Raw genomic sequence first — 230,686 nt, forward strand, 5'->3', positions numbered from 1 at the left:
CACCACCAACCTCAACTCCCAGCTCCTCAACGTCTTCGAACTGCCCGCCTTCGAGTACGGAGTGACGCAGGCCGGGTTCGGCGCGGGGTGCGTGATCGGCGCACTCACCGGTCCGCCGCTGGTGCGCCGGTACTCCGACCGGGGACTGCTCATCGGCTCGATCGTGCTGTTCGGCGTGTCCCTGCTGCTGCTCGCGCCCACCGGCACCGTGTGGGACGCCACCGAGCGGGGCGGCCTCGGTCTGACCGTCGTCCTGCTCTGGTGCGTCCTCGCCGGACTCGGCTCGGGGCTCTTCCAGGTGCCGGTCGCCAACACGCTGCTGGGTGACCTGCCCGAGGAGCTGCGTGGACGCGGCGTCGGCCTGCTCAACGCCCTGATGGTCAACTTCACCGTCCTCGGCGTGGTCGCCGGCGGCCTCCTCGCCGGACTCGTCGGCATCGCCGCCTCCATCGTGGGCTCCGGTGCGGTGCTGCTGTTCGTCGCCCTGCTCTTCCTCGTCCGCAGACCGCGCGCCGGTGCCGGCGAGAGGGCGGGCAGCCCCGGAACGGAGGCCGTCGCGTGAACACCCTTCCCCTGACCCCCGCCCAGCGCAGACTGTGGGCCCTCGGCCAGCTGCGCCCCGGCGACCCGTTCTTCAGCATCCCCTTCGCCGTCACGGTCGACGGCCCGCTCGACGGCGACGCCCTGCGGCGTGCCCTGGACACCCTGGTCCTGAGGCACGACGCGCTGCGGGTGCGGCTCGTGCGGGACGCCGACGGCGCGCCCGTCCAGCGGATCGGGGAGCCCGCTCCGGTCCGCCTCGACCACGTCGAGGCCACCGAGGAGGAGGCGGCGGAGCTCGCGGACACCTTCGCCCGCACCCCCTTCGACCTCGACGGCGGGCCGCTGCTGCGTGTCCTGCTGCTGCGCATCGGCGAGACGCGGCACCGGCTCCTCGTCGGCGTCCACCACATCGTCTTCGACGGTGCGTCGCTGGAGCTGTTCACCACCGAACTCGCCGCCCTCTACGACGCGTTCGCGCGGGGCCTGCCCGATCCGCTGCCCTGGCCGGCCGTCGGTTACGGGGAGTTCCTCGCCGAGCGCACCGCGCGGGACGAGGAGGCCGGGCCCGAGCGGCTCGCCTACTGGACACGGCGCCTGGCCGACGCCCCCGGCCTCCTGGAACTCCCGCTCGCCGGGCCGCGCCGTGCCGGTGCCGGGCACGCGGGCGGCCGGGTCACCATCCGCGTACCCGCGACGGTGGTGGAGCCCCTGCGCCGGCTGGCCCGCACCAGGCGCGCCAGCCTGTTCATGGTGTTCAAGGCGGCCGTCGACGTGGTCCTCAGCCAGTACGGCTCCACCGACGTGCTGACCGGCATGGCCGTCTCCGGGCGTGACACCACCGGCAGCGCCGGCGTCATCGGCTACCTCACCCGGCCCGTCGTGCTGCGCGGCGAGCTGGCCGGCGACCCGGAGTTCGGCGAGCTGACCGGCCGGGTGCGCGGCGACCTCCTGGACGCCCTCGACCACCCCGACCTCCCCGTCGACGAGGTCATGAACCGGCTCGGGATCGCCCGGGACCCCAGCTACCACCCGCTCTACCAGGTCATGTACACGCACTCGCCCGCCGCGCCCGTCCACGATGCGGCCGGCGCCCGGTTCGCCGCCGCCGAGCTGCGGCTCCCCACCATGAAGACCGACCTGGCGATCGACACCGTCGAGACCGCCGACGGTCTGCTCGCCCTCGCCGACTACCGCACCGACCTCTTCGACGAGGCCACCGTCGAGCTGCTGCTCGCCCGGCTGCGCGCCGTCCTGGAACGGGCCGGCGCCGATCCTGCGGCCCGGGTCTCCGCTCTGCTGCGCTCCGAGCCCCCGGCGCCCCCGGCGGCGTACGAGGACGAGAGCTGTCTGCACCAGCTGGTCGCCGAGCAGATCGCCCGCACCCCCGACTCGGTCGCTGTGGCCGCCGGGGCCCGCACCTGGACCTACCGCGACCTCGACCGGGTGGCCGGCCGGATCGCGGCGCGCCTGCGGGCGCTCGGGGTGGGCCCCGAGACCCCCGTCGGGGTGTGCGTTCCCAAGTCCTTCTCGCTCGCCGCCGCCCAGCTGGGCGTGGTCAGGGCGGGCGGGACGTGCGTGCCGCTCGACCCGGAGCTGCCCGCGTTCCTGCTTCGGCTCGCCCTGGACGACGCGGGGGCGGCGACGGTCATCGCGGACGTCTTCTCCAGTGCGCTGTTCGACCGCACCAGGGTCGACGTACTGGACCCGGAGGACGAGAGCGGGCCCGGCAGGACGCCGGACGCCGTACGCGTCACGGCGCGCAACGCCGCCTGGGTGCTGCGGACGTCGGGCGTGACCGGCGAACCGCGCGCGGTCGTCGCCGAGCACCGCAACCTGGTGTCCCGGCTGCGGTGGGCCCACCGCGAACTGCCCGCGACCACCTTCGACGCGGTCCTCCAGCTGGGGGCGCCGGGCTCGCCGGCCGCCTTCCTGGAGCTGTTCGGACCGCTGACCAGGGGCGGCCGTGCGATCGTCCCGGCCGGCGGTGACGAGGCCACCGTGCTGGCAGCCCCCGCCGAGCTCGCGGAGCTGCTCACGAGCGGCGCGCCGGTCGCCGTACTGACCACCGGCGAGCCCCTGTTCCCGCAGACCCTCGATGCCGCGCGGGCCGCCGGGGCCGGGCCCGTGCACCAGCTGTACTCCTGCGCCGAGACGGCGGGCCCCGCGCTCGCGGGTCCGGCCGACGCGCCCCACGGCGAGGACTACGGCCCGCTGCCCCTCGGGCTGCCGGCCGGCGCCACCGCGTACGTCCTGGACGCGCGCGGCGAGCTCGCGGTGCCCGGCGCGGCCGGCGAGTTGTACATCGGTGGCCCGGCCGTCACCCGGGGCTACCTGGACCGGGCGGGCCGCACCGCCGAGCGGTTCCTGCCCGACCCGTTCGGCGGCGAGCCCGGCGCACGCCTGTTCGCCACCGGTGACCTGGCTCGCCGGCTCCCCGACGGACGGCTCGTGTTCGCCGGCCGGGCTGCCGACCGCACGCTGGTGCGCGGCGTCCGCGTGGCCGGCATCGACACCGAGGCCGCGCTGCTCGCACACCCCGGCGTCGCACGGGCGCAGGTCCTCACCGACCCGGCGGACGGCGCCCTCGCGGCAGTCGTGGCGGCCGTGCCAGGCGAGGAGCTGACCGCCGACGCCCTCCACACCCACCTCCGGGGCCTGCTGCCCGGCTACCTGCTGCCCACCCGGCTGCACGTGGCCGGCCGGCTTCCGCTGCTGCCCGGCGGGCGTCCCGACCGGGAGCGGATCGCCGGGCTGCTCGCGGAGGCGGCCGCCGCACAGGCCGGGCGGCCGGCCGACGAGGCCGGCGGCGGGCCGGTGAGCGACACCGAGCGGATCGTCGCCGCGGCCTGGGAGCAGACGCTCGGCCGGAGCGTCGGAGCAGCGGAGAACTTCTTCGACGCGGGCGGCAACTCGCTGCTCCTGATCCGCCTGCGCGACCGGCTGCGCGCCGCTCTGGGCCGCGAGGTCGACGTGGTGGACCTGTTCCGCCACTCCACCGTCAAGGCCATGGCCGCCTTCCTGGGCGGCGCGCCCGCCACGGACGCCCCGCCGTCCGCCGGGGAGCGCGGCGAGAACCGGGCCCAGGCCCGCGCGGAGGCCATGCGCGCGCGGGGCCGGGCCCGCCGGACCAGCACACCGAGACCGAGGAAGAGATGAACGACCGCCAACAGCGCACGCTCTACCAGTGGTTCGAGGAATCGGCACTGCGCCACCCCGGCCTGCCCGCTCTGGAGATCGGCGACGAGGTACTGACCTACGGCGAGCTACGCTCGCTCGCGCTCACCCTCGCCGACCGCATCGCGCGCAAGCACGGCTCACCGCCCGCCCGGGTGGCACTCGCCGCCACCCGCTCGGTCGCCGCGTACGCCGGCTACCTGGCGATCCAGCGGCTCGGCGCGAGCATCGTCCCGCTCAACCCCGGTCACCCCGCGCAGCGCAACCTCGACATCGCCCAGAGGGCGGGCGTGGCAGTGGCGTTGGTGGACCCCCGGTCGGCAGGGATCTTCGCTCTGCTGCCCGAGCGTCACAGGCCGACCGTCGTCGAGCTCGACGAGGAGGAGCGGGCCGACGGCCACCTCACCGACGTACTGGAGGAGTCGCTGCCGCCGGTCCCCGACGACCCGGACGGCGAGGCGTACCTGCTGTTCACATCGGGCTCCACCGGCCAGCCCAAGGGCGTGCCGATCCGGCACCGCAACGCCTCGTCCTACCTCACTCACACCATCGAGCGGTACGAGGTCGCGCCGGGCGCCCGGCTCACCCAGACCTTCGGTCTGACGTTCGACGCGCACCTCTTCGACCTGTTCGGGGTCTGGGGTGGCGGTGCCACTCTGGTGGCGCCGCTGGCCGCCGAGCTGTACGACCCGGTCGAGTTCATCGTGAACCGGAGGCTCACCCACTGGTTCTCGGTGCCCTCGGTGGTGCGCGAGGCGCAGCGCCTGGGCAACCTGCCGCTGGGCCGCGCGGTCACCCTCAGGCACAGCATGTTCGGCGCGGAGCCGCTCACCGCGCAACACGCCGAGCTGTGGCGTGCGGTCGCCCCGAACTCACAGATCCACAACGTGTACGGGCCCACCGAGCTGACCGTGTGCGTCACCAACCACGGCCTGTCCGGGCCGAGTTCGAGCTGGCCGGAGTTCACCCACGGCACGGTCCCGATCGGTGTGGCCTTCCCGCGCATGGAGTTGGTGCTGCTGGACGCCGACGGCCTGGCCGCCGACGAGGGCGAGCTGTGCGTGCGCGGCCCGCAGCGCTTCGACGGCTACCTCGACCCGCGCGAGAACACCGGGCGGTTCGTGTCCTACGAGGCTGACGGCGGCCCCGCCGTCAGCTACGACGGCAGCGGCGCGATGACGGACCGGCACTGGTACCGCACCGGTGACCAGGTCCGCCGGGAGAACGGGCTCTACGTGCACCTGGGCCGCCTCGACCAGCAGGTCAAGGTGCGTGGCGTCCGCATGGAGCTCGGGGAGGCCGAGGCGGCCGTGCGCCGCCACCCGCACGTCATCGACGCCGCGGTGCTCGCTCTGCCGGGCCCGGACGGCGAGACCGGTCTCGTCGCCGCGTACGCGGGCCGCGAGGTGGACCCGGAGCGGTTCGACGCCTGGCTGCGCGAGCTGCTGCCGCTGCACATGGTGCCCGCCACGCTCACCCACCTGCCGGGCGGGCTGCCGCTCAACGACAACGGAAAGACGGACCGCAAGGCACTGGCGCGGATCCTCGACACCACGGAGGGGTCATGACCGACGCACTGCCGGAGCTGCAACCGCTGGAGCTGCCGACCGACCGGCCGCGCCCCTCGGTGCGCACGGGCGCCCTGGGCCGGCTCACCCGCACCGTCCCGGCCGACACCGTGCAGGCGCTGCGCAAGGCGGCCGCCGAGTACGGCACCCCGCTGAACGCCGTGCTGCTCGCCGCCTACCAGGTGCTGCTCAGCCGGTGGACCCGGAAGCAGGACCTCGCCGTGGGCGTGCCCGGCACGGGTGGTGAACTCTCCGTCGTACGCGCCGATCTGACCGGAGACCCCGCTTTCGCCGAGTTCGTGACGCGGGCGGACGCCGCACTCAACCGCGGCCGGGCCACCACACTGTCACCGGCCCGCCTCGCCGCCGAGTCCGCGACGGACACCGGTGCCGGCCACCACCCCTTCGTCCAGGCGGTGTTCACGGACGGCGCGGCCTACGCGCCGGACGGTGTCTGCCCGCCCGACCTGGCCTTGGGCCACGAGGGTCTGGATGCCGGTCTCGTCCTGCGCGTCGACTACGCGTCCGAGCTGTTCGACGCCGCGAGCGCCGACCGGTTCGCCGACGCCTACCTCACCCTGCTCACCGTGATCGCCGGGGCCCCCGGCCTCCCGCTGAGCGGCCTCGACCCGCTCACCGCCGCCGAGCGTGAACTGCTGCTCACCGACTGGGGGCGGGGCCGCGCCGCGTTCCCCCTCGGGCACGACGTGGCCGGACAGGTCGCCGAACAGGCAGGGCGGACGCCCGAGGCCGTCGCGGTGGTCTTCGGCGCCGAGGAGATCACCTACCAGGAGCTCGACCACCGCGTCGACCGCCTCGCACACCACCTGCGAGGCCTCGGCGCCGGGCCCGACGTGCCCGTCGCGGTCTGCCTGGAGCGCGGCCCCGAACTGATCGTGGCGTTGCTCGCGGTGCTCAGGTCGGGTGCGGCGTATGTGCCCCTCGACCCCCAGCACCCGGCCGCCCGCCTGGAGTTCGTCCTGCGGGACACGGCCGCGCCGGTCGTCGTCACCCAGGAGTCGCTGCGCGGGCTGCTCTCCGCCGGCGACGCGCCCCGCCCGCGCACCCTCGTCGCGGTGGACACGGACCGCGCGGCGATCGCCGCCTCCGCCGTCGTGGAACCGGCTGCGGCCGCCGGGCCGGAGCACCTCGCCTACGTCCTCCACACCTCCGGCTCCACCGGCACCCCCAAGGGCGTCGCCGTCACCCGGGGCGGCCTCCACAACCTGCTGTGCGGGATGCGGGACACCTTCCCCGGGCCGGCCGGCGAGCGGGTCCTGTTCACCACATCGGCCACCTTCGACATCGCGGCGGTCGAGGTGTTCCTGCCGCTGATCACCGGTGGCCGGATCATCGGAGCGGACCAGGACCAGATCCACAACCCGCCCGCCCTCGTCGAGCTCGTGGACCGGCACGCCGTCACCCTCGTACAGGCGACGCCGTCCGCTCTGCGCCCGCTTCTCGACGCCCTCGGGGACCGGCCGCGTGCCCTGGAGATCCTTGCCGCGGGCGAGGCGCTGCCCGCCGGCCTCGCCGCACGGATGCTGCGCGTCTGCACCCGTCTCCTCAACGGCTACGGCCCCACGGAGACCACCGTCTACGCCTCCGTCGCCGAGATCACCGACACCACCGGCGCGATCCCCATCGGCCGCCCCACCGCCGGCACGGAGCTGTACGTCGTCGACGACGCGGACCGCCCGGTCCCCGTCGGCGTACCCGGCGAGCTGCTCGTCGGCGGCGCCGGTGTGGCCCGCGGCTATCTCGGCCGCGACGACCTGACCGCCGAACGCTTCACCGCGAACCCGTTCGCCGCCGGGCGGCTGTACCGCACCGGCGACCTGGTGCGCTGGCTGCCGGGCGGCGAACTGGAGTTCCTCGGCCGTCTCGACGACCAGGTCAAGGTGCGTGGCTTCCGCATCGAACTCGGCGAGATCGAGGCGGCGTTGCTCGCTCACGCGGACATCGGCTCCTGCGCCGTCACCGTACGCGAGGACATACCCGGCGAGAGGACACTGGTGGCTTACGCCGTCCCGGTCACCGGCCGCCCGGCGCCCGGTGTCGGTGCGCTGCGCGACTGGTGCGGACGCACCCTGCCCAGCTACATGGTGCCCGGCACGTATGTCTGCCTGGACCGGCTGCCGCTGACCACCAGCGGCAAGACCGACCGAAACGCCCTGCCCGCCCCGGACGGCGGACGCGGCGGCCTGGAAGCCGAGTTCATCGCGCCGCGTACCTCCGCCGAGCGGGCGGTCGCCCGGGTGTGGGCCCAGACGCTGTACGCGGACGAGGTCGGCGCCCAGGACGACTTCTTCGACCTGGGCGGTGACTCGCTGACCGCGACCCGGGTGGCGCTCCGGCTCCAGGAGGACTTCGGCATGGAGATACCGGTGCGGACCCTGTTCACCTACCCGACCGTCGAGTCGCTCGCGGGGGCCCTGACCGTCGCCCGCCGCACCGGCGCGTTCCCGGCCGGAGGCTGACCGATGACCGAGACCCCCGGCACCCCTGTCCTGCTCGTCGTCTACGACGCCGGCAGCCTCGCACCCACCCGGCTCGCCGAGGCGGCCCGGCGGGCGGGCTGCGACCTGGTGTTCGTGGCCGCGGACACCGAGCACGCCCAGGAGATGATCCCGGCCCTGGAGATGGTCGGCACCGTGGTGAACACCGCGGGCCGCACCGAGGCGGAGACCGAGGCGGCGCTGCGGTCGCTCGCCCCGGCAGGCATCATCACCTTCAGCGAGTTCCAGATCACCCCCACCGTCCGGCTCGCCGAGTCCCTCGGCCTGCGCTACCACCGCTCCGCCGACGTCGACGCCATCACCCACAAGGACCTCCAGCGCAGACGGTTCGCCGAGGCGGGCGTCGACAGCGTGCGCTTCCGTACTCTGACCGGTCCGGCGCAGGCGGACGAGGCGATCGCCCACGTCGGACTCCCCGCCATCATCAAGCCGGTGAAGGGGGCGTCCAGCCGCAACACCCAGGCCGTCACCACCCCCGAGGAGTGCAGGACGGCCCTCGCCGAGGTCTTCACGGGGGACGGGGGCGGGCCCGCCGAGACGGCCGTGATGCTGGAGGAGCTCCTGGCCGGGAGGCCGACCCCGGCACCCTGGGGCGACTACATCGCGGTGGACTGCGTCGCCGACGGCGACGACGTGCGGCCGGTCTTCGTCACCAGCAAGTTCGCCCTCGCCGAGCCGTTCCGCGAGCGGGGCGGCTACGGCGGATTCTCCGTCGTACCGGAGGCGGAGGAGAGAGAGGTCCGCGACCTGGCCTGCCGCGCGGTGCGCGCCCTGAACATCCACGGCGTCGCCGACGTCGAGATCAAACTGACCGCCGAAGGCCCCCGGGTCATCGAGGTCAACGGCCGGCTCGGCGCCTGGGTCGACGACCTCGCGGTCCGCTCCGGCACCTCCGACCCGGCATACGTGGCGGTCGCCGCCGCACTCGGCCTCCCGTACGAGACCCCCGAGGTCAAGCAGGGCGGGCCGATCGCCTTCCACTACCTGACCGTGCCACCCGCCGGCGCCCGCCGGGTGCGCGCGATCCGAGGGGTCTCCGCGCTGCGCCGCCTCGCCCACGTGGACCGGGTCGTCGTGCTCGCCGAGCCGGGCGCGGACGCGGACTGGCGGATCGGCGCACGCGGGAACACGGCGGCCGTCATCGGCTCCGCCGCGAGCCACGAGGAACTCGCCATGACCGTCGCCGCCATCGAGAGCGTGGACTGGATCGACTATGAGTGAGTTCCCCGTGCAGGGCGCCCCGTTCGTCGTCTTCGACCTGGACGGCGTCCTGGTCGACACGCAGGACGCCGAGAACGGCGGGATCGCCCACGTCGGTGAGCTGATGGGGCTGCGCCTGGACAAGGAGCAGCGGGACGAGCTGTTCTCCGGCAAGAAGATGCAGGAGTGCATCGACCTGATGGCGGACCTGGCGCGAACCGCCCCGCCGCAGGACGCCATGGCGATGGCCCGTGCCAGGTGCGAGGAGCTGATCGGCGACCGCATCGAGCCCATCGACGGCGTCGCGTACGCCGTCGAACAGCTCGCCGCCGCCTGGGGCGACCGCATGTGCGTGGCTTCCAACAGCCCGCTCGCCATCATGGAGAGCCGCCTGGACAAGGCGGGGATCCTGCACCACTTCGACGGCCGGCTCTTCTCGGCGTACGACGTCGACGCCTGGAAGCCCGACCCACGGTTGTTCCGCCACGCCGCCGACCGGTGCGGCGTCACACCCGACGAGTGTGTCGTGGTCGAGGACAGCCCGGTCGGTGTGGACGCCGCCGTGGCCGCCGGGATGCGGGTCCTGCAGTACACCGCCGACCCGGCGACCCCGCCCCACAGGGAGGGTGCCGTCACCTTCCCGTCCATGCGCTCGCTGCCCCGACTGGTCCGTGACGCCCGTCCGACGGCGCCCGCACCCGCACCCTTCGCCGCTGCCGCACATCTCGGAGGTGTCTCATGAGCAACGCCCGCAAGATCATGGTCCTGGGTGCCGGTGACATCGGCCGCCGGGTCTTCCACGAGCTGGCCCACAGCCCCGGCGCCCGCCATGTCCAGCTCGTCGGCCGGGACGAGGAGACCGTACTCAAGGCCGCCAACCTGACCCGCTTCTGCAGCGTCCAGCGCGGACACACCACCGACGTCAGCCACGCGGGGACCGACATCACGGACGTGGCGCGCACCGCCGAGCGGATAGCCGCCTTCGCCCCCGACTTCATCTTCCTGGCCGTCAGCTACCAGTCCTGGTGGGTCATCTCCACACTCCGGCAGGACGCCTTCCAGCGGGTGTACGCCGCCAACTACGGCCCGTGGCTGCCCATGCACCTCGTCCCGGTGATGAAGGCCATGGAGGCCGTCCGCCTCTCCGGCACCCAGGCGCTGGTCGTCAACGCCGCCTACCCCGACGCGGTGCACCCCGCGCTCGCGGCGGCCGGCCTCTCCCCTGACATCGGCATCGGCAACGTCGCCAACAACGTACCGGGCATCACCACCGCCGCAGCCGACGAGCTGGGCTGCTCCACCGCCGACGTGGAAGTGCGCCTGGTCGCCCACCACTACGTCTCGCACCGCCTCTCCCGCACCGGCAACAGCGGCCCCGCCGGCATGGGCCTCGGTATCCGCCTCGGCGGCCGCGACGTCACCGCCGGCCTGGATGTGGCGGCCCTCCTGGACCGCCTCCCCGGCCGGTACCGCCGCACCGGCGGCCTGCCGGGCCAGACGATGACCGCGTCCTCGGCGCTCAGCGTCCTCGAGCCGCTGGTCGACCGGCGCGACGCGGTGGTCCACGCGCCCGGCGTGGACGGAATGATCGGTGGATACCCGGTGGCGATCGAGGACGGCAAGTTCCGCGTGCTGCTTCCCGACGGCATGACGGCGGACGAGGCGCGCGCCATCAACGCATCCGGCCAGCTTCACGACGGCATCAGCGAGATCCGCGCGGACGGCACTGTCGTCTTCGAGCCCTCAGCCATGGCGATCATGAAGGAGGAGCTCGGTTACGACTGCCCCGACATGAAGCTGTCGGAGGCCGAGGGGCGCGCCCAGGAGATCGCCGAGCGCTTCGGCGCGTACCGGGACCGCACCGGGCGGTGACCGGACACCAACTGCACGGAGGAGCCGGAATGAGGCTGTTGCTGCTGGGCGGAACGGACTTCGCGGGGCGGGAGGCCGCCACGGCCGGGGTCGCCCGGGGCTGGGACGTGACCGTCTTCCACCGGGGCGAGCACCCGGCCCCGCCCGGCGTACACGTCCTGCACGGTGACCGGACCCGGGAGGACGGCCTGGACGCCCTCGCGACGGGCGAGTGGGACGCGGTCGTCGACACATGGCAGGGCGCCCCGGCCAGGGTGCGCGATACGGCCCGGCTGCTGGCCGGGCGCACCGGACGCTACGCCTTCGCCTCCAGCCGTTCGGTGTACGCCTGGCCGGCCCCGGCGGGACTGGACGAGTCCGGACCGCTGGCCGAGGGCGACCCGGACGCGGAGAGCACCGACTTCGCGTCCGACAAGCGGGGCGCGGAGCTGGCGGTGCTGCGCGAATTCGGGGCGGCCCGCACCCTCCTGGTCCGCCCGGGACTGATCCTGGGCCCGCGTGAGAACGCGGGCCGCCTCCCGTGGTGGCTGTCCCGCATCGCCAGGGGCGGCGAGATCCCGGCCCCCGGCCCCCGGGACACCCCCCTCCAGTACATCGACGTGCGCGACCTGGCCACGTGGCTCCTGGACGCCCTGGAGGCGGAGCTGTCCGGCCCGTACAACCTGGTCTCGCGACCGGGCCACACCACCATCGGCGAAGTCCTGGACACCTGTGTACGTGTCACGGGCGCCGACGCCGAGCTCCGCTGGAAGTCACCCGGCGCGATCGCCGCCGCAGGTCTCTCCCCCTGGACCGACCTCCCCGTCTGGGCACCGCCCGGCACGGACTTCCACGCCGCGATCCACGCCGGGGACGTCTCCCGGGCCCACGCCACGGGCCTCCACTGCCGTCCGGCCGCCGAAACGGTCCACGACACCTGGCTCTGGCAGCGGACGGTCCCGGACGGGGAGGTGAAGCTCGCGGACGGCCTGAGCGAGGAGGCGGAGGCACTGCTCTTGAAGGGGTGACGGGACGCGGGACCGCCCGACTCGGGTAACGAAGAAGCCCCTGACCCGCTTTTCGCAGGTCAGGGGCTTCCCTGAAAGGGTGAGTAACGGGACTTGAACCCGCGACATCCTGGACCACAACCAGGTGCTCTGCCAGCTGAGCTATACCCACCATGTCGCCCGGTCGCTTTCCTGACCGGCCGAGAAAAAGTGTACAGGGTCCGAGCGGGTGCTCGCGCCCCGGTTCTCCAGGGCGGGTGCACGGGCCCCGGAGGGCCCGTGACCTGCGCATGAGGCCGTTACTCTCCGGAGGACGGCGTGAGGCGCGCCGCGATCTCCTTGGCGCGGGCCGAGTCGGGGCCCGGCTGCGGGACGAAGACCGCTTCCCGGTAGTAACGCATCTCCGTGATGGAGTCGCGGATGTCGGCCAGGGCCCGGTGGTTGCCGTTCTTGTCCGGACTGTTGAAGTACGCCCTCGGGTACCAGCGGCGCGCCAGCTCCTTGACCGAGGACACATCGACGATCCGGTAGTGGAGGTAGCCCTCCAGCGACGGCATGTCACGCGCCAGGAAGCCTCGGTCGGTGCCGACCGTGTTTCCGCACAGCGGGGCCTTGCCCGGCTCCTTCACATGCTCGCGGATGTACGCCAGGACCAGCTCCTCCGCGTCGGCCAGGGTCGTGCCCCCGGCCAGCTCTTCGAGGAGGCCCGAGGCGGTGTGCATCTGCCGCACCACCTCGGGCATGGTCTCCAGGGCCGCGTCCGGGGGGCGGATCACGATGTCCACCCCTTCACCGAGCACGTTCAGTTCCGAGTCGGTGACCAGTGCGGCCACCTCGATGAGTGCGTCGTCCGTCAGCGAGAGCCCGGTCATCTCGCAGTCGATCCACACCATGCGGTCGTTCATGGGCCCCACCCTACGGGGCGCTGCGCTGCCCCGGCAGTGCCGGGCGACCGGGAACGTAAGCCTCCGGAGCCGCTCCGACGCGATCCGCGGGGCCGCCGGGAGCGGCCGCCGCTGTGACCGGCGAAGGGCCTGCCGAGGCCGCCGCGGCGGCCCTCCGGCTCCCCGCCGCCGTGCCCTGGGCGGGTACGGACGTCTCCAGCACCGCGGTGACGCTCTCCAGCGCCCCGCCCTGCGGACGGCGGGCCCGGTAGGCGGCCCGGTACGCGGCGGGGGAGGAGCCCAGCTGGCGGCGGAAGTGCCCGCGCAGGGCGACCGGCGAGCGGAAGCCGCAGCGGCCCGCCACCTCGTCCACGGAGTAGTCGGAGGTTTCGAGCAGCCGCTGCGCCTGCAGCACGCGCTGGGTGATCAGCCACTGGAGCGGTGCGCTGCCCGTGAGCGAGCGGAACCTGCGGTCGAAGGTCCGCCGGCTCATGTAGGCGCGCGCGGCCAGCGTCTCCACGTCGAACTGCTCGTGGAGATGCTCCAGCGCCCAGGCCACGACCTCGGCGAGCGGGTCGGAGCCGATCTCCTCGGGTAAAGACCTGTCGAGGTAGCGCTCCTGGCCGCCACTGCGCCGCGGCGGTACGACGAGCCGGCGCGCCAGCGCACCGGCCGCCTCGGTGCCGTGGTCGGTACGGACTATGTGGAGACACAGATCGATTCCGGCCGCCGTTCCGGCCGAGGTGAGCACGTCGCCGTCGTCGACGAACAGCTCACGCGGATCGACGTGCACCGACGGATAGCGCTTGGCCAGCGTCGGTGCGTACATCCAGTGCGTGGTGGCCGGGCGGCCGTCCAGCAGGCCGGCCGCGGCGAGGACGAACGCCCCCGTGCAGAGTCCGACGATGCGGGCGCCCTCCTCGTGGGCGCGGCGCAGCGCGTCCAGTGCCTCTGCGGGAGGCGGTGAGGTGATGGACCGCCAGGCGGGCACCACGACGGTGCCGGCCCTGCTGATCGCCTCCAGGCCGTACGGCGCGCTGAGTTCGAGCCCGCCGGTGGTGCGCAGCGGCCCTTCCTCGCCCCCGCAGACCAGCAGGCGGTAGCGCGGAACGCCCGCGTCCTGCCGGTCGATTCCGAAAACTGAGAGCGGGATGGAGCTCTCGAAGATCGGGCCGCCACTGAACAGCAGTACGGCTACGACTTCCCGGCGTCGCCGCCCGCTCAGTTTCCGTGCGGCCTCCGTTGCGGTGGCGGAGTCCTGGCTCATGACGCTAAGCCCCCCTCGGTGTTCGCGTCTCCCTGGTCCCTACGGGCCTGTCGCTCCTGCACGTTTCCCCTCGGTCTCGCACGAGTCCCCCGTCCTCGACACTCATGATCGAATCTACTGCGTCCCGTGGTGCCGACGTGACACGTTCCCCCACCGGCACTATGTCGACAAGGCAACTTGGCGCGAAGCATTCGATGTCGAAGGGTTTCACCCGCGAGCCCCTCAGGGAAGTGCGCATCGTGATCATGGCCGGTCCCCATAGGGTCAAAGCGTACCGCGCGGTCTATTCCTGCCTGGTGGCACGCGGGTTGGACGGCCGTGGGACCAAGGGAACCGAGGGGTGGTGAAGTTGGCTGAAAAACGATGGTTGCGTGCGCGTATTTCAGTCATGCGACCGGCGTGCGCCCCCTGTGCACGGGAGCTTCCACGCGCCTCTGGGGCCTCTCGTGACCATCCGGGCTCCGAAGTTGAACGTTGTGCAATTGCATGATGGCGTGGTGTGACGCCCCGGTCCAGAGGGGTGGGTGGCACATTCGGCCGTCTCGCCGGAGTCACCGAGAGTGTCCGCCGGACACCGTGGCCGGAACCTGTGGAAGCCCGCGCGAGCTGGATGTACGACGCAACCGGCATTGCCATAGGGGGCGATCTCCGGCATGCTCCCTCCATCGCCCGCCTGCGATGTGCGAAGGCTGGGCAGTGGAGGAATGGCGCCGTACCCTTGGGGTAAGGGGTTGGGAAGATGTTTCCCGGACACAGCTTCACTGCTCGCAGGTACACCTCCACACCGCTCTCTCCTCACGAGGACTCTCTTCGCCGAGACACCGATGGCCGGTCACGAAATCCCTGAACCCGCAGACCGCAAGCAGGTAGCCGACCCCGGGTCGGAACCGCTGCCGGTCGTAGAATCGCGCCCTTCTTGCGACCCGGCCTTCCGGCACGGCGTCGTGGTCGGCTTCGACGGATCCATGTCCAGCGAGCGAGCCCTCGCGTACGCCATCGGTATGGCGTCCAGGCTGAGTTCCGGGCTGATCATCGTCCATGTGGCCAACCGGCTGCCGACCACCGTGTGGGCGGGCTGTGAGCCGCCCGTCTTCGTCGATGTGCCCGACCACCGCACCGAGGTCCTCGGCCTCGAGCTGGCCTGCGCGGACTATCTCACCGAGGTGCCCTGGGTGCTGGTGGAGCGCGGCGGGGACATCTGCCACGAGCTGGAGGAGGTCGGCCGCGAGTATTCGGCCGACGCGATCGTCGTCGGCTCGACGCACGGCATCGTGGGCCGGATCTTCGGATCCGTGGCCGGCCGCCTCGCGCGCCGCGCCCAGCGCCCGGTCATCGTCATTCCGTGAACGAGTACGCGAAACAGCCCCTGACGGTCCGTCGGGGGCTGTTTCGCGTATCCGGCTACTCGACCGTGACCGACTTCGCCAGGTTGCGCGGCTTGTCGATGTCACGGCCCATGGCCAGAGCCGTGTGATAGGCGAGCAGCTGAAGCGGGATGCCCATCAGGATCGGGTCCAGCTCGTTCTCGTTCTTCGGGACGACGATCGTGTGGTCGGCCTTCTCCTGCTCGCGGTGGGCGACGGCGAGGATGCGGCCGCTGCGGGCCTTGATCTCCTCCAGCGCGGCACGGTTCTTCTCCAGCAGGTCGTCGTCGGGGACGATCGCCACGGTGGGGAGCTCCGGCTCGATCAGCGCGAGGGGGCCGTGCTTGAGCTCCGACGCCGGATAGGCCTCGGCGTGGATGTAGGAGATCTCCTTGAGCTTCAGGGAGGCCTCAAGCGCGACGGGGTAGCCCCGGACGCGTCCGATGAACATCATCGACTGCGCGCCCGCGTACTCCTCGGCCAGCTTCTTGATCTCGTCCTCGGCTTCGAGGATCTGGCCGATCTGCTCGGGCAGCCTGCGCAGCCCCTCGATGATCCGCTTGCCGTCGGAGACCGACAGGTCACGGATGCGGCCCAGGTGCAGGGCGAGCAGCGCGAAGGCCACGACGGTGTTGGTGAAGCACTTGGTGGAGACGACGCAGACCTCGGGTCCCGCGTGGACGTACATCCCGCCGTCCGCCTCACGGGCGATCGCCGAGCCGACGACGTTCACGACGCCCAGGACGCGTGCGCCCTTGCGCTTGAGCTCCTGCACCGCGGCCAGTACGTCGTAGGTCTCACCGGACTGCGAGACGGCGACGTACAGGGTGTCGGGGTCCACGACCGGGTTGCGGTAGCGGAACTCCGAGGCGGGCTCCGCGTCAGCGGGGATGCGGGCCAGCTCCTCGATGAGGCCGGCGCCGATCAGACCCGCGTGGTACGAGGTGCCACAGCCGAGGATCTTGATCCGGCGGACCCCGCGCGCCTCGCGGGCGTCCAGGTTGAGGCCGCCGAGGTGCACGGTGGAGAAGCGGTCGTCGATGCGGCCCCGCAGCACGCGGTCCACGGCGTCGGCCTGCTCCGAGATCTCCTTGTGCATGTAGGTGTCGTGGCCGCCCATGTCGTACGACTCGGCCTCCCACTCCACGGTGGTCGGCGTGGCCGTCGTGGTGGAGCCCTCCGTGGTGTACGTACGGAAGTCGTCGGCCTTGAGGGTGGCCATCTCGCCGTCGTCCAGGGTGACGATCTGCCGGGTGTGCGTGACCAGGGCGGCCACGTCGGAGGCGACGAACATCTCCTTCTCGCCGATGCCGAGCACGACGGGGGAGCCGTTGCGGGCCACGACGATGCGGTCGTTGAAGTCGGAGTGCAGGACGGCGATGCCGTACGTGCCCTCGACGGACTTCAGCGCCTCGCGGACCTTCTCCTCCAGCGTGAGTGCCTGGGAGCGGGAGACCAGGTGGACCAGCACCTCGGTGTCGGTGTCGGAGAGGAAGACGACGCCGTCGGCGACGAGCTTCGCGCGGATCTCGGCGGCGTTGTCGATGATGCCGTTGTGGACGACGGCGACCTTGCCCTCCGCGTCCAGGTGCGGGTGCGCGTTCTCGTCGCTCGGGGCGCCGTGCGTGGCCCAGCGGGTGTGGGCGATGCCGGTGGTGCCGGCGAACCGCTTGGGTACGCGGGCCTCCAGCTCGCGGACCCGGCCCTTGGCCTTGACCATCCGCAGCGCGCCGGGCTTGCCCGCCGGTGCCTTGCCCGTGATGACGAGGCCGGCGGAGTCGTAGCCCCGGTACTCAAGACGCTGGAGGCCTTCCAGCAGCAGCGGCGCCACGTCGCGCCTTCCGATGTAACCGACGATCCCGCACATAGAGCTCTGCCCCTCCATCGACGTACCAAGGTCCGGTGCCCGGCCGTTCGCCCTGTTCAGCCGTAGACGATGCGGCGCAGCTGGCGGAGCGAGAGCTCCTGCGGCGCCACCGCGCGGTGCGGCAGTTCGGCCGCGATCCGCTCGAAGATCTCCGTGTTCACCAGGCCGCCCGCCTGCAACTCGCGGTGGCGGCGCCGGACGAAGTCCTCCGTCGTCTCGTCGAAGTACGCCAGCACGTCGAGGATCACCCGGGCCGCCTCGCCGCGCTGGAGCGCGGTGGAGCGTACGAGGTGGTCGATGAGGTCGTCATGCGAAGGGCGGCGTTCGAGCACGGGTCGATATTGCGTGGATCGGGGGCGCTATGCAAGAAATCTGCCCGATATCGGGCAGGATTCTCATCAAGTGAGGTCCGAATGGCCCAATTGTCCCGTATGGGAACTCCTGCGCTTGATGGATCGCATGCGCGTAACCGACCGCATGGTTTGGTTGAAGCGGATACCAGACCCTAAGCGGCCACCCGCGCCGCCTGCTCCCGCAGCTCCTCCTCGCTCAGCCCACGCCGCCAGTAGCCGACGAAGGTGATGCGCTTGCGGTCGAAACGCCGCTCCTGGACGAAGTGGCGGCGCAGCGCCTTGACCCCGGACGACTCGCCGGCGATCCAGACGTACGGGGCGTCGTCCCCGGGCAGCTCGGTGGCGCGCACGGCGTCCACGGCCGAGGGTGCGCCCTCGTCCCGTACGAGCCAGGTGATGTGCGCGTCGGCCTCGGTGCGGATCTCCAGCCGGTCCCCGGCGTGCGGGACCTCCAGCCAGACCCTGGCCTCCGTCCCGGCGGGCAGCCACTCGAGTGCCGCCGACGCGGCGGGCAGCGCCGTCTCGTCCGCGCAGATCAGGACAGTGGCGGCGTCCCGCGGTGGCTGGAAGCGGATCCCGTTGTTGTCCTCGCCGGTCGGGCCCAGCACGGTGAGCCGCTGCCCCGGGGCGGCGGCCTCGGCCCAGCGGCAGGCCGGCCCGCCGTCCCCGTGCAGCGCGAAGTCGATGTCGATCTCGGTCGAGCCGTCCTCGGCGTACCGCTGGGCGCGCACGGTGTAGGAGCGCATGATCGCCCGGACGTCCGGCGGCAGGGCCCGCCAGGCCGTGAACCACTCACCGTTCTCGTCGACCGGTACGACGGCCTCGTCCTGGCCGGGCTGCGGCAGGAAGATCGAGAGGCTCTGGTCCCGGCCCCCGGCGACGAAGCCGTCGCCTCCCGGCCCGCCGAGCGTGATGCGCTGCATGGTCGGGCTCAGCCTGCTGGTCCTCAGGACCGTCAGGTCGAAGAACCGGTAGGGGGCGACGGCGGATGCGGCGGCGGTCGTCATGCGGGGTCCTCCCGGGAACCGGAACGGCGGTGGCCCTGCCCGGAGTCGCTCCCGGCAGGGCCGGGGGGTCAGCTGACCTTCTTGGCCTTCTCGATGGCCTCGGCGAGCGCGTCGAGGATCGGTGCGCACTTGTCGTAGGAGTAGATGGGCTCCGTCGTACGCGGGATGACCTGGCCGGCCTTGACGGCGGGCAGCCGGACCCAGGTCGGCCTGGAAGTCAGGGCGTCGGGCTGAAGGGCCGACGAGCGGTTGTCCATCATGATGATGTCCGCGTCGTACGTGTCGACGTTCTCCCAGCTCAGCTCCTCGAAGAAGCCCGCCGAGTTGACCTTCGGCTCGACGAACTTCACGCCGAGCTCCTGGAAGTACAGGGTGTCGGCGGACATCTTGGCGAGGGACACGTAGAACAGATCCTGGCTGGCCGAGCCGATCATGACCTTGATCTCCGGCCGTGCCTTGGCGGCGGCGCGCAGCCGGGCCGCCGCCTTCTCGAACGCGGCCTTGGCGTCGGTGACCTGCTGGGACTTGACGTCGGCGCCGAGGGAGGCGGCGAGGTCCTCGTGGCGCTGGATCGCCTTCGGGACGGTGGTCTCCGCGGCCCACAGGGCGACGCTCGGGGCCAGCTCGAGGATCTTGTCCTTGGACTGGTCCGGCACGTACCAGAGGGCGTCCTTCTCCCACATGGCGGTGACGAGGAGATCGGGCGCGAGACCGGCGTACTTCTCGACGTTGAACTCGCCCCAGACGTTGCCGAGCAGCTCGACCTTGCTGATGTCGATGTCGCCGGCCTGCACGTCGGCCTTGCCGTCGGAGGTCTTCGTCGGGCCGAAGACGCCCTTGACCTCGATGCCGTAGTCATGGAGCGCGGCGGCGACGCCGATGAACGCGACGATGTTCTTCGGTACGGACCCGGCCTCGGCGGTCTGCCCACGGTCGTCCTTGAAGGACCAGGGGCCGGACTTCTCCGCACCTTGACCCGAGGCGGAGCTCTTCCCGTCGCCGTCGCCGCAGGCCGCGAGGACGGCACCGAGACCGACGGCGCCACCGGCGGCCAGCAGGCCGCGGCGGGAGAGTGGGCTGGTCCGGACGTTGGACATGAGTGGGTCTGCTTTCCTACGCGCCCTCCGGGGCGCCCGCTGACGATTCGAAGGAAGGCTAGCCTAACCTCACAGATCGCGGGAAGGGAGGGCGCGGAGACGGCCCCCCGGGCGCCCCCGGGCATGCCCGCGTTCAGCCGGTGAGGGGCTGGAGGCGGAGCATGCCGATGTCGGGGCACACCTTGGCGATCGTGCCGAAATCGTCGTCCACGTGGAGCACGGTGAGCCGGTGCTGCCGCGCTGTGAGGGCGACGAGGATGTCGATGGGCGAGGGGCCCCGGTGGTGGCCGATTCCGACGAGGTCCCGCTGCACCTCGATGATCCTCGGCCAGGGATCTTCGAGTGCGGGAACCCACCCGAAGGTCTGACCGAGCATCGTGAAAAACGGTTCGTGGTCCCGGTCGGTCCTGAGACCCGGCATGAGTTCGGACTCCACGGGCGGGCAGAGCGACACGAGCCCCTGGGCGACGCGTCGCGGCCAAGGTTCTCCCACCTGACGCCGCAGAAGGCGCCAGATGGCAGATGTATCGGCGAGGTAGGTCACAGCCCCGACCGCTCCCGTTCTTCGAGGACGTCGAAGTCCAGGAACTGGTCCGCATTGTCCTGCAGCCAGCGTAGGGATCGAGCTCGGTCATCCGCACTGACCGCAGCGGCTATCGTCAGCGCCCGGTTGATCGTCTCCCGCTTGGTCGACGTGCCGAGCTGCCGCTGGGCGAATGCCAGCATCTGATCGTCCACGTCCACGAGGGTCTTGGTCATGACGGACCTCCTGGGGTCGATGGATATATCCCTGCGGAGAGTATATCCATCGACCGCGCGTCAGGCGTTCATGCCCAGCTCCCGGGCGATCAGCATCCGCTGGACCTCGCTCGTGCCCTCGCCGATCTCCAGGATCTTGGAGTCGCGCCACATCCTGGCCACCGGGTACTCGTTCATGAAGCCGTACCCGCCGTGGATCTGCGTCGCCTCGCGGGCGTTGTCCACCGCCACCGTCGATGAGTACAGCTTCGCGATGGCCGCCTCCTTCTTGAACGGTTCGCCCGCCACCAGCCGGGACGCCGCGTCGCGCCAGCCGACCCTGGCCATGTGGGCCCGCGTCTCCATGTCCGCGATCTTGAACTGGATCGCCTGGTTGGTGCCGATCGGCTTCCCGAAGGCGTGCCGCTCCTTCGCGTACTTCAGGGACTCGTCCACACAGCCCTGCGCCAGGCCCGTCGACAGGGCCGAGATGGCGATCCGGCCCTCGTCCAGGATCCGCAGGAACTGCGCGTACCCGCGGCCCTCCTCGCCCAGCAGGTTCGCCGCGGGGACGCGGACGTCGGAGAAGGACAGCTCGCGGGTGTCCGAGGCGTTCCACCCGACCTTGGAGTACGGGGCGGCCACCGTGAAGCCGGGCGTGCCCGAGGGGACGATGATCGCGGAGATGCGCGGGGCGCCGTTCTCCTTGCGTCCGGTGACGGCCGTGACCGTGACCAGCTCTGTGATGTCCGTACCCGAGTTCGTGATGAAGCACTTGGAACCGTTGATCACCCACTCGCCGGTGGCCTCGTCCGGCACGGCGGTCGTCCGGGTGCCGCCCGCGTCCGAACCGCCGTCCGGCTCCGTCAGCCCGAAAGCGCCGAGCGCCTCGCCCGAGCAGAGCTTCGGCAGCCACCGCTGCTTCTGCTCCTCGGTACCGAAGCGGTACACCGGCATGGCGCCCAGCGAGACCCCGGCCTCCAGGGTGATCGCCACGGACGAGTCGACCCGGGCCAGCTCCTCCAGGGCGATCCCGAGCGCGAGATAGTCGCCGCCCATGCCGCCGTACTCCTCGGGGAAGGGCAGCCCGAACAGGCCCATCCGGCCCATCTCCCGCACGATCTCGTACGGGAACTCATGGCGCTCGTAGAAGTCGCCGATCTTCGGGGCGATCACATCGTGTGCGAACTCCTCGACGGTGCGGCGCAGTTCCTCGTGCTCGGCGGTCAGCCGGTGATCAAGGGACATGGGTGCTTTCACTCCTTGTGGGACAGCGCGCGGACGGTACGGGACGGGCTCGGACGGCCCAGTTGTTCGGCCATCCACACGCTGGTGGCGGTGAGTGCGCCGAGATCGACCCCGGTGTCGACACCGAGGCCGTCGAGCATCCACACGAGATCCTCGGTGGCGAGATTTCCGGTGGCGCTCTTCGCGTACGGGCAGCCGCCTAGGCCGCCCGCCGACGCGTCCACCGTCGTCACCCCGTGCTGGAGCGCGGCCAGGGTGTTGGAGAGCGCCTGGCCGTACGTGTCGTGGAAGTGCACCCCGATCGTGCCGGTGGGGACCCCCGCCTCGTTCAGCGCGGCCAGCAGCGCCGTCACATGGCCCGGGGTGGCCACGCCGATCGTGTCGCCGAGGGACAGCTCGTCGCAGCCGAGGTCCTCCAGCGCCTTCGCGACCCTGACGACCTGCGCGAGCGGCACGGCGCCCTCCCAGGGGTCGCCGAAGCACATCGACAGATAGCCGCGCACCCCGACGCCGGCCGCCTTCGCCCGGGCCACGACCGGCTCGAACATGGTGAGCGACTCGTCCACCGTGCGGTTGAGGTTGCGCGCGGCGAACGTCTCGGTCGCCGAGCCGAACACCGCGATCCGACGGGCACCGAGCGCGAGCGCCCGGTCCAGGCCGCGTTCGTTCGGCACGAGGACGGGCAGGGCCACGTCACCTGCGTCCACGAGGTCGTCGAGAAGCGGGAACAGCTGCTCGGCGTCCGCGAGTTGGGGTACCCACTTCGGGTGGACGAAGCTGGTGGCCTCGATCGTGGTGAGCCCCGCCCCGGCCAGCCGGTGGACGAACTCCGCCTTCACCTCCGTCGGCACGACGGTCTTCTCGTTCTGCAGCCCGTCGCGGGCGCCGACCTCATGGATACGGACCCGGGCCGGCAGTCCGGGCGCGGTCACCGTCATGGGCAGTCCGGTGTCGGTCACGCTTCCTCCCTCGGGGCCACCACGGCCAGGATCTGGTCCATGGCGACCGTGCTCCCCGCGGTGACGTCCAGCTCGGCGACCGTCCCGGCGTGCGGGGCGGAGATCACGTGCTCCATCTTCATCGCCTCGACGACCAGCAGGCTCTGCCCGGCCACCACCTCGTCTCCGACCGCCACCTTCACCACCGTGACCGTCCCGGGCATGGGCGCGGCGAGCGTGTCGGCGCCCGCGCGTGCGGCGCCGCTGAGGGAGGCCTCCACCGGGTCGTGGTCCTGGACGTGCCAGGTGTCCCCGTCCCGGCCGAGCCAGACGCCCTCCGGGGACGGCGCCCTGCTGAACGTGTGGGTCAGACCGTCGAGTTCGACGACGGCGCGCCGCCCGGACACCTCGACGAGACGGGACCGGTCCGCGCCGGGCAGCGACGGCACAGGACCGCAGGTGTCCGCGTGCCCCTCGCGGTCCCCGGCGTGGCCGAAGGACAGCGCTGCCGTGCCCCCGGCCCCTGTACGCAGCCCCACGCGCACCGGGTCATGGCCGGGTACGCGGAAGTGGTGGAAGGTCTCCGCCGGGGTGCCGCCCAGCCGCCAGCCGCTGGGCACCGAGAACGGATCGACCCAGCCGGCCGTGGGCGCGGGGGGCGGCTGCCGCAGCAGCGCCGCCGCCGCGTACACCTCCTCCGGCACCCCGTCCGGCACCAGGCCGTCCGCCTCCCGCTCCACCAGACCCGTGTCCAGATCGCCGGCCACCACCGCCGGGTGGGCCAGCAGCCGCCGCAGGAACCCGGCGTTCGTCGGCACGCCCAGCACCACCGTGTCCGCCAGTGCCGCCCGCAGCCGGCGCAGCGCGGTCGCCCGGTCGGGGCCGTACGCGATGACCTTCGACAGCATCGGGTCGTACGTGCTGCCGACCGGCACGCCCTCGCTGAGCCCCGAGTCCGTCCGCGCCCCGCCGCCCTGCGGCTCGTGCAGCGCGAGGACCGTGCCGCCGGACGGCAGGAAGCCGCGCGCCGGGTCCTCGGCGCAGACCCGGGCCTCGACGGCGTGCCCGGTGAGGGTGATGTCGGCCTGGTCGTAAGGCAGTTGGGCGCCGGATGCCACCCGCAGCTGCCACTCCACCAGGTCGAGCCCGGTGATCAGCTCGGTGACAGGGTGCTCGACCTGGAGGCGGGTGTTCATCTCCATGAAGTAGTACGAGGAGGGGTCGCTGCCCGGGACGATGAACTCGACCGTGCCCGCGCCGACATACCCGCAGGACCTGGCCGCCTGCACGGCCGCCTCACCCATCGCCGCACGGGTCGCCTCGTCGAGCAGGACCGAGGGCGCCTCCTCGATGATCTTCTGGTGGCGGCGCTGGAGCGAGCACTCGCGCTCGCCGAGATGGATCACGTTGCCGTGGCCGTCGGCCAGGACCTGGATCTCGATGTGGCGCGGCCGGTCGATCCACCGCTCCACCAGGAGTGTGTCGTCGCCGAAGGAGGCGCGTGCCTCGCGCCTGGCCGCCGCGATCTCGTCGGCGAGCAGCGTCTCGTCACGCACCAGCCGCATGCCCTTGCCGCCGCCGCCCGCCGAGGGCTTCAGCAGCACCGGCGTCCCGATCTCCCGCGCGGCCGAGGCGAGTTGGGCATCGGTGAGCCCGCTGCCCGAGGAGCCGGGCACCACCGGCACCCCGGCGGCGGCCACGGTCTCCTTGGCGCGGATCTTGTCGCCCATCAGCGAGATCGCCGAAGCGGGCGGGCCGATGAAGACCAGCCCCGCCTCCGCGCAGGCCTGCGCGAAGCCGGCGTTCTCCGCGAGGAAGCCGTACCCCGGGTGGACGGCCTCGGCGCCGGTGCGGCGGGCGGCGTCCAGCAGCCGCTCCACCGACAGATAGCTCTCCGCCGCGGGGGCCGGCCCGATCCGGACCGCCGTATCCGCCTCCCTGACGTGCCGGGCGTCCGCGTCGGCGTCGCTGAAGACGGCGACCGACCGCACCCCGAGCTCGCGCAGGGTCCGGATGACCCGGACCGCGATCTCGCCACGGTTGGCGACCAGAACAGTGCTGAACATGGAAGTCCTCACATCACATCCGGAAGACGCCGAACTGGGGGTCGCCCAGCGGGGCGTTGGCACACGCGGTCAGGGCGAGCCCCAGCACCTGCCGGGTCTCCGCCGGGTCGATCACACCGTCGTCCCAGAGCCGGGCGGTGGCGTAATAGGCGCTGCCCTGCTGCTCGTACTGCGCGCGGACCGGGTCCTTGAAGGCCTCTTCCTCCTCGGCGGGCCACTCCTCGCCACGGCCCTCGATCTGGTCGCGCTTGACGGTGGCCAGCACCGACGCGGCCTGCTCGCCGCCCATGACGGAGATCTTGGCGTTGGGCCACATCCACAGGAACCGCGGCGAATAGGCCCGGCCGCACATGGAGTAGTTCCCCGCGCCGTACGACCCGCCGACCACGACCGTCAGCTTCGGCACCCTGGTGCACGCCACGGCCGTGACCATCTTGGCGCCGTGCTTGGCGATGCCCCCCGCCTCGTAGTCCCGGCCGACCATGAAGCCGGAGATGTTCTGCAGGAACACCAGCGGGATGCCGCGCTGGTCGCACAGCTCGATGAAGTGGGCGCCCTTCTGGGCGGACTCCGAGAACAGGATGCCGTTGTTGGCGACGATGCCGACGGGGTGGCCGTGGATCCGGGCGAAGCCGGTGACCAGCGTCTGGCCGTACTCCGCCTTGAACTCCTGGAAGCGGGAGCCGTCCACCACCCGGGCGATGACCTCCCGTACGTCGTAAGGCGTACGCGAGTCGACGGGCACCGCGCCGTACAGCCCGAAGGGGTCCGCCTTCGGCTCGTCGACGGGCTCCACGGACCAGGGGAGCGGGCCGCGCCCGGGGAGCGTCGCGACGATGTTCCGCACGATCCGCAGCGCGTGCGCGTCGTCCTCGGCGAGGTGGTCGGTGACCCCGGACGTACGGGAGTGGACCTCGCCGCCGCCCAGCTCCTCCGCCGTCACGACCTCACCGGTGGCCGCCTTCACCAGCGGCGGGCCGCCGAGGAAGATCGTGCCCTGGTTGCGGACGATGACGGCCTCGTCGCTCATCGCCGGGACGTACGCCCCGCCCGCCGTGCAGGAGCCGAGCACGGCGGCGATCTGCGGGATGCCCGCGCCCGACATCCTGGCCTGGTTGTAGAAGATCCGCCCGAAGTGGTCCCGGTCGGGGAAGACCTCGTCCTGCATCGGGAGGAACGCGCCTCCCGAGTCCACCAGATACAGGCACGGCAGCCGGTTCTCCAGGGCCACCTCCTGGGCGCGCAGATGCTTCTTCACCGTCATCGGGTAGTACGTCCCGCCCTTGACGGTCGCGTCATTGGCGACGATCACGCACTCACGGCCGCTGACCCGCCCGATCCCGGCGATCACCCCGGCGGCCGGTGCGGCGCCCCCGTACAGTCCATCCGCCGCGAGCGGTGCCAGCTCCAGGAAGGGGGAGCCCGGATCGAGCAGCGCGTCCACCCGCTCCCGGGGCAGCAGCTTGCCACGCGCCACATGCCGGGCGCGGGCCTTCTCACCCCCGCCGAGCCGTGCCGTGGCGAGCCGCGTGCGCAGCTCGTCGGTGAGCGCGTGATGCGCCGCCTCGTTGGCCTGCCAGGCCTCCGAGGCGGGATCGGCCGCGCTCACCAGGACCGGTGCCTGCTGCATCCTGTCGAGCCCCCTTGCCCGTACCGCCGTAGTCGATCGGAGTTAATGAGCGTTAACGCGTGACGCCTCAGGTTAACGAGCGCTAACCCGCCTGTCTAGAATGAATCCTCATGAGCACCCATGCCACCGCCCGTGTCGCGGCTCCCACCCGGCGCGAGCAGATCCTCCGAGAGGCGGCCCGTCTCTTCGCCGAGCGCGGCTTCCACGGTGTCGGGGTCGACGAGATAGGGGCGGCGGTCGGCATCAGCGGCCCCGGCCTCTACCGCCACTTCCCGGGCAAGGACGCGATGCTCGCCGAGCTGCTCGTCGGCATCAGTGAGCGCCTGCTGGCCGGCGGGAAGCTCCGCGTCACCGAGGGCGGTGCCTCCGGCGGCGGCTCCCCGGACGCCCTCCTGGACGCCCTCATCGAGGGCCACATCGACTTCGCCCTCGACGACCGCCCCCTGATCACCCTCCACGACCGCGAGCTCGACCGGCTGCGTGACACCGACCGCAAGCGCGTGCGCCAGCTCCAGCGGCAGTACGTGGAGGTCTGGGTCGAGGCCGTACGCGCCCGCTACCCGGCCCTCCCGGAGAACGAGGCCCGGGTCACCGTCCACGCGGTGTTCGGCCTGCTGAACTCCACCCCCCATCTGACCCGGCCCGAGGCGCTCCCCGACCGGGCGGCCACGGCGGCCCTGCTGCACCGGCTGGCGCGGGGCGCCTTCGCGGCGGCCGCGTCGTAGATCCAGGGCCGGCCGGGCACCGTTCCGGCCGGAGGATCCCGACGTACGAGACACCGGGCACACAGCGCCCCGACGACGGCACAATGGGTGCATGCCGATACCCAGCCGCGCCGCCCTCGTCGAGCACCTCGTCCGCACCCGTATCGCGGGCGACGTCGCCACCCCCCGCGACAACAACCTCTCCCACTACCGCCAGCTCGCCAACGGCAACCGCCATTTCTGGCTGGGTCTGGAGCTCGGCGACCGGTGGTCGGACGAGCAGGACGTGCTGGCCGTGATGGCCGAGAGATGCGGTGTCAGCGACGACCCCGAGCACCGGCAGGGCCAGGACACCATCGACCCCGAGCTGACGGTGGACGGCCTGGACCGGATGGCCGCCAGGCTGCGGAAGGCCGCCGCTGACGGCGAACGCGTCCTGGTCGCGACAGGGCACCCGGGCGGGCTGCTCGATGTGCACCGCAGGACCGCGGACGCCCTGCGGTCGGCGGGCTGCGAGATCGTGAAGATCCCCGGCGGTCTGATGGCGCCCGACGAGGGCATGGTCTTCCAGTTCGCCGACGTCGCCGTGCTGGAGCGCGGCGCGACCCTGTGGCACACGCACTCGCCGGTCCCGATGACCGCCATCCTGGACGGCCTGGAGCGCGAGGGCCGCCCGCTGCCCGACCTGGTCGTGGCCGACCACGGCTGGGCGGGCTGCGCCGGGCAGCGCGGGATCGACTCGATCGGCTACGCGGACTCCAACGACCCCGCGCTGTTCCTCGGAGAGGCGGAGGGCACCGTCCAGGTCACCGTGCCGCTGGACGACCATGTGGCCGACCCGCGCTACTACGACCCGATGACCGACTACCTGCTCGACGCGGCCGGGCTGCTGCCCTCCGTCGACCGGGCGTAGCGCGCGGCCAGTTCCCGCAGGTGGGTGACGAGCTCGGCCGGCTCCGTCACCGTGAAGCCGAAGCCGAGCATGCCCAGATGGACGGCGAGCGTGTCCAGGGAGTCGGCTCCGGTGTCCAGGACGCAGGTCTCCTCGTCGACGGTCTCGACCGTGCCCACGGCCGGGTTGATCCGCTCCAGCACCGCGGCTGCGGGGGCGTGGACCGTCACCCGGGCGCGGTGGCGCCAGGCGGCGGCCGACGCCTGCCCCGCGACGTACACGGCCGCGTTGCCTTCGGGGTCGGCGCGGGGCTCGAAGCGCGGTCCGGCCGGCAGTCCGGGGGCGAGCCGGTCCACGCGGAAGGTCCGCCAGGCGTCGCGGTCGACGTCCCACGCCACGAGATACCAGCGGCGGTCCCAGTTCACGACGCGCTGCGGCTCCACCAGACGGCGCGACGACGCACCCGAGTGGTTCCGGTAGTCCAGGCGCAGGCGCTCGTGGTCACGGCAGGCGGCCGTGAGCGTCATCAGCAGCTCCGGGTCGGTCTCCGGCACGGGCCGGTCCAGCTCCACCGGCACGGCGTACTGCTGGAGCGCGCGGACCCGCCGGCGAAGACGCGACGGCAGGATCTGTTCCAGCTTGGCGAGCGTACGGCTCGCCGTCTCCTCCATCCCGGCCAGCGAGCTACGCGCCACATTGCTCAGGGCGACCGTGACCGCGACGGCCTCGTCGTCCTCCAGGAGCAGCGGGGGCATCGCGCTGCCCGCGGCGAGCCGGTAGCCGCCCGTCGACCCGCGGGTGGCGTCCACCGGATAGCCGAGTGCCCGGAGCCGTTCGATGTCGTTGCGCACGGTCCGGCTGCTCACCCCGAGCCGGTCGGCGAGCTCGGATCCCGGCCAGTCGCGGGGCGACTGGAGCAGGGAGAGCAGCCGCAGCAGACGTGCGGAGGTTTCCAGCATGCGTGGTGGTCCGCCGTCCGAATAGGAAAGAACCGTGCCTATATCACACCTATGATTTCACCTATGGAGAACAGCAGCAAGACCGCAGCCGCGGACAGTTCCGTCCGCCCCTTCCGGGTCGACATTCCGCAGGCGGACCTCGACGATCTGCGTGAGCGTCTGGCCCGGACCCGCTGGAGCACCGGCGTCCAGGGCGTCGACGACTGGTCGCGAGGCGTCCCCGCCGGTTATCTGAAGGAGCTCGCCGCGTACTGGGCGGACGGCTTCGACTGGCGCAAGGCGGAGGCCCGGCTGAACGAGATCCCGCAGTACGTCACGGAGATCGACGGGCAGGACATCCACTTCGCGCACGTCCGCTCCGACAACGCCGGCGCCACGCCCCTGCTGCTGATCCACGACTGGCCCGGCTCGTTCGTCCAGTTCATCGACGTCATAGAGCCGCTCTCGCGGGACTTCCACCTCGTCGTCACCTCGACGCCCGGCGTCGGCTTCTCCGGACCGCTGACCTCGACGGGCTGGAACAACGGCCGCATCGCAGCGGCCTTCACCACGCTCATGTCCCGCCTGGGCTACGGGCGTTACGGAGTCCAGGGCAACGGCGGCGGCGCCTGGATCGCCGGCGAGATGGGCCGGATCGACCCCGAGCATGTGGCGGGTGTCCACGTCAACGGCCTGGTCACCTTCCCCTCGGACGACCCCGCCGACTTCGCCGGGCTCACCGAGGGCGAACAGACCCGGCTGGAGCGCCTCCAGTACTTCCGCGACCACATGATGGGCTTCAACGTCCTCCAGTCGACCCGCCCCGAGACGGTGGCCTACGGACTGAACGACTCGCCCGTGGGCCAGCTCGCCTGGATCGTCGAGAAGTTCAAGGAGTGGACGGACACGGCGAAGGAGCTGCCCGAGGACGCCGTGGACCGCGACACCCTGCTCACCAACGTCAGCCTGTACTGGTTCACCGGCACGGCGGGGTCCTCGGCCCACCTCTACTACGAGACGGCCCACGACCCGGGCGCACGGACCCCCAAGGAGCGCGGCACCGTCCCCACCGCCGTGGTCGTCGCCCTCCCCTCCGACGTGGCGATCCGCCGCTACGCCGAGCGCGACCACCAGGTCGTGCGCTGGACCGAATTCGAGCGCGGCGGCAACTTCCTCTCCCTGGAGCAGCCGGAACTCCTGGCCGACGACGTACGGGAGTTCTTCGCGGACCTCGGCTGACAGCACCGCCCGTGACAGGCACTCAGCCGCGGGCGCGCGCCGCCGACCGTTGCGCGCGCCCCGGCGTCGGGTCCAGGTACACCCGCTGGATCGACGGGTAGCGCTCCCGCAGCTGCTCCTCCGCCTCCTCGCAGGCCCACTCGATCTGCTCGGCCGTCGACGCGTCCCTGAAGTCGATCTTCGCGGCGATCAGCAGCTCCGAAGGGCCCTGGATCAGCGTGGTCAGCTCCAGCACCTCGATGATGTGCGGCACGGACAGCAGCTCGTCGCGCACCCCGGCGCGCATCTCGGGCGGGAGCGGACGGCCCACCAGCAGCTGGGCGTTGGACCGGCAGAGCACCCAGGCGACGTACACCAGCAGTACGCCGATGAGCATCGAGGCGATCCCGTCCCAGAGCCCGGAGCCGGTGAGCTGCCCGCCGAGCAGCCCGCCGGCCGCCAGCAGAAGACCCGCCAGGGCGGCGGAGTCCTCCATCACCACGGCCTTGACCGCCGTGTCGGGGGTCCGGCGCAGATAGCGCGGCGCGGGCATCCGCAGCCGCGCGGCCTCCCCGCGCACCTGCCGGACCCCGGTGCGCAGCGAGAAGCCCTCCAGCAGGAAGGCGACCGCGAGCACGAGGTAGGAGACGAGCGGATCACCGAGCTCCTCACCCTTCACCAGGGTGTGGATGCCGTCGTACAGGGAGAACACCGCGCCGCCGACGAACGTCGCGACGGCGGCGAGCATCGCCCAGATGTAGCGCTCGGGGCCGTAGCCCAGCGGATGGTCCTCGTCGGCGGGCTTCTCGCTGCGCTTGAGCGCGGTGAGGAGCATGAGCTCGGTGACCGTGTCGGCGACCGAGTGCGCGGCCTCCGACAGCATCGCGCTCGAACCGCTGATCAGCCCCGCCACCAGCTTCGCCACCGCGATACCGAGATTGGCGGCGGCCGCGACGACGACGGTGGTCGTGGACTCGCCGCCACCGGCCTCGTCGTCACCCGTGGCGTCACTCCCGGCAGCACCCCTGGCGTCACTCATGAGGGGCAGTATGTCCGAATGTGCGGCCTCAGTCCCTCGGGACGCGGACCAGGCCCTCCTGGATGACCGTGATGGCCAGCTTCCCGTCGGCCGTCCAGATCCTGGCCTGGCCGAGACCGCGCCCGCCGGACGAGGAGGGCGACTCCTGGTCGTACAGCAGCCACTCGTCCGCGCGGAAGGGACGGTGGAACCACATCGCGTGGTCGAGGCTGGCGCCCACCACGTCACCGACCGCCCAGCCGCCGCGGCCGTGGGCCAGCAGCACCGAGTCCAGCAGGGTCATGTCGGAGACGTACGTCGCCATGCAGACGTGCAGCAGCGGGTCGTCCGCGAGCTTGCCCCGCGTCCTGAACCAGACCTGGGAGCGCGGCTCACGCGGCTCTCCGGCGGTGGCGAACGGCGGGGCGTCGACATAGCGCAGGTCGACCGCGGCGCGGGACTCCAGCAGCCGGTCCACCACGCGCGGGTCGGAGAAGCGGTCCGCGTACCCGGGCAGCATCTCCTCGGCCGTCGGCAGGGTCTCGGGGTCCGGGGCCTGGGGCATGACGGCCTGGTGGTCCATCCCCTCCTCGTGCGCCTGGAACGACGCCGAGAGGTGGAAGATCGGCTTGCCGTGCTGGACGGCGACGACCCGCCGGGTGGTGAAGGACCGCCCGTCGCGGATCCGGTCCACGCTGTAGACGATCGGCGCGCCCGGGTCCCCTGGGCGCAGGAAGTACGCGTGGAGGGAGTGGGCACCCCGGTCGTCGGGGACCGTGCGCCCGGCGGCGACCAGGGCCTGGGCCGCGACCTGGCCGCCGAAGACACGGGGCACGACCGCCGAACGGCTCGTGCCCCGGAAGATGTCCTGCTCGATCCGCTCCAGGTCGAGCAGATCGAGCAGCGATTCGAGTGCTTCGCTCATGGAAGGAACGTAGCCGCTCTCAGAGACCCATGGACTTGGCGATGATCGACTTCATGACCTCGCTCGTGCCGCCGTAGATGCGGTTGACCCGGTTGTCCGTGTAGAGACGGGCGATCGGGTACTCGTTCATGAAGCCGTAGCCGCCGTGCAGCTGGAGGCAGCGGTCGATCACGCGGTGCGCGACCTCGGTGCAGAACAGCTTCGCCGACGCGGCCTCGGCGGGGGTGAGTTCACCGGCGTCCAGGGCCTCGATCGCCCGGTCGCAGACGGCCTCGGCGGCGTCGACCTCGGCCTTGCAGGCGGCCAGTTCGAACTTGGTGTTCTGGAAGGACGCGACGGTCTTGCCGAAGACGGTGCGGTCCTGCGTGTACTGCTGGGCGAACCGCACGGCGGCGGCGGCCTGCGCGTACGCGCCGACGGCGATGCCCAGGCGCTCCTGCGGGAGGTTCTGGCCGAGGTAGGAGAAGCCCTTGTTCTCCTCGCCCAGCAGGTCGTCGACGGGCACCTTGACGTCCACGAAGGCCAGTTCGGCGGTGTCGGAGACCTTCAGGCCCAGCTTGTCGAGCTTGCGGCCGACCGAGTAGCCCTCGGACTTGGTGTCGACCACCAGGAGCGAGATGCCGTGGCGGCGGTCGTCGGGCTTCGGGGCGTCCGTGCGGGCGCAGACGATGACCTTGTCGGCGTGCACACCCCCGGTGATGAAGGTCTTGGCGCCGTTGAGGACGTAGTGCGTGCCGTCCTCGGAGAGCTTGGCGGTGGTCTTCATGCCGGCCAGGTCCGAACCCGTGCCGGGCTCGGTCATCGCTATCGCGTACATCGACTTGCCCGAGACGAAGTCCGGCAGCCAGCGCTTCTTCTGCGCCTCGGTGGCGTACGCCTTGAGGTAGGGCAGGCAGAGCAGGACGTGCACCCCGGAGCCGCCGAAGGAGATGCCCGCGCGGGCGGTCTCCTCGTACAGGATCGCTTCGAACTTGAAGGACTCGATGCCCGCGCCGCCGTACTCCTCGGGCACCTCGATGCCGAAGATGCCCAGCTCGGCGAGCTTGTAGTAGAAGTCGCGGGGCGCCTGGCCCTCGGTGAACCACTCGTCGTAGACGGGGACGACCTCGGCCTCGATGAAGGCGCGGATGGTCTCCCGGAACGCCTCGTGGTCCTCGTTGTAAACCGTACGGCGCACGGGGTGCCTCCTGGTGGCAGCTTCAGTGTCAGCTTCGGTCGCAGTGGCTAAGCGCTTGCTCAGTCCTGGTCAAAAGTTACCCGGCGGTCACGGTGGCTGTCCAGGGTGATGCTCGGCACGCCTTCTCCCCGGTGTGTCCGGTCGCTGAGCGTGGCCGGTCGGAGCGCTGTGTACGCCTCGATGGCGGGCTGTGGCAGGCGGGCGCACAGTGAAATGAGGAGCCGGCGAGGACGGCGAGTCTCCCCGCCGCATCAACTCATCGCGAGGTAGTCATGGCTGAGGAGAACCAGGGCAGGAACGGACGTGGCACGACGACCATCGCTGACGGTGTCGTGGCCACCATCGCCGGAATCGCCATCCGGGAGACCGAGGGCGTGCATTCGGTCGGCCGGGGTGCGTCGAAGGCCATGGGTGCGGTCGGCGGACTGAGGTCGGGGTCCTCGGGGGCGGGGCGCGCCGTCAAGGTGGAAGTGGGCGAGAAGCAGGCCGCGATCGATGTCGACGTCGAGGTGGAGTACGGCGTCGCGATCCATGAACTGGCCGAGCGGATCAGGAGCCAGGCGAAGAACGCGGTGGAGTCGATGACCGGTCTCGACGTCGTCGAGGTCAATATCCATGTCTTCGACGTCCATGTCCCTGACGACGACGATGACGAGGACGAGGAGGACCGCGACCGGGCGTCCGCACGCGTGCGGTGACGGTCCGAGCCCGCCGGCGGTATGTGTCGTCGGCGGCGGCTCAGACCTGGGCCGTCGGCCGGACGACTATCTCGTTGACGTCGACGTCGGCGGGCTGCTCGATCGCGAACCCGATGGCGCGGGCGACCGCCGCCGGAGGGATGGCGACCGTATCCATCGTCTCGCCCAGCCGCGCACGCAGTTCGGCGCCCGGCACCGAGTCCAGGAAGTCGGTCGCCACGAAGCCCGGCGAGACCATGGAGACGCGGATCGACGGGCCCGCCTCCTGTCGCAGGCCTTCGGTGAGGTTGCGCGCGGCGGCCTTGGAGGCCGAGTAGACGGCCATGGTGGGAACCGTCTTGTAGGCGGCGGTCGACAGGGTGTGCACGAACTGACCGTGTCCCTGGGCCCGGAAGACCGGCAGGGCCGCGGCGATGCCGTGGAGCAGCCCTTTGATGTTCACGTCGATCATCGCGTCCCAGTCGTCCACCCGCAGGTCGTCGAGCGGTGACAGCGGGCCGGTGCCCGCGTTGCCGACCAGGACGTCCAGTGCGCCGAAGCGCTCGCGGGCGAGTGCCACCAGCCGGGCCGGGTCCTCGCGGCGGGCGACGTCGACCGTGGTGAACGCGGTCTCGTACCCCTTGTCCCGCAGCTCGTCGGCCAGTGCCGCGAGTCGCTCCTCCCGGCGGGCACCGAGCACGAGCTTCGCCCCTCGTTCCGCCAGCAGGCGCGCGGTGGCGGCGCCGATCCCGCTGCTCGCCCCCGTGATCGCCACGACCTTGCCTTCGATTCCGGGCATGTCGAATCTCCGTTCCAGACGCTCTAGACTGCTAAGCGGACATGTGTCCTGTACGGCTTCCACGGTAGCGGACACGTGTCCGGATAAGCAATCGGAGCCGAAGGGCCGGAACGGAGAGAACGGATGACGCAGCCACGCCGTCGCGCCACGCGGTCGGACGCGCAGGACAACCGCGCGCGGATCATCGACGCGGCGCGCACGCTGTTCACCGAGGCGCCGGAGGCGACCCTCCAGTCGATCGCGAAGGCCGTCGGCATCGGGCAGGGCACCATGTACCGGCACTTCGCCAACCGCGAGGCGCTGCTCGTCGCCGTCTACCGCGAGGACGTCGAGGCGCTCATCGACGCCGCTCCCGCCCTGCTCGCCGAGCACGAGCCGCTGGACGCGCTCAGGCTCTGGTTCGACCGGCTCGCCGCGTACGGCAGGATCAAGCGCGGCGCGTCCCTGGCCGTCGAGGCCGCCACCCGCGCCGACCTGGGCAACGCGTACCACGCGCCGGTCATCGGCGCCCTCGACCGGCTGCTGACCGCCTGCAAGGAGGCGGGGGAGCTGCGCCCCGACGCCGACGCCGACGAGGTGCTGCTGCTCGTGTCGTTCCTGTGGAAGGCGGGCGGCTCCGACTGGCAGGAGCGCGCCGCGCGCATGCTCACCATCGTCATCGACGGGCTGCGCGCCGGGCGGGTGTGACGGTCCCGGGGGCGACGGGGCCGGCGGGTGTGACCCTGGGGGCCGCGGGGCCGGTGGGTGTCAGCGCCAGTGCGCCGAGCCGTTCCCCGTCGGAATCGCCGCCTCCGTCTTCGCCCGGATCTCCCGCATCACCGTCACGATCCGCTCCTCGTGCTCAGGCGTCAGCCTGGCCACGGGGACCGAGCAACTGAGCGCGTCCTGGGCCGGGTTGTCGTACCGCAGTGCGAAGCCGAAGCCGACGAGCCCGGTGACGCCCTCCTCCCGGTCCACCGCGTGACCGCGCTCCCGGATCTCCGCGAGGTCGGCCAGCAGGGCTTCCCTGGTGGTGTGGGTGTTCGGCGTCATCGCCTCGTACGGCCCCTCGGGCACTTCCTCGTCCGGGCGTTCGGCCAGGAGCGCCTTGCCCAGCGCACCCACGTGCGCCGGGAGGCGCCGTCCGACCCGGCTGATGGTCCGCAGGTACTCGTGCGACTCCCGTGTCGCCAGATACGCCACGTCCCGCCCGTCCAGCCGGCCCATGTGGATCGTCTCGCCCAGCGCCTCGGACGCCTCGTCGAGATACGGCCGCACCGCGCGCACCCGGGGATCGGAGTCCAGATAGCTGGTCCCGGTGAGCAGGGCGTGGATGCCGATGCCGTACAGCGAGCCGGTCAGATCCGTGCGGACCCAGCCGCGTGAGATCAGGGTCTGGAGGAGTGCGTACATCGAACTGCGCGGCACGCCCAGCTCGTCCGCCAGCTCCTGGAGCCGCACCGGCCGGTCGCCGCGCGCGGCCAGTACCTCCAGCAGCTCGACCGTGCGTGCCGCGGACTTCACCTCGCGGACGCCGCCCGCCTCTCGCGTTGTGTCTGGCATGCGCCGATCGTAATCGGGCCGGAGAACCGGCCGTGCGGACCCATTGACGCACAAAGGTCCAGCTACCTAATCTCCAGCTTCATACATGGATAGCGTCTACATGGGGAGATGGCGTGCATCTGGATATCGGCACCGAGGCCGCGGCCCGGCTGCGCGGGCGCGCCGTCGGACCCGTACGCGCCCCGCTCACCGACCCCTCGGACGCCGACCTGGCCACCCTCAGGACCCTGCTCGGTACCGGACTCGATCTCGTTGGAGCCTCCCTGTGACCCGCGACCTCACCATCACCGACGTCACGCTGACCCCGATCCTGGTCGCCGACCCGCCGCTGCTGAACACCGCGGGCGTGCACCAGCCCTACACCCCGCGTCTGATCGTCGAGGTGGTCACCGCCGACGGGATCACCGGCCTCGGCGAGACCTACGGCGACACCAAGTACCTGGAGCTCGCCCGGCCCCTCGCCAAGAAACTGACAGGCCATCAGGTCAGTGACCTCAACGGCCTGTTCACCGCGGCCGACGAGGTCGCCGTCGACGCCGGCCGGGTCACGGGACAGGTCGACGTCGGCGGTCTGCGCGGCGTCCAGACCGCGGACAAGCTGCGCCTGTCCGTCGTCTCCGCCTTCGAGGTCGCCTGCCTCGACGCCCTCGGCAAGGCGCTCGGACTGCCGGTGCACACGCTGCTGGGCGGCAAGGTGCGCGACAGTGTCGAATACAGCGCCTACCTCTTCTACAAGTACGCCGCCCACCCGGCGGACCCCGGCGGCGGGCCCCAGGGCGAGCCCGACGGCTGGGGCGCCGCCGTCGACCCCGCCGGGATCGTCGAGCAGGCCCGCACCTTCACCGAGCGCTACGGCTTCACCTCCTTCAAGCTCAAGGGCGGCGTCTTCCCCCCGGACCAGGAGATCGCCGCGGTCAAGGCACTTGCCGCCGCCTTCCCCGGCCACCCGCTGCGGCTCGACCCCAACGGCGCATGGTCCGTGGAGACCTCGCTGAAGGTGGCCGACGAGCTCAGGGACGTACTCGAATACCTGGAGGACCCGGCGACCGGTGTCCCCGCCATGGCCGAGGTCGCCACGAGGTCCGGCGTACCGCTCGCCACCAACATGTGCGTGACCACGTTCGACGAGATCAGGGACGCGTTCACCCAGGGCGCCGTGCAGGTCGTCCTCTCCGACCACCACTACTGGGGCGGCCTGCGCAACACCCAGCAACTGGCCGCCATCTGCCGCACCTTCGGCGTCGGGGTGTCGATGCACTCCAACACCCACCTCGGCATCAGCCTCGCCGCCATGACCCAGGTCGCCGCCACCGTCCCCGACCTCCACCACGCCTGCGACTCCCACTACCCCTGGCAGTCCGAGGACGTCCTCACCGAGCGGCTCACCTTCGACGGCGGCCGGGTCGCCGTCTCCGACGCACCCGGTCTCGGCGTCGCACTCGACCGCGACAAGCTCGCGTTCCTCCACCAGCGGTGGCTGGACGACGACGGCACGTACAAGGACCGCGACGACGCGGCCGCGATGCGTGCCACCGACCCGCGGTGGACCGCCCCTGCCATCCCGCGCTGGTGACCTCCGCCCTGCCGCCCCGCCGCCCTCAGGGCGCGGCCGTCACCGTGAGCCGGGCCTCGCGGGTCCGCTGCGACGACGGGCCCGTCCCGATCGCGAACTCGCCCGGCTCCACCGCCCACGCACCGGCGCCCGTGTACGAGGCCAGGGTCCGCGCGTCCACCGGGAAGGTGACCTCGGTGCCGGCGCCCGGCGCGAGCTCCACCCGGGCGAAGCCACGCAGCTCACGCACCCGGGGCCACGAGGACCCGCCGAGCACCCGGCGCACATAGAGCTGGACGGTCTCCGACACCGGTCGGCCGCCCGTGTTGACGACACGGACCGTGCAGCTCAGCGGGGGCGCCCCCGCCCCGAAGCGGTCCACCGCCACGGACGTCAGGGTCAGCCGGGGCTCCCCGTACTCGACCGTCGTGTACGACAGGCCGTGGCCGAACGGATGGCGGGGCGTGGCGGGCTGGTCGACGTAACCCCGGTAGCCGTGGTCCTTGCCGTTGTAGAACACGGGCAGCTGGGCCGCCGAGCGGGGCACCGAGACGGGCAGCCGCCCCCGGGGCTCCGCAGCGCCGAACACCACGTCCGCGAGGGCCCTTCCGCCCCACGGACCCGGATACCAGGCGCTCAGCACCGCCGCCGCCTTTCCTGTGAGGTCGGCCAGGGCGTGCGGCCGGCCCTGGACCAGCACCACGACCACCGGGGTACCGGTCGCGGCGACCGCGTCCAGCAGGGCCGACTGGCCCTCGGGCAGCCCGATGTCGGCGAGGTCGACGCCCTCGCCGCAGGTCATCTCCACCGGATTGCCCGAGGCGACGACCGCCGCACCGTTGGCGTCGAAACGCGTGCCGGACTCGCGCGCGCTCGACCCGCCGAGCACCAGCACCGCCACATCCGCGTCGGACGCGAGCGCCACCGCGTCGGGCAGCCCCGAGAGGTCGCCGCCGATGAGCCCGCAGCCCCGGGCGTACGTGACCCGGGTGCCGTCCGGCGCCGCCGCCCGGACACCGGCCAGCACACCGCTGCCCGTGCCCGGCGGCTGCGGCGCGGTGTAGTCACCGATCTGCTGCGGCACGGAGTCGGCGTTCGGCCCGATGACCGCGACCGTGCCGACGCGTGCGCCGGCGCCCCTCCCCGTACGGTGACCGGCCAGCGGCAGCGTCACCCCGTCGTGGTCGAGGAGCGTGACGGACTCACGGGCGATGCGCTCGCTCAGCCCCTCCAGGCGCGTGGGGTCAGCCTCCCGGGTGCCGGTGTACGGGTGCTCGAAGAGGCCGAGGCGGAACTTCAGCGCCAGGACGCGTCCCACCGCCGTGTCCAGCGTGGACTCATCGACCAGCCCCCGCCCGACCGCCTCCGCCAGCCGTGGATAACAGGCGTCCCACAGGCTCAGGTCCGTCCCCGCCCGCAGCGCCAGCGCACCGGCCGCCACCGGATCACCCGCCATCCGCACCAGGCGGTCGATCGCGAGCCCGTCGGCCATCACCAGGCCGTCGAACCCCCACTGCTCCCGCAGGATTTCGGTCAGCAGATGCCGGTTCGCCGCGCACGGCACCCCGTCGAACTCGTTGTACGCGGCCATGAGGCCGGCCGCCCCGGCCCGTACGCCCGCGAGCGCCGCCACGAGATGGATCTCGTGCAGCTCCCTGGCGCCCAGCTCGGTGGCCGCACTGTTACGGCCGCCGACCGTGGCGCCCTGTCCGGCGAAGTGCTTCAGCACGACAGCGGCCCGGTCCTGGCCGATGGCTTCCCCGGCCGGGCCCTGCACCCCGCGCACCAGCGCCTCGGTGAACCGCGCCGCCAGATACGGGTCCTCGCCGAAGCACTCCTCCGCACGGCCCCAGCGCGGATCCCGCATCAGATCGAGCGCCGACACCAGTGCCACATGGCCGCCACGCGCCCGCAGCTGCGCGGCGGCGACGGCCGACGCCTCCTCGTACAGCTCCGGATCCCAGGTCGCGCCGACCGCCAGATTCACCGGCAGCACCGTCCCGTCCAGGGCCTGGAGTCCGTGCGGCATCTCCTCGACCAGCAGGACGGGGATACCGAGCCTGGTGTTCTCGACGACGTACCGCTGCACGGCGTCCGAGACCCGGGCCCCGTCCGCCGCACCGATGCCCGTCTCCCGTGTGACACCCGACCAGGGGTCCGCGCGCTGGAGTCCGTACAGTGCGCCCATCCCGTCCCCGGCGGCCACCTCCGCACGGAACGCGTCCGTCAGCCGGTGGCCCGACGGGGTCCGCTCGTACGCGTGCCAGCCGTACATCCGCTGGTTGACCTGACCCACCTTCTCGGTGAGCGTCATCCGCGACAGCAGATCACGCACCCGGTCGGCGACGCTTGCCCCGGGGTCGCGGAACAGGGGCTCGGACATGGGACGGCTCCTCAAGGGGGCGCGGAACACGGGGTCGGACATCGGTCGGCTCCTCAAGGGGGCGGGCAGTCAGCGCAGTTCGAGCACACGCACCCCGTACGGGGCCAGGGTCAGGTCCCGTACCGGATCCCCGCCGGTCAGCTCGCGCAGCTGACCGTCCGCCGAGGGGCGCACCGTCAGCTCTTCGGCGGACTGGCTCACCAGCCACACGAACCGCGCACCGTCCTCGCGGACCAGCGTGTCGGCGCTGACGTACGGGGTGGAGACCGTCACCGGCCGTGCCGCACCGGCGAGTTCGGCGAGCGCCGCGTACAGGCGGTGCGTCTGCTCCGGGTTGGCACGCGCCGTACGCGCCGCCATGTGCTCCAGCGGATACGTGGCCAGGACCGTGTGGCCCGCGCCCGTCCCGTACCGCAGGAGTGCCGGGCGGCCGTGCGCGTCGGTCGCGACGACCCGCGCGCCGTCGGGGACGACCGGCAGATAGGCGCGGCTGTCCTCGTTGCCCGCGACCGGGAAGGTCAGCACCTCGCCGGCCGCGATCGAGCCGAAGTCCTCGGTGAACGTCATCTCCAGGACGTCGTCCTCGATCGGTTCGGCGACCCCGTAGGACAGCTGGAGTTCCACCCCGAACAGCCCGTCGAGGTCGTGGAACCAAGGGCCGCGCGTCGTCGGGTACTCACCCGAGCAGAACGACAGATACACCGTCGCCCCCGCCTTCGCCCGCTCCTCCAGCGCACGCCGTGTGCGGGTGGTCAGCTGGCGCGTCGACGGCAGCAGATACAGCGAGGCGTCGTCCGGCAGCCCGTCGGCCTCCCGGGCGAGCGCCACCGGCAGGTCCGCGCCGCGCGCCGCGACATATCCCTGGTGCAGCGAGGTGAAGATCAGCGGACGGTCGGCGGGCCGGCTGTAGGGGTAGCCGCGTTCGAGGAAGGCCGGCACGACGAGCGCCGCGTCCGCGTCGGTGCGGCGGCAGCGCGGGAAGTCGACCTGCTCCAGGACCCGTGCGAAGGCGGCCAGTTCGCGCAGCGGCTCCTTGGGGCGCCCGGCGCCGTCCGTGATCCCGAAGTGCATCTCGAAGGGGTGGTGGTCGTACGGCGACTGCTCCCAGAGCTCGTCGTAGTCCGTGTTGTTCCAGGCCATCCAGCCGGTGGCCCCGCCGAGCAGCGAGTTGTGCAGGGTCTGCCGGTAGAAGACGCCCGCGTTCGCCGCCGAGACCGTGTCGGTGGACAGCCCGAACTCCTCGAGGACGACCGGCTGACCCGTGACGGCGGCAAGCTCGCACTCGAACGCGGCCCGGTAGTGCTGGCGCGGCCGGTCCGTGTCCGAGCGGTAGACGTGCGGGCCGACGAAGTCGACGTACTCGGCGGTCTCCCGCAGCGAGAAGCCGTTGTCGCGGCCCGTCACCTCGATGCCCCAGGCGCCGTCGCCGAGCGACACGGGCTGTGTACCGCCCGCCGCGCGCACCGCGTCGCACATGAACTGCGCCCAGGCGGTGACGACATCGGCATTCGGCGGGTCGAGCTGGTAGATCCGGCCGTAGCCCGGCATCTCGTTGGTGATCAGCCAGCCGGTGACCGCCGGGTGGTCCTTGAAGCGGCGGGTCATCTGGGAGACGAACCACGCCTGCCGGCCGACCAGCCACACGTCCTCGTACAGATCACGGTCACCGCGCCAGGCCGGGTCCCAGTTCTCGCCCGACATGTGCCCGACGATGAACGTGGGGACCGTGCCCATGCCCAGCTCCTGGTGGGCGTCGAGGAAGTCCCGGAACCGGTCGCAGAGTTCCTCGTCGATGCGGCCCGGCTCCGGGTGGAAGTCGGGCCAGTAGAAGAACGACCGGGTCATGTTGAGGCCGTGCTCCCTGAGCACGGACAGCTCCTCGCGTACCGTCTTCGGCTCGTAGTTCCGCCACATCAGCGGACCACCGGTACGGGACCAGAAGTTGGCCCCGATCCACGGGAGTACGGCGGAGTCGTGGGTGAGCTGGGCGCTGTGGCGTCGCATGGTGGTTCTGGTCCTCTTCGGTGTGCGGGGGGTGCGTGGGTGGTGCGGTGGTTCAGCCCGGGGAAGGCAGCGGTCCGGTCGATTCCCGTACGACCAGCCGGGGGCGGCCGTCGAGCACCGGCGGGGGTACGTCCTCCCCGCAGCCGGCGAGCAGGGTGCGGGCGGCGGCGGCACCGACGCGCTGCACCTGCTGGTCGACGGTGGTGAGCCGGGGGTGGACCCAGCGGCCGAGCGAGAGGTTGTCGTAACCGACCACCGACAGCTCGTCGGGCACCCGGAGCCCGGCGCGCTGCGCCGTGCCGATGCCGCAGACGGCCATCGAGTCGTTGGGGAACACCAGCGCCGTCGGCCTCTCGGGCAGGGCGAGCAGCTCCTCCGTGACCTCCACGGCGGCCCGCTCGGTGAAGTCGCTGTGGCGTACGGCGACGGGGCTCAGCCCCGCCTCGGCCAGGGCCTCGTCGAAGGCGGCCAACCGCAGCCGGGTGTGCAGCAGTTCGGCCGGTCCCGCGATGTAGGCGATACGCCGGTGCCCCAGCTCCAGCAGATGGGCCACGGCCTCCCTGACGCCCGCGCCCTGCTGCCCGAGCCCCACCCGGGGTACGGGCGATGCCGCGTCCGGGGCGCCCAGCAGGACGGCGGGCAGACCGAGGCCGCGCAGCAGGGCGGGGCGCGGATCGTCGGCGCGGGCGTCGCTCAGCACGGCCCCGTCGATCCGGCCCTCGGCGACCAGCCGCTCGTACAGCGCGTTCTCCTGGGCCATGTCCGCCACCAGGTGCAGCAGCAGACCGTAGCCGCGTGGGGCGAGTTCGCCCTCCAGGCCGGTTATCAGCTCACTGAAGTGCGGGTCGGAGCCCAGCACATCGGTGGGCCGCCGGACGACCAGCGCGATCGTACGCGTACGGGCCCGGCGCAGCGCCGTCGCCGAGGCACTGGGGGACCAGCCGAGATCGGTGGCCGCGTCCAGGACCCGGCGCCGGGTGGCCTCCGAGATCCGGCCGGTGCCGTTGACGGCCTGGGAGACGGCCGCGGTGGACACCCCGGCCGCCGCTGCCACGGCCTTGATGGTGGGGCGCACGGCGGTACGCCCTTCGGGAGAACTGTTCACATCTTCACCGCTCCGCTGACGAGGGCCTGCTGCATCCGCTTCTGGAGCACGGTGTAGACCACCCAGACCGGGACCAGGGTCAGCACCGTGCCCGCCGTAAGGATGCCGTAGTCCGTACCCGTCAGGGACTTGAGCGTGGGCAGGGCGACCTGCACTGTGCGCAGGTCGGGGTCGGGGCCGATGATGACGAGCGAGTACAGGTACTCGTTCCAGAAGGTCAGGAAGTTCAGCAGGAGGATCGTCGCGATGCCCGGCATGCACATCGGGGTGTAGATGTGCCGCAGGACGGCGAAGGTGGACGCGCCGTCCATGCGCGCCGCCTCCTCCATCTCGCGCGGGATGGTCCGCATGAACTGCACCAGGATCACCACGGAGAGCGGCATCGCCGTGGCCGGCAGGAACAGCACCATGAACGCGCGGGTGTGGAAGAGACCCGTCGCGGCGGCGAGCAGGAACGTGGGGAAGAGCGCGGCGAACGTCGGGATCAGGAAGCCCAGCGAGAACACCCGCTCGACCAGGGCCCCGAGCCGCCCCTCCGTACGAGCGATGGCGAAGGCCGCCGGTATCGCGAGGGCCAGGGTGAGCACCAGCGCCAGCACCGTCACGAGCATCGAGTTGACGACGGCGGGACCGAGATGGGCCGAGCTGAACGACTCGGTGAAGTTGGCGGTGGACAGGGAGGTGGGGAGCGAGAAGGGGCTCCCGAAGATCTCGTCGTTCGTCTTGAACGCCGAGACCAGGAGGTAGTAGAGGGGGACGACCAGGAGCACCATGTACAGCCAGGCGAAGATGTGCGCCGGCAGCCAGGACCGCCCGAATTTCCCGTACTTCATGGAACCGCTCTTCATGGGACCGCTCTTCATGGGACCGCTCCGATTCAGTAGTTCTGGCGGAAGACGCGGCGGATGGTGAGCAGCCCGGCCAGGCCGACCAGGAAGAGGACCACACCGACGGTCTGGCTGTAGCCGAGGTCGGCCGCGATGAACGCCTTCTGGTACACGAGGAAGGACAGCGTCGTCGACGAGCTGCCGGGGCCTCCCTGGGTGAGCAGCAGCACGTTCTGCGCGGAGCCGAAGAGCGTCCAGAGGAACTGGAGCATCGTCACGACACCCACGAAGTCCCGGATGACGGGGAAGTGGATGCGCCACATGGCGCGCCAGTGCCCGGCGCCGTCCAGCTGCGCGGCCTCCCCGATCTCGTCCGGGACGCTGCCGAGCCTGGCCGCGAACAGCACGGCGGTGAAGCCGATGCCGCTCCATACGTCGAGGAGGATGAGGGAGCCGAGGGCGGTCGACGGCGACGCCAGCCAGGCGTCGGTCATCGAGCCGAGGCCGACCTTGTCCAGGGCGCCGTTGAGCAGGCCGTCCGGTGAGAGGACCGCGTAGAAGACCATCGCCTTGGCGGGGGTGGAGATCAGCCCGGGTATGAAGAGCAGATAGCGCAGGACGCGGTGTCCCGGCGGCTTCTGCGCGACGTAGTACCCGAGCATGTACGCGCCGACGATCATCAGGGGCACGGCCACGACGAGCTGTACGGCGGTGTTGGTCACCGCGTCCCAGAAGACCGGGTCGTCCAGGACGGCGCGCACATTGCCCGTGCCGGCGAAGGAGACCGGCTGGAGCATCCCGGGCCAGTGCAGGGCGGCGATGACGAAGATGGCGACCAGCGGGCCGACCATGAAGACCAGATACCAGACCAGCGCGGGCACGGCGAGGATGACCCCGCCCTGCTCACGGCGGGTCGGGGTGGCGGCGGACCGCGGGGGAGTGACCTGCCCGCGGACCGAGGCGCCGCCCGGGGCGGACGAGAGCATCGTCATTGGAGGACTCGCAAGGGCTCGGGCGCGCGGATCAGGCCGTGCGGTAGGCGGATTCCAGGGCGGAACGCACGGATGCCGCGCTCGTTCCCCGGGTGAAGGCGGTGCTGGTGGCGGTGATCAGAGGCTGGGTCGCGGTCGGCGGGACGTACAGGTCGGGCAGGAGCACCTGGCCGACCCCGTCGCCGAGCTGCTGGGCCTTCGCCACCAGAGGGAAGTCCTTGCTGACCGTGTCGGTCACGAGCGCCATGTCCCGCCCGCTCTCGGTGATGAAGCGCGACACCACGTCGGGGCGGTACATGAAGCGGATGAACTTCTCGACGGAGGACAGCTTCTTGACGCCGTTGGGGCTGATCCAGAAGCCGATGAGGGTGAACGAGCGCAGGATGGTCGGCTTCTCGTGGGAGGCGCCGGGTGCGAGCGGCCACCCTCCGATCTCCGTGTGCCCGGCCGTCTTCGCCGGGACCTTCGCGAGCGCGGAGGACATCGCGGACTGGATGGCCGCGGCCTCCGTGTTGTACTGCGTGGTCATCGTGTCGGAGGTCAGCCCCTGTGCCTTGTCGGCGAAGACCCCGGCGTCCCGCAGCGTCACGAAGTAGTCGATGCCGGCACGTGCTCCCCGGCTGCCGCTGAAGTCACCCGTCGTGTAGACCTGCCGGGCCTCGTCGGGGGTGAGGAAGGTCTGGATGATCTGGGCGAGCAGCTTCTGCCCCGTCCAGTCGTTGCCGCCGACGGTGACGGGTGCGATGCCCTTGGCGCGCAGCTTGCGGGCGGCGCCGATGAGCTGGTCCCCGGTGGTGGGGAGGGAGCCGACGCCGGCCCTTTCGAGGAGGGCCGTGTTGAAGGCGACGGGCCAGTTGGTGGCGAAGTAGGGGAAGGCCCTCAGCCTGCCCTTGTCGTCGGTCCACTCCTCCACGGCCGCGGGCAGGACGCGGTCGCGCAGCCCCCAGTCGTCGAGGTAGCCCTTGACGTCGACGGTGGCACCGACGTCGGTCCAGGCCAGCGTCTTGTCGTACAGGTTGACCATGACGACGTCCGGCTCCTTACGGGCCAGCCGCGAGGTCTCGTACACCTGGGGGAGGTCGTCGCCGTTGACGAGATTCTTGACCCGGATCCCCGGGTTCTCCTTCTCGAAGGCCTTCACGGCGGCGGTGTAGGTGGGGGAGCCCGGCGCGGTGGTCCCGAGCTGGGTGTGGACGAGTAGGGAGCCGGGGTCGGAATCGGCCGAGGCGAGGGTGGAACAGCCGGACATTGCGGGCAGCGCGGTGGCGGCGGCGAGGCCGGAACCAGCAGCAAGGAAACCGCGCCGACTCAGGGGTGAGCGCACAGCGGGATGTCTCCAACCAGGACGGTAACCGGGGTGGTTAATCGATGTACCAGGAGGTTGCGAGAAACTTAGAGGTGAGTGTCGGAACGGTCAACCCCCAGTTGCACATGCTGGAAAGCTGGACAATTCGGACGGGGTGCGCCGTTGGTCGTGGGTATTGCCCCGAAGATCGTTCTGTTGGAGGCTGAGGCATGCCACATCAGCCGACCTTCGTCCTGGTCCACGGGGCCTTCGCCAATTCGTTCTCGTTCGCGCCGCTACAGGCGGAGCTCGCCCTGCTCGGCCACCGCTCGGCCGCTGTCGACCTTCCGGGCCACGGCTTCGACGCGACCTTCCCCGCGCCCTACCAGGCCCCGCAGGACCTGGACGCCCTCGCCGCGGAACCGGGCGGCATCAAGGGGGTCACGCTCGCGGACAACGTCGCCCACGTGATCGACGTACTCGAACGGGCCAAGCGGAACGGCCCCACCGTCCTCGTCGCCCACAGCAGAGGCGGCCTCACGGCCACCCTCGCCGCCAACACCCGGCCCGAACTGATCGACCGCATCGTCTACGTCTCGGCCTGGTGCCCCGTCGATCTGGACGTGGGCGGCTACTACGCCGAGCCGGAGATGGCGGACGTCGACCCGGGCGGCTTCGCCGCCGCCCTCGTCGGGAACCCGGCCGAACTGGGCCTGCTCCGCACCAACTTCCGCACCGCCGACCCGGCGACGCTCGCCGCGTTCAAGCAGGCGTTCGCCGCGGACCTCACCGATGACGAGTTCCGGACCTTCCTGAACACCTTCCAGCCCGACGAGAACCTCGACGCCGGTACACCCGACGACCGGGCGCAGGCCGCGACCTGGGGCCGGATCCCCAGGACCTACGTACGCCTGGCGGCCGACGCCAGCGTCCCGCCCGCCGTGCAGGACCGCATGATCCGCGAGGCCGACGCACTCACGCCCGACAACCCCTTCGACGTCCGGACGCTGGAGGGAAGCCACCTGCGCTGGCTGGTCCACCCGCGGCCCGCCGCGGAGCTGCTGGGGGACCTGGTGGGGAGCTGACGGGCTTGCGGCTCTCCCGGGCAGGCCTCGGGGCCTCAGAGCCTCGGGGTCTCAGGGGTTGCTCTCCCTTGGGTATGCACTGTCCCCATGCCGGTGCTTCCGCCAAGTCCGCAGAGAACTGGTCAACGGGGCGGAGCATGGGGTGGATGAGCTACGGGCAAGGTAGGGCGGCCGCTGGTACGGGCCGCAGGGGAGCCACCCCTCGACCCGCCGACGCAGTCGGCAAGGCATACGAGCTGAGCGGCCCGGAACCAGTCTCACCTCGACGGCAGGTCGCCAGGCGTAGTCGCCTATGTCGGGAATTCGCCGCACCAATTGCCGGCCAGGAGCGTGGCGGGCAGGTATTCGGATTCGACCTCGACCGGGATGCCCTCGTTCCGCGCGAAACAGGCCATGGCGAGCGGAGCAAGGGCGACGAGACCTGAGATACGGGCCGCTCGCCCCTCCTCAGTCCAGTACTCCTTGTGCCACTCCAGAGCTGCGGTGAGGGCCCGATCGAAGCCGGCGTGATCCCCGCGAACGATCCGGTGAAACATCTCCATCGGCGGATACATCAGTTTTCCTGCAGCTTCTGGATGAGTGGCGACTGCCGGGTCCGTACCGTCGATTGCGGCCACCAGCTTCGCGCCGAGGCCGTCACCACCGAGCCAGTAGGTCTGCAGCGAGTCGATCCAGGCGTACTCGAACTCGTCGAACTGCGCATTGTTGTCCCTGAGCAGTGGCAGTGGCACCTGGCACAGCGCCGTGATCCTGTCCCGTTCCCGGCATACCACGGCCAGGTAGAAGGCGGTCAGCCAGGCACCCGGCGTCACGTACTGCTGGGGACCAGTGGCCTGGAGCGTGCGGTCCTCGTGCGCGATCCGGCACCGTACTTGCCCCTCGCCGGTGGTGGCAGCGGCGAACAAGGCGGAGCCAACCTGCATGGTGTCCACCCAGGCATCCCACGTGGGAAAGATCGCCCCCTGCGGATCCGTCAGGCAGCGCACCTTGGCCACCATGAGCGTGGTGTCCAAGGCTTCACCCAAGCCACTCGAATCGGCCTCCAGGCCGCTGATCCACCGCTCCGCGCTCTCCTTGAGTGAGGCGAGCGCTACATCCGCGTTCTCTACTGGGAAGGGATGGCGGGGGATGCGCGAAGTCAAGGCGTCTCTCCTCAGAAGAGCTTGAAGTATTTGAGTACGGCTCCAGCATACGTACCGGTGTTTTCGGAGGCCTGGACGAGGACGTAACGCAGTGTCTTGTCCTTGATGGCATCCTCGATCTCCCGGATGTACTTGGCCTCACCCGGCGATTCGAGTACACGATCCTTCATGTCGGCCACGATGGTGCGGACGTAATCGAGGCTTCCCTGCTTGACCATGAATGTGCCGCCGCTGGGATGGCCATTGCTTTGGCGCCAGTCCAAGGCTCCGTTAGGGCTCTTGGCCTCGACGATCAGTAGGTTGCCGTCCTTGTCCCGCCAGAGCTGGTCGAACCTCTTCGAGCCGTTTGCGGTCTCCGGGAGGTCGGTCAGCTCGTGAGCTCCTTCGAACTCCACCTGCCTGAGCATGTGCCGGCGGGCAGCTTCCTCACCAAGGGCTTCACCGAGCTTACTGTTGTTCGCCGCGCCCTCGCCGAGCACGTTGAAGTTCTCCTGCGCGTGGGCCAGCCCGTATGCGTTGGCGAAACTTGGGTCTTTCTCGAAGAGCTTCTCCCACTTGGTCAGTTCCATACCGGCCATGCGCTTGGCCGCTACCTTGTCCAGGTGCTTGAGGTCGTCGGGCAGGACCGTGGACGGGCCCCGTTCCAAGGTGCCGAGATGGAATCCGCCTGGGTGCGCGTGCGGAATCGAGGACTCGGCCATCCAGCCGCCGCCCGGCTTCTCGACCAGTTTCGGCAGGAGCTGACCATCGACCAGTTCCGCCGCACTGTTCCTATAACCGGGCCCCCACTTGTCGTAGTGCTCGGCACGCCAGATGGGGTCTTCATTGGCCAGTCGGACGTGTTCACGGGTGATCGCCACGCTTTCGGCGGGGGTCCGGTCACTGGCTGGAACATCACGGGCGGCCTCATACTCCGTGCGATGCGTTGCGCGTGTTGCCTCGTCAAGCGGCCCCGACGGTGAGGCGCCAGGAGGGGCGGTGCTGGACGCATGGCCGGATCCGCCCGCGTGACCGCTTCCCGCGCCATCCGGGTGGGAGCCGCCCGCGGATGGACCGTCCGGTCGGCTGACCGGAGACAGATCGCCGGGACGGGAGCCTCGCGAGGCGTTGTCGAGTTCGTTGCGCGGCATGCCGCCCGGGGCTCCACCGCCGGGAGTGTGGTTGCCCTCGCGGCCCAAGCCGTGGGCTCCGTTGTTCACCGCGTGGGACGGGCCGAAAGTGCCGCCTTGGCCGCTATGGGCGACGCCGCCCGTGTAGTCGCCCACCCGCACCCCCGCCCCCACCAGCACCGGCTGCCGTGCCGGGGCCTCCGCGTGGGTGTGGTCCGGGGTGTTCGCGTCGAGGTCGGTTTTGCCGGGTTCGGGGCGGGCTTCTTCGGCGCGTTGGACGAGGTTGCCGTTCTCGTCGTAGAGGTTGCCCTTGAGGTCCGCGTAGGCGGCGCCCTCGTCGAAGGGGTTCTTGACCGTGCCTTCCGGGAGCGCGATCGCTCCCTCGGGGAGTCGGACGGTGCCGTCGGCGAGCCGGATGGCGCCTTCCGGTATTGCCGTGCCCGCGGGGAGGTCGATGGTGCCGTTGGGCAGGCGTACGGCGCCTTCGGGGAGGGTGAAGACGTTGTCGGGCAGGGGCGGGATCTCGATGGTGCCCAGGCCTTTGAGGCCGGTCATGACGTTGCCGATTTTCGTCAGGCCGAAGCCGGCGCCCTTGAAGACGTACGTCATGGGGTCCACGAACCGGCCCACCTTGCCTGCCGTGGACAGGGCCTTCGCGGCCAGGGCGGCCTTGCCGCCCCCTGCGACCGCGCCGCCGGCGCCGCCGGTGAAGACGGTGGTGATCACGTTGAAAGTGACCGCACCGGCTGCCCGGGACGGGTTCTCGCCCCACTCGTCCCAGGCCACCAGGGCCTTGCCCGTCTCCTTCACCGCCGTGCGGGAGTCACGCAGCCATGAGGGCAGGTCCTCGTCCTTCGCCGTCCAGTAGGCGGGTCCCGCCGCGACGGTCATCACGAGCCCTGTGCCGAGCTGGCCGAGGCCCTTCCAGGCCTGGCCAGCCTCTTCCCAGCCGCTGAAGCCCACCAGTGTGCCCAGGCCCTTGATCGTGCCCCAGACCCCGTCGACGAAGAAGCCCTTGGTGAAGTCCCAGGCGTGTTCCCACACCTGCCAGCCCGGGACGGACTCGACGAGCGGATCGCCCCAAGGGAGGCCCTCGGCCTGCTTGAGGGTGTCGGCGTCGAAGCCGTACTGGTGCTTGCTGTCGGAGCCGTCGTTCTTCTTCAGGGGTACGGCGCAGACCAAGGCGGTGATCTTGTTGTGGCAGGTGATCTCCGCGTCCTGGAACGCGGCGAGGGTTTCGGCGATCTCGTCGCGGCGGTGGTTGTTCTCCTCGATCAGGTCACCGTCCTCGCGCCACTTGTCGTCCGCGTTGACCTTCACGAGAAACGCGCCGGCGTCCCGCTTGATCTCCTTCAGCTTCTCGACCAGTGGGTAGACCTCGTCCGAGTACGCGCTCAGTGCACCGGCGATGATCTTGAGGTCGGACTTCAGTGTCCGCCCGGTGTCCGTGACCGGCTTCGTCGTCGCGAACAACTGCTCCGCCTCGGGCGCCTTGTAGAACGCCTGGAGACCGCCGAAGCTGCTGTGGACGTCACCGGTGGCCGTCGCGATGGTCTCGCCCGCCGAGGTCAGCTCGGTGACCTTCACATCGAGGGTTGCCAGGTTCCCCGTGAAGACCGGGATGCCTTCAAGAGGGATCGGTTTGTCATTGTTCACTTGTGGCCCCCGGGGGCGTCCTTCAGCAGGTCCAGCCGCACGGCCTTCGCCGCGTCCTGTGCGTGTTTCGCCGCGTCCAGGTCGCCCGCCAGATACTCGTTGGTGGCCTTCGCCGCCCCGAGCACAGCGGCCTGAATGCGCTCCGACATCGACTTCAGATAGCCCTGGCGCAGTTCCAGGTACTGGCTCAGCCCGGCGGCCACCGGGCCCAGCGTCGGCGCCGACAGCGGCGCTGCGCCCACCGGTACGGGACCCTGGAGCGGCGTGGAGGCCTCCGAGCCCGGTACGGCCGTCCCCGCCGCCGTCGCCGCCTCCGACATCGTCGTGACCAGAGCCGTCAGAGCCTTCTCCAGGTCACCCGCATGCGTGCCGGTGACCTGCAACTGGCCCTGCACCCCCTGTGGCTTGATGTCCCATGCCGCCATGAACGCCCCCACCCCCGTGTACCGATGTCCCACCCTCGCGCCCGCCTCACTGCCCGCGACCGCCGGAGGAACGTTCCTCCCGGACGCCGGTGCGCAGTGGTTCAGCCGATGTTGTCGACCGCGGCCTTCGCTCGCGCGAGCGTCTGCTGCGCGGTGCCGTCGTTCTTCTCCAGCGTCGTCTTCAGCAGGTGGATGATGTTCCTGACCTCCTGCGAAGCGCTCGCCCAGCGCAGTTCCTTGCCGTGGTACTCATCCGCCACACCATCGGCTGCGAAGTCGTTCATCGCGGCCTTCACCTGCGCGTCCCGCGCCGTCATCACCTGCTCCAGCTGCGCGATCACGATCTGGATGTTGCCCTGCGCCTCCGTCGAAGCGCCCGTGTCGTACGAACGACGGTCACCGTCTGCGGCCACAACTCATCACTCCCCGTGAGGATCCCCATGAAAATACGCACGTCACATCTGCGTCCCCGCGCTGCGGGGACGGCAGGTCAGCGGCCCGAGAAACGTGCCGCGTCGAAATTCGCCGCACCCATCTGCGACTTCGCGTTCTCGCCCTGCTCCTGGTCGCCCTCGCCGAACGCCGCGTCCATCCCCGACTGGCCACCGAGCAGAGCCGACAGCGAACCGTTCAGCGCCGCCGTGATCTCGTCCGAGTGCACCTTGAAGGAGTCGAACGCCACTTTGCCCGCACCGTTGAACTTGCCCTCCAGCGGCTGAGCCGCCTGGATCAGCTGACGGATCAGTGTGCCGAGGTCCGTACTGGACGCCTGCGACCGCAAATTCAGATTCGACAGAACCGACGACCCCATGTCGAACTTCATCAGATTTCCCCCGCCAGGTTGAGCGATCGCACGTATGTCTCATTTCTATCAACCAGGACATCGCTGATGCAATCAGTAATCAGGTCACTGTGACCACCCCAATACAGCCCGGTGCCAGCCCCGTCACATGCCCTTCAGATGCCGCGTCAGCCGCTCGAAGTCCTGCCAGCCCGACAGGTCCGAGGGATCACCCCGCAAGGGGTAGTACATCGCGGGACGCACCCTGGGGCCGAGCTGAATGGGAGCTGTGGGCAGGGGAGTACGCCGGGCGCGGTCACCCGGGAGCGCGCGCACCTCGTCGGCCCCGAGTACGAAGGCCAGCGGAACGCCGGGCCCCTCGAAGCGGGGCGGCACCGCCAGATCGCGGCGCGCCTTGCGGAGTTGTACGAGCATCGACTGGAGCCGGTGGCGGGTGGCGAGCACCTCCGCCGCCCGCGGGAGCGCGTCCAGCGGTATCTCCTCGTCGGCGCCGTAGCCGAACGCCAGCGTCACCTCCTCCTCCACCCCCGCCGTCGTACGGGTGACGTGGACGGTGGCGAGCCCGGGCCGGTCGGGGCTGCCGACGACCACGGCCCAGGTCGGCTGCGGGGAACGCTCGAAGGCGACATCCGTGAGGCGCTGTGGTGACCAGGGAAGATTGGCCGGTTCCGCCGTGCCCCACCCAGCCGGAGGCGCTCCGGCGAGCTCGCGCCACACGGCTTCCAGCCCGCCACCGAGCACCAGGCGGTCATCGGCCGGATGCACCGAGCGGAACGTCAGCGCCAACTGCCGCTCTCCCGTGTCGGACACCTCCCCGTAGGACGCGGCGACCAGATTGTCCGGCTCGTCGGCGGTCGCACCCGGTCCCTCCACCGGCGCGAAGATGCCGTCCTGCCAGCGCAGTACGGCACCGGACAGCCCGTCGTAGTAGCCGTCCCGTTCGTCCTGGACGATCCAGCGGGACGGCCACGTCCCCAGGATGTGGCGGACAGCGGGGGAGAGCGTCGTCCCGGGCGGGGCAACGACCTGGAGTCCGAGCCCGGCCTCCGCCGCTGCCCGGTAGGCGTCCGCGAGCCAGGCCGTCAGGGCGACCACCGGACGGTCCTGGATCACGACGGCGACCTTGTCGGTGAGCACGTCGACGGCGGGGACTGCGGCGGCCGGTGTGGGGGCGACACTCAAGCCGTCGGTGGACACCACGGCCAGAGAACGGCCGGCCTCCGGGGGCCAGGCGGAGCCACCGGCCTGGTGGGTGAGCCGGGCGGCGAACGTGCCCGCGATCCGCTCGGCCTCCGCGACACCCGTGGTGGCGCGGGCCTCCGTCCACCAGAACGGGACAGGCGGCGCATCGGCCCCGAGAAGGCGTTCAGCTTCGCCGGCCACCTGGACGAGCAACGGGGCCTCGACGGACACCAGGGGACGCCCCTCGGAGTCGCAGAGCTGTATGACGGCTCCGTCGGCGTGTGTGCCCACCAGCTTGTCGGGACCTCCGGAGAGCAACCCCACGAGCACGCTCCACGGGTCCGGCATGCGGGTGGTGAGGGCGATGACGTCCTTGGTCATGTGGTTCGTTGGGTCCTTCGTGGTGTGGGTGCAGGCAGCTATGCCGGCGTGTACACGGTCTGGATCAGGCGGTTCGTCTGCCCCCTGCGGATCAGCACGCCGCGCCCCGCGGGCTGCTGGGTGGCGTACACCCCCGGGAACAGCTGTCCCTCGCTGCGGTCGCCCGCCATGAGGACGGCCGATGCCCCCGACTCGCGCAGGCCCTGGACCAGTGGCTCGTACATTCCGCGGGAGGCGCCCGCGACCCGTCGTGTCAGCACGAAGTGGAGGCCGATGTCCACCGCGTTCGGGATGTAGGGAAGGAACGGGGACAGGGGCGACTGGCCGGCCGTGGTCAGCACGTCGTAGTCGTCGATGAGGACCACGATCCGTGGGCCGCTGCCCCAGTTGCCGGGTTCCAGGTCCTCGACCCGCGTGCTGTCGTCGGGCAGACGCTTGTCCAGCTCCGTGGCGATACCGGCCGAGAGGCCGGAGCACAGCTTGGCGTTGTACGCGTAGCCGCCCCTGAACTCCTCGGGGATGGTCCCGCGCAGGCTGCGCCGGGGATCCATGACGGCGAAGACCAGCTCGTCCTCGCTGTAACGGTCGATGAGGCCGGCGGCAATCGTCCTGAGGAGGTTGGTCTTCCCGCACTCGCTGTCGCCCATGACCAGCAGGTGCTGGTCATGGGCGAACAGGTCCAGCAGGACGGGCTCCAGCGCGGTCTGGTCCACGCCGATCGGCACCCGCCGTGGTTCGGCGACCGGGCCCGGCAGCAGGTGCTGTTCCAGGACCTGCGGCAGGACCCGCACCGGCTGGGCGACCTCACCGCTCCAGGCGGCGCGGACCGTACGGGTCGCGCGCTCCAGGACCGCGCCCAGGTCCGCGGTGTCGGCGAGCCCGTCCGCACGGGGCAACGCCGCCTGGGCGAAGAGCTTGCCGTCGGTGAGGACGCGGCCGGGCTCGTCGGGGGACAGGGTCTGGGAAAGCTTGCGGTCGACGCTGGACTCGCTCGGGTCGTTCAGCCGCAGTTCGACGCGGGTGCCGAAGGTCGACTGGGTGGCGATGCGCACGTCGTTCCAGCGGAGCATGCCCGCGACGACGTGGATTCCGTAGCCACCACCGCGCTTGAGGATGTCGACCACCGCGTCGTCGAGGTCGTCGAAGTCGTCGCGCAGCGCACCGAATCCGTCGACGACGAGCACGATCTCGGCGGAGGCGAGCTGAGGCAGCCGGCCGGCCGCGTGCAGGGTACGCAACTGCTCGACGGAGTCGATGCCGTACTCACGGAAGAGGTCCTCGCGGGACGCGAGCATGTTCCGCACCTCCTCGACCGTGCGCCCCGCCCGCTCGCGGTCCGCGCGGCCCGCGATGCCGCCGACGTGCGGCAGCCCCGACAGCGCCTGGAGGCCGCCCCCGACCAGGTCGAGGCCGTAGACCCCGACCTCCTGCGGGGTGTGGGTCAGCGCGAGGGAGAGGACGAACGTACGTAGGAGGGTCGTCTTGCCTGACTGCGGGCCCCCGATGAACGCGGCGTGGCCGCCAGCCACGGTGAGGTCCAGGAACCACTGCCCCTGCCACTGCTTCGTAGGGTCGTCGAGCAGGCCGAGGGGCACCTGGAGCGGCCCGCGCCGCTTGGCGAGCTGCATACCGCGCGGGCCGACGTCCAGGGGGCCCGCGACCTTGTCCAGGGTGATCGCGCCGGGCAGCGGCGGCAGCCAGATGCTGCGCACCGGTCCGGCGGCACCTTCCAGCTGTTCCACCACGACGCCCAGCTCGGTGGGCCCGGTCTCGCGGCGTCGCGACACCGACTTCCGAGAGCCGGAATCGTCCGGTGCGGCAAGGGTGTTGAACGCCTCGTACTCAAGGGCGAGCGGCCCCGACTCCTCCTCGTCCGCGCGTTGGACGGGCCCCCGGTAGCCCCCCGACACATAGCTGGCCTTGAAGCGCGTGTAATGGCTGGTGTCGACCTTGAGGTAGCCGAAACCCGGCAGCGGCGGCAGATGGAACGCGTCCGTGGTGTCCAGGACCGTACGCGACTCGTCGGCGGAGAAGGTGCGCAGGCCGAGCCGGTAGGAAAGATAGGTGTCCAGACCCCTGAGCTTGCCCCCCTCGATGCGCTGGCTCGAGAGCAGCAGGTGGACACCGATGGAGCGCCCGATACGGCCGATGGACAGGAAAAGATCGATGAAGTCCGGCTTGGCCGTGAGGAGTTCCCCGAACTCGTCGATCACGACGAACAGATGGGGCAGCGGGTCCAGATCCGGCCGCTTCTCGGCGCGCAGTGCGGCGTAGTCGCCGATGTCCGCGATGTTGCCCGCGTCCTTGAGTGCCTGCTGGCGGCGCTTCACCTCACCGGCGAGGGAGGCGTGGACGCGCTCGACGAGGCCCGCCTGGTTCTCCAGGTTGGTGATGACGCCGGCGACGTGCGGCAGGTTCGCGAACGGTGCGAAGGTCGCACCGCCCTTGTAGTCGACGAGGACCAGGGCGAGGTCCTCCGGCGGGTGCGTGGTGACCAGGGCGAGGACCAGGGTGCGCAGCAGCTCCGACTTCCCGGACCCGGTGGCGCCGACGCACAGGCCGTGCGGGCCCATCCCGAGTTCGGACGACTCCTTCAGGTCCAGGAGCACCGGTTCATGGGAGTCGCTGATCCCGATGGGTACGCGCAGGAAGGCGCGTTCACCACGCGGGGCCCAGAGGCGTGACAGGTCGAGCCGTGCCGTGTCCTCGATGCCGAGCAGGCCGGCGAAGTCGACGGGGCCGGACAGGGGCGCGTCGACGAGCGATTCCGCGGACAGCCGCAGCGGCGCCAGCATGCGGGCCAAGCCCTCTGCGAACGGGATGCCGACCTCGTCCACGGTGCCGTGGGCACTCACCTGTTCCTGCTCCCGCAGGTCGTCGATGACCACGTCGGCGCCCTCCACGGTGATGCGGATGCCGACGTGTCCCGGCTCCTGGACCCGCTGTTCGAGCAGGTGCAGGACGGTCACCCCCATCTCGCGCAGGCCGACGGCGTCATCGGGACGGGGCAGGTCCACGGCGTCCTCACCGTGTCCGTCGGTGACGACGAGCAGCCGGTCCGTCATGGACAGAGCGTCCTTACCCGCTAGACCGCGGCGTACCTCGGCGGCGTAGGAGGCACGGCGGCGGAGCTCCGGACCGAGCTGTCGGGCGAGCTGGGGCGCCGAGGGTGCGATTCGGCGGGCGGCCACCGGCCCGTCGAACTGTTCGGTGTCCAGGAGATGAGGCAGCCACTTGGCCCACTCCCAGTCCGCGACCCGGTCGCCTGGCACCGCGAGCGCCATCGCCACGTCGTCAGGGGCGTGCGTCGCCGCAGCCTGCACGAGGAGGGCGCGGGCGACCCGGAGGCAGTCCTCGCGGGGACCGATGACACTGATGTTGCCGACCCGGTCGAGCGGGACGGTGAGAGGGAGTTCGGTGCCGGTGCGGAAACGGGTCATCAGCGCCGACGCTTCGTTGAGCATGAACAGGTCGGGAGGGGTGAGAACCGACGAGCCCTGATCGGCCACCCTCAGATCGCGTACGGGCATCTCTCCGGTGCCGACCCGCACCCGCAGGAAGTCGGCGTCGACACGGCGCCGCTCCCACAGTCGGGCCGGATCCCGCACGATGTCGTACAGGGCGTGCGGCGGCGGGTTGAGTACATCGGCGCGCTCGCGGCGCGCGCGTTCCTCGCCCGAGAGCTCTTCCCTCAGATCCTCCACATAGGCGAGGTAGGCCTCGCGCTGGGTCCGGCGGGTGCGCTGGGCCTTGCCGCGCTGGGAGAAGAGCAGCGCGACGGAGCCGATGATCGTGACGACGAGGATGATCGCGCCGAGGCCGGCGAACTGGCTGTTGCGGACGACCGTCATCATCACGACCGACGACATGACCCCTGCGACGGGCAACAGCGACATCGCGATGTTGCCCGCCTTCCCCTCGGGGAGGTTGGGCGGGGCCTCGATGGTGCGCGGCTCGGAAGCGGCCGGAGGCCGGGTCGTCCTGGCGGGGCGGTGTATCAGTCGGGTGCTCATGATCGTCCGTCACTCGCGGTCGGGCTCGGGCTCGGCATGGGTCAACGACGCTTCTGGGAGAGCTGGAAGACATCCGCGGCGAGGCGGGTGGCGGCTTGCCGCGTCGACCGGGCGAGCAACTCGGTACGGATGGCACCGCCGGCCGCAAGATGCCGGTCGTACGGCAGGACCTGGACGCCCGCGCCTGTGGACTGCAACCGTTGCGCAGCCTTGCCGAGGTCGATTCCGGCGCGGGGCACCTGTTCGGTGAGCACGACGACCGTACCGTCGATCACATGGCGGGGCAGGCCCTGCATCCATTCGAGCACGTTGTACGTACTCGTGACGCCCTCCAACGTCGCGGGGGCGGTCAGTATCCGGGCCTGCGCGGCGGAGAGCGCGACCCGGGCCACCTCGGCGGGCAGCGTCTCGCAGTCCACGACCGTGACACCGAAGTAGCGCCGCAGGGAGACCATGACACGTTCGTACGCCCTGGTGTCCAGCATCGCCCCGATCCGTCCCTGGCTGCCGGGCAGGAGCCAGGCGTTGTCGGGGAGTTGGACGAGGTAGCCGGTGATGTCGAGCAGGGACATCTGAGGTTCGACGATGTTCGCGACGTCGCCGGTGGTCCAGCGCAGTGACGGGGAGCCGAGCCGTAGCGGCAGGGAGCCGAGCGCCGGATCGGCCTCGACGAGGAGGACCGGGTCCTGCCGGTAGTGCGCGTATGTGGTGCCGAGCAGTGCGGCGACCGTTGTCTTGCCCGCGCCGCCCCGGATGGAGGTGACGGCGATCTGCCGGCCGGTCCTCACGGGCTGCTGGAGCCGCTCGGCGGTGCGGGTGATCTCGGTGACCTCGCGCGCAGCTGACGAGGAAACGATCCGGCGCACGGCCTGCGCGGCGCGCGAGACGAGGGGCTCCCCGTGGCGCGGCTTGCGTATCGCTCCGGTCAGGGCGTCGTCCACCACGGGCCGGGAGTCGGGGGTGTTGCGGTGCGGTCCCCCGCCGGGGGCGTACGACGCAGGCTGCTCCGGCCGCCGAGGTGCGCCGGGTCCGGGCGTTGCCGCGCCCGAACTCTGCGCCGGGCCGCCGGGCGTTGCGAGGTCCGGGCCCTGCGAAGGGGCACCGGCGTCGTGCGCCGCAGCACGGGGGCGCCGCTCACCCTGCTGGGATGCTCCTCCCAGGTCCCGCAGTACATCGCCCTGCCAGTTGTCCGCGTTCGGCATCTCTGCCCTTCTTCTCCGCCGTGGTGCTCCTGTCGGAGCGCCCGCGCGTTGACTCAGAACTTGTCGAGCAGTTGTCCGAACACGCCGAACACGCCGACGGCGAGCGGGAAGAGCCCCACCATGCCGATGGATTCGACCAGGTCAGCCGTGCGCCGGAGCCGGACCCGCACATGGTCGGGAGGCTCGACCGCCAGGACGAACAGCGGGAGTACAGCCGCCGCCACCAGCACCGCGATCGGTCCGACGCCCCCACCGTGCTGCATCCACAGCATCACCAGGCGCACGACGAGGACCGCCGCGGCGGCGAAGAGCGCCACCACTTCCGCGACCAGGGGAAAGGCGCGTGCCCGCGACAGGAGGACCACGGTGACGACCGAGGTGAGCACCACGGTCCACACCGTCTGTGTCTCGGCCCGCGTGATCAGCCAGCCGGCACCGGCGGCGGAGACCGCGGTGGCCAGAGTCGCGAGGGCCAGGCCGCGATGCGTGGCCGCGAGCGCGTTGCCCACCTCATGGCGGCTGACGGAGACGCCGCCCGAGCGGCGGTCGTCGAGCGCGGTCAGTCCCGATGCCATCAGGGCCAACCGGGGCAGCAGACCGAGCAGGACCACGGACAGGACCGCCATGACGGCGCCGAGCCGGGCCGGGTCCGCCAGGGCGGCGGAGACACCCTCCCACACCACGGTGAGCGCGGCGGTCGCAGCGGCACCGATGAGCCCGCCGCGGCCGAGCGGCGAGAAGTAACCGAGCATCACCGACGTCAGGATCACCGCTCCCGCGACAGCGGCGAGACGCAGAGTGCCGGGCCAGTCGTAGGAGTCGGCGGCAGTCCACGCGGTGAGGGTGCCGATCGCGCCGGACAGGAGCAGGAGCGCGGTAGCCAGGCCACGGTTCCCCTGCCCCAGCTTCGCGACGAGGGCGCCGGCCACCAGCAGGACCAGCGTGGTGGCCACGAGGGCGCCGGTCAGAGCGCCGAGCGGGAATTCACGGCGGGCGAGCAGCGCGGCGATCACGGCGAAGACGACGGTCGCCACACCCCCGGTGGCGCGGCGTGCGGCGGGCCGCCAGCGCCAGGCCCGCAGATCGAGGTCGTCGGCCACCTGGTCGGTGACGTCGTGCACCACTGGGGCGGGAGGCGCCGAGTGCGTCCTGACGAGCCGGAGCACCGCGCCGTCGGCTATCCCGGCCGACGCCAGTGTGCTGTCGTGCGGCAGTGCGGAGCCGTCGGACGTCATCAACTGTCGTGTCAGCGGGCGTGAGGCGACCCGGTCGTCGAGCACCTGGAGGATATCCGGGAGCAATTGACCGATCGGAGTGTCAGACGGAAGGACGATGTCGGCCCGGCGCCGTTCGCCGACCAGGGTCACCCGGCTCAGTTCCGTCCGGGACGTTATCGCTGTGGTCACCACTTACGGCAACCTATCATCACGGCTGCGAGAGCTTTCTGCGCTAAAGGTGCGTACCGGAATTCATTGCCATTTCTGCTGTCAATCCGGGGAAAACGCCTGGCACTTCCCTGGATTTCCCTGAGGACTTCCGCCCCTCCTACTGGCCGGCGCGGTCGTACGACTGCGCCTGGCGCTGCTGCTTCTCCTGTTCGGCCTTCTGCTTGTCCAGCGTGTGCTGGAGGAACGACCATCCGACGCACCCCGCGCACATCACCGCCGCGAGGGCGATTCCCGCGAATACCTTCCCGAGCCGCTCGTCCGCCGTGCGCCGCGCTCGCTGTGCGCCGAAGAGCAGCGCGTCGCGCATCCTGCGCCGGCGTACCCCCACCGACTCCAGCAGCTGGCTGTCGTAATCCCGTGCCATGCGTCGTCCGTCGCCTCAGTCGTCCGTAGCGTCAGTCGCGGTCGGTCCGAACATATCGCCCGGCCTTGACGGCGGAGACGAAGGACGACCATCCGGCGGCGGGGATCAGCAGGGCAGGCCCCTGGGGCGACTTGGAGTCACGGACGGGGACGCCGGAGGGGTGGCCGTCCAGGACCTCCAGGCAGCTGCCGCCTTCGTTGCCACTGTGGGTGGACTTGCGCCAGCCGGTCAGCACAGAGGCGTCGGGGAGGGTGCGGTCAGTCACGGTATCCGTAGTCCTTTGCGGTCGACCTCATGAAGGCCAATGACTCCTTGAGCGGCATTGCGTCGCCCAGCGCAACATCGTAGGCGCCTTCGAGTCGGTCGACCATGGCCGGGGAATCGTGCACCTTGCCCACCTGGATGCCTTCCGAATAGGCCACGGGAGGCTGATCCCCGAAGCGCATCAGAGTGAGCATCCCCTGCATGAGCGTGTGCATCCCGAGCCCGAAGGGCAGCACGTAGGCCCGCACGCGCCTTGTCTCCACCAGGCCCACGATGTGCATGATCTGCTCCGCCATGACACCTGGCGCGGAGAGCAGGGGTGCGCGCCTGCGTGCCGTGTCGCGGTGACCGAGGGGCGACCGGGTACGGAAGACGGGGAGGGGGAGCCGTTCGGGCCCTGCGGTCTCGGCCGCCCCGAACGACTCCCCCTGCCAGGTCACCGGTCGCGTCAGGAGCCGGACTGACCGTCCGCGGTGGACAGCTGGTCGGCGTAGACCAGGACGTCCTTGTGGCTGTACTGGATGTTGTACATCTTCTTCGCGCCGATGACGACCTTGCCGCTGGAGGGCAGGAAGTCATCCGTCGGGACGGGAGCCGACGCGGCCACGTAGGACTGCCCGGCCGGGACCGAGTACATGCTCAGCGGGGCCTGGGTGGACGGCGAGGAGTCGGCGGGGTACTCGTCGGCGTCCGGGTAGTTGGTGCCGTACACCTCCGCTGCCTCGTCGCCCGACGGGGTCACGATGGTGGCGTCGGGGGCGGGGACGGTGTTGGCGCCGTCCGGGTTGTCGAACCACAGCTTGCTGCCGCTGAACCAGATGGCGGTCCAGTCACCCTCGCGGCCGGCGACGACGAACTGCTGGCCGGCCTGGGCGGTGGCACCCCAGTCGCTGATCCGGTCGGTACCGGTGCCGTTGTCCGGGTGAATCGTCTGCTCGCCGAACAGTGGTGCGTCGGCCTTGGGCTCGGTGCGCAGCCGGACGAAGTTCGACGCCTGCTTCACGGTGCCGCACTCCTCGGTGGCGCCGCTGCCGTCGTCCTTCGGGCAGACCTCCATGGTCTGCTCGTTGTCGGTGAAGCCCGGCGCGATCGTCACGGCGGAACCGACCTCGCCGACGCCGTGCTCCCCGTCGACCGGGGCGCCGACCAGGTCCATGAAGCGCTGCCAGTCCCAGGACGGTCCCGGATCCCAGTGCTGGTCGTCCACGTACGCGTCAGCGGGAGCGGGCACGTTGTCGTGACCGACGATGTGCTGCCGGTCCAGCGGGATGTCGAACCGCTTGGCCAGGTACTTCACCAGCTCCGCGTTCGACTGGTACTGCGATTCGGTGTACCAGGTGGCACCGTGCGCGGCGTAGCCCTCGTTCTCGATACCGATCGAGTGCAGGTTCGTGGAGTAGTTGCCGGCGTGGAAGCCCAGGTTCTTGGTGGGCACCATCTGGGTCACCGCGCCGTCCGATGACCGCACCACGTAGTGCGCGGAGGTGCTGCTCGCCGGGTCCTGGAACGTGGCGATGGCGGACTCGTAGGACGACTCGGTGTCGTGGATGATGATCCGGTCGATCTTGGCGCCGTTCGCGGGCCGGTCCGAGGCCTGTCCGTTGCCCGCGGCGGCCGGGACGTACGCGCAGTCCAGGGTGGCCGGGCACTCGGTGTCCTCGGTGGACGCAGCGGACAGCTTGAGCTTGTCCAGCTGGGAGGTGGCCGGCTTGGCCCCGTTGTCCGCGGCGAGGCGCATCTTCTGGCCGTCGGCCGTCTTGCGCGTGACGCCCTTCTTCAGGGTCTTGAACACGCGGTCGGCGAACGCGGTCGCGCCCTGACGCTCCGTGGACTGGCTGTAGCGGGCGACCGCTCCGTACCAGTCGTCGGGGTCGTCGGAGGTCTTGCCGTTCAGCTCCTTCTGGTACGAGGCGAGCAGCGCCGCGCCACCGCGGACGTTCGCCGAGGAACTGGTGCGCAGTTCGTCGGACTTGAGGCCCGTCAGTCGCGCCGCGGTCTGGAGTGTGTGCTTGGCCTCGCCCTTGGCGAGTTCCTTGGCCTCCGCGCGTCCGGCGGTGCCCGCGGCTCCGCCGTCGATCATCTTCGCGGTGACGTCGGTCAGATGCATCGGCCCGTAGCCGCCCGAGGCGCTGTGCTGCCCCTGGTGGGTGTCCCAGGCCGACTGCTGGTAGGCGACCGCCATCAGCACCTCCTGGGGCACGTCGTACTCGGCGGCCGCGGCCTCGAATTCCCGCTGCAGCGCGGTGTCCGCGGGGGCGTCACTCTGCGTCGCCTGGGCCACCACCGGTACGACGATGGCTCCGGCCACCACCATGGCCGCTGCGGCTATCGCGACGGGGTGCCGCAGCAGCGCCCGCTTACGGTGCGTGTGGGCGTCTTTTGTCATGAGCTTCCAACTATGTGTGTGGGAGTAATTGGCCAGCCGTTCCTACATGCCGCCGAACCAATCGCAAGTGCCGTGTCCGGTAGGCGTATTGACGACTGATCGCATGTTGTCATATTTGTTATTCGGCCATGCCGACGAGATGTGCAATGAGGGTGTCCTGATTCGGGCGGTGTTCACCATGTGACCGACCGTGTGCGCATGGGCGTTTCAGGGCCGCGCTCAGTGGGGCAGACCCGGCCGTGCGACAGGTGAACCGGCCTGGTCTCCGCGGGCCTGGGCCGGCAGGCCGCCGGGTGGCGTCCATGTGTAGGCGTCGGGGGCGAAGTCCCGCAGGCGCTTGAGGAGCTTGCCGGTCGACCAGGGCCAGCTGAACGTGTTGATGCCCGGCCGGCCGAAGTAGTAGCCGGAGTCGGCCGTGCTGTAGACGGTGGTCCGAAGGGCCTTCTGCACCGCCCTGTGGTGCGCCTCCTCGACGTCGGGCCTGACGTCCAGCGCGGCGAGTTCCCTGGTCCGGAGGTGGGCGAGGGCGGCGGTGACGTAGCCCAACTGCGCCTCCAGGACGGTCGGAACCGCGGTGGTGCCGCTGAGCAGGTTCGGGCCGATGAGGAGGAAGAGGTTGGGGAACCCGCTGACACTGGTGCCCAGATACGCCCGACGGCTCTCGGCCCACGCCGGGGTCGCGGCCAGCGTGGTGCCCTCGCTGCCGTGCAGCCGGTCGGCCAGGGGGATCTCGCCGACGTGGTAGCCGGTGGCCAGGACGATGACGTCGGCGTGTGCGCGGGTGCCGTCGGCCCCGACGACCTCGGAGCCCTCCACGGCGGCAGCACGGGTGGGGTGCAGTCGCACATTGGGCCGGGTCAGGGTCGGGTAGTACGTGTCGGAGGTGATCAGGCGGCGTCCCCCGAGGCGGTAGTCGGGGCTGAGCGCCCGGCGAAGCTCCCGGTCCGGGACCGACGTGCGCAGATGGTGGCGTGCCATCGCTTCGAGCGGTCGTAGCAGACGCGGATGACGAAGAGGGACGGCGATGGCCTCCTGGGTCCGGTGCTGCACGCCGCGTACCGCCCGGCGGGCGGCCGGATGGCGTTCGAGGAAGCGGTGGAAACCGTCCGGGAATGCGAAGTCGGGCTTCGGCAGCACCCACTGGGGTGTGCCCTGGAAGACATCGACGTGAGCGGCCTTCGGCTGGATCTCGGGCAGGAACTGCACGGTGGACGCCCCGGTGCCGACCACCGCGACGCGACGCCCCGTCAGGTCGACGTCGTGGTTCCAGCGGGCGGAGTGGAAGGAGGCGCCGGGAAAGGCATCGAGGCCGGGGAGTTCGGGGTCACGCGGCCGGTGCCAGGGTCCGGTGGCGACGATGAGGGCCCGGGCGGCGTACGCACCGTTCGTGGTCTCCAGGTGCCAGCGGTGCGAGCCCGGCTCCCAACGGGCGCTCACCACCTCGGTGTCGTAGCGGATCGCCTCGTCCACACCGTGCGTGGCGGCGGTGGTTTCCAGATAGTCGAGGATCTCGGACCGGCCGGCGAAGCAGCGGGACCAGGGGTGAGGGGCGAAGGAGTACTCGTACAGCATCGACGGCACATCGCATCCGCACCCGGGGTAGGTGTTGTCGCGCCAGGTCCCGCCGAGGCGCCCCGACTTCTCCAGTACGACGACGTTCTCGATCCCGGCCCGGCGCAGTGCGACCACGGCGGCCACCCCGCTCAGGCCGGCCCCGATGACGACGACCTCCGCTTCCTGACGACTGTCGTTACCTACCCCGGCCACGGCCGCTCCCCACTTGCCTCGCGAGCAACCCGGGCGCGTGCCGGACCGCACGTCGTCATTGGTCACTCGGAGTGCCGACGCTAATGCTTTGTGTGACGGAAATGGTGGCTTTCGCTCGGGAAAACCCCATATGGGTGGGCAGGCGGGGGAGATGGTGCGTCTGTCCGCTCATCCCACGCAAAGGCCTCCGGTGGCCGGCGGCGGGTCAGGTGGTCCGCGCCGGCCCCGGAGGCCTTGGCTGTATCGGGTCTTCGGAGGTGACGGTGTCACCGGCGAGCAGGACTGTCGGTGACTCCGGTGACTCCGGTGACTCCGGTGACTCCGGTGACGCCGGTGGTGCTCGTGATGGCGAGTCGGGTGGCAAGTCGGCGGTGTTCGAGGGCGGTTGCCAGGGCGTAGGCGCCGCCGCCGGCGAGGGTGAGCACCCAGTAGAGGCCGGTGCTGCCGGTGAGGAGTGCCGCGGTGGAGGTGAGGGCGAGCCAGGTGCCGAGGCCGTAGTGGAGGAGGTTGCGGCGCTGGGCGCCCTCGGCGATGTAGAGCAGCCCGACGATGAGGCCGGATCCGGTGGGCCAGAGCATGGTCTGAAGGTCGGGGTTGCCGACGGTGGAGGTGAGGCCGGTGATGGCGAGGAAGAGGGCGACGAAGCCGGTGACCCATGCCGCGCCGAGGAGTTTGCCGGAGAGAGCCTCGTCGGGGCCGGTGGCGGTGCGCTGGGCACGTGTCGCGGCGAGGGTGGCCTGGACCGTGCCGACGGCGAGTCCGGCGCCGAGGAGGGTCATGGGCAGCCAGCCCGGCAGGCCGATCAGGGGTTCGTCGCCGACGGAGACGGCGGCGGCCCCGTGGCCGAGCAGGTAGGCGAGGCCGAAGCTGATGTAGGTCGCACGGTTGTCGACCTCGCCCGGGGCGTGGGCCGGTGTGACGGTGGTGGAGATCGGGGCGGCGATCGGGGTGGTGATCGTGGCGGGGGGAGCGGCGACGGGCATGGTGGGGCCTCCGGGGTAGGGGCTGGGTCAAACTGCGACACGTAACGTCAAACTCATAAACTTACGACCGTAACTACAAGGCATGGCTCGCTGCTCTTGCGGGCTCGGCGTCACGTCACGCTCCGGGGACGATGATGACCTTGCCGGCGACGGTGCGGGACTCGGCCAGGGTCAGCGCAGCGGCTGCCTCGGTCAGCGGGATCCGGGCGGCGATCTGCGGGACGACGGTCCCGTCGGCCACCAGCTGCAGGACCTGGGTGAGGTCCTCGCTCATCCGGCGCTGCCAGGACGCGCGGCAACGGCGCTTGCCGGCCCAGAGGTTGTAGAAGTGGGCACTCTTGCCGTTGGGCAGGTTGTTCCACGCCGCGAGCTGCCCGAAGAGCTTCAGTACCGGCAGCTGCGAGTTGCCCTTGTCGCCCTTGGATGCCGCGGTGCCGTAGGAGACGAGCGTCCCGCCCTTGCGCAGCAGTCGCCACGACTGCTCGACCGCGGCCCCGCCGACGTGGTCGAAGACCGCGTCCACACCGTCGGGCGCCAGCTCCTTGATGCGGGCGTACATGTCGGGGTCGCGGTAGTCGACCGGTGTCGCGCCCAGCTCGCGTACGTAGTCGTGGTGGCGCTCCGACGCCGTACCGATGACCTTCAGGCCGGCGTGCCGGGCCAGTTGTACGAGCGTGGAGCCGACGCCGCCGTTCGCGCCCAGCACCACGATCGTGCCGCCGGCGCGGACCTTGGCCGTCCGGTGCAGCATCTGCCAGGCGGTGACGCCGTTGACGACGACGGTCTCCGCGGCTGCCGCGTCCACGTCGTCCGGCACCGGCATCAGGTCCGCGGCGTCGACCAGCAGGTGGCTGGCCCAGGCGCCGATCTTGGTGATCGCCGCGAACCGGCGGCCGACCAGGCCGGTGTCCACGCCGGGGCCGACCTCGGTGACCGTACCGACCAGGTCGTAGCCGAGTACGAAGGGGAACGGCGGCTGGTCGAAGTACGTACCCAGGCGCATCTGCTGCTCGGCGAACGAGACGCCCGTCGCGTCCATCCGCAGGACGACCTGGCCCTTCGCCGGCTCCGCCAGCTCGCGGGTCCGGCTCTCCAGTCCCTCCGGCTCGACCTCTCCGGGCAGGACGATCTCGGTGGCGGTGATGGTGTTGTGCGCTGCGTGTGTGGCGTTCATGGCGGGCTCCTTGCTGCTCGGTTCGGGGCTTCGTGCGTTTGCTTACGGTCGTAACACTACACACGTAAGTCCGGAGCGGCAAGAGACTGCCTATGTAAACTTCACGCTGTAAGTTGACGGCGGAGCGCAGCCGTGTCGCTGCGCACGCCTGGCGGGAAGTTACGGACGCCAATACGGCGCCCATGGGCCTGTTTTCTGTCCGCAACCTCCCCCCGAGCCCACGCGAGATGCCGCAGCTTGCCCCGCTCTGGTGCCGCGGGTGAGGGCTGAGCTACCGCGTGATCAGGAGTCGAGCACGGCCGCGACGCCCTCGATCTCCACTAGCTGGTCGGCGTACCCGAGCACGGTGACGCCGAGCAACGTGCTCGGGACGTCGTGGTCCCCGAACGCGTCCCGGACCACCTGCCAGGCGGTCACCAGGTCCTCCTGCCGCGCGGAGGCCACCAGCACACGCGTGCTGATGACGTCTTATCCCGGGCTGCCCGGCTGTTGGGGGTTACGGACGCCCATATCGGACATACGGGCCTGCCTCCCGTCCGTAACCCCGCCTGGGGGCGGGCCCCGGGCCGTTACGGCTGGCGGAGTGAGAACCAGAGGTCCGTTCGTACGTCCATGTCGTTCAGGTCCGCGTTCAGCAAGGTCGCGCAGCGGGTGATGCGTTGGCGGACCGTGTTGCGGTGGATGCGTAGGGCCACCGCTGTGCGGTCCCAGCTGCCGTGGAGGCTCAGCCAGCAGCGCAGGGTCTCCGTCAGTGGTTCGGTGAGGGGGGCCAGCAGGGCGCGGGCGTGGGCCTCGGCGCGGTCGGGCGGGACCAGGGCGGCCAGGCCTCCGGTGCCGGGGCGGTGCGTGGCCAGCGGGGTGCGGGTGGCCTCGGCGTGGCCCAGGGCGCGAGTTGCCTGGGCTTCGGCCTCGGGCAGCGCGGTGACGGGGGCCGGTGCGGAGACGCCGAGGGTCCAGCCGGGGTGCGGGCGCACCGCCTCGTGGGGGCCGGGGAGCAGGACCCGTACCGTCTCGCGGTCCACGTCCGACAGTGCCGAGCCCAGTGCGGCCCCCAGCGCGCCGGCGTTCAGCGCGTCGGCCGGGGTGCCGCCGGCGCGGCGGGCCTGGACCACCGTCCAGGGGCCGTCGCCGCCCAGCAGTGGGGCCACGTCCTGCGGGGCCGCGCCCAGCAACAGGCGTACGAGCGCCGCCGAACGGCCCGCCGCGTCCGCGCCCTGGTGCGGGGCGGTGAGGAGGGAGAGCAGCACGACGGCGATGCCGGTGACCGTGTGGTCGCCGGCATCGCGTCGGGGCGTCGCCAGGGCGAGGGCCAGGCCCTGTCCGCCGCCGACGGCGTACGCGGAGAGGTGGATGCCGGCCCGGGTGTCGGTCGCCGATGACGGGCTCGGCTTCCGGTCCCGGGAGGGGGAGGGGGAGGGGGAGGGGGAGGGCGAGAGGGAGGGGGAAGGGGAAGGGGAGAGGGAAGGGGTAGCGGTGGGGGGCGTGGGGGGTGCCACCCGTTGGGCCAGGCGGGTCAGTGCCGTCTGTACGTCCGGTGCCGGGCGCCCGCCCGCCGCGTGCAATACGCCGCCGTCCGCCGTGAGGAGCGCGACCCGGCCCTCCAGCTGCACGGCCAGCTGGCGCAGCACCGCCGGCACCGGGTCCGGGCGGGCAGCCGCCGTCGCGAGGGCCTGCTGGGCCCGGGTCACCCGGCGCAGCTCGCGGTGTCGTGCCTCGGCCATCAGCCGCCAGACCGCGCGGGCGACCGTGGTGAAGCGGGTCTCGGGCGGTACCTCGACGAGGGGCAGCCCGTGCCGGTCGCACGCCTCCACCAGTGTGGGCGGCACCGTGTCGTACACCGGCGCCACCCCGAAGCCGAGCGCCGCCGCCCCCGCCTGGACGAGCCGGGCCACATACGTGTCGGCTTCCGTGAGCTGGACCCCGGCCGTCAGCAGCAGTTCACCGCCCAGGAGGTACGGATACGGGTCGGCCATCTCCGAGGTGTGCACCCACAGCAGCTCCGCGTGGTCCGGGCCGGCGATCCTGCGCAGCCCCAACTCCTCCCGGCCGAGGAGCTCGGCCAGGGGAATCGGAGGGGTGGGGGGCCCTGCGGGGGATTCCGGCATGGACGGTCCATCCACTCGAAGCGATGAGGATGGAGGAAACGTACACTTCAGCGTCGGCTTCCAGCCACCTACCGTCTTCATCACCACACCCGGCCCCGGCTCCCGAACGGAACCGGGACGACGGAGGGACGGAGGAGAGCCCATGGCTGTCGACTACGCGGTGATCGTGGTCTACCTGGCCGGCATGCTCGCCATGGGCTGGTGGGGCATGCGCCGCGCCCGGTCCAAGAGTGAGTTCCTGGTCGCGGGACGGCGGCTCGGCCCCTGGATGTACTCCGGGACCATGGCCGCGATCGTCCTCGGCGGCGCCTCGACGATCGGCGGTGTGGGCCTCGGCTACCAGTACGGGCTCTCCGGCGCCTGGATGGTCCTCACGATCGGTCTCGGGCTGCTCGCCCTGTCCGTCTTCTTCTCCGCGCGCATAGCCCGGCTGAAGGTCTACACCGTCTCCGAGATGCTCGACCTGCGTTACGGCGGAGGCCGGGCCGGAGTCATCTCCGGCGTCGTCATGTGGGCGTACACGCTGATGCTCGCCGTCACCTCGACCATCGCCTACGCCACCATCTTCGACGTCCTGTTCGACGTGAACCGGACCGTGGCGATCATCCTGGGCGGCACCATCGTCGTCGCGTATTCGACGCTCGGCGGCATGTGGTCGATCACGATCACCGACATGGTGCAGTTCGTCGTCAAGACGATCGGCGTCCTGCTGCTCCTCCTGCCGATCGCAGTCGTCAAGGCCGGCGGCTTCGCCGAGATGAAGGCGAAGCTGCCCACGGAGTACTTCGACCCGCTGGGCATCGGCGGCGAGACGATCTTCACGTACGTCCTCATCTACACCTTCGGCATGCTGATCGGCCAGGACATCTGGCAGCGTGTGTTCACTGCACGCGGCGACCGGACGGCACGCTGGGGCGGCACCGTCGCGGGTACGTACTGTCTGGTGTACGCCGTCGCCGGTGCCGTCATCGGGACGGCGGCCAAGGTGATGTACCCGAAGCTGCCCAGTGCCGACGCGGCCTTCGCGACGATCGTCAAGGACGAACTGCCGGTCGGTGTAAGGGGGCTGGTGCTGGCCGCCGCGCTCGCCGCGGTGATGTCCACCTCGTCCGGCGCCCTCATCGCCTGCGCGACCGTGGCCAACAACGACATCTGGTCGCGGCTGCGGGGCGCGGTGGTCAGGGGTGGCGGGGACGAGCGGAACGAGGAGCGCGACGAGGTGCGGGGGAACCGGGCGTTCATCCTCATCATGGGTGTCGCCGTGATCGTGATCGCCATCGTGCTCAACGATGTCGTCGAGGCGCTGACCGTCGCCTACAACCTGCTGGTCGGCGGGCTGCTGGTGCCGATCCTCGGGGGGCTGCTCTGGCGCCGGGGCACCGTGGCGGGAGCGCTGGCGGCCGTGGCCGTCGGCGGTGTCACGGTGGTCGGGCTGATGGGTGCCTACGGGATCCTCGCCAACCAGCCCATCTACTACGGGCTCCTCGCCTCGCTCGCGGTGTACATCGCCGTCTCGCTGGCGACGGAGCCGACCGACCCGGCCGTGCTGGCCACCTGGCGCGAGCGCCTGGCCGGGCGGGGGACCGATGACGAGGACCCGGCGACCCCGGGGACAGGTCCGGGTCCGGGCCCGGATTCGGGGACAGGTGCGGACCGGGTCTCCGTCTGACGGCGGCCCACCGGCCGCCCGGGGAGCCGGTCGGATCCGGCCCCCTGACACACTGATCGACGTATGAACGCCCACAAAGCGTGCATGGCACAACGAAAGGCACCCACGCCCATGAGCAGCAACGAATCGCCGCGCGGCCCCGTCGACTCCTCCCGCGTCCCGCGGTACGCCGGACCCGCGACGTTCGCCCGGCTGCCCCGGCTCGACGAGGTCGGCTCCGCCGATGTCGCCGTCGTCGGAGTGCCCTTCGACAGCGGCGTCTCCTACCGGCCCGGCGCCCGCTTCGGCGGCAACGCGATCCGGGAGGCCTCGCGCCTCCTGCGCCCGTACAACCCGGCGCAGGACGCCTCGCCCTTCGCGCTTGCCCAGGTCGCCGACGCGGGTGACATCGCGGCCAACCCGTTCAACATCAACGAGGCCGTCGAGACCGTCGAGGCCGCCGCCGACGACCTGCTCGCCACGGGCGCCCGGCTGATGACGCTCGGCGGCGACCACACCATCGCGCTGCCGCTGCTGCGTTCCGTCGCCAAGAAGCACGGCCCTGTCGCCCTGCTCCACTTCGACGCGCACCTGGACACCTGGGACACGTACTTCGGCGCGGAGTACACCCACGGCACCCCGTTCCGCCGGGCCGTCGAGGAGGGCATCCTCGACACCGAGGCGCTGTCCCACGTCGGCACCCGCGGCCCGCTGTACGGCAAGCAGGACCTCACCGACGACGCCAGGATGGGCTTCGGCATCGTGACCTCGGCCGATGTCATGCGGCGCGGCGTGGACGAGGTCGCCGACCAGCTCCGGCAGCGCATCGGTGACAGGCCGCTCTACATCTCCATCGACATCGACGTCCTCGACCCGGCGCACGCCCCCGGCACCGGCACCCCCGAGGCCGGCGGCCTCACCTCCCGCGAGCTCCTGGAGATCCTGCGCGGGCTCTCCTCCTGCCACCTCGTCTCGGCCGACCTGGTCGAGGTCGCCCCGGCGTACGATCACGCGGAGATCACGTCCGTCGCCGCCTCGCACACGGCGTACGAGCTGACGACGCTCATGTCCCGCCAGATCGCGGAAGGCCGCACCCAGTGAGTCACGACCACGACGACAGGCCGCAGCTCACCGCCGCACAGGCCGAAGCCGTCCTGAGTCCTCCCGCCGGGCGCAACGGCGGTGACCTGGTCGTGGAGACCCTCCAGGGTCTCGGCGCGACCACGGTCTTCGGGCTGCCGGGCCAGCACGCGCTCGGTATGTTCGACGCGCTGCGCCGCTCCTCCCTCTCGTACGTCGGACTGCGCGTCGAGAACAACGCGGGCTTCGCCGCCGACGCCTACGGCCGGATCACCGGTGAGGTGGCGCCGCTGCTCCTGTCCACCGGGCCGGGCGCCCTGACCTCCCTGGCCGCGCTCCAGGAGGCCGCCGCCGCGTCCGCGCCCGTGCTCGCGATCTCGAGCCAGGTCCCGGCCGCGGGGCTCGGCGGGGGGCGCCACGGCTATCTCCATGAACTCCGCGACCAGCAGGCGTCCTTCCGCGACATCGTGAAGTCCGTGCACACCGCGCGCACGGCCTCGCAGATCCCCTCCGCCGTCGCAGCCGCCTGGGAGTCCGCGCTGACCGCCCCGCACGGCCCGGTCTGGGTGGAGATCCCGCAGGACGTGCTGCTCGCCGAGACCGTCCTGCCGGTGGTCAGCGCGCTGGACGCCACCCCGCGCGAGCTGTACCCACGGCCCGAGCTGACGCTCGCCGCGGCCCAGCTGCTCTCGAAGGCCGGGCGTCCGGTGATCGTCGCGGGCGGCGGAGTCGTACGCTCCGACGCGTCCGGAAAGCTGCGCGCGCTCGCCGAGAAGCTCGACGCCCCGGTCGTCACCACCTTCGGCGGCAAGGGCGCCTTCCCCTGGGAGCACCCGCTCTCGCTCAGGTCCTGGCTGGAGGACCGGCACACCACGGACTTCCTGGAGTCCGCCGACGTACTGCTGGTCGTCGGCTCGGGACTGGGCGAACTCTCCTCGAACTACCACACGTTCGCCCCGCGCGGCCGGGTCATCCAGATCGAGGCCGACGCCGGGAAGCTGGAGTCCAACCACCCCGCGCTCGGTATCCACTCCGACGCCCGCGAGGCACTCGCCGACCTCCTGGACACGGTGGAGCCGCGTACGGACGACACGGCGGCCGAGCGCGTCCGTGCGCTGCTGGAGCGGGTCCACGAGCGGATCGCGGGGCAGGACCTCACGCTGGAGCAGCAGGTGCTGGCCTCGGTCCGCGAGGCGCTGCCCGACGCGTCGCCCAGCTTCTGGGACATGACGATCCTCGCCTACTGGGCCTGGTCCGCCTTCGACGCGCGCCGTCCGAACACGATGCACTCGGCGCAGGGCGCGGGCGGTCTCGGCTACGGCTTCCCCGCGGCGATCGGTGCGGCGGCCGCCGACCCGACGACGCCGGTGCTCGCGGTCTCGGGCGACGGCGGCGCGATGTACTCGATCGCCGAGCTCGCCACCGCCCGGCAGTACGACCTGCCCGTCACCTGGCTGATCGTCGACGACGGGGGCTACGGCATCCTGCGGGAGTACATGACGGGCGCCTTCGGCGAAGCCACCGCGACCGAGCTCACCCGCCCGGACTTCGTCGCCCTCGCCGAGTCCTTCGGGGTCCCCGCGGTCCGTACGGCCCCGGAGTCCCTGGCCGCCGACCTCGGCAAGGCCCTGGCGGCCCCCGGTCCTTCGGTGGTGGTGCTTCCGGCGCTGCTGAGGATGTTCGAGCCGACGCACCTCTGAGGCGTCCGAAAGCCCCTCCGACGCGTGGCGTCGGTCACCGTGGCTCGCCCCGAGGCCTTGCGGCGCGGGCCCCGGGCCGGGGGCGTTCCCTCGGCCTGTGGCCCAGGCCATAGCTCGGTTTGTCCGTTTCTGTGCATCATGTCCGGGCGCTCCAGCCGGGGCGGCAGATGACCAGTGAACAGTGCGGAGGACGGACGGCATGACTCATCAGTGGCTGTCCCGGTGCTCCCGTGCCGTGTTCCGTACCGCTCTGGTCGGCGCCGTCCTCGTCCCGGCCGTCATGACGGCGTCGCCCGCCACCGCGGCCGGAGCGTCCGGCGCCAAGGCCCCCACGGCCCCCACGGCCCCCAAGGCCCCCACGGCCAAGGTGCCCACCGTCTCCTGCGTCTCGGACCGTGCCGGGCTCGCCGCGAAGATGACCAAGGACATCACCGCGGCCCTCAAGGGCCACAAGTCGACCACCGCCCTCGCTGTCCAGGACCACCGCACCCGTACGAGCTGCACCCTGCGGCCCACCCAGCAGGTGGACTCGGCGAGCGTCGTCAAGGTCACGGTCCTCGCCGCGCTGCTCTGGGACGCGCAGAAGACGGACCGGGCGCTCACCCCGCACGAGAGCAAGCTCGCCACGGCCATGATCACCAAGTCGGACAACGACGCCACCACCGAGCTGTGGGACGAGCTCGGCCCCGCGAAGGTCAAGGGGTTCCTCAAGGCGGCGGGCATGACCCGTACGGCACTGGACGCCGAGGGCGCGTGGGGGCTCACCCAGATCACCGCCCACGACGAACAGCGACTGCTGACCCTGGTGACGGCGCGGAACAAGGTGCTCGACGACACGTCGCGGGCCTTCGTCCTGGACCGGATGCGCAAGGTCGTGCCGGAACAGCGCTGGGGCGTCCCGGCGGGCGCCCCGGGCGACGCGACGGTCCAGCTGAAGAACGGCTGGCTGGAACGCTCCACCCACGGCTGGCGCGTGCACAGCGTCGGCGCGTTCAGCGGCAAGGGCCACGACTACGTGATCACTGTCCTCACCCAGGACAACAAGACGATGGAGGACGGCATCGACACCGTCCAGGCCGTCTCCAAGGCCGTGCACAAGGACATCGGGCCCACCACCGGGTGAGGGAGGGCGACGCCACAGGGAGAAGCGCATCGCCATCCGCGCCCCTACCCGAGTCCTAGGACCACCCGACCCAGCCTCCGCCCATCGGCCGAGGATTGTTGCGGGAGGATGAAATCCGCAGCTGGCCGCGTTGGAGACATGCGGCAGGACCAAGGCGGGGCGACGGGGCGGAACAGGAGGCACGGGTGGGCGCGGAGAAACAGGGCGCGGAGGACCGGGACGCGGCTCAGGACGCGGAGGCCCGGGACGCGGAGACTCAGGGCACGCAGACCCGGGACGCGGAGGCCCGAGGCGCGGAGGCCCAGGACACGGAGGCCCGAGGCACGGAGCCCCAGGACACGGAGCAGCGGGGCTGGGGGCGCCGGCTGAGCGGATACGCGTGGCGCTACCGGCGCAACGTCGTACTGGCGCTCGGCTCGTCGCTCGCCGGCATGGCCGTGATGGCGCTCGTCCCCCTGATCACCAAGGTGATCATCGATGATGTCGTCGGCAGCCACACCCGTTCACTCGGCGTGTGGACCGGCCTGCTCATCGGCGCGGCCGTACTCGTCTACGGCACCACCTTCGTCCGCCGCTACTACGGCGGACGCCTCGCCCTCGACGTCCAGCACGACCTGCGGACCGAGATGTACGGCTCCCTCACCCGGCTCGACGGGAAGCGGCAGGACGAGCTCTCCACCGGGCAGGTCGTCGGGCGGGCCACCAGCGACCTCCAGCTGATCCAGGGGCTCCTCTTCATGCTCCCGATGACCATCGGGAACATCCTGCTCTTCCTCCTCTCCCTGGTGATCATGGCGTGGCTCTCGCTGCCCCTGACCCTGATCGCCCTCGCCGTCGCCCCCGCCCTGTGGTTCATCGCCCGGCGCTCCAAGGCCCGCCTCTTCCCCGCCACCTGGTACGCCCAGAGCCAGGCAGCGGCCGTCGCAGGGGTGGTCGACGGGGCCGTCTCCGGGGTCCGGGTCGTCAAGGGCTTCGGCCAGGAGGACCAGGAGACCGGGAAGCTCCGCGAGGTCAGCCGCAGGCTCTTCGCGGGCCGGCTGCGCACCATCCGGCTGAACTCCCGCTACACCCCCGCGCTCCAGGCCGTACCCGCGCTCGGCCAGGTCGCGATGCTGGCACTCGGCGGCTGGCTCGCCACCCGGGGCCAGATCACGCTCGGTACGTTCGTCGCCTTCTCCACCTACCTCGCCCAGCTCGTCGGCCCGGTCCGGATGCTCGCCATGGTCCTCACCGTCGGCCAGCAGGCACGGGCCGGTGTGGAGCGCGTCCTGGAGCTGATCGACACCGAGCCGTCCATGGAGGACGGCACGAAGGTGCTCCCTGCCGACGCCCCGGCGAGCGTCGAGTTCGACGACGTGCGCTTCGGCTACACCGACGACCGCCCCGTTCTGGACGGCTTCTCCCTCTCCATCGAGCCGGGCGAGACCGTCGCCGTCGTCGGCGCGTCCGGCAGCGGCAAGTCCACCGTCTCGCTCCTCCTGCCCCGCTTCTACGACGTGTCGCACGGCGCGGTCCTGGTCGGCGGCCACGACGTCCGTGAGCTGACCCAGGAGTCACTGCGCGCCGCCATCGGGCTCGTACCGGAGGACAGCTTCCTCTTCTCCGAGTCCGTCGGCGCCAACATCGCGTACGGCTGCCCGGACGCCACCCAGGAGCAGATCGAACAGGCCGCGCGCGCCGCCCAGGCCCACGGCTTCGTCTCCGAGCTGCCCGAGGGCTACGACACCAAGGTCGGCGAGCACGGCCTCACGCTCTCCGGCGGCCAGCGCCAGCGCGTAGCGCTCGCCCGCGCCATCCTCACCGACCCCCGTCTGCTGCTCCTCGACGACGCGACCTCCGCCGTCGACGCCCGGGTCGAGCACGAGATCCACGAGGTCCTGGCGCAGGTCATGGAGGGCCGTACGACCCTGCTGATAGCGCACCGGCGGTCCACGCTCGGCCTCGCCGACCGTATCGCCGTCCTCGACCAGGGGCGGCTCGCCGACATCGGTACGCACGCGGAGCTCGAACGCCGCTCGGCGCTCTACCGCCGGCTGCTCACCGACCCGGACGAGTTGGGCGGCACCTCACCAGGCCACCAGCCGTCCGCCCCCACGGCCCCCGAGGACGACCGGGCGCTCCTGGAGGAGCTCGACGCCGAGTTCGACGCCGAGCGCGGTGTCACCCCCGGGCTGTGGATCCGTAAGGAGGAGCAGCGTGACCTGGCGGCCGCCGGTATGCCCGCCACGCCCGAGCTGCTCGCCCAGGTCGACGCCCTGCCGCCGGCCACCGACGTCCCCGCCATCGACGAGGCGAGCGCGGTGCGCCCGGAGAAGTCGTACGGCCTGCGCAGACTGCTGCACGGCTTCGGGACCGCGCTGCTGGTGAGCCTGGCGTTGGTCGCAGTCGACGCGGGCATGGGTCTGCTGCTGCCCGTCCTGATCCGCCACGGCATCGACGACGGTGTCACGAAGATGGCACTCGGCGCCGTCTGGGCGGCGGCGGGACTCGGACTGCTCGCCGTCCTCCTGCAATGGGCGGCCCAGATCGGTGAGACCCGGATGACGGGCCGCACCGGCGAACGCGTGCTGTACTCCCTGCGCCTCAAGATCTTCGCGCAGCTCCAGCGGCTCGGCCTCGACTACTACGAGCGCGAGCTCACCGGCCGGATCATGACGAGGATGACCACGGACGTGGACGCGCTGTCCACGTTCCTGCAGACCGGCCTGGTCACGGCCTTCGTCTCCGTCGTCACCTTCTTCGGCATCACGGTCGTGCTGCTCGTCCTCGACATCCAGCTGGCCCTGGTGGTCTTCGCGACCCTGCCGCTGCTGATCATCGGCACGTTCTTCTTCCGGCGCAGGAGCGTCAAGGCGTACGAGCTGGCCCGTGAGCGCATCAGCGTCGTCAACGCCGACCTCCAGGAGTCCGTCGCAGGGCTGCGGATCGTCCAGGCGTTCCGGCGCGAGCACGACGGCGCCGAGCGGTTCGCCGCACGCAGCGACCACTACCGCCAGGCCAGGGTGCGCGGACAGTGGCTGATCTCCGTCTACTTCCCGTTCGTGCAGCTGCTCGCCTCGGTCGCGGCTGCCGCCGTGCTGATCGTCGGCGCGGGCCGCGTCGACAACGGCACCCTGACCACGGGCGCGCTGGTCGCCTATCTGCTCTACATCGACCTGTTCTTCGCGCCCGTGCAGCAGCTGTCCCAGGTCTTCGACGGCTACCAGCAGGCCACGGTCTCCCTCGGCCGGATCCAGGAACTCCTGCGGGAGCCGACCTCCACGGCCGACCACGACGAGCCGCAGGGCGTGACGTCGCTGCGCGGCGAGATCGCCTTCGAGGGCGTCTCCTTCGCGTACACCGGCGAGGAGGAGGCCCTGACCGGCATCGATCTGCGGATCCCGGCCGGCCAGACGGTCGCCTTCGTCGGTGAGACGGGTGCGGGCAAGTCGACGCTGGTCAAGCTCGTCGCCCGCTTCTACGACCCGACGAGCGGACGCGTCACCGCGGACGGTACGGATCTGCGGCGGCTCGACAGGACGGAGTACCGGCACCGGCTCGGAGTCGTGCCCCAGGAGGCGTACCTCTTCGAGGGCACGGTCCGTGACGCCATCGCGTACGGGCTCCCGGAGTCCACCGACGCCCAGGTGGAGGCGGCGGCCCGGGCCGTCGGCGCGCACGACATGATCGCCACGCTGGAGGACGGCTATCTGCACGAGGTCGCCGAGCGGGGCCGCAACCTCTCGGCCGGCCAGCGCCAGCTGATCGCGCTCGCCCGCGCCGAACTGGTCGACCCCGACGTCCTGCTGCTCGACGAGGCGACCGCCTCCCTCGACCTCGCCAGCGAGGCCCTGGTCAACCAGGCCACCGACCGGCTGGCGGGCCGCCGCACCACCCTGGTGGTCGCACACCGGCTGACCACGGCCGCCCGCGCCGACCGGGTCGTGGTGATGGACAGGGGCCGGGTCGCCGAGGACGGCACGCATGACGAGCTGCTGGCCAGGGAAGGCACGTACGCCCGGCTGTGGCGCACCTTCATAGGGGAGGGCATAGGAGAGGACGCCCCGGCGGGTGTATGACGCCGCGCCGCCTGCAACCTGGCGGGGCGCTTCCCGCGTCGTACACCGATGCGTACGGGTATCCGACGGGGGCCGGTGTGTTCGAAGAGGCGGGCGATGTGGACGGTATGGACGGTACGGCGAGACCGCTGAGGCCAGCGGGACGGACGGGGCGAACGGGCCGGACAGGACGGATGGGCCGGGTAGGTCGGATGGGAGAGGCGGTACGGGCAGTGCGGGGGCTCCTCGCCCTTCCGCTGCTCGGAGCCCTGGTCCTGGTGCTGGGCCCCACCGGCCCCGCGCAGGCCGCAGCGCCCGCCACGACGGCCGTACCTGCCACAACGGCCGCACCCGCCGTATTCGCCGCATCGGCGTGTGCCGGGCGGCTGGTCAAGACGGTGAAGTTCGCCACCGGTTCGTTGCGCGTCTACAAGAGCGGCGACTACGCCTGCGCCGTCACCGTCGCCAAGAAGCCGGGCGCACGCCGCGCGATGCGGGTGTCGGTCCAGCCGCGCGGTGGCCGTGCGGTCGTCGACAGCGGCAAGTTCACCACCTTGGCCGGCCCGGTCCGCGTACACGCGCTCAACCGCTGCGTCCGCACCTCCGGTTCCGTCGGGAATTCCTCCGGCTCAACGGGGTGGATCATGTGCTGACGTGCGTGTGGGTCTGGCGTGACAGGTGTGACCCCCGCTAGGTTCTCGGCGACTGTCGAGAATCAAGGGGAGGGTGCATGCGCAAGGTGCTCAGAGGTGTTCTGTCGCTGGCAGTGCTCATAGGCACAGTGAGTGCGACCGGAGCCTCGGCCGGAGCGGCCACCGCCGCGGAACCGGCCGCGCAGCAGGGCAGCGGTCACACCAGCAGCAGTGAGAGCAGCAGCGAGGACATCAAGGACCGGATCCTGGCCATCCCGGGAATGAGCCTGATCGAGGAGAAGCCCTACCCGGGCTACCGCTTCTTCGTCCTGGAATACACCCAGCCCATCGACCACAAGCACCCGTCCAAGGGCACCTTCCAGCAGCGCATCACCCTGCTGCACAAGGACACGACCCGGCCCACGGTCTTCTTCACCGGCGGCTACAACGTCTCGACCACCCCGAGCCGCAGCGAGCCGACGCAGATCATCGACGGCAACCAGGTCTCATTGGAGTACCGCTACTTCACCCCGTCCCGCCCGGAGCCCGCCGACTGGTCGAAGCTCGACATCTGGCAGGCCGCCAGCGACCAGCACCGGGTCTTCAAGGCGCTGAAGAAGATCTACTCCAAGAACTGGCTGACCACCGGCGGCTCCAAGGGCGGCATGACCGCCACCTACTTCGAGCGCTTCTACCCCAAGGACATGGACGGCGTCGTCGCCTACGTCGCGCCCAACGACGTGAACGACAAAGAGGATTCGGCGTACGACCGGTTCTTCGACCGCGTCGGCACCAAGGAGTGCCGCGACCGGCTGAACGGCGTCCAGCGCGAGGCGCTCGTGCGCCGCGAACCGCTGGAGAAGAAGTACGAGGAGTACGCCGAGGCGAACGGCCTGACGTTCGACACCGTCGGCACCCTCGACAAGGCCTTCGAGGCCACCGTCATGGACTACGTATGGGCGTACTGGCAGTACAGCCTGCTCGCCGACTGCGACACCATCCCGGCCGACGCCCCGCGCGCCACCGACCAGGAGATCTGGGACTCCATCGACACCATCTCGGGCTTCTCCGCCTACGCCGACGAGGACCTGGCCGCCTACACGCCGTACTACTACCAGGCGGGCACCCAGCTCGGTTCGCCCGACATCAAGCAGCCCTGGCTGGGGAACCTGAGCCGCTACGGCTACCAGCCGCCGCGCACCTACGTGCCGCGCTCCATCCCGATGAAGTTCCAGCCCTCGGTGATGCGGGACGTGGACCGCTGGGTCCGGAACAACGCCAGGCACATGCTGTACGTCTACGGCGAGAACGACCCGTGGGGCGCCGAGCCCTTCCGCCTCGGCAAGGGCGCCCGGGACAGCTACGTCTACACGGTGCCGGGCGGCAACCACGGCTCCAAGGTCGAGGGCCTGGTCGACGACGAGAAGGCCAAGGCCACCGCGGCCATCCTGCGCTGGGCCGGGGTCGCACCCGCCTCCGTCGAGGCCGACCCGGCGAAGGCGAAGCCCCTCGCGAAGTTCGACGCGCGCCTGGACGTGCGCGACAACGAACTCCGGCGGGACCGGGGCACGCTGCGCCCGTAGTGACCTGAGGCGGCACGGGCTGTGCCCGCCGGATGGTGGTTCACATCCGGCGGGCACAGCCCACCGGCTTCTCACCGCCCAACTCCACATACAGATCGGTGGTGTCGGGGCAGAGGGCGCGGCGTGCCACCGCCGAACCGATCACGAACTCCGGCTTCCGCTCGCCCGATCCGTCGCAGGCGGTCTCCCTGACCTCGCCCTCGCGGGAGCCGTGGACACAGTCACCGACGACCGTCAGCGGGCCGCCGCCCTGCCCGGGATCGCCCGGGTGCGGTGACTCCAGATTGCGCATGCAGGCATACCCACTCGGCTCAGGGTCACCGCCCTGCGCGGAGATGTGCAGCACGAAGTCGGTGGCGGGCGGACACGCCGGGCCGTCCGCCCGAGTCCCCGTGTAGCGGGCGAGCACCCGCGCCGCCGCCCTCTCGCTGCCGCACGACACCTCGCGGAACACCTCCCCGCGTGAGCTGCAGTCGCCGGGCCCCAGGAACTCCACCCCGTACCCCGAGGGCACAGGACTGTCCTGCGGCCCGCCCCCGGCCCCGCCCGGGACGCTGCCGACCGGCTGCCGGCAGGCCCCCAGCACGAGCACCGCGACGACGACCGGCAGAGCGCGCAGCACCCGCCGCACTCGCAATACCCGCAGCACCCGCACCACTCGCACCACGGCAGCGAAACGGCGCTCTTCCATGAACCACAACACCCCCGGTGCGCCCACAGGGGCGTGCACCCAGCGTGACCCGCCGGAGCGGGCACACGCCAGGTGCACGGGGTGGTTTTAGCTCATTGGTGTGGTTACGTCGAGGGTGGGGCGTAGCTCCGGTACGACAGGCCGTAGCCGACGGGGTACAGCGCCTGCGCCGGGGCGTCCGCCCGCTGCACGGGGACCGGGAGCCGGCCCTCGGGCCGAGCCCGCCCCGCGATCACGCGGGCGGCGGCCCGCAGTTCGACGTCCGTCCAGGAGTACGTGGCGAGGCTCGCCGCATGGCCCGTCCCGGCCAGCTGGGCGATGTCGTACGGATCCCGGATCGCGAGCGTGATCACCGGGACACCGGTCGCCGCGAGTGCGCTGACCAGGGTGCGCTGGGTGCTCGTCGCCGTCACGTTGTACGTGCCCACGATCACCGCGTCCTTGCCGTCCGCCGCGGCCACCGCCGCGTCGATCTGCGCCTGGGTGGGCGCGGTGCCGGTGGACAGCGCGGTCGCCGTGAAGCCCAGTTCGTCGAACGCAGCGGCGAGCGTCGAGGTCGGAGGCCCGGTCGTGCCGGACGGGGACGCGGGATCGGCGCCGACCACGAGCAGCTTCCTGTGCGACCGACGGGAAAGCGGAAGCAGCGCCCCGCTGTTGGTCAGCAGGGTCGTCGTCCGCTCTGCGATCCGGTCGGCCTCGGCGCGATGCGCGCGGACGCCGACCGTGCGGTCGACGCCCCGGCGGGTGACGTAGGGATCGCGGAACAGTCCGAGCCGGTTCTTCAGCCGCAGGATGCGCAGGATCGATTCCTCGATGCGGGCCTCGCTGATCTCACCGCTCTTCACCGCGTCCAGGACGGCGTTCCAGGCGACCTTCAGGTCCGGTGGGTTGAGCAGCTGGTCGACGCCGGCCAGCAGCGCGAGGACGGGGACGCGCTCGTCGCCGTACTTCGAGCGGACCCCCTCCATCCCCAGCGCGTCGGTGACCACGACACCGTCGTAGCCGAGCTCCTCGCGCAGGATGCCGGTGAGGATCGGGCGGGACAGGGTCGCCGGGTCCTCCGACGGGTCAAGGGCAGGCACCACGATGTGCGCCGTCATGATCGAGTCGATACCGGCGGCGACGGCCGCCCTGAACGGCGGGGCGTCCAGCTCGGACCACTGCTCACGGGTGTGCTCGATGACGGGCAGTCCGGTGTGGCTGTCGGTGCTGGTGTCCCCGTGGCCGGGGAAGTGCTTGACGGTGGGGGCGACCCCGCCGCTCCGGTACCCCTTCACCTGTGCGGTGACCAGACCGGCGACCGACTCCGGGTCCGAGCCGAACGAGCGCACGCCGATGACGGGGTTGGCCGGATTGACGTTGACGTCCGCGTCCGGCGCGTAGTTCTGGTTGATCCCCAGCGCCGCCAGCTCGGCCCCGGCGATCCGGGCCGCCGCCCGCGCATCGGAACGCGAACCGCCCGCACCCAGCGCCATCGCACCCGGCAGCAGTGTCGCGGGCTCGCCGACGCGGCACACGATGCCGTGCTCCTGGTCGGTGGAGACCAGCAGCGGCAGCGGGGTGCGGCCCGCGAGCCCGGCGCGCTGGATGCCGTTGGAGAGCTTGGCGATCTGGTGCGGGTCGCGGGTGTTGTGCGCCCAGGTGAAGTAGATGATGCCGCCGACGTGGTACGTGGAGATCAGCTCGGCTGCGTCCCGTACCCCGATCTCGTCGAGGTTGGCATCGATGTCCGCCTGGTCGGGCTCGGTGGCCGAGTGCCCGTACACCCGCATCACGAAGAGCTGGCCGACCTTCTCCTCCAGGCTCATCCGGGCGATGAGCCGCTTGAGCCGGCTGTCGGGCGAGGTGCCGGCCGTGACTGCCTGCGCCGCACCCGGGAGGGCGACGACGCCGGTCGCCGCCGCTGCGGCGGTGAGGAGGGTGCGTCTGGAGGTGCGGTGATGCACGTGAGCCCCTTCCGGTGCTGAAAGAAACTTCCAAGAAGGTACGGATATATGGAAAGTAACTACCAGTCAAGGGAGCTGCCCGAAAAGGGGAATGACACGCGGAAGGAAGAGTGACGTCCTCCGGGGTGCCCGCCGTACTCCGTCAGGACAGGCCGGCTCCCGCCCCGGCCCCGTGCCCCTGAAGCGCCGACACCGCCGCGATGATCGCGGGCCGCCGCGCGGCCTCCGTACGCCACAGCGCGTACAGCCGCCGCACCGGCACGGGGTCCAGTCGCACCGCGACCACGCCGGGCGGCAGCGGCCCGCGCCCCAGCCGGGGGATCATCGCCACGCCGAGCCCGGCCGCGACCAGGGCCAGCTGGGTGTGGTTCTCCTCCGCCCGGTGCCGGATGTCCGGCTCGTATCCCGCCGCTCGTAGCGTCCGTACGAGCCAGTCGTGGCACACCGTGCCCGGCGGCTGACACACCCACCGCTCCTTCGCCAGCTCCTCCCGTCGTACCGCGTCCCGGCCGGCGAGCGGATGGCCCTCCGGTACCAGCAGGTCGCACCGGTCGTCCCCGAGCACCGCCTGCGCCAGGCCCTCCGGTGCGGGCAGCGGGCTGATGTCCCAGTCGTGGGCGACGGCGAGATCGATCACGCCCTTCGCCACCAGATCGACGGAGAGGTGCGGATCGACCTCGGTGAGCCGCGCGTCCAGCGCCGGGTACTCCCGTGCCAGCTCCGCCAGGACCCCCGGCAGCAGCCCGCGCGCGGCGGAGGCGAACGCGGCGATGGAGAGCCGCCCGGTCGGCTGCCCCCTGCGCTGCTCCAAGGTCGTCTCCGCCGCCTCCACGATCGCCAGCAACTGCTGGGCGGTGGCGGCGAGATGGACGGCGTCCTCGGTGAGCGCCACCCCGCGCCCGTGCCGTTCGAGTAGCGTCGTACGGGTCTCGCGCTCCAGCTTGGTGATCTGCTGGGAGACCGCGGACGCGGTGTAGCCGAGCGCGGCGGCGGCACCCGCGACGGAACCGTGGACGGAGACGGCGTGCAGGGCGCGCAGCCGTGACAGATCGAGCACCGGAACCGTTCCTATTCAGTGAGCGGGAAGCATGAGCAATGCTCAATCCAACCATGAAGAAATCCGCGCTGGTGCTACACGGTTCCGGCGCCCGATGCTCGACGCATGCGTCCTCTCCACATCGCCCTGGCCGCGCTGGTAGCCGCCGTCTGGGGCGTGAACTTCGTCGTCGTCGAGCTGGGTCTCGCCCACTTCCCGCCCCTGCTCTTCTCCGCCCTGCGCTTCCTCGTCGCCGCTCTGCCCGCCGTGTTCTTCATGGGGAGGCCCACGGTGGCCTGGAGGTTCATCATCGGCGTGGGTCTCGCCCTCGGGGTCGCCAAATTCGGGCTGCTCTTCATCGGCATGGACCACGGCATGCCCGCCGGGCTCTCCTCCCTCGTCCTCCAGGTCCAGGCCGTCTTCACCGCCCTGTTCGCGGCCCTCGTCCTGTCCGAACGGCCGGGCAGGACCCGGGTCCTGGGCATGGCCGTCGCTCTCGCGGGCATCGGCGTGGCCGCCGTCGACGAGGGGGCGGACGGACCCGTCCTCGCCTTCGTCCTGGTGATCATGGCCGCGGCGTGCTGGGGCGTCTCCAACGTGATCACGCGTAAGGCGGCCCCGCCGGACTCCCTCAACTTCATGGTGTGGGTCTCGACCGTCCCGGTGGTGCCGCTGCTCGGTCTGTCCCTGCTCTTCGAGGGCTGGGACCGTGACGCCGAGGCCCTGGCCGCGCTCGACCGGGCCGGCGCGGGCACCGTCGTCTACGTCGCCTGGATCTCCACGGTCTTCGGCTTCGCGGCCTGGGGCTTCCTGCTGCGCCACCATCCGGCCTCGTCCGTGGCCCCGTTCACCCTGCTGGTGCCCGTCTTCGGGATGTCAGCCGCCGCACTCCTCCTCGGCGAGTCGCTCAGCCCCCTGCGATGGTGCGCGGCGACCCTGCTGGTCGCCGGGGTAGCCCTGACCTCTGCCCGGGGGGTGGGTAGTTACGGACGGCCATAGCGGACATACGGGGCGGCCAGTCGTCCGGAACCCCTAACCCCACCGCCGTTGGCTATCCGGCCAGCTGGTTGAGGTGGGTGCGGCCTGCTGGCAGCAGGTCCGGGAGGTCGGCGGCGGTGGGGTGCCAGCGCTTCTCGTACTCCCAGCAGACCCAGCCGTCGGAGGCCGGCGTGTCGAGGCACGCCTTCAGCGGCAGCGTCCCGGCGCCGAGGGGGAGGGGAGTGGTGTCCTCGGCCGAGGCCACGTCCTTCACCTGCATGTATCCCAGGTGCGGCGCCAGTACCGCGTGGCTGGCCGCCGGCTCCTCGCCGGCCAGCCAGGTGTGCATGACGTCCCAGATCGCGCCGATGTGGCTGTGCCCGACCGTGCCCACGACCCGGGCCACGTCGGCTCCGGCGCGGTGCGAGTCGTGGGTCTCCAGGAGGATCCGTACGCCCCGATCGGCGGCGTGCGGGGCCGCGGCACCCAGTCGCCGCGCGGCGGCCGCGTCGGCGTCCGCCGCGTCCTGGCCACCGCCGCCGGGGAACACCCGGACGTACGGCGCGCCCAGGTCGTGCGCGAGGTTCACGAGCGCGGTCAGCTCGGCGATCACCGGCTCGTCGTCGCCCTCGGCGGCGACCCTCGCGTAGCCGGCGACGGTGAGGATCTGCACCTCGGCCTGCTTGAACTCGGCCGCTACGGCTGCTCGTTCGGGCGGGGTGAGGCCGAGGTTGACCGGTTCCTCCGGGTGGGCGCGCAGTTCCACGCCCTGGTAGCCGGTCCGGGCGGCCAGGCGTACCACGTCCGCCACGGGCATTCCCGGCACGCCGAGGGTCGAGAAAGCGAGCTTCATGGGGGAGTCCTCTCGTCGTTTCGTCGTTGCCGTCCGTACCGGTCGTGGGGGTACAAGGCGGGAGCCGTACCCGTACCCGTACCCGTCCCGGTATCCGTACCCGTGATCGTTGGGATTCCTCAGTGCGACTGCGACTGCGACTGCGGCTATGCCTGCGGCTCCGTCTGTGGTTGTCGGGGCCGTGCCGTTGATCCTCGTTCCATGAGTTCCGCGGCGATCGTCGTCACGCCTCCCGGTGGCGGGGTCTCCTTGCCCATCGCGAGGCGGCCCGCCTGTGCGCCCGCCTCGAACAGCGGCAGTCGTACGGTCGTCAGGGCGGGTACGGCGTCCACCGAGAACGGCAGGTCGTCGAAGCCGGCCACGGAGATGTCGTCGGGGATGCGGAGCCCCAGGTCCCGGACGGCGGCGCAGGCGCCCAGTGCCACGGTGTCGTTGGCGGCCACGACGGCCGTCACGCCGGGTTCGCGGCGCAGGAGTTCGAGCGTGGCGTCGTAGCCGGAGGCCCGGTCGTACGGGCCGTGCGCGGTGACGCTCTCCTCGTCGCCGTACAGCCCCGCCGCCTTCATGGCCTCGCGGTGGCCCTCCAGGCGGTGTCGGGTCGTGGTGCGTTCCGCGGGGCCGGCGATGTAACCGATACGGCGGTGGCCCAGGGTGATCAGGTGCTCGGTGAGGCGTCGCGCGCCGCCGCGGTTGTCGAAGGCCAGGGCGGCGAGCACCGCGTCGGTGCCGGGGAGGGGCGGGCGTCCGCAGAAGACGATGCGGGTGCCGGCGTCCGCGAGTGCGGCCAGTTTGACGGCCATCGCGGTCTGGTGGGCCGGGTCCTCCAGTGCGCCGCCGGTCAGGACGAGGGCGGCGGCGCGCTGGCGCTGGAGCAGGGTGAGGTAGGTGAGTTCGCGCTCGGGGGAGCCGCCGGTGTTGCAGACGACGGCGAGTTTCTCGCCGCCTCCGCGGCCGGATCCGTCGCCCGGACCGCCGATCTCGCTCTGTGCCGCTCCGGCCATGATGCCGAAGAACGGGTCGGCGATGTCGTTGACCAGGATGCCCACCAGGTCGGATGTGGCGGCGGCGAGGGAGCTGGCCGGACCGTTCAGTACGTAGTCGAGGTCGTCCACCGCGCGAAGGACCCGCTCCCGGGTGGATGCGGCCACCGGGTAGTTGCCGTTCAGCACACGGGACACGGTGGCCGGGGACACCCGGGCGCGGGCCGCGACGTCCGCCAGGGTGACTGTCATCGCTCTCCTCCGAGGAGTTGTGGAGCGGACCCCCTTGTCCGGGCCGCTGTCGGCAGGCTAGCGTCATACCGGATAGAAAGCGCTTGCTACGGCTGTATGGAGGAACTTTCGTGACACGCAGGACAGTGCGCATCGCCATGAACGGCGTCACGGGACGCATGGGATACCGGCAGCACCTGGTGCGCTCGATCCTCGCGATCCGGGAGCAGGGCGGCCTCGATCTCGGCGACGGCGATGTGCTGTGGCCGGAGCCGGTGCTCGTAGGCCGCCGCGCCCACGCGCTTCAGGCACTCGCCGAACAGCACGGCCTGACCGAGTGGTCGACCGACCTGGACGCGGTGCTCGCCGACGAGTCCATCGACATCTACTTCGACGCCCAGGTCACCTCGGCACGCGTCGACGCGATCAAGAAGGCCGTCGCCGCCGGCAAGCACATCTACACCGAGAAGCCCACCGCCACCGACGTCGAGGGCGCGCTCGAACTGGCCCGTCTCGCCCGCGACGCCGGCATCAAGCACGGGGTCGTCCAGGACAAGATCTTCCTCCCCGGCCTGCTGAAGCTGAAGCGCCTCATCGACGGCGGCTTCTTCGGCGAGATCCTGTCCGTACGCGGCGAGTTCGGCTACTGGGTCTTCGAAGGCGACTGGCAGGAGGCGCAGCGCCCCTCCTGGAACTACCGCGCGGAGGACGGCGGCGGCATCGTCGTCGACATGTTCCCGCACTGGGAGTACGTCCTGCACGAGCTGTTCGGCCAGGTCACCAGCGTCTCGGCGCACGTGCGGACCCACATCCCGCAGCGCTGGGACGAGCAGGGCAAGCCCTACGCCGCCACCGCCGACGACGCCGCGTACGGCATCTTCGAGCTGGCGGGCGGGGCCGTCGCGCAGATCAACTCCTCCTGGGCGGTGCGCGTCAACCGTGACGAGCTCGTCGAGTTCCAGGTGGACGGCACCCACGGCTCCGCCGTCGCGGGCCTGCGCAACTGCCGTGTCCAGCACCGCTCGGCGACCCCCAAGCCGGTCTGGAACCCCGACCTCCCGGTCACCGAGCCCTTCCGCGACCAGTGGCAGGAAGTCCCCGACAACGCCGTCTTCGAGAACGGCTTCAAGGCCCAGTGGGAGCTGTTCCTGCGGCATGTCGTCCTCGACGAGCCCTACACCTGGGACCTGATGGCCGGCGCCCGGGGCGTCCAGCTCGCCGAGCTCGGCCTCAAGTCCTCGGCCGAGGGCCGCCGCTTCGACGTACCGGAGCTGACCCTGTGACCATCCACCTCCCGCAGGGGCCCTACGAGCCCCGGGCGATCCCGCTCGACCTGGCGCCCTCCGGTGCGCCGCTCGCCTCCCGTACGGTCTTCTCCGCCGCCCATGTCGTCGCCGACCCGGGCGCCGACATCAGCCCCGACGACCCCGCCGCCGTCGACTGGGACGCCACCCTCGCCTTCCGCCGTCACCTCTGGTCGCACGGCCTGGGCGTCGCCGAGGCCATGGACACCGCACAGCGCGGCATGGGCCTCGACTGGGCCGGAGCGGCCGAGCTGATCCGCCGCTCGGCCGCCGAGGCGAAGTCCGTGGGCGGCCGGATCGCCTGCGGCGTCGGCACCGACCAGCTCACAGGTCCTGCGTCGCTGCCCGAGGTGCGTGCCGCGTACGAGGAGCAGCTCGGCCTGGTCGAGGAGAGCGGTGCCCAGGCGATCCTGATGGCCTCGCGCGCGCTGGCCGCCGCCGCGAACGGCCCGGAGGACTACCTGGAGACGTACGCCCATCTCCTGCGCCAGGCCACCGAACCGGTCGTCCTGCACTGGCTGGGCCCCATGTTCGACCCCGCACTGGAGGGTTACTGGGGGAGCACGGACCTCGACGCCGCCACGGACACCTTCCTGAAGGTCATCGCCGAGCACCCGGACAAGGTCGACGGCATCAAGATCTCGCTCCTGGACGCCGAGCGCGAGATCGACGTACGGCGCCGACTGCCCGGCGGGGTGCGCTGCTACACCGGCGACGACTTCAACTACCCCGAGCTGATCGCCGGCGATGACCGGGGCTTCAGCCACGCCCTGCTCGGCATCTTCGACCCGCTGGGTCCGCTGGCCGCCCATGCGGTGCGCGTCCTGGACACCGGGGACGTGGACGGCTTCCGCGCGGTCCTCGACCCGACGGTCGAGCTGTCCCGGCACCTGTTCAAGGCCCCGACCCGCTTCTACAAGACGGGTGTGGTGTTCCTCGCCTGGCTGGCCGGCCACCAGGACCACTTCACGATGGTCGGCGGCCTCCAGTCGGCGCGCTCGCTGCCGCACCTGGCGAAGGCGTACGAACTGGCCGACCGGCTCGGCCTGTTCCCGGACCCGCAGCTGGCGGAGTCCCGTATGCGCGCCCTGCTGACGGTCCATGGAGGAAGCCGATGACCACCGAACTCTCCCGTCTCTCCATCAACCAGGAGACGGTCAGGCAGCTGTCCCTGCCGGAGCTCGTCGAAGGCTGCGCCAAGGCGGGCATCGGCAACGTCGGCCTGTGGCGCGCCCCGGTGCAGGCGTACGGCGTCGAGCGCGCCGGGCGGCTGATGCGGGACGCGGGCCTCACCGTCACCAGCCTCTGCCGCGGCGGCTTCCTCACCGCGTCCGATCCCGGGGGCCGGGCCCGCGCCCTGGACGACAACCGTGCGGCGGTCGACGAGGCGGCGGGCGTGGACACCGACACCCTGGTCCTGGTCTCCGGTGGACTCCCCGACGGGGAGAAGGACCTGCACGCCGCCCGGGAGCGCATCGCCGACGCACTGGCGGAGCTCGCCCCGTACGCCGCCGAGCGCGGCATCCGTCTCGCGATCGAGCCGCTGCACCCGATGTTCGCCTCGGACCGCTGCGTCGTCTCCACGCTCTCCCAGGCACTGGACCTCGCCGAGCGCTTCCCGGCCGAGCAGGTCGGGGTGGTCGTTGACGCGTACCACATCTGGTGGGACGACCAGGTGGCCGCGCAGATCGCGAGGGCGGGGGCCGGCGGTCGGATCCACTCCTTCCAGTTGGCCGACTGGGTCACTCCGCTTCCGGCGGGTGTTCTGGTGGGACGGGGTCAGCTGGGCGACGGCTGCGTGGACTTCCGTGCGATGCGCGGGCACGTCGAGGCGACCGGTTTCGACGGGCCGATCGAGGTGGAGATCTTCAACGAGGGGCTCTGGGCCCGTGACGGGGCCGAGGTGATCGGCGAAGTCGCCGCCCGTTATCTGGAACATGCCTGCTGAGAGCGGGTGCACAACCCATAGGTAAAGAGATCGTCAAGGCGTGCAACCTTTGCGTACCCTCCCCGGTCGTACTCTGCGTCGGGACTTCCGGGGAGGGGTCCGGGGGGAGCGGGAAGCCCGACGGAGGGGGACAGCGAGGGGGGTCCGGCCTGGCGGCCGGGCCCCATTCCGCTTCCGGCCCCCGGGAGGCCGTGGCTGGGGAGTTACGGACAGCCAAGCGCCCCTTTTCAGCCCGATTCCCGTCCGTAACCCCCAGCCGCGCGCCGGGACGCCGCCATCAGCGGTCAGGATCGGCGCGATTGCTGGCCGCGACCGTCCGTGACGCCGGGTGACGAAGGCAGTCCAGCGAGCAGGAGAGAAGACGAGGGCGGGGCCGTGCGGGGCCTTGCTGTCCCGCACGAGGGCCCGTACGTCCCAGAGAGCTGTCCGTGGCGTCGGGCCGGACGGCCGGCCGCCGTCAGCGGCCGAAACCGCGGCGGGACTCCTCGATGTGACCGAGGTACCGGTGGGTCCAGTCGCACATCGTGTCGACCGTCTTCCGCAGGGCGCGGCCCGGCTCCGTGAGCGTGTACTCGACCCGCGGCGGCACGGTGGGATACACGGTCCGCTCGACCAAGCCGTTGCACTCCAGCATGCGCAGGTTCTGGGTGAGCATCTTGTGGCTGATGCCCTCGACCTCGCTCCGCACCTCCCCGAAGCGGAGGGTGCGCTCACCCAGCGCCTCGATGATCAGCAGCGCCCACTTGTTGGCGATGTCCGAGAAGATCTCCCGCGCCAGCGAATCCGCCCGCCTCAGATCCGCCTGTTCCTCCGGCGAGCCGCTGAACTGCTTGGTCACCATCAGGTTCCCCAGTCACTGAAAAGTGCATTCTTCCATGTCAGCCAAGACTCTCCTACGGTTCCTGAGTAACCACAAGAGAGCACGCTCGGGCCACTCGGCCTGCGCGACGAGGAGGCGTACAGCATGGCCATCACCCTGGTGAACCCCGCGGGGCTCCCCGAGATCGACGTCTACCGCCAGGTGTCGGTCGCGACCGGTTCGAAGCTGGTCTCCGTCGCGGGCCAGGTCGCCTGGGACGCCGACGGCGTCACGGTCGGCGAAGGCGACCTGGCCGCCCAGGTCGAGCAGTGCTACCTCAACGTCGACGCGGCACTGGCCGGGGTGGGAGCCTCCTTCGCCGACGTGGCGAAGCTGACCGTGTACGTCGTCGACTGGACCCCGGACAAGATGCCGCTGCTCCTCGCGGGCATCACCCGGGCGACCGAGCGGCTCGGGATCACGGCCTCCCCGCCGGCCTCGCTCCTGGGGATCGCGGCGCTGGACGTCCCGGCCCACCTGGTGGAGGTCGAGGCCACGGCGGTGCTGGAGTGAGGGGGCCCGACCGGCGTCGTACGGCCCGTCAGCTGTGGACCCGGCGGACGAGGTCAGCCCCTCCCCACCACGGCCGGCCGCGGTCACGCCGCGGCAGGCCGTGCGATTCCGGCTCCGCCCGGACGGTTTTCTCGCGGGACCGATGCGGGCGCACGCGAGGGGGTGGATGGCCGGTAGGGCAACAGTTGTCTCTCGGGAGTGCCCTGGCGAGCCTTGTGAGACGTTGCCGGCCGGGTGAAGCTGAGTCTGACCTGTGTCGCAGACGGAGAGAAGAGACGAGCATGCCCGAGCGTGAGCGACTCGACCGAGACTCCTGGATCGTGCGCGGCGCCAGGGCCCGCACACCCCTGCCGACGAACCTGCGACACTCGCCCGCCGGGGTGTCACCGGCCTCCCGGGAGTTGCTCACGGCGTCACAGGTCGCCGCTTTTCAGGGCTCGGTCGGCAATGCCGCCCTGCAGCGGGCCCTGCGGAGCGGTACCGGTGCCGGTGTTCCGGTGCAGCGCATCGTGAAGGACCCGCAGGACAGGCTTGACGCGTGGATCAAGAACACCAACGCGCATAAGAAGGACGCCGATGTGGCTGCAAAAGCCAAGAGGTCGTCGGCTCTGGAGGCCTTCGGACGGACGGTGCCGGGCGACATGATCGAGATCGGTGAAGAGTCCCAGGACTACAAGTCCGACCCGCAGGACGCTTCGGGGAAGCCGCCGCTCAAGGGCGGGGCGTTCAAGAACCTCTTCGGGAAGGACGACGAGGGTACCTTCGCGGTGATGATGGAGAACTACCGCCAGGGCAAGGACACGGAGGACCCGGAAACCGGGGAAGTGAACCCGGCTCCCGCCTATACCGCGAGTGACGCCTTCCTGAACCAGTGGTCGGCGGCCGACTCGCTGGGCGGCTCGAGCGGCGGGCGCAGCAGCAACGACCTGAACAAGACGGTCAAGGGGGCGCTGGCGGAGAACAAGACCGCCGCGACCGGGATCCCGGACAAGCTGCCGGACCGCATCTACCGGCAGAACATCTCGGGAAAACAGGCCAAGGAGACCCTGGGCGCCATCCTCGGCGACGAATCCAGGGTCTCCTTCGTCGAGAACAGCGACAAGTACGACCAGATGATGAAAACGGTCAACGGAAAATCGACGCTCAACACCGTGCGGACGTACAACGAGGTGAAGGGACTTCCCCCGGAGCGCGCGTACTTCATCGCGGGGGGTGAGCTGACCCAGGACACGTCCGAAAACTTCCACATCAGCTTCGACATACGACGCCGCTCCTGACCGAACGCCGGCCGACGGCCCGGTCAGGAGATTCATCAGGGTACGGAGGCTGGAGCGCGTTCCGGACGACCGCAGCTGCCGGGACGGCCCGGGTCAGACCGTGAGCTTGACCGCTTCGATCCACGAATCGTTGTCGTGGGTGCCGGTGTAGGCGAAGTCGAACCCGCTTCCGGGCTCGTCGCAGGCCAGGCTGAGCCAGCCGTCCTTGTGGACGTGGGCGGTCTGGCAGACGGGGCCCTTGCCACCGTCGACGTTGATCGTGAACCCCAGCAGGTCGGGGGCGCCCTTCTTGGTGCTGCCGAGGTAGTGGTCGACGCCGTCCTTGACGCCCGACCACGGCTTGGGGAAGTGCCCCTCGCCATTGCTCGACGCGGGGTCGTGGACGAAGGCGGACCCTGCCGTGCCCTTGGTTCCGGCCACGGCGATGTTGACGGCCTTCAGGGGCGTCTGCTTGCCCACTGTGCCCGCCGTCTCGCCGTCGCACACGGCGTCGGTCCAGCCCTGCCCCTTCACGAAGGCCCGGTAGCAGATGTGCCGTCCGCTCGGATCCTTCGCGGCCAGTTGCTGGACGGCGGTCGCCGCGGTCCTCTCGGGCGCCTTGGTCTCCTTCTCCTCGGCACCGCCGCCGTCCGACCCCGCTCCGCCGGCCGGCTGGGTCTCGGTCGCGGCGGGAGTCGAGGCCTCCGCGGACGGGGCCTTCGGTGCCTCGGGGGTTGGTGAGGGCGCCAGGGTGGTGACGCCGCCTTCAGGCTTTTCGGTGGCGGCGCTGCTGACCTGGGGCTTGTAGGCGATCCACAGAATCACGAACGTGATCGCCAGAGCCATGAGGATGCTGAGGAAGGCCGCCAGCCAGCGCGGCAGGAACCCCCGCTGCACATACGTCCCCTCCACGTCCGTCGACGTCCCGCCCGACCGCCGTACCGCCAGGGTGTAGGGCCGGCGTTCCGCGGCCCCGAACCAGGTGATCTGCCGCGGCCTCAGCGTCGTCTTCACGAAGGCGGCACGGCCCGGCTCGATCTGCACATTGCTCGGATGAAGCTCGTAGGAGAGCTGATCGCCGTTGTCACTGCCACTCAACGACGCCGTGAGCTTCGTGTTGCCCAGGTTGTCCACGGCCAGTCTCGGGCGGCCACGGAAACGGCCCTTCACCGTCGGCGGTACCAACTCCGCCCGCATCTCCGTGAACGGGGTGATGGTGAGGTTCCCCTCCGGAACGGTCGTCGCCTCCGGATGTTCCGTCGGCGTGATCCGCACCGCATACGGATTCGGCCCAGCCGTCGCGTCCGGCGTACGCGGCGGACTGAACGTCAGCTCCACCGCTCCCGTCGTGCCCGGATACAGCCGCAGTGACTGCGGCTCCACGGCGGTCCAGGACGCGAGAGAGCCCACCGCCTCGAAGCGGTACTCGTCCACCACATCACCGGTGTTGCGTAGGCGCAGCCGCACAGTCGTACTGCCACCCGGGTCCACGGTGGTGGAGGCGGGCTCAAGGGAAGTCCAGAGGCTCACTCCCAGACGTTAAACGCGGCGGCGGTGCCGAGTCAGGAAGCCAGGGGGCATGAATGGTGCCCGAAGGGGCGGGACCTGGATGTCCACGGAGGAGCGGGCGAAGAGCCACCGCCGTCGGGGTCAGGCCTTCGCGTTGACGTTGGCCGCCAGGCGGTTGTTCATGTCCTTGTAGGCGGGGCCCGCCTGGTCGTTGCTCTCGTCGTGCATGCGCAGCAGGTACATGTACATCGACGCCACGCACCTGTCCCTGCTGGTGTACGGGGCGTTGTCGGTGAGGCGGAGGTCCTGGGTGATCTCGTGGATCTGGCCGTCGGGCGTGGTGTACAGCGGGTGCCAGACCAACTGGACGTTCGGGTTGAGCTTCTGGAGCTTGCGCAGCTGCGGGATCTCCTGCTTGACCAGCACACTCGTGGGGTCGTACGCGCGCATGAACACGTGCACAGGGCCGGTCGCGTGGTTGACGTAGGCGACGGAGAGAGCGTTCCACAGCTTGCCCTGCAACGCCCAGTCGGAGTGCAGCTCCAGCTTGTCGACGACCGCGCCCAGTGGACTGAACTCCAGCGGTGTGTGGCCCTTGGAATGCGCGTACTTGCTGGTGTCGAACCCGCCGGACCAGAGGGCCATCGAGCCCTGTCCGATCTTCAGTTTGTGGCCGAGGAAGGCGACGAGCTCCTTGAACCAGGTGTTGGACGCGCGGAGTTTGCTGGCGTCCTGCTTGTCGAGGGAGGGGTCGGCTGACTGCTGGTTCAGGTCACTCTGCTCCCGCAGGCCGCCGAGGATCAGCTGCCAGGCCGTCTCCGTCTCGGCCTCGGTGCACCGGGCCGTCTGCATCAGGCTCTGGAACACCGGCCATTCGGGGTGCCGTGTGGCCTCGGCCGCGTAGTGCTCCGTCGGCGCGTTCGCCGAGGGTTTACGTCGCTGGACCGGCACGGCGCCGTTGCCGGCGAGCGAGCGGGTGACTGCGCCGTTGCCGGCGGTGCGCTGCAACGCGACGACCGCCGCGTCGGTCAGCCGGCTCCTGCCGGCCGGCTGCGGGACCTGTGCGGGAGGTTTGGGCTTGCGGGACGGCGCGGTGCGCTGAGACGTGGCGTGCGAGTGCGAGTGCGGTGCGCGGTCATGCATATGTGCCTCTACCCCTCGTTCCGAGCGGCCCAGACTAGTGCGCGACCCGGCTGTGGGTAAGCGTCGGCGGGGCACCGCTGGTTGCCCGCACGACGTCTGTGCGTGGCAGTGCGGACATCTGTAGGTCGCGGGACCGCCACTTCCTGGTCCGGGCGCAGGACCCTGACCCCGGCGCAGGGCCCTGGGCCCAGCCGTCAGGCCCAGGGCCTCGTGTCAGCGCCGCCCGATACCGTCGGACTCATGTCCACCATGCCGAACATGGCCGTTCTCGAAGGGGTCCTGGAGCGGATCACCTACGCCAACGAGGAGAACGGGTACACGGTCGCCCGCGTCGACACCGGGCGCGGGGCCGGTGACCTGCTCACCGTCGTCGGGTCGCTGCTCGGCGCGCAGCCCGGTGAGTCGTTGCGGATGGAGGGGCGTTGGAGCTCCCACTCGCAGTACGGCAAGCAGTTCACCGTCGAGAACTACACGACGATCCTGCCCGCGACCATCCAGGGGATCCGCCGCTACCTGGGTTCCGGACTGATCAAGGGCATCGGCCCTGTCATGGCGGACCGCATCACCACCCACTTCGGCGTCGACACCCTGGACATCATCGAGCAACGGCCCGAGCGGCTCGTCGAGGTGCCGGGGCTCGGGCCGAAGCGGACGAAGATGATCGCCGCGGCCTGGGAGGAACAGAAGGCGATCAAGGAGGTCATGGTCTTCCTCCAGAGCGTCGGGGTCTCCACCTCCATCGCCGTCCGTATCTACAAGAAGTACGAGGACGCCTCGATCTCCGTCGTCAAGAACCAGCCCTACCGGCTGGCTGCCGACGTCTGGGGCATCGGGTTCCTCACCGCCGACCGCATCGCCCAGGCCGTCGGGATCCCGCACGACAGCCCCGAGCGGGTCAAGGCCGGGCTGCAGTACGCCCTGTCGCAGTCCACGGACCAGGGGCACTGCTTCCTGCCCGAGGAGCGGCTGATCGCCGACGCCGTGAAGCTGCTCCAGGTCGACACCGGGCTCGTCATCGACTGTCTGGCGGAGCTCGCCGACGACCCGGAGGGTGTCGTGCGGGAGAGGGTGCCGGGGCCCGAGGACGGCCGGCCGGTCACCGCGGTGTATCTGGTCCCCTTCCACCGCGCCGAGATCTCCCTCGCCTCCCAGACGCAGCGTCTGCTGCGGGCGCCGGAGGACCGGATGCCCGCCTTCGGGGACGTCGACTGGGACAAGGCGCTGTCCTGGCTCGCCCGGCGTACGGGGGCGACGCTGGCGCCCGAGCAGGAGGCGGCCGTCAGGCTCGCGCTGACCGAGAAGGTCGCCGTGCTGACGGGCGGCCCCGGCTGCGGGAAGTCGTTCACCGTCCGCTCGGTCGTCGAGCTGGCCCGGGCGAAGAACGCCAAGGTGGTCCTGGCGGCCCCCACCGGGCGGGCCGCGAAGCGGCTCTCGGAGCTGACCGGCACCGAGGCCTCCACCGTGCACCGGCTGCTGGAGCTGAAGCCCGGCGGGGACGCGGCGTACGACCGCGACCGGCCGCTGGACGCCGATCTGGTCGTCGTGGACGAGGCGTCGATGCTCGATCTGCTGCTCGCCAACAAGCTGATCAAGGCGGTGGCACCCGGTGCCCACCTCCTGCTGGTGGGCGATGTGGACCAGCTGCCGTCGGTCGGTGCGGGCGAGGTGCTGCGGGATCTGCTCGCCGAGGGCGGCCCGGTCCCCGCGGTCCGGCTGACCACCATCTTCCGGCAGGCCCAGAAGTCCGGCGTCGTCACCAACGCCCACCGGATCAACTCCGGGGTGCCGCCGCAGACCCAGGGGCTGGACGACTTCTTCCTCTTCGTGGAGGACGAGACGGAGGACGCCGGGGTGCTCGCCGTGGATGTCGCCGCCCGCCGCATCCCCGCCAAGTTCGGGCTGAACCCCCGCCGTGACGTGCAGGTTCTCGCCCCGATGCACCGAGGCCCGGCAGGTGCGGGGCATCTCAACGGGCTGCTTCAGCAGGCCATCACCCCGGGCCGCCCCGGCCTGCCGGAGAAGCGGTTCGGCGGGCGGGTCTTCCGGGTCGGCGACAAAGTGACTCAGATTCGCAACAACTATGACAAAGGGGAGAATGGTGTCTTCAACGGTACGGTCGGTGTCGTCACCGCTCTCGACGCGGACGAGCAGACGCTGACGGTTCTCACCGACGAGGACGAGGAGATCGGCTACGACTTCGACGAACTGGACGAGCTCGCCCACGCCTACGCGATGACCATCCACCGCTCGCAGGGAAGTGAGTACCCGGCGGTCGTCATTCCGGTCACCACCAGCGCCTGGATGATGTTGCAGCGGAATCTGCTGTACACGGCCGTGACCCGGGCCAAGAAGCTGGTCGTACTGGTTGGTTCGCGCAAGGCGATCGGCCAGGCCGTCCGCACGGTTTCCGCAGGCAGACGCTGCACGGCACTGGATTTCCGGCTCCGTGGCAGGACGCCAGGAGACTTCCCGGAAAAATGATCGATCAAAACGGTGGGATACGTCACTGAGCCCTTCCGGAACCGGAGGCGAGGGGGCAGGATGAGGAAGTTGGCGGCACTCAGTGCCGTCGGTAGGTCCAATGGACGACCCCGAGTGCACTCTCCTGCGCCAAATGGGGGAGGGTGGAGACAGTCAGGGCACCTCGAAGAAGAGGCACTACGTCGGTGAGGGATGACGTGAGCGAGCACACCAACAACGCTGTAGTACTGCGGTACGGCGATGACGAGTACACCTACCCGGTGATCGACAGCACCGTCGGCGACAAGGGCTTCGATATCGGGAAGCTCCGGGCCAATACGGGCCTGGTCACGCTGGACAGTGGATACGGCAACACGGCCGCCTATAAATCCGCCATCACCTACCTCGACGGCGAACAGGGCATCCTGCGGTACCGCGGATATCCGATCGAGCAGCTCGCCGAGAGCTCGACGTTCCTCGAGGTCGCGTACACGCTGATCAACGGTGACCTTCCCAAGGTCGACGAGCTGTCGACCTTCAAGAACGAGATCACCCAGCACACGCTGCTGCACGAGGACGTCAAGCGCTTCTTCGACGGCTTCCCGCGCGACGCCCACCCGATGGCCATGCTGTCCTCGGTCGTCAGCGCGCTGTCCACCTTCTACCAGGACAGCCACAACCCGTTCGACGAGGAGCAGCGCCACCTCTCGACGATCCGGCTGCTGGCCAAGCTCCCGACGATCGCGGCGTACGCGTACAAGAAGTCGATCGGTCACCCGTTCGTCTACCCGCGCAACGACCTCGGCTACGTCGAGAACTTCCTGCGGATGACCTTCTCCGTCCCGGCCCAGGAGTACGTGCCGGACCCGGTCGTCGTCTCGGCGCTGGAGAAGCTGCTCATCCTGCACGCGGACCACGAGCAGAACTGTTCGACCTCCACCGTGCGCCTGGTCGGCTCCTCGCAGGCGAACATGTTCGCCTCGATCTCCGCCGGCATCTCGGCCCTGTGGGGGCCCCTGCACGGTGGCGCCAACCAGTCGGTCCTGGAGATGCTGGAGGGCATCCAGGCCAACGGCGGCGACGTCGACTCCTTCATCCAGAAGGTGAAGAACAAGGAGGACGGCGTCCGCCTGATGGGCTTCGGCCACCGGGTGTACAAGTCGTTCGACCCGCGCGCCAAGATCATCAAGGCCGCCGCCCACGACGTGCTGTCGTCGCTCGGCAAGTCCGACGAGCTGCTCGACATCGCGCTCAAGCTGGAGGAGCACGCGCTCTCCGACGAGTACTTCGTCTCGCGCAACCTCTACCCCAACGTGGACTTCTACACGGGCCTGATCTACCGCGCCATGGGCTTCCCGACCGAGATGTTCACCGTGCTGTTCGCGCTCGGCCGGCTCCCCGGCTGGATCGCCCAGTGGCACGAGATGATCAAGGAGCCGGGATCCCGTATCGGCCGCCCGCGCCAGATCTACACCGGCGAGGTCCTGCGCGACTTCGTCCCGGTCGAGGGCCGCTGACGCCCGACCGCCGCACGCCGGTTCCGCCTCGCGGAGCCACCTGCACCACCGGCCCCCTTTTTCCGGAGGCCCATGCCTTCGCCCCGCGTGCCGTGCTCGATCATCGAGCGCGGTGTACGGGGCGATTCGGCGTTCAGGGCCGGACGGCGCGGGGGAGCGGGGCCGGCCCGTCCGCCATGCCGAATCACCCTCGCCCAGCTCGTGCGGAACGCGAGAAGCGCCCTGTCTGCCGATCCCCCCACGGGTCGACGGACAGGGCGCTCCCCATATCCCGGAGCGGATTCCCCCCACGGGATCCGGCCGGGCGTTTGCGCGGGAGCCTGAACTCCCTTGTTCCTCGGTGGTGCGTATTCAGTTCGGTCCTGCTGTGCGACTGCCGGGGTACGTACGCACGGGAGGGCCGCTCAAAGCTCCCCGGTGCACGTGCCCCGGCCAACGCATTGCCCGGAGCGTCCCCCAAGACACTCCGTCGGACGTCCCCCAAGACATCCTTGGCATCGCACTCTTAGACTCACCAACCCCTCGGATGGTTACCCCTGAATCGGTGTGATCTAAGTCTCTTTGTGGAAATTATGTGAAGGGCTGCAACCCTCGGGCTCCTCGTCCTGGCGGAGACTGCTGGAGTCGCCGCCCCTGAATCCGCGATCACGCTGCTGAGCAGCCTGTACGCGGTGAGGGGCTGGAGTCGGAAGCCTGGTGGGGATTGCTCCTTCTGGTCCACAGAGTACGCCTCGGTGGGCGGTTGGCGGCAGGGGCCACCTCGGGATCTCCATGAACCGGGGTCGGGAGATGTCAGGCGCGGCCCACGAGCTCGTAGCCCGCCTCGTCCACGGCGGCGCGTACGGCGTCGTCGGTGAGCGGTGCGGCGGAGGCCACGGTGACCCGGCCGCTGGCCGCCTCCGCCTTCACCGAGGTGACCCCCTCGATCCCGGAGACCTCCTCGGTCACCGCTCCTTCGCAGTGGCCGCAGGTCATGCCCTTCACCTCGTACACCGTCTCGGTGGTCATGACGTTCTCCTCTTCGCAGACATATGTGAGTGTGGCGGGTGGGGCGCCGGGGAGTCCGGCGTACCTGCCCACACGGAAAACTATACCCCTAGGGGGTATAAATCGGGAGGCGGGGCTGATGCGGGCAGTGGTGTTCGAGGAGTTCGGGCGGGAGGCCCGGGTCCGGGACCTCCCGGACCCCACCCCCTCGGCCGGAGGAGTCGTGGTCCGGGTCGAGGCCACGGGCCTGTGCCGCAGCGACTGGCACGCCTGGGCGGGCCATGACCCGGACATCGTCCTGCCGCACGTGCCGGGGCACGAGCTGGCCGGACTGATCGAGGCGGTGGGTCCCGGCGTACACAACTGGCGCGCCGGTGACCGGGTCACGGTGCCCTTCGTCTGTGCCTGCGGCCGGTGTCCCGCCTGCGCGGCGGGCGCCCAGCAGGTGTGCGAGCGGCAGACCCAGCCGGGCTTCACCCACTGGGGCTCCTTCGCCGAGTTCGTGGCGCTGGAGCAGGCCGACGTCAATCTGGTCGCGGTGCCCGAAGGGCTGTCGTACGTCACGGCGGCCGGACTCGGCTGCCGGTTCGCCACGGCGTTCCGGGCCGTCGTGGGGCAGGGCCGGGTCGCCGCGGGGGAGTGGGTCGCCGTGCACGGCTGCGGCGGGGTCGGACTCTCGGCGGTGATGATCGCGGTGGCCTGCGGGGCCAGGGTCGTCGCGGTCGACATCTCACGAGGGGCCCTGGACCTGGCGCGGGCCTTCGGCGCGTCCGCCTGTGTGGACGCGTCGGAGCATCCCGCCGGTGCGGACGAGGCCGTACGCGAACTGACCGGCGGTGGTGCGCAGCTGTCGCTGGACGCGCTGGGATCCCCGGTCGCCTGCGCCGCCTCGGTACGGAGTCTGCGACGGCAGGGCCGGCACGTCCAGGTCGGGCTGCTGCCTTCGGCGGCCGGTGACCCCGTCGTGCCCATGGCGCGGGTCATCGGGCTCGAACTGGAGATCCTCGGCAGCCACGGCATGGCCGCCCACGACTATCCGCCGATGATGGACATGGTCCGGGCCGGCGCCCTGCGGCCGGACCTGCTGGTGACCTCCACCCTCCCGCTGGACGCCGCCCCGGCGGCCCTCGCCGCGATGGGGAGCGCCCCCGGGGCGGGCGTCACCGTCATCGAACCGGCGAAGGGGGCCTGAACGGTCGATTCCGTATCCGTTCGCCCGGGTCCCGCGTCTTCAACGGCCCCGGTTGCTCGGCCGGGACGCGATCCAGGCGAGGACGGTGTCCACGTACCAGAACGGCTTCCCGTTCCGGACATCGTCGGGAGGCGGAAGAAGACCGTGCTTGCGGTACGAGCGGATCGTGTCCGGCTGGACCTTGATGTGCGCCGCGATGTCCTTGTACGACCAGAGTGTTCTGTCCGCCATGAATGACACCTCTCTGTACGTCCGTGCGCCTCTTTTCCGGTGAACGAGAGAGGTCGGGGCCGGGCAGGGGGCGTCGCGAGTCCGTGACACAGGATCAGCCGAACCCGGACATGCGTGACGCGGAGGTGACTCGTGCTCAGGCGGACGGCCGCGAGGGACCGCAGCTGCGGAGGAATTCACGGGTGCGGCGCGCGATGGGCAGCGGCTTGTCGGGCGGGCAGGGGTACATGTCCTGCTCGACGATGGCGAACAGGTCCCTGCCCAGGGCGCGCGCGGCGTCCAGCACGGGCTCCAGCGCGGGTACCCCGCCCGGGGGTTCGCACATCACGCCACGCGCCACGGCCGGTCCGAACGGCACCTCGTCCGCCACGACTTCGGCGAGGACCGCGGGGTCGACCTGCTTGAGGTGCAGATAGCCGATCCGTTCGCCGTAGGTCCTGATGAGCTTCACGCTGTCCCCGCCGCAGTACGCGAAGTGGCCGGTGTCGAGGCAGAGCGAGACCAGGGAGGGGTCGGTGGCGTCGAGGAAGCGGTTGACGTTCTCCTCGCTGTCGATGTGCGTGTCGGCGTGCGGGTGCACCACGATCCGCAGTCCGTAGCGGTCACCCACCTCGCGGGCCAGACGCTCCGTCTGGGTGGTGAGGTCACGCCACTGCGCGGCGGTGAGGGTCCGGTCCTCCAGCACCTCGCCGGTCTTGTCGTCCCGCCAGAAGGACGGGATGACCACCAGATGCCCCGCGCCCATCGCCCGGGTGAGTGCCGCGATGCCCGCGACATGCTCCCAGGTCCGGTCCCAGACCGCCGGGCCGTGGTGCAATCCGGTGAAGACGGTGCCCGCGGAGACGGCGAGATTCCGGCGGGCGGTCTCGTCCGCGAGGTGGGCGGGTTCGGTCGGGAGATAGCCGTAGGGGCCGAGCTCGATCCACTCGTAGCCCGCGTCCGAGACCTCGTCGAGGAATCGCTCCCAGGGCACCTGCTGCGGATCGTCGGGGAACCACACCCCCCATGAGTCAGGTGCCGAACCGATGCGGATGCGGGCCGGAGAGGGTACGGAGGAGGTCATATCGCCCACCCTCCAGTCCCCGAGTAGGGGTGTCAAGGGTTCGTCCGAATGTCCGGACAAAGTGTTGACAGGGTTCCGGGCGAGGGCTAGACCTGGGAGCGGACCGGCCGGAGCACCGGGTCGAAGGGATGCGTATGCCTGCGCCGTACGACGTGATCACCATGGGACGCCTCGGGGTGGACATCTACCCGTTGCAGACCGGCGTACCGCTGGCCCGGGTCGAGACCTTCGCGAAGTTCCTCGGCGGCTCGCCGTCCAACGTGGCGGTGGCGGCCGCCCGGCTGGGGCGGCGTACGGCGCTGATCAGCCGGACCGGCCGTGACCCCTTCGGCGACTATCTCCACCAGGCGCTGGGGGAGTTCGGGGTCGACGACCTGTGGGTGAGCGACGTGGCGGAGTATCCGACCCCGGTCACCTTCTGCGAGATCTTCCCGCCGGACGACTTCCCCCTCTACTTCTACCGGCAGCCCAAGGCGCCCGACCTGGAGATCCACGCCGGGGAGCTCGACCTGGACGCGGTGCGGGCCGCCCGGGTCTTCTGGATGACCGGCACCGGTCTGTGCGCCGAACCCAGCCGTACGGCGACCCTCATCGCGCTCCGGGCCCGGAGCGCGGCGGCACGGGACGCGCCCCCGCGCATCACCGTCTTCGACCTCGACTGGCGCCCGATGTTCTGGGGCGGGGAGGAGGACGGAGGTGAGGCCGATGCGGCCGCCGCCCGCGCCCACTACCGCGAGGCACTCGCCCACGCCACCGTCGCCGTCGGCAACCTCGACGAGTGCGAGATCGCCACCGGTGAACGCGAGCCGTACGCGGCGGCCCGCGCCCTGCTCGCCGCAGGGCCCGAACTCGCCGTCGTCAAACAGGGGCCGAAGGGCGTCCTCGCCGTCCACCGTGACGGCACCACCGCGGAGATCCCGCCCCTCCCCGTGGACGTCGTCAACGGCCTCGGTGCCGGGGACGCCTTCGGCGGCGCCCTCTGCCACGGCCTTCTCGCCGGCTGGGACACGGCCCATGTCATGCGTTACGCCAACGCGGCCGGGGCCATCGTCGCCTCCCGCCTCGCCTGTTCGTCCGCGATGCCGTTCCCGCACGAGGTCGAACAGGCCCTGGCCGACGGCGCGATCGAGGCAGCCGGCCCGGGGACCACGGGACCCACGGAACCCGCAGGCCCCACTGACCTCAGGGGCCCCACTGACCCCACGGGCCCCGCAGGAGTCGCCCCGTGACCCCGCCCGCCGCCGCCTGCCTCGCCGATCTCGTCCGGCTCCGCGTCCACCACCCCGAAGCCGTCGCCGAGGCCGCTGCCACCCGTCGCAGACGCCCCCTCATCGGCCCCTCCGGACGCCTGATGATCATCGCGGCGGATCATCCGGCGCGTGGCGCCCTGGCCGTCGGCGACGACGACCTGGCCATGGCCGACCGCTTCGACCTGCTGGAACGCCTCCGTCTCGCCCTGGCCCGCCCCGGTGTCGACGGGGTGCTCGCCGGCGCTGACGTCCTGGAGGACCTGCTGCTCCTCGGCGCCTTGGACGGCAAGGTCGTCCTCGGCTCCATGAACCGGGGCGGCCTCGCGGGAGCCGCCTTCGAGCTCGACGACCGTTTCACCGGCCACCGCCCCGCCGACCTCGCCCACCACGGCTACGACGCCGGCAAACTCCTCCTGCGGATCGACCACGACGATCCGGGCTCCCTGGACACCCTGCACAGCGCCGCGCGCACCGTGGACGAGATGGCCGCGCTCCGGCTGCCGGTCTTCATCGAGCCGTTCCTCTGCCACCGCACCCCGAGCGGCCTCCGCACCGACCTGGGCGCCACCGCCGTCACCACCTCCATCGCCATCGCCTCGGGTCTTGGCGGGACCTCCGCCTACACCTGGCTCAAGGTCCCCGTGACGGACGATCCCGAGGACATGGACCGGGTGATGCGCGCATCGACCCTCCCCGCGGTCCTCCTCGGCGGCGAGGTCACCGGGGACCCCGACACGGCGTACGAGAAGTGGCGCGGCGCGCTGCGACTGCCGACCGTGCAGGGGCTTGTGGTCGGACGGTCGCTGCTCTATCCGCCCGACGGGGATGTGGCGGGGGCGGTGGACACGGCCGTAGGACTTCTGTGAACGGGGCACGAGGACGCCGACCACGGGTAGGGATGGAGCCATGACGACGCCCGACGAGAAGCACAGGCACCACCTCAGGGCCGGCCGTGCAGGACGAGGCCCCTACGCCCTCGACATCGACCCGGAGCGCGCCGGGTGGGAGCGGTCGAGCCTGCGCGTCCTGGAGCTCGAACCAGGTGGTGTTCACACTCTGGTAACCGGCGAGAGTGAATGGATCGTCCTGCCGTTGTCCGGCGGCTGTACGGTGCAGGCGGAAGGTGAGATCTTCGAACTGCTGGGCAGGGAAGACGTGTTCGGCTCGGCAACCGATTTCGCCTATGTCCCACGCGACGCCCGCGCCCAGATCGCCTCCGGCGCAGGGGGCCGCTTCGCCCTGGCAGGAGCGAAGTGCGAGCGACGACTCCCCGCTCGCTACGGCCCCGCGCCGGAGGTACCGGTGGAGCTCCGCGGCGCCGGCACCTGCTCGCGCCAGGTGAACAACTTCGCCGCGGCCGACACCTTCGACTGCGACCGGCTCATCGCCGTCGAGGTCCTCACCCCCGGCGGCAACTGGTCCTCGTATCCGCCGCACAAGCACGACGAGCACCACCCCGGCACCGAGTCGGTGCTGGAGGAGATCTACTACTTCGAGGTCGAGGGCGACGGCCTCGGCTACCACCGGGTGTCACCGTCCCGTACCGGAGGTACGGACGTCCTGGCCGAGGTCGCCACGGGTGACGCCGTCCTCATCCCCGACGGCTGGCACGGCCCGTCCATCGCCCCGCCCGGCCGCACCCTGTACTACCTGAACGTGATGGCGGGCCCCGGCGAGCAGCGCGAGTGGCTGATCCGCGACCACCCCGACCACCGCTGGATCCGCGACACCTGGTCCGCGCAGCCCGTCGATCCTCGGCTCGCCCTCAACGGTGCGGAGGCCACCAGGTGACGACTCCGCCGACCACACCCGCCGCCGCACCCGGGGCCACCCGCAGGCTCACCACCGCTCAGGCGCTCATCGCGTTCCTCGCCCGCCAGTACACCGAGCGCGACGGCCGCCGTCACCGTCTGATCAACGCCACCTGGGGCATCTTCGGCCACGGCAACGTCGCGGGCATCGGGCAGGCGCTCGTCGAGGCAGGGCCCGCGATGCCCTATCTCCAGGGGCGCAGCGAGCAGGCCATGGTGCACGCCGCCGTCGGCTACGCCCGCCAGTCGGGCCGGCTCCGCGCCCAGGCCGTCACCACCTCCATCGGCCCCGGCGCCACCAACCTCGTCACCGGCGCCGCGCTCGCCACCGTCAACCACCTGCCCGTGCTGCTCCTGCCGGGCGACACCTTCGCGACCCGCCCCGCCGACCCCGTGCTCCAGCAGCTCGAAGTGCCCCACGCGGGCGACGTGTCGGTCAACGACTGCCTGCGCCCCGTCTCCCGTTACTTCGACCGGGTCACCCGTCCCGAGGCGCTGATCCCCGCCGCCCTCCAGGCGATGCGTACGCTCACCGACCCGGCGGAGGCGGGCGCGGTCACCCTCGCGCTGCCGCAGGACGTGCAGGCCGAGGCGTACGACTGGCCGGCGGAGTTCTTCGCGACGCGCGTCTGGAACGTACGCAGGCCGGCCCCCGACCCGTACGAGCTCGAACAGGCCGTCCGTGCCGTGCGCACCGCGCGCCGTCCGTTGATCGTCGCGGGCGGCGGCGTCCACCACAGCGGTGCCGAGGAGACCCTCGCCGCGTTCGCCGCCGCCACCCGTATCCCGGTCGCCTCGACCCAGGCGGGCAAGGGGTCGCTGCGCCACGACCACCCGGCCGATGTGGGCGGTATCGGGAGCACGGGGACGGCCACCGCCGACGACCTCGCCCGTGAGGCCGACCTGGTGATCGGTATCGGCACCCGCTACACGGACTTCACGACGGCGTCCTCCACCCTCTTCGCCGATCCGGCCGTCCGCTTCCTCAACCTCAACATCACCGGCTTCGACGCCCACAAGCTCGCCGCCCTCCCCCTGGTCGGGGACGCCCGTACGGCGATCGAGGCGCTCTGCGAGGCGCTCGGCGCCCTCGGACACCGTGTCGACCTGGCCTACGAGAGCGCGTACACCGAGGCCAAGGAGCGCTGGGAGCGGCGTGTCGACGCGGCCTTCGCCGCCGGTGACCCGGAAGCCCGCCCCACCCAGGCGCAGGTGCTCGGGCTGCTGGACGAGCTGGTCACCGAGGACGACATCTTGATCAACGCGGCGGGTTCACTCCCCGGTGACCTCCACAAGCTGTGGCGGGCCCGCTCTGCGCAGCAGTACCACGTCGAATACGGATACTCCTGTATGGGATACGAGATCCCCGCCGCCCTCGGCGTCCAGCTGGCCGCGCCCGGCAGGCCCGTGTGGGCGCTCGTCGGCGACGGCACGTATCTGATGAACCCCACCGAGATCGTCACCGCGGTGCAGGAGGGCCTGCCCGTCAAGCTGGTCATCCTCCAGAACCACGGGTACGCCTCCATCGGCGGGCTCTCCGAGTCCGTCGGCGCCGAACGCTTCGGCACCGCCTACCGCGGGCGCACGGAGCAGGGGGAGTTCACCGGCGCCCCGCTGCCCGTCGACCTCGCCGCCAACGCGGCGTCCCTCGGCATGGACGTCCTGCGCGCCGGGTCGGTGGGGGAGCTGCGCCGGGCGCTGGCCGAGGCGCGCGGCGCGGACCGTCCCACTTGTGTCTACGTCGAGACCGAAACGGCAGACACAGTGTCGGGGCCGCCGCCCGCACAGGCGTGGTGGGATGTTCCGGTGGCCGAAACCGCGACGCGCCCGTCCGCGGTCGAGGCCAGGAAAGAGTACGACCGGCAGTTCGCAGCCCGACGCCGCCATCTGTGAAGCCGCCATCTGTGAAGGAGACCCCGTCATGAAGACCGTCAACCACTGGATCGGTGGCAAGACCGTCGAGGGCACGTCGGGCAACCACGGCCCGGTCACCGACCCGGCGACCGGCGCCGTCACGACCCAGGTGGCGCTCGCCTCCACGGACGAGGTCGACGCCGCCGTCGGTGCCGCGAAGGCCGCGTACGCGACCTGGGGCACCTCGTCGCTGTCCGCGCGTACCGCCGTGCTCTTCCGCTACCGCGCCCTGCTGGACGCCCACCGCGACGAGATCGCCGCGCTGATCACCGCCGAGCACGGCAAGGTGCACTCCGACGCGCTGGGCGAGGTGGCCCGCGGCCTGGAGATCGTGGAGCTGGCCTGCGGCATCACCACCCAGCTCAAGGGCGAGCTGTCGACCCAGGTCTCCAGCAGGGTCGACGTCTCCTCGATCCGGCAGCCGCTCGGCGTCGTCGCGGGCATCACGCCGTTCAACTTCCCGGCCATGGTGCCGATGTGGATGTTCCCGCTGGCCGTCGCGTGTGGCAACACCTTCGTCCTCAAGCCCAGCGAGAAGGACCCGTCGGCCGCCAACCTGCTTGCGGAGCTGGCCGCGGAGGCGGGGCTGCCCGACGGTGTGCTGAACGTCCTGCACGGCGACAAGGTCGCCGTGGACGGGCTCCTCGCCCATCCCGATGTCGCCGCCGTCTCCTTCGTGGGCTCCACCCCGATCGCCCGGTACATCCACGCCACCGCCTCCGCCAACGGCAAGCGGGTCCAGGCGCTCGGCGGTGCGAAGAACCACATGCTGGTCCTCCCCGACGCCGACCTGGACGCCGCGGCCGACGCCGCGGTCTCGGCCGCGTACGGCTCCGCCGGTGAGCGCTGCATGGCCATCTCCGCGGTCGTGGCCGTGCGTTCCGTCGCGGACGAGCTGGTCGCGAAGATCCGTGAGCGTGCCGAGAGGATCACGATCGGCCCCGGCACCGACCCCGCATCCGAGATGGGCCCCCTGATCACCGCCGCGCACCGCGACAAGGTCGCCTCCTACGTCGCCGGGGCCGCCGCACAGGGCGCCGACGTCGTACTCGACGGCACGGGCCACACGGTCGAGGGTTACGAAGACGGCCACTGGATCGGCCTGTCCCTGCTGGACAACGTGTCCACGGACTCCGACGCCTACCGCGACGAGATCTTCGGCCCTGTCCTGTGCGTCCTGCGCGTCGACACGTACGAGGACGGCGTGGCCCTCATGAACGCCTCGCCCTTCGGCAACGGCACCGCGATCTTCACCCGCGACGGCGGGGCGGCGCGCCGCTTCCAGCTGGAGATCGAAGCCGGCATGGTCGGCGTCAACGTCCCGATCCCGGTGCCTGTCGGCTACCACTCCTTCGGCGGCTGGAAGGACTCCCTCTTCGGGGACCACCACATCTACGGCAACGACGGCGTGCACTTCTACACCCGGGGCAAGGTCGTCACCACCCGCTGGCCGGACCCGGCCGACGCCCCGGCGGGCGTGGACCTCGGCTTCCCCCGCAACCACTGAGGTTCCCCGTATCGCCTCGCACAGAGGCCGGCAGGTGGCTGAACAGCCGCCTGCCGGCCTCTTTTCGTGGAGGTGATGCGGTCGCATGACGCGGACATTGTCGGGGCCGCGTCACTGACTGATGCGGCTTCCGTACAGCGCTGGGCGCGGGCAGCAAACTTTGCCATTGTGATGTCCCGTCAGGAGAGGAACGCCAAGAGAAATTCGGGGGAATCATGTCTCTTCGTAGCCGGCTTACCTGCCGCACCCAGATCGCTCTCGTGGGCGTCGCCGCAGCAGGTGTTGCTGCTGCAATCGCCGTACCGTCGCTCAGCGGTAGCGACGCGCCGGACATGGCGAACGCCGCCGCCGGGAAGGAGGTCGCCTACGGGGGTGAGCCGGAGGCCGACAGCAAGCTCGTCACCCAGGCCGGCGACCTGTCGACGATGGCCACGGCCACGCTCTCGCCCGACACGATGATCAACCGGGCCCGCACCTGGCTCACGGCCAACAACGGCGGCCCGGTCCCGTACAGCATGGAGCGCAACTGGAAGGACGGCTACCGCCAGGACTGCTCGGGTTTCGTCTCCATGGCGCTCGGTCTCGGCAAGCCCGGCCTGAACACCGTCGGTCTTGCGACGACGAGCGGCGTCACCAAGCGGCTCAGCGGCGTGAGCCAGCTGAAGAAGGGTGACCTGCTGATCGACTACAGCACCAGCGACGGCGACTTCCGCCACGTGGTGATCTTCGAGAAGTGGGCCAACACGGCGCACAGTTCCTACTGGGCCTACGAACAGCGCGGTACGTACGGCACCACCCACCGGCAGCTCACGTACGGGATCGGCAGCGACAACTACGACCCCTTCCGCCCGGTGAAGCTGAGCGGAGGAGGCAGCGGTGGCGGCGGTGGTCAGGTCCCGTCCCCGAGCGTCTCCTGGCCGGTCCTCAAGAGCGGCTCCAAGGGAGCGGACGTGAAGTCCGCCCAGCAACTGCTCGCCGCACAGGGCTACTCGATCGCGGCCGACAGCAGCTTCGGCCCGAACACCCGCGCCGCAGTGGTCAAGTTCCAGAAGTCCCGGTCCCTGGCCGCCGACGGTGTCATCGGCCCGAACACCTGGTCCAAGCTGATCAGGACCGTGAAGTCCGGCTCCTCCGGATCGGCGGTTAAGGCGGCACAGACGCAGCTGAACGTCTACGGCTACAAGCTGGCGGTGGACGGCAAGTTCGGCGCGAAGTCGAAGGCCGCGGCGGTCGCCTTCCAGAAGAACCACAAGCTCGCGGTCGACGGTGTCGTCGGCCCGAACACCTGGCGCACCCTGCTCGGCTCCCGCTGACCCTGGCGGACCAGGCGGCTCCTGTGCATCGCGCCGCGGTGCACAGGAGCCGCCTGCCGCGCGTGGTGGGCCGGGGCGGAAAACCGGATGCCGCGACGCGCCGAGGTCCCGCATCCTGGGCGTATGAACGACCGTACCCACCCGCCGCGTTACGAGATCCGCGCGCAGCACACCGACACCACCGTCACCGTGTACCAGGCCTACCCGCCGGCGATCGGGCTCCCCGCCGCACGCGACGGGCGCTTCCCGCCGGCCTGGAAGCGCGACCGCATGACATGGATCAAGCCGAGCTTCCTGTGGATGATGTACCGCTGCGGCTGGGGCGCGAAGGAGGGCCAGGAGACCGTGCTCGCCGTCGAGATCACCCGGGCCGGCTTCGCCTGGGCGCTGGAGAACGCCGAACTGTCGCACTACGTACCCGAGGTGCACGAGGACCAGGGCGCGTGGAAGCGTGCGCTGCGGTCGGCTCCCGCCCGGGTCCAGTGGGACCCCGAACGCGATCCGGCCCTGAACCCGCTGCCGTACCGCTCGCTCCAGCTGGGGCTGAGCGGTGAGGCAGCGCGGCGTTACGCGGACGAGTGGCTCGTCTCCGTACGCGATGTCACGCCCCTGGCCCACGAGGTGCACGCGGCGGTCCGGGCGGGGGAGCGGGAGAGGGTCTCCGCGCTGCTGCCCGTGGAGACCCCGCTGGACCTCAGGGCTCCTCGCCCGGTTCCCACCGCCCCGTGAGTTCCCGGCAGTGGGATCGGCCGACATCCCGCGCTGCGGTTGTGGTGATAGGCAGGGTTGACGGTCCCGGCGCCCGAACAGCCCGCCACGCGCGCGGCCTTCGATTCACTTCCAGGACGGCGAGCAGCAACTCCGTCCGCTGCCGGAGCGCGGCGGTCCGGATGGGGGAGACGGCCGGCGGGCTGCTGCCCGTGGGGACATCGCTCAGGCGGTGACGATGTCCGGCTTCAGCGGCAGCAGGGTCTGCGCGATCGTGCCGATGGTGGCGTCGTCGAGGCCCGCTTCCTTCAGCGCACCCGCCAAATGGCCGACGACCCTGTCGAAGGCATCGCTCGTGATGGCCAGGCCCTGGTGGGCGCGGTGCATCGTCCGTCCCGGGTACGGCGCCCTGGAACCCAGCGCCTGCCCGACGAAGAGGCGTTGGTGCCGCTTGAGCCGTTCCATGTCCCGGCCCTCGAAATAGCCGCTGAGATCGGGGTCCGCGAGGACACGTCCGTAGAAGATGTCGACCACTGCTTCGACCGCGTCCGCCCCGCCGATGCTCTCGAAGAGCGTGGGCGGAGCCTGCGTGGGTTCCTTTGCGGTGTCTGTCATCCGAGCAGGCTGCTCCGGCCGCCTTGCGGCCCGGTGAGCAGACCGTTGCCGGTCGGTTACTTTGCCCGCATGAGGGACCGTGTGCCGTGTGAACAGCCGTACACGCGACTGTTACACGCTCAGGGCGGAGTGCCGAACTCCCAGGTCAGCATGGCGAACACGCCGTCGTCCGCCGCGCCTGCCGAGCGGTAGGTGGCGAGTGCCGCCCCGTTGTCGCGCTCCACCCCGACCCACATGTCGTAGCAGCCGCGCTCCCGCGCCTCTGCGGCGAGGGCCTCCGTCAGCGCACGGCCGATGCCCCGGCGGCGGTACGGCTCGTCGACGGAGAGCTCGTACAGGCACATCTCCTTGCCCTTGTCCGGGTGCAGCATCTCGATGCCCGAGACGAATCCGGCCGGGACGCCGTCCTCGTACGCGATCAGCATCAGGTGACCGTCAGCCGCGAGGAAGCCGGCCGCCCACTCGGGGCGGGGCGGGGTGTCGTAGAGGTGTGCGGCGGCGAGGAGCTCCGCGGTGGTGGTGGCGGGGCGGATGATCACGTATGAACCTTTCGTGACGGCGGCGTACCGCATACGGAGTACGGACGGGGCGTGCCGTACCTCTCAGGGATGCCGGGGAGTTCCCCCTGGCGGCAGCCTGCGGCACCGGGCGGTCCGTTTAGGGTCGAGTCATGGATGAACCGACTTCCCGGTGGCGGCGCCGGCTGCCCCGTACCCCAGGGCGCTGGGCCGCGGTCGTCGCCGCCCTCGCCGTGCTCGCGGGGGCCGGGACCTGGACCGCCGTCGCCGACGACAGTGTCCCGCCCGTGCACCGGCAGGGCCGGATGATGAAGATGAACGGGGTGTCGGTCGACACCTCGTACTTCACGTCCGGGGGCACGCAACGACGGCCGGCCGTCCTCATCGGGCACGGCTTCGGCGGCAGCAAGGACGATGTGCGCGGCCAGGCCGAGAAGCTGGCCGCCGACGGATACGCCGTCATGACCTGGTCCGCCCGCGGATTCGGGAGAACGGGCGGCGAGATCACGCTCAACGCCCCGGACGCCGAGGTCAAGGACGTGTCCGGACTCATCGACTGGCTGGCGGACCGGCCCGAGGTGGAGCTCGACGCGAAGGGCGACCCGCGCGTCGGTGTCACCGGCGCTTCGTACGGCGGGGCGGTGTCGCTGCTCGCCGCCGGGTACGACGACCGGGTCGACGCCATCGCACCGGTGATCAGCTACTGGAACCTCGCCGACGCGCTCTTCCCGGACGGGGTCTTCAAGAAGCTCTGGGCCGGGATCTTCGTCTCCTCGGGCGGCGGCTGCGAGAGGTTCCAGAAGCAGCTGTGCGACATGTACGAGCGGGTCGCCGCCAGCGGGAAGCCGGACGCGGCCGCGCGGAAACTCCTGGCGGAACGTTCCCCCGAGGCCGTCTCGGACCGGATCGACGTGCCCGCGCTCATCCTCCAGGGGCAGAGCGACTCGCTGTTCCCCCTCGGCCAGGCCGACGCCATGGCCAAGGCCATCAAGGCCAACGGCGCGCCCGTGTCCGTCGACTGGATCGCGGGCGGGCACGACGGAGGGGACGACGAGGGCGAGCGCATCGAGGGCCGGGTCGGTGACTGGTTCGACCGGTATCTGAAGGAGGACAAGGGCGCCGACACGGGACCGGGGTTCCGTGTGACCCGGACCGGCGGCGTCGACTCCACCGACGGCGCCGCCCTGAAGCGCGGCGCGAGCAGCGCCACCTACCCCGGGCTGAGCAGCGGTGGACGGAAGATCGCCCTCACCGGGGCGGGGCAGACCCCCGCGACGGGCGGCGGACTGGACGCGACCACCGGCGGGGGACAGGACGCGCCCGCGACCGGCGGGGCCCAGGACGCGCCCGCGGCCCGTGGCGCGCAGGAGGCGTCCTCGGACGGTCTGACGCAGACCTTCCGCAACCCCGCCGGGGCAAGCCCACCCTCCGTCTCCGCCCTCCCCGGCATCGGCGGCGGGCTCTCCCAGCTGTCCTCGGTCGGCGTCGGGCTCTCCCTCGACTTCCCCGGGCAGTACGCGCGTTACGAGTCCGCCCCGCTGGACAGCGCCGTGCACATCACCGGCTCGCCCACCGCCCGTGTGAACGTGACGGCGGACCACGGCGACGCCGTGCTGTTCGGCAAGGTCTACGACGTGTCGCCGGACGGGAAGCAGCAGGTGCTGCCCTCGCAGCTCGTCTCGCCCTACCGGATCACCCCCGACGAGCAGGGCAAGCCGCTCGATCTGAAGCTGCCCGCCGTCGACCACGAGGTCGACGCCGGCCACCGCCTGCGCCTCGTGCTCTCCGCGACGGACCTCGCCTACGCCTCACCCGCCGAGCCCGCGACGTACACCGTCTCCCTCGACGGGGCGCTGACCGTCCCCACCGCACCCGCGGTGAAGACCGCCGCGGCCACTCTGCCCTGGTGGACCTGGGGGCTCCCGGCCGCCGCGCTCGTCATCGCCGCCGCCCTGCTGTTCACCGGGCGCCGGCGCACCGGCACCCCGGCGCCCGACCCGGCGCTGACCGGGGTGCCGCTGGAGATCACCGGGCTGTCCAAGAAGTACGCGAGGTCCAGCGACCGGTACGCGGTGCGCGACCTGGGCTTCCGCGTCGAGAAGGGGCAGGTGCTCGGTCTCCTCGGCCCGAACGGCGCGGGCAAGACCACCACCCTGCGCATGCTGATGGGGCTCATCACGCCCGACGCGGGTGAGATCCGGGTCTTCGGCCACGCCATCCGGCCGGGCGCCCCCGTGCTCTCCCGGGTCGGGTCCTTCGTCGAGGGTGCCGGCTTCCTCCCGCACCTGTCGGGCCGCTCCAACCTGGAGCTGTACTGGCAGGCCACCGGGCGGCCCGCAGACGACTCCCACATCGACGAGGCCCTGGAGATCGCCGGACTCGGCGACGCCCTGGCCCGCGCGGTGCGCACCTACTCCCAGGGCATGCGGCAGCGTCTCGCCATCGCCCAGGCCATGCTCGGCATGCCGGACCTCCTCATCCTCGACGAACCGACCAACGGCCTCGACCCGCCCCAGATCCGTGAGATGCGGGACGTCATGATCCGGTACGCGGCCGGCGGCCGGACCGTGATCGTCTCCAGTCATCTCCTCTCCGAGGTCGAGCAGTCCTGCACCCACCTGGTGGTCATGGACCGGGGCCGGCTCGTCCAGGCCGGTCCCGTCGCGGAGATCACCGGCGAGGGCGACATGCTGCTCGTCAGCACGGACGCCGAGGTGACCGACGCGCTCGTGGGCAAGGTGGCCGCCCTCCCCGGCATCGGCTCCGCCGTCCGCCTGGACGAGGGCAACGGGCTGCTGGTCCGCCTCGACGGCGCCACCACCGCCCAGCTGGTCGCCGAACTGGTGCGCCTCGACATGCCGGTGACGGGTGTCGGGCCGCACCGCCGCCTGGAGGACGCGTTCCTCACCCTCATCTCCCAAGGATCCGCATGAGTTCCGCGACAGAGCTCCAGGCCCTCGCCGACGCCCCCGGCTACCACCCGCGCCGCACCCTGCCGCTGCGTGTGGAGGCGATGCGGCAGCTGCGCAGGCGCCGCACCCTGCTCATGGGCGGGGTGCTGGCGGCCCTGCCGTTCATCCTGATCATCGCCTTCGCGGTCGGCGGCACGCCGGGCGGCGGTGAAGGGGGCGGCGGGACAGGCTCGCGGATCAACCTCATGGACGTCGCGACGGAGTCCGCCGCGAACTTCGCGGCGACCTGCCTCTTCGTCTCCGCCGGCTTCCTGCTGGTGGTGCCGGTCGCGCTGTTCTGCGGGGACACCGTGGCCTCGGAGGCCAGCTGGTCATCGCTGCGCTATCTGCTCGCGGCGCCCGTGCCCCGGGCCAGGCTGCTGTGGAGCAAGCTCGTCGTGGCGCTCGGCTTCAGCCTCGCCGCGATGGTGCTGCTGCCGCTCGTCGCCCTGGGCGCGGGAGCGGTGGCGTACGGCTGGGGGCCGCTGAAGCTGCCCACCGGGGGCGCGCTCGCCACCACGGACACCCTGCCGAGGCTCGCGCTCGTCGTCGCCTTCGTCTTCGTGTCCCAGCTCGTCACCGCCGGGCTTGCGTTCTGGCTGTCGACGAAGACGGACGCCCCGCTCGGCGCGGTGGGCGGCGCGGTCGGACTGACCATCGTCGGCAATGTCCTGGACGCGGTCACCGCGCTCGGCACCTGGCGCGAATTCCTGCCCGCACACTGGCAGTTCGCCTGGGCCGACGCTCTACAGCCCGATCTGGAATGGGGCGGGATGGTGAAGGGCGCCGCGGTGTCGGTGGCCTACGCCCTGATCCTGTTCGCGCTGGCCTTCCGGGGGTTCAGCCGTAAGGACATCGTGTCCTGACCCGTGGGGCCGGCGGGTTCTCCTGCCGGACCGTCCATGTCGGAGGCTGCTGATAGAACGGTGTCCATCCGCCATCGAACGGGCCGTCAGGAGATCCGTCTTGTCCTATGTCGATCATGTCGAGCAGTTCCACGGGCTGCCGTCCTTCACCTTCCCGTCGTACGCGAACCCCGCGGACCTGCCGGCCGCGGACGCCGTGGCCTGGCGCCTCCACTGCGGCCCGTACACGACCGACGAGAGCTCCGGTTCCTATTGGAATCGGTTCACCGAGTCGGTCGAACCGGAGAAGATACGGGCGCTGATCTTCGGCAATCCGTGGGATGGGAGCAGCCCCAAGGAGCTGCTCGCCCTGCGGTCCCGGTTCACCGGGCTCGAAGCGCTGTTCCTCGGCGACCTCGTGAACGAGGAAGCCATGATCTCCACGATCCAACTCGGCGATCTCACGGAGCTTCTCAAGGCGTTCCCCGGGCTGCGGGAGCTGGCCATGCGCGGTGGGGACCCCCTGGAGTTCCCGGTGACGGGCCACGAAGGACTCCGGGTCCTGCGCGTCGAATCGGGTGGGCTGTCCGGCGAGGCGGTGGCCCAGATCGTGGCCGCGTCCCTGCCGTCGCTCGAACACCTCGAACTCTGGCTGGGCGACGACTACTACGGCGGCGGTGCCAGGGCCGAGCACCTGGCCCCGCTGCTCGCCTGCACCGACAGGCCCGCGCTGCGCCACCTGGGGCTGCAGAACAGTACGGTGCAGGACCACTTGGCCGCGGCCGTGGCCTCCGCGCCGGTCGTGCGCGGGCTCACCTCGCTGAGCCTGTCGATGGGCACCCTCGGGGACAAGGGGGCCGAGGCGCTGCTGAGCGGGCAGTCGCTGTCCCACCTGCGGGAGCTGGACCTCTCGCACCACTACCTCAGCCAGGACATGATGCTGCGGATCTGGACGGAGCTGGAGCCGCAAGGGGTGCGGGTGAACCTGACCGACCGGCAGGAGGAGGACGAGTACGAGGACGACGAGTACGACGAGGACTTGGATGAGTGGGCCGGCAGATACGTCGCGGTCTCCGAATGACCGCGGTCCAGGTCCCCGCCCGCCCCGCTCTCCCAGCCGCAGAAGAAAGGCCCGCACGATGACCGACACCGACACCCCCACCGCCCAGGCTCCGGAAGACGCCGTGCTCACCAGCCGTGAGCTGGACGGAAAGCAGCCCGTGCTGGACCCCGGGAAGCAGGTCGCGTACGGACGAGTCCTGTACACGGCCGCCCTGCTGGGGCGGAGCCCCGCGCAGGTCGTCGCGCGGCTGACCGCCCTCGGGTACGCCGACATCCAGGACGCCGGCCGCCCGTTCCCCGAGGCCGTCGCCCTCGACGACGCCGTCCTGGTCAAGCGGGAGGACCAGGACGCCTGGCGGTACCCCTGGATCGACGTCGCCGAGCCCGTCTCCCTGCGCCGGGTGTTGGAGACCGCGGAGCACACCGGACGCGCCCCCGCCGACGTCGCGCGCCGGCTGACCGCCCTCGGCTACCGGCTCGGCGGCAGCGGGCCGTTGCCCGAGACCCCGGACCCCCGTGACGTCGCGCTGATCCGCTCCGACGCCCGTGGCTACGGCACATGGCTTGACTGGGGCGACGAGGTCTCCGCCGGACATGTGCGGGGGGCCGCCGCCGCGCTGGCCTGCAGCCCGCACACCGCCGCCGTGCGGCTGGCCTCCCTCGGCCTCCGGCTGCCGTACACCCCCGATCCCGACGACGAACGGCTGTTGAGGGTCAGGGACGTCCCCACCCCCCGCTGGGCCGGCCGCTACATGGACCCGCCCCTGGGCCACGTCCTCACCGTCGCCAGGGAGACGGGGCGGAGTGCGGCGGAGATCGTGGCCCGCCTGGAGGTGCTGACGGCCGGCGCACCGGGCGGATCGGTGCCCGAGTCCCCGGACGAGGACGACTTCGTCATCCTCAGCGAGAACCTCGACGGCCGTGAACCCTGGCTGCGGGAGAGCACCGTCAATGGACTGCGGATGGAGCACATCCTGCGCGCGTCCCTCGTCACGGGGCGCGGCACCGCGGAGATCGCCGCGCGGCTGACCGAACTGGGCCACTGGCTGCACGACGACGCGAAGCTCCCCGGGACAGCGGACGAGGCGGACATCAGACTGCTGGAAACCGTCGACCGTTCGTTCCGGGACAACGTCCACCTGGAGCACGTCCTGCGCAGCGCGAGCCTGACGGGCCGTAGCCCGGCCGACGTCGCGGCCCGGCTGACGGAGCTCGGCTTCGAGCTCCCCGACGAGGTGGCGTACCCGGACGTGCGAGGTGTCCTCGCCGCCTCCTGACGTACGTCATCGGTTCACGCCAGGTGGAACACCTCGGTCAGCGGGACCATGGCCTCGTCGGCGGCCTCCGGCTGCTCGAAGAACCCGGCCATGTCCCGCTGCCACCGTGCGTTGACCTCCGTCGCCGCCATCGCGTCCCGGGCCGCGTCGAAGTCCTCCGTCTCCAGATAGCCGACCAGCAGGCCGTCCTCCCGGAGGAACAGCGAGTAGTTGTGCCAGCCCGCCTCGGACAGGGCGGCGAGCATGTCGGGCCACACCGCCGTGTGGCGCTCGCGGTACTCGTCCTTGCGGTCCTCACGGACCTTCAGCAGAAAGCAGACGCGCTGCATGGAGCCGGCCCCTCCGGTCGGAAGTCGAACGGTCGGAAGTCGAACGGTCAGAAGTCGAACGTGTCGATGTTCTTGGAGTCGAAGACGGTCGGCTCGCCGAGGATGACCTCGCCGTCCTTGCCGATGGTGTACTCACCGAGCTTGCCCGCCTTGAACTTCTCGCCCTCCGCACCGCTGATCTGCCCCGACGCCAGCGCGGCGGCCGCGTACGAGCCGAGGTAGCCGAGCTCCTCCGGGTTCCAGAGGGAGAACTGCTCGACGGTGCCGTCCTTGACGTACTTGCGCATCTGGTTCGGCGTGCCGAGGCCGTTGAGCACGACCTTGCCCTTGTACGAGGAGTCGCTCAGATAGCGTGCCGCGGCGGCGATGCCGACCGTCGTGGGGGAGATGATGCCCTTCAGGTCGGGGTAGGCCTGCATGAGGCCCTGTGTCTGCTGGAAGGACTTCTGGTCGGCGTCGTCGCCGTACGCGACCTTGACCAGCTTCATGTCCTTGTACTCGGGGAGCTTCAGCTCCTCCTTCATGGAGGCGATCCAGGTGTTCTGGTTCGTCGCGTTCTGGGTGGCCGACAGGATCGCGATCTTGCCCTTGAAGCCGATCTGCTCGCCGAGGTGCTGGACCAGGCTCCGGCCGATCTCCTCGGAGCTCGCCTGGTTGATGAAGAGCTGACGGCAGTCCTTCGCCGTGTCGGAGTCGTAGGCGACGACCTTGATGTCCTTCTTCATGGCCTGCTTCAGCGGGCCGCACACCGCGTTCGGGTCGTTCGCCGCGAGGAGGATGGCGTCCTGGCGCTGCTGGATCAGGGTGTTGATGTAGGAGACCTGCGAGGAGGCGCTCGCGTCGGACGGGCCGACCTCCTTGCCCGTGCCGCCGTACTCCTTCGCCGCCGCGATGCCCGCCTCGTCGACGATCTTCTCGTACGGGTTGTTGATCTGCTTGGGCAGGAAGGCGAGCTTCAGGCCCTTCTTCAGCGGGGCGTCCGGGTCGGCCTTCGCGGAGCTCGCGGCCTTCGCACCCCCGCTCTTCTCGCTGTCCTTCGTGGTGCCGCCACAGGCGGTGAGGGCGAGGGCGAGAGAGACGGCGGTGGCTGCGGTCGCGACGGCGCGGCGCCCAGCGGCATTGCGGAGCATCATGGCGGCGTGTGCCTTTCGGAGAGGTGAGGGCGAGGTACGGGCGGGGCGAGGGGCGTTACGGCGTCACGCGCTACGACGGCGGGGGTGCGGGGATGTTCGCGGCCCGCCTGTGCCGGCGTTCGACGACGGTGGCGATGACCCGTGGGGTCAGGACGGACGCCACGAGCAGCAGCCCGGTCACGATGACCTGCACCTCGTTGGCGATGTCGTTGAGCGTGAGCAGGTTCTTCAGGAGGCCGATGAGCAGGACTCCGGCGACCGCGCCGAACAGCGTGCCCTTCCCGCCGTCGAAGTCGATGCCGCCGAGCAGGACGGACGCGATGACGAGCATCTCGAAGCCGAGTCCGTTGTCCGCGCGGGCACTTCCGTAGCGCAGGGTGAAGACGATGCCCGCGAAGGCGGAGAACAGCCCCGTCACGACGAAGAGCAGCAGCTTGATCCGCTTGACCCGGATGCCGGCGAAGTACGCGGCCTCCTCCTGGGCGCCGATCGCGAAGAGCGAACGGCCGAGCCCCGTGGCGTGCAGCACCACGGCGGTGACCACGGCCAGCACGATGAAGAGCAGCACCGGGTAGGTGAGGAAGGTGCCGGGGACGGTCGTGGTGTCGACCGCCCAGTCCGCGTAGACCTGCGGGAAGTCCGTCACCGCGTCGCTGCCGAGCACCACCGACGCCAGGCCCCGGTAGAGCGCCAGGGTGCCGATGGTGACGGCGAGGGACGGCAGTCCGACCCTGGTGACCAGCCAGCCGTTGAGGAGGCCTCCGGCGACGCCCACCAGCAGCACCACGGGCACGATCGTCTCGAAGGCCCAGCCCGCGTCCCAGAGCGCACCGGTCAGCGCGCTGCCGAGGCCCAGCATGGAGGCCACCGACAGGTCGACCTGCCCGGCGACGACCAGGAGGGTCATCGGCAGGGCGATGAGGGCGACTTCGGCGATGTCGTTGAAGGCGAACGCGAGGTTCTCGCCGGAACCGAAGCCCTCCGTGCTCGCCAGGCCGACGACGAGGACCGCCACCAGCAGGACACCGACCGCGGTGTCCCAGCGCAGTGCCAGGGCGCGTACGAGGGAGGGCTTCGTCGCGGCCCGCGGCGTGGGAGCCGTCTTGGTGTCAGGCGCCGTGGTCATGACGGGCGTTCCTCCTCCTCAGTGCGGCGGTCATCCGCAGGTTCACGATCCGGTCGACGCTGATGGCCAGCAGGAGGAGCGCACCGGTGATGGCGCCCTGCCAGAAGGCGTCCACCTTCAGTACGACCAGGACACTGCCGATGGTGGTGAGCAGCAGGGCCCCGAGCGCGGCGCCCCACACGGTGCCGGTGCCGCCGGTGATCGCGACGCCACCGACGACGACCGCGCTGACGACGGTCAGCTCCCAGCCGTGCGCGTTGTCCGCGACGACGGTGCCGAAGCGGGCCAGCCATAGGGCCCCGGCGAAGCCGGCGACGGCCCCGGAGAAGGCGTAGGCGGCGAGGATACGGCGGCGGATCGGGATGCCGGCGAGCCGGGCGGCCTCGGGGCTCGACCCGATGGCGTACAGCTCGCGCCCCGAGCGGTAGCCGCGCAGGAAGTACGCCGTCGCCGCCAGCAGGACCAGCGCGATCAGCGGCAGGTACGGGATGCCCAGCACACTGCCGCTGCCCAGGCCCAGCACCGCGTCCGGCACATCGGACGCGCTGATCTGCTCGCCCTTGGCCCACCAGTAGTCGACGCCCTGGATGATGTAGAGCATGCCCAGGGTCACCACGAGCGCCGGGACCCTGCCGAAGCTGACGAGGGCGCCGGAGACCAGGCCGCAGACCACGCCGATGGCGATACCGAGCAGCATCACGCTCAGCACACCGTGGTCGCTCCCGGAGACGAACTCGCCGCAGGCGAAGGCGGACAGACCGACGACGGAGCCGACCGACAGGTCGATGTTGCGGGTGATCACGACGGCGGATTGGCCGACCGCGAGCAGCACCAGGATCGACGCGTTGAGCAGCAGGTCCTTGATGCCCTGGTCGGACAGGAAGCGCGGGTTGGCGAGGTAGGTGCCGAGGATCAGCAGGGCCAGCGCCCCCGCGATGGAGATCTCCCGCGCCCGGAAGACCGTGTCCACGAGGGACGAGGCGCTGCGCTCCGGCGCCTTCGGGGCGTCAGGGGGGCTCTTCTCGATGGTGCCGGTCATGCCGCCGCCCTCTCGTTACGTCCGGTGGCCGCGGCCATGACCGATTCCTCGGTGGCGCTCGCGCGCGGGATCTCGGCGGTCAGCCGGCCCTCGTGCATCACGAGCACCCGGTCGGCCATGCCGATGACCTCGGGAAGGTCGGAGGAGATCATGAGTACGGCGAGGCCGTCGGCGGCGAGCGCGGAGAGCAGCCGGTGGACCTCGGCCTTGGTGCCGACGTCGATCCCGCGGGTCGGCTCGTCGACGATCAGGACGGCGGGCCCGGTCGCCAGCCACTTGGCCAGCACGACCTTCTGCTGGTTGCCGCCGGACAGCACGCCCACGGTGTCGGCCAGCCGGTTGTACTTGAGCTGGAGCCGCACCGCCCAGTCGGCGGCCCGCTCGTGTTCCAGCGCCCGGCTGACGAGCCCTCGTTTGCGGACATCGGCCAGCCCGGTGAGGCCGATGTTGCGCTCGATGGACATATCCATGACCAGTCCGCGTTGGCGCCGGTCCTCGGGTACGAGCGCGAGCCCGGCGTCCATCGCGGCGGTCGGCGAACCGGGGCGCAGCACCGTGCCGGCCACCCTCACCTCGCCCGCGTCGGCGCGGTCGACACCGAATACGGCCTGGGCGACCTCCGTGCGTCCGGCGCCGACGAGCCCGGCGAGCGCGACGATCTCGCCGCGGCGGACGTCGAAGGACACATCGCGGAACACACCCTCGCGGGTCAGCCGGTGCACGGACAGGGCGACTTCGCCGGTCTCGGCGTCCTGCTTGGGGTAGAGGTCGTCCAGGTCACGGCCGACCATCCTGCGCACCAGGTCGTCCTCGGTGATCCCCTCAAGCGGCTCGGAGGAGATCCACCGGCCGTCGCGCAGGGTCGTGACGCGCTGGCACAGCTCGAAGATCTCGTCGAGGCGGTGCGAGATGAACAGCACCGCCGCGCCCTCGGAGCGCAGCGTCCGCACGACGGAGAACAGCCTGGCGGTCTCGCTGCCGGTCAGGGCGGCCGTCGGCTCGTCCATGATCAGGACGCGGGCGTCGAAGGAGAGTGCCTTGGCGATCTCGACGATCTGCTGGTCGGCGATCGAAAGGCCGCGGGCCGGGCGGTCGGGTGCCAGGTCGACGCCGAGCCTCCGCATCAGCCCTGCGGTGGTGTCGTGCACGGCTCTGCGGTCGATCCGGCCCAGGGACCGCCGGGGCTGTCGGCCCATGAAGATGTTCTCGGCGATGGACAGGTCGGGGAAGAGCGTCGGCTCCTGGTAGATGACGGCGATGCCGGCGTCGCGGGCGTCGGCCGGGCCGTGGAAGACGACGGGCCTGCCGTCGAGGAGCACCTCGCCGCTGTCCGGGCGGTGCACCCCGGCGAGTGCCTTGATCAGCGTCGACTTGCCCGCGCCGTTCTCACCCGCGAGTGCGTGGGCCTCGCCGGGGAACAGCCGCAGGGACACGTCCTGCAGGGCCCGTACGGCGCCGAAGGACTTGCTCACGCCCTTCAGGGCCAGGACGGGGGCCACCGGGTCCGGGGCCGGGGCGGACTGGTTCATGGGAGCTCCTCAGCGGAGGGACTGTTCCGCTCCACCCGCCGTGAAAGGTGAAAGGCGAAAGGCGTGAAAGGTTTCAATGAGGTTGCTCGGAAGCTAAACGGGGATTGTGGGCGCCGTCAATGGGTTGATGGCGGGGAGTTCCAGGAAAAGGGGCAAGATGCGACCCACGTGGGGGGAGTGGGAAGGCGCTCTTGACAGTCTTCGGGGCGGGCCACTATCTTCCGAGCGCTTGAATCGATTCACATAACGGTCGCGTATCGCTCCTGCCTCGCTCCCTCCACGCGTGTGCCGCGTGTCAGAGGCCGGCGGCTGCGGGATGGCGGGGCCCGAGAAGGACCACGAGCCCAGCCCTGCCGGGCACCGCCACCGGGACCCGGTGCCAGCCCGCGCGCCGGTAGAAGCGCAGCGCCGCATCGGCGTGTACGGACGTGAGCAGCCAGCACCGCCCGTCCGGGTGGGCGGCCGCGGTGACCGCCGACAGCAGGGCAGCGCCCAGCCCGGTGCCCCGCGCGTCGGGGGTGACGGCCAGCTCGTCGACCTCCAGCGCACCGCACAGCCAGTCCGCGACGCGGTCGGGACCGAGCGCCTCGGCGACCTGGCCGTAGCTGCGGCCCGTGGGGAAGGTGCCGGGCGTCGTCCAGGCGGTGGCGAAGCCGCCGACGGTGTCGCCGTCCAGGGCCAGCGCCGCGGTGAACCCGGGGCGCGCGGCGTCGGCGGCGAGCCGGTCGAGGTACAGCGCGCCCGCCGAGGGGTCCTCGTCCCACGGGGGCCGCGAGAACACGTCCGCGTAGGCCCGGCGAATCCCCTCGGCGTACGCGGGCAGACCCGCGCCCTCGACCAGCCGGACCCGCATGACCGCACCACTCCCCGTCCCTGGACCGTTCCCGGTCAGGATAGGACGCGGTGGTGCGGGTGCGGCGTGCCGTTCAGCCGTCCGGTCGCACCAGATGCGTGGTGAACCAGTCCCGGGCCAGATCCGCGGCCCGTTCCAGGGCGCCCGGCTCCTCGAACAGGTGCGTGGCGCCCGGGACGACCGCCAGCCGGTTCTCGCAGTGCAGCGCCGCCTGCGCCTGCCGGTTGAGGTCGATCACCGTGGTGTCGGCGCCGCCCACGATCAGCAGGGTGGGCGCCCGTACGGTGGACAGGTCGGCCCCGGCCAGATCGGGGCGCCCGCCCCGGGAGACCACCGCGCCCACACCCGAGTCCGACGCGGAGGCGGCCCGCAGCGCTGCGGCAGCGCCCGTACTCGCGCCGAAGGTGCCGACCGGGAGCGGCACGCGGCTGCGCGCCCAGCGGGTGGTGTCCGCCAGCCGCCCCGACAGCAGGCCGATGTCGAAGACATTGGCGCGGTAGACCTCTTCCCCGGGCGTCAGCAGGTCGAAGAGCAGGGTGCCCAGGCCGGCGCGGTTCAGCGCCCCGGCGACCGCCCGGTTCCGCGGGCTGTTGCGGCTGCTGCCCGAGCCGTGGGCGAACACCACGAGCGCCCGCGCGTCCTCGGGAAGCGTGAGGTCCCCGGGGAGCGGGACCCCGCCCGCGTCCACCTCGACCTCCTCGGCCGTGGCGGCACTTCCGGCGGCCCGCGCCAGCAGGGAGACGACCTCGTCGTCCGAGGTCTGGGAGAAGTCCCGGTACCACTCACCCACGGCGGAGAAGAGCTGCGGGGTAGAGAGGCAGACGACCTCGTCCACGTCCTCGCGCAGCGCGGCCGCGACATCAGGTGACGCGACGGGCACGGCCAGCACGACATGGGCGGCACCCTGCGCCCGTACCACCTGGCAGGCCGCTCGCGCGGTCGCTCCGGTGGCGACCCCGTCGTCCACGACGACCACCGTGCGCCCCTTCAGCGGCAGACGAGGCCGGCCCTCCCGGTACGTACCCGCCCGTCGCAGGAGCTCCGCCTCCTCGGCGCGCTCGACGGACGCGAGGTCCTCGTCACCGACCCCGGTGTGGCGGACGATCTCGTCGCTGATGACCCGGGCCCCGTCCTCGCCGATGGCGCCGAACCCCAGTTCCGGGTGGTAGGGCACCCCGAGTTTGCGGACCACGATCACATCGAGCGGGGCGCCGAGAGCCTGCGCCACCTCGTACGCCACCGGGACCCCGCCGCGTGGCAGCCCCAGGACGACGGGATCGCGCCGCTCCAGGTGCCGCAGTGCCACGGCGAGCCGCCGCCCGGCATCCGTGCGGTCGGTGAACAGCACGGGGGTTCACCTCCAACGGGGGGGAAAGAGCGGAACACGCATGCGTGACCCCGTTCCCGACGCAACCGCATGTGCGCCGGTCGGGCAAGTCGGGGGGAGCCGGCGCACCGGGGCCTTCACCGGCACCGGCACCGGCGCCGGTGTCGCGGGGTGTGCCGGTGCTACGAGATGGCCCGGAGGCGGCCGTGCGGCGGCAGACCGCGGAGCCGGTCCACGGCCTGTGCCGTCGCCTCGTCCGCCGGGAGGAGGACGACCAGCTGCTGGGAGTCCGAGGAGAGGTCGAGCGTCTCGCGGCGCAGCCGGAGCCCGTACCCGGAGGGGTGGTCGAGGCGCAGGACCCCGCGCCGCGGTACCTCATGACGGTTCGTACGGCGGGTGAAGTCGGGGCCGGCGGCGGAGGCGAGCTCCGCGGTGAACCACTCGAAGTCCTCGATGGAGGGCCCGAGCCACAGGTCGAATGCCTGCTCGTCCGCGACGGCGTCCCAGTCGGCGAAGAACGTCCGGGCGCGGGGGTCGGTGAAGACGTAGCGGGTGAGGTTCGGGGCGTCGCCGTCGAGCAGCCCGGTCCCGCTCGTCACCGCCTCGTACGCGCTGGTACGGGCCAGGATGTCGCCCAGCCGGTTGGTCACCATCGCTATGCCGGGTTCGAGGAGGCCGAGCGTCTCCAGGACCGGGGGGCGGAGCTCGCGCGGCGGTGGGGCGGGCCGGGTGTGCGCGGTGCACTCACCGCCGGTGATCTTCGTGAGGTGGCGCAGATGGTCGCGCTCGGACGAGTCGAGGCTGAGCGCGTCGGCGATCGCGTTGACCACCGTGACGGAGGGGTTGCGGTCACGGCCCTGTTCCAGGCGGGTCAGATACTCCACGCTGATACCGGCACGCCCGGCGAGATCCGAGCGCCGCAGCCCCGGCGCCCTGCGGCGGCCGTGGTCCGGCAGGCCCAGCGACCGCGGCTGGATACTGTCGCGCTTGGCCCGGATGAAATCTCCCAACGGCGTCCCCATGCTTGGAGGATATGGCGGTCGCCCCCCGGCCGCCGAGCGCTCAGCGTGGCCCTGTGGGGGCCAGCCTGGGCACGGTCTGGCTGGAGCCCCGGTCCTGGCCGACGGTGGTGCGTATGGACAACAACACGTACAAGCTGGCGATCCTCGTCGGAAGCGTCCGCGAGGGACGGTTCGGCCCGGTCGTGGCCTCCTGGGTCGCCGAACAGGCCGGTGAGCACGGCGCTTTCGACGTGGACGTCGTCGATCTGGCCGATGTCGACATCCCGTTGGAGCTCCCCGCCGCCTCGCCGAAGTACGCGGGGGACGACTACCCCCGCCCGGCCGGGATGGCGCCGCTGACGTCCGCGCTGGAGGGCGCCGACGCGTTCGTCGTGATCTCGCCGGAGTACAACCACAGCTACCCCGCGTCCCTGAAGGCGGCCATCGACTGGCACTTCACCCAGTGGACGGCCAAGCCCGTCGCGTTCGTCAGCTACGGAGGGGCGGCGGGTGGCCGGCACGCGGTGCTGCACCTGGAGAACGTGCTGACCGAACTGCACGCCGTGACGATCCGGGACGGCCTCGCCTTCCCGGACTACTACACGGCGTGGGAGGACGGCCGGCCCCTCGACCCCGGGGCCCCCGGGTACGCCAGGACGCTGCTGGAGCAGCTGGCCTGGTGGGCGGGGGCCCTGCGGACGGCGCGGGAGGCGAATCCGTATCCGGCGTGACCGGCCCGGTGCGGTGGAGGCGTTCTCAGCCGAGCCGCTCGGACCAGTATCCGGCGGGGTCCGGAATGTCGTGCCGTACGACCCGGGACCGGGTGAGCAGCCGGTCGCCGCGGCGGACCAGTACGTCTTCGATGGTGGCGCTCGGCTCGAACGTGACGTGACCGGACTCGTCGGTGACGCTGACCAGGGACCGGAACGTCACCCGGTACGTCGTCCCGTCGACGACCCGGACCACCATCTTGTCGAACCAGTGCCGGAAGACCTTCACCCCGTAGTGCGAGACCCCGGCCCGGATCTCCGAAACGAGGCTCTGACGGCCCACCAGCTCCCAGCCGTCCTTGGCGTGTGCGTAGACGCCGTCCTCGGTGAAGGTGTGGGCGAACTCCTCGACCTTCCGGTCCTCCAGGAGCGGCATCTGGTGGGCGTAGAAGCTCTGGATCTCCACGTAGAGGTCGGCGGAGATGCGGGGTGGGGCGGTGTGCTGCGGTAGTGACACGGCGGACTCCTCCTGGTGGTGGGTGGCGGGCGGGCCTCCGCCAGGCTCGCGCGCCCGGCTCGACGCGCCGTCGGGGCAGACTCGACCGCACGGCCGCCCCTCCCCGGAACGGCCCGGCCCGGCGGTCCAGGGGCCGCCCGGCCGGGAGGTCCAGCAGCGATGGAGCGGTCTTCGAGCACCCGGCAGCACGCTGACGGGGCCATGTGGAGGCTCTTGTCGCAGGAGGTCATGAGGGTGCCTACCGAAATACGAGTGGACAGCGGACTGGAAGCGGCAGCGGAGAAGGTGCGCATCCTCGCGGCCCAGCACGCGGCTGAGGCGGACCGGACGCGCGAACTCGCCCCCGAGGTCGTCGCGGCGATACGGGAGGCCGGGTTCGCCCGGCACTTCGTCGCCCGTGGACTCGGCGGAACCGATGGCTCGTTCGCGGAGCTGACCCGGGCCATTGTCACTGTGGGGGAGAGCTGCCCGGCCACCGCCTGGTGCGCGGCGCTGTCCGCCTACTCGGCCCGCTTCGCCGCCCATCTGCCGCAGAAGGGGCACGAGGCCATCTGGGGCGACTCCCCGGACGCCGTCGTGGCGACGGCTCTGATGCCGGCCGGGCGCGCCCGGAAGACGGAGGACGGCTGGCTGCTGAGCGGGAAGTGGAATTACGTCAGCGGCGTCGACTTCGCGGACTGGCTGCTGCTGTGCGCGGCGGTGCCCGCCCCCGAAGGGCCGCCGGAGCTGCGGTTCTTCGCGGTGCCCCGCGGTGCGTACACCGTCGACAAGACCTGGGACAGCATCGGTATGCGTGCCACCGGAAGCCACACCGTGGCCGTGGAGGGGCAGCCGGTTCCGGAGCATCTGTCCTTCCCCCGTGCGGACATGCTGACCGGGCGCAACCAGGGCTCCGACGCTGCCGCGCACAATGTGCCGTTCCAGGCCGTGGGCGGGCTCACCTTCATCGGGCCGGTGATCGGAGCGGCCGCCGGCGCGCTGGACGCCTGTGTACGGGCCCTGGCCGGCAAGCGTCGCACCCCCGAGACCGAGCTGCTGCTCGTACGGGCCTCGGGACGGATCGACGCGGCGCGACACCTGGTCGCGGAGAACGCCGAGGTCATCGACGGACGGCGGTTCACCCCCGAGCTGATGGCGCGCAACGAGCGCAACGCCACGTTCGCCGCCGAGATACTCGTCGAGGCCGTGGGGCTGCTGGTGACCGCGGGCGGCTCCAGCGGGCTGTCCGAGTCCCTGGATCTGCAGCGCTTCTGGCGGGACGTCACCTCTGCGGCCAGCCATGTCGCGCTCAAGTACGAGACGGCCGCCCGTAAGAACTACGCGGCGGCCCTGCTCGGGCCGGAGGTGGCGGCATGACCACGGCCGCGACGGGGAGCGGGAGCGCCGCGAGGGAGGCCTTCCCGTTCCCCGGCTCCAGCTACCGAAGCTCCGCCCCCGGCTACGACCGGCTGCGCACGACGGAGCCGGTCGCCCGCGTCCCGGTGGCCGGCGGCGGGCACACCTGGGTGGTGACCGGCTACGCGGAGGCGCGCGAGGCCCTGGTGGAGCCGGGGCTCAGCCGGGCGGCGATATCAGGCCCCGGCGCCCCGGAGTTCCCCGGGTTCCTCAAGGCCCCGCCGGAGATGATCGCCTCGATGGACCCGCCGGAGCACACCCGGCTGCGCAAGCTGGTGACCAAGGCGTTCACCGTGCGCCGGATCGAGCAGATGAGGCCGCGCATCCAGGAGATCGTGGACGAGCTGCTCGACGAGATGGCGGGCAAGGGATCCCCGGCCGACCTGGTGGAGCGGTTCACCTCGCCCCTGCCGCTCACGGTCATCTGCGAGCTGCTCGGGGTGCCGGTGGAGGACCGGGCGCGGTTCCACGTCTGGGCGCGGCAGTTCGCCATGGTGTCCGACCCCGCGCAGGCCCAGGAAGGTGCGGCCCAACTCGGCATGTACATGGGCCGGATGATCGGGCTGAAGCGCGAGGCGCCGGCCGACGACCTGCTGTCGGCGCTGATCGCGGCGCGCGACGAGGACGACCGGCTCAGCGAACAGGAGCTGGTGGTCTTCGGCTACGCACTGCTGGGCGCCGGCTTCGACACCACGGCCTGCCAGCTCGCCAACTCCGTGCTGTCGCTGGTCGAGTACCACCCGGAGCAGTGGCGCCGACTGGGCGAGCACCCGCAGGAGGTTCCGGGCACGGTCGAGGAGCTGCTGCGCGGGGTCAATCTGTTCGGCACGGACACCTCCGGCTTCCCGCGGCTCGCACTGCGGGATGTGACGATCGGCGGGGTGACCATCCCCCGGGGCGAGCCGGTCTTCGTCATCCTGTCGTCCGCCAACCGGGACGCGTCCGTCTTCCCCCATGCCGAACGCCTCGACTTCACCCGCGAGGACAACAGACACATCACCTTCGGGCACGGCATCCACCACTGCCTGGGCGCTCCCCTGGCCCGGCTGGAGCTGCGCATCGCCATCGAGGCCCTGACGCGGCGCTTCTCCGATCTGCGTCTGGACGTCCCGGAGAGCGAGCTGCGCTGGCAGCCAGGAGATGTCAACCACAACCTCCTCGCGCTGCCCGTGCGCTGGGGCTGACCGAGGAGAAGACACTCGGAGCCTGTCAGGTGTTCACCGGCCGCGGGCCGGTGAACACCTGACAGGCTCCCGGGCGAGCTGACGCGGTCGTACGCCGCCTTCATGGCATCGCCGCGAGCGACGCCTACGCCCCGCTCAAGGTGAGCCGGGGTCAGGGAGCGGTCCAGGGACGCTCGAGCCGGAGCTAAGAGTCTGGTGTCCCCGAGGATATGTGGAGGTTTCACGGTGACGGTCAAGCACCCAGAGGCGACATCCGACGTACTGCGGGCGTTCCGCTCCCAGGCCCCTCGGTGGTCGGCGGACGCGGGGGACCCGGGGCAGGCGTCCCCGGACGGCCCGGCGCCCGAATACACGACGATCGAGGTCCCGCGCGACTACGCGGACCCCGCCGGAGAGCGGCTCACCCTCGCCCTCAGCCGGCTGCGGGCCACCGACCCGGCCAAGCGGCGCGGCATCCTGCTGTTCGTCAACGGCGGCCCCGGCGGTGACTGGGGCCTGGGCCGCGAGATGCCGGCCCGGTTCGCGGGCACGCCCGTGCACGAGGCGTACGACCTGATCGGCTTCGACCCGCGCGGCACCGGCGCGTCCACCCCGCTGTTCGCCGAAGTCGTCCCGCAGAAAGCGCCGTTCGACTCCCGGCCACCGGACTCGGCCTTCGAGATGCTCGCCGAGGACATGCGCCTGCGCGAACTGGGCTGCGCACGCGCGGGCGGCGAACTGCGCCGGCACATCAGCACCCGCAACACCGTCCGGGACATGGACCTGATCCGGGCCGTCCTCGGCGAGGAGCGGATCAACTTCGTCGGCTACGCCTACGGGGCGTACGTCGGCGCCGTCTACGGCAGCATGTTCCCCGAGCGGCTCGACCGCAGCGTCCTCGACTCCTGTGTGCACCCCGGGTGGACCTGGCGCGAGCAGTTCCTCCAGCAGGGCGACGCGACGCGGCGGAACGTCGAGCGCTGGGCCGGCTGGACCGCCGAACGGCACGGCCACTTCGGCCTCGGCGACACCGCGGACGCGGTCCTCGCCACGGTCGAGCAGGTCGTCGCCGGACTGGACCGGGTCGGCGACGGACCCCAGGTGCGCACGCTGCTCGACGGCGCCGTCGGCACCCGGTCCGCGGACCGCTCCCAGTGGGCCGAACTCGGCGTCCTCGTCGGCGAACTGCGCACCGCCGTCGACGCGGACGACGGGGAGAAGGCCCGGGCGCTGCTGGCCGACCAGGGCACCTGGCGTCCTTCGGACTCCGAGGGCTCGCTGCGCACCGGCGTGCTGGAGGCCATCACGCTGGAGCACGACTGGCCCGACGACCTCGAGGGCTACTACCGCGACATGCGGGACTTCCGCCGCCGGTTCCCGTACGGATACGGAGTCCTGCGGGCGCAGCCGTGGGTCGGGGCCTTCCGTACGTTCACCGCCCCCGAGAAGCCCTGTGCCGTCGAGAGGGCCGGCTACCCCGTGGGGCTGGTCGTCCAGGCGGACGGCGACCCGATGGACCACTACGCGGGCGGTGTCGCGATGGCCGAGCGGCTGGGGCACCGCCTGATCACGGTCGAGGACTCCGGCGAGCACGAGGTGTACGTGCTGGGCGGCAACCGCCACGTCGACGGTCCGGTGCACCGCTATCTGGTGGACGGCGACCTGCCGCCGGAGCATCTCTCGGTCCCCGGCGTGGCCGCCCGCCCGCCCGTCCCCGCCGACTGATCGGGCGCTCCAGACGCGCTCCACCGTCCTGGATGCGCTCCCCTGTGTACTGACGGGCGACCACACCGTCGAAAGAGCAGGGGAGAGGCATGCCGGAGCAGCTCGACAGACGTGCGCTCATCAGATACGCAGGCGTGGGCCTGATAGCGGCCGTGGGGGGCCCGACGGCCCTTACGGCCCTCGGTGGCGGGGCCGTCCCCTCCGCCCGTGCCGCCGCGCGGGAGGAGACGGGGCCCGCGCTGCTCCGGCCGGGCGACCCGGGCTTCGACGCCGAGTGCTCGGGCTTCAACCCGATCGTCCGGCACCGCCCGAAGGCCGTCGCGCTGCCGGCCGACGCCGCCGAGACCGCCGAGGCCGTGCGGTACGCCCGGTACCGCGGCTGGCCGATCGCCGTCCAGGCGACCGGACACGGCATCGGTGTCGCGGCCGACGGCGCGCTCCTCATCAACACCCGCAAGCTGACCGGCGTCCACGTCGACCCGGCGGCCCGTACCGCCCGGATCGAGGCGGGCCTGCGCTGGGGCCCCGTGGTGGACGCCATCGCCCCTTACGGCCTCGCGGCGCTGAGCGGCTCCTCGGTCGACGTCGGAGCCGTCGGCTACACCCTCGGCGGAGGCCTCGGACTGCTGGGCCGCCGGTACGGGTACGCCGCCGACCGGGTGCGCTCGCTGCGCATCGTCACCCCGGACGGCCGCATCCGCACCGCCTCGCCGACCCGGAACCGCGAGTTGTTCTGGGGGGCGCGCGGCGCCAAGAGCAACTTCGGCGTCGTCACATCGGCCGACATCGAGCTGTTCCCGGTCGCGCGCGTCCACGGAGGCGTCCTCAACTTCCCCGGCGCCAAGGCAGCCGCCGTACTCGACGCCTATCGCGCGTGGACCGGCTCCCTCACCGAGGCCACCACCAGCTCCTTCCAGTTCCTGAGGCTGCCCGACGACCCGGCCCTGCCGCCGCCGCTGCGCGGCCAGTTCATCGTGAGCATCGCCCTCGGCCATCTCGGCTCCGCCGCCGATGGCGACGAGCTGGTCAGGCCGCTGCGGGCGCTCGGCCCGTTCATGGACACCGTGGGCGAGCGGCCGTACGCGGAGTTCGCGGCCATGTTCACCGAAGGGCCGACGAGCCTGCCCATCCACGAGCGCACCGGACTGGTGCGCACCTTGGACGCGTCGACGGCGGACCTGCTGCTGGACATGGCCGGCCCCGGGGCCACTCTGCCGACCGGCGTCGTCTCCATCCGGCATCTCGGCGGCGCGCTGGGCCGGCCCGCCCCGGTGCCCAACGCCATCGGACTGCGCGACGCGGCCTTCACGCTCTATCTCGCCAACCCGGCGGACCCCGAGGCCGCCGACGCGACACGTCGGACGCAGCAGCGGCTGATGAACGGCCTCCGGCCGGCCCTCACCGGCGGGGCCTTCCCCAACTTCCTCGGCCATGCCGACGACACCACGGCGAAGGTGCGCGCCGCCTACAGCGCCGCCGACTACGCCCGCCTCAGGAGGCTCAAGCGCGCCTGCGATCCGTCGAACCTGTTCCGGGTCAACCACAACATCCCTCCGGCCTGACCGCGCCCCGCACGGCGCAGAGGGGCGCCCCGGAACCGGGGCGCCCCTGCTGTTTTCCGCGCGGCGGTCGGGATCAGCCGAGATCCATACCGCCGTCGAGGGTGATGATCTGGCCCGTCACCAGGTCGCTCGTGGGCTCCGCGAGCCGGGTGATCCACGGGACGATGTCGTCGACCTCACCGACCCGGCCGAGCGGAATATCACCCTTCGCGTGCTCGAAGAGGCCCTCCACCTGTTCGGGCGCCAGCCCGTTGGCGAGGTACGCCTCGGTGCGGACGAAGCCGGGCGCGACGGCGTTGACCCGGATGCCCCGGGGAGCCAGCTCCGCCGCCCAGCTGCGGGTGAAGCTGTGCGCTGCGGCCTTGCTGCCCGCGTACACCGAGCCTCCCGGGGTGGGGTTGTGGCCCGCCCGGCTGGACACGAGCACGACGGAGCCGCCGGGCGAACGCAGCAGCGGCAGCAGCCGGCCGGTCAGCAGAACGGGGCCGACCAGGTTGATGTCCACCACCTCGCGCACCGTCGCCGGGTCCAGGTGTTCCAGCGGGCTGAACCGGAAGACGCCCGCGTTGTGCACCAGGACGTCCAGCGCGCCGCCGCGCTCGTCCACCGCCGCGGCGACGGCATCGGCCCCCGCGGTCCCGGTGACATCGGCGGCCACCGGAACCACGGCGGGGTGCAGCGCCGCGACCTCGTTCAGACGGTCGGGCCGGCGACCGGTGACGATCACCGTGTCCGCGCCCAGCTCCGCGAAGGCCAGCGCGGTGCCGCGGCCTATTCCGGTGCCGCCACCGGTCACCACCACGGTCTGGCCGGCAAAAGGCTTGTCCGACATGCAGGTTCCTCTCTGGGGTCAGGACCGGCCGGTCTCAGGTCAGCCGGGCTACGACGGTGCCGCTGTACCGGCGGTTCAGCAGCGCGATGAAGTTCTCGGCGAGAGCGGGTATGCCGCCCTCGACCGCGGTGTGCGGGAAGACGATCCGCTCCTCCCGCAGCCAGCGGCCGAAGTGCTCGTTCCAGTCGGCGATCTGGTCCGGGGAGTGCAGCGTCGCGAACGGGCGCAGCACCAGTTCCTTGGGGTACGCCGTCATCAGGTCCAGCCGCGGCCTGCCGCCCGCATCGTCGCCCAACTGGCCGGCCAGCGCTCCGCAGAGCGCGAACCTGGCGCCGCGCGCCGCCGCGGCCACCGCAGCCTCGAACTGGTCGCCGCCGACGTTGTCGAAGAAGACGTCGATGCCGTCCGGGGCCAGCTCCATGAGCCGGTCGACGACCGGACCGTCGTGGTAGTCGAAGGCCGCGTCGAAGCCCAGCTCGTCGACCAGGTAGCCGATCTTCGCCTTGGAACCGGTGCTGCCGATCACCCGCTTCGCGCCCCGCAGCTTCGCGAGCTGACCGGCGAGCGAGCCGACACCGCTCGTCGCCCCGGACACGAACACCGTGTCACCCTCGCCGACCTCGGCCATGTCGACCATGCCGCGCCACGCGGTGGGCCCCTGGGCCAGGAAGTACTCGGGCGCCGGCAGCAGTCCGGCATCCCGCCTGAAGAACTCCTGGGCATACCCGGTGGCGTACTCCCGCCAGCCGTAGAAGTGCTCCACCAGGTCGCCGACGGCCAGCTCAGGGCTGTTGGACCGTACGACGGTGCCCACGGTGCGGCCCCACATGGGCTGCCCCGGGCGGAACACCGGAATCGGCAGGTCGGTGTCGGGGATCATCTGGTCCCGGTACACGGCACCGAGGGACATCCAGAGGTTGCGTACGACCACCTTGCCGTCGTCCGGATCGCTCAGCTCGGTCTCCGTGAGACGGAAGTGCTCGGGGGTCACCTCGTCGTCCGGGTAGGCCGCGAGATGCAGCTCCCGGCTCATCGGGGGCAGGGCCTCATAGGTCATGGACTGCTCCTTGGGGAGGACTTGGAAGAATGGGGAAAGGGGTCACCAGACGACGGGGAGGGCCAGCAGGCTGAGGTTCACATCGCCGGTCCGCCAGCGCAGTCCGCTCTCGGGCACGCCGAGGCGCAGCCCCGGAAAGCGCCGGGTGAGGGCTTCGAGCGCGACCGACAGCTCCAGGCGGGCCAGCTGTGCGCCGAGACAGCGGTGGACGCCGTGGCCGAAGGCGAGATGGGGGTTGGGGGAGCGCTCGAAGTCGAGGGACTCGGGGTCGGCGAAGACGCTCTCGTCCCTGTTGCCCGAGGCGAAGGCCAGGAAGACCGCGTCGCCCGCCGGGATGGTCGTCCCTCCGACTGTCACGTCCTCGATGGCGATGCGCGGCAGGCCCGAGGTGTCCGTGGCGAACAGGTTGACACCGCGCAGCAGTTCCTCGACGGTGCCGGGGATCAGTTCGGGGCGGCTGCCGAGCGAGCGCCAGGTGTCGGGGCGGCCGGCGATCAGCGCCAGTACGGAGTTGGCGATCTGGCTCGCGGTGGAGTCGAAACCCGCGCCGAGCAGCGTGTAGCCGAAGACCACCAGCTCCTGCTCGGTGAGCCCGTCCTCGCCCTCTCCGCCGCGCGCCGCGATCAGCGCGGAGAGTACGTCGTCGGACGGCTCCCGCCGCTTGTCGGCGACCAGCCCGCCGATGTACACCGCCAGCTGCTCCCGCGCCGCGACGGCCTCTTCCTCGGGGCCGCCGACGGCGGCGAACTGCCGTACCCAGGTGTGGAAGAGCTCACGGTCGGCCAGGGGAACACCGAGCAGTTCGCAGATCACGGTGAGGGCCAACGGGGTGGCGAAGGAGCCGAGCAGATCGGCGGGGGAACCCTTCGCGGCCACCTCGTCCAGCAGCCCGTCCGCCAGCTCCCGCACCCGTGGCCGCATGCCCGCGATCCGGTCCGCGCTGAACGCCTGCTCCGCGAGGCCGCGCAGCCGGGTGTGGTCCGGCGGGTCCACGGAGATGATCATTCCCGGCGGCGCCTGGAAGAGGCCCTCGAACTTCGGCGCCTCCGGCCCGTACACGGCCGCCCGGCTGAACCGGTCGTTGTCCTCCAGCACGGCCCGGATGTCGGCGTGCCGGGTCACCAGCCAGGCGTGCCCGCCCCCCGCCACCTGGACCCGGACGACGGGCCGCTCGGCGCGCAGACGCGTGAACCGGGGGTCGGGGCCGCGGTAGGACGAGCCGGGGAAGGGGAAACCCGACGGCTCCGGAAGATCGGGCACGGTGTTACCTCCGAGTTGTTGGCCAGGGGTTGCCATGGGGTGCCAGGGGTTCCCGATGCCGAAGGCCAGGGGGGGGCGGGCCGGGGGCCACGGGGGCCCGCGGTCCGGTAGGACGCTAGGCCCCTGTGCTGGAAGCGAGGTCGCCTTACGCTCGAGACCCCGTACACGTCCCGGGTCGCCCCACGGGACTGCCCCTACGCGCCGCCTCGCGGCCGAAGCGGCCCGCCGGGCCCGAAGGCCGCGGCGACGAAGCGCTCACCGATGCGGCGGTGGGCCGCCGCGTCGGGGTGGAGGGCGTCGGGCAGCGGCAGTTCCGCCGCGTCCTTCTCGCCGTACAGCGCGAGGCCGTCCAGATAGTGCAGATGCGGGTCGTCGGCGGCGCGCTCGGCGACGATGCGCCGCAGCTCGGCGCGGACCGTGCGCAGGGTCAATCGCCCCGCCGGGATCTCCTCGGGGTTCCCCAGGGCCCGGAAGGCGAAGGATTCCGCCGCCGGATCGGGCAGCATCGGCCCCGGCCGCTCCTCGGCCTCCGGGCACAGAATCGGCGAGACGACCAGCAGCGGCGTGTCCGGGTGCCCATCGCGCACGGTGTCCAGAAAACCGTGCACGGCGGGGCCGAAGGCGCGCAGCCGCATCGAGTCCGTACCGACGACATTGATGCCGAGCTTCAGACTGATCGCATCGGCCGGAGTGTCCCGGATCGTACGGGCGGTGAACTGGTCGATCACACAGTGCCCGGCCATGGAGAGATTGACCAGCCGCACCCCGGCCGTCAGCGCGGCGACGGAGGGCCAGGCCACCAGCGGGCCCAGCAGGTCGGCGCCATGGCTGATGGAGCTGCCGTGGTGCAGCCACACCGGGCGCTCGTCCGGGGCCGGCGGGAACACGGGGGCGTCGGTGCGCAGCGCGACCAGCTCGGTGATCTCCGCCTGCGGAAGCCACAGTTCGAGCTCCTTCTCGCCTGCGGGCAGGCCACCGAACCGCACGGTGTCGGTCTCGCCCGGCACCAGCTCGGCCTCGCTGCGGAAGGGGTCAAGACGCAGCCGGTTGCCGCGGCTCACCCGGGCCTGGGCGACATGCTCGCCGTCCACGAAGAGCTCGTACGCGCCGTCGGGGAACGCGTCACCGAGCAGCACCGTCTTCGTGGCCAGGACATCCAGCTCCAGCACGGTGGCCGCCGTGCGGAGGGCCAGCCGCACGCCGACGGGCTGTTGGGCGACCATCTGGAAGTGGGGGTCGGCGAGTTGAGCGCGGGCCCGGGCCGGTAACCGTTGCGGCAGCAGGCCTGAGGCGGTGCGTTCGAGCTCCAGGGCTCCGCGAAGGACGACCGGCCCGTCGACGAGGGGAACGGCGGTGAGTTCGCTCATGGCAAGGCCTCCACATGGGGGTGCGGGACGGGGGAGTGCCGGCTGGTCAGGCCGGCGGCAGGACGCACTCACGCACGGCGGCGTCGCTTGCGGCGAAGCCCAGCAGCCGGCGACCCTCCGCCGCCACCGCCGACAGATGCTTCTTGGAGAGCTTCCCGAAGGGTTCGACGAACAGCGTCGCCGTATCGCGCTCGCGGCTGATCCGCCAGGTGCCGCTCACACGTCCGTCGACGAGGAACGTGGCGAGCATGCCGTTGCGCGTCATGATCAGCTTGCGGTGCTCGTCGGAGACGACGCGGGTGCGGTCCGCGTGCGAGGCCAGCAGGTTGTCGTACTCGGGCAGGAAGCGTACGGGCGCGGGGGTGTCCTCGGCGGGGCGGGGCGCGTCGGGCAGGTCGAACAGCTCGACGCCGCTCTCGTCGCGGAAGGTCACCAGCCGCGGACGCAGCTCCTCCAGCACCGCCTTCAGCCGCACCAGGCCGGCCCAGGTCTGCACGTCCCGCACCGAGGCGGGGCCGAACGCCGCGAGATAGCGCAGCACCAGAGCCGCCGGATCCGGTTCGGCGACCGGAGTGTGGCCGGTCCAGTCCTCGACGGTGGCATACCGGGTGAGCCCGCCGACCCCCCAGATGCCGCGCGGCGGCACCTGCACGAGAGGCACCCGGTTGCGGACCACATAGGTGAGCGCCCGGGGCTCGCGGTCCGGCCACCGCTGGTGCAGCAGCTCGCCCAGCTCCTTGGTGCTGAGCGCCCGGTCCTTCAGCACCTCCCGGCCGTATGCGGCCACCTCGTCCCGGTCCAGCCCCTCGGTCTGCTTGCGGAAGGCGGTGTTCAGCTCGCGGTCGAGTGCCGGTTGCACCCAGGGGCGCAGCTCCGCGCAGTCGTCCGGGGTCACCAGGTGGATGGTGCTGCGCATCAGACCGATGCGCAGCAGCCGTCGCTCGTTCAGGGCGTCGACCAGATGCTCGACGCGGAAGCCCCGCAGCCGTGTCCACAGCCCGAAGTACGGTGCGTACGGTGCCTGGGCCTGCATCCCCACGAGATGGGTCACCGCGTCCTCGGCGGGCAGCTCGGCGCGGTCCAGCAGGAACTGCCGGGCGAGCAGGGCCCGGCCCAGTGCCCGGGGGGTCAGCACGGGTGTGGCCGTCATGCCTGGGTGTTCTCCTTGTTCGGCCCCGGCCCGGTGCGGTGAGATCAGCGCAACGGCCGGAAGAAGGTGCGTAGCTCGGTCGCGAGTGTCTCCGGCTGCTCCATGGCCGGGAAGTGGCCACCGTAGTCGTGCTCCGTCCAGCTGCGCAGATCGGTGAAGCGGCGTTCGATCCAGGGCTTCGGCATCCGGCCGTCCTTGGGGAAGATGGAGATCCCGGTCGGCACGGACACGGGGCCCAGGGCCATCTTGTTCTGGCTCTCCCAGTACAGCCGGCCCGAGGACGCCGCCGTCGCGGCGAACCAGCCCACGGACACCGCGTCCAGCAGCCGGTCCCGGGAGAACGCCTTCTCCAGATCACCGCCGTGGTCGCTCCACGCCCAGTACTTCTCGGCCATCCAGGCCAGCTGCCCGGCGGGGGAGTCGGTCAGCCCGTATCCCAGTGTCTGCGGCCGGGTGGTCTGGATGACGGAGTAGCCGCCCTCGTTCTGCTGGAACTCCTTGAGCGCGGCGAGACCCGCGAGGTCCCGCTCCGACAGCTCCACCTGCTCCTGGGGAGGCCGGGCGAACGGCATGGCCAGATAGAGCCCGGCCAGCCGGTCGGGGAAGGTCTCGCCGATGATGCCGGTGATGAAGGAGCCCCAGTCCACGCCGTGCGCCGCGAACCGGTCGTAGCCGAGACGGGACATCAGCTCCGCCCAGGAGGCCGCGATCCGCTCCGCGGTCCAGCCGGGGGACGCCGGCTTGTCGCTGAAGCCGTACCCGGGCAGCGAGGGGCAGACGACGTGGAACGCGTCGGCCGGGTCGTCGGGGTCGGTGAGCGGTCCGACCAGATCCAGGAACTCGACCACGGACCCCGGCCAGCCATGGGTGATGAGCAGCGGCAGGGCATTCGGGTGCGGCGAGCGGACGTGCAGGAAGTGGATGCCAAGACCGTCGATCTCGGTGCGGAACTGCGGCACCCCGTTCAGCCGGGCCTCGGTGGCGCGCCAGTCGTACGCGGTGCGCCAGTACTCGCACAGCTCCTTCGCGTACGCCAGCGGGACGCCCTGCGACCAGTCGTCCACCGTCTCGGCCTCCGGCCAGCGGGTCCTGGACAGCCGCTCTTTCAGATCGACGAGATCCGCCTCCGGTATCTCCACGCGGAAGGGCGTGACTGCCTCACTCATGCGGCGTTCCTCCTGACGCGCTGCGCCTGTGTTCGGTGGAGGCACCGTAATGCGGGCCGCTGCAGCTGCGCTGGAGCCGCGGTCGGGCGGGGCGGCCGCGGTGGAGGGCCCGTGGCGTCGCGATGTCCGGCGCTCGACCATCTTTCCGCCCCCCTTCCAGGACGCGGTGTCAGCCTGCTCGCGGAACTACGAGGAGGAACTGCCATGACGACAAGCTCCACCGAGGCCGGTACGGACGGACTCGACAAGCCGTTTCCGTGGGACCGCAAGTGCCCGTTCTCGCCTCCGGAGCAGTACACGGAATTGGCGTCGGAGCGGCCCATCGCCAAGACGAGGCTGGCCACGGGCCGGGATGCCTGGCTGGTCACCGGCTACGACAACATACGCCAGCTGTTGCTCGACCCCCGGGTGAGCTCGTCCCGCAGGGCCGAGAACTTCCCCTTCTACTTCCCGATTCCCGAGGTGTTCAGGACCGAGACCTCGTTCATCGGCTACGACCCGCCGGAGCACACCCAGACGCGCCGCAAGGCGGCCGTCACCTTCACCAACCGGCAGACACAGAAACTGCGTCCGCAGATCGAGCAGATCGTGGACGAGACGATCGACGCGCTGATCGCCAAGGGTTCCCCCGCCGATCTGCACCACGATCTGTCGCTGCCGATCCCGATGACCGTGATCTGCCTGCTGCTGGGAATCCCGTACGAGGACCACGAGTTCTTCCAGAGGCACGGCGCGGTCCTGCTCGCCGGCGACAGCTCCACCGAGCAGCGCCAGGCGGCCATGGTCGAGGTCGGGAAGTACCTCGAGAACCTCATCGCCATCAAGGAGAAGACCCCGGGCGACGATCTGCTGAGCCGGGCCATCGCGGAGTACCGGCAGTCGGGTGAGGAGTACGAGACCCGTGACCTGGTCAACCTCTGCCGTCTGCTGATGAACGGAGGGCACGAGACCACCGCGAGCATGATCTCGCTCGGCACGGCCTGCCTGCTGGAGCACCCCGACGAGCTTGCCAAGATCAAGAAGGACCCGTCGCTGGTCCCCACCGCGCTCGAAGAGGTCATCCGCTTCCTCACCATCGGGGACGCGGCCATCGCCCGGGTCGCGACGGACGACATCGAGCTCGGAGACGTCACCATCCCCAAGGGGGACGGTATCCTCTGCGTCGCGTTCACCGGCAACCGCGACCCGGAGATCTACGAGAACCCCGACCAGCTGATCCTGGAGCGCGGCAACCGCAAGCATCTGGGCTTCGGTTACGGCCTTCACCACTGCATCGGGGCGGACCTCGCCCGGCTGGAGCTGGAGATCGTCTGGACCAAGCTGTTCGCCCGGCTCCCCGACCTCCAACTGGCCATCCCTTACCAGGACATCAGGACCAAGGAAGGCGCGGTCATCTACGGCGTGTGGGAGCTCCCCATCACGTTCTGAGCATCTCTGCCCGGCGACTTCGCCGGTGGCGGGCCACTGCCCGTCACCGGCGTTTTCGCTGCCCGGCACGGGGGCACGGGGCACGGGGGCGCGAGGGCAGCTGCTCCGCCACCGGGACACGCGAAGGGGCTCCCGCACATCGAGTGGGAGCCCCTGCCGTACGGTCCGGGAGTCAGAGCGCGGGTTCCTTCGGCCGCGCGGTCTCGGAGGGAGACACCGGCGGCTCCGCGGGAACCGGCGCGCGACGGCGGGAGGCGGGAACACTCCAGCGGCGCATGACCGGGCGCTCCACCCCCGCGTGCAGCGCCCAGGCCGCCAGGATGCTGACCACGAACTCGGCCGCGATCAGTCCCGTCGTCCCCCAGGTCCCCAAGGGGCCGTCGAACCACGTACCGAGCTCGGCCATGACCACGGAGTGCACCATGTAGAAGGCGAACGAGATCTCGCCCAGCCACACCAGCACCCGGTTGTGGAGGAACGACGGCCGGTCACGCAGATCCAGCGTGGCCGTCGCCGGGATGACCAGGGCCAGCGGGATCACGGTCGCGGCGACCAGCGAGAAGCCGAACGGCACGTACTGCGCGGCGACGTAGGCGACCGCCGTCAGACCGAGGGCCGCCGACAGCGGAACTCTGACCCAGCGGCCGTTCATGACGATCAGCGCCATCACGATGCCCAGCACGAACTCCAGCATGCGCACGGGCGGGAAGGCGTACACGAACCAGGTCCCCCACTCGGACCGGGGCGTTCCGATGGGCCCGCCCATCTGCGGCATGAGCGGCTGGGCCGGAAGCAGCTGTGCCACCAGCGGCACGCAGACGACCGCCGCCGCCAGACCGCCGGCCCACGCCCACAGACGGGAGGGGCGAATCCGCTTCAGCCACCGGAAGAGCAAGGGGAACGACAGATAGAAGAGCAGCTCGCAGGAGAGCGACCAGCTCGGGATGTTCACCATGTTCGCGACATCGGGGCGCGGCGCCCAGGTCTGCACCAGGAAGAGGTTGAGCAGCGATGTCTCCCAGTTGGCGGCGGCATAGGCGCCGGCGGCCATCGCCAGGGCGAACGTCGCCAGATGTATCGGGTAGATCTTGAACAGCCGACGGCGCCAGAACCGCGGTGTGGTGTCCCTGGGGCGGTTCGACCAGGCCAGGACGAAGCCGCTGAGGATGAAGAAGAAGGACACTCCCGTGGCCCCGGCCTTGTTGACGGCTGACGCGAAGCCGTCGCGGTACGCGGGCTGGTTGAAGAACGCGACGAAGCCCGCGTGGCACAGGAAGACCAACAGCGCGGCGAAGAACCGCATGCTGGTGAGCGAGGGCAGCCGGGATCGCCCGGCCTGCGTGGTGTGGTGTGGCGCGCTCATCGCGCTCCCTCCTGGGTCCTGATGCTGGCGAAAAACCGCCGTTCGGCGGTCGCCGGAGCGTGGGGCAGACCGCTCGAAGGAAGCTCGAAGAGAGTCGGAGGGGCGCCCGCGTCTCCGTGGAACCGTGGACACGAGGTGGGGTCGATCGGCGCTCTAGGTGGCACCGCCACGGTTTGCGGGCAAGCGGCCGACCGGCCGAGCCGTCAACAGGAGGGCCCCTACCATGCCCACCCCGCTCGTACTCGACACCCAGGCGCAGGATCTGCTCTTCCGTGAGGCGCGGACCGCGAACACCTATACGGACGAACCGGTGTCCGACGAGACCGTCCAGGCCGTCTACGACCTGATCAAGTACGCGCCGACCGCGTTCAACCTCCAGTCCATGCGCGTGGTGCTGGTCCGGTCGGACGACGCCCGTGAGCGCCTGGTCTCCCACCTGGTGGACTCCAACCAGGACAAGACCCGCAACGCCCCGCTGGTCGCCATCCTCGCCGCCGACCTCGAGTTCCACGAGGAACTGCCGCGTGTCTTCCCGGTGTTCCCCGAGCTCAAGGACGCCGTCTTCGCCGACGACGAGATCCGTGACCGCGCCGCCCGCTCCAACGCGACCCTGCAGCTCGGCTACTTCATCATGGGGCTGCGGGCCGCCGGCCTGGCCGCCGGGCCGATGGTCGGCTTCGACGGCGAGGCGATCGACAAGGAGTTCTTCGGCGACGGCAAGCACAGCGTCATCGCCGTCGTGAACATCGGCAAGCCGGGCGAGAACGCCTGGTTCCCGCGTCTTCCGCGCCTCGACTACGACGAGGTCTTCACCACCGTCTGAGCGACCGGCTCTCCCCGGCTCCGCCGGGGGTGCCCCATCCTGTCGCGTGCCGAGGAGAGGCCCATGAAAGCCCTGGTGCTGTCCGGGGGCGCGGGTACACGTCTGCGCCCCTTCAGCTACTCGATGCCCAAGCAGCTCATCCCCATCGCCAACCGACCGGTACTCGCCCACGTCATGGACAACCTCCGTGTCCTCGGGATCACCGAGATCGGCATCGTCGTCGGCGAGCGTGCCCATGAGATCCATGCGGCGCTCGGCGACGGCTCCGAGCTCGGAGTGCGGATCACCTACATCCAGCAGGACGCTCCCCGTGGGCTGGCCCACTGTGTCGCCATCGCCCGGGAGTTCCTCGGCGACGACGACTTCGTGATGTACCTCGGCGACAACATGCTCCCCGGCGGGATCGCCGACGTCGCCGAGGACTTCGCCCGGCGCCGGCCGGCCGCCCAGGTCCTGGTGCACAAGGTCGCCGACCCGCGCGCCTTCGGTGTCGCGGAGGTCGACGCCCGGGGCAGGGTGACCGCGCTCGTCGAGAAGCCCCGGGAGCCGCGCAGCGATCTGGCCCTGATCGGGGTCTACTTCTTCACCGCCGCAGTCCACCGGGCCGTGGACGCGATCGGGCCGAGCCGGCGCGGCGAGCTGGAGATCACCGACGCCCTCCAGTGGCTGGTGGAACACGGCCGGGAGGTCCACGCCCACGTCCACTCCGGCTACTGGAAGGACACCGGCCGCGTCGAGGACGTCCTGGAGTGCAACCGCGAGGTCCTGGACGCGCTCAAGCCGTATCTCGGGGGAGAGGTCGACGCGGAGAGCGAGCTGATCGGGCCCGTCGTGGTCGAGGACGGGGCGCGCGTCGTACGCTCCCGCATCGTCGGCCCGGCGATCATCGGCGGCGGCAGCCTGGTCGAGGACAGCCACATCGGGCCGCACACCTCGCTCGGCAGGGACTGCGCGATCATCTCCGCCGAAGTGGGGTACTCGATCGCGCTCGACGGCGCCAGCGTGCACCACGCCCGGATCCAGAGTTCCTTGATCGGCCGTTCGGCCGCGGTCACCCGGGCCCCGGAGAACCTCCACCGCCTGGTGGTCGGTGACCACACACGAGTGGAGGTGGCAGCGCGATGAGAGTCCTGGTGACCGGTGCGGCCGGATTCATCGGTTCGCACTACGTCCGTACGATGCTCGACGGCGGATACCCCGGGTACGAGGACGCCGAGGTGACCGTCGTCGACAAGCTGACCTACGCCGGCAGACGGGACAACCTTCCGGCCCGGCACCCCCGGCTGTCCTTCGTCCGGGGCGACATCTGCGACCTTCCGCTGCTGCTCGACGTACTCCCGGGCCACGACGCCGTGGTCCACTTCGCCGCCGAGTCGCATGTGGACCGCTCCATCGAAGCCGCCGCGGACTTCGTGCGCACCAATGTCAGCGGCACCCAGACCCTGCTCGAAGCGTGCGTGCGCCGAGGGGTCCAGCGTGTGGTGCACGTGTCCACGGACGAGACCTACGGCTCGATCGAGGAGGGCTCCTGGACCGAGGACTGGCCGCTCCAGCCCAACTCCACGTACGCCGCCAGCAAGGCGGCCAGCGACCTGGTGGCGCGCGCCTACTGGCGTACGCACGGCCTCGACCTGTCCATCACACGCTGTTCCAACAACTACGGCCCGCACCAGCACATCGAGAAACTCATCCCGCTGTTCGTCACCAGGCTGCTGCGAGGCATCCCCGTCCCGCTGTACGGGGACGGCGGCAACGTCCGGGAATGGCTGCACGTCTCCGACCACTGCCGTGGCATCCAGCTCGTCCTCACCAAGGGGCGGGCGGGCGAGATCTACAACGTGGGCAGCGGCAACGAGAGCACGAACCGTCAGATCACCGATCTGCTGCTCGACCTGTGCGACGCCCCGTCGAGCCTGGTCCAGTACGTCGAGGACCGCAAGGGCCACGACATGCGCTACGCACTCGACGACAGCAAGATCCGCGAGCAGCTCGGCTACGAGGCGGAGGTGGCGTTCGAGGCCGGACTGGCCGGCACCGTCGCCTGGTACCGGGACAACACCGACTGGTGGCAGCCGGCCCGGGCGGAGCGGGAACTCGTATCCGGAGGAGTCACGTGACCAGCGCCACCGTACAGCGGCCCCTGGCCGGGCCGGCACTCAAACAGCGTGAGGACCGCACACTGCCCGCCCGGCTGGCGGTCTCGGCCGCGGCGCGCGAGGGCGTCCTGCTGCCCACCGCGTCGTTCGACTCCTGGCTCGCCGAACGGCGGGAGGCACACCCGTTCTCGGTGACCCGGATCCCCTTCGCCGCGATGGACGGCTGGGGCTTCGCCGATGACACCGGGAATCTGGTGCACCGCAGCGGCCGGTTCTTCACCGTCGAGGGGCTGAAGGTGACCACCGGCACGGGCCCCTTCCCCGAGTGGCACCAGCCGATCATCACCCAGCCCGAGGTCGGGATCCTCGGCATCGTCGTCAAGGAGTTCCGCGGCGTCCTGCACTGTCTGATGCAGGCGAAGATGGAGCCGGGCAACCCCAACCTCCTCCAGCTCTCGCCCACGGTGCAGGCCACCCGCAGCAACTACACCCGGGTGCACAAGGGCGCCCCCGTCCGCTACATCGAGTACTTCACCGGCCACCGGCGCAGCCGTGTCATCGCCGACGTCCTGCAGTCGGAGCACGGCTGGTGGTTCTACCGGAAGAACAACCGCAACATCGTCGTCGAGATCGACACCGACGTGGACGTGCCGCTCCACGACGACTTCTGCTGGCTGACGCTCGGGCAGATCAACGAGCTGATGGCCCGCGACAACGTCATCAACATGGACTCGCGCACCGTCCTGTCCTGTCTGCCGGTCCCCGCACGCGGTGCGGCGGCCCCGGGCGACGCTTTCGCCGCCTCGCTGGAGGCCTCCCTCGACCCGGCGGCCGGAGCCCTGGCCACGACCCCTGAGGTGCTGAGCTGGTTCACCGGGCTGCGCTCCGACCAGGACATAGAGGCCACCCGGATGCCTCTGCGCGACGTACCGGGCTGGCAGCGTACGCAGGACGAGATCGTCCGTGACGACGGCCGCCATTTCCGGGTGGTCGCCGTCGACGTCCGGGCGGGCAGCCGGGAGGTGAGCGGCTGGTCCCAGCCGCTGCTGGAGCCGAACGGGCGCGGTGTGGCGGCCTGTGTCGTCAAGGAGTTCGGTGGGGTGCTGCATCTGCTGATGCACGCCAAGGTGGAGGGCGGCTTCCTGAACACGGTGGAGCTCGGCCCCACGGTGCAGTGCCGGCCAGGCAACTACGACCACGGGGAACGGCCGTTCTTCTTCGACCTGGTGACGGGCGCGGACCCCTCCCGTATCCGCTACGACACGGTGCACTCGGAGGAGGGCGGCAGATTCGGCAACGCCGAGAGCCGCTATCTCATCGTCGAAGCGGACGACACCCTGCCCATGGAGCTGCCGCCCGAGTACGCCTGGGTGACCGCCGGGCAGATCGTCGAACTGCTCCGCCACGGCCAGTACGTCAACATGCACGCGCGCACGCTGATCGCGTCCCTGAGCGCGCTGCGGTGAGCGCTGCCCTGCGGATCGGGATCATGGGCTGTGCGGACATCGCCACCCGGCGGATGCTGCCCGCCATCGCCGCCGAGCCCGGCGTGGTCCCGGCCGCGGTGGCCAGCCGGGACCACGGCCGGGCCGTCGATGTCGCCGCCCGCCACGGTTGCGCGGCGGTCGGCGGATACGCCGCCCTGCTGGAGCGGTCCGACGTCGACGCCGTCCATGTGCCGCTGCCCATCGCCCTGCACGCGCCCTGGGTGGAGCGCGCGCTGCTCGCCGGCAAGCACGTACTCGCCGAGAAGCCGCTGACCACCGACGCGGCGCGGACCGCGGAGCTGGCGGCCCTCGCCCGGTCGCGGGGCCTGGTGCTGATGGAGAACGTGATGTTCCTCCACCACAGCATGCACCGGCGGGTGCGGGAGCTCATCGACGGCGGAGCCGTCGGAGAGCCCCGCACCTTCGCCGCGTCGTTCGCCATCCCGCCGCCCCCCGCAGGCGACATCCGCTACCGGCCCGACCTCGGCGGCGGGGCCTTGCTCGACATCGGCCTCTACCCCCTGCGCGCGGCCCAGCTCCTCCTGGGCCCCCGCCTCGACGTGGTGGGTGCGGACCTGCGGGAGGACCCCCGGCACGGCGTGGACACCGAGGGAGCGGTGCTGCTGCGTACCCCGGAGGGCGTCACCGCACAGCTGACCTTCGGCATGCGCCACGCATACCGGAACACCTACGAACTGTGGGGCAGCGAGGGCGGTCTGCGGGTCGAACGCGCCTTCACCCCGCCCGCCGGCCTCCGGCCCGTGGTCCACCACGAACGGCAGGGCGAGCGCCGGCAGTTGTCCCTGGACGCCGACGACCAGTGCCGCAACACCGTACGAGCCTTCGCGGCGGCGGTGCGCGGGGACGGTCCCGGCAGCGGGATCGAGGGGACCGTGGCCCTCGCGGAACTCCTGGACGCGGTCCGCGAGCGCGCCCGCGGGTAGACAGGCCTGTCGGGCGGCCCATGACCGCCCGGCAGGCCTGTTCTCGCGGGAGCGAGCCGGACTCGAGCCGGTCTCCGGGGGGCGCTTCTACGGTTCCCGTATGAGAATCCTGGTCGGCACCAGCCCCTCGTTCGGGCTCTACTTCCCTGTCGTCCCCCTGGCCTGGGCACTCAGGTCCGCCGGACACGATGTGCTCGTTGCGTCCCCCGAGAACATGGCGGAGACGGTCAACGGCTCGGGACTGCCCTTCGTACCGTCCCACGGGCCCCTGCCCATGAAGGACATCATGCTCTTCGACCGGGCGGGCGAGCCGATCCAGCTGCCGGACACCGAGGACGAGCTGCTGGCCCACACCGGACGGGCCTTCGGGCGGCTCGCGGCCCGCACCCTCGACGGCGTGCTCGAACTCGTCGAGCGCTGGAAGCCCGATGTGCTCGTCGGCGAGCCGCACGCGTACGCGGTCGCGGCCGCCGCGGCCGTCCACGGCATTCCGTACGTGGAGCACGGCATCGGCCTCGGCTATCTCGACGTGATCGACGCGTGCGGAGTCCGCGAGTTCGCCCCCGAGCTGAGCCGGCTCGGCCTGGACGGACTGCCGAAGCCCGACATGGTCCTGGACACCTGCCCGCCCGGTGTGTACTCCGGCGACGCCGCGTCCCGGCAGCCGCTGGGATATGTGCCCTTCAGCACTCCCGGCACCGTGCCGTCCTGGGTCTTCGACAAGCGCGAGCGGCCCCGGCTGCTGCTGACGCTCGGCACCGTGCCGATCCCGAACCGGGTGGAGCTCTTCGGGGCGCTGCTGCGCATGCTCTCGGAGCTCGACGTGGAGCTGGTACTGGCCGTCGAGGACGAGGTGGTCGAGCAGTTGGCTCCGCTGCCCGAATCCGTGCTCGCCGCCGGCTGGATATCGCTGGACTCGGTCCTGCCCGCCTGCGACCTGATCGTCCACCACTGTGGCGCCGGCACGGTCATGGCCGCCCTGCGGTCCGGGCTGCCGCAGGTGCTGATCCCGCACACCGTCGAGCAGTTCGACAGCGCACGGCGGCTGGACTCCTACGGCGCCGCCCGCCGCATCCCGCTGGAGGAACTCGCCCCCGAGCGGGTGGCCGAGGCCGTACGGACACTGCTCGACGACCCGTCGTACCGGGAGCGGGCGCGGGAACTGCGGGACGAACTCGCCGGGCTGCCCTCACCCGGCCAGGTCGTACCGGCCATCGAGGCCCTGGCCGCGCCCCGCGCGGACCGTAACTGACCGGCAACCGTAACCGACAGGGAGACGAGACCCGATGGCCGACGACGCCAAGGAACTGCTGCTGGAGCAGGTCCGCAAATACCACCAGGAGCGCAGCACCCGGGCCGTGTTCGAGCCGGGTACCACGGCGATCTGGCCGTCCGGTGCGGTGCTCGACGAGGAGGACCGGGCGGCCCTGGTCGAGGCGGCCCTCGACATGCGCATCGCCGCCGGCACCAGCTCCCGCAAGTTCGAGTCGGCGTTCGCGCGCAAGCTGAAGCGGCGCAAGGCGCACCTGGTGAACTCCGGTTCCTCCGCGAATCTGCTGGCGGTCTCGGCCCTGACCTCACCCCAGCTGGAGGACCGGCGCCTGCGTCCGGGCGACGAGGTGATCACCGCCGCCGTCGGCTGGCCCACCACGGTCAACCCGATCCTGCAGAACGGCCTCGTGCCCGTCTTCGTCGATGTCGAACTCGGCACCTACAACCCCACGGTCGAGTCCATCGAAGCGGCCATCACCCCGCGCACCAAGGCCGTCATCCTCGCGCACACCCTCGGCAACCCGTTCCCGGTCGCCGAGGTCGCCGCACTGTGCGAGAAGCACGACCTCTTCCTCATCGAGGACAACTGCGACGCCGTCGGCTCCCTCTACGACGGGAAGCTCACCGGCACCTTCGGCGATCTGACGACCGTCAGCTTCTATCCGGCCCATCATCTGACGATGGGCGAGGGCGGCTGTGTGCTGACCGCGAATCTGGCGCTCGCCCGCATCATCGAATCGATGCGTGACTGGGGCCGGGACTGCTGGTGCGAGCCGGGCGAGGACAACAAGTGCCTCAAGCGGTACACGTACCAGATGGGCACGCTGCCGCACGGCTACGACCACAAGTACATCTTCTCCCACGTCGGCTACAACCTGAAGGCCACCGACATCCAGGCCGCCCTCGGCCTGAGCCAGCTGAAGAAGCTGGACTGGTTCTGCGAGGCCAGGCGCGCCAACTGGAAGCGGCTCCGCGAGGGCCTGGACGGGGTGCCGGGGCTGCTCCTCCCGGAGGCGACGCCGCGCAGCGACCCCAGCTGGTTCGGCTTCCTGATCACCGTCTCCCCGGACGCCCCCTACCGCCGTGCCGACCTGGTCGACTTCCTGGAGAGCCGCAAGATCGGCACCCGGAGGCTGTTCGCGGGCAACCTCACCCGGCACCCGGCCTATCTCGACCAGCCCCACCGCGTCGTCGGCGAGCTGACCAACGCCGACATCGTCACCGAGCACACCTTCTGGATCGGCGTCTACCCCGGGCTCACCAACGAGATGCTCGACTACGCGATCGCCTCGATCCGCGAGTTCGTCGAAACCCACATCTAGAGGCTGTCCCTCAGCCGGAACGACCGCAACACACCGAGGAGTTCCTATGTCGTCTGACCTCAGCCCCGGGCCCCCCGGGGGTACGCCGTACCGCTGGCGGTGGTACGCGTTCGCCGTCGTGCTGACGGCCTCGATCATGGACGTGCTCGACTCCCTGGTGACCACGGTCGCAGGGCCCTCGATCCGTGCGGACCTCGGCGGCAGCACCACCGTCATCCAGTGGCTGACCGCCGGCTACACCCTGGCGATGGCCGGCGGCCTCATCGTCGGCGGCCGGCTGGGCGACATCTACGGGCGCAAGCGCATGTTCATGCTCGGCATCACGGGGTTCACCATCGGCTCCGTGCTGTGCGGCATGGCGGACAGCACGACCCTGCTGATCGTGTTCCGTGTGCTGCAGGGTCTGTTCGGGGCCGTGTTGATCCCCCAGGGCCTCGGCCTCATCAAGGACCTGTTCCCGGTCCGCGAGCTCCCCCTGGCCTTCGGGTCGATCGGCCCGGTCATGGGGGTGGCCACGATCGCGGGACCGATCCTGGGCGGCTGGCTGATCGGGGCCGACTTCTTCGGCACCGGATGGCGGATGATCTTCCTGATCAATCTGCCGATCGGTGTGCTGGCGCTGCTCGCGGCGGCCAAGCTGCTGCCGTCGAGCGGGGAGCGCACGGCCACCCGGCTTGATCTGGTCGGGGCGGCGATCGTCGTCGTCGCCGCGGTACTGATGGTCTTCCCCGTGGTCCAGGGCCGTGAACTGGGCTGGCCGGCCTGGACGTTGATGTCCCTGGCGGCGGGCCTTGTGCTGTTCGTGGTGTTCGCCCGCTACGAGTCGGCACGGCATCGGGCCGGCGACGACACCCTGGTGATCCCGGGTCTCTTCCGTAAGAGGGCCTTCTCCGGAACGCTGGCCGCGGGGGCCCTGGTGTTCAGCGCGATCGTCGGCTTCTCGCTGGTGCTCACGCTCTACATCCAGCTCGGCCTCGGCCACACCCCGCTGGAGGCCGCGCTGTACGGCCTCCCCCAGGTGCTGGGCTCCTCGGTCATCGCCCTGGTCTCCGGCAAGATGGGGCTTCCGGTCAAGCTGGGACGGACGCTCATCCACATCGGCACGGCGGGGCTGTGCGGCGGCACCCTGCTGCTGTGGGTCACGGTGCGGGCGGCCGGGGACGGGGTGGACCCGCTCTGGTTCGCCCCGTCGCTGATCGTCATCGGCGTGGGCATGGGCCTGGCGATGTCCGCGCTGTACTACACCGTCAACACCTCCGCCGAGCCCCATGAGTCGGGCTCGGCCTCCGGCACCTTCACCGCCGTGCAGCAGTTCTCCGGGGCGCTCGGCGTCGCCGTGCTCGGCACCGTCTTCTTCGGTCTGCTCGGCGGCGGGGCCGGATCGGAGCTGGAGGCGTCGGCCGCCGGTGCGCGGGCGGGGCTCGACTTCGACCAGGCGTTCCAGGGGACGCTGCTGGTACTGGCCGCGCTGTACGCCGGCACCTTCGCCCTGGCCTTCCTGCTGCCGCGCACCCGTCCCACCTTCGAGCCGGGTCCCGGAGCGGCCCCGGACGGCGAATCGGTGGACGCCGCCCCCGCGTAGGCGTAGGCGCGAACGGCCGGGCCCCGTCCCTCACCGGGGGCGGGGCCCGGCCGCTCACATCAACGTCAGCTGGGTGGGACCGGAGTCCTCCGGGTCGTCCGGACTCCGGCCGGTCTCCTCCCACTGAGGAGGCCGGCCGGTGTGGAACGTCCGCGGCGGGCCGACACCGTACTCGCGGGCCAACTCCCGTACGCGGCCCAGCACCTTGTTCTGGTACCAGCGCGGGGCGTACACCCCCTCGCCGTACAGCCTCCGATAGCGGCCCACGAGCCCGGGGTGGTGCTCCGCGAGCCAGCCCATGAACCACTCGCGCGATCCCGGCCGCAGATACATGACCTCGGGCGCGATCGAGACCGCGCCCGACTCGGCCACCGCCTTCACCGTGGCCCGCAGCTGGGCGGGCGAGTCGCTCAGATACGGCACGATCGGCGACATGAGCACCGCGCACGGCAGACCGGCGCCGGTGAGGGAGGCGCACACCTCCAGGCGGGCGCGGGGCGAGGGAGTGCCGGGTTCCAGGCTGCGCCACAGTCCGGAGTCGGTGAAGCCGACCGAGACCGCGGTCTCCACGGTCGCGCGCTCGGCGGCCTCCCGCAGCAGCTCCAGATCGCGCAGGATCAGTGAGCCCTTGGTCAGGATGGAGAAGGACACCCGGTAGTCGCGGAGCGCGGCGAGGATGCCCGGCATCAGCCGGTAGCGGCCCTCGGCCCGCTGGTAGCAGTCGACATTGGTGCCCATCGCGACATGGTCGCCGGGCCGCGCGCGGCCGGCGAGCTCACGGCGTACGACCGCGGGGGCGTTGACCTTCACCACGATCTGCCGGTCGAAGTCGAGCCCGGCGTCGAGGTCCAGATACTCGTGGCTCTTACGGGCGAAGCAGTACACACAGGCGTGCGAACACCCCCGGTACGGGTTGAGGTGCCAGCCGCGGGGCATGCCCGGGCCGCCCGGCACCCGGGTCAGCACGGAGCGGGCATTGACCTCGTGGAAGGTCATGCCGCGGAACTCCGGGGTGTCGAAGGTGCGGGTCGTCACCGTGTCCCGCTCGAACAGCGGCAGCGCCGACGGCCCCGACGGCCCTTCGTCAGGGCCCTCGGGGCTGTCGGCGCTGCCGTCATGGCGCAGATGGTCCCAGCGCATGGCTCTCTTTCCGTTCTCGGCCGGTGAAGTGCTCACCACTCGGGGGCGAGCACCTCACCGGTCGCCGCGTTCCGCACCGTGATCGCCTCCATCGGACAGGACTCGGCGACGTCGGTGACCGCCTGGTCCGGCCGGACGATCTCATCGACGGGGCGAGCCCGGCCGCCGTCGAGCCTCATGTGCCGAAAGGCCGTGCCCACGCACAGCCCCGTACCGACGCACGCACCCCGGTCGACCTCGATCCGCCACTGTTCCTCGGCCATCCTGCCGTCTCCTTCCCACCGTCCGCCAGTGCTTCCCGCCGGTCACCAGTGCTTCCTTCCCGCCGGTGACCAGTGCTTCCCGCCGGTCACCAGGCGACCAAGAGTTCCTTCGGGGCACGCTGCAGGGTGACCCCCCGCCACGGGACCTCATCGGCCGGCACGGCCAGCCGCAGCCCCGGGAAGCGCCGCAGCAGCGACTCGAGGGCGATCTGCAGTTCCAGCTTGGCGAGTTGGGCACCCAGACAGCGGTGTGCACCGTGGCCGAAGGCGAAGTGCGGGTTGTTCTCGCGATGGAAGTCGATGGTGTCGGGGTCGTCGAAGACCGACCCGTCGCGGTTGGCCGACATCATGGCCGGCAGCACGGCCTCGCCTGCCCGCACCAGCCCGCCGCTCAGCCGCACATCCTCGGTGGCGACCCGCGGGAACGAGGTACCCCGCAACAGCGGTACGTAGCGCAGCAGCTCGTCGACCGCCTGCGGCACCAGGCCCGGGTCGGCGCGCAGTTGCGCGGCCAGGTGCGGCCTCGTCAGCAACAGATAGGTGAAGTTGGAGATCTGGTCCGAGGTGGTCTCGTACCCCGTGATCAGCACACCGACCGCCAGGTCGAGCAGCTCCTTCTCGCTGAGCCGGTCCTCGACGTCGTGCGCGGTCACCAGCACGCTGAGCAGGTCGTCCCTGGGTGCTGTGCGCCGCTGTTCGAGAAGCTCGCCCATGTACGCCCTGATGCTGTCCAGCGCCTGGAAGACATCGTCCAGTGTGTAGCTGTCGCCGGTCGCGGTGAGGGTGACCTCGGCCCAGGCCTGGAGCTGTTTGCGGTCCTCGAAGGGCACCCCGAACAGCTCGAAGATGACGAGCGCCGGCTGCGGGCGGGCGAACTCCGCCACGAGGTCGACCGTGGGGCCCTGGGCCTCCAGCGCGTCGAGCAGCTCATCGATGATCTCCTGGACGCGCGGCCGCATCCCCTCGATCCGCCGCATGGTGAACGCCTTGGCCACCACGCGCCGCAGCCGGGTGTGCTCCGGAGGGTCCATGGACACCATGGCGTCGGGCCCGGGCCCGATGGGCGTGTGAGCCGGCTGGTCCCCGGCGACCGCGCGGGCCCGGCTGAAGCGCGGATCGCCGAGGACCAGCTTCACGTCCTCGTAGCGGGTGGCGAGCACGGCCTCGGAGCCGAAGGGGCACTGCACCCGGGCGAGCCCGCTGTCCGCCCGGATCTGTGCGTACGCCGGGTCCAGTTCGAGCCGGTCGGGTTCATTGAAGGGGTAGCGCCTTGGCTCCTCAGCCATGGCCATGGGTGGGGCTCCTCTCGGTGTTGTCCCCGGGGACCCCGGGGTTCTCGTCCCCGGGGACCGCGTCACGGCGCACTGCCGCTCGGCAGCAGTCTGCCGAGCGGCTGTGGAAGGCAGATCGAGCCGGGCTTGACCGTCAGGAGGACTCCTCGCCCCGGCGCGAGCGGCCCCAGCGGCGGAGCGCCGGGCGCTCGACACCCACGTGCAGGCCCCAGGCGAGCACGACGGAGACAGCCAAGGCCCCCGCCAGGAAGGCGATCCCACCGGGGGTGCTCCACACCGGTCCCATCAGTCCCTGCGGTGTCAGCGCCGATCCGAAGGGCACACGTCCGTACTCCAGCACCAGCTTGTGCACCAGATAGAAGGCGAAGGAGATCTCACCGAGCCACACCAGCGGCCGGCTGCTCAGAATGCCGCGCTTCCCCTTGATGTCGGCGACCGCCACCGCGCCGACCAGCAGCGCGAGCGGCAGGGCCGTCACCGAGGCGAAGCGGTACAGGAACGGCACGTACAGCGCTCCGATGTAGGCGCCGACCGCCAGTGCCGTCGCGGGCAGCACCCCGAGACCGACCCAGCGGCCGGTCAGCACGATACGGGCCAGCAGGATGCCCAGGGCGAACTCCAGGGCGCGGATGACGGGGGAGTAGTAGACGAACCAGATCTGGGTGAAGGACGCCGTGCCCCACATGAACTGGGGCTCGTCGGGCAGCAGGAACTGCGAGACCACCGGCATCAGCAGCGCCGTGGCCGCCAGCCCGCCGGCCCAGTACCACAGCCGGCCCGGACGGATCTTCGATGCCGCGAACGCCAGCGCGGGGAAGGCCAGATAGAACAGCGCCTCGGCCGACAGCGACCAGCTCACGTCGTTGACGCTCGCCGCGTACGTGATGTCCGGCACCCACGCATGCACCAGGAACAGATTCGCGACGGCCGGGCCGAACCCGACGGACCGGCCGCCGAGCCATGCGATCAGCACCAGTGCCACGGCCCAGGTCACGACGTGATTGGGCAGGATCTTGACGAAACGGCGGCGCCAGAAGCGGGGCGCGGTGTCACCCGTCCTGGACGACCAGGTCAGTACGAAGCCGCTGAGGACGAAGAAGAAGGACACTCCGACGAACCCGGCCGCCGACGTGCCGAACTGGAACCCTTCCTGCACCCCGGCGTCGCGGAACACACCGAACAGGCCGGCGTGGAAGGCGAACACCAGCGCTGCGGCGATGAACCGCAGCCCCGTCAGGGACGGAAGGCGAGAGGCGGCCGTCCTCCGCTCGGCCGCCTCATGTACAGGTCCCTCCGCAGCCGGTACCGTCTCCCGCTGTTCGGCCGGTGCCGCGCCGCCGGCCGGTCTCTCCTCGTACGTGCTTGTCATGATGCTCGTCCCTCACTCTCGTCCGCGGGCGCCCGCTGCGCCATGGTTCGCGCACTTTCGCTGCCCCCGCTGGAGCGCCGCTCGGCCGGTGCAGGAGATGTCCGGTGTCCGCTCGAGGCGTACACGACCGTTGATCGAGCGAAGTCTGGAAGCATCGGAAGACGATGTGCTTGCCCCACTCGCGAGCCCGGCAGGCCGGACCGGCCGCCTCAACCTCAGGAGATATTCCATGTCCCATCTGCTCCACATCGACTGCTCCGCCGTCTCCCAAGGCTCCGTCTCCAGAGAGCTCGCCGCGGCCTTCCGCAAGGTCTGGGCCGAGGAGCGCCCGGACGGCCAGGTCGTCCACCGGGACCTGGGTGCCGACGGCATCCCGCACCTGGACGAGGCGGGCATCCTCTCGCAGCTCCTCCCCGCCGAAGCGCAGTCGCCCGAGCAGAAGGCGGCGGGCGCCCTGCGCGACGAACTGGTGAACGAACTCCTCGACGCCGAGGCGGTCGTGATCAGCTCGCCCATGTACAACTGGACGATCCCCTCCACGCTGAAGGCCTGGATCGACCAGGTTCTCGTCGCCGGCCGCACACTGACCTTCGGGGGGCCGAACCCCCTGGAGAACCGCCCCGTGACCCTGCTGCTCGCCTACGGAGGCGGCTACACACCGGGCGCGCCCCAGGAGAAGCTGAACACCGTCGAGCCGTACCTGCGCGTCGTGTTCGACACCAACCTGAACACCGACCTGTCCTTCGTCACCGCGCAGCTGACCCTCGCCGGCACGGTCCCGGGCATGGAGAACCTCGTCGACATGGCCGCGGAGTCCAAGAAGGACGCGCTTGCCGCGGCCGAGGAGCGGGCCCGCAAGGTCCTCTCCTCGCTGGCCACCGCCTGACGGACCACTCCGCGCCGCGCCCCCTCCCGGTACGGACCGGGAGGGGGCGCAGGCCTGTCGGCCTCAGGCGTGTCGGTGGTGTTCAGGGCAGGATCAGCGCGCCGCTGACAGCGTGACGTCGAAGGACCCCGCCACGGATCCGTCCGCGTGGTGCAGCACGGCGGTACCCGATGAGGTGTGGGTGTCCCCGGACACCGTCACCTGCTGGATGCTGTGGATCGTGCCCGGAGGGCCCCCGTCGGGGTCCGGCAGCGGATGCGTCACGTGGTAGACGAACGTGCCGTCCGGGCGCGCGATCCAGTGGCCCGGGCCGCCGAACTGCGGCTTCCCGTCCGGCCCGGCCGGCCCGATCGCCTCCAGGGTGTGGTCGGACCTGAAGACGAACGTCGTACTGTACGGGGCGGGGGTCCCGCCGATGGCGGAGGTGGCGGTCCATGTCCCGACCAGCGCGGCCACCTCGGTGTGCGTGGATGCAGTCATGACCGGCGAGCCTGACCCTCCGTACTCGTACCTCGCTGGAGCACCTCTCGACCCCGTACGGTCGGCAAGCCGGACCTTCCCGGGCGTTCCGGACTCCAGGGCGGCCCCAGGGCGGTTCCGGTGCGGTTCCAGGTCGGTTGCAGGGAGGCTCCCTAGCCTCCCCGCATGGACTTCGCACCCTTCGCACCGACCGAGGCACGAACGTCCGGGTCCGGTCCGCTGAGCGGGCTGAAGGTGGTCGAGCTGGCGGCGATCGGACCCGGCCCCTTCGCCTGCATGATCCTCGCCGACCTCGGCGCCGAGGTGACTCGTGTCGACCGGGCCGACGGCCACCGCTCGTTCGCCCAGTGGCATCAGGTGCTGGACCGGGGGCGACGGGTCAGGGCGCTGGACCTGAAGAGCCCGGCCGGCGTCGTCGAACTGCTCGGCCTCGTGGCGGACGCCGACATCCTGGTCGAGGGGTTCCGTCCCGGAGTGGCGGAGCGCCTCGGGATCGGCCCCGACGCGTGCCTGGACCGCAATCCGGCCCTGGTCTACGCGCGAATGACAGGGTGGGGACAGGAGGGACCCCTGGCCAGGACCCCGGGACACGACATCAACTACCTCGCCCTGACGGGCGCGCTGCACGCGATCGGCGAGGCAGGCGGCCCGCCCGTCGTCCCGGTGAACTTCCTGGGCGACTTCGCGGGCGGCTCGATGTTCCTGGTCACCGGCGTCCTCGCGGCGCTGTACGAACGGCGGCGGACGGGCCGAGGACAGGTCGTCGACGCCGCCATCGTGGACGGCGTCGGCGCGATGCTGGGGATGCTGGTCGGCATGGCCGCGGCCGGCCAGTGGCAGCACGAGCGGGGCACCAACCCGCTGGACGGCGGGGCGCCGTTCTACCGCTGCTACCTGTGCGCGGACGGTGAGTACGTGGCGGTCGGGGCGCTGGAGGACCGCTTCTACGCGGCGCTGCTGCACGGACTCGGACTGGCCGTCGGGTCGCTGCCCGACCGGGACGATCCGAGCAACTGGCCCCTTCTGCGGGAGGAGTTCGCGCGGATCTTCATCCAGGAGGACCGGGACCACTGGGCCCGGCTGTTCGAGACCACCGAAGCCTGTGTGACACCGGTCCTGAGCGTCACGGAGGCCGCCTCTCATCCGCACCACCGGGTGCGTAGCAGCGGCCCCGCCACCGTGGCCCCGCGGTTCAGCCGCACTCGACGAGCGGAACCTCGGTGACGCCGGCGCGGAGTTCACGACGCTGCCACTGCCATGTCACGAACGTGTCCTGAGGACGATCAAGGCGCAACGTGAGCAGCCGTACCGCCTTCTGAGGGGATGGAACCACACGGACGAGCCCCCACGAAGAGGACAGGCGATCAGCATGCGCACTCGGAAGATCTCGGTACTGACCATGACGGCAGTGGCCCTCGGCCTGGCCCTGACGGCATGCGGCAACGACGGTGCCGCCGACGCCCCCACTTCCGCGAGCAGCTCATCGACGGCGGCGAGCACCTCGAAGTCCGAGTCCACGTCCGGGTCCGGGTCCGCCGAGGGCAAGTCGTCGGACACAACCGCCACGTCCACCACGTCGGACAAGAAGTGCACGGATCAGATCAACTACGCCGGTGACTCGCGTTCGAACGCGGAGATCAATTCGATCGGCGCGGACACGGGCACCTGCCCGCCGGTCCAGAAGGCCGACGGGTCGTCGGACGGGCAGCCCATGGACCTGAAGTGCACGAACCAGATCAATTACGCCGGTGACTCGCGTTCGAACGCCGAGATCAACTCCATCGGCGCGGACACCGGCACCTGCCCGCCGGTCCAGAAGTGATCTACTGAAGGCCATGACGTGACGGCGCCGGACCGCCCTCCCGGCTACCGGGGGCGGTCCGGCGCTTACGCGTTCACTACTGTCCACTCGCTAGCGTGCCCATGGCCGACGAAGAGGCCCCCCTGATCGGAGGGCCTCGACGTGGTGCGCGATGTGCGCCCCCGGCAGGACTCGAACCTGCGGCCAAGCGCTTAGAAGGCGCCTGCTCTATCCACTGAGCTACGGGGGCCGGGTGTCGGCCTGCTGCCCCGGAAAGCGTTGGTTCAAGCCATCCGTGACCTTGCGGGGACAAGGATAGGGCTCCGATCGCCTCGTCCCGGTTGCTTCACCTGCGTGGCACGATGTGGAGGTTCGGTGAAGCGAACTGATAATCGCAGGTGGGTGCGATTCATGCATCGCTTTTGACGTCTCCCGCCACGGGTGTTGTGCACTCGTTATGCCTGCGCCCCACTCGTCCCCTCTGTCTTCCGGGGTGGATCCGCCGCGCAGAGGGGCCTATACGCTTCAAAAAGGCTCCAAAATTGGGCATTCTTCGCATGTGGTAACCATGGATGTACGGCCCCAGCTCATCGACGCACTTTCCGCCCTGCGCGACCGTGTCGCTGCCGTGCGTCTTCCACTTCCGTTGCCCGGTGCCCCGCGCGCCCGGCAGACGCGGACCGAACTGCTCGCCCAGCTCGACGACTACCTCGTACCGCGTCTCAAGGATCCCGAGGCGCCGCTGCTCGCGGTGATCGGGGGATCCACCGGCGCGGGCAAGTCGACGCTCGTCAATTCGCTGGTGGGGTGCCGGGTCAGTGAGGCCGGTGTGCTGCGCCCGACCACGCGGACCCCCGTACTCGTCTGCCACCCGGACGACCACCACTGGTTCGCAGGGGTGCGGGTGCTGCCGCAGCTCACCCGGGTGTGGCTGCCCCCGGGCCAGGCCGCGGACCCGGACGGGCTCGATCACATCGGGGCCGAGGGGGACCGGGACGACACCGTGCTGCGTGTGGAGACCGCGGCGACCCTGCCCCGGGGGCTCGCGCTGCTGGACGCCCCCGACATCGACTCGCTCGTCGTACGGAACCGGGTCCTGGCCGCCGAGCTCATCTGCGCCGCCGATGTGTGGGTCATGGTGACCACCGCGTCGCGGTACGCCGACGCCGTGCCGTGGCATCTGCTGCGTACCGCCAAGGAGTACGACGCCTCCCTGGTCACCGTCCTGGACCGGGTCCCGCACCAGGTGATCGCCGAGGTGTCACGGCAGTACGCCGCCCTGCTCACCCGGGCGGGCCTGGGCGAGGTGCCCCGGTTCACCATTCCCGAGCTGCCCGAGTCCGCGGGCGGCGGCAGCGGGCTGCTGCCCACCACCGCCGTCGCGCCGCTACGGGCCTGGCTCACCCACCGGGCGCAGGATCCGGCGGCCCGTCAGCAGGCCGTGGGGCGTACGGCGTCCGGGGTCATCGACTCGCTCAACGTACGGATGCCCGAGCTGGCCGGGGCCGTCGCCGCGCAGTACGCGGCGGCCGTGCGGCTGACCGGAGTGGTCGAGGAGGTGTACGGGAAGGAGCTGTCGCGGGTGCGGCGGCGCCTGAGGAACGGCGCGGTGCTGGCCGGCGGCGCCCGCACCCGGTGGCGCGGATATCCGCTCTACAGCACGGCGGGTGAACTGCTGGACGCACTCGTGGAGAGCCTGGTGGCCCTGCTCCAGTGCGCCGTAGCCGCCTCCGACGAGCAGATCCGTACGACCTGGCAGCGCGAGGCCGCCGCCGGGATCTTCCGCTTCGAGGACGCCGGTCGTGAGGCCGGCGGGTGGGGGCCCGCCGAGGACATCCAGGGCCGGATCGGGATGGCCGTACGCCGCTGGCGGCGGGTCCTGGAAGAGCTCGCCGAGGAGGAGGCACGGCTGCTGGAACGCAGTGCCGCACCGGACGCCGAGACGGTGGCGGCGCTGCTGGCCGCCGCGCTCCTCGGTGGACGCCGTGCCCGGAGCGCCGGGGAGCAGCTCGCCGAACGTATCGGGGCCCAGGGTGCCTTGCGCCTGCGCGACAAGGGCGGGGCGCTGCTCACCGACTGCCTGGACCAGGTCGTGCGGGGCGAGCGTGACCGGCGGCTCGCGCCCCTGGACGCCCTCGACGTCGCCCCCGAGCCGCAGGCCGAACTCATTGCCGCGCTGTCCGTACTGCAGAAGGAGAGGTGGCAGCGATGACTGCCGTCACTGACCAGGGCCGGGACCACGGGCAGGGAGAGCAGAGGGAGCAGAGGGAGCCGGGGGAGGAGAGGGAACAGGAGGAGGCGGAACGGGGGGACCTCAAGGACGGCCGCCGCTGGGACGACGGGCTCATCGCGCGCCGGGCCGCCGAGGCCGAGGCCGAACAGGAGGGCGCGGAGGCCGGGCAGGCCCCCGGGGCCGACGAGGCGGGGCCCCAGGTCGAGGCGTACGGGCTGCCGGGCAGCCCCCTGCGGCCGAGGCTGGACGCGCTGCGTGAACTGGTCGGGCTCTCCCGCGCCCGGCTGGAAGGCGGCACCCTCGCCGAGGCGGGCCGGGTGCTCGACGAGGCGTCCGCCCGTCAGCGGCTCTCCTCCCGGCACACGGTCGTGGCCATCGCCGGGGCGACCGGCAGCGGAAAGTCCACCCTCTTCAACGCGCTCGCGGGCGTCCAGATCTCCGACACCGGGCTGCGCAGGCCGACGACCTCGGCCCCGATCGCCTGCAGCTGGACCGACGGCGCGGCCGGCCTGCTCGACCGGCTGGCCATCCCGGGCCGGCTCCGCCGCAGGCCGGTGCAGGGCGGCACGGCGACCGACGAGGCGTTGCAGGGGCTCGTCCTGGTGGACCTGCCCGACCACGACTCGGCGGCGACAGGCCACCGTGAGCAGGTGGACCGGGTGCTGGGTCTTGTCGACGCGGTGATCTGGGTCGTGGACCCGGAGAAGTACGCCGACGCGGCCCTGCACGAACGCTATCTGCGACCGCTGGCCGGGCACGCCGAGGTCTCCTTCGTCGTGCTCAACCAGATCGACCGGCTGGCAGGTGAGGCCGCCGACCTGGTCCTGGACGATCTGCGCAGGCTGCTCGACGAGGACGGCATGGCGGTGGGGGAGCACGGCGAGCCCGGCGCCACCGTCATCTCCCTGTCCGCGCTGACCGGGACCGGGGTGGGAGACCTGCGGGAGCTGCTCGGCAGGTTCGTCCAGGCCCGTACGGCGGCGACGCGCAGGCTCTCCGCCGACGTGGACGCGGCCGCCGCCAGGCTCAGGCCCGTGTACGTCGCCGACGGGCGCCCCGGGCTGGGCGAGCGGGCCAGGGAGGAGTTCACCGACCGGCTCGCGGAGGCCGTCGGAGCGGCCGCGGCCGGGCAGGCGGCGGAGCGTGAGTGGCGCAGGAACGCCGGCCGGGCCTGCGGGACGCCCTGGCTGCGGCTCTGGCGCTGGTACGAGTCCACCCGGCAGCTGGGCGGTGGCCTGGACCTGATGGCGCAGGTGCTGGCGCCGCCCGAGGAGGAGCTCACGGCACGGCAGCGCGTGGAGCAGGCGGTGCGGAAACTGGCCAACGACGCGGTGGACGGGCTGCCCACGCCCTGGGCGCAGGCCGTGCGCGAGACGGCGGTGAGCGGGGCGAAGGGGCTGCCGGAGGCGCTGGACGACCTGTCGCGGAACGCGCAGGCGGGAGCCGGTGGTGGCGGCCGGGGACCCGGCGTGCAGGGTTCCGGTTCCGGTTCTGCGGGAAAGGCGGGCGGGGCCGTGGGGGGCCGTGCCGCCAGGCCGCCCCGTCCGGCGTGGTGGCCCGCCGCGGTGCTCGCGCAGGCCTCGATGACGCTGCTCCAGATCTTCGGCGGGCTGTGGCTGCTCGGCCAGATCGTCGGTGTGCTCGAACCAGGTCTGCTCACCCCGGCCCTGCTCATGCTGGCCGGAGTGGTCGGCGGGCCGCTCGTCGAGTGGTCCTGCGCGGCCGCGGCACGTGGGCCCGCACGCCGGTACGGGCAGGAGGCGGAACGGCGGCTCCGCGAGGCCGCCGCCGGGTGCGGCAGGGCCAGGGTGCTCGACCCGGTGGCGGCGGAACTGGCGCGCTACCGCGAGGTGCGGGAGCGGTACGTGGCGGTGACGGAGTTGTCCACAACCGGCGGGTAGTCCACAGGCCTCAGCGGGATTCCCGGTTTCCGTCCAGCATGGTTCACATCAGTTCGGGCGGACGCACCGGACAGGAATCGGGGGCCGGAAAATGAACGAGACCTTGGTGACGCTGGTGGGAAACGCCGCGACAGCGGTGGACTTCCGGGAGACGGCGACAGGACCGACAGCGAGATTCCGTTTGGCGGTGACGCCCCGGTGGTGGGACAGGGAGCAGCAGGCCTGGACGGACGGCCGCACGACTTTCTACACCGTGTGGGCGCGGCGAACACTCGCGGGGAATCTGTCCGGTTCGGTCTCGGTGGGAGAACCACTGGTCGTGCACGGTCGTCTGAAGGTGCGCGAGGAGGAACGGGACGGGGTGTGGAGGACCTCCGTGGACATCGACGCCCTGGCGGTGGGGCACGACCTGACCAGGGGAACGGCGGCGTTCCGGCGGGTGGCCAGAGCCGACCCGACCCTGACGGCGCCTACGCATCGTCAGAAACCGGCCACGGAAATGACACCGGTGTCCTGAAGGGGAGGGGGCTCGCCGAACAGAGCGATAACGATTACGAGTCGGAATGCTTATCTGACGGCATGACGGGGGATTCCCCTCGACTCGCTCCTTACGATTCCTCAGTACTCATGCGGCACTTGAGTCTGCTGGCGAGACACCTCCCCCACGCGCCTCATGCGTGAAGGTCTCGCCCGGAGGGGAATTCTGTGTTTTCTGTGTCTTCAGCATCCACTTCGTCGTCGACCGCGGCGACGGAGGGCTCCATAGGGAGCCGGAGCCGGAGCGGGAGTAGGGGTCATCGACTCGGGGTGGCCGGAGCGGGGCGGGGCCGTGGCCTCGTCAGAGTGGCAGCCGCGGTGCTGGTCACCGGACTGGCCGCCGCGGGAACCCTCGTCGGTGCGACCGCCGCCACGGCGGACGAGACGGGTCAGCACCAGGGCGGGGCGACCGCCGTGCTGGACGGGCTGAAGACGTACGACACCGCTGTTCTGCGCACCGGCGGCCAGGGCGGTGAGGCGGCGACGAAGCAGGAGCTGCCCGCCGGGCTCTTCGAGCTGGGCGTCGACGGCGGCGGTCAGCTGAAGACGTACTGCATCGACATCCACAACCCCACCCAGGACCGGGCGAAATACCTGGAGACCCCCTGGGACCAGACCTCGCTCGGCTCCAACGGGAACGCCGGCAAGATCCGCTGGATCCTGCAGCACTCCTACCCGCAGGTCGACGACCTCGCTCAGCTGGCCGACGCGTCAGGCGCGGGGACGCTCACCGCCAGGACGGCGGCGGCCGGCACCCAGGTCGCGATCTGGCGCTTCTCGGACGACGCCGATGTCGAGGCCAAGGACAAGCACGCGGAGAAGCTGGCCGACTGGCTCCAGGCGACGGCCCAGAGCGTCGCCGAGCCCAAGGCCTCCGTGGCGCTGGAGCCCGCCGCGGTCTCCGGCAAGGCAGGTGAGCGGGTCGGCCCGGTCACCGTGCGCACCGACGCGGGCCAGGTCTCGGTGACTCCTCCGGTGGACGCAGCCGCGGGCGGGGTCAAGGTCACGGACAAGGACGGCAAGCCCGTCACCGAGGCGGCCGACGGCACCGGCCTCTACTTCGACATCCCGGAGGACGCCGCGGACGGCTCCGCCTCGCTGACCGTCCAGGCCACCACGTCCGTACCCGTCGGCCGGGTCTTCGCCGGGCTCACCAAGAGCCAGACCATGATCCTCGCCGGCTCCAGCGAGTCCACGGTCACCGCGACGGCGAGTGCCACGTGGGCGGAGAAGGGTGCGGTCCCCGCGCTCACCGCGCGGAAGAACTGCGCCAAGGGCGGCGTGGACATCACGGCGAGCAACAAGGGCGACGAGGCGTTCACCTTCGAGCTGGCCGGCGCCGAGCACACCATCGCGGCGGGTGAGACCCGCACGGTGACGATCCCGGTCGCCGAGGACCAGGCGTACGACTTCACGATCACCGGCCCCGGCGGTTTCAGCAAGAACTTCAAGGGCGTCCTGGACTGCGAGACCGCGGGCGCCCCCGGCCCGGGTGACGAGATCACCACCCAGAGTGGCTCCGAGCCCGTGCCCGCGCAGACCGGCAGCAGCTCCACCGGCACCGAGGGCGGCCTCGCCGAGACCGGTGGCTCCAGTGCCACCCCGATCATCGCGGGTGTCGCCATCGCTCTCGTCGTCCTCGGCGGCGGCGCGGTCTTCCTGCTCCGCAGGAAGAAGCCCCAGGACAGCGGTGAGTGACCGCGTGGTGAGTGACTGAGCACCGGCGGCAGCGCGCGAAGGCGCCGGTGGGGAGCCCGGTACGGACATCCGTACCGGGCTCCTGGCGTTCCGGGAGCGGCTCCGGGACGGGCGCCGGAGCGTTCCGGGGACCGGACGGTTTCCGTCCGGGCGCGGACGTCAGGCAAGATGGGTGTATCTGCCCACACCTCTATTGCTGCCGGACGGTTTCTCTTGGCTGAGTTCATCTACACCATGCGCAAGACGCGCAAGGCGCACGGCGACAAGGTGATTCTCGATGACGTCACCCTGAACTTCCTGCCCGGCGCGAAGATCGGTGTCGTGGGGCCCAACGGCGCCGGTAAGTCCACGGTGCTGAAGATCATGGCGGGCCTGGAGCAGCCGTCCAACGGCGACGCGTTCATCACGCCCGGCTTCAGCGTCGGCATCCTCATGCAGGAGCCGGAGCTCGACGAGAGCAAGACCGTCCTGGAGAACGTCCAGGACGGCGCCGCCGAGACCATGGGCAAGCTGAAGCGCTTCAACGAGGTCGCCGAGCTCATGGCGACGGACTACTCCGACGCGCTCATGGACGAGATGGGCAAGCTTCAGGAGGACCTGGACCACGCCAACGCCTGGGACCTCGACGCCCAGTTGGAGCAGGCCATGGACGCCCTGGGCTGCCCGCCCGGCGACTGGCCCGTCAACAACCTCTCCGGCGGCGAGAAGCGCCGTGTGGCGCTCTGCAAGCTGCTGATCGAGGCCCCGGACCTGCTCCTCCTCGACGAGCCCACCAACCACCTCGACGCCGAGTCGGTGAACTGGCTGGAGCAGCACCTCTCGAAGTACGCGGGCTGCGTCATCGCCGTCACTCACGACCGGTACTTCCTGAACAACGTCGCCGAGTGGATCCTCGAACTCGACCGTGGCCGCGCCATCGCGTACGAGGGCAACTACTCCACCTACCTCGACAAGAAGGCCGCCCGCCTCAAGGTCGAGGGCCGCAAGGACGAGAAGCGTCAGAAGCGGCTCAAGGAAGAGCTGGAGTGGGTCCGCTCCAACGCCAAGGGCCGGCAGACCAAGTCCAAGTCGCGTCTCGCGCGTTACGAGGAGATGGCGGCCGAGGCGGACAAGATGCGGAAGCTGGACTTCGAGGAGATCCAGATCCCGCCGGGCCCGCGGCTCGGTTCCATCGTCGTCGAGGTCGAGAACCTCTCCAAGGCCTTCGGCGACAAGGTCCTCATCGACGACCTGTCGTTCACGCTCCCGCGCAACGGCATCGTCGGCGTCATCGGTCCGAACGGCGCGGGCAAGACCACGCTGTTCAAGATGATCCAGGGCCTGGAGACCCCCGACTCCGGCGCCATCAAGGTCGGCGACACGGTCAAGATCTCCTACGTCGACCAGTCCCGCGCCAACATCGACCCGAAGAAGACCCTCTGGGCCGTCGTGTCGGACGAGCTGGACTACATCAACGTCGGCCAGGTCGAGATGCCCTCGCGGGCCTACGTCTCCGCGTTCGGCTTCAAGGGCCCGGACCAGCAGAAGCCGGCCGGTGTGCTCTCCGGTGGTGAGCGCAACCGCCTCAACCTGGCGCTGACGCTCAAGGAGGGCGGCAACCTGCTGCTCCTCGACGAGCCCACCAACGACCTCGACGTCGAGACCCTCTCCTCGCTGGAGAACGCGCTGCTGGAGTTCCCGGGTGCCGCTGTGGTCATCTCCCACGACCGCTGGTTCCTGGACCGCGTCGCCACGCACATCCTGGCGTACGAGGGCGACTCCAGGTGGTACTGGTTCGAGGGCAACTTCGAGTCGTACGAGAAGAACAAGATCGAGCGTCTCGGCGCGGACGCGGCCCGCCCGCACCGTGCCACGTACAAGAAGCTCACGCGAGGCTGATCGAGTTGGCCCGTCATATCTACAGCTGCCCCCTGCGCTGGTCGGACATGGACGCCTTCGGCCACGTGAACAACGTGGTCTTCCTCCGCTATCTGGAGGAGGCGCGCATCGACTTCATGTTCCGGCTGGCGCCGGGGGACGGCTCGCCGTCCTTCGCCGGCGGCTCCGTCGTGGCCCGGCACGAGATCGACTACGTGCGCCCGCTGGTCCACCGGCACGCGCCGGTGACCATCGAGTCCTGGGTCACGAAGATCACCGCGGCGTCCCTGACGATCGCCTACGAGGTCAAGGACCCCGAGCAGGTGTACGTACGGGCGTCGACGGTCGTCGTGCCCTACAACCTGGCCGAGGAGCGGCCCCGGCGGATCACCGCCGAGGAGAGGCTCTTCCTCCAGGAGTACTTCGACCAGGAGCCCGCCGTCGCATGACAGTGCCTGTACGGTCGCCGCGGTTCGCCGACGCGAGGGAGGCGGCGGATCTCGCCGCCTTCCTCGGCAGGCTGCTGCACTACGACCGTGCCGCCGCCGTCCGCCTCCAGGCGGGCGGCGGCGCGCTGGCCGTCTTCGGGCGGCCACCGTCGTTCGAGGTGCTCGCCATCCGTACGGCCCGGCTGTCCGGGTCCCACGACTTCGACGTCACGGTGTCCGCCGGTGAGCTTCTCGAAGCCCTGGACACGGACGGGACCGACGAAGCGGCCGGTGTGAGCGCCCTGCCCGAGCCGGTCACCGGGCCCCCGTGGGCCGGGATGCTGCCGCCGCGCGGTGGCTGGCAGGAACACCCCGGGCTGCCCGGCCCCGCCGACCTGCGCACGCAGCTCGCCGACGCCGTGGCCGAATTCCGGGCCCGTGACGCCGCGTTGCCCGAGGACCGGCGCACCCGGGCGGAACGCGACCTGATCGGCCGAGACATCTGGTCCAGGACGGTCGGCGGCACGGAGCTTCCGCTGCGTGCCGTCCACGCCGCCCAGTCCCTGGGCTTCCTGCGCCCCGCACCCGACCTCCCCGTGGCGCTGCTCACGGCGGGCGCCTGGCTGCGGCTGCGCACCCCGTTCGGGTCGATCGCTCTGCGGGGCACGGGCGGCGGCGGCCTCGGCACGCTCGCCGTGACGGTCGGCAGGGCCTGACCCGGGCCGTCCCTCAGGACGGCAGGGCCTGACCCCGGCCGTCAGGATCTACTCCTTCGGAGCGTCGGGCCACACCCCGATGTGGTCCTGCTCCAGCTCCAGCATCACCCGGTGCTCCATCCCCAGCGCCTCCGTGTAGTCGGCGGGCAGTTGCAGCCGGCCCGCCCGGTCGAGCATCGCGTACTCCCGCGCCACCTGGGACTCCTGGCCCGTCGCCTCGTCCACCTCGGTGCGCCTCAGCACCTCGGAGGACGTACGGCCGTCGCGGATCGCCACCGTGCGGCGCACCTCGCTCGCCACCGCCTGGTCGTGGGTGACGATGACGATCGTCGTGCCGAGCTCCTCGTTGGCCCGGCGGAACGCGGCGAACACCTGCTCACCCGTCGCGGAGTCCAGCTCACCGGTCGGTTCGTCGGCGAGCAGCACCGAGGGGTTGTTGGCCAGGGCCACCGCGATGGCCACCCGCTGCTGCTGGCCGCCCGACATCTGGGCGGGACGGCGGTCGCGGCAGTCCGCGACATCCAGCATCTCCAGCAACGACTCGGCCCGCGCGGCCCGTTCGCGGTTCCGGCCGCCGCCGCTCAGCTGCATGGGCAGCGTGATGTTCTGTACGGCGGTCAGATACGACAGCAGATTGCGGGAGGTCTGCTGCCAGACGAAGCCGACGACCTCGCGGCGGTAGCGCAGCCGCTCCTTCTGGCCCATCGCGAGCAGATCGCGGCCCGCCACCTTCGCCGACCCGGCCGTGGGGATGTCCAGGCCCGCGAGGACGTTCATCAGGGTCGACTTCCCGCTGCCCGAAGCGCCGACCAGAGCCATCAACTCGCCCTCGGTGACCAGCAGGTCGAGCCCCTGGAGCGCCTGCACCTCCACCCCGTCCGTGGAGAAGATGCGCACGAGGCGGTCGCAGGCGATCAGGGCGTCGTGCCCGTACGAGGGCCGGTCGCGTTGTGCCGCGGCCCGTCGTTCGAGCTCCGCCAGGGTGGTCTCTGTCGATGATGTCACCGGGTGTCTCCTGCCCTGAGTTCCTTGATCGATCCTCGGCGGCTCGCCCACCACGCCTGGACGCCGGCCACGGCGGCGGCCAGGACGACCACACCGGCCGCCGGGAGCGCAAGCGACCACGGGTCGGCCCGTAGCGCGGCGTCGTACGGCGTCGTGGGGTCGCCGCCGGCCAGAGCCAGCGCGCCCAGATCGAGGCCGGGGGCCAGCAGGGCGATGGCCGCCCAGCCGACGGCGAGCCCGCCGAGCGCGGCCAGCAGCGCCTGCGGCATCGCCTCGAACGCGAGCAGCCGCCTGCCCTGCCGCGTCGTGAGCCCCATGGTGCGCAGCCTGGCCAGGAGTGTGGTGCGCTCCGGGGCGGTCTGCAGCAGGGACAGCAGCAGGGCGAGCAGCGCGTATCCGGCGCCCGCCACGACAGCCGCCGCGTAGATCTGTTCGGCGCCCGACTGCATCGGGGTGTCCACGAACCTCTCGCGCTCCGCCGAGCGCAGCGCCACCTCGACGCCGGGACCCGCCTTGCGCGCGGCGGCCCGCAACGGCCGGCCGTCGAGCGAGGACCCGGTGACCAACAGCGTCGTGGGATCCGGCCGGGCGAGCCGCTGCGCGTCGACGATCAGGAACTCCGCGTCGCTCACCGCCGAGGTGCGCGTGAGCACCCCGGCGACCCGCACCTCGATGTCGCCGGCCTGCGAGCGGACGGTGTACGGCCGCTTCCCGAGCCGCTCGGCGACGGCGGGCGAGACGATCGCCGGAAGGACCTTGTCCTGCCCCGGCCCGCTCTTCAGCGACGCCACGGGGAAGGCCGGGAGGCCGGTGCCGCGCGCCAGCGCCGCGTACGACTCGGGTTCGACGCCCAGCAGCGTCGCGCGCTCCGTGTCCGACGTGACGTCGCCGGCGGCGGCCAGCGGCGTCCGGTACTCGATGCGCACGGAGGCGACGTCCTCGACGCCGTCCACCGCCCGCACCTGGCGGACGAAGCCGTCGGTGAGCGGGGAGGTGGCCCGGCCCTCCGCGCTGATCCGGGCGTCCGCGCCGACGGCCCCCAGTGCCGCTTCGTCGCGGGCGTCCGCGACTCCGGCGAGCACCGAGCCGCCGAACGCCGCGGTGGTCAGCGCGATCAGCAGGGCGAGCAGCGGCAGCGTGCCGCCGGACGAGGCCCGCCCCGCGCGGGCCAGCGAGAGGAAGCCGATCGCTCCGCGCAGCCGCGCCACCGGGCGGGCCGCCAGCCGCAGCGGCAGCGGATACAGCCGTACGAGAACCAGCGCGGCGATCAGCCCCACCAGGACGGGTGCGGCACTGACCAGCAGATCGGCGTCCGAGCCCGTCGTCGTGCCACGGCGGCGCAGCGCCGCGACGGCGCCGACGGCCAGGACGAGCAGGGTCAGCTCGGCGACCGTACGGCCGCGGGTGGGTCTGGCGTCCACCAGGTCGTCGCGGGCGCCGTGCAGCAGGGGTCTGCGGTGTTGCAGGGCCGTACGCAGCGGAAGCGCCAGGCAGACGAGCACCCCGACGGCCGCGGCGCTCAGCACGGCGGGCAGGAGGCGGGCCTCGCGTACCAGGAGGACGGCCGCCAGCAGCCCGAGCGCGGCGGCGGGCAGCACGGCCACCGCCGTCTCGGCGAGCAGCCGCCCCCCGATGCCCCGCAGCGAGCCGCCGCGGGAGCGCAGCAGGGCCAGCTCGTGGTGGCGGCGCGCGCCGATCAGGCCGCCGGTCATCAGCAGGACGACGGCCGCCACCGCGCCGATGCCCACGGCGGCCACGGCGACGACGGGGCCGATGGCGGTACGCAGCTGCGTGTAGGAGTCGAGGAGCGCGTCCAGGTCCGTGGTGAGCTCGGTGTTGGGGCCCGACACCTCGCGCAGCTTCAGCAGCTCGGGGCCGTTCTCCAGCGAGGCCACGGCGTCCTTCAGCCGGGGGGCGTCGGCCGCGGTGAGCCCGGAGGGGTCGGGCGCGATGCGCCAGTACAGCTCGGGTTCGCCCGTCGTCTCCAGCAGTACGGGGCCGGTGTTCGGAGCCAGGAGCAGCGTCCCCGTCCAGTAGAAGATGGGCTCGGCCGAGGCGGGGTCGGGGATCAGGGACGCGGCGCGGTAGCGGGGGTCGACCGACCAGTAGCCGCTCTCCGGGTGCAGCGGGGTGACCAGGCCCGTGATGCGTACGGTCAGCGGCTTTCCGTTCTGCGTGGGCACCCGGAGCGTGGAGCCCAGCTTCATCTTCAGGTCCGCCGCGGTCTCCTCGGTGACCGCCGCCTCCACCTCACCGGTCGTCGACGTCACCTTGCCGTGGGCGACGGGCCAGCGGCCGGCCGCCAGTTCGCTGTGCTCGTCCAGTGCCGCGGGGACGGCGTAGTGCAGTCGCGGAGGCAGCGCGTCGGGGCGGGGCAGCCAGGGCTCGTCCGCCGTGATCGGCTTCGTGGTGCCCACCCCGTAGGAGGACAGCGGGACATCGGCCCGTACGGGGTCGGGCAGTGCCTTCACCAGCGCGCGCCCGGCCTCGGCACGCGGCGCCTCCCGCATGACCTGCTCGCGCGCGGCGCGGGGCACCGCGAGCGAGGGCGGGGGCGTGGACACATCGAGCACGCTCAGCCCCGGCCGCGCGGTGGTGACCTCGTGGCGCAGCGCCTTCGTCTCGTACGCGTCCACGGAACGCGGGAACGCGGCGGCGAGGAACGCGGTCACGAACACCAGGACCGCGAGGGCGGCGGTGACACCGGGGGCGGTGCGCAGCCGGGTACGCACCCAAGGGGCGCAGGCGGCCGGGATCTTGGCGGCGTTCATATCAGTTGTCCCCCTGGTGGCGCAGCGACACCGCGGGGTCGGCCCGGCGCAGTGTGATCGCGGCGACGAACAGCAGCGGCAGCGCGGCGACCGAGGCGAGCAGGACCGCGACCTGTCCGGCCGGCAGCAGGACCAGCACATCCGGCACCGGCCTGGTGGCCTGCCCGGTCAGCACGACCAGCGGTACGACGGCCCGGGTGAGCACCGCCCCGAGGGCGAACCCGATCAGCAGCGCGAGGGCGATCAGGACGCCCTGCTCGGCGGCGGCCATCCGGGCCAGCCTGCGGCGGGACGCGCCCAGCGCCCGCAGCACGGCGAATTCCGCGGCCCGTTCGCGCCCCGAGCCCACGAGGCCGACCGCGAATCCGACGGCGGCGAGCGCGGCGGACACCACAGCGACCGCCAGCAGCGCGGACTGCGGCCCCGCACCCAGCGGGTCGTCCGCCAGCTCCCGCGCCACCTCGTCACGCACCCGCACCTGTGCGGGATCGGTGCCGGGCAGTGCGCGCAGCTCCGCCGCCACCTCCGGGCCGCCGCCGGGCGCGGTGCTCAGCCACCACTCGGTGGGCGCGAGGCTTGCGCCCGCCCGGTGGGCCAGCACCTCCGACACCGCCCGCAGATCCAGCAGCAGACTGCCGCCCGGCTTCAGGGACGCCTCGGCCGATACGTCGTCGGCCACGCCGGCCGCCGCCTCGGGTCCGGTGGCCGGGAGCTGCCGCACCGACTTCACCAGCTTCACCCGGACCGTGTTGCCGCCCAGCGTGAGGTCGACCTCCTGCCCCGTCCTCGCCCCCGCGTACTTCAGATACGCGTCGGTGGCCACCGCCTTCAGCACGGGGGCGGCGGGGCGGGCCGCGGTGATCCGCAGGGTGTTGACCGGGACGTCGTAGTAGGTGTCGGTGGACGGGACCCGGCCGGTCGCGTAACGGAAGGACGGTGACGCACCGGAGCCCTTCACCGCCTGAGGTTTCTCTCCTGGCCGTTCGTCCCCGGCCGTGGAGGTGGTCACCCCGGCCTGCCAGCGCACCCCGTCCGAAGCGGGGACCCGCTGTTCGTCGCCGCCGGTGGTGAGTGCCCTGAGCCCGGTCACGGAGGCCAGACGCGTCTCGCCGCGGCCTTCGGGCACGTCACTGTCCAGCTCGAAGCCGGTCACCGCGAGCCGGCCTGCCGCCGACACCGGGAAGGACGCGGTGTGCGGGCGTCCGTCGACGGGCACGGTGCCGGCCCCGATCCGGTACCCGATGCCGTAGCGGTCCTCGAGGAGCACGCTGACCAGCGCCGTCGCACCGGGTGTCGCCTTCCCGCCGGGCGCCGAGGTGTCACGGATCCGCAGATCGAACCGCACCGTTTCGCTGCCCTCGGGCAGGACGACCCCGGTCCGCTCGGTCCGCGGCGGGGCTATCGCGTCGAACAGCTGTTGCGGGGAGCTGTCGGAGAGATCGTCACGCATCAGCATCCGCTCGTCCGCGTGCGCGGTGTCCAGGGCCAGTACCTCGGCCGACCGGCCGGCGGACAGATCGGCCGTCGTACGGAACGCCGGAGCCGCCTCCCGTACGCCCGGCAGATCCGTGTAGGGGGCGGCCTTCGCCGGGTCGCCCGACAGGGTGCCCACCATGCGCACCGACGCGCCGGACCTGAAGTCCGCCTGGTCACCCTGCGAACGGTCCCAGGACGCGCTCTGGCCGATGGCCAGCATGCCCATCGCGACCGACAGGACGAGCAGCAGCACAGGACCCGCGCCCCGCAGCGGCCGACGGCTGAACTGCCAGCCCGCCAGGGCGGCGAAGAGCCCCCGGCCGCCCGCCGCACGGCGCTCGGCGAGCCGGGCCGCGGGCGGCAGCAGACGCAGCGTCAGGACCGTGCCGGCGAGCAGGGCGAGCGCGGGCGCGGCGACCAGCAGCGGGTCGATGCCGAGCCGGCCCTGCCGGTCCCCGCTGAGCGCACCGCCGCCCGACGCCCCGGTCTGCCGGTCCAGCTGCCAGTACGCCACCGCGGCGACCAGCAGCAGCGCGATGTCGGCGCCCGCGCGCACCGGCGTGGGCAGCGCAGCCGCCCGGCCACCCCGGCGGGCCCCCGCACCCTGGGCCAGTGCCGGCGCGACCACGGCGAGGGCGCACGCCAGCGCGACGGCGCCCGCCACCAGCCAGACCGTGCCGTCCGCACCGCCGTCGAGCCGCAGCCCGATCCGGCCGAGCTCGCTACGGGCCGCCAGCAGCCGGGTCAGCGGACCGGCGAGCAGCGGCGCGACGACGGCGGCCGGTATCGCGAGCAGCAGCGCCTCGATCGCGGCCAGCGAGACGATCCGGCCCCTGGATCCGCCCCTGGCCCGCAGCAGTTCGGTCTCGCCGCCACGCCCGCTGCTCAGCAGCCGGGCCACGAGCAGCAGCGCGTATCCGGCGAGCAGCACCAACTGCACGGCGACGATCATGATCGTGGAGCGGGACACCAGCAGCGCCCGCTCGATCTGGTCGATGACGGTGGGCAGCGAGGTCCGCACCGTGGCCCCGGCCCCGAAGACCGGGGAATCGGACAGTTCCTTCGGCCCGTCCGTCGACGCCCGGTGCAGGGCCTCGGTCCTGCCGGTCGTCACCGTACGGAAGTCGGCGGCGGCCAGCCAGGACACCGCACCGGCGCTGACCCGGTCCGAGGCGAGGACCGCGGGGTCGGCCAGCAGCGGCCCGTAGGTGGTGAAGACGACCTTGCGGGCGCCGCGCCCGCCGAGCGGATCCAGCTGCCAGTACGGGTCCTGGAGGTCGGACGCCTCGTACAGGCCGGTGATCTCCACCGGCAGCGGCGTCTCCTTCAGCCGGTCGGTGAGGGTGAGACGGGAGCCCGGCTTCAGCTTCAGCACCTCGGCGGCGGCGCGCGGCAGCGCCACCTGCACGCGCTCCTTCGCGTCCCCCGCACCGGCGTCCGGCAACCGCCCCGACGTGAGGCGGATCCGGCTGCGGTCGAGCGAGGCCAGCTGCGTCAGATCGGGCTCGTCGCGCCGCGCGGCCGGCACCTGGAGGTCACGCGGCAGGGCGTAGGGCCCCGAGCTCTCCAGCTTCCGTACGGTCGTCGGCAGCCCGTCGAAGGTGTCCCGGGCGGCCCGGCGCACCAGGGCGTCGGCCTCGTCCCGCTGCTCGCGGTCCACATCGGCGGAGACGAGTAGGGAGGCCTGTGCGGCCGAGCGGTGGGTGAGCGTGTGCCGCAGGGCCGCGTCGCCCATGGAGCCCGAGAAGGCGGTGAGCGCGGCCAGCACACAGGTGGTGAGGAGCACGGCCAGGACGGCTGCGGCGAGGAGGAGCCGGTGCGCGCGCACCCGCAGAAGAACGAACCCCGTCACCTGATCCCCCGAACCTCAGCAGCCACACGCCCCCCGGCGTGTACCGGATGCTTTCAGAGTGCACGGGCTCCTGGAAACCGCTTGTGCGCGCACTTGATGGGATCGTGACCGTTATGCGGCGGTGGAGCACCGGATTCCGCACGGGGCCGGGAGACGGGGCTCGGGGTGCTGGACTCAGCCCGCTGTGTTGATCATCGAGGCGGCCGCGTAGGTGAGGTAGTCCCACAACTGCCGCTCGTGCTCGGGGGAGAGCTCCAGCTCGTCGAGGGCGACCCGCATATGGCCGAGCCAGGCGTCGTGCGCCGCCCTGTCCACCTGGAACGGTGCGTGCCGCATCCGCAGCCGGGGATGGCCCCGCTGGTCGCTGTAGGTGCGCGGCCCGCCCCAGTACTGGATGAGGAACAGCGCGAACCGTTCCTCGGCGGGGCCGAGATCGGCCTCCGGGTACATCGGCCGCAGCAGCGGGTCGTCCGCGACGCCCTGGTAGAAGCGGTGGACCAGGCGCCGGAAGGTCTCCTCGCCGCCGACCTGCTCGTAGAAGGTCTGCTCCTGAAGCGTGTCGCGCGGAATCTCTGTCACCCGTCCATCGTCGCAGACGCACCGGCCGAGGTCAGGAGTCCTAGGACTCCCGGCCTCGGCCGGTGCGTGAGCGGTCAGTCGCGGCGGACGGTGATCGTCGTCCAGGCACCCACGTGCACCTGGTCGCCGTCCTGGAGCGGGACGGGGACGTAGGGCTGGATCGGGTCCTCGGCGCCGTTCAGCGTGGTGCCGTTGGTGGAGTTCTGGTCGACGACCGCCCAGGTGCCGTCCGGCTGCTGCACCAGCACGGCGTGCTGGTGCGAGACCCCCGGGTCCTCCGGCGGTACGGCGAGGTCGACGTCGGGGGACTCACCTGTGCTGTGCCGGCGGCGGCCGATGGTGATCTGGCTGCCGGTGAGCGGAAGGCGCTGCTCCGGGGAGTACGCGGGCAGGTTGAGCCCCGTCGCCTCGGGGCCGCTGCGCTGCATCATCGCCAGGAAGTAGTCACGGTCGGGGCCGATGACGGCCGTCCAGCTGCCGGGACCCTGGGCAGGTCCGCCCTGCCCCGGACCCTGACCCGGACCCGGGCCCTGGCCGGGGAACTGCTGCTGCGGAGGCTGGGATGCCTGCTGCGGCTGCGACGCCTGAGGTGCCTGGGGTGTCTGGGGCGCCAGGGGTGCCTGTTGCGGCTGCGGGCCCTCCTGGAAGGCCTGCGGGTGCTGCTGCTGCCGTGAGGGCGGCGGCAGCATCCAGTCGTCGTCCTCGCCGGTCCGCGGCTGAGGTGACGTGGGCGCGGGCGGTGCGGACTGCTGCTGGAAGGACGGCGGGGGAGGCGGCCCCTGCCGCTGCGGCTCGAACGGCGACGGCGGACCGCCCTGCGGGCCGGGACCCTGCTGCTGTCCCGGACCCTGTCCTGGGCCTTGCGGCCCGGGACCCTGCGGGTTCTGCCCCTGCGGTCCCTGGGACTCGAACGGGGACGGCGACTGCTGCTGGAACGACGGCGGAGGCGGCGGCCCCTGCTGGAAGGAGGGCGGGGGTGGCGGCGGACCCGGACGGCTGCCCTGCTCGGGCGAGAGCGGCTCGGCCCCCCGGTTCACCTGCGAAGGCCTGGAGCCCTGGTATTCGAAGGAGTCCCGCTGCTGCTGCGGCGGAGGGCCCTGCTGCGCCTGGAAGCCGGGCGGCAGGTTCAGGCCGGGCGCAGGACCGCCTGCGCCGCCTCCCGGGCCGCCCTGCGGGGCCAGCGGGGTGTACGACGTCGCCGTGTTGGTGAGGAAGTTCCAGCGGCACTCCTCGCAGTACGGCGCCATCGCCTCACGCGGCGTACGGCACTGCGGGCAGAGCTCGGCCTGGGCGGTCGGATCCCCGGAGCCGGGCCCCGGGTAGCCGTATCCGGGAGCGGGCGGCGGGGGAGGCGGCGGCGGGACCGCGCCCGCGGGCGCGCCCGTCCCGGCCATGCGGTGTCCGCAGACCTCGCACCAGTCCTCGGAACCCGACTGGTGTCCGTTCGGGCAGGTCGGCATGTCGGCGCTTCCCCCTCTCCTCGTCCGGCCCGGAGGCCGCCATGCGTGTCGCTACTTCTTGACGCGAACTGTCTTGGTCGAGCGCGTTTCGAGCGTCATCTCGTCCGCTTCCGCGACCCTCGCTTTCAGTCGCACAGTACCGGTCGCCGCGTCGACAACGTCGACCACCTTCGAAAGCAGTTTCGCAGTATCCGCATTTCCGGAGGCCGACGCGAGCTGCACGGCACGGCCCAGTTTGGCTGTCGCGCCGTCCGAGTCACCCGATTTACGCGCGTCGAGGCCCTGCTGGATGACTTGTGCCAGTTCCGCCTGTCCTGTGTAGTGCGCGACCTGCGGGTTGATCGAGGTGGACGCGGCCATGTCGTCCGTCCACACCGCCCGTACGAGACCCTGGGAGAGGGTCTGCGGGGTGCCGCCGCCGGACGGTGGCGGCAGGACCAGCGAGACCCGGGCGGCCAGCATCTCCTGGCCGACTCCGGCCTCCGGAACCCTGACACACACGTGGTAGTCCCGGGACTCGTCGCCCCAGGAGCCGGTCGGATAGTCACCGGCGCGTGGCCCCGCCTCGGTGCGGCGGCCGGTCAGTTCGGCGACCGTGGGAGCGACCTGCTTGACGAAGACGATCTCCACACCGACGGGTGTCCAGAGCCGCAGGACCACGTCCGCGACCTCCTTGCCCATCGCGTTCTCCATCATCTGCGTGAAGTCCGCGGCGAGGCCCGAGGGATCGGCGACGATGTCCGCGGTGCCGAGCAGCGCGGAGGCGATCGCTGTGACTTCTTTCACCTCCCAGTCGGTGCCGACGCCTCTCGCGTCACAGGTGAATCTGCCCGCACAGGAATCCAGAGCGGCCCGCAGATCCTCCGGGGACTCGTGCTCGTTGCGCCCGTCGGTGAGGAGGATGCCGTGCCGTATGTCCACATCGGCGGCCCCGAGCAGCCGGTCGGCCAGCCGCAGCCAGGTCCCGATCGCGGTGCCCCCGCCCGCGCTCAGCCGGCGCAGGGACTCCTTCGCCCGGGCCTTGGTCCCCGGGTCGGCCTTCGCCAGCTGCCCGTTGCCCGGGTACACGTCCTTGGCCACGTGCGTCCCCGCGACCACGGCGAACAGCGTGCCGTCACGCAGGGTGTCGATGGCCGCCGCCGTCGCGTCGCGCGCGTTGCGCATCTTCGTCGGCGGGTAGTCCATCGAGCCCGAACAGTCGACCATGAGCACCACGGCGGCGTTCGTCGACTGCACAGGGGTCCCGGCGTCCACCGGGGCACGGCCGGCCAGGGGTACGCCACCGGTCGTCCCCCCGCCCGTGGACGTGACGGTGACGATCGCGTTGACGTCGCGGCCACCCTCGGGCAGATATTCGTTCTGGTACACCTCGACGGAGAACTGCGGCACGCTGGACTTGGAGAAGTTGGCCATCTGATCGGCTCCTTGAGGCTCCACGTATGTCAGACGAAGACAGGTGTGCGGACAGAGTTCAGGGCGTAGGAAGCGGGCACGGCGCACGGGACGCGCACGGTGCGGGGACAAGGCGCGAGGCCGCCCGGTGCGCGGACGCACCGGGCCGGGTTCAGGCCGATCCTGCCCCTGGAGCCGTCACGGCGAACGGCAGCAGCGCCACTGTTACGTTGTCGTGGCCCCCGCCGTCGAGCGCGTGACCGACCAGCACCTGGGCGCCGTGCAGCGGCCGCTCAAAGGCGTCGGGCGGCACGGCGGCGGCCATCTGGGCCGGGGCCTCCGCGTAGTTCCACAGGCCGTCGGTGCAGACCACCACCAGGCCGGGGCGGTCCGGTTTGAAGGACGAGGTGTGCGGCTCCAGTTCGTACGCGTCGGCGCCGAGCCAGCCCGTGATGGCGTGGGCGCGCTCGTCGGCGTACGCCTCCGCCTCGTTCATCAGGCCGGTCGCCACCATCTGCGCGGCCCAGGAGTCGTCCTCCGTGAGCCGGGCCGGTGCGTGGGCGCGGTCCTCGGGGACCCAGTAGACGCGGCTGTCGCCGACCCAGCCCACGACCAGCAGACCGCCCGCCATGATCGCGCCGACCAGGGTGCAGGCCGGGGCGTTCTGATGGCGGTGCTGGTCGTGCTCCAGGGCCTGACCCGGCTCCTGTGCCAGGGCGTTGACGGCCTCGGACGCGGCCAGGATCGCCTCGTGCATCGCCTGCTGCGGATGCGTCCCCTGCGGCAGGGACTCCAGCAGCGACTCGTTGGCGGCGCCCGCCGCGGCGGCCGACGCCTCGTCGGGCCGGGTCGCCGACGAGACACCGTCGCACACGATGGCGACGACGGCCGGTGAACCGTCCGGCAGGGCGGTGGAGGACACGGCGAACGCGTCCTCGTTGCGGTGGTGGCGCAGGCCACGGTCGCTGACCGCGGCCACCGAGCCGAGCTCCTGCTCCATGTGGTCGCGCTCGCGGGGCTGGGCGTGGCCGCAGTTCTCGCAGTAGCCGTCGGTGTCCACACGGCCCGAGCGGCAGGCCACACAGACCTTGCCGCCGGCCGGTGCGGCGCCCGCGGCGGCGTGCTCCGCGGCACGGGGATCGGGGGCGGCCAGCTCGAAGTCGCCCGTGCCGCCCTGGTCGGCGCCCTCCGGGGCGTCCGGCTCGTCGTGGCGCACCGCGGGACCGTCCTCGGCCGGCAGGGGCGTGCCACCCGAGTCCACGCCCGGCAGGTCGGCCGGGCGGTGCGTGGGCGCCGGCAGGTCGGAGCTGTCCGTCTCGGAGGCGGGCGGCCACTCCACCGGGCCCTGCGCGGGCACCGTGATGGCGACCGTCGGACGGTCACCGGGCGGCGTCGGCACGGCCGAGAGGTCGTAACCGCAGGCGCCGCAGAACAGGTCGCCCGACTCCAGCGGTTCCTCACAGCTGGGGCACCCCGGCAAGGAGGCCTTCTGGTGGATCTGTGACATCTTCACACCCAGGTCCGGGGGCGGAGACGGTTGGCCCGCTCCACCAGTTCGATCCTCTCGTCGCCCCGCTGCGCGAGCCGGGCGAGTATCCGGTACGAGCGCTCCAGGCCGAACCTGAGGCCCCGCTCGTCCAGTTCGCTGCCCAGCACCGTCCTCGGGCCCGCGGCTGCGGGAGAGGGCTGGGCCGGCGGCTGAGCCGTGGGACTACCGGAGAGTACCCAGTCGAGTGCGGTGCCCAGTACCTCGGTCGACAGCTGCTCGCGTCTCACCGCGTCAAGACCGTAGTCCTGGAGTGCGGTCACCTGGTCGGCGGCGGCCGACAGATCGTCGATCAGCGGATCGTGCGGGGCCCGCTCACGGAGCCTGGCCCGCACCGCGGCGACCCTGGCCGCCGTGTAGTGGATCGACGACTCGGGCACGGACTCCAGGGTGCGCACCGCCCCGGGTCTGTCGCCCGCGGCGATCTGCACCCGGGCAAGGCCGAAGGCCGAGCTGACGAAGCTCGGGTCGGTCGCCCACACCAGGCGGTAGTACTCCGCGGCGTTGTCCAGCTGCCCCAGCACCTCGGCGCAGACACCCAGCGCGAGCTTCGGCGCGGGCTCGCCGGGGAAGGCGTCGTAGACCGCGTCGAAGGAGAGTGCGGCGTTCTGGTTGTCACCGGTCACCAGCGAGGTGATTCCCCGGTACCAGACGACCCGCCAGTCGTCCGGGTGCTGGGTCTCCAGCGTCGTCAGTGCCCGCACGGCGGAGTCGAGTTCGCTCATCTCAAGACGGGCCCGCAGCTCCCGCAGCCGGGTCTCCAGCGAAGCGGCGGGCACCGAGTGCAGGGCGGCGATCAGCTCCAGGGGCGCCGAGGCCATCACCCCGGCGAGGAAACCGGCGTTGGGGTCGTTCGGGTCGACCCGGGGGACCGGCAGGGCCAGCGAGGTGGCCCGGGCGTCGAACGCGGCGAGCCTGGGCACGCCCACCTGGTACCCGGCCGGGAGCACCCCTGGCACCCCCGGCACCGGGGACGCCGTACGCGGTGCGGGAACGCTCGCCGCGGGCTGCGGGTACTGCTGCGGGTGGGCCACCGCGCCGCCCGCGCCCAGGGGGGCCGGGCTACCGGTGCTGCCCCGCACATGGGTGTCGGGTGCGTGCAGCGGACCGGCGCCGATCCCGGCCGCCTGCGGTGCGGGCGGGAGGGTGGGCGCGGTCCCCGGGGCGGGGGCCGGGCGCGGCGTGGCCGCCGCCCCGCGCCGGCGCGCGAGGCGGCCTGTGCCGCCCGACGGCGCCGTCCGGACACCGAGCCCCGACACCTCGCCGGTCAGCTCGGCGAACAACGCCGTGTCCGTGACCCGCATCTCCGTGCCGAACAGGGTCGACAGCGCCGGGCGCGGACGCCCCGTCTGGAGCGCGACGACCTCCCGCAGCACTCCCGTCAGCTGTTCGGCCATCTCGGACGCCGAGGAGAAGCGGCGGGCCGGATCCGGGTCCGTGGCCCGCACGAGCAGCCGGTAGAAGGACTCGTACTTCCGGAAGACCTCGATGTTGTCCGGGTCGGGAAGCGAGTCCACGAAGACGTTCGTGTACCCCTGGAAGTCGAAGGTCAGCACGGCGAGCGTCCGCGCGACCGTGTAGAGGTCGGAGGCGACGGACGGGCCGACCTCGGCCACCTCGGGCGCCTGGTAGCCGACGGTGCCGTAGATGGCGGACTCGTCGTCGTCCATCCTGCGGACCGCGCCCATGTCGATGAGCTTGAGCTGGTCCTCGGTCTGGATGGCGTTGTCGACCTTGAAGTCGCAGTACAGCACGTTGCGGCCGTGCAGATGGCCGAGCGCCTCCAGCGCCTCGATCCCGTACGCGCAGGCCTGCTCGACCGGCAGCGGATCCCGCTTCCCGTCCGGTGCGCGGCGCTCGTTGGCGATCTCCTTGAGGGACTTCCCGCCGACGTACTCCATCACGATGTAGCCGTCGAGCGACCCGGTGCGCTGGTCGAGATGTTCCACGAAGTTGTAGATGCGGACGATGTTGGAGTGCTCGATCTCCGCGAGGAAGCGCCGCTCGGAGATGGCCGCCGCCATGGCGTCCTGGTCCCCGGTGTCCAGCAGGCCCTTGAGGACCACCCAGCGGTCGGAGACCGCCCGGTCCACGGCGAGATAGACCCAGCCGAGCCCGCCGTGCGCCAGGCAGCCCACCACCTCGTACTGCCCGTGCACGATGTCGCCGCTGTTCAGCTTGGGCACGAAGGAGTAGGGGTGCCCGCACTTGGTGCAGAACCCCTCGGTGCGGCCCGGCTGCTGCCCACGGGCCCGGCCCACCGGCGCACCGCAGTCGGAGCGCGAGCAGAATCGCTTCCGCTCGGGGACCTCGGGGTTCTCCATGACCGCGGTGTTCGGGTCGGGGCGCGGCACGTCGGGGACGAGCACCAGGCCCGCGCCCAGCCTGCCGCGACCCGAGGTGGAACCCGTCGAGACGCCCGACGAGCGCACCGAGACCGAGCGGGACTCGGAACTGCCCGTCAGGGCACGGGAGAGCCGTCCGGAGACCGAACGCCGTGAGGTCGACGAGCGGGACGAGGAGCGGGCCGACGCCTGCGAACCGGTCCGCTGCGACGTGCTGCCGCTTCCCCGGCTGCCGGCCGATCTGCCGCCGCCCGCGATGCCGGTGGGCGGTGAACTCACCATGCCCGTCGGCGACACCACCGGCGCGAGGCCGCAGGTGTCGCAGTACAGCTCGCCGCCGCCCATGTCCTCGTAGGAGCCCTCGCACGTGGGGCGCTGGCACTGCGTCGTAGTCATGATGTCTCCCCCTGTCCGCCGTGCTCGCCCCGAAGGCGCGGTGTCAGCAGATCCGTGGCGGCCCGCTGGTAGCGCAGGACCGCCTGTTCGGCGACGCGCAGATCGCACGGCGCGCTCCACAGCATCCGGCGGGCCGCGTCGTACCGTTCGATGAGGACCGGGTCCTCGGCCAGGCCGTGCCGGGCCACCTTCGCCTTGTACGCGTCCAGTCTGCCGCGCAGCTCCGCGCGGACCGCGAGCGGTGCGGTGACGGACGTCAGCGATTCCCTGGCGCGCAGCAGTTCGTCCTCGGCCTCCCGCTCCAGCGAGTCCAGCAGCGGCGAGAGCCGGTTCCACTGGGCGTGCCTGCGGTAGTCGGACGCGGCGGCCAGGCGCTCCTGGAGGGCGGTCGGCGGGCCGCTGACCGCCGGCACCTCGGAGGCGGCGATCTTCGCCAGCACCTCGCCGCGCGCGGAACGCGCCTCCGCGAGCGTACGGTCCGCGCGTGACAGCACGTCACGCAGCTGGACCAGGCGCTGTTCGGCGTCCTGCCGGACGTCGAGCACCGCCTCGATCTCCCGTCGTACGTCATCGAGGGCGCGGGCCGCCCGGTCGTAGCGCGCGGTGTCGGGGCGCCCGCCACCGGGTGCCGCGCTGCCGGGGCCGGGCAGCCAGAACGCCAGCGGGTCCGAGATCACCTGCACGCGCAGGGTGGTCAGCTCCTCGGTGATCGACTCCAGGTCGTCCCCGGCGGGGTGCTCACCGGGGCGTACGCCGACGGAGTGCGCCAGGGAACGCGTACGGCGCAGCTCGGCGGCGAGCAGGTCTATCCGGGCCGGCAGCGCCGACCACACGGAGTCGGCGGCGACCACCATGTCCAGCGAGCGGGCGTACAGGTCGTTCATCCGGGCGACCAGCTCCTCCAGCGTGAACCGCTCGGAGAGCCTGGCCGGACCACCGGTGGAGGGCCCCGGGCTGACCGCACCCGGGTTCGCGACGGTCACGCTGTCACCGCGCAGGATGTCCGTGAGCGCCGCCAGGTCGTCCTTGCCGGGGTAGCGGCGCCCGGCCCGGATCTCCCGGGCCCTGGCGAGCGTGCCGGCGTAGGCGTCGAAGTACCCCCAGAGCAGGGTGACCGACTGCTCGGTAGCGGCCCAGCGTTCCTTGGTGACGCCGGTCAGGTCGGCGCCCTCCAGGAGCCGGCGGCCCGCGTGGTCCTGCAGGGCGAGGAGCGAGGTCTCGATGGCCTCGTGCTCCGCGCCGAGCCGGGCCAGCGCACGGTCCGCCTCGTCCCGGTCCATGACCGGGCCGGGGGGCCTCCCCGCGAAACCGGGGAAGGATCCCGCCACGCCCATCGATCACCTCTCCGTATCGGCCGCCGGACCCGAGGGCCCGGACAGGTTCAGTTGCTGCGGTACTTGGGAGCGGGCGGCCCCTTGATGCCGGGCAGCCCCTCGGCGAGCCACGTCCGGTACGACTTCATCCAGGGGCTGTTCGCGCCGCCCTGGCGGTACTCGACCAGCACCTGGTTGACCCGGGCGACCAGGTCGTCGGCGCCCAGCTTCGCGGCGACGCCGTAGTACTCGGTGGTGAACGGCCCGTCGCCCTTGAGCTCCACCGCCGGGTCCTGGGCCGCTTGGCCCGCCGCCAGGGCGTTGTCGGTGACCACCGCGTCGACCTCGCCGAGCTGCAGCCGCACCAGGCAGTCCAGCTGGTTGGGGACGGTCAGCTGGTCCTCGTCCAGATCGGTGCCGTCGTGCTTGTCCTCGAAGATCGCGCCGAAGGACTTCGCCTTCAGTGCGTCGTACGCCGTCGAACCCTCCGCCGTGCAGACCCGCTTGCCCTTGAGCGACTCGTCGTAGCCGTCGATCCTGGACTCCTTCGGGGCCAGGACCTGCTGACCCGCCTGGAAGTAGGCCGTGGAGAAGGAGACCTGCTCCGCGCGCTCGCAGTTGATCGTCATCGTGCGCACGACGACGTCGACCTGGTCGTGCTCCAGCGCGGCGATGCGCTGGTTGGTGGGAATGGCACGGAAGATCACCGCGTCACGGTCGCCGAGGATGTTCTGCGCGATGGCCCGCACCAGATCGATGTCGAAGCCTTCGATCGTGCCCGACCCCGCCTCGGGGTTGCGGTAACCCCACCGGAAGCTGTTCTGGTCGATGCCGGCTATCAGCTTCCCGCGCTTCTTGATCTTCTCGATGCTCGGGCCGTCGGCGTTCGACGGCTCCAGGCTGGCCTCCGGGTCCTTGCACTCGGCGGCCTTGGCGGGCACGGCTGAGGTGGAGCCGGGGCCGGTGGCAGGACCGGCCGTTGACCCCTCGCTGTGCGCCAGCGGCAGCAGGGTGAGCGAGGCCGTGACGGCGCAGGCCACCGCCATGCCCGTCACACCGCCCCAGCCACGCAGCCCGCCGCGCGCGGCCCCGTCCTTCGCCCTGGTCATCGCTCGTCCCCTCACCGGTACTCCGAGAGCCTGCGGTTGACCCCGACGATCGCGGCGGCCGCACCCAGTACGGCGAGGACGGCGGCACCGACCGGCAGTCCGCCCAGCGCTCCGCGCCCGTCCTTGGCCGCCGTGTCGAACTCGTCCTGCTCATGGGCGAGTGCCGTCTTCAGCGCGTCGTCGACCTTCCCGAAGGACTCACCCGTGGAGTTCTTCGGGTCGATGATCTGCAGCAGCGCACTGTCGTAGTCGCCCCGGTCGTCCGTCTGCCGGGCCAGCTTGTGACGGTCCTGCCACTCGGACACGCTGGTCATGGCGGCCTCCAACGGCTCGCTCCCCAGGGAGTCGTCACCGGCGAGCTTCTTCGCGGTGGTGAGCTGCGCGCCGAGCGCCTTCATCCCCGTGCTGTAGTCGGTCTCGTACTTGTCCTGCGTGCCGTCCGCGGTGAGGACCGCGCCCCGGGCGACCAGCGTGAGGTTCTCGTTGGCGCGTGCCTTCAGCGAGTTGATCCTGGCCTTGTTGAGGACGTCGAGCGACTCCTGGCCGTGCACCATCGCCCCGTGCAGCTCCGTCCTGGCCACCGTGTGCCCGACGGCCAGCCACAGCAGCAGCACCGTGGCCGCGGCCGTCGCCGCCAGCAGGCCGTGGTTGAAGACGCGGTTCGTGCGCCGGTAGTTGCGCCGCTGCATCCACACCAGTGCGGCCAGCACCACGACTCCGGCGGCCAGCGAGACGAAGGGCCACTTCTGCGCGTCGGCCGAGTCGGTGCCGAGCCGACCGGTCTCCGCGGTGTACAAGCGCTCGGCCGCGGGGAGGATGTCGTTGGACATCTTCTGGTTGGCGTACCTGAGGTAGGCGCCGCCGAGCGGCAGCCCCTGCCGGTTGTTGGCCCTGGCCCGCTCGATCAGGCCGGTGTACTCGGGGAGCAGCTGGCCCAGTGTGGTGATCTCCTCGCGCGACGAGGTCGACTCGTCGGCGCTCGCCGCGGCCGTCACCAGCAGCCGGGAGGCCTCCTTGATGTCCTCCTCGTACTTGTCGTGCACGTCCTTGGGCTCCTGGGCCCCGGCCAGGAAGCCGCTCGCCGCCATCGTGTCCGCGTCGGCCAGCGAGCGGTAGATGCTCGCGGCGTCCGCGCTCAGCGGCTGACTGCGGGTCACCACGGCGTCGGCGGACGAGGCCCGCGCGGAGATCTCCAGGAAGGTCACCCCTCCGAACACCACGACCAGCAGAGCCAGGGCGGCGCCGATGATGCGCAGCCTGCCCGGCTCGGTCGTCGCCGCGGCGCGCAGCCGCTCGACAGCCACGGACGGGACACCACGGCGCTGCGCGGGTACGGTCACGGGCGCGGACGACTGGTCCGGCCCGGGCTCCCGCAGCGCGGTCCCGTTCGGCGGGTATGTCACTCGACCTCCCCCTCGGTCATGACGACGGCCCGGGCCCCCGGCCGATCGGGGGGCTACTGGTCCTGGCCAGAAGTATGGCCCCGGGGGACTCAAATCCACCAGGAATGCCCGGATCCCGCACCGTCCCCCGTATTCGATCAGGATGAGCGCACGCGATCAAGGCGGTCGGTCCGGTGGGCCCTTCGGCAGACTGATCTCCCCCTCATGAACACGTGCGAGGCAGCTGATCGGTTCCCGCGCACGAGGGGCGTCCCGCGCGGCACGGCCACGGGACGCCCGGAGGGTGCCGGTTCTCAGGCGTACCGCGCCCGCAGCCTGTCGTACGTCGCCGGGGCGGCGCCCGTGCGGTCCAGGCCCAGGAGCGCGGCGCCCAGGACCGGCGGCGCGGAGACGACCCGGACCACCGCCTTGGGGGCGCGTGCGGCCAGGAGCTCCGCGATCCGGTCGTCCAGGGCGGGGTGACGGGCCGCCAGCACGCTGCCCCCCAGCACCACAGGCACCTCCTCCTCCAGCAGATCCAGCCGGGTCAGCGCGACGGACGCCATCGCCACGACCTCGTCGCCGAGCCGGTCCACCAGGGCGCGCGCGACAGGGTCGCCGGCCGCCCCCGTGGCGAACAGCACCGGGGTCAGCTCGTGCCGACGGGCGTAGGGGATGTGTCCCCGGTGCAGGGCCTCGATCAGCGCGTACATCGAGTCGAGCCCGAAGTGGCCCGGCAGGGTACGCACCAGTTCGGTCGGCTCACCGCGGCCGTCCTCGGCCCGCGCCGCGAACCACATCGCCTCCTCGGCGAGCCCCGAACCGCCGCCCCAGTCACCGGAGATCCGGCCGATCGCGGGGAAGCGGGCCGTCGCACCGTCCGGCCGCATGCCGACGCAGTTGATCCCCGCTCCGCACACCACGGCCACGCCCAGCGGCTCGTCGACGCCCGCGCGCAGTATCGCGAAGGTGTCGTTGCGCACCTCCACCGTGCCGCTCCAGCCCCTGGCCAGCAGTGCGTCCGTCAACTCCCGTTCCTCCACCGGGAGATCCGCGTTGGACAGACAGGCCGACACATGGTCGACGCCGGCCGCCCCGGCCTCGGCGAGTGCGGGCAGCACCGCGTCGGCCAGTCCGTCCACGGCGGCCTCGACCCCGACGGCCGGCGGCTGGAAACCGCCACCGCGCGCGGTGGCCAACACACTGCCGTCGGTGCCGATCACGGCCACGTCGGTCTTGCTGTTGCCCGCGTCGATCGCGAGCACATGTGCGGTCAGGCCCACGCCAGGTGCTCCCGGTTGTGCGCGATCAGCTTGTCGGTGAGCGCATCGGCGTACTCGAACTGGCCGATCAGAGGATGTGCCAGCAGGGCGTCGAACACCCGGTCGCGGCCGCCGTGCAGCGCGGCCCCGAGGGCCAGGTCCTCGTACGCGGTGACGTGCCCGATCAGCCCGGAGTACAGCGGGTCGAGCGCGGGCACGGCGAGCGGCGTCGCGCCGCTGCGGTCGACCCGGGCCTGGACCTCGATCACCGCGTCGTCCGGCAGGAACGGCAGCGTGCCGTTGTTGTACGTGTTGACCACCTGCACCGGTGAGCCGTTCCCGCCCAGGAGCGAGGCCGCGAGGTCCACGGCGGCCTCCGAGTAGAAGGCGCCGCCGCGCTTGCCCAGCAGCGCGGGCTTCTCGTCGAGCGCCGGATCGCCGTACATCGCCAGGAGTTCCTTCTCCATCGCGGCGACCTCGGCCGCCCGGGACGGCTTCGTGCCGAGCTCCCGTACGACCTCGTCGTGCGCGTAGAAGTACCGCAGGTAGTAGGACGGGACGACGCCGAGCCGGTCGACGAGCTGCCGCGGCATGCGCAGATCGCCCGCGATGGTGTCGCCGTGCTCCGCCAGCAGCTTCGGCAGGAGGTTCTCTCCGTCGGGGCCGCCCAGGCGCACACCGAGCTCCCAGGTCAGATGGTTGAGCCCGACGTGGTCGAGGTGCACCTCGCCCGGTGTGACGTCGAGCAGCGCGGCGAACTTGCGCTGGAAGCCGATCGCCACGTTGCACAGGCCGACGGCCTTGTGCCCGGCCTGGAGCAGCGCCCGGGTGACGATCCCGACCGGGTTGGTGAAGTCGATGATCCAGGCGTCGGGGTTGGTGCGGCGTACCCGCTCGGCGATGTCGAGGACGACCGGGACCGTGCGCAGCGCCTTGGCGAGGCCGCCGGCCCCGGTGGTCTCCTGGCCGACGCAGCCGCACTCCAGCGGCCAGGTCTCGTCCTGGTTGCGGGCGGCCTGCCCGCCGACACGGAGCTGGAGCAGCACCGCGTCGGCGCCGGCGACCCCGGCGTCCAGGTCGGAGGTCGTGACGATCCGGCCGGGGTGGCCCTGCTTGGCGAAGATCCGCCGCGCCAGGCCGCCGACCAGATCGAGCCGGTCGGCCGCCGGGTCGACGAGCACGAGCTCCTCGACCGGCAGGGTGTCCCGCAACCGCGCGAAACCGTCGATCAGTTCGGGGGTGTAGGTGGACCCGCCGCCAACTACTGCGAGCTTCATGCTTCTCAGCCCTTTACTCCGGTGAGGGTGACGCCTTCCACGAAGGCCTTCTGTGCGAAGAAGAACACGATGATGACCGGCGCCATGACGAGCAGCGTCGCGGCCATCGTCAGGTTCCAGTTGACCGCGTGGGCGCTCTTGAAGGACTCAAGGCCGTAGCTCAGGGTCCAGGCGCCCGGATTCTGCGCGGCGTAGATCTGCGGTCCGAAGTAGTCGTTCCAGCAGTAGAAGAACTGGAAGAGCGCGATGGCCGCGATGCCCGGCTTGGCCATCGGCACGACGATCTTCAGCAGGGTGCGGAACTCACCGCATCCGTCGACCTTCGCCGATTCGATGTACTCCTGCGGAATGGTCAGCAGGAACTGCCGCAGCAGGAAGATCGAGTAGGCGTCGCCGAACGCCATGGGGATGATCAGCGGCCACAGCGAGCCGGAGAGGTGGAACTGCTGCGCCCACACCAGGTACATCGGGATGATGATGACCTGCGGCGGCAGCATCATGGTGGAGATGACGAGGATCATCGCCGTACGCCGGCCACGGAAGCGGAACTTGGCCAGCGCGTAGGCCACCGGCACCGACGAGCACACCGTGAACACGGTGCCCAGCACCGCGTACATCAGCGAGTTGCGCCACCAGTCGAGGAATCCCGGGGTGTGGAAGACGGTCGAGTAGTTCGACCAGTTCCAGGAGTCGGGCCACAGATCGCCGCTCATCGCCTGTCCGTCGCTCATCACCGAGGTGAGGAGGACGAAGACGAACGGCAGGACGAAGAACAGGGCGAGCGCGACGGCCACCGCGTGGACGGCGATCCAGTTCAGGATGCGCTTACGGCGGTGCCTGGCGGCGTCCGGACCGCCGGTGCGGATCGAGGGGACGGTGTCGGGACCGGTCAGGGTGGTGGTAGCGGTCATGTCAGTCCTCCGCCGGGATGAGGCCGACGCTCTTGCGCATCAGCAGAAGGGTGACGGTCATGGCGATGGCGAAGAGCACGAGTGAGAGGACGCACGCGGCACCGGTGTTGAAGTTCTGGAAGCCCATCGAGTAGACGAGCTGCGGCACCGTCAGGGTGGAGTGGTCCGGATACCCGGGCTGGATCACGGTGCCGGGGCCGATGGAGACGCCCGAAGCGAGCTTTCCGGCGACGAGCGCCTGTGTGTAGTACTGCATGGTCTGCACGACACCCGTGACGACGGCGAACAGCACGATCGGGGTGATGGCCGGCCAGGTGACGTAACGGAACTTCGACCAGGCGCCCGCACCGTCCAGGTCGGCGGCCTCGTACTGCTCCTTCGGCACGTCGAGCAGCGAGGCCATGAAGATGACCATCAGGTCGCCGATGCCCCACAGGGAGAGCAGCACCAGCGAGGGCTTCGACCAGTTCGGGTCGTTGAACCAGCTGGGGCCGTGCAGACCGACCCACGACAGCACCGTGTTGACCGGCCCTGTGGACGGGTTGAGCAGGAAGACGAAGGCGACGGTGGCGGCGACCGGCGGGGCCAGATACGGGATGTAGAAGGCCGTGCGGAAGAGCCCGACCCCCGTCTTGATCTTCGTGATCAGCAGGCCGATGCCGAGTCCGAACACCACGCGCAGCGTGACCATCACGACGACCAGCCACAGGGTGTTCCACAGCGCGGGGCCGAACAGCGGCATCTGCTCCAGCACGTACCGCCAGTTCCGCAGTCCGACGAAGGTGGGTGCCTTGATCTGGTTGTAGTGCATGAACGAGAAGTAGACGGTCGCGATCAGCGGGTAGCCGAAGAAGACCGAGAAGCCCACCAGCCAGGGGGAGAGGAACCCCAGATTGCGAAGCCGCTCACGGTTCCGCTTGCGCCGCAGGGGGGAGTTGCGGGGCGCCGGTTCGGTCGCCCGCCCGGCGGTCTTCGCCGAGGTGGAGAGGGACAGTGCCATGGCTCGGCTCCTCAGTTTTCCGACTGGAGGTTGTCGGCGTCGATCTGCTCGTCGAGTTTCTTCAGCGCCCCGTGCAGGTCCTTGGTCCTGCCCGCTTCGACGGACTGCGAGAAGTCGATGAGCGAGGTGATGTACTGACCGCCGTTGTTGGAGGGCGGAATCGCCTGGCTGTGCGGGTTCTGCGCGATCTTGATGAAGGCGCGGAAGGCGGGATCGGCGTCCAGGTCGGGTGACGTGAGGGCGTCGAAGGTGGACGGCACGTTGTGGATCGCGTTGGCGAAGCGGACGACCGGCTCGGTGTCGAGCGTCAGGTACTTCACCAGCTCCCACGCCGCGTTCTGGTGCCGGCTGCTGTGCGCGATGCCGGCCACGGTGCCGGTCAGATATCCGCGCCCGTAGGTGTCCGCCTGGTCGTCGGGCACCGGCAGCGGGGCGACGCCCCAGTCGAAGTCGGCCTCGGCCTCGTCGAGCATCAGCCCGCGCCACTCACCGTCCAGGTGCATGGCGAGCTTGCCGGTCAGGAAGCCGTTCTGGGAGGACATCTCGTCCCCGAAGGTGGACCGGAGCCGCTCCATGGCGTGATAGCCGCCCTGTGCGTCGGACAGTGCGCGCATGGTGGTGAAGAACTGCTCGGTCCTGGGCTCGTCGGCGAGCTTCGCCTTGCCCTCGGAGTCGAAGTACTCCGGGCCCCACTGCGCGAACATCCGGTCGGGGGAGTTCTGGTAGAGCTGGAAGTTCGGCATGAAGCCGACGCGTTCGAGCGAGCCGTCCTTCTTCTTCCGCGTCAGCTTGACCGCGTCGGCCTTCATCTCGGACATGGTGCGCGGGGGGCGGCCGATGCCGGCCTCCGCGAAGGCGTCCTTGTTGTAGTACATGCCGAACGCGTCGGCGAGCAGGGGATTCGCGCACTGGACGCCCTCGTACCGCGTGTAGTCCAGCAGGGTCTTCGGGAAGACCTTCGTCTTGTCGATCCCGCTCTTCTCGAAGAACGGGTCGAGATCCGCCCACATACCGGATGAGCAGTACTGGCCGACGTTGTTGGTGGTGAACGAGGTGACGACGTCGGGTGCGTCGCCCCCGCCGGCCCGTAGCGCCTGGTTGATCGTCTCGTCGCTGACGTTGCCGGTGGATTCGACGTGGATGTTGGGGTGGAGCTTCTCGAACCGGGCGATGTTCTCGTCGATCGCCTTGACCTCGCCGGGCGCCGACCAGCCGTGCCAGAACTTCAGCGTGACCGGCTGTGTGGGGTCGTCCGTGTCACTGCCGGTGCTCGGGTTCGCGCAGCCGGACAGCAGCAGAGCTGCTGCCCCGAGCGCCAGGGGCACGCGGGTACGTATGCGTCGTAGCGCCATGGCGGACTCTTCTTCCTTTGCGGCGGGGGTGTGTCTGGGCATGGGGGTGCCGTACGGGCCGCCCGGGTACGGGCGGTCACGGTCCGGCGCGGGGTGGGGTGGGGTCAGGCCGTGTCGAAGGCGGTGTCGCGCGCCTGGGCGAGGGCGGTCCGCAGCGCGCCGGTCAGGATCGGGTCACCCTTGATGTCGCTGATCCGGAGCAGCGGCCTGGGCAGGGCGAGGCCCGTCATCTCGGCCTCGACCCGGGTGCGGAGCTCCTCGCCGCCGGCCTGGGCGACGAGCCCGGAGAGGACGACCAGCTCGGGATCGACGACCGCGACCACGGAGGCGAGCCCGGCGGCCAGCCTGCGGGCGACCTCCGCGCGCACGGTGTCGTCGGCGAGCGCGTCGGCCAGCGGCCTGCCGCCGGCGAGGCCGCGTACGGCGGGGGAGGAGACCTGGCTCTGGAAGCCGCCCCCCGCGTCGGGTCCGGCCCAGGCGGCCGCCCCGCCCCGGGCGAGCGGGGCGCCGGGCAGCGGCATGTAGCCGATCTCCCCCGCGCCGCCCGTGGCGCCGCGCAGGAGGGTGCCGCCCAGCACGATCGCGGCGCCCACGCCCTCGTCGAGCCAGGCGAGCACGAAGTGGTCGTGGTCCTGCGCCGCGCCCTCGTACTGCTCGGCGACGGCGGCGAGGTTGACGTCGTTCTCGATGACGACCGGCCTGCCGACCACCTCGGCGAGGTCGGCGAGCAGGGTGCGCGAGTGCCAGCCGGGCAGATGGGGTGCGTAGCGCAGCTGTCCGGTGTGCGGGTCGATCGCCCCCGGTGTGCCCACCACCACGGCGGCGAGGTCGTCATGGCCGAGGCCGGTGGGCCGCAGCGCGCCGTCCACGGCCTCGGCGACGAGCTGGGCGGTGCGGTGACGTACGTCATCGGAGACCGCGTCGGCCTCCACACGGCAGGAGCCCACGACCGTGCCGGTGATGTCGGCGACGACGGCGTCGATTCCCGTGGGTCCCACGGAGAGCGCCGCGACATGGGCGGCCGACGGATCGATCTCGTAGAGCACGGCGTTGGGTCCGGGACGCCCGCTCTGGCTGCCTGTCGAGCGCACCAGGCCGGCCTCCTCCAGACGCGCGAGCAGCTGGGACGCGGTGGGCTTGGAGAGCCCGGTCAGCTCGCCGATGCGCGTGCGGGTGAGGGGACCCTGGGTGACCAGGAGATCGAGCGCCGCCCGGTCGTTCATGGCCCGCAGAACGCTGGGGGTGCCTGGTATGGATCCGGCCATGAGCGACGCGCCTGCCTCTGTTAGGAAACTTTCCTATCGGTGAGAGGAAGGTATGACCGCGTCATGGAGCCGTCAATGGGAAGCGCCCCCGAGGCAACCAAAGCGTTACCTGCGGGGGCGCCGTGAAGTCTTCCGGTCATCTGCGCCGGGTGTCCGCGCCGGTCACTTCGCCAGGCCGGCCGGCGGTATCGGGGTCGCGGCCAGCGACTGCGGCGATGTTGCCGATGCGTACGCCGACGGGGCCGCCACGGCCGCCGACGGGTCGGCGGCGGAATCCCCATCGGCCTGGACGGGCGTGGTGATCATCGCGATCCCTGCCTCGTCGAGCGCCAGCTTGATGCGCAGGCGCAGCTCGCGCTCGATACCGACCGCCTTGCCGGGCATGGTCTTGGCCGTGACCCGCATGGTCATCGAGTCGAGCAGCACGGCGTCCAGGCCGAGCACCTCCACCGGCCCCCACAGCTGCTCCGACCAGGGCTCTTCCTTGGTCATGGTCTCGCCTGCGCTGTTGATCGTCTCCCGGAGCAGAGCCAGGTCCTCCGTCGGGCGGACCGTGACGTCGACACCGGCCGTGGACCAGCCCTGGCTGAGGTTGCCGATCCGCTTCACCTCGCCGTTGCGTACGTACCAGATCGCGCCGTTCTCGCCGCGGAGCTTCGTGACCCGCAGGCCGACCTCGATGACCTCACCGGATGCGACACCCGCGTCGATGTGGTCGCCGACGCCGTACTGGTCCTCCAGGATCATGAAGACGCCCGAGAGGAAGTCCGTGACGAGGTTGCGCGCACCGAAGCCCAGCGCCACCCCGGCGACCCCCGCCGAGGCCAGCAGCGGGGCCAGATTGATCTGGAAGGCGCCCAGGATCATCAGGGCCGCGGTGCCCAGGATCAGGAACGACGTGACCGAGCGGAGCACCGAACCGATGGCCTCCGACCGCTGGCGGCGGCGCTCCGCGTTGACCAGCAGGCCGCCGAGCGCCGTTCCCTCCACCGCCTGGGCGCTGCGGTTCATCCGGTCGATGAGGTTGCTCAGGGCCCGCCGGAGCAGATAGCGCAGCACGATGGCGATGGCGGCGATGAGGACGATGCGGAGGCCGGTGTTCAGCCAGGTGGACCAGTTCTCCTCGACCCAGCCTGCGGCGTTCCCGGCCCGCTCGGCGGCTTCGTCCAGAGAGCTGGCTGCTCCGGGTGACGGGGCCGCGGCCAGGAGGGCGGACAGGGACACGGCGGGGACCTCCGTACGGGTGACAACAGACCAACCAGACTAACGAAGCGCGGGGGGCGGTTCGTTGCCGTGGAAGGGGGAGAGACACGTCTCACCGGGGTCACGCGGGGTGTGGCCGATCCCACAGCGGGGTCCGCGGCCCTGCTGAAGCACCTGTTCCGGTGCGTCCGGGCGCCTGCGGGCGGTCACGGGTGGGGAAAATCCTTCCGGCCCGTTACCCGCACGTGGTGGCGCTCGGACCAGGCATGAGGAGAGACTGAGACGGATCGTCCCGGCGCGAGCCACGCGTCGCCGGCGTACAAGGAGGCATCCACCGTGCCGCACGTCCTGGTTCTCAACGCTTCGTACGAGCCGCTCGGCGTCGTACCGCTCCGCCGCGCACTCGTCCTCGTCCTCGAGAACAAGGCCATCTGCCTCGAGGAGTCCGGCGCCTTCATGCACAGCGCCACGCGCGCCGTGCCGGCCCCCAGCGTCGTCCGCCTCAAGCGGTTCGTACGGGTCCCCTACCGAGGGCCCGTCCCGCTCACGCGCCGGGCGCTCTTCGCGAGGGACGGTGGCCGCTGCATGTACTGCGGGGCCGCCGCCACCAGCGTCGACCATGTCATTCCGCGCAGCCGGGGCGGGCAGCACGCCTGGGACAACGTGGTGGCGGCCTGCCGCCGCTGCAACCACGTCAAGGCCGACCGGCACCTGCCCGAGCTGGGCTGGCGGCTGCGCCACCAGCCGGCGCCGCCCAGCGGTCTCGCCTGGCGGATCATCGGGACGGGGCACCGGGATCCGCGCTGGCTGCCCTATCTGCAGCCGTTCGGGGCGGACGACGTGATGGCCCGGATCGACGGTGTCTCCGCCTGAGCGGACGGTGTTCGCGTCCGGGCGGACCGTGACCGCGCCTGAGTGATCGCGCCTGAGTGACCGTGCCGCCGAGTGGCTGAAAGCGGTCCATACCCGGCGCGTCGGGGAACGAAGTGTGACCCACGGCACGTTGGGCTCGTTGTCATAACGCCTATGTCACGTCCACGCCTGCTCCCGCGCCCGCTGGGTAGGCCTGCTGTGTCCTGTTGTCCATGGCCAGGAGGCCACCATGCCCGCCACCGCGCAGCTTCTGCTCTCCGCCCGCTCCAAACAGGTGCCGAGCCCGACCCCTCCGATGATCAGTGAGCTGCCGCTCGCCGACGTCGCCCGGCTGACCGGTGAGTCCGCCTTCGCCGACAGCGCCCCGCTCACCAGCGAGCCCCCGCTCGCCGACGCCACACCCCTCACGAGCGAGCCACCGCTCGCCGCCGTCGCCCCTCTGACCAGCGAGCCGACGGCACCTGGCACCGCAGGGGGCATGGAGTCCCCAGGAGTCTGAATGGGCTTGTCCCGGCTCGCCGCACTGCACGGCGTCGCCACCTCCTTCTCCCCGTCCGCGGATGTCACGGTCTCCGTCCCCGACGACACGGTCATCGCCGTGCTCGCCGCGCTGGGCGTCGACGCCGCCACCCCCGCGGAGGTGGGGAGATCACTCGCCGCAGCCGAATCGGCAGCGGCCTCCCGACTGCTCCCGCCGACGGTGGTGATCTGGTCGGGAGAGCCGCTGCCGGCCCCGCTCGCCGCACTGCCGCCCGGCGCTCTCCTGACGGTCGACCCGGAGCCCGGCACCACCGGCGCCCCGTCGCCCCGGCCCATGCGGGTGCTGCCCGCTCCGGCCAAGGACACCGCTCCTGACGCGCCGCGAACGCCTTCCTGGTGGACCGAACCCCCGCTGGGCGTCCACCGGCTGACCGTCCGCACACCGGACCACCACCACGTCACCGCCACGCTGGTCGTCGCCCCTGACCGGGTGCCCCGGCCGCCCGCCCGCACCCACGGTTTCCTCGTCCAGCTCTACTCGATGCTCTCCGCACGCTCCTGGGGCATGGGCGACCTCGCGGACCTGGCCGACCTCGCCGCCTGGGCGGGACGCACCCAGGGGAGCGGATTCATCCAGGTCAACCCGCTGCACGCGGCCGTACCCGGCAGCCCGACCGACCCGTCCCCCTACCGCCCCTCCTCGCGCCGCTTCCCGGACCCCGTCCATCTGCACATCGAGTCCGTCCCCGAGTACGGCCATGTCACCGAGCCCGGCAGGGCGGCCCTGGACGACCTCCGCCAAGAGGCCGCTGCCCTGCGTGACGACGTCCTGAACAAGGGCGCGCTGATCGACCGTGACGCCGTCTGGGCGCTCAAGAAGCAGGCCCTGGAGATCGTCCACGAGGTCCCCCTGAGCCCCGGCCGCCGCGCCGCCTACTGCGACTTCCTGGCCGAGCAGGGGCAGGCCCTGGAGGACCACGCCCTGTGGTGCGCCCTGGCCGAGGTGCACGGCCCCGAGTGGCGCGCCTGGCCCGAAGAGCTGCGGGACCCCCGCTCGCCGGGGAGCGCCCGCGCCCGCACCGACCTGCTGGACCGGGTCGACTTCCACTGCCGGCTCGCCTGGCTCACCGACACCCAGCTCGCCGCCGCGCAGAGCGCCGCGCGGGAGGCGGGGATGGCCGTCGGGATCGTCCACGACCTCGCCGTCGGCGTCCATCCCGACGGCGCCGACACCTGGGCCCAGCAGAACGCCTTCGCGCAGGGCATCTCCGTCGGAGCGCCCCCCGACGCCTTCAACGCGCACGGCCAGGACTGGGGGCTGCCTCCCTGGCGCCCCGACGCCCTCGCGGCCTCCGGCTACGCGCCCTACCGCCATCTGCTGCGGGGCCTGTTCGCCCACGCCGGAGCGCTGCGCATCGACCATGTCATGGGCCTCTTCCGGCTCTGGTGGGTGCCCGACGGACACCCGCCCACCGAGGGCACCTACGTCAGCCAGGACGCCGAGGCGATGCTCGCCGTGCTCGTCCTGGAGGCGCACCGGGCCGGTGCCGTCGTCATAGGGGAGGACCTCGGCACCGTCGAGCCCGGGGTGCGCGAGGCGCTCGCCCGGCGCGGGGTGCTCGGCACCTCCGTGCTCTGGTTCGAGCGCGACTGGGACGGCACCGGGCGGCCGCTCGCCCCCGGGCAGTGGCGCCAGGACTGCGTGGCCACGGCCACCACCCACGACCTGCCGTCCACCGCCGCCCGGCTGACGGGGGAGCATGTGACGCTCCGCCACCGGCTCGGGCTGCTCACCCGGAGCCTGGAGCAGGAGCTGGCCGAGGACGCCGCCGACACCGCCGAGTGGCTGGGCTGCCTGGCCCGGCTCCGGCTGCTGCCCGAGGGCGAGGGCGACGAGGAGGCCGCCGTCCGCGCCGTGCACCGCTTCCTGCGGAGCACCCCGGCCCGGATGGTGGGGGTGTGGCTCCCGGACACGGTGGGCGACCGCCGCCCGCAGAACATCCCCGGTACCTGGGACCAGTACCCCAACTGGCGCCTGCCCGTCGCCGATGCGGAAGGCCACCCCGTCACGCTGGAGGACATCACCGCGTCACCCCGGCTGCACGGCCTCATGGCCGTCCTCGCAGAGGACCGTGAGGCCCGTACGGCACCCCCGGGCGCGCGCCCCTCGTAGGCGTTCGCTACGTTTGCACCGTGGACAAGAAGAACGCTATGCGCGCCGGCGCCGTCGCGGCCGGTACGACGCTGATGATGCTGCTCATGTCGTCCCCCGCGCTCGCGCTCACCCGCGACGACGGTGACGACCCGGGTCCTGGCCTGAGCGTGCTGGAGACCCTCGGCCTCTACGTCGCGATCCCGATCGTCCTCTTCCTGGTGATCGCTGGACTCGTCATGGTCCTCGACAAGTCCAAGAAGCAGGCCTAAGGCCTCTCCGAGTGCGCCGCCGGTACGACGGTACCGGCGGCGCACCGGCATGTCCGGCTCCGGGCTGCGGGTAGGTTGCGGCCATGACCGAGTGGGACGTCAAGAAGCTCCGTATCCTGCGCACCCTGCGCGACCGGGGCACGGTCACCGCCACCGCCGAGGCCCTTCTCATGACGCCGTCGGCCGTCTCGCAGCAGCTCACCAACCTCGCCAGGCAGCTCGGCGTACCGCTGCTGGAGGCGCAGGGGCGCCGTGTCCGGCTCACCGACGCCGCGCATCTCGTGCTGCGCCATGCCGAGGCGGTCTTCGCCCAGCTGGAGCGCGCCGACGCCGAGCTGACGGGCTATCTGCGGGGTGAGGCGGGCCAGGTCCGGGTCGGCGCCTTCTCGACCGCGGTGCCCGCCCTCGTCGTACCGGCCGTGCGGCTCCTGGCGACCGGCGACCGGCCCGCTCCCCAGGTGCGCGTACGGGAGGCGGAGGCCGCCGAGGCCTACGAGCTGCTGTCGGCCGGTGAGGTGGACCTGGCGCTGTCCCTGGCGGCGCACGCCCCGACGGCCCGGGACCCGCGCTTCACGCTGCTGCCGCTCCTGGCGGACCCGCTGGACGTGGCGCTGCCCGCCGGCCACCGCCTCGCCGGGGCGCCCGCCCTGCGGCTGGCCGAGCTGTCCGGGGAGGCCTGGATCTACGGAGGGTCGGGCCCGTGGTCGGAGATCACCACCGCCGCCTGCGAGGCCGCGGGCTTCGTCCCCGAGCAGGCCCACAGCGCCGCCGGCTGGACGGCGATCCTGGCCATGGTGCGGGCGGGCATGGGCGTCGCCCTGATCCCCCGGATGGTCTCGGTCTCCGACCGGCCGCGCGACGGGGTGGCGATGCGGGTCCTGACGGAGGACCGGCCCTGTCGGCATGTGATCGCGGCGGTGCGGCAGGGGGCGGCGGGCGGTCCGGCGGTCGCACGGGTGCTCGCCGCGCTGAAGGAGGTGGCGGAAGCCCCACGGACCGTTCGGCAGAGCGGAAAGACCGTTCAGCAGGGCTGAAAGAACTGTACGAAAACTTTCGATGGACCTGATCGGTGATGCGTCGGCAGAGTGGGGACATGCCCACCGACAAGAACCACACGGAGCCCGATTCCACCGACCCGCACGCCAACGACGCGGCCCCCTACGGCGGCGGTGACCCCTACGCCGACTACCGGACGGGCGACTTCCCCTTCACCGGGCTGGTCGACCTCGCCGATCGCCGGCTCGGCGCGGGCGTGATCGCGGCCAACGACGAGTTCTTCGCCGAGCGCGAGAACCTCCTGATCCGCGAACCCGCCGTCTTCGACCCCGAGCGCTTCGGCCACAAGGGAAAGATCATGGACGGCTGGGAGACCCGCCGCCGCAGGGGTGCCGACGCCGCTCACCCCTTCCCCGCACCCGATGACCACGACTGGGCGATCGTCCGGCTGGGCGCGCCCGGGATCATCCGCGGCGTGGTCGTCGACACCGCCCACTTCCGCGGCAACTACCCGCAGCGCGTCTCCGTCCAGGCGACGGCCGTGGACGGCGCCCCCGGCCCTGACGAGCTGCTCGCCGACGACGTGAAGTGGGAGGAGCTGGTGGAGCCGTCACCCGTGCGCGGCCACGCCGCCAACGGCTTCGAGGTCACGGACGGCCGCCGCTACACCCACCTGCGGATCTGCCAGCACCCCGACGGAGGCATCGCCCGCCTCCGCGTCCACGGCGAGGTCGTGCCCGACCCGGCCTGGCTCGCGGCACTGGGCACCGTCGACCTGATCTCGATCCTCAACGGCGGGACGTACGAGGACGCCTCGGACCGCTTCTACTCCTCGCCGGCCCAGATCATCCTGCCCGGCACCTCCCGCAAGATGGACGACGGCTGGGAGAACCGCCGCCGCCGGGTCCGCGACACCAACGACTGGGTGCGCTTCCGGCTGCCCGCGCAGGGCGCGGTGCGCGCGGTCGAGATCGACACCGCCTACCTCAAGGGCAACGCCGCGGGGTGGATCGGCCTTCAGGGCCGCGACGGCGGGAGCGGCGACTGGTTCGAGATCCTGCCCCGCACCCGGCTCCAGCCCGACACCGTGCACCGCTTCGTCCTGGACGCCGAGGCCGTGGTCACCCATGTACGCCTGGACGCCTACCCCGACGGGGGCGTGGCCAGGATGCGGCTGCACGGCTCCTTGACGCCGGCCGGAGCGGCCGAACTGGCCCGCCGCCACCAGGAGTCGGGCGCCTGACGCCGCCACGCACGGCGAGGGGGCGCCTCCCGAAGGAGACGCCCCCTCGCCGTGCCCGTTGCGCTAGGCGGTGGCCGCCGCGGCGTCCGCCGCCTGGGCCTTCAGGGCGCGCTCCACGCCCGAGCGCGACTCCGACACCAGCCGCCGCAGCGCGGCACTCGGCTGCGCCGAGTCCAGCCAGGCGTCCGTGGCGTCCAGGGTCTCCTGCGAGACCTGGAGGGCCGGGAACAGGCCGACCGCGACCTGCTGGGCCATCTCGTGACTGCGCGCGTCCCAGACGCCCTTGACCGCGGTGAAGTACTTCTCCGTGTACGGGGCGAGCAGCTCACGCTGATCGGTCTGCACGAAGCCGCCGATGACCGCCTCCTGGAGGGAGTTCGCCAGCTTGTCCGACTCGACGGCCGACGCCCATGCCTCGGCCTTCGCCTCCTCGGAGGGCTGAGCCGCGCGTGCGGACGCCGCGTGGAGCTCACCCGCTGCCGTCCTGTCGCGCTCGTACTCGGCGGCGATCTCCTCCTCGTCGATGAGGCCCGACGCGGCGAGGCGCTGTACGAACGCCCAGCGCAGCTCCGTGTCGACGGCCAGGCCCTCGATCTCGTCGGTGCCGTTCAGCAGGGCCTGGAGCAGGTCCAGCTGGAGCGGGGTGCGGGCCGTCGCCGCGAAGGCGCGGGCCCAGGCCAGCTGGTGGTCGCTGCCGGGCTCCGCCGCGCGCAGGTGCGCCAGCGTCGCCTCCGTCCACCGGGCCAGGCCCGTCTCACGCCACTCAGGTGCCGTGTACAGGTCCACGGCCAGCTTCACCTGGCGGTGCAGCGACTGGACCACGCCGATGTCGGACTCCTTGCCGATGCCCGAGAGGACCAGCTCCAGGTAGTCGCGGGTGGCGAGCTCACCGTCCCGCGTCATGTCCCAGGCGGACGCCCAGCACAGGGCGCGCGGCAGGGACTCGGTGAAGTCACCCAGGTGCTCGGTGACGACCCGCAGGGACTCCTCGTCGAGCCGGACCTTCGCGTACGACAGGTCGTCGTCGTTGAGCAGGAGGACCGCCGGGCGCGCGGTGCCGGCCGGGAGCGGGACGGTGGTGCGCTCGCCCTCGACGTCCAGCTCGATGCGGTCCGTGCGGACGAGCCGGCCGTCGCCGTCCAGGTCGTAGAAGCCGATCGCGATCCGGTGCGGACGCAGCGTCGGCTCGCCCTTGGCGCCCGCGGGCAGTGCGGGGGCCTCCTGGAGGACGGTGACGGAGGTGAGCAGGCCCGCCTCGTCCGTCTCGATCTCGGGGCGCAGGACGTTGATCCCGGCCGTCTCCAGCCACGCCGTCGACCAGGCCTTCAGGTCACGGCCCGAGGTCTCCTCCAGGGCGCCCAGCAGGTCCGCCAGGCGGGTGTTGCCGTACGCGTGCGCCTTGAAGTACGCCTGCACGCCCTTGAAGAACTCGTCCATGCCGACGTACGCCACGAGCTGCTTGAGCACCGAGGCGCCCTTCGCGTACGTGATCCCGTCGAAGTTGACCAGGACGTCGTCCAGGTCACTGATGTCCGCCATGATCGGGTGCGTGGAGGGCAGCTGGTCCTGGCGGTAGGCCCACGTCTTCATCGAGTTGGCGAAGGTGGTCCAGGAGTGCGGCCACTTCGAGCCCTCGGCGTACGCCTGGCAGGCGGCCTCGGCGAACGTGGCGAACGACTCGTTCAGCCAGAGGTCGTTCCACCACTCCATGGTGACCAGGTCGCCGAACCACATGTGGGCCAGCTCGTGGAGGATCGTCGAGGCCCGCAGCTCGTACGCCGCGTCCGTCACCTTGGAGCGGAAGACGTACTGGTCGCGGATGGTGACCGCGCCGGCGTTCTCCATCGCGCCCGCGTTGAACTCGGGGACGAAGAGCTGGTCGTACTTGGCGAAGGGGTACGGGTAGTCGAACTTCTCCTGGAACCAGTCGAAGCCCTGCCGGGTGACCGCGAAGATGTCGTCCGCGTCGAGGTACTCGGCCAGCGAGGGGCGGCAGTAGATGCCGAGCGGCACCACCTGGCCGTCCTTCTCGTAGGTGCTGTGCACCGCGTGGTACGGACCGGCGATCAGGGCCGTGACGTACGTGGAGAGGCGCGGCGTCGGCTCGAAGGCCCAGACGTCGTCCACCGGCTCGGGCGCAGGGGAGTTGGAGATCACGGTCCAGCCCGACGGCGCCTTCACGGTGAAGCGGAAGGTCGCCTTCAGGTCGGGCTGCTCGAAGCTTGCGAACACCCGGCGGGCGTCCGGGACCTCGAACTGCGTGTAGAGGTAGGCCTGCTCGTCGACGGGGTCGACGAAGCGGTGCAGCCCTTCACCGCTGTTCGTGTACGAGCAGTCGGCGACGACCTTCAGCTCGTTGGTTCCGGCCTGGAGGTGCTTCAGCGCGATCCGGGAGTCCCGGAAGACGGAGGCGACGTCCAGGTCCTTGCCGTTCAGCACGACGGCGTGCACCGCGGGGGCGATCAGGTCGACGAAGGTCTCCGCGCCGGCCTCGGCGGAGTCGAAGCGCACGGTGGTGACGGACCTGTAGGTCCCTCCCTCCTGCGCTCCGGAGAGGTCGAGATCGATCTCGTACGCGTCCACGGTCAGCAGGCGCGCCCGCTCCTGTGCCTCTTCGCGGGTCAGATTCGTGCCAGGCACGCGGTCATCTCCTTGGTGTGTGACGTTTTGGTCATCCTTCCACGCGGCGCGGGCGCGGGTGCCGCCACTCTCGGGTATGGCCACCGGAATCCGGTGGCCATACCCTCGTCGTTCGCGCGGCCGGTCAGCCCTTGAGCTCCGCCGCCACCAGCTCCGCGATCTGGACCGCGTTCAGCGCGGCGCCCTTGCGCAGGTTGTCGTTGGAGACGAACAGCGCGAGGCCGTGCTCGACGGTCTCGTCGACGCGGACGCGGCCCACGTAGGAGGCGTCCTTGCCGGCCGCCTGGAGCGGCGTCGGGATCTCGGAGAGCTCGACGCCCTCGGCGTCCTTCAGCAGCTCGTAGGCGCGCTCGACGCTGATCGGGCGGGCGAAGCGGGCGTTGATCTGGAGGGAGTGGCCGGAGAAGACGGGGACCCGGACGCAGGTGCCGGACACCTTGAGCCCCGGGATCTCCAGGATCTTGCGGGACTCGTTGCGGAGCTTCTGCTCCTCGTCGGTCTCGAAGGAACCGTCGTCGACGATCGAGCCGGCGAGCGGCAGCACGTTGAAGGCGATCGGACGCTTGTAGACGGCGGGCTCGGGGAAGTCCACCGCTTCGCCGTCGTGCGTCAGCTTGTCCGCCTCGGCGACGACCTTGGACGCCTGGCCGTGCAGCTCCGCGACACCGGCGACACCGGAGCCGGACACCGCCTGGTAGGTGGCGACGGTCAGCGCGTCGAGCTGCGCCTCGTCGTGCAGGGGGCGCAGCACGGGCATGGCGGCCATCGTGGTGCAGTTCGGGTTGGCGATGATGCCCTTGGGGCGGTTCCTGATCGCGTGCGCGTTGACCTCGGAGACCACCAGCGGGACCTCGGGGTCCTTGCGCCAGGCGGAGGAGTTGTCGATCACGACGGGGCCCTGTGAGGCGACCTTCTCGGCCAGTGCCTTCGAGGTCGCGCCACCGGCGGAGAACAGGACGATGTCCAGGCCGGTGTAGTCCGCGGTGGAGGCGTCCTCCACCGTGATGTCCGTGCCCTCGTAGGTGAGGGTGGAGCCGGCGGAGCGCGCGGAGGCGAAGAGCCGCAGTTCGGCGACGGGGAACTTCCGCTCGGCCAGGATCCTGCGCATGACTGTGCCGACCTGACCGGTGGCGCCGACGATTCCGACCTTCACTGGAACTCCCTCACAGATGCGAACGGGCACGGGTTGCCTGTCCATGATGCTTATGTCCCGGGCGTCCTTGTCCAATCCATTGTCCGGCAGGCGGACGCCGCCCGGACAGGCGAGTGGGGCGGGAGCCCTTGCGAGCACCCGCCCCACCGTCCGCGCGTGTCGCGCGGATCACACAGCCGTACCGGTTACGGCGTGACCTTCTCGATCACGACGCTGCCGGTGCCCGCCGCGGTGCCGCGGGCGTTCACCAGCTGGACCTCGCCGAAGAACTGCCGGCCCTCGGGGGCCTCTCCCGCGACGACGACCTCGGCCCCGACCTGGGCGGACTCGCCGTTGGCCAGGTTCACGGCCTGGGACTCGTCGACCTTGATCTCACCGAGCGACGCGGAGTAGTACACGTCGCGGTAGTCGTACTCGGTGGTCCCCGCGGGGACCGAGTAGCCGTCGATGACGACGGTGTAGGTGCCGGCCTCCGGCTTCACCAGGCTGACCGACTCCTCCGAGCCCGCCGTCGTCGACGCCCCGACCTCCACGTCGTCCTTGAGGACGTACAGGTCGATGTCGGCGTTGGCGTCGTCGGTGTTGCCCACGGTGATGTCGAGCTTCTCGACACCCTCACCGATGGTGACCGTCTTCGTGTTCTCCCCGCCCGTGGAGATCGACGGGCGGTCCACGTCGGCCGAGCCCAGCGAGCCGCCCTTCAGGGTGCCCTCCAGACCGCCCGCGTTGTTGGTGACCGTCCAGTCCACCGCGGCCGGGGTGCCGATCTTCGCCTCGGGGATGGTCTGCACCGCCGGGTCGAAGGAGGCGCCGAGCAGCGAGACATCCAGCTTGTACGGGTTGTCCAGCAGCGGCGACGTACGGCGGGACTCGACCTCGATCTCCCAGACGCCCGGCTGCGGGGCCTGGTAGGAGCGGGTGTCGGGCGCGCAGGTGTTGGCCGGGTTCTCGTAGTTCGGGTAGCAGAAGGTCGTGGAACTGTCCTCCACCTCGACCCCGTAGGGGTGGATGGAGATGAACCGCGTCTGGCTGCCCGAGCGCAGGGCGCTCATCGCGACCTCGAGGGTCTGGGCGCCCTCCGGGACGTTCAGGAAGTACGACGTGGTGCCGTTGCGCTGCACCGAGCCGGTCGTCGAGAACGCGTAGTCCGGCTTCGCCAGCTCCTTGGAGACGATCACCGTGTTGAGGATCTGGTGGTCGACGCCGCTGGTCTTCGCGTCGTTCACCTGGAGGATCGCGCTGTGCACGCCCGCCGTGCGGGGCTTCGCCTGGACCTTGACGGTCACCGGCTTGCCGAGTGGCAGCGAGACGGTGCCCGAGCCGCTCAGGGTGAAGGTGCCGTCGTTGTTCTTCCAGGACAGCTTGTGCTTCACGGCCTTGTCCGGGCCCGTGGTGCGGGTGATCGTGACGTCGTACGACTTCTTCTGGCCGGCCTTCAGGCCGCCCTCACGGTCGTACACGCCGGTGCCGAAGCCCGGGGTCTTCAGCGCTTCGTCGATCGCGGTGTCGACCGGGGCCTTCACCGTGTACTCGTGCGCCGGGGCGCCCTTCTTCGCTATCTGCTTCCAGGCGCCGACGATGTTGATCAGACCGGACCCCTGGGCGTGCGCGGGCACACCGTCGATGTGGGTGGCGGTGCTGGTCAGCGCGGTCCGCAGATCGGCGGGGGGCAGCTCGATGTGCTGCTGCTTCGCGGCGGACAGCAGCAGCGCCGTCGCACCGGCGGCCTGCGGTGAGGCCATCGAGGTGCCCTGCAGCATGGAGTAGCCGGCGGGGAGGGAGTAACCCGCCTCCGCGACCGGCGCGCCGGGCAGCCAGGTCTGGGTGGAGTTGATGGCGGCGCCGGGGGCCGTCAGGATCGGCGCGAAGCCGCCGTCCTCACGCGGACCGCGCGAGGAGAAGGGCAGCATGTCGTACTTCTTGGTGACGTTCGAGCCGTAGTTGGCGGCCCAGGTCTCCTTGGAGATGGACGCGCCGACGGAGATGACGTGGTCGGCGAGGCCGGGGTCACCGATGGTGTTGACACCCGGGCCGTCGTTGCCGGCCGAGATGACCAGCTGGACGCCGTAGGTGTCGATGAGCCGCTTGTAGAGCTCGGCGCGGGCGTTGTTGCCGTCGTTGAGGGGCGGCAGGCCGCCGATCGACATGTTGACGACATCGACACCGCGGTTGACGACGAGGTCGATCATGCCCTCGGTCAGCGCGATGTTGGTGCAGCCGCCCGACCAGGTGCAGGCGCGCGAGGAGACGATCTTGGCGCCGGGCGCCGCACCGTCCATGGCGCCGCCGAACAGGCCGTTGGCCGCGGTGATGCCCGCGACGTGCGTGCCGTGCTCGCTCTGGATGACACCGATGTTGACGTAGTCGGACGTGGTGCCGTCCGCGTCGACGACGACGTCCTTGCGGGTCTCGACGACGAACGGGATGCGCTCGACGACATCGGTCCGCGGGTCGTCCTTGCCGAAGTAGGAGACCTGGTGCTTCTCCTTGTACGGCTTCAGGACGGCGTCGTCGCCGAAGTCGGCGTTGCCGTTCAGGTCGACCCGGGTGGTGCCGGTGACCGGGTCGTAGAGGACGCCCCACTGGTCGGTGGTGTCACCGTCGCGGTTGAGGTCGCCCGCCATGTCGCCGCCACGGGTGGCGGACTCCTTGAAGACGCTGAAGCGGTACGAGCCCTCCGGAGCGGAGTACGTCGTGCCGCCCGCGGTGAACGTCGGGCCGGTCACGGCCTGGTCCATCCGCAGCCAGGTGCCGTCGCCGTCGCTGACCGGGTCGGTGGCCGTCACCCAGTCGACGATCTTGCGCTCGCCGGTGGTGGTCTTCTGCAGCGCGGGGTGGCCGAGGTCGACACCGGCGTCCAGGACACCGATGGTGATCCCGCGGCCGTCGGCCTTCGGGTGCTGCTTCACGAAGTCGACAGCGCCCGTCTCGAAGGACGGGTTGTACGGGTTCTTCGCCGGGGTCTTCTTGTTCGGCGCCGGGTAACTCCCGGTGGCCTTCGTCTTCTTCTTCGTCCCGGTGGCCCGGTCGCCCGCGGGCGTCGGGTCGTCCAGCTTGATCTCCTGCTTGAGATCGATGCCCTGGACGGCCGACAGCTTCTGCGTCGCCTTGATGGTGGCGTCGGCGGTCGCGGTCGGCACGGTCGCCCGGACGTAGCCGAGCTTGTCGTACGTCTGCCCGAGCACGGACCCCTTGACGGCGTCCAGCTGTTCGGCGACCTTCTTGGTCGCGCCGGGCGTGGTGGCGACCATCATCGTGATGTTCTTCTCGCCCTTGGCCTCGGCCTTCGCCAGCAGATCGGCGTCGGCCTCGCCCAGCTTGTCTCCCTTCGCGCCCGCGGCGGCGGGCTTCACCGGGGAGGGCGACGAGGCGTCGGCGGCGAAGGCGGGAGCGGCGCCGGAGGCGGCCAGAGCGGCCGCCAGTCCGGCTGCGGCCGCTATGCGCGCCGCGCGTCTGGCCCCGGGTATGGAGCTGGGGGAATCCTTGGTCATCAGCATCCCTGCTTGTGAAAGAAAGAGAGAGTCCGGAATTCGGTACCCGATGACCGCTCAGCCTTTCGTAAATGACCAGGGTTTGTGGAGACTTGGCGGGGACGAGAAAGTGACATGGCGTAGATCCGCCACATGGGGTATTGCGCCACTCACCCGGGGCGGCGCCACCGGTCACCGGGGCAGGATCACCAGATGGGCGGCCGGCTCACGGTCCTCGGCCGCCATCATCGCCGTACGCAGCACCACCGAGAGCTGCGCCGTGGAGTCGCGCAGCTGCTTCGGAGTCACCCGCACCACCGTCACCCCGAGCCGCTCCAGATGCTCCCGCTCGGCGGCGTAGGAGACATGCTCCTCCCTGGGCGAGCGGGCGCCCAGTTCGAGCGCGACCGCCTGCTCGGGCCAGTAGGCGTCCACCCCGCCGAGGAAGCTGCCGCCCGGCAGGGCCAGCTCCACGTTCCACAGTGGCTGGGGCAGCCGGTGGGCGCGCACCATCTCGTACAGCCGGTCCTCCGCCCTCGTGCGGCCCTCGACGAGCAACTCCTCCACGGCGTCCACCACATGGGCGCGGCCCAGCAGCTTGGCCTCGGTCAGCTCCCGTACGACGGGGGCGGGTTCGCAGTACCCGCCGCGCACCGCCTCCGTGAGGATCCGGCGCACCGTCGAGGCGTCGGTGAGCGAGGCCACCGCGTCGGCGAGTGCCCGCTCCACCGGAGCCAGCGGCACCCCGCGCCGGCGCTGCGGCCGTGGCATCACGGCCGCCCGGGTCACCTGGACGAACCGGGTGGAGCGCAGCCGCCTGGTGCGGGGCACCAGTACGTCGATCCGGTGCAGCGCGATCACCTCGGGCGCCGAGGCGAAGCCGTAGAGGGCCAGCGCCGCCAGGCCCGTGACCATGGCCTCGCCGTAGCCGGGGCCCGACTGGGCGGGCACCGTCCGGCGGGCCCCGGACGGGGGCCGCCCGGCGTACAGCAGGGCGCCGCGCACCCGGTCATGGTGCGTGGGTGGCCCCGGGCGCAGCAGATACACACCGGGGAGCAGCTGCTGCCACGGGCCGCCCGGCAGGCACTGGGCAGCGGTCTGTGCGGCGGACACACCGTGGGCGCGTAACTGGGCGGAGGACTGCACGCGGTGGGTGGCGTCCTGGACGGGGCGGGGGGACAGCGGGGTGTTCCGGTTCATGCCGGGGAGGCTTCCGCAGTCGGGTGGTGCGATAACCCGTGTTACACGGCCGTCGACATTCCAGGACAACGCCGTCCTAAAGCACGGCAGTTCGATTGCCGAAAAGGGTGGTCGCGACACGGATTGTGCGGCGTGCGTCCCGCACGTGTGTGCGGGGCGCACGCCGCAGTCTCACGCCGTCGCGTCGCGCTCCTGACCCCGCAGCGCCCGCGCCAGGTCGTCCCGCGCCTCGAGAACCAGCCGCCGGAGCGCCGGAGCGGCGTCCGGGTGCGAGGTCAGCCACGCGTCCGTCGCGGTGAGGGTCGCGGGGTCGTCCTGAAGTCCGGGGAACAGGCCCCTGACCACGTCCATGCCGGTCTGGATGGACCGCTCGGCCCAGACCCGCTCGATCGCCTCGAAGTACGACGCCGTGTACGGCGCCAGCAGCTCCCGCTGCGAGGGCTGTCCGAAGCCGGCGATGGTCGCCCCGGCCAGCGCGTTGGACAGCTTGTCCGACTCCACGACCGCCGCCCACGCCTGCGCCTTGACCGCCGCCGAGGGGCGTGAGGCCAGGCACCGCACATGGTGCCGCTTGCCGGACGCCGTGTCGTCCCTGGCCAGCTCGGCGTCCACGGCCGCCTCGTCGGCCCTGCCGTGCGAGACCAGCGAGGACAGGAAGGCCCACCGCAGCTCCTGGTCGACGTCCAGGCCCTCGATCACGGCCGAGCCGTCGAGCAGCGCACCCAGCAGCTGGAGGTCCGCATCCGACGCCGCGACGGCGGCGAAGAACCGGGCCCACGTCAGCTGGTGCTGGCTGCCGGGCTCGGCGCGCCGCAGCTCGGTGAGCGCGCCCTCGGCCAGTGCCCGGCCGCCCTCGTCGCGCCAGGCCGGCGCCGCGTAGTGCACCAGCGCGGACTGTGCCCAGGAGTGCAGCATCTGCAGGACACCGATGTCGCTCTCCCGGCCGGCGTGCGCGAGGACCAGCGCGACGAAGTCCCGCGCGGGCAGCAGCGCGTCCCGGGTCAGGTTCCACAGGGATGACCAGCACAGCGCACGGGCCAGCGGGTCGGTGATGTCACCGAGGTGCTTGCGCAGAGTCGCCAGGGACCCCTCGTCGGGGCGGACCTTGCAGTACGTCAGGTCGTCGTCGTTGACCAGGACCAGATCGGGCTTCTCGCTGCCGGCCAGCTCCGTGACCACGGTGCGCACCCCGGCGACATCGGTCTCCGCGCGGGCGTAGCGCTCCAGAGCGCCCTCCGGGGAGAGCCGGTACAGGCCCACCGCGATCCGGTGCGGCCGCAGCTCCGGGTGGGAGGCGGCTGCCTCCTGGGTCACGGCGAGCTCGGCGATCCTGCCCTCCCCGTCGTAGGTCACGACCGGCGTCAGGACGTTGACCCCCGCCGTCTGCAACCAGGCCTGCGACCAGGCCGACATGTCGCGCCCCGAGGTCTCGGCCAGCACCGAGAGCAGGTCGCCCAGCCGGGTGTTGCCGAAGGCGTGCTGCTTGAAGTAGCGGCGGGCGCCCTCCAGGAACGCGTCCCGGCCGACGTACGCCACGAGCTGCTTGAGCACCGACGCGCCCTTGGCGTACGTGATGCCGTCGAAGTTCAGCTTGGCGTCCTCCAGGTCACGGATGTCGGCCGTGATCGGATGCGTGGACGGCAGCTGGTCGGCGCGGTAGGCCCAGGACTTGCGGTTGTTGGCGAAGGTGATCCAGCCGTTGGTGAAGCGGGTCGCCTCCACCATCGAGAACGTCCCCATGAAGTCGGCGAAGGACTCCTTCAGCCACAGGTCGTCCCACCACCGCATGGTGACCAGGTCGCCGAACCACATGTGCGCCATCTCGTGCAGGATGACGTTGGCGCGGCGCTCGTAGGACGCCGATGTGACCTTCCCGCGGTAGATGTACTCCTCGCGGAAGGTGACCAGGCCCGGGTTCTCCATCGCGCCGAGGTTGTACTCGGGCACGAACGCCTGGTCGTACTTCCCGAAGGGGTACGGGTAGTCGAAGTGGTCGTGGAAGAAGTCCAGGCCCTGCTTGGTGAGCAGGAAGACGTCGTCGGCGTCGAAGTGGCGCGCGAGCCCCTTGCGGCACATCGCGCCGAGCGGGACCTCCAGCTTCGTGCCGTCGTCGAGCGTACGGGAGTAGTGGTCGCTCACGTAGTGGTAGGGGCCCGCGACGACGACCGTGATGTACGTCGAGATCGGCAGGGTCTCCGCGAACCGGTGGACCTCGCCCTCCTGCGACTCCTCGGCGCCGTTGGACCAGACCCGCCAGCCCTCGGGAGCCGTCACCTCGAAGCGGTAGGGCGCCTTCAGGTCGGGCTGCTCGAAGTTGGCGAAGACGCGGCGCGCGTCGGCCGGCTCGTACTGCGTGTAGAGGTAGACCTCGCCGTCCTCCGGGTCGACGAAGCGGTGCATGCCCTCACCGGTCCTGCTGTACGCGCAACGCGCGTCGACCACCAGGACGTTCTCGCCTGCGGCGAGGCCGTCCAGCGCGATACGGGTGCCGTCGAAGACGGCCGCGGGGTCCAGGTCCTTGCCGTTGAGCGTGACCGTGTCCACGGACGGGGCCAGCAGATCGGCGAAGGTCGAGGCCCCCGCGCGGGCGGCGCGGAAGCGGATCGTGGTCCGCGAGCGGAAGGTGCGCGGACCGGCGTCGTCGCCCCCGTCGGGCTCACCGACGGCGGAGCGGAGGTCGAGGGCGACCTCGTAACCGTCGACGGTCAGCAGCTCGGCCCTCTCGTGGGCCTCGTCGCGGGACAGGTTCTCACCGGGCACGGAGCACTCCTTTGTGTCTCGATCTCAGACCTTTGATCCTCCCATGCGGCGATCCGCACCCGCGCCCGGGAATGGGGGGAGGGCCCCGTGGTGTTCCGGCTCACAGGTGCTTCACCGACCTCATGAGGAGAGACATGCCCGAGAACAGCACGGCGGCCGGCAAGGTTCCGGCCGATTTCTGGTTCGACCCGCTCTGTCCCTGGGCCTGGATGACCTCCCGCTGGATGCTGGAGGTGGAGAAGGTCCGCGATGTCGAGGTCCGCTGGCATGTGATGAGCCTCGCCGTGCTCAACGAGCCCAGGCTCGACGAGCTGCCCGAGGAGTACCAGGAGATGATGCGCACCCAGGCCTGGGCGCCGGTCCGTGTCGTCGTCGCCGCCCAGCAGAAGCACGGCGACGAGATCGTCGGCCCGCTCTACACGGCGCTCGGCACCCGTTTCCACAACAACGGCGAGGGCCCCACCCGCGAGGCCATCGCGGGCGCGCTGGCGGAGGTCGGCCTGCCGGCCGAGCTCCTGGAGTACGCCGACTCCGACGCGTACGACAAGGAGCTGCGCGCCTCCCACCAGGAGGGCATCGACAAGGTCGGCCAGGACGTCGGCACCCCGGTCATCGCGGTGCCCGGCGCCGACGGCGAGCAGATCGCCTTCTTCGGCCCGGTGGTCACCCCCGCCCCGAAGGGCGAGGAGGCGGCGAAGCTCTGGGACGGCACGCTGCTGGTGGCGTCGATCCCCGGCTTCTACGAGATCAAGCGGACCCGCACACAGGGCCCCGTCTTCGACTGAGCCCCGGCGTGCACGGGCAGAGGAGAGCCCCCGCGAGTCATGTCCTCGCGGGGGCTCCCCGTTGTTCCGCCTGCCCGGTGAAGGTTGAGAAGACGATCACGAGGCAGGACGCTCCGGTCCCGCCGTGCGACGTCAGGGGGCGAGCAGCAGCACGTCCGCGCGCTCCTTGGCGGCGGCGTAGCGCTGCGCCACGTCCTGCCAGTTGACGACGCGCCACATGGCCTCGATGAAGTCCACCTTCTGGTTCTTGTACTGGAGGTAGAAGGCGTGCTCCCAGGCGTCGAACACCAGGATCGGCACCGAGCCCTGCCCGACGTTGCCCTGGTGGTCGTAGACCTGCTCGACGATCAGCCTCCCACTGACCGGCTCGTACGCGAGGACGCCCCAGCCGGAGCCCTGCGTGGTGGCCGCGGCCTTCGTCAGCTGGGACTTGAAGCCGGCGTACGAACCGAAGGACTCCGCGATGGCGTCGGCCAGATCGCCCACACCGTCCGCGGCGAGGGGCTCGCCACCGCCGTCGCCGGTCATGTTGTGCCAGTAGATCGAGTGCAGGATGTGGCCGGAGAGATGAAAGGCCAGGTTCTTCTGGAGGCCGTTGATCGCGCCCCAGGCCTCCTTGTCGCGGGCCTCTTCCAGCTGCTCCAGGGTGTCGTTCGCACCCTTGACGTACGCGGCGTGGTGCTTGTCGTGGTGGAGCTCGATGATCTGCGGATTGATGACCGGTTCGAGCGCCGCGTAGTCGTACGGGAGTTCCGGAAGCGTGTACGTGGCCATGGGTTCGAACCCTCCAACTGCTACCTGGTCGTTATTGCAACTCTTTCGCAATTGCAGGCTAGCAGGAGGAAGCCGCGGAGGTGATCAGTAGTAGGTCCTGAGCCTTGGTGTCGGGAGGACGCCGCGGACGGAGGGGGAGACGACGATGACGTACGTACGGGCGGGGCGCCCCGAGGAGGCCGTGGCGCTGACCGCGCTGGCCCTGAGATCGAAGGCGTACTGGGGCTACGACGAGGCGTTCCTCGCGGCCTGCCGTGACGAACTCGCGGTCGGGCCCGCCGATGTGACCGCCCGGCGTACGGCGGTGGCGGAGCGGGACGGCGCGCTCCTGGGCTTCACCATGCTGGACGGCGATCCGCCGGTGGGGGCCGTCGGCATGATGTTCGTCGACCCGGACACCATCGGGCAGGGCGTCGGCAGGCTCCTGTTCGAGCACGCGACGGCGCAGGCACGCCGGCTCGGCTTCGAGACGCTCACCATCGACGCCGATCCCAACGCGGAACCCTTCTACACCGCGATGGGCGCGGTCCGGATCGGGGTCACCCCGTCCGGTTCCGTACCGGGCAGGGAACTGCCCCTCCTGGAGCAGGATCTGACCTGAGGACGGCGGTGTGTGAAGGTGTGTGCTCCGTGGAGCCGCATATGTACGAGGGGGATGTCATGAGCCAGGTGCTGTACGGCGAACGGTCCTGGAATCCACTGGCGCAGACCGTGGAGCTGACCGATGAGCACTACCGCAGGGGCGGCAGGACCACACCGCTGTCCGAGCTGAACCTCGGCGCCATGGCCGAGGCCTACCTGCGCGGACGCTGGCTGGGCGGCGGTGGGGCCGAGCGCCCGCTCGACCGGCTCCCCGAGGGGGCCGGAACCGTCCCCGTGACCCGGATCACCGGCACCGCGACCCCGGTGAAGGCACGGCAGGCGGCCGAGTTCGCCCGCGCGCTGGGAGATCTTGCGGTACGCGGGTGCGGGGGCCCCGGACAGGTGGCGGCCCTGGCCGCCCGGGCCGAGGCCGAGGGCGTACCGCTGTGGATCGCCCGCAGGATCGTGTCGGGCCCGGCGGGGCCGGTCGCCGTGGCCGTGGACCGGCGCCTGGTGCGGGTGGACGTCTGGGGCCCGGGAGCCCCCGCCGTACGCCTACGCGCGCCCCGCGGCTTCCGGCGCGACGCCGCCGACCCGTCCAGGGGCCTCTGGCTGACCGTCGGTGACACCACGGCCCAGCTCACCCTCACCAAGAAGATGCGCAAGTCGAAGAGCACGGTGGAGGCGCGGCTGCCCGGAGCGCACTGGGTGCTGCGGCGGGAGAACGCGACGAGCTCGTGGCTGCTGCGCGGCGACCACCGCGTCGCCCTGCTGGGCAGGCCCCCGCGCCGGCCCGCCCACGAGCCGGACACCGTACTGCGTCCGCTCTCCCCGGTCCACCACGAGAGCCTCGACCCGCTGGACGCCGTGATGGCCCACGCCTTCGCCGTCGCCTTCGGGATAGGCGACACGACGGGCACCGCGCGCTTCCGGGCGGAGCGGTCGCCGTCGAGCGGGGGCGAACCGATCGCCGCAGACACGGACTGGGACCGCCCCTGGTTCAGCAACCTCGGCACCGACAGCAGCGACAACGAACCCGGCGGCGGCGACGGCTGGGGCGCGGACGGCGGCGACGGAGGCGACTCCGGCGGAGGCGGTGGCGACGGGGGCGGTGACGGCGGTGGCGACGGGGGCGGGGGCGACTAAGACCGTCCGCCACCCGTTGAACTCCCCTGCCAGGCCCGTGCGTAGGGTGGACCGGTGGATGAGAACGGCGTGGGCAGGCAACATCAGGGCTTCAGCCGCAGGACGTACTTCGCCTTCACCGTCGGGGTGATCGTGATCGGCTGGATCATCGCTGCGGGGAACACAGGGATCTCCTACCTCGCGCTCGGCACGGATGCGATACCGATCATCACCGGGACACTCGGCTGCGTGGCCTTCGTCGTGCTGTTGCGCCTCCTGCACCGTGCGTGGTGGCTCGCCGTGGTCTCGGTCCTGCCGGCGCTGCTGGTCCTGGTCGGCTCGGTCCAGTACCCGTTGGAGGCCGCCCTGGGGAGTCGAGGCGTCCGCACGGCGGTCACCGTCACCGCCGACAGTGCCGCCGGCACCGGATCGTCCGCCCACCGCTTCACCGTCGAAGGCCCGGACGGCCCCCTGGAGGAGACGCTCGACTACCGCGGCGACAACCCGACCTGGAAGGTCGGCGACCGCTTGGTCGTCGTCAGTGACCCCGAGAAGACCGTGTCCATGGTCGAGGCCTCCGAGGTCGACTCCGACGGCAAGTTCGGCATGCTCCTCATGGGCGTCATCGGATGGACCTGTGTCACCTTGCTGGCCGGCCTGCGCGGCTTCGTCCGCCGGCGCGAAGGCCGCACCGTCTTCTACGAGGGCTGACGGACAGCTGACCGTGCTGCCCTCGGCACATGAGCCAGGAACCTGCGTCAGCGGCCGTGCGACGGACCCGAGTGGCTTCCGCTGTCCAGGGTGACAGACACCGCGCCGCCGAAGAACAGAGCTCCGACAAGCAGCGGGATCCCGATATTCGCGATCTTCTTCCCGGTGATGTCGATGCGTGCGACGCCAGGTTCATGGGCCCGGTAACGCACCGGGACCTCACCGCCCACGGGTAGCCGCTTGACTCCTGACGACTGCGACCGGAACGTGTGCCGGATGCCGTGTCCGTCCCTGAACTCGATGACGGCGAACCTGGCATCGCTGTCGGCCGAGGAAACGGTGTCATGGCGAACCACGCTGCCTCTGGCACGTGTTCCGTCGCGTTTCAGATCGCGCTGTACCCGTGCCTCGCGGATCGCGAGGAAGAACGCGAAACAACCTGCTGCCAGAAAAATAAGGGTCATTGAAGCCACCTCCTCGAACGAGCGGCGCCGCACATGTGCTGCGCGGCGCGATCAGCGGATCAGTCGCGCCACCGCATGCCGTGGCGATGTCGTAGGCGATGAATCTCCCACCACGCCAGCGCCGTTACCGTCACCGGACCGCCGAGGACCGCGCAGACCGCTATCGGCCCGGGGAACGGCGGCAGACCGCCCGCGGACTGACTGACGAGGGAGAACACCCAGACCGCGACACTTGTCGTCAAGGCCGGCAGAGCGGGGTGAAGGGCGGAGAGGCTGAAGGCGTTGCGGACCGCGGGTCCCGAGGCGAAGCACAGGAAGTGGACGGCCCACCAGAACGGCGTCCAAAGGGCCAGCAGGGTCAGGTACAGAAGAAGCAGCGACGTCTCGGTGATGAAGTCCGGCAGGGCCGACATGGCCATGAGGGATCCGATGAGCAGAGAAGGTACGAGCACCCAGGCGGCGATGTACCCGAGGATGGTCAGGCCGGCGTTCCTGAAGTGTGCCCGCATGAGCAGCCGCCTGTGATGCCGTGCGGCCCCGTACAGCGCCCCCGCTACCAGTACCGAGCTCGCCAGGGCCAACCACGGGGCAAGATAGAGCCGTTGCACGAATTGGTCCCATGCGTCGGACACGCCTCCGTAGACGGCCAGCAGTCCGGCCGACGCGGCGACGGCAACCCATGTGCGTATCCGTTGTGCCTTTAGCACGGTGTCGTCCTCGATACGTCCGTGCGGATGACGGGGAAAGGAGCGACGCGCGATTCGGCGGGCGGACCTGGCAACCTCGTAGAAAAGAATCAGTGCCACGGTCAGCCACCACATGCACGGGAGCAACAGCACCAGAACGGCGGGGCGCAGTCTCCCGGGGGGCCGGTCCGCGAACAGCTCGGGCAGCGTGGGCCATTCGTCCTCACGCAGCACACGCCACAACGGCGTTCGAGGACGCGGCGGGTCGGGCGGTCGCCCCGGGGGCCGGGGCGGACAGGGAGGAGGCGGCGGGAGTCGCGTATTCCGTAAGGCTGGGTCCATCCCCGTCCCCTCTCCGTCCCTTGCGCGGCGCAGAGGGATAGACGCGAGGTTCTCAGCAGCGGTTCCCGCCGCGTCGTCGGACTCGGCCGGCTGAGGCCCGGCTGCCCGCGGGCTCAGTTCCGGGCCGGGGCGCCGCGCTCCGCGCGCTTCTGCCGCACCACGCCGGTCACGATCAGCACCGCCGTCAGGGCGCCCGTCGCCAGGAGCTGGTCGCGGGTGTCGGGCTGGCGCAGCATCAGGACGAAGATGCCGGTCATGGCCGCGAGGGCCGCGATCGTCAGGCCGGGGAAGAGCCACATCCGCACGACGAGCCGGTCGGGGGACTCGCGCTCCGTCCGCCTGCGCAGGATCAGCTGGGAGGCGGCGATGAAGATCCAGACGACCAGGATCACCGCACCGGTCATGTTGAGGAGCCAGGGGAAGACGTCGTCGGGACGCCAGTAGCTGAGCAGCACGCAGAGGAAGCCGAAGACCGACGAGGCGAGCACCGCGTTGCGCGGGACGCCCGACGTGACCTTGCCGAGCAGCTTCGGGCCCTGGCCGCGGGCGACCAGGGAGCAGGCCATGCGCGACGAGCCGTAGATGTTGGCGTTCATCGCGGAGAGCAGGGCGACCAGGATGACCACGTTCATGATCTCGGCGGCGCCGCCGATGCCGAGGTGGTCGAGCATCGCGTAGAAGGGGCCGACCTCGGCGACCGTGGGGTCGTCCCACGGCACGAGGGTCACGATGACCGCCATCGAGCCGATGTAGAAGACGGCGATGCGCCACATCGCCGTACGCACCGCCGTGGCGACGCCCCGCACCGGGTTCTCGGACTCGGCCGCCGCGATGGTGACGGTCTCCAGGCCGCCGTATGCGAAGACCGAGGCGAGCAGGCCGATGATGAGGCCCTCCGAGCCGTGCGGCATGAAGCCGCCGTCCCCGGTGAGATTCGAGGTGCCGGGGGAGTCGGTGCCGGGCAGCACCCCCAGGACCGCCAGGACGCCGAGCACCAGGAAGAGCGTGATCGCGATGACCTTGAGCGCGGCGAACCAGAACTCGAACTCACCGAAGTTCTTGACGGCGGCGAGATTCGTGCCGAGGAAGACCATCATGAACAGGGCGACCCAGGCCCACTCCGGCGTGCCCGGCAGCCAGCCCGTGACGATCTGCGCGGCGCCGATGCCCTCGATACCGACGGCGACACAGAGCAGCACCCAGAACGACCACCCGGCGGTGAAGCCGGCCCACGGTCCGATCGCCCGTTCCGCGTGCACGGAGAAGGAGCCGGACGCGGGGTTGGCCGCTGACATCTCGCCGAGCATCCGCATGACGAACATGACCAGCAGCCCGGAGACGCCGTACGCGACGACGATCGAGGGACCGGCCGCAGCGATGCCCGCACCCGAGCCGACGAACAGCCCGGCCCCGATCACCCCGCCCAGAGCGATCATCGACAGATGGCGCTGCTTGAGGCCATGGGTGAGCGCGGAGTCGGCCGCGGGGGCGGTCGCGTCCGTGGGGGGCGGCGCGGAGGTCCGGGACATGGACAGCTCTGTTCACTGGTCGGGACAGGGGGATGGCCCACAGTCTGGCCATGAGCTCCGCCGACGGGGAACCGGTGTCCGCTATACGGTCACCGGGCTCACACATCGTGCGCATCCGCCTACGGCCTCGCGCGCAACTCCCGTACCCCCGCCACGAGCAGCACGAGCGCGGTGGCCCCCGCCGACCACAGCACCTGCGGACGGGCCGCGTCATCGGTGAGCATCAGCAGCAGGACACCCACAAGACCGGCCAGAGTCACCCACGTCAGATACGGGAAGCACCACATGCGCAGCGTCAGGGCGTTGGGTGCCTCGCGTTCGAGCCGGCGCCGCAGCCGCAGCTGCGATGCGGCGATCAGGCCCCAGACGAACAGCAGAACCGCCCCGACCGCGTTGAGCATGTGGAGGAAGACGGTGTCCGGCCACTTCAGATTGAGCAGTACGGAGACGAAGCCGAAGGCCACCGAGGCCAGCACCGCCAGGCGCGGCACCCCGCCGCCCTGGGTCCCCCTTCCGCCCGAGACCCTCAGCAGCCCGCGCGGCGCCTCGCCGCGCTCGGCCAGTGAGAAGATCATCCGGGACGAGCCGTACAGATTGGCGTTGAGCGCCGAGAGAAGCGCCACGAACACCACGATGTTCATGATCTGCCCGGCCGAAGGCACCCCGACCGAGTCCAGGACCTTCACATACGGGCTGAGCCCGGCCTGCTGCGCGGTCCACGGCAGCACGGTCACGATCACCAGCATCGAACCGACGTAGAAGAAGAGGATCCGCACCACCGCGCTGCGCACCGCACGCCCCACCGCGCGCGCCGGATCGTCGGTCTCGGCCGCCGCGATCGTCACGACCTCCAGGCCGCCGAAGGCGAACACCACCGTGAGCACACCGGAGACCACGCCGTCCCAGCCGTTCGGCAGGAAGCCGCCCCGGCCGGTGAGGTTGGTCAGGCCCACCGGGCCGGTGTCCGGGAGGACGCCGAACACGGCCAGCAGCCCGAGCACCAGGAAGGCCACGATCGCGGCCACCTTGAGCGCGGCGAACCAGAACTCGAACTCACCGAAGTTCTTCACGGCCGTCAGGTTGGTCACGGTGAACACCACCATGAACAGCAGCACCCAGAGCCACTGATCCACCGCCGGCACCCAGGCATGGGCGATCTGCGCGGCGGCCGTCGCCTCCACGGCGAGCACCACCACGAGCATGAACCAGTAGAGCCAGCCCACGCTGAATCCGGCCCAGCGGCCCAGCGCACGCTCCGCGTGTACGGAGAACGAACCCGAGGCCGGCATCGCCGCCGACATCTCGCCGAGCATCCGCATCACCAGCATCGCGAGCGCGCCGGCGATCAGATACGAGACGACGACGGCGGGCCCGGCGACCGCGATCCCGGCGCCCGAACCGACGAAGAGACCCGCACCGATCACCCCGCCCAGACCGAGCATCGTCAGATGGCGCTGCTTCAGACCGTGGGCCAGGGGCTCGGACCGTGCGGGGGACCGCGTGGGGGGCGCGTCGTGCATGAGCTGTGGGTCACTCTCGGATCATTTATGGGGAACCTACAGTCTCACGCTGCGCCACCTCCGTCCGAACCGAGGACCGCACACACCCCCACCTTCGTGACCAGCATCACCCCGGGGAGTGATTGCGCGATGCTCTTTGTTCGAACCCAACCAAAGCCTCAACCACCGGTTTGTGGGCGGCTGATGGTGATCGAGGGATATTCAGTCGGCTAACGTCACCCTCAGTCCGTCCTTGCCTGCCGACCTCACCCGCGGAGTCCCGATGAGTACTGCTGCCGCCCCCGTCCGTTCCGGAGCGGTCCTCGCCGACCTGCTGCCCGCAGCCCGGCACCGCTACGCCGTGGACACGGCGCTGGTCGTCGGCGGTGCCGCCCTCACCGGCATCGCGGCCCAGATCGCCGTGCCCGTCCCCGGCTCCCCGGTCCCCGTCACGGGCCAGACCTTCGCCGCGCTGCTCATCGGCACCGCGCTCGGCGCCCGCCGCGGCTTCCTCTCGCTCGCCGTGTACACGCTCGTCGGCATGGCCGGCATGCCGTGGTTCTCCGAGGGCAGCTCGGGCCCCGGCGGTGCGTCGTTCGGCTACGTCCTCGGCATGCTGCTCGCCGCGACGGTCGTCGGCGGCCTGGCCCGCCGCGGCGGTGACCGCTCCGTCCTGCGTACCGCGGGCACGATGGTGGCCGGATCCCTCGTCATCTACGCGGTCGGCGTGCCCTACCTGGCGCTCTCCACGGGTATGTCGATGGGCGCGGCCGTCGCCGCCGGCCTGGTGCCGTTCCTGATCGGCGACGCCCTCAAGGCCGCGCTGGCCATGGGCGCGCTGCCGGCCTCCTGGAAGCTCATCGGGCGCCGCGGCTGACGCCGTCGACGCCGTAGGCACCACCGAAGAGGCTCGCCGGGTCGTGAAGCGACACCAGACCGGCGAGCCTCTCGCGTGTCCGGGGCTCGTGCAGGTCCTGTCGGGTCCGCGCCAGGTCGCCGCCGCCGAAGGCGAAGTTCAGCGAGCGGCCCAGGGCGTACGGCGCGGTCTCCCCGGCCACCTCGCCGTACAGCGTCCGTACCGAGGGGACGTCCGTACCGTCCAGCGGTGACAGCAGCCGCAGCAGGAAGCCCGCATCGCGGTAGGGCACCGCGCTGTCCACGGCGGGCGGTGTGGCCAGGGCGCCGCCCAGGTGGTTGAGCTGGACGACGGTCATGGCCGGGGCCTTCGGCCCGGTCAGCTCCAGCACCCTCGCCGCCGCCGCGGCGTCCAGGTCGCGGAGCATCAGGCCCTCGCCGTGGTAGGCGTGCGGGAACGGCGGGTCGCTGTGGATGGTGTGGCTCTCGGTGTACGGCATCTCCCGCAGTGAGTCGGACAGCGCGGGCCCGATCGCCCGCAGCGGTGCCACCAGGGCCTCTCCCTCCGCCACCGGCCCGGTGTACGCGACCCGCACCGAGACCACGTACCGCCCGCGCAGTGGCTCCGGGAGCTGCGGCAGGTCGGGGTAGCTCAGCGCCGCGAGCGAGGAGGTGCAGGTCTCGGGCACGGTCCGGGTCCACTCCAGATAGCGCCGCAGCACCTCGGGGGCCTTGTCCCCGTCGAAGGCCAGCGAGCCGCCGTACAGCCGCTCCACGGCCACCAGGCCGATCTCCAGCTCCGTCACGATGCCGAGCCGGTGTCCGCCGCCGCGCAGCCCCCAGAACAGGTCCGGCTCGCTCTCCGGGGTGACCTGGCGCAGGACGCCGTCGGCTGTCACCACGTCCAGCGAGCGGACATGGTCGGCGGCGTAGCCGAACTCCCGGGCCAGGATGCCGAGTCCACCGCCCAGCGTGTACGAGACGGCGCCCACACCGGGCGAGGAGCCGTTCAGCGGGGCGAGCCCGTGCGGGGCCGCGGCGGCGACGACCGATGCCCAGGTCGCGCCCGCCCCGATACGCGCGGTGGGGCGCTCGGGATCGACCCGCACGGTGTCCATCCGGCGGGTACGGATCAGCACCCCGCCCTCGACGGGGCCCGGCAGCCCGTGCCCCGTCGCGTGCGCGACGACGGGCAGACCGCGCGCCGCGGCGTCCCGCACCGCGGCCCTGACGTCCTCGGCGTCCGAAGCCTCCACCAGGAGGTCGGGGCGGATGGCGAAGCCGGTCTGGAAGCTGTCGACTGCGGGGACGGCGGTCATGAGGAAGGCTCTCCGTTCGCTCGCGGGATCTCGGGACGAGGGAGAGCCTTCCGGGTATACATGACATCCACCGTCAGGTATTCGCGACGGTCACTCGACCGGCGCCGCCGCCTTCCTGGTGCGGGCCTCGCGCACCAGCGAGACGGCCACCACGAGCGCCGCGACCAGCAGCGAGAGCAGCACCTGCTCGCGTCCGGCGTCGTCGGTCAGCATGTAGACCAGGACGAAGGAGATCATCGCGATCGTCGCCCAGGTCAGATACGGGAAGAGCCACATCCGTACGACGAGCTTCTCGGGCGCTTCGCGCAGGATGATGCCGCGCATCCGTAGCTGGGTGAAGCAGATGACCAGCCACACGAAGAGGGCGACCGCGCCGGAGGAGTTCAGCAGGAACGCGAACACGGTGTCGGGCCACTGGTAGTTGAAGAACACCGCGACGAAGCCGAACACGACGGACGAGAGGATCGCCGCCTGCGGCACGCCCCGCCCGTTCACCCGGGCGAAGGCCTTGGGCGCGTCTCCGCGCCGGCCCAGCGAGAAGGCCATGCGCGAGGCCGTGTAGAGGCCGGAGTTGAGACAGGACAGCACGGCGGTCAGCACGATGACGTCCATGACCTGGCCGGCGTGCGGGATGCCGATGGCGTTCAGCGCGGCGACGTACGAACCGTCCTTGACGATGGAGGGGTCGTTCCACGGCAGCAGGGTGAGGACCACGAAGACCGAGCCCAGGTAGAAGATGGCGATACGCCAGATCACGCTGTTGGTCGCCCGGGAGACGGCCCGCTGCGGGTTCTCGGACTCACCGGCCGCCAGCGTCACGATCTCGCTGCCCATGAAGGAGAAGACGACCATCAGCACACCCGTGAGGATGGCCCCCGGTCCCTCGGGGAAGAACCCGCCGGCGTCCGTGAGGTGGGCGAGGCCCGACCCCGCGTTGTCCGCACCCGGCAGGACGCCGAACACGGCGAGCAGACCGACGATGACGAACGCGCCGATCGCCACGACCTTGATCCCGGCGAACCAGAACTCGAACTCGCCGTACGAGCCGACGGAGACCAGGTTGGTCGCCGTCAGCACCACCATGACGATCAGGGCCCACGCCCACTGCGGAACGCCCGATATCCAGCCCTCCAGGATCTTGGCGCCCGCCGTGGCCTCGACGGCGAGCACCACGACCCAGAAGAACCAGTACAGCCAGCCGATGGAGAAGCCGGCCCAGCGGCCCAGGGCCTGGTCGGCGTAGGCGGAGAAGGAACCGGAGCTCGGCCGGGCGACGGCCATCTCGCCGAGCATTCGCATGACAAGCACGACCATCAGGCCGACCAGCGCGTACGACAGGAGAATGGCCGGCCCCGCGGCGGCGATGCCGGCGCCCGAGCCGACGAAGAGGCCCGCTCCGATCACGCCGCCGATGGCGATCATCGAGAGATGGCGGTTCTTGAGGCCGGCCTGAAGGCCGTCCGGGGAGCCCGGCTTGCCCGGCTCGCCGGGCTGTTGGCCCGGGCCGGTCAGCGTCGACTGCGACGTCATGGATCGAATCCTTACGTTTTCTGATCACGTGTGTCGGTGTTGCCTCGGCGGGGGTACGGCCGAGGCAAGGCCACGCATTCAAGCCCGGTCGACACCAGAATCGGAACCCCCTCTTCCGGTCTTTGACCTGATCGTTGCCCTTGTGGCACCGCGCACAGGCACCGGACCTGAACCGGATCCCCGGAACGCCCGGTGGGTCCCGACCCCGCTGACGATTACCCCGCCCCGTCCGTGCCACACTTCGCACCATGCGCGTGTACCTCGGCTCCGACCATGCCGGCTTCGAACTGAAGAACCACCTCGTCGAGTGGCTCACCGCCCACGGCCACGAGGCGGTCGACTGCGGACCCCACATCTACGACGCCGAGGACGACTACCCGCCGTTCTGCCTCCGCGCCGCCGAGCGGACGGCCGCGGACAAGGAGAGCCTCGGGATCGTCATCGGCGGCTCGGGCAACGGCGAGCAGATCGCCGCGAACAAGGTCAAGGGCGTCCGCGCCGCGCTCGCCTGGAGCGAGCAGACCGCCGAGCTCGGCCGTGAGCACAACGACGCCAACGTGGTGGCCATCGGCGGCCGGATGCACACGGTGGAGGAGTCCACCAAGTTCGTCGAGATCTTCCTCGCCACCCCGTACTCCGGCGCGGCACGCCACACCCGGCGCATCGAGATGCTCTCGGAGTACGAGAACACCGGCGAGCTCCCCCCGATCCCGGCCCACCACCCGCAGCAGGGCTGACCGGCCCCCACCCCGTGTTCCTCGTGCCGCCGGAGCCGTACGCCCGGCGGCACAGCGCGTGACGCGACCAGGAGACATGCCGTGCCCGAGGGGCATACGATCCACCGCCTCGCCGCGGACCACCATGAGCGGTTCGCCGGCCGGCCGGCACGGGTGAGCAGCCCCCAGGGCAAGTTCTCCGACAGCGCTGCGCTGCTGGACGGCCGGATGTTCACCGGCGTCGACGCGCACGGCAAGCACCTCTTCCTCGGCTTCGAGGGATCGGTCTGGGTCCACATCCACCTCGGCCTCTTCGGCAAACTCGGCTTCGGTACGGCTCCGGCGCCGCCGCCCACCGAAACGGTCCGGCTGCGCCTGCTCAACGACGCCCACCACGCCGACCTGCGCGGCCCCACCACATGCGCCCTGATCACCGGGCCCGAGAAGCGCGCGATACACGACCGCCTCGGCCCCGACCCGCTGCGCTCCGACGAGGACGGCGAGCGGGCCTGGCAGCGGATCTCCCGCAGCCGCGTCACGGTCGCCGCCCTGCTGATGGACCAGAAGGTCGTCTCCGGAGTCGGCAACGTCTATCGCGCCGAGGTCCTCTTCCGGCACGGCATCGACCCGTACCGCTCGGGCAAGGACCTCGACCGGGGCGAGTGGGACGCGATCTGGGCCGACCTCGGCGCACTCATGCGTGAGGGCGTGCGGAACAACCGCATCGACACGGTCCGCCCCGAACATCTCCCGGAGGCCATGGGCAGGCCCCCGCGGGTCGACGACCACGGCGGCGAGGTGTACGTCTACCGCCGGGCCAGGCAGGCCTGCCACATCTGCGGCACCGAGATCCGCACCGCCGACCTGGCGGCCCGCAACCTCTTCTGGTGCCCGGCCTGCCAGCCCTCCACATAGTTCCGGCCACGTGTTTCGAACATATTGTCACCGGGTCCCCCTGCACCGGAGGCCGTCGGGTGGATAAGGTCCCGGCAATGGCCCGTCGCAGAGGAGCAGACACCTACCCCGCCCGGTGGAGAAGATCAGCACACCGGGCGCGCATCGCGCTGCGCAGGTCCGGAGTCGACTACTTCCGCGGTGACGGGGCGGACTGGATAGCCCTGGTCGGTCTGCTGATCCTCGTACCCGTCATCACCTGCACCACCCTGCTCAACCCGGTCTGGTGCTCCCCGACCGCCCTCGCCCTGCCGATCGTCGCGGGCGGTCTGCTGCTGCGGCCGGCCAGCCTGCTGGGGCTCTACGCGGCCGCGGCCGGCGCCCTGATCGTGGATTCCATCGCCCTCGGCCCGTACATGGAAGGGCCTGCCAGGGTCACACCGGGCACCGTCCTGGTCGTCGCGGCCTGCGGCTTCTTCGGGCTGGTCCTCGCCCAGTTCAGGGCCAGGGTCGGGGTGCCGTGGCGACGCGGCGGCACGATGCTCTTCGACCTCCGCGAGCGGATCCGGATCCAGAGCGCCCTGCCACGGCTGCCCGGTGGCTGGCACCGCGAGATGGCGCTCCGCCCGGCCGGCGGCCAGTCCTTCTCCGGCGACTTCGTCGTCGCCGCCCGCACCAACGGCGGACGCACCCTGGAGGTCGTGCTCACCGATGTCTCGGGCAAGGGCATGGACGCGGGTTCCCGCGCCCTGCTGCTGTCCGGGGCCTTCGGCGGTCTCCTCGGCTCCCTGCCCCCGCACGGCTTCCTGCCCGCGGCCAACGGCTATCTGCTGCGCCAGGACTGGGACGAGGGCTTCGCCACCTCGATCCACCTCGTCCTGGATCTGGAATCCGGTGACTACGAGATCCTCTCCGCCGGTCATCCGCCCGCGCTGCAACTGCACGCGGGCAGCGGCCGGTGGGAGGAGAAGGCCGCCGAAGGACCGCTGCTCGGGGTGTACGACGGGGCGGACTTCGACGCGGTGAAGGGCTCGCTGGAGCCCGGGGACGTCCTCATGCTCTTCACGGACGGGCTGGTGGAGGCCTCCGACCGGGACATCGCCGACGGCATCGACCGGCTCACCGGCGAGGCCGACCGCTATGTCGCGACGGGCTTCGAGGGAGCGGCCTGGCATCTGATCGAGGCCTGCGCGAAGGACGTCAACGATGACCGCGCGCTCCTGCTGCTGTCCCGTCAGGCCTGAATCGGGAATCGTACGTAACCGGTGGAAACCGTACGAGCGTCAAGGCGAGGGCCTCGCGTCACCACAACGTGAAGGGGCCCGGTGCCGGGTGCGGGACGGCTGCCCCGCACCCGAGCCGGGCGGCATCACGCCGGGACCGACACTTTCTCCCGCTCCTCGTCCTTCGCCCGCCCTCCGGGCAGGATCCGGGCGAGCCAGTGAGAGCGCCCCGCGGCCAGG

At 71.2% G+C, this 230,686-nt stretch carries 187 protein-coding genes, 2 tRNA genes and 3 pseudogenes (2 of these 192 cut by a window edge); 82 read left to right on the forward strand and 110 right to left on the reverse strand.

The window, feature by feature from the left end:
- The 8 genes in view from OG623_RS22820 to OG623_RS22855 are tightly spaced (at most 29 nt apart) and all read left to right on the forward strand, a layout consistent with a single transcriptional unit that may run on beyond the window.
- Nucleotides 1–562, forward strand: the end of a protein-coding gene (locus tag OG623_RS22820) for an MFS transporter (RefSeq protein ID WP_406148850.1). The gene continues 695 nt to the left of window position 1, outside the view; the window shows 562 of its 1,257 coding nt (coding positions 696–1,257); its start codon lies off the left edge, out of view; the stop codon is at nucleotides 560–562.
- Nucleotides 559–3,699 (forward strand): non-ribosomal peptide synthetase, encoded by a 3,141-nt coding sequence (locus tag OG623_RS22825; protein ID WP_406148851.1) that lies wholly within the window; start codon nucleotides 559–561, stop codon nucleotides 3,697–3,699. Before OG623_RS22820 ends, OG623_RS22825 begins: the two co-directional genes overlap by 4 nt.
- On the forward strand, nucleotides 3,696–5,285 hold the full coding sequence (locus tag OG623_RS22830) for an AMP-binding protein (RefSeq protein ID WP_406148852.1): 1,590 nt from the start codon (nucleotides 3,696–3,698) through the stop codon (nucleotides 5,283–5,285). Before OG623_RS22825 ends, OG623_RS22830 begins: the two co-directional genes overlap by 4 nt.
- Nucleotides 5,282–7,765 (forward strand): non-ribosomal peptide synthetase, encoded by a 2,484-nt coding sequence (locus OG623_RS22835; RefSeq protein ID WP_406148854.1) that lies wholly within the window; start codon nucleotides 5,282–5,284, stop codon nucleotides 7,763–7,765. The genes OG623_RS22830 and OG623_RS22835 overlap by 4 nt, the downstream gene beginning before the upstream one ends.
- A gap of 3 nt (nucleotides 7,766–7,768) precedes the next feature.
- Nucleotides 7,769–9,025 carry an acetyl-CoA carboxylase biotin carboxylase subunit family protein gene (locus OG623_RS22840; RefSeq protein ID WP_406148855.1) on the forward strand — a complete coding sequence of 419 codons (1,257 nt, stop codon included), beginning with the start codon at nucleotides 7,769–7,771 and terminating at the stop codon, nucleotides 9,023–9,025.
- Nucleotides 9,018–9,746 (forward strand): HAD family hydrolase, encoded by a 729-nt coding sequence (locus OG623_RS22845; RefSeq protein WP_406148856.1) that lies wholly within the window; start codon nucleotides 9,018–9,020, stop codon nucleotides 9,744–9,746. Before OG623_RS22840 ends, OG623_RS22845 begins: the two co-directional genes overlap by 8 nt.
- Nucleotides 9,743–10,876: a hypothetical protein gene (locus OG623_RS22850; RefSeq protein ID WP_406148857.1), complete on the forward strand. Its 1,134-nt coding sequence runs from the start codon at nucleotides 9,743–9,745 to the stop codon at nucleotides 10,874–10,876. Before OG623_RS22845 ends, OG623_RS22850 begins: the two co-directional genes overlap by 4 nt.
- A 29-nt stretch (nucleotides 10,877–10,905) precedes the next feature.
- Nucleotides 10,906–11,883, forward strand: a complete 978-nt coding sequence (locus OG623_RS22855) for an NAD-dependent epimerase/dehydratase family protein (RefSeq protein ID WP_406148858.1) — start codon at nucleotides 10,906–10,908, stop codon at nucleotides 11,881–11,883.
- Between the two features lie 78 nt (nucleotides 11,884–11,961).
- Here the strand turns inward: OG623_RS22855 and OG623_RS22860 are convergent.
- The 3 genes from OG623_RS22860 to OG623_RS22870 all read right to left on the reverse strand — a co-directional run bounded on the left by OG623_RS22860 (nucleotide 11,962) and on the right by OG623_RS22870 (nucleotide 14,013).
- Nucleotides 11,962–12,034, reverse strand: a tRNA-His gene (locus OG623_RS22860).
- A gap of 127 nt (nucleotides 12,035–12,161) precedes the next feature.
- The gene (gene orn / locus OG623_RS22865; protein ID WP_406148859.1) at nucleotides 12,162–12,767 is read right to left on the reverse strand and encodes an oligoribonuclease; all 606 of its coding nucleotides are present in this window, start codon (nucleotides 12,765–12,767) and stop codon (nucleotides 12,162–12,164) included.
- Between the two features lie 10 nt (nucleotides 12,768–12,777).
- Entirely contained in the window at nucleotides 12,778–14,013 is a 1,236-nt protein-coding gene (locus tag OG623_RS22870; protein WP_406148860.1) for a helix-turn-helix domain-containing protein, read from the reverse strand.
- 824 nt (nucleotides 14,014–14,837) lie between these two features.
- Here OG623_RS22870 and OG623_RS22875 point away from each other — a divergent pair.
- A complete protein-coding gene (locus tag OG623_RS22875; protein WP_406148862.1) occupies nucleotides 14,838–15,359 on the forward strand; it encodes a universal stress protein in 522 nt (173 codons plus the stop codon).
- Between the two features lie 55 nt (nucleotides 15,360–15,414).
- Here OG623_RS22875 and glmS read toward each other — a convergent pair whose 3' ends face one another.
- The 10 genes from glmS to OG623_RS22925 all read right to left on the reverse strand — a co-directional run bounded on the left by glmS (nucleotide 15,415) and on the right by OG623_RS22925 (nucleotide 26,321).
- Nucleotides 15,415–17,244: a glutamine--fructose-6-phosphate transaminase (isomerizing) gene (gene glmS / locus OG623_RS22880; RefSeq protein WP_406148863.1), complete on the reverse strand. Its 1,830-nt coding sequence runs from the start codon at nucleotides 17,242–17,244 to the stop codon at nucleotides 15,415–15,417.
- Nucleotides 17,245–17,300: 56 nt separating this feature from the next.
- Nucleotides 17,301–17,576: a hypothetical protein gene (locus OG623_RS22885; protein ID WP_406148864.1), complete on the reverse strand. Its 276-nt coding sequence runs from the start codon at nucleotides 17,574–17,576 to the stop codon at nucleotides 17,301–17,303.
- A 173-nt stretch (nucleotides 17,577–17,749) separates the two neighbouring features.
- The gene (locus OG623_RS22890; protein WP_406148866.1) at nucleotides 17,750–18,604 is read right to left on the reverse strand and encodes a siderophore-interacting protein; all 855 of its coding nucleotides are present in this window, start codon (nucleotides 18,602–18,604) and stop codon (nucleotides 17,750–17,752) included.
- Between the two features lie 68 nt (nucleotides 18,605–18,672).
- Nucleotides 18,673–19,701 (reverse strand): ABC transporter substrate-binding protein, encoded by a 1,029-nt coding sequence (locus OG623_RS22895; protein WP_406148867.1) that lies wholly within the window; start codon nucleotides 19,699–19,701, stop codon nucleotides 18,673–18,675.
- 133 nt (nucleotides 19,702–19,834) lie between these two features.
- Nucleotides 19,835–20,245, reverse strand: coding sequence for a PIN domain nuclease (locus OG623_RS22900; RefSeq protein ID WP_406148868.1), 411 nt, complete (start codon nucleotides 20,243–20,245; stop codon nucleotides 19,835–19,837).
- Entirely contained in the window at nucleotides 20,242–20,460 is a 219-nt protein-coding gene (locus OG623_RS22905; protein WP_406148870.1) for a type II toxin-antitoxin system VapB family antitoxin, read from the reverse strand. Before OG623_RS22905 ends, OG623_RS22900 begins: the two co-directional genes overlap by 4 nt.
- A gap of 60 nt (nucleotides 20,461–20,520) precedes the next feature.
- Nucleotides 20,521–21,687 carry an acyl-CoA dehydrogenase family protein gene (locus tag OG623_RS22910; protein WP_406148871.1) on the reverse strand — a complete coding sequence of 389 codons (1,167 nt, stop codon included), beginning with the start codon at nucleotides 21,685–21,687 and terminating at the stop codon, nucleotides 20,521–20,523.
- Nucleotides 21,688–21,695: 8 nt separating this feature from the next.
- A complete protein-coding gene (locus OG623_RS22915) occupies nucleotides 21,696–22,646 on the reverse strand; it encodes a hydroxymethylglutaryl-CoA lyase (protein ID WP_406148872.1) in 951 nt (316 codons plus the stop codon).
- Nucleotides 22,643–24,691, reverse strand: a complete 2,049-nt coding sequence (locus tag OG623_RS22920) for a biotin carboxylase N-terminal domain-containing protein (protein ID WP_406148873.1) — start codon at nucleotides 24,689–24,691, stop codon at nucleotides 22,643–22,645. Before OG623_RS22920 ends, OG623_RS22915 begins: the two co-directional genes overlap by 4 nt.
- A 13-nt stretch (nucleotides 24,692–24,704) precedes the next feature.
- Nucleotides 24,705–26,321, reverse strand: a complete 1,617-nt coding sequence (locus tag OG623_RS22925; RefSeq protein ID WP_406148874.1) for a carboxyl transferase domain-containing protein — start codon at nucleotides 26,319–26,321, stop codon at nucleotides 24,705–24,707.
- A 110-nt stretch (nucleotides 26,322–26,431) separates the two neighbouring features.
- Between OG623_RS22925 and OG623_RS22930 the strand changes: the two genes are divergently transcribed.
- Both OG623_RS22930 and OG623_RS22935 read left to right on the forward strand, forming a co-directional pair.
- Nucleotides 26,432–27,046 (forward strand): TetR/AcrR family transcriptional regulator, encoded by a 615-nt coding sequence (locus OG623_RS22930; RefSeq protein ID WP_406148875.1) that lies wholly within the window; start codon nucleotides 26,432–26,434, stop codon nucleotides 27,044–27,046.
- Nucleotides 27,047–27,137: 91 nt separating this feature from the next.
- Nucleotides 27,138–27,938, forward strand: a complete 801-nt coding sequence (locus tag OG623_RS22935; protein ID WP_406148876.1) for a phosphatase — start codon at nucleotides 27,138–27,140, stop codon at nucleotides 27,936–27,938.
- Here the strand turns inward: OG623_RS22935 and OG623_RS22940 are convergent.
- Nucleotides 27,890–28,876, reverse strand: a complete 987-nt coding sequence (locus OG623_RS22940; protein WP_406148877.1) for a helix-turn-helix transcriptional regulator — start codon at nucleotides 28,874–28,876, stop codon at nucleotides 27,890–27,892. The two genes, OG623_RS22935 and OG623_RS22940, sit on opposite strands and share 49 nt — an antisense overlap.
- 63 nt (nucleotides 28,877–28,939) lie before the next feature.
- Between OG623_RS22940 and OG623_RS22945 the strand changes: the two genes are divergently transcribed.
- The gene (locus tag OG623_RS22945; protein ID WP_406148879.1) at nucleotides 28,940–30,094 is read left to right on the forward strand and encodes an epoxide hydrolase family protein; all 1,155 of its coding nucleotides are present in this window, start codon (nucleotides 28,940–28,942) and stop codon (nucleotides 30,092–30,094) included.
- Nucleotides 30,095–30,116: 22 nt separating this feature from the next.
- Here OG623_RS22945 and OG623_RS22950 read toward each other — a convergent pair whose 3' ends face one another.
- Genes OG623_RS22950 through OG623_RS22960 form a run of 3 tightly spaced genes read right to left on the reverse strand, consistent with a single transcriptional unit; the run spans nucleotide 30,117 to nucleotide 33,193 of the window.
- The gene (locus OG623_RS22950) at nucleotides 30,117–31,112 is read right to left on the reverse strand and encodes a cation diffusion facilitator family transporter (RefSeq protein ID WP_406148881.1); all 996 of its coding nucleotides are present in this window, start codon (nucleotides 31,110–31,112) and stop codon (nucleotides 30,117–30,119) included.
- Between the two features lie 28 nt (nucleotides 31,113–31,140).
- Nucleotides 31,141–32,016 carry an acyl-CoA thioesterase gene (locus OG623_RS22955; protein ID WP_406148882.1) on the reverse strand — a complete coding sequence of 292 codons (876 nt, stop codon included), beginning with the start codon at nucleotides 32,014–32,016 and terminating at the stop codon, nucleotides 31,141–31,143.
- A 19-nt stretch (nucleotides 32,017–32,035) separates the two neighbouring features.
- Nucleotides 32,036–33,193 carry an acyl-CoA dehydrogenase family protein gene (locus tag OG623_RS22960; protein ID WP_406148883.1) on the reverse strand — a complete coding sequence of 386 codons (1,158 nt, stop codon included), beginning with the start codon at nucleotides 33,191–33,193 and terminating at the stop codon, nucleotides 32,036–32,038.
- A gap of 272 nt (nucleotides 33,194–33,465) precedes the next feature.
- Between OG623_RS22960 and OG623_RS22965 the strand changes: the two genes are divergently transcribed.
- On the forward strand, nucleotides 33,466–33,891 hold the full coding sequence (locus tag OG623_RS22965) for an Asp23/Gls24 family envelope stress response protein (RefSeq protein WP_406148885.1): 426 nt from the start codon (nucleotides 33,466–33,468) through the stop codon (nucleotides 33,889–33,891).
- Between the two features lie 40 nt (nucleotides 33,892–33,931).
- Here OG623_RS22965 and OG623_RS22970 read toward each other — a convergent pair whose 3' ends face one another.
- The gene (locus OG623_RS22970) at nucleotides 33,932–34,669 is read right to left on the reverse strand and encodes an SDR family oxidoreductase (protein WP_406148886.1); all 738 of its coding nucleotides are present in this window, start codon (nucleotides 34,667–34,669) and stop codon (nucleotides 33,932–33,934) included.
- Nucleotides 34,670–34,792: 123 nt separating this feature from the next.
- Here OG623_RS22970 and OG623_RS22975 point away from each other — a divergent pair, with 123 nt between their 5' ends.
- Complete coding sequence (locus OG623_RS22975; protein ID WP_406148887.1) at nucleotides 34,793–35,356, forward strand: TetR/AcrR family transcriptional regulator; 564 nt, start codon at nucleotides 34,793–34,795, stop codon at nucleotides 35,354–35,356.
- A 60-nt stretch (nucleotides 35,357–35,416) separates the two neighbouring features.
- On the opposite strand, the gene OG623_RS22980 is transcribed toward OG623_RS22975, so the two are convergent.
- Nucleotides 35,417–36,211, reverse strand: a complete 795-nt coding sequence (locus OG623_RS22980) for an IclR family transcriptional regulator (RefSeq protein WP_406148889.1) — start codon at nucleotides 36,209–36,211, stop codon at nucleotides 35,417–35,419.
- Nucleotides 36,212–36,345: 134 nt separating this feature from the next.
- On the opposite strand from OG623_RS22980, the pseudogene OG623_RS22985 reads away from it, so the two are divergent.
- Both OG623_RS22985 and OG623_RS22990 read left to right on the forward strand, forming a co-directional pair.
- A pseudogene (locus tag OG623_RS22985) lies at nucleotides 36,346–36,480 on the forward strand (5-dehydro-4-deoxyglucarate dehydratase); the annotation flags it as partial.
- The gene (locus OG623_RS22990) at nucleotides 36,477–37,784 is read left to right on the forward strand and encodes a glucarate dehydratase family protein (RefSeq protein ID WP_406148890.1); all 1,308 of its coding nucleotides are present in this window, start codon (nucleotides 36,477–36,479) and stop codon (nucleotides 37,782–37,784) included. The pseudogene OG623_RS22985 and the gene OG623_RS22990, both read left to right, overlap by 4 nt.
- A 25-nt stretch (nucleotides 37,785–37,809) precedes the next feature.
- On the opposite strand, the gene OG623_RS22995 is transcribed toward OG623_RS22990, so the two are convergent.
- From OG623_RS22995 to OG623_RS23020, 6 genes are all read right to left on the reverse strand, one after another.
- Entirely contained in the window at nucleotides 37,810–40,146 is a 2,337-nt protein-coding gene (locus OG623_RS22995; RefSeq protein ID WP_406148892.1) for a glycoside hydrolase family 3 N-terminal domain-containing protein, read from the reverse strand.
- Between the two features lie 69 nt (nucleotides 40,147–40,215).
- Nucleotides 40,216–42,150, reverse strand: coding sequence for a cellulase family glycosylhydrolase (locus tag OG623_RS23000; protein WP_406148893.1), 1,935 nt, complete (start codon nucleotides 42,148–42,150; stop codon nucleotides 40,216–40,218).
- 52 nt (nucleotides 42,151–42,202) lie between these two features.
- Nucleotides 42,203–43,255, reverse strand: a complete 1,053-nt coding sequence (locus OG623_RS23005; RefSeq protein WP_406148895.1) for a LacI family DNA-binding transcriptional regulator — start codon at nucleotides 43,253–43,255, stop codon at nucleotides 42,203–42,205.
- Nucleotides 43,252–44,103: a carbohydrate ABC transporter permease gene (locus tag OG623_RS23010; protein ID WP_406148897.1), complete on the reverse strand. Its 852-nt coding sequence runs from the start codon at nucleotides 44,101–44,103 to the stop codon at nucleotides 43,252–43,254. The genes OG623_RS23005 and OG623_RS23010 overlap by 4 nt, the downstream gene beginning before the upstream one ends.
- A gap of 29 nt (nucleotides 44,104–44,132) precedes the next feature.
- On the reverse strand, nucleotides 44,133–45,074 hold the full coding sequence (locus tag OG623_RS23015) for a carbohydrate ABC transporter permease (protein ID WP_406148898.1): 942 nt from the start codon (nucleotides 45,072–45,074) through the stop codon (nucleotides 44,133–44,135).
- A gap of 31 nt (nucleotides 45,075–45,105) precedes the next feature.
- Nucleotides 45,106–46,398 carry an ABC transporter substrate-binding protein gene (locus tag OG623_RS23020; RefSeq protein WP_406148899.1) on the reverse strand — a complete coding sequence of 431 codons (1,293 nt, stop codon included), beginning with the start codon at nucleotides 46,396–46,398 and terminating at the stop codon, nucleotides 45,106–45,108.
- 191 nt (nucleotides 46,399–46,589) lie between these two features.
- On the opposite strand from OG623_RS23020, the gene OG623_RS23025 reads away from it, so the two are divergent.
- Nucleotides 46,590–47,444: an alpha/beta fold hydrolase gene (locus OG623_RS23025; protein ID WP_406148900.1), complete on the forward strand. Its 855-nt coding sequence runs from the start codon at nucleotides 46,590–46,592 to the stop codon at nucleotides 47,442–47,444.
- Between the two features lie 290 nt (nucleotides 47,445–47,734).
- Here the strand turns inward: OG623_RS23025 and OG623_RS23030 are convergent, their stop codons facing one another.
- The 18 genes and pseudogenes from OG623_RS23030 to OG623_RS23115 form a co-directional block, all read right to left on the reverse strand.
- The gene (locus OG623_RS23030; protein WP_406148902.1) at nucleotides 47,735–48,586 is read right to left on the reverse strand and encodes an immunity 49 family protein; all 852 of its coding nucleotides are present in this window, start codon (nucleotides 48,584–48,586) and stop codon (nucleotides 47,735–47,737) included.
- Nucleotides 48,587–48,597: 11 nt separating this feature from the next.
- The gene (locus tag OG623_RS23035) at nucleotides 48,598–51,351 is read right to left on the reverse strand and encodes a hypothetical protein (protein WP_406148904.1); all 2,754 of its coding nucleotides are present in this window, start codon (nucleotides 51,349–51,351) and stop codon (nucleotides 48,598–48,600) included.
- On the reverse strand, nucleotides 51,348–51,776 hold the full coding sequence (locus OG623_RS23040) for a DUF6507 family protein (RefSeq protein WP_406148905.1): 429 nt from the start codon (nucleotides 51,774–51,776) through the stop codon (nucleotides 51,348–51,350). Before OG623_RS23040 ends, OG623_RS23035 begins: the two co-directional genes overlap by 4 nt.
- A gap of 101 nt (nucleotides 51,777–51,877) precedes the next feature.
- Entirely contained in the window at nucleotides 51,878–52,189 is a 312-nt protein-coding gene (locus OG623_RS23045) for a pore-forming ESAT-6 family protein (protein WP_406148906.1), read from the reverse strand.
- A gap of 77 nt (nucleotides 52,190–52,266) precedes the next feature.
- Nucleotides 52,267–52,599, reverse strand: coding sequence for a hypothetical protein (locus OG623_RS23050; RefSeq protein WP_406148908.1), 333 nt, complete (start codon nucleotides 52,597–52,599; stop codon nucleotides 52,267–52,269).
- Nucleotides 52,600–52,722: 123 nt separating this feature from the next.
- Nucleotides 52,723–54,141 carry a DUF6177 family protein gene (locus OG623_RS23055; protein ID WP_406148909.1) on the reverse strand — a complete coding sequence of 473 codons (1,419 nt, stop codon included), beginning with the start codon at nucleotides 54,139–54,141 and terminating at the stop codon, nucleotides 52,723–52,725.
- Between the two features lie 38 nt (nucleotides 54,142–54,179).
- Nucleotides 54,180–58,154: a type VII secretion protein EccCa gene (gene eccCa / locus OG623_RS23060; RefSeq protein ID WP_406148911.1), complete on the reverse strand. Its 3,975-nt coding sequence runs from the start codon at nucleotides 58,152–58,154 to the stop codon at nucleotides 54,180–54,182.
- A 41-nt stretch (nucleotides 58,155–58,195) separates the two neighbouring features.
- Nucleotides 58,196–59,356 (reverse strand): MinD/ParA family protein, encoded by a 1,161-nt coding sequence (locus tag OG623_RS23065; protein WP_406148913.1) that lies wholly within the window; start codon nucleotides 59,354–59,356, stop codon nucleotides 58,196–58,198.
- A gap of 53 nt (nucleotides 59,357–59,409) precedes the next feature.
- On the reverse strand, nucleotides 59,410–60,750 hold the full coding sequence (eccD, locus tag OG623_RS23070) for a type VII secretion integral membrane protein EccD (protein ID WP_406151962.1): 1,341 nt from the start codon (nucleotides 60,748–60,750) through the stop codon (nucleotides 59,410–59,412).
- Nucleotides 60,751–60,901: 151 nt separating this feature from the next.
- Nucleotides 60,902–61,168 (reverse strand): hypothetical protein, encoded by a 267-nt coding sequence (locus tag OG623_RS23075; protein WP_406148915.1) that lies wholly within the window; start codon nucleotides 61,166–61,168, stop codon nucleotides 60,902–60,904.
- A gap of 31 nt (nucleotides 61,169–61,199) precedes the next feature.
- Complete coding sequence (locus OG623_RS23080; protein ID WP_406148917.1) at nucleotides 61,200–61,433, reverse strand: DUF397 domain-containing protein; 234 nt, start codon at nucleotides 61,431–61,433, stop codon at nucleotides 61,200–61,202.
- Nucleotides 61,426–61,728 carry a Scr1 family TA system antitoxin-like transcriptional regulator gene (locus OG623_RS23085; RefSeq protein WP_406148918.1) on the reverse strand — a complete coding sequence of 101 codons (303 nt, stop codon included), beginning with the start codon at nucleotides 61,726–61,728 and terminating at the stop codon, nucleotides 61,426–61,428. The genes OG623_RS23080 and OG623_RS23085 overlap by 8 nt, the downstream gene beginning before the upstream one ends.
- Nucleotides 61,729–61,880: 152 nt before the next feature.
- Complete coding sequence (locus tag OG623_RS23090; RefSeq protein ID WP_406148919.1) at nucleotides 61,881–63,818, reverse strand: N-acetylmuramoyl-L-alanine amidase; 1,938 nt, start codon at nucleotides 63,816–63,818, stop codon at nucleotides 61,881–61,883.
- A 219-nt stretch (nucleotides 63,819–64,037) separates the two neighbouring features.
- Nucleotides 64,038–65,585: a flavin-containing monooxygenase gene (locus tag OG623_RS23095; RefSeq protein ID WP_406148921.1), complete on the reverse strand. Its 1,548-nt coding sequence runs from the start codon at nucleotides 65,583–65,585 to the stop codon at nucleotides 64,038–64,040.
- 266 nt (nucleotides 65,586–65,851) lie between these two features.
- Complete coding sequence (locus OG623_RS23100; RefSeq protein ID WP_406148922.1) at nucleotides 65,852–66,568, reverse strand: ABC transporter permease; 717 nt, start codon at nucleotides 66,566–66,568, stop codon at nucleotides 65,852–65,854.
- A 115-nt stretch (nucleotides 66,569–66,683) separates the two neighbouring features.
- Nucleotides 66,684–67,742: a medium chain dehydrogenase/reductase family protein gene (locus OG623_RS23105; protein WP_406148924.1), complete on the reverse strand. Its 1,059-nt coding sequence runs from the start codon at nucleotides 67,740–67,742 to the stop codon at nucleotides 66,684–66,686.
- Between the two features lie 282 nt (nucleotides 67,743–68,024).
- Nucleotides 68,025–68,210, reverse strand: a pseudogene (locus OG623_RS23110) (RidA family protein); the annotation flags it as partial.
- Nucleotides 68,211–68,311: 101 nt separating this feature from the next.
- On the reverse strand, nucleotides 68,312–69,847 hold the full coding sequence (locus OG623_RS23115; protein ID WP_406148925.1) for a PucR family transcriptional regulator: 1,536 nt from the start codon (nucleotides 69,845–69,847) through the stop codon (nucleotides 68,312–68,314).
- 142 nt (nucleotides 69,848–69,989) lie between these two features.
- Here OG623_RS23115 and OG623_RS23120 point away from each other — a divergent pair, with 142 nt between their 5' ends.
- The 7 genes from OG623_RS23120 to OG623_RS23150 all read left to right on the forward strand — a co-directional run bounded on the left by OG623_RS23120 (nucleotide 69,990) and on the right by OG623_RS23150 (nucleotide 81,650).
- Nucleotides 69,990–71,516 carry a sodium:solute symporter gene (locus OG623_RS23120; protein WP_406148926.1) on the forward strand — a complete coding sequence of 509 codons (1,527 nt, stop codon included), beginning with the start codon at nucleotides 69,990–69,992 and terminating at the stop codon, nucleotides 71,514–71,516.
- 111 nt (nucleotides 71,517–71,627) lie between these two features.
- On the forward strand, nucleotides 71,628–72,596 hold the full coding sequence (gene speB, locus OG623_RS23125; RefSeq protein ID WP_406148928.1) for an agmatinase: 969 nt from the start codon (nucleotides 71,628–71,630) through the stop codon (nucleotides 72,594–72,596).
- Nucleotides 72,593–74,275, forward strand: coding sequence for a thiamine pyrophosphate-binding protein (locus OG623_RS23130; protein ID WP_406148930.1), 1,683 nt, complete (start codon nucleotides 72,593–72,595; stop codon nucleotides 74,273–74,275). The genes speB and OG623_RS23130 overlap by 4 nt, the downstream gene beginning before the upstream one ends.
- A 199-nt stretch (nucleotides 74,276–74,474) precedes the next feature.
- Nucleotides 74,475–75,398, forward strand: coding sequence for a serine hydrolase (locus OG623_RS23135; protein WP_406148932.1), 924 nt, complete (start codon nucleotides 74,475–74,477; stop codon nucleotides 75,396–75,398).
- 365 nt (nucleotides 75,399–75,763) lie between these two features.
- Entirely contained in the window at nucleotides 75,764–79,456 is a 3,693-nt protein-coding gene (locus OG623_RS23140) for an ABC transporter ATP-binding protein (RefSeq protein ID WP_406151964.1), read from the forward strand.
- 191 nt (nucleotides 79,457–79,647) lie between these two features.
- Nucleotides 79,648–80,088, forward strand: a complete 441-nt coding sequence (locus OG623_RS23145) for a hypothetical protein (RefSeq protein ID WP_406148933.1) — start codon at nucleotides 79,648–79,650, stop codon at nucleotides 80,086–80,088.
- Nucleotides 80,089–80,165: 77 nt separating this feature from the next.
- A complete protein-coding gene (locus OG623_RS23150) occupies nucleotides 80,166–81,650 on the forward strand; it encodes a S28 family serine protease (RefSeq protein WP_406148934.1) in 1,485 nt (494 codons plus the stop codon).
- A gap of 40 nt (nucleotides 81,651–81,690) precedes the next feature.
- Here the strand turns inward: OG623_RS23150 and OG623_RS23155 are convergent, their stop codons facing one another.
- The 3 genes from OG623_RS23155 to OG623_RS23165 form a co-directional block, all read right to left on the reverse strand.
- Nucleotides 81,691–82,341: a hypothetical protein gene (locus OG623_RS23155; RefSeq protein WP_406148935.1), complete on the reverse strand. Its 651-nt coding sequence runs from the start codon at nucleotides 82,339–82,341 to the stop codon at nucleotides 81,691–81,693.
- A 104-nt stretch (nucleotides 82,342–82,445) separates the two neighbouring features.
- Complete coding sequence (locus tag OG623_RS23160) at nucleotides 82,446–84,287, reverse strand: glycoside hydrolase family 3 protein (protein WP_406148937.1); 1,842 nt, start codon at nucleotides 84,285–84,287, stop codon at nucleotides 82,446–82,448.
- A 142-nt stretch (nucleotides 84,288–84,429) separates the two neighbouring features.
- Entirely contained in the window at nucleotides 84,430–85,344 is a 915-nt protein-coding gene (locus tag OG623_RS23165; protein WP_406148938.1) for a LysR substrate-binding domain-containing protein, read from the reverse strand.
- Between the two features lie 105 nt (nucleotides 85,345–85,449).
- Between OG623_RS23165 and OG623_RS23170 the strand changes: the two genes are divergently transcribed.
- Nucleotides 85,450–86,322, forward strand: a complete 873-nt coding sequence (locus tag OG623_RS23170; RefSeq protein ID WP_406148940.1) for an EamA family transporter — start codon at nucleotides 85,450–85,452, stop codon at nucleotides 86,320–86,322.
- 52 nt (nucleotides 86,323–86,374) lie between these two features.
- On the opposite strand, the gene OG623_RS23175 is transcribed toward OG623_RS23170, so the two are convergent.
- Complete coding sequence (locus OG623_RS23175; protein ID WP_406148942.1) at nucleotides 86,375–87,154, reverse strand: sugar phosphate isomerase/epimerase family protein; 780 nt, start codon at nucleotides 87,152–87,154, stop codon at nucleotides 86,375–86,377.
- 146 nt (nucleotides 87,155–87,300) lie between these two features.
- Nucleotides 87,301–88,386: a LacI family DNA-binding transcriptional regulator gene (locus tag OG623_RS23180; protein ID WP_406148943.1), complete on the reverse strand. Its 1,086-nt coding sequence runs from the start codon at nucleotides 88,384–88,386 to the stop codon at nucleotides 87,301–87,303.
- A gap of 110 nt (nucleotides 88,387–88,496) precedes the next feature.
- Here OG623_RS23180 and OG623_RS23185 point away from each other — a divergent pair, with 110 nt between their 5' ends.
- Genes OG623_RS23185 through OG623_RS23195 form a run of 3 tightly spaced genes read left to right on the forward strand, consistent with a single transcriptional unit; the run spans nucleotide 88,497 to nucleotide 91,617 of the window.
- Entirely contained in the window at nucleotides 88,497–89,648 is a 1,152-nt protein-coding gene (locus OG623_RS23185) for a Gfo/Idh/MocA family protein (protein ID WP_406148945.1), read from the forward strand.
- A complete protein-coding gene (locus tag OG623_RS23190; protein WP_406148947.1) occupies nucleotides 89,645–90,787 on the forward strand; it encodes a dihydrodipicolinate synthase family protein in 1,143 nt (380 codons plus the stop codon). Before OG623_RS23185 ends, OG623_RS23190 begins: the two co-directional genes overlap by 4 nt.
- Nucleotides 90,784–91,617 carry a sugar phosphate isomerase/epimerase family protein gene (locus tag OG623_RS23195; protein ID WP_406148949.1) on the forward strand — a complete coding sequence of 278 codons (834 nt, stop codon included), beginning with the start codon at nucleotides 90,784–90,786 and terminating at the stop codon, nucleotides 91,615–91,617. Before OG623_RS23190 ends, OG623_RS23195 begins: the two co-directional genes overlap by 4 nt.
- A 33-nt stretch (nucleotides 91,618–91,650) precedes the next feature.
- Here OG623_RS23195 and OG623_RS23200 read toward each other — a convergent pair.
- Both OG623_RS23200 and OG623_RS23205 read right to left on the reverse strand, forming a co-directional pair.
- A pseudogene (locus OG623_RS23200) lies at nucleotides 91,651–92,028 on the reverse strand (DUF397 domain-containing protein); the annotation flags it as partial.
- Nucleotides 92,029–92,074: 46 nt separating this feature from the next.
- A complete protein-coding gene (locus OG623_RS23205) occupies nucleotides 92,075–92,458 on the reverse strand; it encodes a winged helix-turn-helix transcriptional regulator (RefSeq protein WP_406148950.1) in 384 nt (127 codons plus the stop codon).
- Nucleotides 92,459–92,581: 123 nt separating this feature from the next.
- On the opposite strand from OG623_RS23205, the gene OG623_RS23210 reads away from it, so the two are divergent.
- Both OG623_RS23210 and OG623_RS23215 read left to right on the forward strand, forming a co-directional pair.
- A complete protein-coding gene (locus OG623_RS23210) occupies nucleotides 92,582–92,989 on the forward strand; it encodes a RidA family protein (RefSeq protein WP_406148951.1) in 408 nt (135 codons plus the stop codon).
- A gap of 281 nt (nucleotides 92,990–93,270) precedes the next feature.
- A complete protein-coding gene (locus tag OG623_RS23215; RefSeq protein WP_406148953.1) occupies nucleotides 93,271–94,266 on the forward strand; it encodes a hypothetical protein in 996 nt (331 codons plus the stop codon).
- 93 nt (nucleotides 94,267–94,359) lie between these two features.
- On the opposite strand, the gene OG623_RS23220 is transcribed toward OG623_RS23215, so the two are convergent.
- Nucleotides 94,360–95,775 carry a hydrolase gene (locus tag OG623_RS23220; protein WP_406148954.1) on the reverse strand — a complete coding sequence of 472 codons (1,416 nt, stop codon included), beginning with the start codon at nucleotides 95,773–95,775 and terminating at the stop codon, nucleotides 94,360–94,362.
- 120 nt (nucleotides 95,776–95,895) lie between these two features.
- Nucleotides 95,896–96,897 carry a hypothetical protein gene (locus tag OG623_RS23225; RefSeq protein WP_406148955.1) on the reverse strand — a complete coding sequence of 334 codons (1,002 nt, stop codon included), beginning with the start codon at nucleotides 96,895–96,897 and terminating at the stop codon, nucleotides 95,896–95,898.
- A 249-nt stretch (nucleotides 96,898–97,146) separates the two neighbouring features.
- Between OG623_RS23225 and OG623_RS23230 the strand changes: the two genes are divergently transcribed.
- Nucleotides 97,147–99,378, forward strand: coding sequence for an ATP-dependent RecD-like DNA helicase (locus tag OG623_RS23230; protein ID WP_406151967.1), 2,232 nt, complete (start codon nucleotides 97,147–97,149; stop codon nucleotides 99,376–99,378).
- Nucleotides 99,379–99,575: 197 nt separating this feature from the next.
- On the forward strand, nucleotides 99,576–100,874 hold the full coding sequence (locus OG623_RS23235; protein WP_406148957.1) for a citrate synthase: 1,299 nt from the start codon (nucleotides 99,576–99,578) through the stop codon (nucleotides 100,872–100,874).
- A 792-nt stretch (nucleotides 100,875–101,666) separates the two neighbouring features.
- Here the strand turns inward: OG623_RS23235 and OG623_RS23240 are convergent.
- Entirely contained in the window at nucleotides 101,667–102,002 is a 336-nt protein-coding gene (locus tag OG623_RS23240) for a heavy-metal-associated domain-containing protein (RefSeq protein WP_406151968.1), read from the reverse strand.
- On the opposite strand from OG623_RS23240, the gene OG623_RS23245 reads away from it, so the two are divergent.
- Entirely contained in the window at nucleotides 102,001–103,053 is a 1,053-nt protein-coding gene (locus tag OG623_RS23245) for a zinc-dependent alcohol dehydrogenase family protein (RefSeq protein ID WP_406148959.1), read from the forward strand. The two genes, OG623_RS23240 and OG623_RS23245, sit on opposite strands and share 2 nt — an antisense overlap.
- Nucleotides 103,054–103,092: 39 nt before the next feature.
- Here the strand turns inward: OG623_RS23245 and OG623_RS23250 are convergent, their stop codons facing one another.
- Nucleotides 103,093–103,284 carry a helix-turn-helix transcriptional regulator gene (locus tag OG623_RS23250; protein WP_406148961.1) on the reverse strand — a complete coding sequence of 64 codons (192 nt, stop codon included), beginning with the start codon at nucleotides 103,282–103,284 and terminating at the stop codon, nucleotides 103,093–103,095.
- A 136-nt stretch (nucleotides 103,285–103,420) separates the two neighbouring features.
- Nucleotides 103,421–104,347: a sugar phosphate isomerase/epimerase family protein gene (locus OG623_RS23255; protein ID WP_406148962.1), complete on the reverse strand. Its 927-nt coding sequence runs from the start codon at nucleotides 104,345–104,347 to the stop codon at nucleotides 103,421–103,423.
- 134 nt (nucleotides 104,348–104,481) lie between these two features.
- Between OG623_RS23255 and iolC the strand changes: the two genes are divergently transcribed.
- The 7 genes from iolC to OG623_RS23290 all read left to right on the forward strand — a co-directional run bounded on the left by iolC (nucleotide 104,482) and on the right by OG623_RS23290 (nucleotide 112,871).
- Nucleotides 104,482–105,576, forward strand: a complete 1,095-nt coding sequence (iolC, locus tag OG623_RS23260; RefSeq protein WP_406148964.1) for a 5-dehydro-2-deoxygluconokinase — start codon at nucleotides 104,482–104,484, stop codon at nucleotides 105,574–105,576.
- On the forward strand, nucleotides 105,573–106,463 hold the full coding sequence (locus OG623_RS23265; RefSeq protein ID WP_406148965.1) for a deoxyribose-phosphate aldolase: 891 nt from the start codon (nucleotides 105,573–105,575) through the stop codon (nucleotides 106,461–106,463). The genes iolC and OG623_RS23265 overlap by 4 nt, the downstream gene beginning before the upstream one ends.
- A gap of 40 nt (nucleotides 106,464–106,503) precedes the next feature.
- Nucleotides 106,504–107,388 carry a 5-deoxy-glucuronate isomerase gene (gene iolB / locus OG623_RS23270; protein ID WP_406148967.1) on the forward strand — a complete coding sequence of 295 codons (885 nt, stop codon included), beginning with the start codon at nucleotides 106,504–106,506 and terminating at the stop codon, nucleotides 107,386–107,388.
- Nucleotides 107,385–109,301, forward strand: coding sequence for a 3D-(3,5/4)-trihydroxycyclohexane-1,2-dione acylhydrolase (decyclizing) (gene iolD / locus OG623_RS23275; RefSeq protein ID WP_406148968.1), 1,917 nt, complete (start codon nucleotides 107,385–107,387; stop codon nucleotides 109,299–109,301). Before iolB ends, iolD begins: the two co-directional genes overlap by 4 nt.
- Before the next feature lie 28 nt (nucleotides 109,302–109,329).
- Nucleotides 109,330–110,829 carry a CoA-acylating methylmalonate-semialdehyde dehydrogenase gene (gene mmsA, locus OG623_RS23280; protein WP_406148969.1) on the forward strand — a complete coding sequence of 500 codons (1,500 nt, stop codon included), beginning with the start codon at nucleotides 109,330–109,332 and terminating at the stop codon, nucleotides 110,827–110,829.
- A 332-nt stretch (nucleotides 110,830–111,161) separates the two neighbouring features.
- Nucleotides 111,162–112,142, forward strand: coding sequence for a peptidoglycan-binding protein (locus tag OG623_RS23285; protein WP_406148970.1), 981 nt, complete (start codon nucleotides 111,162–111,164; stop codon nucleotides 112,140–112,142).
- Nucleotides 112,143–112,265: 123 nt separating this feature from the next.
- Entirely contained in the window at nucleotides 112,266–112,871 is a 606-nt protein-coding gene (locus OG623_RS23290) for a DUF4291 domain-containing protein (protein WP_406148972.1), read from the forward strand.
- Between the two features lie 204 nt (nucleotides 112,872–113,075).
- On the opposite strand, the gene OG623_RS23295 is transcribed toward OG623_RS23290, so the two are convergent.
- Both OG623_RS23295 and OG623_RS23300 read right to left on the reverse strand, forming a co-directional pair.
- On the reverse strand, nucleotides 113,076–113,465 hold the full coding sequence (locus OG623_RS23295; protein ID WP_406148973.1) for a group 1 truncated hemoglobin: 390 nt from the start codon (nucleotides 113,463–113,465) through the stop codon (nucleotides 113,076–113,078).
- 119 nt (nucleotides 113,466–113,584) lie between these two features.
- Nucleotides 113,585–114,004 carry a GNAT family N-acetyltransferase gene (locus OG623_RS23300; RefSeq protein WP_406148975.1) on the reverse strand — a complete coding sequence of 140 codons (420 nt, stop codon included), beginning with the start codon at nucleotides 114,002–114,004 and terminating at the stop codon, nucleotides 113,585–113,587.
- 131 nt (nucleotides 114,005–114,135) lie between these two features.
- Here OG623_RS23300 and OG623_RS23305 point away from each other — a divergent pair, with 131 nt between their 5' ends.
- From OG623_RS23305 to OG623_RS23320, 4 genes are all read left to right on the forward strand, one after another.
- Nucleotides 114,136–116,916, forward strand: a complete 2,781-nt coding sequence (locus tag OG623_RS23305; RefSeq protein WP_406148976.1) for an alpha/beta fold hydrolase — start codon at nucleotides 114,136–114,138, stop codon at nucleotides 116,914–116,916.
- Nucleotides 116,913–117,800, forward strand: coding sequence for an ABC transporter permease (locus OG623_RS23310; RefSeq protein WP_406148978.1), 888 nt, complete (start codon nucleotides 116,913–116,915; stop codon nucleotides 117,798–117,800). The genes OG623_RS23305 and OG623_RS23310 overlap by 4 nt, the downstream gene beginning before the upstream one ends.
- A gap of 100 nt (nucleotides 117,801–117,900) precedes the next feature.
- A complete protein-coding gene (locus OG623_RS23315) occupies nucleotides 117,901–118,860 on the forward strand; it encodes an STM4015 family protein (protein WP_406148979.1) in 960 nt (319 codons plus the stop codon).
- 58 nt (nucleotides 118,861–118,918) lie between these two features.
- Nucleotides 118,919–120,118 (forward strand): hypothetical protein, encoded by a 1,200-nt coding sequence (locus OG623_RS23320; RefSeq protein WP_406148981.1) that lies wholly within the window; start codon nucleotides 118,919–118,921, stop codon nucleotides 120,116–120,118.
- 14 nt (nucleotides 120,119–120,132) lie between these two features.
- On the opposite strand, the gene OG623_RS23325 is transcribed toward OG623_RS23320, so the two are convergent.
- From OG623_RS23325 to OG623_RS23360, 8 genes are all read right to left on the reverse strand, one after another.
- Nucleotides 120,133–120,447: an L-rhamnose mutarotase gene (locus tag OG623_RS23325; protein ID WP_406148982.1), complete on the reverse strand. Its 315-nt coding sequence runs from the start codon at nucleotides 120,445–120,447 to the stop codon at nucleotides 120,133–120,135.
- Between the two features lie 47 nt (nucleotides 120,448–120,494).
- On the reverse strand, nucleotides 120,495–121,580 hold the full coding sequence (gene rhaS, locus OG623_RS23330; protein WP_406148984.1) for a rhamnose ABC transporter substrate-binding protein: 1,086 nt from the start codon (nucleotides 121,578–121,580) through the stop codon (nucleotides 120,495–120,497).
- A 70-nt stretch (nucleotides 121,581–121,650) separates the two neighbouring features.
- Nucleotides 121,651–122,706 (reverse strand): ABC transporter permease, encoded by a 1,056-nt coding sequence (locus tag OG623_RS23335; protein ID WP_406148985.1) that lies wholly within the window; start codon nucleotides 122,704–122,706, stop codon nucleotides 121,651–121,653.
- On the reverse strand, nucleotides 122,690–123,745 hold the full coding sequence (locus tag OG623_RS23340) for an ABC transporter permease (RefSeq protein WP_406148987.1): 1,056 nt from the start codon (nucleotides 123,743–123,745) through the stop codon (nucleotides 122,690–122,692). Before OG623_RS23340 ends, OG623_RS23335 begins: the two co-directional genes overlap by 17 nt.
- Nucleotides 123,742–125,274, reverse strand: a complete 1,533-nt coding sequence (locus OG623_RS23345; protein ID WP_406148989.1) for a sugar ABC transporter ATP-binding protein — start codon at nucleotides 125,272–125,274, stop codon at nucleotides 123,742–123,744. Before OG623_RS23345 ends, OG623_RS23340 begins: the two co-directional genes overlap by 4 nt.
- A gap of 295 nt (nucleotides 125,275–125,569) precedes the next feature.
- Nucleotides 125,570–126,127 carry a GNAT family N-acetyltransferase gene (locus tag OG623_RS23350; protein ID WP_406148990.1) on the reverse strand — a complete coding sequence of 186 codons (558 nt, stop codon included), beginning with the start codon at nucleotides 126,125–126,127 and terminating at the stop codon, nucleotides 125,570–125,572.
- Nucleotides 126,128–126,200: 73 nt separating this feature from the next.
- Nucleotides 126,201–127,475, reverse strand: a complete 1,275-nt coding sequence (locus OG623_RS23355; protein WP_406148991.1) for a phosphoribosyltransferase family protein — start codon at nucleotides 127,473–127,475, stop codon at nucleotides 126,201–126,203.
- Nucleotides 127,476–127,636: 161 nt separating this feature from the next.
- The gene (locus tag OG623_RS23360; protein WP_406148992.1) at nucleotides 127,637–128,476 is read right to left on the reverse strand and encodes a helix-turn-helix domain-containing protein; all 840 of its coding nucleotides are present in this window, start codon (nucleotides 128,474–128,476) and stop codon (nucleotides 127,637–127,639) included.
- 113 nt (nucleotides 128,477–128,589) lie between these two features.
- Here OG623_RS23360 and OG623_RS23365 point away from each other — a divergent pair, with 113 nt between their 5' ends.
- Nucleotides 128,590–129,186 (forward strand): NADPH-dependent FMN reductase, encoded by a 597-nt coding sequence (locus OG623_RS23365; protein WP_406151969.1) that lies wholly within the window; start codon nucleotides 128,590–128,592, stop codon nucleotides 129,184–129,186.
- Nucleotides 129,187–129,211: 25 nt separating this feature from the next.
- Here OG623_RS23365 and OG623_RS23370 read toward each other — a convergent pair whose 3' ends face one another.
- Complete coding sequence (locus OG623_RS23370; protein WP_406148994.1) at nucleotides 129,212–129,682, reverse strand: nuclear transport factor 2 family protein; 471 nt, start codon at nucleotides 129,680–129,682, stop codon at nucleotides 129,212–129,214.
- Nucleotides 129,683–129,934: 252 nt separating this feature from the next.
- Here OG623_RS23370 and OG623_RS23375 point away from each other — a divergent pair, with 252 nt between their 5' ends.
- From OG623_RS23375 to OG623_RS23390, 4 genes are all read left to right on the forward strand, one after another.
- On the forward strand, nucleotides 129,935–131,038 hold the full coding sequence (locus OG623_RS23375) for a hydrolase (RefSeq protein WP_406148996.1): 1,104 nt from the start codon (nucleotides 129,935–129,937) through the stop codon (nucleotides 131,036–131,038).
- Complete coding sequence (locus tag OG623_RS23380; RefSeq protein ID WP_406148997.1) at nucleotides 131,035–132,261, forward strand: cytochrome P450; 1,227 nt, start codon at nucleotides 131,035–131,037, stop codon at nucleotides 132,259–132,261. The genes OG623_RS23375 and OG623_RS23380 overlap by 4 nt, the downstream gene beginning before the upstream one ends.
- Nucleotides 132,262–132,486: 225 nt before the next feature.
- A complete protein-coding gene (locus OG623_RS23385) occupies nucleotides 132,487–133,965 on the forward strand; it encodes an alpha/beta fold hydrolase (RefSeq protein WP_406148998.1) in 1,479 nt (492 codons plus the stop codon).
- Nucleotides 133,966–134,054: 89 nt separating this feature from the next.
- Nucleotides 134,055–135,527, forward strand: a complete 1,473-nt coding sequence (locus OG623_RS23390) for an FAD-binding oxidoreductase (RefSeq protein ID WP_406149000.1) — start codon at nucleotides 134,055–134,057, stop codon at nucleotides 135,525–135,527.
- Nucleotides 135,528–135,600: 73 nt separating this feature from the next.
- Here the strand turns inward: OG623_RS23390 and OG623_RS23395 are convergent, their stop codons facing one another.
- From OG623_RS23395 to OG623_RS23420, 6 genes are all read right to left on the reverse strand, one after another.
- Nucleotides 135,601–136,359, reverse strand: a complete 759-nt coding sequence (locus OG623_RS23395; RefSeq protein WP_406149002.1) for an SDR family NAD(P)-dependent oxidoreductase — start codon at nucleotides 136,357–136,359, stop codon at nucleotides 135,601–135,603.
- A gap of 34 nt (nucleotides 136,360–136,393) precedes the next feature.
- Complete coding sequence (locus OG623_RS23400; protein ID WP_406149004.1) at nucleotides 136,394–137,416, reverse strand: zinc-binding dehydrogenase; 1,023 nt, start codon at nucleotides 137,414–137,416, stop codon at nucleotides 136,394–136,396.
- Between the two features lie 42 nt (nucleotides 137,417–137,458).
- Nucleotides 137,459–138,676, reverse strand: a complete 1,218-nt coding sequence (locus OG623_RS23405; protein WP_406149005.1) for a cytochrome P450 — start codon at nucleotides 138,674–138,676, stop codon at nucleotides 137,459–137,461.
- 194 nt (nucleotides 138,677–138,870) lie between these two features.
- Nucleotides 138,871–140,043, reverse strand: a complete 1,173-nt coding sequence (locus tag OG623_RS23410) for a GDSL-type esterase/lipase family protein (protein ID WP_406149007.1) — start codon at nucleotides 140,041–140,043, stop codon at nucleotides 138,871–138,873.
- Nucleotides 140,044–140,089: 46 nt separating this feature from the next.
- The gene (locus OG623_RS23415) at nucleotides 140,090–141,193 is read right to left on the reverse strand and encodes a winged helix DNA-binding domain-containing protein (RefSeq protein WP_406149009.1); all 1,104 of its coding nucleotides are present in this window, start codon (nucleotides 141,191–141,193) and stop codon (nucleotides 140,090–140,092) included.
- 44 nt (nucleotides 141,194–141,237) lie between these two features.
- Nucleotides 141,238–142,359: an epoxide hydrolase family protein gene (locus OG623_RS23420; RefSeq protein WP_406149011.1), complete on the reverse strand. Its 1,122-nt coding sequence runs from the start codon at nucleotides 142,357–142,359 to the stop codon at nucleotides 141,238–141,240.
- Nucleotides 142,360–142,563: 204 nt separating this feature from the next.
- On the opposite strand from OG623_RS23420, the gene OG623_RS23425 reads away from it, so the two are divergent.
- On the forward strand, nucleotides 142,564–143,787 hold the full coding sequence (locus OG623_RS23425; protein ID WP_406149013.1) for a cytochrome P450: 1,224 nt from the start codon (nucleotides 142,564–142,566) through the stop codon (nucleotides 143,785–143,787).
- A gap of 172 nt (nucleotides 143,788–143,959) precedes the next feature.
- On the opposite strand, the gene OG623_RS23430 is transcribed toward OG623_RS23425, so the two are convergent.
- Entirely contained in the window at nucleotides 143,960–145,150 is a 1,191-nt protein-coding gene (locus tag OG623_RS23430; RefSeq protein ID WP_406149014.1) for an acyltransferase family protein, read from the reverse strand.
- A 223-nt stretch (nucleotides 145,151–145,373) separates the two neighbouring features.
- Here OG623_RS23430 and OG623_RS23435 point away from each other — a divergent pair, with 223 nt between their 5' ends.
- From OG623_RS23435 to OG623_RS23470, 8 genes are all read left to right on the forward strand, one after another.
- The gene (locus tag OG623_RS23435) at nucleotides 145,374–145,973 is read left to right on the forward strand and encodes a malonic semialdehyde reductase (RefSeq protein ID WP_406149016.1); all 600 of its coding nucleotides are present in this window, start codon (nucleotides 145,374–145,376) and stop codon (nucleotides 145,971–145,973) included.
- Between the two features lie 63 nt (nucleotides 145,974–146,036).
- A complete protein-coding gene (locus OG623_RS23440; protein WP_406149018.1) occupies nucleotides 146,037–147,098 on the forward strand; it encodes a glucose-1-phosphate thymidylyltransferase in 1,062 nt (353 codons plus the stop codon).
- Nucleotides 147,095–148,090, forward strand: a complete 996-nt coding sequence (gene rfbB, locus OG623_RS23445; RefSeq protein ID WP_406149020.1) for a dTDP-glucose 4,6-dehydratase — start codon at nucleotides 147,095–147,097, stop codon at nucleotides 148,088–148,090. Before OG623_RS23440 ends, rfbB begins: the two co-directional genes overlap by 4 nt.
- A complete protein-coding gene (locus tag OG623_RS23450; RefSeq protein WP_406149021.1) occupies nucleotides 148,087–149,535 on the forward strand; it encodes an NDP-hexose 2,3-dehydratase family protein in 1,449 nt (482 codons plus the stop codon). The genes rfbB and OG623_RS23450 overlap by 4 nt, the downstream gene beginning before the upstream one ends.
- Nucleotides 149,532–150,500, forward strand: coding sequence for a Gfo/Idh/MocA family protein (locus OG623_RS23455; protein WP_406149022.1), 969 nt, complete (start codon nucleotides 149,532–149,534; stop codon nucleotides 150,498–150,500). The genes OG623_RS23450 and OG623_RS23455 overlap by 4 nt, the downstream gene beginning before the upstream one ends.
- Before the next feature lie 100 nt (nucleotides 150,501–150,600).
- Entirely contained in the window at nucleotides 150,601–151,752 is a 1,152-nt protein-coding gene (locus tag OG623_RS23460) for a nucleotide disphospho-sugar-binding domain-containing protein (protein ID WP_406149024.1), read from the forward strand.
- A gap of 34 nt (nucleotides 151,753–151,786) precedes the next feature.
- A complete protein-coding gene (rfbH, locus tag OG623_RS23465; RefSeq protein ID WP_406149025.1) occupies nucleotides 151,787–153,094 on the forward strand; it encodes a lipopolysaccharide biosynthesis protein RfbH in 1,308 nt (435 codons plus the stop codon).
- Between the two features lie 46 nt (nucleotides 153,095–153,140).
- Complete coding sequence (locus OG623_RS23470; protein ID WP_406149027.1) at nucleotides 153,141–154,676, forward strand: MFS transporter; 1,536 nt, start codon at nucleotides 153,141–153,143, stop codon at nucleotides 154,674–154,676.
- Between the two features lie 54 nt (nucleotides 154,677–154,730).
- On the opposite strand, the gene OG623_RS23475 is transcribed toward OG623_RS23470, so the two are convergent.
- The 4 genes from OG623_RS23475 to OG623_RS23490 form a co-directional block, all read right to left on the reverse strand.
- The gene (locus OG623_RS23475) at nucleotides 154,731–155,816 is read right to left on the reverse strand and encodes an Rv2578c family radical SAM protein (protein WP_406151970.1); all 1,086 of its coding nucleotides are present in this window, start codon (nucleotides 155,814–155,816) and stop codon (nucleotides 154,731–154,733) included.
- Between the two features lie 32 nt (nucleotides 155,817–155,848).
- The gene (locus tag OG623_RS23480) at nucleotides 155,849–156,079 is read right to left on the reverse strand and encodes a ferredoxin (RefSeq protein ID WP_406149029.1); all 231 of its coding nucleotides are present in this window, start codon (nucleotides 156,077–156,079) and stop codon (nucleotides 155,849–155,851) included.
- 86 nt (nucleotides 156,080–156,165) lie between these two features.
- Nucleotides 156,166–157,365 carry a cytochrome P450 gene (locus OG623_RS23485; RefSeq protein WP_406149031.1) on the reverse strand — a complete coding sequence of 400 codons (1,200 nt, stop codon included), beginning with the start codon at nucleotides 157,363–157,365 and terminating at the stop codon, nucleotides 156,166–156,168.
- Nucleotides 157,366–157,504: 139 nt separating this feature from the next.
- A complete protein-coding gene (locus tag OG623_RS23490) occupies nucleotides 157,505–158,740 on the reverse strand; it encodes an acyltransferase family protein (protein WP_406149032.1) in 1,236 nt (411 codons plus the stop codon).
- A gap of 229 nt (nucleotides 158,741–158,969) precedes the next feature.
- Here OG623_RS23490 and OG623_RS23495 point away from each other — a divergent pair, with 229 nt between their 5' ends.
- Complete coding sequence (locus OG623_RS23495) at nucleotides 158,970–159,626, forward strand: FMN-dependent NADH-azoreductase (protein ID WP_406149033.1); 657 nt, start codon at nucleotides 158,970–158,972, stop codon at nucleotides 159,624–159,626.
- Nucleotides 159,627–159,719: 93 nt separating this feature from the next.
- Here the strand turns inward: OG623_RS23495 and OG623_RS23500 are convergent, their stop codons facing one another.
- Nucleotides 159,720–160,106 carry a hypothetical protein gene (locus OG623_RS23500; protein WP_406149035.1) on the reverse strand — a complete coding sequence of 129 codons (387 nt, stop codon included), beginning with the start codon at nucleotides 160,104–160,106 and terminating at the stop codon, nucleotides 159,720–159,722.
- Between the two features lie 165 nt (nucleotides 160,107–160,271).
- On the opposite strand from OG623_RS23500, the gene OG623_RS23505 reads away from it, so the two are divergent.
- Both OG623_RS23505 and OG623_RS23510 read left to right on the forward strand, forming a co-directional pair.
- On the forward strand, nucleotides 160,272–161,330 hold the full coding sequence (locus tag OG623_RS23505; RefSeq protein WP_406149036.1) for a CaiB/BaiF CoA transferase family protein: 1,059 nt from the start codon (nucleotides 160,272–160,274) through the stop codon (nucleotides 161,328–161,330).
- Between the two features lie 145 nt (nucleotides 161,331–161,475).
- Nucleotides 161,476–161,928 (forward strand): hypothetical protein, encoded by a 453-nt coding sequence (locus OG623_RS23510; protein WP_406149038.1) that lies wholly within the window; start codon nucleotides 161,476–161,478, stop codon nucleotides 161,926–161,928.
- Nucleotides 161,929–162,084: 156 nt separating this feature from the next.
- On the opposite strand, the gene OG623_RS23515 is transcribed toward OG623_RS23510, so the two are convergent.
- Nucleotides 162,085–162,157: transfer RNA gene (locus OG623_RS23515), tRNA-Arg, on the reverse strand.
- Nucleotides 162,158–162,475: 318 nt separating this feature from the next.
- On the opposite strand from OG623_RS23515, the gene OG623_RS23520 reads away from it, so the two are divergent.
- The 7 genes from OG623_RS23520 to OG623_RS23550 all read left to right on the forward strand — a co-directional run bounded on the left by OG623_RS23520 (nucleotide 162,476) and on the right by OG623_RS23550 (nucleotide 171,277).
- The gene (locus tag OG623_RS23520) at nucleotides 162,476–164,119 is read left to right on the forward strand and encodes a dynamin family protein (protein ID WP_406149040.1); all 1,644 of its coding nucleotides are present in this window, start codon (nucleotides 162,476–162,478) and stop codon (nucleotides 164,117–164,119) included.
- Complete coding sequence (locus tag OG623_RS23525; RefSeq protein WP_406149042.1) at nucleotides 164,116–166,041, forward strand: GTPase; 1,926 nt, start codon at nucleotides 164,116–164,118, stop codon at nucleotides 166,039–166,041. Before OG623_RS23520 ends, OG623_RS23525 begins: the two co-directional genes overlap by 4 nt.
- A gap of 91 nt (nucleotides 166,042–166,132) precedes the next feature.
- On the forward strand, nucleotides 166,133–166,558 hold the full coding sequence (locus OG623_RS23530; RefSeq protein WP_406149044.1) for a single-stranded DNA-binding protein: 426 nt from the start codon (nucleotides 166,133–166,135) through the stop codon (nucleotides 166,556–166,558).
- A 245-nt stretch (nucleotides 166,559–166,803) separates the two neighbouring features.
- Nucleotides 166,804–168,276: a Cys-Gln thioester bond-forming surface protein gene (locus OG623_RS23535; RefSeq protein ID WP_406151972.1), complete on the forward strand. Its 1,473-nt coding sequence runs from the start codon at nucleotides 166,804–166,806 to the stop codon at nucleotides 168,274–168,276.
- A 213-nt stretch (nucleotides 168,277–168,489) separates the two neighbouring features.
- Nucleotides 168,490–170,154, forward strand: coding sequence for an energy-dependent translational throttle protein EttA (ettA, locus tag OG623_RS23540; RefSeq protein WP_406149045.1), 1,665 nt, complete (start codon nucleotides 168,490–168,492; stop codon nucleotides 170,152–170,154).
- Between the two features lie 5 nt (nucleotides 170,155–170,159).
- Nucleotides 170,160–170,582: an acyl-CoA thioesterase gene (locus OG623_RS23545; protein ID WP_406149046.1), complete on the forward strand. Its 423-nt coding sequence runs from the start codon at nucleotides 170,160–170,162 to the stop codon at nucleotides 170,580–170,582.
- Nucleotides 170,579–171,277, forward strand: coding sequence for a hypothetical protein (locus OG623_RS23550; RefSeq protein WP_406149047.1), 699 nt, complete (start codon nucleotides 170,579–170,581; stop codon nucleotides 171,275–171,277). The genes OG623_RS23545 and OG623_RS23550 overlap by 4 nt, the downstream gene beginning before the upstream one ends.
- A 48-nt stretch (nucleotides 171,278–171,325) precedes the next feature.
- On the opposite strand, the gene OG623_RS23555 is transcribed toward OG623_RS23550, so the two are convergent.
- The 18 genes from OG623_RS23555 to OG623_RS23640 all read right to left on the reverse strand — a co-directional run bounded on the left by OG623_RS23555 (nucleotide 171,326) and on the right by OG623_RS23640 (nucleotide 198,194).
- A complete protein-coding gene (locus OG623_RS23555; protein ID WP_406149048.1) occupies nucleotides 171,326–172,282 on the reverse strand; it encodes an ABC transporter ATP-binding protein in 957 nt (318 codons plus the stop codon).
- Entirely contained in the window at nucleotides 172,279–175,053 is a 2,775-nt protein-coding gene (locus OG623_RS23560) for an FtsX-like permease family protein (protein WP_406149049.1), read from the reverse strand. Before OG623_RS23560 ends, OG623_RS23555 begins: the two co-directional genes overlap by 4 nt.
- 1 nt (nucleotide 175,054) lies before the next feature.
- Nucleotides 175,055–178,381, reverse strand: a complete 3,327-nt coding sequence (locus tag OG623_RS23565; protein WP_406149050.1) for an FtsX-like permease family protein — start codon at nucleotides 178,379–178,381, stop codon at nucleotides 175,055–175,057.
- A gap of 174 nt (nucleotides 178,382–178,555) precedes the next feature.
- The gene (locus OG623_RS23570) at nucleotides 178,556–178,960 is read right to left on the reverse strand and encodes a globin (protein ID WP_406149052.1); all 405 of its coding nucleotides are present in this window, start codon (nucleotides 178,958–178,960) and stop codon (nucleotides 178,556–178,558) included.
- Between the two features lie 74 nt (nucleotides 178,961–179,034).
- Nucleotides 179,035–180,420 carry an FHA domain-containing protein gene (locus OG623_RS23575; protein ID WP_406149053.1) on the reverse strand — a complete coding sequence of 462 codons (1,386 nt, stop codon included), beginning with the start codon at nucleotides 180,418–180,420 and terminating at the stop codon, nucleotides 179,035–179,037.
- 51 nt (nucleotides 180,421–180,471) lie between these two features.
- On the reverse strand, nucleotides 180,472–181,833 hold the full coding sequence (locus OG623_RS23580) for a vWA domain-containing protein (RefSeq protein ID WP_406149055.1): 1,362 nt from the start codon (nucleotides 181,831–181,833) through the stop codon (nucleotides 180,472–180,474).
- A gap of 151 nt (nucleotides 181,834–181,984) precedes the next feature.
- The gene (locus tag OG623_RS23585; protein WP_406149056.1) at nucleotides 181,985–183,319 is read right to left on the reverse strand and encodes a PP2C family serine/threonine-protein phosphatase; all 1,335 of its coding nucleotides are present in this window, start codon (nucleotides 183,317–183,319) and stop codon (nucleotides 181,985–181,987) included.
- A 2-nt stretch (nucleotides 183,320–183,321) separates the two neighbouring features.
- Nucleotides 183,322–186,099 (reverse strand): tetratricopeptide repeat protein, encoded by a 2,778-nt coding sequence (locus tag OG623_RS23590; RefSeq protein WP_406149057.1) that lies wholly within the window; start codon nucleotides 186,097–186,099, stop codon nucleotides 183,322–183,324.
- The gene (locus OG623_RS23595) at nucleotides 186,096–187,433 is read right to left on the reverse strand and encodes a hypothetical protein (protein ID WP_406149059.1); all 1,338 of its coding nucleotides are present in this window, start codon (nucleotides 187,431–187,433) and stop codon (nucleotides 186,096–186,098) included. The genes OG623_RS23590 and OG623_RS23595 overlap by 4 nt, the downstream gene beginning before the upstream one ends.
- A 47-nt stretch (nucleotides 187,434–187,480) precedes the next feature.
- Nucleotides 187,481–188,521 carry a glutamate ABC transporter substrate-binding protein gene (locus OG623_RS23600; RefSeq protein WP_406149060.1) on the reverse strand — a complete coding sequence of 347 codons (1,041 nt, stop codon included), beginning with the start codon at nucleotides 188,519–188,521 and terminating at the stop codon, nucleotides 187,481–187,483.
- Nucleotides 188,522–188,532: 11 nt separating this feature from the next.
- Nucleotides 188,533–189,924, reverse strand: a complete 1,392-nt coding sequence (locus tag OG623_RS23605; protein WP_406149062.1) for a hypothetical protein — start codon at nucleotides 189,922–189,924, stop codon at nucleotides 188,533–188,535.
- A gap of 293 nt (nucleotides 189,925–190,217) precedes the next feature.
- Entirely contained in the window at nucleotides 190,218–191,186 is a 969-nt protein-coding gene (locus OG623_RS23610; protein WP_406149063.1) for an N-acetylglucosamine kinase, read from the reverse strand.
- Nucleotides 191,177–192,442 carry a 6-phospho-beta-glucosidase gene (locus OG623_RS23615; protein WP_406149065.1) on the reverse strand — a complete coding sequence of 422 codons (1,266 nt, stop codon included), beginning with the start codon at nucleotides 192,440–192,442 and terminating at the stop codon, nucleotides 191,177–191,179. The genes OG623_RS23610 and OG623_RS23615 overlap by 10 nt, the downstream gene beginning before the upstream one ends.
- Before the next feature lie 5 nt (nucleotides 192,443–192,447).
- A complete protein-coding gene (locus OG623_RS23620; protein ID WP_406149067.1) occupies nucleotides 192,448–193,353 on the reverse strand; it encodes a carbohydrate ABC transporter permease in 906 nt (301 codons plus the stop codon).
- Between the two features lies 1 nt (nucleotide 193,354).
- A complete protein-coding gene (locus OG623_RS23625) occupies nucleotides 193,355–194,353 on the reverse strand; it encodes a carbohydrate ABC transporter permease (protein WP_406149069.1) in 999 nt (332 codons plus the stop codon).
- Nucleotides 194,354–194,364: 11 nt separating this feature from the next.
- Nucleotides 194,365–195,705: an ABC transporter substrate-binding protein gene (locus OG623_RS23630; RefSeq protein WP_406149070.1), complete on the reverse strand. Its 1,341-nt coding sequence runs from the start codon at nucleotides 195,703–195,705 to the stop codon at nucleotides 194,365–194,367.
- Between the two features lie 104 nt (nucleotides 195,706–195,809).
- Nucleotides 195,810–196,970: an ROK family transcriptional regulator gene (locus OG623_RS23635; protein ID WP_406149071.1), complete on the reverse strand. Its 1,161-nt coding sequence runs from the start codon at nucleotides 196,968–196,970 to the stop codon at nucleotides 195,810–195,812.
- 162 nt (nucleotides 196,971–197,132) lie between these two features.
- The gene (locus tag OG623_RS23640) at nucleotides 197,133–198,194 is read right to left on the reverse strand and encodes a mechanosensitive ion channel family protein (RefSeq protein ID WP_406149073.1); all 1,062 of its coding nucleotides are present in this window, start codon (nucleotides 198,192–198,194) and stop codon (nucleotides 197,133–197,135) included.
- A 315-nt stretch (nucleotides 198,195–198,509) separates the two neighbouring features.
- Here OG623_RS23640 and OG623_RS23645 point away from each other — a divergent pair, with 315 nt between their 5' ends.
- From OG623_RS23645 to alc, 6 genes are all read left to right on the forward strand, one after another.
- Complete coding sequence (locus OG623_RS23645; RefSeq protein ID WP_104785722.1) at nucleotides 198,510–199,046, forward strand: HNH endonuclease; 537 nt, start codon at nucleotides 198,510–198,512, stop codon at nucleotides 199,044–199,046.
- Between the two features lie 229 nt (nucleotides 199,047–199,275).
- Nucleotides 199,276–199,545 (forward strand): hypothetical protein, encoded by a 270-nt coding sequence (locus OG623_RS23650; RefSeq protein ID WP_406149075.1) that lies wholly within the window; start codon nucleotides 199,276–199,278, stop codon nucleotides 199,543–199,545.
- Nucleotides 199,546–201,699 (forward strand): 4-alpha-glucanotransferase, encoded by a 2,154-nt coding sequence (gene malQ, locus OG623_RS23655; RefSeq protein ID WP_406149077.1) that lies wholly within the window; start codon nucleotides 199,546–199,548, stop codon nucleotides 201,697–201,699.
- A gap of 38 nt (nucleotides 201,700–201,737) precedes the next feature.
- Nucleotides 201,738–201,950: a hypothetical protein gene (locus OG623_RS23660; protein ID WP_362886124.1), complete on the forward strand. Its 213-nt coding sequence runs from the start codon at nucleotides 201,738–201,740 to the stop codon at nucleotides 201,948–201,950.
- An 83-nt stretch (nucleotides 201,951–202,033) separates the two neighbouring features.
- The gene (locus tag OG623_RS23665) at nucleotides 202,034–202,984 is read left to right on the forward strand and encodes a LysR substrate-binding domain-containing protein (RefSeq protein ID WP_406149079.1); all 951 of its coding nucleotides are present in this window, start codon (nucleotides 202,034–202,036) and stop codon (nucleotides 202,982–202,984) included.
- 59 nt (nucleotides 202,985–203,043) lie between these two features.
- Nucleotides 203,044–204,189 carry an allantoicase gene (gene alc, locus OG623_RS23670; protein ID WP_406149080.1) on the forward strand — a complete coding sequence of 382 codons (1,146 nt, stop codon included), beginning with the start codon at nucleotides 203,044–203,046 and terminating at the stop codon, nucleotides 204,187–204,189.
- A gap of 63 nt (nucleotides 204,190–204,252) precedes the next feature.
- Here the strand turns inward: alc and pepN (OG623_RS23675) are convergent, their stop codons facing one another.
- The 5 genes from pepN (OG623_RS23675) to pepN (OG623_RS23695) all read right to left on the reverse strand — a co-directional run bounded on the left by pepN (OG623_RS23675) (nucleotide 204,253) and on the right by pepN (OG623_RS23695) (nucleotide 215,412).
- Nucleotides 204,253–206,829: an aminopeptidase N gene (gene pepN, locus OG623_RS23675; protein WP_406149082.1), complete on the reverse strand. Its 2,577-nt coding sequence runs from the start codon at nucleotides 206,827–206,829 to the stop codon at nucleotides 204,253–204,255.
- Between the two features lie 124 nt (nucleotides 206,830–206,953).
- A complete protein-coding gene (locus OG623_RS23680) occupies nucleotides 206,954–207,982 on the reverse strand; it encodes an aspartate-semialdehyde dehydrogenase (protein WP_406149084.1) in 1,029 nt (342 codons plus the stop codon).
- Nucleotides 207,983–208,167: 185 nt separating this feature from the next.
- On the reverse strand, nucleotides 208,168–211,479 hold the full coding sequence (locus tag OG623_RS23685; RefSeq protein WP_406149086.1) for a S8 family serine peptidase: 3,312 nt from the start codon (nucleotides 211,477–211,479) through the stop codon (nucleotides 208,168–208,170).
- Nucleotides 211,480–211,644: 165 nt separating this feature from the next.
- Nucleotides 211,645–212,652 (reverse strand): hypothetical protein, encoded by a 1,008-nt coding sequence (locus OG623_RS23690; RefSeq protein WP_406149088.1) that lies wholly within the window; start codon nucleotides 212,650–212,652, stop codon nucleotides 211,645–211,647.
- A gap of 171 nt (nucleotides 212,653–212,823) precedes the next feature.
- Nucleotides 212,824–215,412 carry an aminopeptidase N gene (pepN, locus tag OG623_RS23695; RefSeq protein ID WP_406149090.1) on the reverse strand — a complete coding sequence of 863 codons (2,589 nt, stop codon included), beginning with the start codon at nucleotides 215,410–215,412 and terminating at the stop codon, nucleotides 212,824–212,826.
- Between the two features lie 134 nt (nucleotides 215,413–215,546).
- Between pepN (OG623_RS23695) and OG623_RS23700 the strand changes: the two genes are divergently transcribed.
- Complete coding sequence (locus tag OG623_RS23700) at nucleotides 215,547–216,197, forward strand: DsbA family protein (protein WP_406149092.1); 651 nt, start codon at nucleotides 215,547–215,549, stop codon at nucleotides 216,195–216,197.
- Nucleotides 216,198–216,329: 132 nt separating this feature from the next.
- Here OG623_RS23700 and OG623_RS23705 read toward each other — a convergent pair whose 3' ends face one another.
- Nucleotides 216,330–216,971, reverse strand: a complete 642-nt coding sequence (locus OG623_RS23705) for a superoxide dismutase (protein WP_406149093.1) — start codon at nucleotides 216,969–216,971, stop codon at nucleotides 216,330–216,332.
- A 145-nt stretch (nucleotides 216,972–217,116) separates the two neighbouring features.
- Between OG623_RS23705 and OG623_RS23710 the strand changes: the two genes are divergently transcribed.
- The 3 genes from OG623_RS23710 to OG623_RS23720 are packed head-to-tail and all read left to right on the forward strand — an operon-like array spanning nucleotide 217,117 to nucleotide 219,389.
- Nucleotides 217,117–217,572 carry a GNAT family N-acetyltransferase gene (locus tag OG623_RS23710; protein WP_406149095.1) on the forward strand — a complete coding sequence of 152 codons (456 nt, stop codon included), beginning with the start codon at nucleotides 217,117–217,119 and terminating at the stop codon, nucleotides 217,570–217,572.
- A 59-nt stretch (nucleotides 217,573–217,631) separates the two neighbouring features.
- Nucleotides 217,632–218,699 (forward strand): hypothetical protein, encoded by a 1,068-nt coding sequence (locus OG623_RS23715; RefSeq protein ID WP_406149097.1) that lies wholly within the window; start codon nucleotides 217,632–217,634, stop codon nucleotides 218,697–218,699.
- Nucleotides 218,700–218,753: 54 nt separating this feature from the next.
- Nucleotides 218,754–219,389, forward strand: coding sequence for a hypothetical protein (locus tag OG623_RS23720; protein WP_406149098.1), 636 nt, complete (start codon nucleotides 218,754–218,756; stop codon nucleotides 219,387–219,389).
- A 47-nt stretch (nucleotides 219,390–219,436) separates the two neighbouring features.
- On the opposite strand, the gene OG623_RS23725 is transcribed toward OG623_RS23720, so the two are convergent.
- The 4 genes from OG623_RS23725 to OG623_RS23740 all read right to left on the reverse strand — a co-directional run bounded on the left by OG623_RS23725 (nucleotide 219,437) and on the right by OG623_RS23740 (nucleotide 223,930).
- Nucleotides 219,437–219,886, reverse strand: coding sequence for a DUF3592 domain-containing protein (locus tag OG623_RS23725; protein ID WP_406149100.1), 450 nt, complete (start codon nucleotides 219,884–219,886; stop codon nucleotides 219,437–219,439).
- A 26-nt stretch (nucleotides 219,887–219,912) separates the two neighbouring features.
- The gene (locus OG623_RS23730; RefSeq protein WP_406149102.1) at nucleotides 219,913–220,674 is read right to left on the reverse strand and encodes a hypothetical protein; all 762 of its coding nucleotides are present in this window, start codon (nucleotides 220,672–220,674) and stop codon (nucleotides 219,913–219,915) included.
- 320 nt (nucleotides 220,675–220,994) lie between these two features.
- Complete coding sequence (locus tag OG623_RS23735; RefSeq protein ID WP_406149103.1) at nucleotides 220,995–222,410, reverse strand: amino acid permease; 1,416 nt, start codon at nucleotides 222,408–222,410, stop codon at nucleotides 220,995–220,997.
- 119 nt (nucleotides 222,411–222,529) lie between these two features.
- Entirely contained in the window at nucleotides 222,530–223,930 is a 1,401-nt protein-coding gene (locus tag OG623_RS23740; RefSeq protein WP_406149104.1) for an amino acid permease, read from the reverse strand.
- A gap of 262 nt (nucleotides 223,931–224,192) precedes the next feature.
- Here OG623_RS23740 and OG623_RS23745 point away from each other — a divergent pair, with 262 nt between their 5' ends.
- Nucleotides 224,193–224,786 carry a biotin transporter BioY gene (locus OG623_RS23745; RefSeq protein WP_406149105.1) on the forward strand — a complete coding sequence of 198 codons (594 nt, stop codon included), beginning with the start codon at nucleotides 224,193–224,195 and terminating at the stop codon, nucleotides 224,784–224,786.
- On the opposite strand, the gene OG623_RS23750 is transcribed toward OG623_RS23745, so the two are convergent.
- Nucleotides 224,767–226,083 (reverse strand): FAD-binding oxidoreductase, encoded by a 1,317-nt coding sequence (locus OG623_RS23750; RefSeq protein WP_406149107.1) that lies wholly within the window; start codon nucleotides 226,081–226,083, stop codon nucleotides 224,767–224,769. The genes OG623_RS23745 and OG623_RS23750 overlap by 20 nt on opposite strands.
- Before the next feature lie 90 nt (nucleotides 226,084–226,173).
- Entirely contained in the window at nucleotides 226,174–227,613 is a 1,440-nt protein-coding gene (locus OG623_RS23755) for an amino acid permease (protein ID WP_406149109.1), read from the reverse strand.
- Nucleotides 227,614–227,861: 248 nt separating this feature from the next.
- On the opposite strand from OG623_RS23755, the gene OG623_RS23760 reads away from it, so the two are divergent.
- The 3 genes from OG623_RS23760 to OG623_RS23770 all read left to right on the forward strand — a co-directional run bounded on the left by OG623_RS23760 (nucleotide 227,862) and on the right by OG623_RS23770 (nucleotide 230,467).
- Nucleotides 227,862–228,350, forward strand: a complete 489-nt coding sequence (locus OG623_RS23760) for a ribose-5-phosphate isomerase (protein WP_406149111.1) — start codon at nucleotides 227,862–227,864, stop codon at nucleotides 228,348–228,350.
- 81 nt (nucleotides 228,351–228,431) lie between these two features.
- Nucleotides 228,432–229,244, forward strand: a complete 813-nt coding sequence (locus tag OG623_RS23765; protein WP_406149113.1) for an Fpg/Nei family DNA glycosylase — start codon at nucleotides 228,432–228,434, stop codon at nucleotides 229,242–229,244.
- 77 nt (nucleotides 229,245–229,321) lie between these two features.
- Entirely contained in the window at nucleotides 229,322–230,467 is a 1,146-nt protein-coding gene (locus tag OG623_RS23770; protein WP_406149114.1) for a PP2C family protein-serine/threonine phosphatase, read from the forward strand.
- Between the two features lie 125 nt (nucleotides 230,468–230,592).
- Here OG623_RS23770 and OG623_RS23775 read toward each other — a convergent pair whose 3' ends face one another.
- Nucleotides 230,593–230,686 carry the final stretch of a cation:proton antiporter gene (locus OG623_RS23775; protein WP_406149116.1) on the reverse strand. It continues 1,085 nt past the right edge of the window, so only the last 94 of its 1,179 coding nucleotides appear in the window; the start codon falls outside the window, past its right edge; it ends in the stop codon at nucleotides 230,593–230,595.

Origin of the sequence: Streptomyces sp. NBC_01012, assembly GCF_045162755.1 — a bacterium.
Lineage (GTDB): Bacteria > Actinomycetota > Actinomycetes > Streptomycetales > Streptomycetaceae > Streptomyces.

Coding starts and splice junctions, on each gene's coding strand:
- OG623_RS23635 (WP_406149071.1), bottom strand. CDS start 196,970: ATGGCCGGATCCATACCAGGCACCCCCAGCGTTCTGCGGGCCATGAAC.
- OG623_RS23205 (WP_406148950.1), bottom strand. CDS start 92,458: ATGGTGACCAAGCAGTTCAGCGGCTCGCCGGAGGAACAGGCGGATCTG.
- OG623_RS23310 (WP_406148978.1), top strand. CDS start 116,913: ATGAGTTCCGCGACAGAGCTCCAGGCCCTCGCCGACGCCCCCGGCTAC.
- OG623_RS23305 (WP_406148976.1), top strand. CDS start 114,136: ATGGATGAACCGACTTCCCGGTGGCGGCGCCGGCTGCCCCGTACCCCA.
- OG623_RS22930 (WP_406148875.1), top strand. CDS start 26,432: ATGAGCACCCATGCCACCGCCCGTGTCGCGGCTCCCACCCGGCGCGAG.
- OG623_RS23470 (WP_406149027.1), top strand. CDS start 153,141: ATGTCGTCTGACCTCAGCCCCGGGCCCCCCGGGGGTACGCCGTACCGC.
- OG623_RS23440 (WP_406149018.1), top strand. CDS start 146,037: ATGAAAGCCCTGGTGCTGTCCGGGGGCGCGGGTACACGTCTGCGCCCC.
- OG623_RS23615 (WP_406149065.1), bottom strand. CDS start 192,442: ATGAAGCTCGCAGTAGTTGGCGGCGGGTCCACCTACACCCCCGAACTG.
- OG623_RS22945 (WP_406148879.1), top strand. CDS start 28,940: ATGGAGAACAGCAGCAAGACCGCAGCCGCGGACAGTTCCGTCCGCCCC.
- OG623_RS23325 (WP_406148982.1), bottom strand. CDS start 120,447: ATGCAGCGCGTCTGCTTTCTGCTGAAGGTCCGTGAGGACCGCAAGGAC.
- OG623_RS23180 (WP_406148943.1), bottom strand. CDS start 88,386: ATGACAGTCACCCTGGCGGACGTCGCGGCCCGCGCCCGGGTGTCCCCG.
- OG623_RS22905 (WP_406148870.1), bottom strand. CDS start 20,460: ATGACCAAGACCCTCGTGGACGTGGACGATCAGATGCTGGCATTCGCC.
- OG623_RS23365 (WP_406151969.1), top strand. CDS start 128,590: ATGGACAACAACACGTACAAGCTGGCGATCCTCGTCGGAAGCGTCCGC.
- OG623_RS23665 (WP_406149079.1), top strand. CDS start 202,034: ATGACCGAGTGGGACGTCAAGAAGCTCCGTATCCTGCGCACCCTGCGC.
- OG623_RS23340 (WP_406148987.1), bottom strand. CDS start 123,745: ATGACCGGCACCATCGAGAAGAGCCCCCCTGACGCCCCGAAGGCGCCG.
- OG623_RS23770 (WP_406149114.1), top strand. CDS start 229,322: ATGGCCCGTCGCAGAGGAGCAGACACCTACCCCGCCCGGTGGAGAAGA.
- OG623_RS23590 (WP_406149057.1), bottom strand. CDS start 186,099: ATGACTACGACGCAGTGCCAGCGCCCCACGTGCGAGGGCTCCTACGAG.
- OG623_RS23630 (WP_406149070.1), bottom strand. CDS start 195,705: ATGGCGCTACGACGCATACGTACCCGCGTGCCCCTGGCGCTCGGGGCA.
- OG623_RS23155 (WP_406148935.1), bottom strand. CDS start 82,341: ATGGAAGAGCGCCGTTTCGCTGCCGTGGTGCGAGTGGTGCGGGTGCTG.
- OG623_RS23490 (WP_406149032.1), bottom strand. CDS start 158,740: ATGACAAGCACGTACGAGGAGAGACCGGCCGGCGGCGCGGCACCGGCC.
- OG623_RS23495 (WP_406149033.1), top strand. CDS start 158,970: ATGTCCCATCTGCTCCACATCGACTGCTCCGCCGTCTCCCAAGGCTCC.
- speB (WP_406148928.1), top strand. CDS start 71,628: ATGAGCAGCAACGAATCGCCGCGCGGCCCCGTCGACTCCTCCCGCGTC.
- OG623_RS23395 (WP_406149002.1), bottom strand. CDS start 136,359: ATGTCGGACAAGCCTTTTGCCGGCCAGACCGTGGTGGTGACCGGTGGC.
- OG623_RS23335 (WP_406148985.1), bottom strand. CDS start 122,706: ATGACCACGGCGCCTGACACCAAGACGGCTCCCACGCCGCGGGCCGCG.
- OG623_RS23700 (WP_406149092.1), top strand. CDS start 215,547: ATGCCCGAGAACAGCACGGCGGCCGGCAAGGTTCCGGCCGATTTCTGG.
- OG623_RS22955 (WP_406148882.1), bottom strand. CDS start 32,016: ATGAGCGAAGCACTCGAATCGCTGCTCGATCTGCTCGACCTGGAGCGG.
- OG623_RS23620 (WP_406149067.1), bottom strand. CDS start 193,353: ATGACCGCTACCACCACCCTGACCGGTCCCGACACCGTCCCCTCGATC.
- OG623_RS23475 (WP_406151970.1), bottom strand. CDS start 155,816: ATGCGCTGGGACCATCTGCGCCATGACGGCAGCGCCGACAGCCCCGAG.
- OG623_RS23425 (WP_406149013.1), top strand. CDS start 142,564: ATGACGACAAGCTCCACCGAGGCCGGTACGGACGGACTCGACAAGCCG.
- OG623_RS23320 (WP_406148981.1), top strand. CDS start 118,919: ATGACCGACACCGACACCCCCACCGCCCAGGCTCCGGAAGACGCCGTG.
- OG623_RS23705 (WP_406149093.1), bottom strand. CDS start 216,971: ATGGCCACGTACACGCTTCCGGAACTCCCGTACGACTACGCGGCGCTC.
- OG623_RS23115 (WP_406148925.1), bottom strand. CDS start 69,847: ATGCCGGAATCCCCCGCAGGGCCCCCCACCCCTCCGATTCCCCTGGCC.
- OG623_RS23075 (WP_406148915.1), bottom strand. CDS start 61,168: ATGGCACGGGATTACGACAGCCAGCTGCTGGAGTCGGTGGGGGTACGC.
- OG623_RS23730 (WP_406149102.1), bottom strand. CDS start 220,674: ATGTGGTGGCTGACCGTGGCACTGATTCTTTTCTACGAGGTTGCCAGG.
- OG623_RS23520 (WP_406149040.1), top strand. CDS start 162,476: ATGGATGTACGGCCCCAGCTCATCGACGCACTTTCCGCCCTGCGCGAC.
- OG623_RS23210 (WP_406148951.1), top strand. CDS start 92,582: ATGGCCATCACCCTGGTGAACCCCGCGGGGCTCCCCGAGATCGACGTC.
- OG623_RS22895 (WP_406148867.1), bottom strand. CDS start 19,701: ATGTCCAACGTCCGGACCAGCCCACTCTCCCGCCGCGGCCTGCTGGCC.
- OG623_RS23175 (WP_406148942.1), bottom strand. CDS start 87,154: ATGAAGCTCGCTTTCTCGACCCTCGGCGTGCCGGGAATGCCCGTGGCG.
- OG623_RS22975 (WP_406148887.1), top strand. CDS start 34,793: ATGACGCAGCCACGCCGTCGCGCCACGCGGTCGGACGCGCAGGACAAC.
- OG623_RS23595 (WP_406149059.1), bottom strand. CDS start 187,433: ATGGGCGTGGCGGGATCCTTCCCCGGTTTCGCGGGGAGGCCCCCCGGC.
- OG623_RS23460 (WP_406149024.1), top strand. CDS start 150,601: ATGAGAATCCTGGTCGGCACCAGCCCCTCGTTCGGGCTCTACTTCCCT.
- mmsA (WP_406148969.1), top strand. CDS start 109,330: ATGAAGACCGTCAACCACTGGATCGGTGGCAAGACCGTCGAGGGCACG.
- OG623_RS23575 (WP_406149053.1), bottom strand. CDS start 180,420: ATGCCGACCTGCCCGAACGGACACCAGTCGGGTTCCGAGGACTGGTGC.
- OG623_RS22965 (WP_406148885.1), top strand. CDS start 33,466: ATGGCTGAGGAGAACCAGGGCAGGAACGGACGTGGCACGACGACCATC.
- OG623_RS23350 (WP_406148990.1), bottom strand. CDS start 126,127: ATGCGGGTCCGGCTGGTCGAGGGCGCGGGTCTGCCCGCGTACGCCGAG.
- OG623_RS23745 (WP_406149105.1), top strand. CDS start 224,193: ATGAGTACTGCTGCCGCCCCCGTCCGTTCCGGAGCGGTCCTCGCCGAC.
- OG623_RS22950 (WP_406148881.1), bottom strand. CDS start 31,112: ATGAGTGACGCCAGGGGTGCTGCCGGGAGTGACGCCACGGGTGACGAC.
- OG623_RS23650 (WP_406149075.1), top strand. CDS start 199,276: ATGCCCGCCACCGCGCAGCTTCTGCTCTCCGCCCGCTCCAAACAGGTG.
- OG623_RS23245 (WP_406148959.1), top strand. CDS start 102,001: ATGCGGGCAGTGGTGTTCGAGGAGTTCGGGCGGGAGGCCCGGGTCCGG.
- OG623_RS23000 (WP_406148893.1), bottom strand. CDS start 42,150: ATGCGACGCCACAGCGCCCAGCTCACCCACGACTCCGCCGTACTCCCG.
- OG623_RS23250 (WP_406148961.1), bottom strand. CDS start 103,284: ATGGCGGACAGAACACTCTGGTCGTACAAGGACATCGCGGCGCACATC.
- OG623_RS23345 (WP_406148989.1), bottom strand. CDS start 125,274: ATGAACCAGTCCGCCCCGGCCCCGGACCCGGTGGCCCCCGTCCTGGCC.
- OG623_RS23100 (WP_406148922.1), bottom strand. CDS start 66,568: ATGCCCGTCGCCGCTCCCCCCGCCACGATCACCACCCCGATCGCCGCC.
- OG623_RS23500 (WP_406149035.1), bottom strand. CDS start 160,106: ATGACTGCATCCACGCACACCGAGGTGGCCGCGCTGGTCGGGACATGG.
- OG623_RS23755 (WP_406149109.1), bottom strand. CDS start 227,613: ATGACGTCGCAGTCGACGCTGACCGGCCCGGGCCAACAGCCCGGCGAG.
- OG623_RS23055 (WP_406148909.1), bottom strand. CDS start 54,141: ATGACCAAGGACGTCATCGCCCTCACCACCCGCATGCCGGACCCGTGG.
- OG623_RS22935 (WP_406148876.1), top strand. CDS start 27,138: ATGCCGATACCCAGCCGCGCCGCCCTCGTCGAGCACCTCGTCCGCACC.
- OG623_RS23530 (WP_406149044.1), top strand. CDS start 166,133: ATGAACGAGACCTTGGTGACGCTGGTGGGAAACGCCGCGACAGCGGTG.
- OG623_RS23400 (WP_406149004.1), bottom strand. CDS start 137,416: ATGACCTATGAGGCCCTGCCCCCGATGAGCCGGGAGCTGCATCTCGCG.
- OG623_RS23715 (WP_406149097.1), top strand. CDS start 217,632: ATGAGCCAGGTGCTGTACGGCGAACGGTCCTGGAATCCACTGGCGCAG.
- OG623_RS23380 (WP_406148997.1), top strand. CDS start 131,035: ATGACCACGGCCGCGACGGGGAGCGGGAGCGCCGCGAGGGAGGCCTTC.
- OG623_RS23510 (WP_406149038.1), top strand. CDS start 161,476: ATGCGCACTCGGAAGATCTCGGTACTGACCATGACGGCAGTGGCCCTC.
- OG623_RS23480 (WP_406149029.1), bottom strand. CDS start 156,079: ATGGCCGAGGAACAGTGGCGGATCGAGGTCGACCGGGGTGCGTGCGTC.
- OG623_RS22980 (WP_406148889.1), bottom strand. CDS start 36,211: ATGCCAGACACAACGCGAGAGGCGGGCGGCGTCCGCGAGGTGAAGTCC.
- OG623_RS23085 (WP_406148918.1), bottom strand. CDS start 61,728: ATGGCGGAGCAGATCATGCACATCGTGGGCCTGGTGGAGACAAGGCGC.
- OG623_RS23090 (WP_406148919.1), bottom strand. CDS start 63,818: ATGACAAAAGACGCCCACACGCACCGTAAGCGGGCGCTGCTGCGGCAC.
- OG623_RS23625 (WP_406149069.1), bottom strand. CDS start 194,353: ATGGCACTGTCCCTCTCCACCTCGGCGAAGACCGCCGGGCGGGCGACC.
- OG623_RS22910 (WP_406148871.1), bottom strand. CDS start 21,687: ATGTCCCTTGATCACCGGCTGACCGCCGAGCACGAGGAACTGCGCCGC.
- OG623_RS23065 (WP_406148913.1), bottom strand. CDS start 59,356: ATGCCGAACGCGGACAACTGGCAGGGCGATGTACTGCGGGACCTGGGA.
- OG623_RS23735 (WP_406149103.1), bottom strand. CDS start 222,410: ATGTCCCGGACCTCCGCGCCGCCCCCCACGGACGCGACCGCCCCCGCG.
- OG623_RS22970 (WP_406148886.1), bottom strand. CDS start 34,669: ATGCCCGGAATCGAAGGCAAGGTCGTGGCGATCACGGGGGCGAGCAGC.
- OG623_RS23600 (WP_406149060.1), bottom strand. CDS start 188,521: ATGACCAGGGCGAAGGACGGGGCCGCGCGCGGCGGGCTGCGTGGCTGG.
- OG623_RS22995 (WP_406148892.1), bottom strand. CDS start 40,146: ATGTCCGAGCCCCTGTTCCGCGACCCCGGGGCAAGCGTCGCCGACCGG.
- OG623_RS22855 (WP_406148858.1), top strand. CDS start 10,906: ATGAGGCTGTTGCTGCTGGGCGGAACGGACTTCGCGGGGCGGGAGGCC.
- OG623_RS23015 (WP_406148898.1), bottom strand. CDS start 45,074: ATGACGATGCTCTCGTCCGCCCCGGGCGGCGCCTCGGTCCGCGGGCAG.
- OG623_RS23580 (WP_406149055.1), bottom strand. CDS start 181,833: ATGGCCAACTTCTCCAAGTCCAGCGTGCCGCAGTTCTCCGTCGAGGTG.
- OG623_RS22920 (WP_406148873.1), bottom strand. CDS start 24,691: ATGTTCAGCACTGTTCTGGTCGCCAACCGTGGCGAGATCGCGGTCCGG.
- OG623_RS22840 (WP_406148855.1), top strand. CDS start 7,769: ATGACCGAGACCCCCGGCACCCCTGTCCTGCTCGTCGTCTACGACGCC.
- OG623_RS22925 (WP_406148874.1), bottom strand. CDS start 26,321: ATGCAGCAGGCACCGGTCCTGGTGAGCGCGGCCGATCCCGCCTCGGAG.
- OG623_RS23430 (WP_406149014.1), bottom strand. CDS start 145,150: ATGAGCGCGCCACACCACACCACGCAGGCCGGGCGATCCCGGCTGCCC.
- OG623_RS23050 (WP_406148908.1), bottom strand. CDS start 52,599: ATGAAGTTCGACATGGGGTCGTCGGTTCTGTCGAATCTGAATTTGCGG.
- OG623_RS23360 (WP_406148992.1), bottom strand. CDS start 128,476: ATGGGGACGCCGTTGGGAGATTTCATCCGGGCCAAGCGCGACAGTATC.
- OG623_RS23105 (WP_406148924.1), bottom strand. CDS start 67,742: ATGAACGCCACACACGCAGCGCACAACACCATCACCGCCACCGAGATC.
- OG623_RS23435 (WP_406149016.1), top strand. CDS start 145,374: ATGCCCACCCCGCTCGTACTCGACACCCAGGCGCAGGATCTGCTCTTC.
- OG623_RS23505 (WP_406149036.1), top strand. CDS start 160,272: ATGGACTTCGCACCCTTCGCACCGACCGAGGCACGAACGTCCGGGTCC.
- OG623_RS23760 (WP_406149111.1), top strand. CDS start 227,862: ATGCGCGTGTACCTCGGCTCCGACCATGCCGGCTTCGAACTGAAGAAC.
- OG623_RS23215 (WP_406148953.1), top strand. CDS start 93,271: ATGCCCGAGCGTGAGCGACTCGACCGAGACTCCTGGATCGTGCGCGGC.
- OG623_RS23285 (WP_406148970.1), top strand. CDS start 111,162: ATGGCGAACGCCGCCGCCGGGAAGGAGGTCGCCTACGGGGGTGAGCCG.
- OG623_RS23710 (WP_406149095.1), top strand. CDS start 217,117: ATGACGTACGTACGGGCGGGGCGCCCCGAGGAGGCCGTGGCGCTGACC.
- OG623_RS22890 (WP_406148866.1), bottom strand. CDS start 18,604: ATGACGACCGCCGCCGCATCCGCCGTCGCCCCCTACCGGTTCTTCGAC.
- OG623_RS22835 (WP_406148854.1), top strand. CDS start 5,282: ATGACCGACGCACTGCCGGAGCTGCAACCGCTGGAGCTGCCGACCGAC.
- iolB (WP_406148967.1), top strand. CDS start 106,504: ATGACGACGCCCGACGAGAAGCACAGGCACCACCTCAGGGCCGGCCGT.
- OG623_RS23410 (WP_406149007.1), bottom strand. CDS start 140,043: ATGAGCGAACTCACCGCCGTTCCCCTCGTCGACGGGCCGGTCGTCCTT.
- OG623_RS23230 (WP_406151967.1), top strand. CDS start 97,147: ATGCCGAACATGGCCGTTCTCGAAGGGGTCCTGGAGCGGATCACCTAC.
- OG623_RS23170 (WP_406148940.1), top strand. CDS start 85,450: ATGCGTCCTCTCCACATCGCCCTGGCCGCGCTGGTAGCCGCCGTCTGG.
- OG623_RS23585 (WP_406149056.1), bottom strand. CDS start 183,319: ATGTCACAGATCCACCAGAAGGCCTCCTTGCCGGGGTGCCCCAGCTGT.
- OG623_RS23290 (WP_406148972.1), top strand. CDS start 112,266: ATGAACGACCGTACCCACCCGCCGCGTTACGAGATCCGCGCGCAGCAC.
- OG623_RS22830 (WP_406148852.1), top strand. CDS start 3,696: ATGAACGACCGCCAACAGCGCACGCTCTACCAGTGGTTCGAGGAATCG.
- OG623_RS23195 (WP_406148949.1), top strand. CDS start 90,784: ATGACCACCGAACTCTCCCGTCTCTCCATCAACCAGGAGACGGTCAGG.
- iolC (WP_406148964.1), top strand. CDS start 104,482: ATGCCTGCGCCGTACGACGTGATCACCATGGGACGCCTCGGGGTGGAC.
- OG623_RS23120 (WP_406148926.1), top strand. CDS start 69,990: ATGGCTGTCGACTACGCGGTGATCGTGGTCTACCTGGCCGGCATGCTC.
- OG623_RS23750 (WP_406149107.1), bottom strand. CDS start 226,083: ATGACCGCCGTCCCCGCAGTCGACAGCTTCCAGACCGGCTTCGCCATC.
- OG623_RS23660 (WP_362886124.1), top strand. CDS start 201,738: ATGCGCGCCGGCGCCGTCGCGGCCGGTACGACGCTGATGATGCTGCTC.
- eccCa (WP_406148911.1), bottom strand. CDS start 58,154: ATGAGCACCCGACTGATACACCGCCCCGCCAGGACGACCCGGCCTCCG.
- rfbB (WP_406149020.1), top strand. CDS start 147,095: ATGAGAGTCCTGGTGACCGGTGCGGCCGGATTCATCGGTTCGCACTAC.
- OG623_RS23150 (WP_406148934.1), top strand. CDS start 80,166: ATGCGCAAGGTGCTCAGAGGTGTTCTGTCGCTGGCAGTGCTCATAGGC.
- rfbH (WP_406149025.1), top strand. CDS start 151,787: ATGGCCGACGACGCCAAGGAACTGCTGCTGGAGCAGGTCCGCAAATAC.
- OG623_RS23025 (WP_406148900.1), top strand. CDS start 46,590: ATGCCACATCAGCCGACCTTCGTCCTGGTCCACGGGGCCTTCGCCAAT.
- OG623_RS23295 (WP_406148973.1), bottom strand. CDS start 113,465: ATGACAGACACCGCAAAGGAACCCACGCAGGCTCCGCCCACGCTCTTC.
- OG623_RS23040 (WP_406148905.1), bottom strand. CDS start 51,776: ATGGCGGCATGGGACATCAAGCCACAGGGGGTGCAGGGCCAGTTGCAG.
- OG623_RS23420 (WP_406149011.1), bottom strand. CDS start 142,359: ATGAGTGAGGCAGTCACGCCCTTCCGCGTGGAGATACCGGAGGCGGAT.
- OG623_RS23485 (WP_406149031.1), bottom strand. CDS start 157,365: ATGGCTGAGGAGCCAAGGCGCTACCCCTTCAATGAACCCGACCGGCTC.
- OG623_RS22940 (WP_406148877.1), bottom strand. CDS start 28,876: ATGCTGGAAACCTCCGCACGTCTGCTGCGGCTGCTCTCCCTGCTCCAG.
- malQ (WP_406149077.1), top strand. CDS start 199,546: ATGGGCTTGTCCCGGCTCGCCGCACTGCACGGCGTCGCCACCTCCTTC.
- OG623_RS23010 (WP_406148897.1), bottom strand. CDS start 44,103: ATGAAGAGCGGTTCCATGAAGTACGGGAAATTCGGGCGGTCCTGGCTG.
- OG623_RS23415 (WP_406149009.1), bottom strand. CDS start 141,193: ATGACGGCCACACCCGTGCTGACCCCCCGGGCACTGGGCCGGGCCCTG.
- OG623_RS22845 (WP_406148856.1), top strand. CDS start 9,018: ATGAGTGAGTTCCCCGTGCAGGGCGCCCCGTTCGTCGTCTTCGACCTG.
- OG623_RS22850 (WP_406148857.1), top strand. CDS start 9,743: ATGAGCAACGCCCGCAAGATCATGGTCCTGGGTGCCGGTGACATCGGC.
- OG623_RS23525 (WP_406149042.1), top strand. CDS start 164,116: ATGACTGCCGTCACTGACCAGGGCCGGGACCACGGGCAGGGAGAGCAG.
- orn (WP_406148859.1), bottom strand. CDS start 12,767: ATGAACGACCGCATGGTGTGGATCGACTGCGAGATGACCGGGCTCTCG.
- OG623_RS23390 (WP_406149000.1), top strand. CDS start 134,055: ATGCCGGAGCAGCTCGACAGACGTGCGCTCATCAGATACGCAGGCGTG.
- glmS (WP_406148863.1), bottom strand. CDS start 17,244: ATGTGCGGGATCGTCGGTTACATCGGAAGGCGCGACGTGGCGCCGCTG.
- OG623_RS23225 (WP_406148955.1), bottom strand. CDS start 96,897: ATGCATGACCGCGCACCGCACTCGCACTCGCACGCCACGTCTCAGCGC.
- OG623_RS23135 (WP_406148932.1), top strand. CDS start 74,475: ATGACTCATCAGTGGCTGTCCCGGTGCTCCCGTGCCGTGTTCCGTACC.
- alc (WP_406149080.1), top strand. CDS start 203,044: ATGCCCACCGACAAGAACCACACGGAGCCCGATTCCACCGACCCGCAC.
- OG623_RS23690 (WP_406149088.1), bottom strand. CDS start 212,652: ATGAACCGGAACACCCCGCTGTCCCCCCGCCCCGTCCAGGACGCCACC.
- OG623_RS22870 (WP_406148860.1), bottom strand. CDS start 14,013: ATGAGCCAGGACTCCGCCACCGCAACGGAGGCCGCACGGAAACTGAGC.
- OG623_RS23145 (WP_406148933.1), top strand. CDS start 79,648: ATGGGAGAGGCGGTACGGGCAGTGCGGGGGCTCCTCGCCCTTCCGCTG.
- rhaS (WP_406148984.1), bottom strand. CDS start 121,580: ATGATGCTCCGCAATGCCGCTGGGCGCCGCGCCGTCGCGACCGCAGCC.
- OG623_RS23740 (WP_406149104.1), bottom strand. CDS start 223,930: ATGCACGACGCGCCCCCCACGCGGTCCCCCGCACGGTCCGAGCCCCTG.
- OG623_RS23560 (WP_406149049.1), bottom strand. CDS start 175,053: ATGAACGCCGCCAAGATCCCGGCCGCCTGCGCCCCTTGGGTGCGTACC.
- OG623_RS23255 (WP_406148962.1), bottom strand. CDS start 104,347: ATGACCTCCTCCGTACCCTCTCCGGCCCGCATCCGCATCGGTTCGGCA.
- OG623_RS23550 (WP_406149047.1), top strand. CDS start 170,579: ATGACAGTGCCTGTACGGTCGCCGCGGTTCGCCGACGCGAGGGAGGCG.
- OG623_RS23685 (WP_406149086.1), bottom strand. CDS start 211,479: ATGCTGATGACCAAGGATTCCCCCAGCTCCATACCCGGGGCCAGACGC.
- OG623_RS22875 (WP_406148862.1), top strand. CDS start 14,838: ATGGCCGGTCACGAAATCCCTGAACCCGCAGACCGCAAGCAGGTAGCC.